The sequence below is a fragment of the Streptococcus parasanguinis genome (assembly GCF_019929185.1).
In the GTDB taxonomy this organism is placed as follows: domain Bacteria; phylum Bacillota; class Bacilli; order Lactobacillales; family Streptococcaceae; genus Streptococcus; species Streptococcus parasanguinis_O.
This window is the reverse complement of the sequence record NZ_JAHZPC010000003.1, coordinates 1-205,206: the sequence shown is the minus strand read 5'-3', so window position 1 is coordinate 205,206 and position 205,206 is coordinate 1. Positions and strand designations below refer to the sequence as shown.

Below are 205,206 nucleotides of genomic sequence, written 5' to 3'. Positions count from 1 at the left end.
GCCCTACTCAACTGTGCGGAGGTGGGACGACGAAATCGAATTCTAACGAATTACCGATTTCTGTCCCACTCTCTTTTCTTATGCATGTGGGGGGAGCCAAGAAAGCTCAAACTGGAGCAATTGGGCTTCAAGGAGATCTTGATGGGAAACCTCTTGTTTCTCTTTGCCATCTAATAGGGCTTTTTGGATGAAATAGGCGCCTGCAGTGTGTGAGTTGGCGCAAATTTTGAGCTCTTGCTTGGGAAGATGGAGAAGGACTTCTTTAAAGAGAGGGAGGCCCAGATCATAGATTGGTTTTCCTGGACAGGTTGGATAGAGTCCAAGGGCTGACCAGATGTACCAAGCAGATAGGCTACCATTGTCCTCATCACCTGGATAGGCTTGGAAATCTTGATGAAAAGCTTGGGAACGGATCTGGTGGATCAGGAGATTAGTGTATTCGGGATGAAGACTGTAACGGAAGAGGTAGGGAATGTGAAAGCTGGGTTGATTGGAGATGGCGATCTGCCCAAATGGGACTTGGGCCATTTCACTCATTTCGTGGATTTCATAGCCATATCCTCTTACATCAAATTGAGGTTTTTGATTGGCCAGATCCAGCAGTCGTTGGGTGAAGGCTTTTTTACCGCCCATTAGCTCTATCAGACCGGAGAGGTCGTGTAAGGCTCCAAAAGTAGCCTGGGTGGCAGAGCATTCTGCATAATCTCCTCCCCAGCTGATAGGAGAGAAGGGTTCTTTAAAGTTTCCATTGGTGGATCGTGCTCTCATAAAGCCTGTTTGGGCATCATACAATGTTCGGTAGGAGAGGCTGGAAGCAGCATACCGAGTGGCTGTTTCTGTCTGACCCAATTGCTTGGCAACGGTAGCAATGCAAAAATCACTATAGGCATAATCTAGGCTATGGCTCACACTTTCGTGAAAATCATCGGGGAGGTAGCCAAGGGCCGTGTAGCTTTCATTGCCATGGCGACCAAAATGTTGAGTGGGATCTGTTTTTTGAGCCGTCTGGAGCATAGCTGTGAGCATGTTTTCATGTAGGTCTGGTGCGATCCCTTTAGTGACAGCATCCGCAAAGACGCCATCGATGAGGGTGCCTGGCATCATCCCTCGTTCATCTGGGGCCAACCATTTTGGTAGAAAACCAGTATCCTGGTAAGTGTTTAAAAATCCTTCGAGAAAGTGACGGTAATAATCGGGGTAGACAAGGCTAAAGAGAGGAAAAGAGGTCCGAAAGAGGTCCCAAAATCCGATATTGGTATAAGCTTTTCCTGGTTTGATTTCATTATGAGTGACATCCAGGTGCCAGTCATTTTCCTCGGTATCTGTTTCATAAAAGGTTTGAGGGAAAAGGAGGAGTCGGTAAAGGCAATGATCGAAAAAGGCTTGGTCACGCCCTCCGGCATCTTTTACTTCAATTCGTTTTAGCAGCTGATTCCATTGATCGGCTGCCTCTTTTTTAGCTTCCTCTAGGGAAAGGTGGGGAAGATGGCTGTGAGCCATGTCTTGAGACAGATAAGAAGTTCCTAATTGGACGGTCACTTCCTTGCTAGCAAAGGTGAGAAAAAGATCTTGATCGATGTGAGTGACGTTCTCAATCGGCTGGCTAAATTGCCACTGGAGATAGAAAGAGTAGGAAGTATCTGCGGTATGGGCCTGATCCAGAATGTGGAAGTGGCAGGTTTGGTCTGTCAGAGTCAAGTCCTCTAGTTCCTTTGCTGCATGAAAGCAGAGTGTCAGTTTTTCTGGTGCTCGAAAGCGCATGACAGCCCCGTAGCGGCTTGGAACCAGCTCACTGTGAATCTGATAACGTTCCGAAAAAATACGGAGGTAGTGGGGCTGGAAAATAGCTTCTTTCATCGAATAACTGCTTTGGCGACGGAAGAGGTCGGAACTTGCAATTTCCCCCGTGATGGGCGTGATGAGGCACCAAGTGTAGTCTCCTATCCAAGGACTAGGCTGGTGGGTGAGGCGAAATCCCTGAAAAATAGGGAGATTGGGGTTGAAAAACCAAGCCCCTTGTTCGTGTGTCGTCTGAGGAAGGAAGTAGTTCATCCCAAAAGGGACTCCTGTATAAGGGAGGGTGTTTCCGTGGGAATAGTGAGGATGATTATCGCTTCCCCAACGGGTATCGATGGTCTGGCAATGTGTGCGCATCTTGTCTCCTTTTTCTTCATCAACCTTAAATGATCTGTGTTTTTCTTGGAACACGCGGTGGTATTTCCTTCATTGTATCAAAGTGTTGTCAAATATGATAGCGTTTTTATCAAATGGAAAATTTTGTAGAAAAAGGGCTATAGTTTGCGTATGTATTTCCCATTTGAAATCTTTTATACTGAATAGGAAAGAATCGATACGTGTGAGGAAAATAAATGACCTATTCAAAAGAAATTGTGCGAGAATGGTTGGATCAAGTGGCTGAGCGAGCTAAGGAGTACCCTGAGTGGGTGGATGTCTTTGAACGTTGCTATACAGACACTTTGGATAATACAGTTGAAATTTTAGAAGACGGTTCAACCTTTGTGTTAACAGGGGACATCCCAGCTATGTGGTTGCGTGACTCAACGGCTCAATTGAGACCCTATCTTCATGTGGCTAAACGAGATCCTCGTTTACGTCAAACCATTGCTGGTTTGGTCAAACGCCAGATGACCTTGATCCTCAAGGATCCCTATGCTAACTCTTTTAATATTGAGGAGAACTGGAAAGGCCACCACGAGACCGACCATACCGATTTGAATGGCTGGATTTGGGAGCGCAAGTATGAAGTGGATTCGCTTTGCTATCCCTTGCAACTGGCTTATCTCCTGTGGAAGGAAACAGGTGAGACTAGCCAATTTGATGAAACCTTTGTCACTGCGACCAAGGAAATCCTTCATCTCTGGACAGTGGAACAAGACCACAAGAATTCCCCTTATCGCTTTGTTCGGGATACAGATCGTAAGGAAGACACGCTGGTGAATGACGGCTTTGGGCCAGATTTCGCTGTGACAGGGATGACCTGGTCAGCCTTCCGTCCAAGTGATGACTGCTGTCAGTATAGCTACTTAATCCCGTCCAATATGTTTGCAGTGGTTGTCTTGGGTTATGTGCAAGAAATCTTCGCAGCATTGAATCTAGCCGATAGTGACAGCATCATTGCAGATGCCAAACGCTTGCAAGCGGAGATTCAAGAAGGAATCGAAAACTACGCCTACACGACTAACAGCAAGGGCGAGAAAATCTATGCCTTTGAGGTAGACGGTTTGGGAAATGCTAGCATCATGGATGATCCGAACGTACCAAGTTTGTTGGCTGCTCCCTATCTGGGCTACTGCGAGATTGACGACGAAGTTTACCAAGCCACTCGTCGGACTATTTTGAGCCCTGAAAATCCTTACTTCTATGAAGGGAAGTACGCAAGTGGACTCGGAAGTTCTCATACCTTTTATCGCTATATCTGGCCGATTGCTTTATCCATTCAAGGATTGACAACAAATGATAAAGCTGAGAAAAAACTCTTGCTGGACCAGTTGGTTGCTTGCGATGGAGGCACGGGCGTCATGCACGAAAGTTTCCACGTGGATGATCCAACCAAATATTCGCGTGAATGGTTCTCTTGGGCCAACATGATGTTCTGTGAATTAGTCTTGGATTACTTGGATATTCGCTAATACTCTTTGAAAATCTCTTCAAACCACGTCAGCTTCGCCTTGCCGTATATATGTTACTGACTTCGTCAGTTCTATCTACAACCTCAAAGCAGTGCTTTGAGCAACCTGCGGCTAGCTTCCTAGTTTGCTCTTTGATTTTCATTGAGTATAAGGAGCACGCTTTAGCTTCACTGATTCTTGTTAGAATCACAAGTTTATATTTAAAACATTAAAAATTTAAGTTAGAATGAGGTTTTACTCATGGAAAATGTTGTTGTACATATCATCTCTCACAGCCACTGGGATCGTGAGTGGTATCTACCTTTTGAAAACCACCGCATGCAATTGGTGGAACTGTTTGACAATCTGTTTGATCTTTTTGAAAATGATCCTGAATTCAAAAGCTTCCACTTGGATGGGCAAACCATTGTCCTTGATGACTATTTAGAAATTCGCCCTGAAAATCGCGACAAGGTGCAGCGTTATATCGACGAAGGCAAGCTCAAGATTGGTCCTTTCTATATCTTGCAGGATGATTACTTGATTTCCAGTGAAGCCAATGTTCGCAATACCTTGATTGGACAAGCAGAATGTGCCAAATGGGGCAAATCTACTCAAATTGGTTACTTCCCAGATACCTTTGGAAATATGGGGCAGGCTCCTCAAATCCTTCAAAAATCAGGGATTCACGTAGCGGCCTTTGGGCGTGGGGTCAAACCAATCGGATTTGACAACCAAGTTCTTGGAGATGAGCAATTTACCTCTCAATTTTCTGAAATGTACTGGCAAGGGGCGGATGGGAGTCGTGTACTCGGTATTCTTTTTGCCAACTGGTACAGTAACGGGAACGAAATTCCAGTGGATAAAGATGAAGCTTTGGCTTTCTGGAAACAAAAATTGGCAGATGTTCGTGACTATGCCTCAACCAACCAATGGTTGATGATGAACGGCTGTGACCACCAACCGGTTCAACGAAACTTGAGTGAAGCCATTCGCGTAGCTAACGAACTTTTCCCTGACGTGACATTTATTCATAGCTCCTTTGATGAATATGTCCAAGCAGTGGAAAGTGCACTTCCTGAACAATTATCAACAGTTACAGGTGAGTTGACCAGTCAGGAAACCGATGGTTGGTACACACTGGCAAATACGTCTTCTTCTCGGATTTATCTCAAGCAAGCCTTCCAAGAAAACAGCAACTTGCTCGAGCAAGTGGTGGAACCTTTGACCATCATCACTGGTGGACATCACCACAAGGATCAGTTGACCTATGCCTGGAAGACGCTCTTACAAAATGCGCCACACGATAGTATTTGTGGATGTAGCGTGGATGATGTTCACCGCGAAATGGAAGTTCGTTTTGCCAAGGTCAACCAAGTCGGAAACTTTGTCAAAACCAACCTTTTAAACGAATGGAAGGGCAAACTAGCAACTCAAAAAGCCCAGAGTGAGCATCTCTTTACGGTCATCAATACAGGCTTGCATGATAAGGTGGATACCGTCAGCACGATCGTCGATGTAGCGGTTTGTCCATTTAAGGAGTTGCATCCGACAGAAGGCTTCAAGAAAATGGCCGCTTTGACCTTGCCAGGCTATCATGTAGAAGATTTAGACGGTCATCTTGTAGAAGCAGAGATTGAAGACTTGGGAGCAAGCTTTGGCTATACCTTGCCTAAGGATAAATTCCGCCAACCCTATATTGCACGTCAAGTGCGCGTGACGGTTCCGGTTCATTTGGCAGCCTTGTCTTGGACGACCTTCCAGCTCTTAGAAGGTAAAGCACCTCATCATGATGGTCTGTTCCAAAATGGGGTGATCGATACACCATTTGTAACCCTTAGTATCGATGAAGGTTTGACCCTTTATGATAAAACGACCAATGAGGCTTATGAGGATTTCCTTCGCTTCGAAGACCGCGGTGATATCGGAAATGAATATATCTACTTCCAACCAAAAGGGACAGAGCCGATCTATGCGGACTTAACAGCTTATGAGGTCTTGGAAAACAATGCTCGCTATGCCAAAATCTTGCTCAAGCATGACTTGACCATTCCAGTCAGCGCAGATGAACAATTGGATGCGGAGCAAAGAGGCATTATCGAGTTTATGAACCGCCAGGCAAGACGCTCAGAAGAGCTGACAACTATTTCTCTTGAAACTGAGATGACCGTCTTTGTGGATGATCCGCAAATTCGCTTTAAAACTCGCTTTACCAATACTGCTAAAGACCACCGTATCCGCCTCTTGGTGAAAACTCATAACACTCGTCCAAGCAACGACTCGGAAAGCATTTATGAGGTGGTCACACGGCCAAATAAACCGGCTGCTTCTTGGGAAAATCCTGAAAATCCCCAACACCAGCAAGCTTTCGTCAGCTTGTATGATGATGTTAAAGGAGTAACAGTAACCAACAAAGGATTACACGAATATGAAATCCTTGGAGACGATACGATAGCTGTAACACTTCTCCGGGCTTCTGGTGAACTTGGTGACTGGGGCTATTTCCCAACACCAGAAGCACAATGCTTGCGGGCCTTTGAGGTGGAATATGCAGTGGAATGCCACCAAGCTCAGGATCGTTTTTCAGCTTTCCGTCGTGCCAAAGCCTTCCAGGTACCATTTACAGCTCTTCAAGTTGCAAAACAAGAGGGAAGCGTTGTAGCAACGGGTAGCCTCTTTAACCATCCGGCACTGAACTTGCCACAAGTCTGCCCAACAGCCTTTAAAGTTGCTGAAAATGAAGAAGGCTACGTCCTTCGTTACTACAACATGAGTCAAGAAAATGTCCGTGTGTCTGACAAACAACAAACCATTCTTGACTTGTTGGAACGCCCATATCCAGTCCATTCAGGACTATTAGCACCACAAGAAATTCGTACAGAATGGATTAAAAAAGAAGAAGTATAGCTGGTTGCAGCTGAAGAAACAATAAAAGGAAAGGAGGAGCGAAAAAGTAAGAACCAACTGCTGATTCGCTCCTTTTGCAGGTGAAAGCAATGACCATTGCGACCATTGATATCGGAGGGACTGGCATTAAGTTTGCTAGTCTAACTCCTGATGGAAAGATTTTAGATAAGACCAGCACCCCAACTCCAGAAACTCTAGAAGATTTATTGGCTTGGTTAGACCAACGCTTGTCAGAACAGGACTATCGTGGGATTGCCATGAGTGTGCCAGGTGCAGTCAATCAAGAAACCGGGGTGATTGAGGGGATCAGTGCCATTCCTTACATCCATGGTTTTTCATGGTATGAAGCGCTTGCTCATCACCAACTCCCTGTCCATCTAGAAAATGATGCCAACTGTGTTGGACTTAGTGAACTGCTGGCTCATCCTGAGATTGAAAATGCAGCCTGTGTTGTCATTGGCACAGGGATTGGTGGGGCTATGATTATCAATGGTAAGCTTCACCGTGGCCGCCATGGTTTGGGTGGTGAGTTTGGCTACATGACAACCATCGAACCAGCAGAAAAACTTAACAACTGGTCGCAACTAGCTTCTACAGGGAACATGGTTCGCTATGTCATCGAAAAATCTGGTCAAACCGATTGGGATGGCCGCAAGGTGTACCAAGAGGCTGCAGCCGGCAATAGCCTTTGCCAAGAAGCCATTGAGCGGATGAATCGTAATCTAGCTCAAGGACTACTCAATATTCAGTACCTGATCGACCCTGATGTCATTAGCCTAGGTGGTTCTATTAGCCAAAATCCTGAGTTTATCAAAGGGGTGCAAAAAGCAGTAGACGCTTTTGTGGAAAAATATGAAGAATATACAATTGCGCCAGTGATCCAAGCATGCACCTATCAGGCAGATGCCAATCTCTACGGTGCCCTTGTCAACTGGTTACAGGAGGAAAACCAATGGTAAGTTTTACAGGACTTAGTCCCAAACAAGCCCAAGCTATCGAAGCATTAAAACATCACATTTCTCTACCAGATGTAGAAGTGGCAGTCACTCAGTCTGACCAAGCTTCTATTTCTATCAAGGGTGAGGGCGGAAGCTATCAATTGACTTATCGCAAACCTCACCAACTCTATCGCGCCTTGTCTGTTCTCGCAACAGATTTGGTAGAAGGTGATAAGGTAGAGATTGAAGAACAAGCGGCTTATGAAGATTTAGCCTACATGGCGGACTGTTCGCGAAATGCAGTTCTAAATGTTGCATCAGCCAAGCAGATGATTGAAGTCTTGGCTCTGATGGGTTATTCAACCTTTGAGCTCTACATGGAAGACACCTATCAGATTGAAGGGCAACCTTATTTTGGTTATTTCCGCGGGGCTTATTCAGCTGAAGAATTACAGGAAATTGAAGCCTACGCCCAGCAGTTTGACATGACCTTTGTACCATGTATCCAGACCTTGGCCCACTTGTCAGCTTTTGTCAAGTGGGGTGTCAAAGAAGTCCAGCAACTCCGCGATGTAGAGGACATTCTCCTTATCGGTGAAGAAAAAGTTTATGACCTGATTGACGGCATGTTTGCGACTTTGTCTAAGCTCCAAACACGCAAGGTCAATATCGGCATGGACGAAGCCCACTTGGTTGGTTTGGGACGCTATCTCATCTTAAATGGTGTTGTGGACCGTAGCCTCCTCATGTGTCAACATTTGGAGCGTGTGCTGGATATTGCAGACAAGTATGGTTTCCACTGCCAGATGTGGAGCGATATGTTCTTCAAAATCATGTCAGCAGATGGCCAGTACGACCGTGATGTCGAAATTCCAGAAGAAACTCGTGTTTATCTTGACCGTCTCAAAGACCGTGTGACCTTGGTTTACTGGGATTATTATCAGGATAGCGAAGAAAAATACAACCGTAACTTCGGTAATCACCACAAGATTAGCCAGGATATTGCCTTTGCAGGTGGTGCTTGGAAGTGGATTGGTTTCACACCACACAACCATTTCAGTCGTCTCATCGCTGTCGAAGCTAACAAAGCCTGCCGTGCTAATCAGATCAAGGAAGTCATTGTGACGGGTTGGGGAGATAATGGTGGTGAAACAGCTCAGTTCTCTATTCTGCCAAGTCTACAAATCTGGGCAGAACTCAGCTATCGAAATGATTTAGAGCGTTTATCTGCTCACTTCAAGACCAATACAGGTTTATCGGTTGAGGACTTTATGCAGCTTGATCTTGCAAACCTCTTACCAGATCTACCAGGAAATCTAAGTGGTATCAATCCCAACCGCTATGTCTTTTATCAGGATGTTCTTTGCCCAATTCTTGATAAGCACATGACTCCTGAACAGGACAAGCCTCACTTTGCCCAGGCAGCTGAGACTCTTTCTGACATTAAAGAAAAAGCTGGAGCCTATGCTTATCTTTTTGAAACTCAAGCCCAGTTGAATGCTATTTTAAGTGGCAAGGTTGATGTGGGACGACGCATTCGTCAAGCCTATCAAACAGGTGATAAAGAGAGCTTGCAACAAATTGCTAGGGAAGAATTACCAAAATTAAGAAGCCAGATTGAAACCTTTAACAAGCTCTTTAGCCAGCAATGGTTGAAAGAAAACAAGGTCTTTGGTTTGGATACAGTGGACATCCGTATGGGTGGGCTTTTGCAACGGATCAAGCGCGCAGAAAGCCGTATGGAGGACTATCTAGCTGGTTCCATCTCACGTATCGATGAACTAGAAGTAGAGATTTTGCCATTCAACGATTTCTACGCAGACAAGGATTTCGCAGCAACAACAGCTAACCAGTGGCATACCATTGCGACCGCCTCAACTATTTATACAACGTAAAAAATGCCAAGTTGGATGACAGATGTCTTATCCATGGTGGATAGGAGTAGAAGAGGAGCTGTGTTTACAATCGCCCTTTTCTACTCCTATTTTAAAGCTATGTCATAAATTTGTAGAATTTTTTCTATAATTAGGAGTTTGAAAATAGAAAATGGCTATCTTATAATAAGTATTGTAAACGCTACCAAAGCAAAAACACGCTCAAGGCTCAAAGGGGGGAGTTAAATGAAAAAGTTTGTAAGGACTCTGAGAGAAAATTTCATTTTTCTTTTAATGGTCTTACCTGGTGCAGCGTGGTTAATCTTATTCTTCTATATTCCGGTTTTTGGGAATATCGTAGCATTTAAGGACTATCATATTACAGGAGAAGGCTTCATCGACAGTGTCATGAAGAGTAAATGGGTTGGTTTTGACAACTTCAAGTTCCTCTTTAGTTCCAAAGATGCCTACATTATTACAAGAAATACGGTCTTGTACAACTTAGGATTTATCTTCTTAGGATTGATTGTTTCCGTTGGGATCGCCATCATCTTTAGTGAGTTGAGATCAAAAAGAGTGGTCAAGGTGCTTCAAACCTCCATGCTCTTCCCATACTTCCTATCATGGGTTATCATCAGCTTCTTCACCGATGCCTTCCTGAACGTGGACAAAGGATTGGTCAACCACATCTTAACTTCACTTGGCATGAAGGCCATCAATTTCTATTCAGAATTGTGGATCTGGCCAGCGCTTCTCCTCTTCTTAGGAATTTGGAAAGGCTTTGGTTATAGTAGTGTCATGTACTATGCAACTATCATGGGAATTGACCCAACATACTATGAAGCAGCGACCGTGGATGGTGCGTCTAAGTGGCAACGCATTCGCAACATCACCATTCCTCAGTTGTCTTCCTTGATTACGGTCTTGACTATTCTTGCAGTCGGAAATATCTTCCGCGCAGACTTCGGTCTCTTCTACCAAATCCCGCATAATGCTGGTGCGCTCTATAGTGTGACCAATGTTATTGATGTTTATGTCTACAACGGTTTGACCAAGTCAGGGGATATCGGGATGACAGCAGCAGCCGGTCTTTACCAATCGGTTGTCGGACTGATCCTTGTCTTGATCTCCAATATCTTTGCTCGCCGCATTGATAAGAATTCCGCTCTCTTCTAGAAAGGAGGATCGTATGAAAAAATCAACCATTCAAAAAGAAAAAATTGATAATGTCGGGATCCATTCTTTCAGTAAGAAGAGCAACTTCTTCTTTACCTTGTTGTTGACCTTAGTCGGATTGACCTGTGTACTTCCCTTCATCTTCGTTGTCATGATCTCTTTGACAGACGAACAAAGTTTGGCAGTCCATGGATTCCAATTCTGGCCAGCAAAATTTGGATTTGATGGTTACCTTTTCTTGGTACAGTTCAAAGAAAAAATCTTGCAAGCCCTCTTCATTACCTTGTTTGTGACTATTGTGGGAACAGCATGTAATGTCTTTATCACAACAACCTATGCTTATGCTATCTCACGGAGTACCTTTAAATACCGCAAGTTCTTTACTGTATTTTCACTCCTTAGTATGCTCTTTAGTGCAGGGTTGGTACCGGGCTATATTGTTACCACTCAACTCTTGCAATTGGGTGATACCATCGGGGCTTTGATCATCCCAATGTTGCTTAGCCCATTCAACATCATCTTGATGCGGACTTTCTTTAAACGGACCATTCCAGAAGCCATTCTTGAATCTGCTCGTATCGATGGAGCAAGTGAAACACGGATTTTCTTCCAAATTTGCTTGCCACTCTCTTTACCAGGGATTGCGACTATTAGTCTCTTCACCGCTTTAGGATTCTGGAACGACTGGTTCAACGCCCTTCTCTATATTAAGAGTGACAACCTTTACCCATTGCAATACCTCTTGATGCAAATCCAAAACAATATGGATTACATCGCTAAAAATGTCGGGGTATCCGGCCAATTGGCAGGAGCTGTACAATCCATCCCACGGGAAACAGGACGTATGGCCATGGTGGTTGTGGCAACAGTGCCAATTGCCATTCTCTATCCATTCTTCCAACGCTACTTTGTAAAAGGCTTGACCATCGGTGGTGTGAAAGAATAACATCGTTCATTGAAAATCAACAGGATTTTCAACTCATAACTTAGTCTAAAAAGAAAATAACATAAAGGAGATTTTTCTTATGAAAAATTGGAAAAAATACGCGTTAGCATCTGCTAGTGTCATTGCTCTTGGAGCTACTCTTGCTGCTTGTGGAAGCCTTACAGGTAACAACAAGAAATCAGCAACAACTGAAGACGGTAAACCAATCATCAAGATGTACCAAATCGGTGACAAACCAGATAACTTGGATACCTTGTTAGAAAATGCCAACAAGATCATTGAAAAGAAAGTTGGCGCAAAATTGGATATCCAATATCTTGGTTGGGGTGACTACGCACAAAAAATGAACGTTATCATCTCATCTGGTGAAAACTATGATATTGCCTTTGCCAACAACTACGTTATCAATGCTCAAAAAGGTGCCTATGCTGACTTGACAGAATTGTACAAGAAAGAAGGGAAAGACCTTTACAAAGCACTTGACCCAGCATACATCAAAGGGAACACTGTAAATGGCAAGATCTATGCTGTTCCAGTAGCAGCCAACGTTGCATCTTCTCAAAACTTTGCCTTCAACGGACCACTTGTTGAAAAATATGGTATCGACATCTCAAACGTCAAAGACTATGCTTCTCTTGAACCAGTCTTGAAAGCCATTAAAGAAAAAGATCCAAACGTTGTTCCATTTGCCATGAACAAGAGCTACGGTGGACCTTCAGATGACTTCGACTATGTGGCTGTTGATGGACTTCCATTCGTTGTTGACTTGAAAGGTGACACTACGAAGATCGTTGACCGTTACACAATCCCTCGTTATGTAGAAAACTTGAAGACTCTTCACAAATACTACGAAGCAGGATACATTCCAAAAGACGTAGCAACAAGCGATACTGGTTATGACCTTTCTCAAGATACTTGGTTGGTTCGTGAAGAAACAGTAGGACCAGCTGACTACGGTAACAGCTTGCTTACTCGTGTAGCAAACCGTAAGATCGACATCAAACCATTTACTGAACTTTACAAGAAGAACAACACCACTCAAGTAGCTAACTTTGTTATCTCAAACAACTCTAAGAACAAAGAAAAAGCAATGGAAGTGTTGAACCTTTTGAACACTAATCCAGAACTCTTGAACGGCCTTGTTTATGGACCAGAAGGCAAGAACTGGGAAAAAGTTGAAGGTAAAGAAAACCGTGTGAAAGTCTTGGATGGCTACAACGGAAACACTCACATGTCTGGATGGAACACTGGTAACAACTGGATTCTTTACATCAACGAAAACGTAACAGATGAACAAATTGCACAATCTAAGAAAGACTTGGAAACTGCAAAAGAATCTCCAGCACTTGGCTTCATCTTTAACACAGATAAAGTGAAATCAGAAATCACAGCTCTTACAAATACTTTGAACCAATTCGCAGGTGCTATCAATACTGGTACTGTGGATCCTGAAGTAGAAGTTCCTAAGATGCTTGAAAAATTGAAATCAGAAGGTGCTTACCAAAAAGTGCTTGATGAAATGCAAAAACAATACGACGAATACCTTGCTTCTAAAAAATAAGAAATAGGTAGTGTGAAAAGGCTTTGGAGGAATCTCCAGAGCCTTTTTAAGTTTTTATGAAAATGAATCCTGGAAATGAAAATCAATATTTCAATTCACTAATGCAAATATGAGGAAAGCGTTTTATTTTTATGATATAATAGAATAACTAATTGGGAAAGAGGCTGAATGATGGGAAAAATCATCGAGTTCATTTTTACGAGAGTCTATGTTGCCATGCTGGTAACAGGGATTTTTTGGGTCTTGACGATCTGTGGGGGCATTCTTCTAGGAGTAGGACCAGCCAGTGCCACTATCATGAGCCTCTATGCGGAAAATGGCATGACCTACAAAGACTACCATTGGTCACGCGCTTGGGAACTCTTCAAAGAAAATCTGGTTCCGGCTAATCAAGTCTTTTACACCTTCTTTGCCATTGAAGGAATCCTCCTCTATGGCATGTACCTCATGGTCCAGATTCCTCACTTAAATTTCTTCCAAATTTTGGTTCTCCTGTTTAATCTAGTTTTCCTCTTGGTTGCGCCTCTAGCTTACGCCGTTTATTTGAAATTGCAAGTGCATTTTGCTCTCTCTTATGCCAACAGTATCAAGCTCAGTTTGATCGGAATGTTGCTGGACATTCGTCCAGTTCTTAAGCTCATCCTTGGAACAGCACTACTTGGTGTCATTAGCTACTATATGCCAGCCCTTCTCTTTTTTGTCTTGATCGGCGTCTGGCATTTCTTTGTCAATGATATCTTTGACCCTGTTTATCAAAATATCCACGAAAAATTGGTATCCTAACGATGAAAAAAATCTGGTTAAGTACGCTTTTAAAATTCTACGCCTATGTCATGGTGGTCATTTTGACCATTATGGGTCTCGTCGTAGCGGGGATCTCTTGGAAAAACCAGCAAGCTGAAGCCGATCGGATTGCCCAACGGGTCTTGACTGAAGTCGTGACGGATCTCGAGACCTCTTATCAGCGGGTCACACAAGAAGGGCGTAGTCTCGTTGAAAACCCTGCAAAGTTAGAAGGGGTTTATCGCTATTTTACCTTGTCACCATCGGAGTATGAGACTTGGCGATTGAATGCCCAGTTCCCTTCTTATATCCAATTGTCCCTACATAAGAATATTGACAGTCTCTATTTGAGCAATAAAAACATCGAGGGCATCGATGTCACCTTGTCGGATTACAAGACAGTATTTGTCTCTACCCGGCAATCGAAGGGGGGGAAGCAAGTTTCAGCGGACCATTACAAGGCTCCTGCGACAGCCATTCCGGTTCCTTTGACAGATCCGACTACGGGTGCTGGAGTTGGGATTGCTTATATGACTCTGGACCAGGAAATTTTGACGGCAGCGATTGACAATGCTAGAGGAGATCTACCGGTTGCTGTGCGGATCTTCACGTCCTTTGGGAAAGAAATGTACCATGAAGGGGATAAGGAGCAAGCAAAAGATGTTAAATGGCAAACCCGTAGCACGATCTATGGCTACAAGGTGGATGTAGCTGTTTCTGAAAGTTATCTAGTCAAAAAGGGTCTAGCTAACCTGACCACTTTTCTCTCCATTGCTTTCCTAATTTTCTTGATCCTGTACTTGTTATTACGGCAGATTTTCAAAAATTACCGGCGTCAAGTCCTCGATTTGGTCGATACCATGAATCAGATCAGTCAAGGCGATAGTGAACGTCGGATTGATACTTCGACCAAGGACCAAGAACTTTTGGTCATTGGTAATATGATCAATACCATGTTAGACAATATGGACAAGAACATTCGGGATATCTACCAGTTGCAGCTCAGCCAAAAAGATGCCAATATGCGGGCCTTACAAGCCCAGATCAATCCCCATTTCATGTACAATACACTGGAATTTATCCGGATGTATGCCGTCATGCAAGAGCAGGATGAATTGGGCGATATTATCTATGAGTTTAGTAGTCTCTTGCGCAATAATATCTCAGACGAGCGAGTGACGACGGTTGAAAATGAGCTCGAATTTTGTCGCAAATACAGCTACCTCTGCATGGTACGTTATCCCAAATCGATTGCCTATGGCTTTAAGATCGATCCAGGTTTGGAAAAAATGAAGATTCCAAAATTCACCATCCAGCCTTTAGTCGAGAACTATTTTGCGCATGGAGTGGACCATAAACGCAAGGACAATGTAATCAGTGTCAAGGTCTTGCAAGGAGAAGGGCAGGTCATCATCTTGATCACTGATAATGGGCGCGGGATGAAAGAAGAACAGCTAGAAAGCATTCAAGAGATGCTAGCCAATCGCAATCCACGCTCAGAAATCGAAGAAAAGAGTGGTCGGCAGTCCATCGGAATTGTCAATGTCCATGAACGCATGTTGCTCTATTTTGGAGATCGCTACCATATCCAAGTCTTCTCCCAATCTAACCATGGAGTGACCTATACGATAACCATTCAAGATGAATAAAGGAGACAGAATGTACAAAGTCTTATTAGTAGACGATGAGTATATGATTACAGAAGGGTTAAAAAAATTAATCCCCTTTGACCACTGGAATATGGAGGTGGTCGCAACTGCAGAAGATGCAGACCAGGCCCTTGATTATGTGCGAGAGCATCCGGTAGATGTGGTGATCACGGATGTCAATATGCCAGGGAAAACTGGACTTCAGATGATTGCTGAAATGAAGGATTTGATTCCAGATGCTGCCTATATCATTATGTCAGGCTATCAGGATTTTGAATACGTCAAGACAGCTCTCAATTTGCGCGTGGCAGACTACCTGCTCAAACCTGTCAATAAGGTGGAGATGGGCAATATCCTAGAAAAAATTCAGCATAAAATCCAGCAACCAAGCCAAGAGTTGGCCGACCGTTTGATTCACGATGATATCTCTGAGGAAGAGTTTTGTCGCTATATCGCAGGTCGGAACTCATTGTGGATTGGAGTCGCTAAGGAGAAAAAAGGCTTTATCAGCTCGTCTTATCAAGTTCTTGGGCAAAATCTTCAACTCTTTATCTCGGATCAAGAAGAAGAAGCCATGATTCAGAAGGTCTTCGAGCCTCCGTATAAGGAGCGCTTTCATCAATTTAAGGACCTAGTAGAGCGGAGCCTCTTTTATGGGGCGACCCCTCTCAATCAAGATGAAGAAGTCTTCCATTACTACGAGCCGGCCTATCGGGTGATCATGCAAGGAAATATCCAACAGATCTTAGAAGAACTGGACTGGTTAGAAAAAATGATCCTTGAGAAGACCCCTAAGGTCTCACTGACCAAGCAGCTCTTTATCCAATTTTTGATGGATGTCTTTCATTTGTTTGAATACCTGCAAGGTGATAATTTAGCTGATGTAGTCAAGAAAGTCCAAGAAACTGCCACTTTTAGCGAGATGATTGGCTTTATCCAGGAAGAGTTGTCCCGTTTCTTATCCCACTATCGGATGAATGAAAATGTAGCGAGTGTCCTCCAAGTGATTAGCCGTGATTACCAAAAAGAGCTGTCACTCAAGGACATCAGTCAGGGTCTCTTTATCAATCCAGTCTATTTAGGCCAATTGATTAAACGAGAAACCAATGCGACTTTCGCAGAACTCCTCAACAAACAGCGGATCAAGGCTGCCCAGCAGCTCCTCTTATCGACCAATGATAGTATTGAAGATATCTGCTACAAGGTCGGTTACAGTAATGTTGGCTATTTCTACAAAGTTTTCCGCAAACTCTGTGGCAAATCGCCTAAAACCTATCGCTTACAAGTCATGACAGAGCATACAGAAGATGAGTAAAAGGCTGAGACGATTGTCTCAGCCTTTTCACTTTTCATTTTAAATCCTCTGTATCTTGATTTTCCCAACCAATATTTGGGCCTCAATGGTGATTTCTGTGAGTTGGGTCCAGTCGATTTTTTCTTGGTCAACGTGAAATAGAAGGGGGGTCATGGTGAGGAGCGCCTGGCGTTCTTCAGGAGTTAAACTCTTGGTAAGGCTGACCGTTTCGGATGAGAGAATCTGACAGTGATCTTCAAAGTGCTCCAAAATTTCCTGGTTGGAGTAAGATTGCTTGGCCAATTGATCTTGGGCCAACTGACGAATTTCTTTTAGATGAGAAGAGGTTGGGACGACCTTAATGATCACCCCTTCTGTCTTTATGACACGTTCAAATTCAGCGTAATTAGCCGGGGAGAAGATGTCCAAAATGACCTCCATACTCTTAGATTGAATGGGTAAATGAGCCAAGTCTCCTACAAACCAATTGACCTTCCAGCTAGCGTCACTCTTGGCAGCTAGTTGCACAGATTCCTTGGAAAGATCAAAGGCATAGAAAGTAGCTTCGGGATAGGCTTCTTGTAGTTTTCGGGAGTAATAACCTTCTCCGCAACCGATATCTAGAATTCTGGCATCACTGGTCGGAATTTTTTGTCCGATCGCTGTTAGAATCGGCTCATAAAAACCTGCTTCTAGGATTAGCTGGCGATTCTGGAAATTTTCTTTGTCATAGTCCTTTGATTGTTTGATCTGGGGAGCCAGGTTGACATAGCCAAATTTCGCTAAATCAAAAGAATGGCCCTTGGGACATTTAAAACTGGTCTCCACAAGTTCTAGGTCCAGTTGACAGATGGGACAGGCAAAAGCAGTGACTGTTTGAAATCGTTGTAATTTTGGTTTGATCGGTGTATTCATATTAGTAGTGTAACAAAAGAGCCTCTAGATAGCAACCGATGCTTTAATGGGATTAAGTCACACTTTTTTAACGAATCTACGCGGTATTGAGTGGACCTTGAGTCTCTTTATTTAATTTCCTCATTTTCGTCCAATGGACTGTTCAGGACGTTTTTCAATTCTGGGCAATACTTACTTGCCTCAAATTCAATGATCTCATATTGAGCAATCTCATTTTGATAGAATGGATCGTGTGTAATGATTTCTTGAACGGCTTCTTTATTTTTAGCTCTCATGAGAATGATACCGCCGGTCCTTGGATTTTTCCTTCCAGATGCGATAAAATGACCTTTTGTATAATACTGATTTAAAAACTCTATGTGTTTTTCTAAGAATTTTTCAACTTCATCAAGGGGCTTGATATAGGTAAGATTTACAATAAACATAAGTGACTCCTTTAAAATAAATGATAAATAGATTATAATACTTTACAAACTACCTGAATAGTAGGCACATTTTTGTAAGGAGAAAAAATGTTAACAAATAAAAATTGGAACTGTAGTATGTCTCGAGTCTTAGATGTGGTTGGTGGGAAATGGAGGATGAATATATTATGGATTATAAACAAGCATAAGAGAGTCCGTTTCAATCAATTGAGAAGAGAAGTTGAAGGGATTACAACTATCAGTTTGACACGTGGATTAGATGTTTTAATAGAGAACCAATTGATTGAGAAATATGATTTTGAAACGATGCCACTCCATACAGAATATGAGCTGACAGAAAAAGGCAATTCACTGATGCCAATTTTAAAGGACTTGAATCAATGGGGAAAAGAATGGCTGCAATAAATTTTTTCCTCATTTTAATCTCTCCGATCTCACCACTCATCTCTTCATTTTGACCACTTATCCTCAAAAGCCGTTTTTTAAACGGCTTTTTTGCTAGACTGGTTCTATCAAAAGGAGAGAGAACATGATATTACAAGCTAAAAACATCAGTAAACGATATGGAAATCATTTAGCCGTAAACAATATTCACTTACAGTTTGAAAAGGGAACGTTTAATGCGATTCTAGGACCAAATGGGGCAGGGAAATCAACAACGATTTCCATGTTGATTGGTTTGAAACAACCAACGCAAGGTGAAATCATCTATGAACCAGGTACGAAAATTGGTGTGGTCTTCCAGACTAGTGTCTTAGATGAGATGCTGACGGTTAGGGAAAATCTGACCATTCGTGCTAGACAGTACAAAGACCTAAAACCAAATCGTGTGTCTGATCTTATTGATCGGCTAGGCCTATCAGCTTTCCAAAAGCAGAAATACGGAACGCTTTCAGGTGGCCAAAAGCGTCGGGTTGACATTGCGCGTGCTCTACTACACAGTCCAGACCTTTTGTTCTTAGATGAGCCAACGACAGGTTTGGATATCCAAACCCGGAAGTCTATTTGGGATTTGCTCTATCAATTGCAGAGAGAAGAGGGAATGACCGTTGTATTGACCACGCATTATCTTGACGAAGCAGATGAAGCTGATCAAATTTATATTGTAGACCATGGGGAAGTGATTGCTCAAGGATCGGCACTAGATATTAAGAGTCAGTATGCTACTAATATCTTAAAGATTCGTTTCAAGGAGATGCAGCAGATAGAAAGTCTCAAATCTTCAGGAATGTCAGTAGAGCAACAAAGTCAATTGGAGTATATTTTTCAACCCAAGAGTGAAAGGGAAGCCATTGATTACCTGGCGCAAGTTAGAGATAATTTAGCCCATTTTGAGTTTCGTCCAGGGACCATGGATGATGCCTTTATTGCACTTACAGGAAGGGAGGTCCGCTAATGCTAGCCTTACTAAAGCGAAATTTTTTATTGTATTTTAGGAATCGTTCAGGAGTTTTCTTCTCCCTGTTGGGAGCCTTGATTTCCTTTGTTCTCTATATTATTTTTCTTCAAAAAAATCTAACAGACGCTTGGGCTCAGCTCCCCAATAGTGGTCCTGTGTTAAATAATTGGTTAATGAGTGGGACGCTGGCTGTGACAGGGATTACGACAAGTCTGGCTGCCCTGACTCAGTTAGTAAAGGATCGTGAACATCAAGTAGATCAGGATCTTTATTTATCGGATCAAGGAAAGTGGCGGTTACCATTTTCGTATCTAACGAGCGCAATCATCATCTCTTTTTTCATGCAGGCCCTTATGTATGTGCTGATGTGCGGCTATTTTAGAGAAGTTCCAACCCTTTCTCTATTACCTGAGGTACTCCTCATCATGCTGCTTAGTAGCCTGCTTTCTAGTTTAGTGAATGCTATTTTTGTTTATTTTTTCCATTCCGTAGACAGTCTTGGGAAGTTTGCGACCATAGTGGGTACAGCTTCTGGTTTTTTGGTAGGGACTTATGTACCTTTAGGTGTTCTACCTGATTTTGCACAACTACTAATGAAATGTACTCCAGCAACTTATATTGCTGCACTTTATCGACAAGTACTCATGAAAGAAGCAGTGAGCGAAGCCTTTAAGGGGCGAGATGATCTTCTTCGAGAATTTCAAGAAAAAATGGGCGTTCAGCTCAAATGGCAAGCGTTATTGACAAAGGAACAAACATACCTTATAGTGTTAGGTGGTATTCTTCTAGCTTTGGGGATTTGGGTTTCCTTAGCAAAAAGATCGAATAAAAGAGAGTAAGTGAGAATTGGAGTAGGAATGAAGATTCGTTTTGAGGAAAAACAGGATATCCCAGAAAACAACCCCTGTGTGGTCATTCAAGCCAAGCAATTATCCGATCAAGCACGAGAGGTGATGGACTATCTCGAACAATTTTCGACAGTGAATCAAGTAGTGATCCCTATCAAAACAGATGATCATTTGATCATGGTGAAAATTGATGACATTATTCTAGCCGAGATTGATAAGAATCAGCTAACCATTTATACGACAGACAAAACGTTCATCGTCAGAGATACTTTGACAAATTTTCAACATCGGATTAATCGTCGTAATTTTTTACAGATATCCCGCCACGCGGTGATGAATATCGACCATTTGGAATCGCTATCGGATAGTTTTTCAGGCAATATGATGGCTAAACTGACACGCGGAGTAAAATCAAGTGTCAGTCGGAAATATGTCAAATCCTTGATGGATTATTTAGGGGTGTAGGAGAAAGTGATGAAACGAGTTATAGCTTATTTTGTATCTGGTATGAGGACAGGATCCTTCTTTTATTTGTGTTTGGTGTTATTATCCCATGTCTATCCCAACATCGTCTATCCCGCTGTAAATGTCCGCAATATCCTGGCGATCTTTTTGATGAGTGGGACAATGGGAGTCTTGACATTCATTCTTGAGGAAGAAGAGTTTTTGACCTATAGTTTGCGTGTGGCCTTGCATTTAGTTGTGACAGCTGCCATCTTAGCATTAACCTACTTGTTTTTTGGCTGGGGGACAGCCTTACGGAGCCCGATTCCTTGGTTGATCTTTCTAGCCATTTACGGCCTGATCTGGCTGTACCAGATTTGGCAGCTCCATAAAAAAACTCAACGAATTAACCAAGCTTTGTTGCATCGCAGAAAAGGGAAATAGTCCCAGAAAAAAGTGTATAAGAAAACCACGAAGTTCATACCAAACTTCGTGGTTTTACTTTCTTAATAAGTCAAAACAAAGTATTTTTTCTTACCGCGACGGATAACGGTCAATTCATTTTCTAATTTATCGCTGTCGCTCAAGACATAGTCGAGGTCTTGGATGCGTTCGCCGTTGACGTAGATAGCTCCGTTTTGAACATCTTCGCGGGCTTGGCGTTTAGAATTGACCACACCAGCTGTGACCAAGAGTTCAACAATGTTGAGGTTGTCTTCTGCTTGGACCTGGTAGTTTGGCACACCACGAAGGCCTTGTTTGAGTTCTTTAACAGAAAGGTTTTTGATGTTTCCTGCAAAGAGTTGTTCTGTGATGTTGAGGGCTTCCTTGTAGGCTTCTTCGCCGTGGACAAGGGTAACCACTTCACGCGCCAAGATCTTTTGAGCCAAGCGTTCATGAGGAGCAACCTCAAACTGTTTACGGATCTCTTCAATCTCATCAAGTGACAAGAAAGTGAAGATCTTCAAGAAGCGCACAGCATCCGCATCCATCACATTCATCCAGAATTGGTACATTTCGTATGGAGATGTTTTGTCTGCATTGAGCCAGACCGCATTGCCTTCTGATTTACCGAATTTCTTACCAGTTGCATCTGTGATCAAAGGCACAGTCATAACATGACCAGTTTTATCTGCTTTACGACGCATCAACTCAGTACCGGCTGTCATGTTTCCCCATTGGTCAGATCCACCGATTTGAAGGGTTACATTGTGTTCTTGGTTGAGGACGTAGAAGTCATAGCCTTGCATGATTTGGTAGGCAAACTCTGTGTAAGAAATCCCTGTTTCAATCCGTTTTTTAACAGATTCTTTACTCATCATAGCATTGACTGTAAAGTATTTTCCGACATCACGAAGGAAGTCAATAAAGCTAATGCTTCCGAACCAATCGTAGTTGTTGACCATTTCGGCTTTATTGTCACCATTTTCAAAATCGAGGAAACGAGACAATTGCCCTTGAATGGAGCGAACCCATTCTTGTACAGTTTCTTTTGTTTGGAGACTACGTTCAGCATCTTTGAAGGACGGATCACCAATGAGACCAGTCGCACCGCCAACGAGCGCATAAGGTTTGTGGCCTGCTAGTTGAAGGCGACGGCTAGTCAAGATGGCAACCAAGTGACCAAGGTGAAGGCTGTCAGCAGTTGGATCATAACCAGTATAATAAGAAACCTGACCTTCTTCCAGTGCTTTGCGTAAGGCTTCTTCATCCGTCGTTTGAAATACCAAACCACGCTCTTTTAGCTCATCAAAAATGTGCATGTGTCTTTTCTCCTTTATAAGTTTATTCATTTCTCTATTCTACCATAAACCACGGAAATGGCAATGGTTTCCATCATTTTCTTGTCCTTACCCAGGAAGAATGAGTGACGATTTCTACGCTCTTGTGATTGAAAACAAAGGGTCTAATCTGCTATAATATAGGGAACAAGGAGAAAGAATCAGTGAATCAATTAAAAGAGAAGCTGCAAGAATTTTGGAAGAAGGTTCAAAAATTCTTTGCAAAGATGTATACAGAAACTCCGAATAAGGAAAAAAATGAGGAAAGTAGCTGGTCTGTCGGTGATATTTTTGCGACCTTTTTGCGAACCCTCAAACTCTTGTGGGATGTCATGATCGCCCTGTTTGTGTGCCTCTTTTTATTTGGCGCAGGGATTGGGATTGGTTATGCAGCGAGCCTCTTTAGCAATGTCAAGGTTCCAAAGACAGAAGAATTGGTCCAGCAGGTCCGCAATGTCAGCAGTGTTTCAAAACTGACCTATTCCGATAAGAGCTTGATTGCAGAAGTGGACAGTGATTTGATCCGTACGCCAGTAGCAGGAGACGCCATTTCGGACAATGTCAAGAAGGCTGTGATCGCTACTGAGGATGAGAATTTTGAAAGCCACAAGGGGGTTGTACCTAAAGCCGTTCTTCGGGCAACACTTGGATCTGTAGCCGGCGTGGGTTCCTCAAGTGGGGGATCAACCCTGACCCAGCAGTTGATCAAACAGCAAGTCGTGGGAGACGCTCCAACCTTTACTCGTAAGGCGACAGAGATTGTCGATGCCTTGGCTTTAGAGCGGGGAATGGATAAAAATGAAATCCTAACCACCTACTTAAATGTTTCGCCTTTTGGACGAAACAATCGGGGACAAAATATTGCGGGTGTGGAAGCTGCAGCTCAAGGAATCTTTGGCGTCTCTGCCAAAGACTTGACCGTTCCACAAGCGGCCTTTATCGCTGGCTTGCCACAAAGTCCGATTGTCTACTCTCCTTATGCTGCAGACGGTAGCCTAAAGAGCAAGGAAAACCTCGAGTTAGGTTTGGCGCGTGCCAAAGACGTTTTGTTCAATATGTACCGGACGGGAGCCTTGTCGAAAAAAGACTACGAGACCTATGCTCAGTACGACTTGACCAAAGACTTCATGGCTCCAGATGGCATCGAGAAAACACCGCATGACTACCTCTACTTCCAAGCAATGGAAGAAGCAAAAGAGGCCATGTATGATTACTTGATCAAGCGAGACAATGTCACCAAGCAAGACCTGAAAAATAATGAAACCGTCAAGGCTTATCAAGAATTAGCTGAGAGTGAGTTGCGCGAAGGTGGTTACACTATCCAAACCACTATTAACAAACCGGTTCACAATGCGATGCAGGCTGCAGTCGCGAATTTTGGAAGCGTCTTGGATGATGGAACGGGTCTTGTAGAAGTTGGGAATGTCCTGATGGACAACCGAACGGGTGCTGTTTTAGGATTTATCGGTGGTCGGAATTTTGATGGTAACCAAAACAACCATGCCTTTGATACAGAACGTTCCCCAGGATCTACTATCAAGCCGCTGTTGGCCTATGGGATTGCCATTGACCAAGGCTTGATGGGAAGTAATAGTATCCTTTCTAACTACCCCACTAATTTCTCAAGTGGGGAGCCGATCATGCACGTGGATAGCCGAGGAACAGCCATGATGGATCTCCGTGAGGCCCTCAATACCTCGTGGAATATTCCAGCTTACTGGACTTACCGGACCCTTCGTGAAAAGGGTGTGGATGTTCCATCCTACATGAAGAAAATGGGCTATGATATCCCTGAATATGGCATTGAGAGTCTGCCAATGGGGGGAGGAATTGAGGTCACTGTTGCCCAACATACCAATGGTTTCCAAACCATTGCTAACAATGGGAACTACCTCAAACGCTACATGGTAGAGCAAATCATTGATCGAGATGGAGATGTAGTCTACAAGCACGAGGCAGATCCTGTTCGTGTTTACTCTCCAGCAACGGCAACGATTATGCAGGATCTCTTGCGCGGGGTTATTACGTCTGGTGCTACAACGACCTTTAAGTCACGGATTAGCCAAGTCAACCCAACGCTGGCAGGTGCAGACTGGATTGGAAAAACCGGTACCACTAACTCAAATGGGGATATGTGGCTCATGTTGTCCACCCCTAATGTTTCTTTAGGAGGTTGGATCGGCCATGACAACAATGCTTCCATGCAGACCTTGACCGGATACAACAACAATGCCCAATACATGGCGCAGTTGGCGAATGCGATCTACCAAGCAGATCCAAGTCTCTTCGGAATTCAGGATAAATTCACTCTCGATAAGAGTGTGATCCGCTCTGAAGTGCTCAAATCGACTGGTGAAAGACCGGGCCGCGTCAATGTCAATGGTAGGGATATCGATGTGAGCGGTCAAATGGTGACGAGCCTTTGGGCCAAAAACGGAGCGCCAACCACTCAATACCGCTTTGCCATCGGGGGATCGGATAGCGATTATCAAAGTGCTTGGGCAGCGATTCTCGGTAATTCCAGTGGAAATCAGTCGAATAATAAGAACAATTCGACAACCAATAGTTCATCCAGCAATAGTTCAAATCGAAACAGCTCAAATCGTGGCAATCGACACTAGTCTGATCCAGTAGAAAACCTGGAGAAAGCCTTGATTTTTGGAGCAAAAAACGGTATAATAGTGATAACTAATTTGTCGTGTGCTTTATTTGAAATATTGTCCAAATAAGAGCTTACAGCAGTTAAATCTTACTTGAATAAGTCGATTTAGCTGCTCTTTTTGTGCCTATTTTTCAGAAAAATCCTAGTTTGTTACACAAATTTAATTTTTCTAAAAATTACAAAAAGCGACGAATGAGGTGAAGAGATAGCTCTTCACGTGATGCAAATCACACAATTGTAGTTAAAACCGGATAGGTGGTGAAAGTCATTTTACCAAGCTATCCTAGTATGGAAAAAGGAGCTAAAAACTTTGGCAGGACATGACGTTCAATACGGGAAACATCGGACCCGTCGTAGTTTTTCAAGAATCAAAGAGGTTCTTGATTTACCAAACTTGATTGAAATCCAGACAGACTCATTCAAAGATTTCTTGGATCATGGCTTGAAGGAAGTATTTGAAGATGTACTTCCCATCTCAAACTTCACGGATACAATGGAATTGGAATTTGTGGGTTATGAAATCCGTGAACCTAAGTATTCGCTTGAAGAAGCGCGCATCCACGATGCTAGCTACTCAGCACCAATCTTTGTGACCTTCCGTTTGGTCAACAAAGAAACAGGTGAAATCAAGACCCAAGAAGTTTTCTTTGGTGATTTCCCAATCATGACTGAAATGGGAACCTTCATCATCAATGGTGGAGAACGGATTATCGTATCTCAGTTGGTCCGCTCACCAGGTGTCTACTTCAATGATAAGGTGGACAAGAATGGTAAAGTTGGTTATGGATCAACTGTTATCCCTAACCGTGGGGCTTGGTTAGAGCTTGAAACCGACTCAAAAGACATTGCTTACACACGTATCGACCGCACACGTAAGATTCCATTTACAACTCTTGTGCGTGCTCTTGGATTCTCTGGAGATGATGAAATCATCGATATCTTTGGGGATAGCGAATTGGTTCGTAATACCATTGAAAAAGATATCCACAAAAATCCAATGGATTCACGGACAGATGAAGCCCTCAAAGAAATCTACGAGCGTCTTCGTCCGGGTGAACCAAAAACAGCGGAAAGCTCACGCAGCTTGTTGGTAGCTCGTTTCTTTGATCCACGTCGTTATGACTTGGCTCCTGTCGGTCGCTACAAGATCAACAAGAAACTCAATATCAAGAACCGCTTGTTGAACCAAACCATCGCAGAACCATTGGTAGATGCTGAAACAGGGGAAATCCTTGTAGAAGCTGGTACTGTCATGACGCGCGATGTCATCGACAGCATCTCTGAACAATTGGATAACGGTTTGAACAAAATCACCTACATTCCAAATGATGCTGCTGTTTTGACAGAGCCAGTAGAATTGCAAAAATTCAAAGTTGTTGCTCCAACAGATCCAGACCGCGTTGTTACCATCATCGGAAATGCCAACCCATCTGACAAAGTGCGCATCGTAACTCCAGCTGATATCTTGGCAGAAATGAGCTATTTCTTGAACCTTGCAGAAGGTCTTGGCCGCGTGGATGATATCGACCACCTTGGAAACCGTCGGATTCGTGCCGTTGGTGAATTGCTTGCCAACCAAGTGCGTCTTGGACTTTCACGGATGGAACGAAACGTTCGCGAACGGATGTCTGTACAAGATAACGATGTCTTGACACCACAACAAATTATTAACATTCGTCCAGTAACTGCAGCAATTAAAGAATTCTTTGGATCTTCCCAATTGTCACAGTTCATGGACCAACACAACCCACTTTCTGAGTTGTCTCACAAACGTCGTTTGTCTGCCTTAGGGCCTGGCGGTTTGACACGTGACCGTGCCGGATATGAAGTGCGTGACGTGCACTATACCCACTATGGTCGTATGTGTCCAATCGAAACACCTGAAGGACCAAACATCGGTTTGATCAACAACTTGTCATCTTATGGACACTTGAACAAATATGGTTTCATTCAAACGCCATACCGTAAAGTGGACCGTGAAAAAGGTGTAGTGACCAACGAAATCGTTTGGTTGACAGCCGATGAAGAAGATGAGTACATCGTCGCTCAGGCCAACTCTAAGTTGAACGAAAAAGGTGGCTTTGCTGAGCCAATCGTTATGGGACGTCACCGTGGTAACAACCAGGAATTCCCATCTGATCAAGTCGACTACATGGACGTGTCTCCAAAACAAGTAGTTGCCGTTGCGACAGCATGTATTCCTTTCTTGGAAAACGATGACTCCAACCGTGCCCTCATGGGTGCCAACATGCAACGTCAGGCTGTGCCATTGATTGATCCAAAAGCCCCTTATGTGGGTACTGGTATGGAATACCAAGCTGCCCATGACTCAGGAGCTGCAGTCATTGCTCAACACGATGGTAAAGTTACTTACGCGGATGCAGACAAGGTAGAAGTTCGTCGGGAAGATGGATCTCTTGATGTATATCACATCCAAAAATTCCGTCGTTCAAACTCAGGTACGGCTTACAACCAACGTACCCTTGTAAAAGTTGGCGATGTTGTTGAAAAAGGCGACTTTATTGCTGACGGTCCATCGATGGAAAAAGGGGAAATGGCCCTTGGTCAAAACCCAATCGTCGCTTACATGACTTGGGAAGGGTATAACTTCGAGGATGCCGTTATCATGAGCGAACGCTTGGTGAAAGAAGATGTCTACACATCTGTTCACTTGGAAGAATTCGAATCAGAAACACGCGATACCAAGTTAGGCCCTGAAGAAATTACCCGTGAAATTCCAAACGTCGGGGAAGATGCTCTTCGTGACTTGGATGAAACAGGTATTATCCGTATTGGTGCGGAAGTAAAAGAAGGCGATATCCTTGTCGGTAAGGTCACACCGAAGGGTGAAAAAGACCTTTCTGCTGAAGAACGTCTCCTTCACGCGATCTTTGGAGATAAATCTCGTGAAGTGCGGGATACATCACTCCGTGTACCTCACGGTGGAGATGGAGTTGTTCGCGATGTTAAGATCTTTACACGTGCAAACGGAGATGAATTGCAATCGGGTGTCAACATGTTGGTTCGTGTTTACATCGCACAAAAACGCAAGATCCGCGTCGGAGATAAGATGGCCGGTCGTCACGGAAACAAAGGGGTTGTGTCTCGTATTGTTCCAGTTGAAGATATGCCTTACCTTCCAGACGGTACACCGGTTGATATCATGTTGAACCCTCTTGGGGTGCCATCACGTATGAATATCGGTCAGGTTATGGAACTTCACCTTGGTATGGCCGCTCGTAACTTGGGTATTCACATCGCAACACCAGTCTTTGACGGAGCAAGCTCAGAAGACCTCTGGGATACTGTGAAAGAAGCTGGTATGGATAGTGATGCCAAGACGATTCTTTACGATGGACGTACAGGTGAGCCGTTTGACAACCGTGTTTCTGTCGGTGTCATGTACATGATCAAGCTTCACCACATGGTTGATGATAAACTCCATGCCCGTTCAGTCGGACCTTACTCAATGGTTACCCAACAACCACTCGGAGGGAAAGCTCAGTTTGGTGGACAACGTTTCGGGGAAATGGAAGTGTGGGCCCTTGAGGCTTATGGTGCATCAAATGTCCTTCAAGAAATCTTGACTTACAAGTCAGATGATGTCAACGGACGTTTGAAAGCTTATGAAGCGATTACCAAAGGTAAACCAATTCCAAAACCAGGTGTACCAGAATCCTTCCGCGTTCTTGTCAAAGAATTGCAATCTCTTGGTCTTGACATGCGTGTCTTGGACGAAGATGATCAAGAAGTGGAACTTCGTGACCTCGATGAAGGGGAAGACGATGATGTGATTCATGTGGATGACCTTGAAAAAGCACGTGAAAAAGCAGCCAAGGAAGCAAAAGCAGCCTTTGATGCTGAAGAATCAGAAAAATAATCAGTAAAAATGATTGTCTTGTGAGAAACCAATGCTTCTGACAGGATGATTCGATAACAAGATACAGACACAAGGAGGTGGCAAGAAAGTTTTCTTTCCCCACCTAAGCTGTATCCAAATGAAACAAGTATGAAAACAAGGAAAGGTAAGAAATAGTGGTTGATGTAAATCGTTTTAAAAGTATGCAAATCACCCTAGCTTCTCCAAGCAAGGTCCGTTCATGGTCTTATGGAGAGGTCAAGAAACCTGAAACAATCAACTACCGTACATTGAAACCAGAACGTGAGGGTCTCTTTGATGAAGTCATCTTTGGACCTACAAAAGACTGGGAATGTGCGTGTGGGAAATACAAACGAATCCGTTACAAAGGGATTGTTTGTGACCGCTGTGGGGTTGAAGTAACACGTGCGAAAGTTCGTCGTGAACGCATGGGGCACATCGAGTTGAAAGCACCTGTATCACACATCTGGTACTTCAAAGGAATCCCTTCTCGTATGGGATTGACCTTGGATATGAGCCCTCGTGCCCTTGAAGAAGTCATCTACTTCGCAGCTTATGTGGTGATCGATCCAAAAGATACTCCACTTGAGCACAAATCCATCATGACAGAACGTGAATACCGTGAACGCTTGCGTGAATACGGACCAGGTTCCTTTGTAGCTAAGATGGGTGCAGAAGCCATCCAAGACCTCTTGAAACAAGTGGATCTGGAAGCTGAAATTGCTCTCTTGAAAGAAGAATTGAAGACTGCAACTGGTCAAAAACGTGTGAAGGCTGTGCGTCGTTTGGATGTCTTGGATGCCTTCTATAAATCTGGCAACAAGCCCGAATGGATGGTCCTCAACATCCTTCCTGTTATTCCACCAGATCTTCGTCCGATGGTCCAATTGGATGGTGGCCGTTTTGCCGCCTCTGACTTGAATGACCTTTATCGCCGGGTAATTAACCGGAACAACCGTTTGGCTCGTTTGCTTGAGTTGAATGCACCAGGTATCATCGTGCAAAACGAAAAACGGATGCTCCAAGAAGCTGTCGATGCTTTGATCGACAACGGTCGTCGTGGTCGTCCGATCACAGGACCAGGTAGCCGTCCATTAAAATCCTTGAGCCACATGCTCAAAGGGAAACAAGGACGCTTCCGTCAAAACTTGCTCGGTAAACGGGTTGACTTCTCAGGACGTTCCGTTATCGCCGTTGGTCCAACTCTTAAAATGTACCAATGTGGTGTGCCACGTGAAATGGCGATCGAGCTCTTCAAACCATTCGTGATGCGTGAAATCGTTGCGCGTGATATCGTGCAAAACGTCAAAGCTGCAAAACGCTTGGTCGAACGTGGAGATGAACGCATCTGGGATATCCTAGAAGAAGTGATCAAAGAACACCCAGTTCTCTTGAACCGCGCACCGACCCTTCACCGTTTGGGGATCCAAGCCTTTGAACCTGTCTTGATTGACGGGAAAGCCCTTCGCTTGCACCCACTTGTCTGTGAAGCCTACAATGCCGACTTTGACGGTGACCAAATGGCCATCCACGTACCGCTTTCAGAAGAAGCCCAAGCAGAAGCTCGTATCTTGATGTTGGCTGCTGAGCACATCTTGAATCCAAAAGACGGTAAACCAGTTGTTACCCCATCTCAGGATATGGTATTGGGGAACTACTACCTCACTATGGAAGAAGCTGGTCGTGAAGGCGAAGGCATGGTCTTTAAAGACCGTGATGAAGCGGTCATGGCCCTTCGCAATGGCTATGTTCACTTGCATACCCGTGTCGGAATTGCGACAGATAGCTTGAACAAACCATGGACAGAAGCGCAACAACACAAGATTCTCTTGACAACTGTTGGTAAGATCCTCTTTAACGATATCATGCCTGCAGAACTTCCATACCTTCAAGAGCCAAATAATGCCAACTTGACAGAAGGCGTTCCAGCTAAGTACTTCTTGGAGCCTGGTCAAGATGTCAAAGCAGCGATTGAGAAATTGGAATTAAACGTTCCATTCAAGAAGAAAAATCTTGGAAATATCATCGCAGAAATCTTCAAACGCTTCCGTACAACCGAAACATCTGCTTTCTTGGACCGCTTGAAAGATTTGGGTTACCATCACTCAACCCTTGCTGGTTTGACAGTGGGGATTGCCGATATTCCGGTCGTTGAAGACAAGGCAGAAATCATTGAAGAATCTCACAAACGTGTAGAACAAATCACCAAACAATTCCGTCGTGGTTTGATCACAGATGACGAACGCTACAATGCCGTTACAGCTGAATGGCGTGCAGCCCGTGAAAAATTGGAAAAACGCTTGGTAGATAACCAAGATCCGAAGAACCCAATCGTTATGATGATGGACTCTGGAGCCCGTGGTAACATCTCAAACTTCTCGCAACTTGCCGGTATGCGTGGTTTGATGGCCGCTCCAAACGGACGGATCATGGAATTGCCAATCCTGTCAAACTTCCGCGAAGGTTTGTCAGTACTCGAAATGTTCTTCTCAACTCACGGTGCCCGTAAAGGGATGACCGATACGGCCTTGAAGACAGCCGACTCAGGTTACTTGACTCGTCGTTTGGTTGACGTGGCCCAAGACGTCATTATCCGTGAAGACGACTGTGGAACAGATCGTGGACTTGTGATCCGTGCCATTACTGATGGTAAGGAAATGATCGAACCACTCGAAGAACGTTTGACTGGTCGTTATACCAAGAAATCTGTTAAACATCCTGAAACAGGTGAAGTCATCGTTGGTCCAGATACCTTGATTTCAGAAGACCTAGCACGTGAAATTGTCAAAGCTGGTGTGGAAGAAGTCACTATCCGCTCTGTCTTTACATGTAACACCCGCCATGGTGTCTGCCGTCACTGTTATGGTATCAACTTGGCGACTGGTGATGCGGTTGAAGTGGGTGAAGCAGTCGGAACCATCGCTGCCCAATCTATCGGGGAACCTGGTACACAGTTGACCATGCGTACCTTCCACACGGGTGGGGTTGCCTCAAATACCGATATCACTCAAGGTCTTCCTCGTGTCCAAGAAATCTTTGAAGCCCGCAATCCAAAAGGGGAAGCGGTCATCACTGAGGTCAAAGGGGAAGTCACAGCCATCGAAGAAGATGCTTCTACACGGACCAAGAAAGTCTTTGTTAGCGGAGCAACTGGTGAGGGCGAATATGTTGTCCCTTACACTGCCCGCATGAAAGTCGAAGTGGGAGATCAAGTCTCTCGTGGTGATGCTCTGACAGAAGGATCTATTCAACCAAAACGTCTCCTTGCTGTACGTGATGTCTTGTCAGTTGAAACTTACCTCCTTGCGGAAGTACAAAAAGTATACCGTAGCCAAGGGGTAGAAATCGGCGACAAACACATCGAGGTAATGGTGCGTCAAATGATTCGTAAAGTACGTGTCATGGATCCAGGAGATACAGACCTTCTCATGGGTACGCTCATGGATATCACAGACTTTACAGATGCTAATAAGGATGTCCTTATCTCTGGTGGAGTTCCTGCGACTGCACGTCCAGTCCTTATGGGAATCACCAAAGCCTCTCTTGAAACCAACAGTTTCTTGTCAGCGGCTTCCTTCCAGGAAACAACTCGTGTCCTTACTGACGCAGCGATCCGTGGTAAGAAAGACCATCTCCTTGGACTTAAGGAAAATGTTATCATTGGTAAGATTATTCCTGCAGGTACAGGTATGGCTCGTTACCGTAACTTGGAACCACAAGCAGTCAATGAAGTTGAAATCATCGAAGAAGTGCCATTAACAGATGGAACAGTCGATGAAGTTCAAACAGCTGAAGTCGTAGAAAAATAAGAAAATAAGTCGGAACTACAAGTTCCGGCTTTTTTTGAAAAAATTATAAAAATTTATTATTTGAAAAATAATTGTATAATTATTGAATTATTTTTTTACCAAAAATATTAGCCCGGTAAAAGTCGTGCTGTAAATACTTACAATTAGTGATTATATGGATATGTATTCTAAACACCAAAATAATAAAATGACTAACTATTAGTAATTTCTTTATAAAACCCAAAATCGGTTTGACATTTAAAGTCATTGGCGGTAGAATGAAAAAAGATGTACACAATTTAAAAAAATGTTGAATTACATGCATGTCAACGGGAGAAGTTTATGGGAAAATTGAAAATTATGGTTGTGTTTGGGACGCGACCGGAGGCCATCAAGATGGCCCCTTTGGTGCTGGAGTTACAAAAACAAAAGGAGGTTATTGAGACCATCACAGTGGTCACTGCTCAGCACCGTCAAATGTTGGACCAGGTTTTAGAAACCTTTAACATCGTACCTGATTACGATTTGGATATTATGGGGAAAAGTCAGACCTTATTAGACATTACCTCTAAAATTCTGAATCAATTAGATCCAGTTATCAAAAAAGAAAAGCCGGATATGGTGCTCGTCCATGGAGATACGACTACTACCTTTGCGGCGAGTCTGGTTGCCTTTTACAATCAAGTCCGCATTGGTCACGTCGAAGCTGGTTTGAGAACCTTTGATAAATATTCTCCGTATCCAGAAGAGATGAACCGTCAAATGACGGATGATTTAGCGGATCTGTATTTTGCGCCGACGGGCGAAAGTAAGGCCAATCTCTTAAAAGAAAATCATCCGGAATCCTCTATTGTGGTGACAGGAAATACTGCCATTGATGCGCTGAAACTAACGGTTCAAGAGGACTATCACCACGAAGTACTGGATCAATTGGATCCAGCTAAAAAAGTCATCCTGGTCACCATGCATCGAAGAGAAAATCAAGGCCAACCTATGCGAGCGGTCTTTGGGGCTCTGAGAGAAATGGTGGATCAAGAACCGACTATTGAAGTGGTTTACCCAGTGCATCTTAGTCCAGCGGTCCAAGAGGCGGCAAACGATCTATTAGGAGATCATGATCGGATCCACCTCATTGAGCCTCTAGATGTACTAGATTTCCACAACTTAGCTTCGAGAAGTTACTTTATCATGTCGGATTCAGGTGGGGTGCAAGAGGAGGCGCCATCATTAGGAAAACCGGTATTGGTATTACGCGATACAACGGAACGCCCAGAAGGGGTCAAAGCGGGAACTTTGAAATTAGTTGGAACGGATCCTGATGTCGTCAAAACGACGATGACAGAGCTCTTAACCAATGAACATCTTTATCTAGAAATGGCGAATGCGCGAAATCCTTATGGGGATGGAAGAGCTTCTGAGCGAATCGTACAAGCCATTAAACATTACTTTGGCCAGGGAGAGGCTGCCGAAGAATTTCATGAGGGAGAGAAAGAATAAATGAAAAAAACGGAAAAGTTAAGTAGATGGTTGCTGATTTTGATTGTTTTCGAAGTACTTCTTTTACTTTACTGCTTGTTTTTTGCAAGAGAGATTCTGATTGAAGAAGGATTATTCTTTGTTTTAGGATTATTTGCTGCTATTGTTTTATCGGATTTATTGTTGACATGGACCATCCTGTTGTCATTTGCCCTTGGGATTGTCTTTTTGGTGGCGGGTGTTGTCTATATCCCATTTCATCAAGCCTTGCTCTTGCTCTTTAGTTTTCCGATCTTGATTGGAATCTTGACCCGAATTCGCTATCACCTCTTTAAAGAGATTGCAAAAGTGAAGGATCAAGAGGCAGAAGCTTACGCAGATTACCGCAACCGCATCGCTTCTTATGGCGGACAAACCAATGATACGATTCAGGCCTTGCTCATTCACTGGTCGCACGAGGAATTGTTCTTCCAATTGCAACCGAGAGAGTACAATCGGACCTTAAACCAAATCAACTATTTGTTAACGCATCATCTGAAGCCAAATGAAAGCTTGTATTATGTATCAGACGGTAATTTCTTGATCTTATCTTCTGATAGCGAGCGGGATCTGAAGAGCGATTATATGACGGTCTTAAAACCACAGTTGGAAGGACTGGTTTTCCAAGGAGAAGATGGGGTTCAGGGCATCCAATTTCAGTCAGGATTTCTTGTAGTGGATCAATCCAATCGAACCAAATACCATCGCTATAAAGAAATGATTCGTTACTTAAAACGTCAACTTGAAACAGATATTATTGTGGAATATTAGGAGGAAAACATGTCTCTTACAAATATATTTTTTAATATAGCTGTAGGCATCAGTGTATTTTTTGCCTTGTGCTTTATTGTATTATTTGTAGCTTATACGGTGATTTACCGCCGTGTCAATAAAAACTTTAAGGCGGTGGACCATGATTAGTCAAATTGTGATGATTATTGCCTTGATTTCGATTTGGCTGTCCTTAGCCTGGGGCTTAGTAATCCTCTTTTCAGCCGTTCATTTTTGGTTTAAACACAGTGATTTTCGTGTCAATACGGATCCGCTTCCTTATTATCCAAAAGTGACGATCGTCGTACCTGCCCATAATGAGGATGTGGTTATTGCACAGACAGCCAAAGCGATCCTTGATTTGAACTACCCACATGATCGTGTAGAATTACTACTGTTTGCGGATAATTGTTCCGATCGCACTTATGAAGAGTGTTTGGCAGTTAAAGCATTGCCAGAGTATGCAGGACGTGATTTGACCATTATCAATCGAAGCGGGACAGGTGGGAAAGCCGGTGTGTTAAATGACGCTTTGGCCATGGCGACCGGAGACTATATCTGCGTCTATGATGCAGATGCCATGCCTGAAAAGAATGCTCTTTATTTCCTTGTGAAAGAAGTCCTCAAAGATCCAGAACGCCATGTGGCTTCTTTCGGCCGCAATAAAACGCGGAATGCCAATCAAAACTTCTTGACCCGCTGTATCAACCAAGAGATTGTTGTCACCCAACGGGTCCACCATGTGGGCATGTGGCATCTCTTTAAGATTGGACGGATTCCAGGAACTAACTTCATTATTCAAACCGAATTTGTCAAGAGTATTGGAGGATGGAAAAACGGTGCCTTGACTGAGGATACGGATATTTCCTTCAAGATTATGCAAAGTGGGAAGTTGATTGCGCTAGCCTATAATTCAGAAGCCTTCCAACAAGAGCCAGAGACTCTGAAGAGTTACTATATGCAGCGGAAACGTTGGGCCAAAGGGAATTATGAAGTGGTTCTTTCCAACTTCAAGCATTTATTTGGTAAGGGAAATTGGCGCGTGAAGTTAGAAGTGACCAACTATTCCTGTGTCTTCTTCTGGTTTAACGCTGCCATCGTCTTATCGGACTTGATCTTTTTTGCCAATATTCTAGCCATGTGTATCCATACAGTGGTGCCAGGTGTGCAAATTCCATTTGCCTTTGATTCTGAAAATATCTATATTGCGCAATTGATGCTCTTCAATTGGATCTTGATGATCGGGCTTTATCTGCTTCAGATTAATGTAGCGCTGGCTTCACAATTTGGGCAAGCCACTACCAAGCAAATTTGGTTGGCCTTGGCTGCCTATTTCACCTATTCTCAACTGTTTATCATTGTGTCGATTGATGCCATCTCTTCGATTGTGATGGATAAACTATTGCACCGGAAAGAAACCAAATGGGTTAAAACAAAACGATTCGCAGGATAGGAGAAATTATGAAAACGAAAAAGATGAGATATGTATGGTTTCTAGTCATCCTTTGCATTTTCTGTTTGACCTTGTTTTTAGCGAGAACGCGAAGTAAAGTGGAGATGCGAAATCGAATTTATCGTCAGTGGAATGAGCATTTTGTTGTTTCAAAAGGGAAAGAATCCTATGTTCGAACCACCAATGATAGCAATCAAACGGTAGTGTTATCCGAGGCGCAAAGTTATGGAATGCTCATTACTGTTGCAGCTGCCGAAAAAGGACAAGCCCAACAAGCAGACTTTGACCGACTCTATCACTATTATCTAAATCATCGCTTAGAAGGTACCCAATTGATGTCTTGGAAACAAACCATCAGCAATGGAAAAGCAAAGGATGAGGATCATAACGCTACAGATGGAGATCTCTACATCGCCTATGCTCTTCTAAAAGCTGCTCAGCAATGGCCAAAGCAAGCTAAAGACTACCAGGCTCAAGCCAAAGCGATTTTAGAAGATATTCTCGCACACAACTACAATGAAGAAACTGGTGTGTTAACGGTGGGGAATTGGGCCAATCAGGACTCGGAGTTTTATCATTTGATGCGGACGTCTGATACATTGCCAGCGCAATTCCAGATCTTTTATGAAGTGACAAAAGATTCGAAGTGGTTGGATATCAAAGAAAAGATGTTGCAGCAACTCCAAACGATCAGCTCCCAAACCAAAACAGGTTTACTACCTGATTTCATCTGGGTAGATGAGCAAGGAACGCGCGTAGCGGATCCAAAGACGATTGAATCCAAGTATGATGGTGCATACTCGTATAACGCTTGTCGCCTTCCATACAACCTTGTTCAAAGTAAGGACAAAACCAGTCAACAATTGGTGAAAAAGATGCTTAACTTTTTCAAGAGTCAAAGAAACCTGTATGCAGGTTATGACTTGAAAGGGAAGGCCTTGAACAATCATCAGGCAGCAAGCTTTTTGGCACCGATTGTCTATGCCTCTGAACATGAAAAAGGCTATTTGAAGTTGGTTCAACAGAACAAGTATATCTTTACACAAGATCTACCTCTGAATAACTATTACGATGCAACCATGACAACCATGATTGCACTAGAATTGTTCTAATACTTGAGAAAAGAGAGTTCCCAAAGATGGATCGCCATTTTGTTGGGACTCTCTTCTTTTGATTCTCGAAAAAAGGACCCAATAGCAATTAGGCAGTCTATTTTTGGAAAATAATGGCGAAAATCACCTGAAAACTATCTGAAAAATCATGCTCTGAGCAGAAAACTTTTATTCTCAAAGGATTTTCTATATAATAGAGGATACAAAGGATGGAAGAGTTTATGTATCGAGTGATTGAAATGTACGGGGACTGTGAACCCTGGTGGTTTTTAGAAGGTTGGGAAGATGATATCGTGAGTAGTCGGAAGTTTGAAGACTATTACCAGGCTTTGAAATACTACAAGCAGAAGTGGTTGGAGTTAAATGAGCACTTTCCAAGTTATAAGAGTCGGAGTGATCTCATGACGATCTTTTGGGATACCAAGGAGCAAGAGTGGTGTGAGGACTGCAGTGAAGATGTGCAGTTTTTCCATTCGATTGTCCTTCTAGAAGACGAGCATAAGATCCCTAAAAGCAAGCTCCGCCCAGGCTACGAAAAGGAAAGAGGCAGTCGCAAACACCGTTCTTGTCAATATACACTCGATTCAAAAAAGGGGACGACCCTGTCATAAGAGAAATGCGGAAGATTTTTTAGAGCGATCTAGAAAGTCTTCTTTTTTTGTCTTCTTTTTCGAATAGTATAAGTGAGAGGAGGAACTATGGTTCAAGAAATTGCAAAAAAACTGATCCGCATGGGGAAAAAGGAAGAAGCTCAGGATCTTTACTTCATTCCTCGGAAGGAGGAGTACCAGGTTTTTATGAGGGTGGGAGATGAGAGGCGCTTTGTACAATCCTTCCCGTTTGAGGAGATGACGGCTATTATCAGCCACTTTAAGTTCGTAGCAGGTATGAATGTGGGAGAAAAAAGGCGCAGCCAGCTAGGATCGTGTGATTACCCTTTGGAGGCTGGAGTGGTCTCGATTCGTTTGTCGACTGTGGGGGATTATCGTGGCTATGAAAGCTTGGTTATTCGGCTTTTGCATGATGAGGAACGCGAATTACGGTTTTGGTTTGATCAATTGCCGGACTTGAAGAAGAAATTGGCTGGTCGTGGGCTTTATCTCTTTGCAGGTCCTGTTGGTTCGGGAAAGACCACTCTCATGCATGCTTTGGCGCAAGAGCGCTTTGCGGACCAGCAAGTCATGTCTATTGAAGATCCTGTCGAGATCAAGCAGGATAATATGCTTCAGCTTCAGCTGAATGACCAGATTGGCATGACCTATGACAACCTGATCAAACTCTCCTTACGCCATCGGCCGGACCTTCTCATCATTGGAGAGATCCGAGATAAGGAAACAGCTCGTGCAGTCGTACGAGCTAGTTTGACAGGAGTCACCGTCTTCTCTACTATTCATGCCAAGAGCGTTCGAGGTGTTTATGAGAGACTCTTAGAACTTGGAGTGAGTGAGGAAGAGCTCAAGATTGTTTTACAAGGTATTTGCTACCAACGATTAATTGCAGGAGGAGGTGTGGTCGATTTTGCGACGGAAAATTACCAAGAGCACTCAGCCAGCCGCTGGAACCAACAAATGGATCTCTTGGCTCAATCGGGATATATCCAGCTGGCTCAGGCCCAAGCCGAAAAAATTATCTACCGCTAAACAAAAGCAAATCATCGAATTATTTTTGAATCTTTATTCGAGTGGTTTTCATCTGTCTGAGATCGTCGATTTTCTGGATCGCTCTCATCTAGTGGAGAGTCGTTTGGTTTCCCAGATGCGAGAGGATCTCTCGCGGGGCCGGAGTTTTTCAGAGATGATGGCAGGGATCGGTTTTTCAGATGCGGTGACGACACAGCTGTCTCTCGCTGAGCTTCATGGCAATCTTGCATTGAGCTTGGAGAAAATCAGTGCTTACTTAGAAAACATGCGCAAGGTCAAGAAAAAGCTGATTGAGGTGAGCACCTATCCTCTTATCTTACTTGGATTTTTAGTTCTGATTATGCTAGGCCTGCGCAATTATTTGCTTCCTCAAATGGATGCTCAAAATATTGGGACGCAATTGATCAGTTCCTTCCCCCAACTCTTTTTGGCCTTAGGAGCGGGACTGGTGACCTTCTTCTTACTCGGCTTTCTCTATTATCGGAAGTCAGGCAAGATCAACGTTTTTAGAACCTTGTCTCATCTGCCTTTCGGAAAAGGCATGATTCAAGCTTATTTGACAGCCTATTATGCCAGAGAATGGGGCAATCTGATTGGGCAAGGATTGGAGTTGTCTCAGATTTTTTCCATGATGCAGGACCAAAAATCCCAGCTTTTTCAAGAGATTGGAAGGGACTTAGCTCTTTCTTTAGATCGTGGCCAGTCCTTTTCAGAGACGGTCAGGGGGTATCCTTTTTTCAAAAAAGAATTGCCCCTTATGATTGAATATGGTGAAGTCAAATCAAAGCTCGGAAGTGAGCTAGAGATCTACGCAGAAAAAACATGGGAAGATTTCTTTCGTCGGGTTCACAAGGCCATGAATGTGATACAACCCTTGGTGTTTATCTTTGTGGCTCTTGTGATTGTGTTACTCTATGCAGCCATGTTGATGCCGATTTATCAAAATATGGAGGTTCATTTATGAAAACATTAAAAACCTATAAGGTTAAAGCTTTTACACTTATTGAAATGTTGGTGGTCTTATTGATCATCAGTGTGCTCTTATTGCTCTTTGTGCCGAATTTGACCAAGCAAAAAGACTCCGTGAAAGAGACAGGAAATGCAGCGGTTGTGAAGGTGGTCGAAAGCCAGGCTGAATTGTATGAGCTCAATCATACCAATGATCAAGCCACTCTATCAAAGCTAATTGCTGATGGAAATATTACCAACAAACAAGCAGAATCTTATCGTGCCTATTATGCGAAAAATAGTGGAGAAACTCGTGCGGTTGCAGATTAAGGCCTTCACCTTGGTGGAGACCCTTCTGACCTTGATGATCGTCAGTTTTATCTATCTGGGCTTATCGGGATCGATCAAGACGAGCTTTCAGCAGGTGGAAGAAAAAGTATTTTTTGCAGAGTTTGAACACCTCTATCAAGAAAGCCAGAAGATAGCCTTGGCAAGGCAAACGGAATTGGATGTTGAAGTGACTGCAAGGAAGATTCAAACGCCCTACCAGACAGTGGAGATTCCTGATTCTGTTATTTTGCAAGATCCTAAAACTATTCGTTTAGACCGTGCAGGTGGCAATTCATCCCTAGCCAATGTTCACTTTCAGACACAGAGAGGAGTGGTGACCTATCAACTGTCGCTTGGAAATGGGAAAATTAAAAAAAGTATCCGTTCCCGCTAGTATTCTCATAGAATCCTTAGTTGCCTTGGGTTTATTTGCCATGATTACGACCTTATTGTTAGGGGAGATCCGGCGTTCGCGCAAGGAGCGACTAGCGGATTTCAAAGAGGTAGAGGTCTTATCTGTCGCTCAAATGGCGCTTCAGACAGGGCAAAATCATCTAGAGGCCAATGGTATTCAGGTTCAAGTCGAAAAAGATGCCGATCAACTCACGGTCTATCATCAAGGAAAGGTGGTACTGCATGTGGAATAAAGGAAAGGTCAAGGCCTTTACCCTGCTCGAAGCCTTGGTCGCTCTCTTAGTGCTTAGTGGGGGAGTGTTAGTCTTTCAAGGCTTGACCAAGCTCCTGCATGCTGAATTGGACTACCAGGCGCATCAAAAGCAGGAAGAATGGATACTTTTTCAGCAACAATTGCAGGTGGAATTGGACCGGAGCCATTTTGAAAAAGTAGCGGACAATCATATCTACTTGGTTCAGGATCAAAAACCAATTGCTATTGGTCAATCTAAAGGAGATGATATCCGAAAAACAGATGATAAGGGCAGGGGCTATCAGCCTATGATTTCAGGGGTTCGCTCTAGCCAAATTTGGCAGGAGGGAGAGTTGATTCATCTGCGGTTGAATTTTGAAGAAGGTCTAGAAAGGGAGTATGTCTACCATGTGGTACCAGCGATGCAAAATGAAAATAGTTAAGGCTGGTGTCTTGCTCTACGCCCTCTTGATGGCAGCGATTTTTAGTCTCTTGCTTCAGTTTTACCTGCACCGTCAGGTTGCGGAGAGACGGATCTTAAAGACGAGTCAAGATCGCCTTCGGGCCTATGCTTTGGTGCAATTGGCTCTTGAAAAGAGAAAGAGTGATGAGAAGACATCGGAGATTCATTTAAAGTCTGGAAAAGTTCAGCTAAAAAAGGATACTGGTTTTCTTCATACCCAAGCTGAGATGGATGGCGAAAGCTATGAGTTTGTCCTTCCTGTAAGGGAAGAAAAAGAAAGTAGCAAGAGCCAAAAAGAAAAGAAGAAGACACAGAAAGATAAGGAGAAGGCAGGGAGCGAAACGCCTTCTGAAGAGACGCCAAACGAGATCAAGGAACCATCAGAAAATAGCGAAAAAGACTAATTTTTGGTATGATAGGGTGCGGAGGAAATCATGAATTTCGAAAAAATTGAACAAGCCTATACCTATCTATTGGAAAACACTCAAAGTATTCAAAATGAATTGTCGACCAACTTTTATGACGCCTTGATTGAACAGAATGCCATGTATTTGGGTGGCAAGACAGATCTAGACATTGTTAAAAACAATAGCAAAAAATTAAAAGAACTAGGTTTAAGTAAGGAAGAATGGCGCAGAGCCTACCAATTCCTTTTTATGAAAGCAGCTCAGACAGAACCTTTACAAGCGAATCACCAGTTCACACCAGATGCGATTGGTTTTATCATTACATTTTTGATCGATCAGTTGGCCAAAAGCGACCAACTGGATGTCCTAGAAGTGGGAAGTGGAACCGGAAATCTCGCTGAGACTATTGTCAACAATAGTCGCCTCACGATTGATTACTTAGGATTGGAAGTAGATGATCTTTTGATTGACCTATCTGCTAGTATCGCAGATGTGATGGAGTCTAGTGTTGTCTTTGCACAAGGCGACGCGGTGCGTCCGCAAGTGTTGAAAGAAAGTGACTTGATCGTTAGTGATCTTCCTATTGGATACTATCCAGATGATGCAATTGCCCAGCGCTATCAGGTAGCGAGCTCCGAAGGCCATACCTATGCCCATCACCTCATGATGGAACAGGCTCTGAAATACCTGAAACCTCAAGGAGTAGCCATCTTTTTAGCTCCAAACAACCTCTTGACGAGCCCTCAGAGTGATCTTTTAAAAGCTTGGCTAACAGACAAGGCTCAAATCCTTGCCTTGCTGACCTTGCCAGAATCTCTCTTTTCAAATCCAGCCTATGCTAAGACGATTTTCGTCCTACGAAAACAAGAAGAAGAGTCTGTTCAGCCCTTTGTCTATCCGTTTACCGATCTCCAGGATCACGACCAGGTGGTTCACTTTATGGAAAGTTTCCAAAACTGGTTAAAGGATAATGAAATTTGATCAAAGATCTGATATAATAGAGGAAGTGAAAACGCTTAATGAGGTGAATATATGTCGAAAACAATTTCTATTAATGCAGGAAGCTCTAGTTTGAAATGGCAATTGTACCAAATGCCAGAGGAAACTGTTCTTGCAAAAGGGTTGATTGAACGGATCGGTTTGAAAGATTCTATTTCAACTGTTAAATTTGATGGACGCTCTGAAAAACAAGTATTAGATATCCAGGATCATACACAAGCTGTAAAAATTTTGTTGGATGATTTGATTCGTTTTGATATTATCAAATCCTACGATGAGATTACAGGTGTGGGCCACCGCGTCGTTGCTGGTGGAGAATACTTCAAGGATTCTGCCTTGGTAGATGACGAAGTCCTTCGAAAAGTAGAAGAATTGTCTTTGTTAGCACCTCTTCATAATCCTGCAAATGCAGCTGGAATTCGTGCCTTTAGAGAGATTTGTCCAAATATTACCAGTGTTGTGGTATTTGATACTTCTTTCCATACAACTATGCCGGAAAAAGCTTATCGTTACCCTCTTCCAACTAAATATTACACAGAAAATAAGGTCCGTAAATACGGCGCTCATGGAACCAGTCATCAGTATGTAGCTGGTGAAGCTGCTAAACTTCTTGGAAAACCATTAGAAGAATTGAAATTGATCACCTGCCACGTTGGAAATGGTGTATCTGTTACAGCGGTTGACAAGGGAATCTCTGTCGATACCTCAATGGGCTTCACCCCTCTAGGTGGCGTCATGATGGGAACGCGGACAGGGGATCTCGATCCAGCGATTATTCCTTACTTGATGGAACATACAGAGGATTTCAATAAGCCTGAAGACATCAGCCGCATCTTCAATCGTGAATCAGGTCTTCTGGGTGTTTCTGAATCTTCTAGCGACATGCGGGATATTCATACAGCGATGCACAATGGAGACGAAAAAGCCAAATTGGCTTACGATATCTTTATCGATCGTTTGCAAAAATACATTGGTCAATACTTAGCTGTCTTGAATGGTGCAGATGCCATCATTTTTACAGCAGGGATCGGTGAAAATGCAGTAAACGTTCGTTCTTCTATTATCAATGGGATCAGCTGGTTTGGATGCAAGATCGACCCTGAAAAGAACGTCTTTGGAGTTGTCGGAGATATTTCCACAGACGATTCCCGTGTGAAGGTATTGGTTATTCCAACTGATGAAGAGTTGGTGATTGCGCGTGACGTTGAACGTTTCAAAAATCAGTAAACTGAAATAAAGTGAGAAGGCTAGAGGCGAAAGCCCCAGTCTTCTTATTTTATACGAGAAAGAGGTTGTCCATTGAAAAAAATACAGTCTTTTGTTCGAGAGCACCCATTATGTAAGAATGCTCTCTGGCTCCTGCTTTTTGTACCCTTATTCTTTCTTTCACAATTTCCCCTCATCACTATGGTTTATTCCCTTCAAGAAGGAATGGATGCAAGGTGGATCACTATCCTCACTCTCTTGGTAACAGTGATGGTGCTATTTATTTTTTATATAGTCATAAAGAAGAGCCCTCTGGAAAACTTAGATGTTCGGGTCATAACCTGGCCGGCTCTGGGGAGAAATTTTCTTTTTCTTCTCTTGTTGATGGCTAATAACTTGCTAGCCTATCCCTTATTGAAACAAGAGGCAGGTAGTACGACGGCAAACCAAGCGGCTCTGAATGAACTGCAATCTCATGCTCCTTTTCTTGCTATGGGCATGGTCGTGATCCTTGTTGCTCCGATTCTAGAAGAGCTGCTCTGTCGGGCCATCATCCCTCGTTTGATCTTTCGAGGGGCAGAACCAATCGGTTACCTAGCTGGTGCTCTCTTTTTTACCTACTTGCATGGACCGAGTACCCTAGGGGAATGGGTAGCTTACGGAGGCATGTCCTTGATCTTAACTTGGGTGGCTTATCGCTACAAGCGGATCGAATATAGCATTTGCCTTCACATGACCTTGAATGCGCTGGCTTATTATTATCCAGCTGTATTCCTCCTTTGTTTATTGCCGGTATCGAGAGTTTTCTTCCATGATAAATTATGATAAAATGGTAGGTACCAATGAGTTTTGATGCAGAACCTTCTTACAGAAGGTCAGAAAAAATCAGAAATCCGTATGGAGAGTAGACTCAGAGGTTTAGAACACTTGTTCTAGCCTCTTTTATTCGCAATCATGCTGTAGGAAGGGAACCAAAGGAGAACGAAAATGATTGATAAAAAATGGCTGAGTGGCCAAGGGACCCTTCTTTGTGGGATCTTAAATGTCACTCCGGATTCATTTTCTGATGGCGGTAAGTATACGAGTGTGGATGCAGCCTTGCAACAGGCGAGAAAACTGATCCAAGAAGGAGCTCAGATCCTCGATATCGGAGGAGAATCAACCAGACCAGGAAGTCATTATGTGGAGATCCAAGAAGAGATTGACCGCGTGGTTCCAGTGATTAAAGCCATTCGGAAAGAAAGTGATGTCTTGATCTCGGTGGATACCTGGAAGTCTCAAGTGGCGGCGGCGGCGCTCGAAGCTGGAGCTGATATTGTCAACGATATTACTGGTTTTCTTGGAGATCCTAAGATGGCTGCTGTCGTCGCGGAGCATGAAGCGAGCGCAGTTCTCATGTTTAATCCAGTGATGGCAAGACCGCATCATCCAAGTTCCACTATCTTTCCAAGTTTTGGTTTCGAACCAGTCTTTTCAGAGCAAGAGCTTCAACAGATGGCTCAAGAACCGATTCAAGACTTGATGTGGACCTTCTTTGACCGCTCGCTTGCTGAAGCGAAAGCAGCCGGTGTCCAGATGGATCGTATTATGTTGGATCCTGGGATCGGATTTGGGTTGACCAAGCGAGAGAACTTACTCTTATTACAAGAACTTGGGACGATTCACCAAAAGGGGTATCCGATCTTTCTAGGGGTCTCCCGCAAACGCTTTGTGGTCAACATTATTGAGGAAGCTGGATTTGAGACAGATCCTGCAACGGAGACTGGTTTTTGGAATCGGGACCTGGCTTCGAGCCATTTGACGAGTATTGCAGCCAGTCAAGGAGTCGAAGTGGTGCGGGTGCATGATATTCCCCTTCACAAGATGGCAGCAAGTCTAGGCCAAGCCATTTTCCAAGCCCAAGAGGCAGCAGATACCAATTTAAAACAATACAAGTAAATGAAGACAAAAGAACATCAGTTGGATCTTCGTTGGCTAGAAGCCTATCGTTCTCAAGATCCACATTTCGGCTTGGAGCGCATGGAAGCTCTCTTGGCTTTGAGAGGAAATCCTCACCTAGACTGTCGGGTCATTCATGTTGCGGGGACCAATGGCAAAGGCTCTACCATTGCCACCTTGTCCCAACTCTTGAGGCAGGCAGGTTTACGAGTTGGAGTCTTTACCTCTCCTTATCTGATCCATTACAATGACCAAATCACCATTAATGGCGAAGCCATTTCGGATCAAGACCTGCAAACCTACCTGGATAGTTACCAGCAACTCCTGGAAGCTGAACAATCAAGGGCTGTTTTTCAAGGGTTGACTGAATTTGAAGTGATGACGGCCATCGCCTATGATTATTTTGCTCACGAGGAGCTGGATTATGTGATCATGGAAGTCGGTATGGGGGGACGACTAGATAGTACCAATGTCTGTCAGCCTGTTCTGACTGCGATCACTTCGATTGGCTTGGATCATGTCGCCCTTCTTGGGCCAGATCTGGCTTCCATCGCCCGTGAAAAGGCAGGCATCATTAAGCCAGGAATTCCTCTGGTTCTAGGGAAATTAGAAGCAGAAGCCAGCCAAGTCATTGAAGGCATTGCGATTCAGAAGCAGGCACCGATAACAGCCTATGACAGAGATTACCAAGTTGAGCTAGAGGCCTCTTGTCTATCGGGCCAATCCTTTTCTTATCACAGTTCCAAAAGAGAAACAGCCTCCTATCAAGTAGCGCTCTTAGGTCATCACCAGGCTAGAAATGCAGCTCTTGCGATCAGTATCTGTGATGTACTTTTTGAAAGAGAAGGGCGTGAACTCTTGTCAAGAGAGTTAGTGGATGAGGCCTTGCATCAAGTCGTCTGGCCTGGCCGGATGGAAGTGGTCTCGCAAAATCCCATGATCTTACTAGATGGGGCCCATAACCCCCATGCCGTTGCGCCTTTGATCGCAAGTCTTCGGGAACTGTTCCCAAGTCAAAATAAGACCATTCTTTTTACCTGCATCCGGACCAAAGCCTTAGAAGAGATGCTCATTCAGTGGCAGGAACTAGAAAATAGTCGCTTGATCCTCACGAGCTTTGAAGATCCAAGAGCCTATTCTCAAGAAGAGATAAGAGCTGCTGCGAAAAACCATCAGCTTGAGGAAGTCAACTGGCAAGAGTTTCTACAAAACTGGCAAGCTGAAGGCAATGAGCTCCTCATTGTAACGGGGTCGCTCTACTTCCTTAGCCAGGTACGACCTTATTTATTAAAAACAGAAAAATCCAACTAGGAGATGATATGGATACAAAGAAAATTGAAGAAGCAGTGAAAATGATCATCGAGGCAGTCGGTGAAGATGAGAACCGTGAGGGACTTCAGGAAACGCCGACCCGCATTGCCAAGATGTACCAAGAAATCTTTGCAGGACTAGGGCAGACAGCAGAAGAGCACCTGTCTAAATCATTTGAAATCATTGATAACAATATGGTGGTCGAGAAGGATATCTTCTTCCATTCCATGTGTGAGCATCACTTTTTACCATTTTATGGAAAAGTGCACATTGCCTACATTCCAAATGGCCGTGTGGCTGGGCTTTCAAAACTGGCTCGTACGGTCGAAGTTTACGCTAAAAAACCACAGATTCAGGAACGTTTGACGGTAGAAATCGCAGATGCCTTGATGGAATATCTTGGAGCACAAGGAGCACTTGTCTGGGTAGAAGCAGAGCATATGTGTATGAACATGCGTGGTGTCCGTAAACCTGGGACCGCTACAGTGACAACTGCTGCGCGTGGACTGCTTGCGACAGATAAAGACTTAAAAAATGAAGCCTATAAACTCATGGGCCACTAATGGCTGGCTATAAGAGGTGAACAGAGTGGATCAATTACGGATCAAGGACTTAGAGGTATACGCCTATCACGGTGTTTTTCCAGCAGAAAAAGAATTAGGACAACGCTTTGTCCTAGACCTATGGATAGATTATGAGATGACTCGCGCTGCCCGCACAGGTGATTTGGAAGCTTCGATCCATTACGGGATCTTGGCGGAACAGTTGACCGAGTGGATGCAGGTAGAAAAGATCGATCTGATTGAAACGGTGGCCTTTCAGTTGGTGCAAAAGATTTTTGAAAGCTATGCCTTTGTAGAAAAAGTTCGTCTGGAGTTGAAAAAGCCCTGGGCTCCTGTTCCCTTGCCATTAGAGACTTGTTCGGTGACAATCGAACGGGAGAAAAAACGGGCCTTTATTGGGCTTGGCACCAATATGGGAGATAAACAACTGCAACTAGAGACGGCGCTAGAAAAAATCAAGGATCGAGGCATTCGTCTTCTTCAGACATCCACAAGGATTGAAACAGAACCTTGGGGAGGGGTGGAGCAGGACACCTTTTTGAATCAGGTGGCAGAGGTTGAAACCTGGATGACCCCAGAGGATTTACTAGAGACCTTACTTGCCATTGAGCAGGAAATGGGGCGTGTCCGTGAGATCAAGTGGGGGCCACGTGTGATCGATCTAGATCTGCTCTATATGGAGGACACCATTTGTTACAGTCCAAACTTGATCTTGCCGCATCCTTATGTGGCAGAACGTGCCTTTGTCCTAGAGTCTTTGAATGAAATTGCTCCTCATTTTGTGGACCCTGTTCAAAGAAAGCCCATTCGCCAATTATGGGAGGCTGTCAAATAGTCTCTCTTCTTTGCATCATAATAAAAAACAATCCCTGTTCGAGGGATTGTTGAGAGCGTAGAGAAACGAATCTTTAATAAAATTTAATCAATTCTTTAAAAATTATACTCGTTATAGTTATTCAATCATATTCTGAAACTTTCAGCCGTGAGAAAAGTGCCTGAAACGACTCAGTTTCAGGCACTCGGAATTATTGAGACCTTAGGCTCAATAATTAGTCATGGAACTTCATAGAAGTTCGCTGACGTCCGTACTCACCTAAGGAAAGTTTTTTAAGAAGACTTTGTCTTCAATCTGAACAATTCCTAGAGCAGGGATTGTTTTTGTTTGTCTGAGTTTATTTACGATATAAGCGATCGTATTGGTAGACAGGATCCATGGTGACGTTGATACCGAGCTTGCGAAGGACGTTCTTGTCTTCGTCTGTCAGCATCACGGTTGAATGGGCTTCGCTGCCTTTCAACTTGCCTAATTCTTGCATAGCAAGCTTAGCGTCTTCATTGGTCATAGCTGTAATGGCTAGGGCAATGAGGATCTCGTTTGAGTGAAGACGAGGGTTACGGCTACCCAAATGATTGATCTTCAAGCCTTGGATAGGTTGGACGTATTCTGGCTCGATTAATTTGGTTTCTTTATCAATATGCGCCAATTTCTTGATCGCATTGATCAAGAGGGCTGCGGTTGGGCCAAAGAGATCAGAGGTTTTTCCGGTTACCATCTCGCCGTTTGGCAATTCAAGGGCCAAGGCTGGCTCACCTGTTTCTTCTTCTTTTTGGCGGGCAAGCACGGTCACTTTCCGATCATTTGGAGTAATCCCCAAATCATTCATCAAGAGCTCAATTTTCTTCACAGCTCCTTCACCGACACGCTCTGCTTTGACATCTAAGATGGTTTGGTAGTAGCGACGGATAATTTCTTGTTGGGAAGCTTCAATCGCTGCGTCATTGTCCACAATGGCAAAGCCAACCATATTGACGCCCATGTCTGTTGGAGAAGCATAAGGTGAGGTTCCTAGGATGCGTTCCAACATGCGCTTCAAGACAGGGAAGATTTCAATATCGCGGTTGTAGTTGACTGTTGTTTCGCCATAGGTTTGGAGGTGGAAGGGATCGATCATATTGACATCGTCTAGATCGGCAGTCGCTGCTTCATAAGCCAAGTTGACTGGGTGGTGCAAAGGAAGATTCCAAACTGGGAAGGTTTCAAACTTAGCATAACCAGATTTGATCCCATTTAATTGGTCGTGGTACATATTGGACATACAAGTTGCGAGCTTACCAGAACCAGGTCCAGGAGCTGTCACAACGACCAAATTGCGGCTGGTCTTGATGTAGTCATTTTTCCCCATCCCCTCAGGAGAGATGATATGGTCCATATCGGTCGGATAGCCCTTGATCGGATAGTGGAGATAAGAGGCGATCCCGCTCTTATCCAGTTGCTTGCGAAAGGCGTCTGCTGCAGCTTGTCCAGCATATTGAGTGATCACGACAGAGCCCACAAAGATCCCTAATTCATTGAATTTGTCGATCAAACGTAGTACTTCTTGGTCATAAGAAATTCCTAGGTCTCCACGGGCTTTTGAGTGCTCAATGTTGTTGGCGTTGATGGCAATGACAATTTCCACCTGGTCGCGCAATTCTTGGAGCAGCTTGATCTTATTGTCTGGTTCGTATCCAGGGAGGACACGAGCAGCGTGGAAGTCTTCTAACATCTTACCACCAAATTCAAGGTAGAGTTTGCCATCGAATTGGTTGATCCGCTCAATAATGTGGTCACGTTGCAGGTTCAAATACTTTTCAGAACTAAAAGCTTGTTTTTTCATGTAAAACTCCTGTATATAAGGGAAGGGTCTGCCACACAAATCCAAGGATGAGTGTTCTGTTCCCTACCATTTCATTCTTTCATATTATATCAGAAAACAGATGGAAGATAAAATATTCTAAGATACTTTCCTAAGGGGAATGTGGATGCCGAGGGGCTCAATGGTGACTCACGCTGGAAAGTTTCAAAGAGAACCTTGTTTTCCCTCTAAAAAAGCCCCTTACGGGGCTTCGTGATCGATATTGCTTAATAGTGTTTGATCAAATCAACTGTCGAGCGATCCAATTTCTTAACCAATGCTTGTAAGAAGGCTTGCGCTTGCAAGAAATCATCCATGGCATAGAGGGTTTGGTGAGAGTGGATGTAACGTGCACAGACACCAATAGTGGTTGATGGGACTCCGCCGTTCTTCAAGTGTGCTGCACCTGCATCGGTACCACCTTTGGCACAATAGTATTGGAATTTGATGCCCGCTTCTTCAGCCGTAGTGAGCAAGAAATCTTTCATATTTGGTAGCATGATGTGACCTGGATCATAGAAGCGAAGCAGTGTTCCTTCCCCAATCGCACCTTGGTCTCCAAAGACATCGGCTGCTGGCGAACAGTCTACAGCAAGGAAGATTTCAGGATCAAATTTAGTGGTTGAAGTGTGGGCTCCACGCAGTCCCACTTCTTCTTGAACGTTGGCCCCTACATAGAGTTCGTTGTTTAAGGCTTGTCCAGAAAGGCTCTTAGCCAATTCGCTGACCATCAAGACGCCGTAGCGGTTATCCCATGCTTTTGAGATGACGTTTTTACCATTCGCAGTGAGAATCGCAGAGCTATCTGGGACCAAAGTATCTCCAGGACGGACCCCATAGCTTTCAGCTTCGGCTTTAGAGCTAAAGCCTGCATCAAAGACGATGTCGCTAATGGCAGGTACGGTTGGTCCACCTGTTCCACGTGTCAAATGAGGAGGAACAGATCCTGAAATAGCAGGGTATTCACGTCCGTCACGTGTAAAGAGTTTGAAGCGTTGGCTGCTGACGACCATCGGGTTCCAACCTCCGATTGGGACAACACGGAAAGTTCCGTCAGCTTTGATTTCGCTGATCATGAACCCAACTTCGTCCATGTGGGCAGCTACTAAGATACGAGGAGCATCAGCTGCCGTTGAGTGTTTGACCCCAAAGATCCCACCGAGACCATCTGTCACGATTTCGTCCACATGAGGGGTCAATTGTTGGCGCAAATAATCCCGTACAGGAGCTTCATGCCCTGAGATAGCAGGGATTTCAGTTACTTCTTTGATTTTAGAAAATAAATCAGTCATAGGTTACCTTCTTTCTGATGTTATTTTATCACTTTTTCTACAAGGATGGTAGCGTTATTATGGAAATCAGTCTCTAAAAGCGGAGGGAGAGATCTAGCCTAGACCGTTGTCCCTCTGCTTATTTTGTGTTACAATAGGCACTATGAAAGCTAAAAAAATTATTTTGTCTAGTCTGGCTGTAGCAAGTGCAGGAGCCCTTGCGGCCGGTGTTTATAAAATTGCCAAAGATCAAAAGCGTCTCCGTACCCAAGAAGAATTGGTAGCAGAAGTACGGGAGCAAATGGAAGCCATGGGAAGGATTGCGACCCTGTATGTGGAACTCTACGAGTCTAGTGAAGAGCGCTTAGTAGGAGGCGTCATTTTTGAAGATGAGCGCCATTACCGCTTTGTCTATGAGGACGGTCTCTTGCATTATGAAGAGGAAAAACTATGATTACACCAAATTCTCTAGAAGAAATTGCTTCTTATGTAGAGCAAGATGGCAAGAAAGTGTTTGTCTTTTCAGCAGATTGGTGTGGGGATTGCCGTTACCTCAAGCCTTTTTTGCCGGAGATTGAGGCTGAAAATCCCGAATTTACCTTTATATTGATTGACCGTGATGCTTATATGGATCTAGCAAAAGTTTGGGATGTTTATGGGATCCCAAGTTTGGTGGTTCTGGAAAAGGATAAGGAAATCGGTCGGTTTGTCAATCGGGATCGGAAAACCAAAGCGCAGATTACAGCATTCTTAGCAGGATTAAAATAGGAGAAAATCATGATTGTAACATACAACAAAGAACAAGTCGGCGATGTATTGATGCTGACCTTGAAAAATAGTGGGGAAGCAAAGCTCGCGGTGGAGAGAAAAGGAAAAGTGGCTCGCGTTTACCGTGAGGACAAGCAAGAAACCGTTGCCTGGAATATCTTTGATGCCTCATCTTTCTTCGCCATCGAAGGCAAGGGCCAAGTCTTTTTGACAGATGAGCAAGTAGCTCGTTTAAATCAAGAATTGGAAGCAGAAGGCTTCGCAGAACGATTGGTCAATGATCAGGAACCAAAATTTGTGGTGGGAGAAATCCTTGAAATGGTGGCCCATCCAGATAGTGACCACTTGAATATCTGCCAGGTAGCAGTTGGACCAGATAAGACGGTTCAGATCGTAGCTGGAGCTCCAAATGCGCGAGTGGGTCTAAAGACCATTGTCGCTCTTCCAGGAGCCATGATGCCGGATGGTAGCTTGATTTTCCCTGGGGCCCTTCGTGGAGAAAAAAGCTATGGGATGATGTGTAGTCCGCGTGAATTGCACTTGCCAAATGCTCCTCAAAAACGAGGTATTATTGAATTGGATGATGCAGAAGTAGCAGGGACACCATTTGATCCTGCTCGTCACTGGAACGAATAAAGAGAAGAATCTAGGATGTTTTGAATCCTAGATTTTTTTGATGATTTTGATTTGTCACCTCCATTTTTTGAAATTTTTTCGAATAAATAGATAGGAGGTAAATGATGTATAATAAAGTTATTTTAATCGGTCGCCTGGTGGCGGCCCCAGAATTGCATAAAACCAGCACAGACAAATCCGTTGCCCGAGTGACCGTTGCGGTCAATCGTCGCTACAAGGATCAAAACGGGGAGCGAGAGACTGATTTTGTCAATGTGGTTGTCTGGGGGAAATTGGCAGAAACCATGGCTAGTTATGCCAGCAAAGGGAGCTTGATCTCTTTGGATGGAGAGATTCGGACGCGCCGCTACGAGAAAAATGGCGTCATGCAGTATGTGACAGAGGTCCTCTGTCAAAGTTTTCAATTACTAGAGAGCCGCGCTCAGCGAGCGATGCGTGAAAATGGTGGAACGGGAGATTTAGCCGATATCATCTTAGAAGAGGAAGATCTTCCTTTTTAGAAATAAAAAAAGAAAGCTGGTTCGTTTATAGACCAGCTTTTTTGATACTTGGTAGGGGTTTCATTCGGGAACTACTCTTTTAAAAATAAATCAAAAATATGCATCTGTACAATAAAAGCCAGCATTTATCTTGAAAAAGTAGTAAAATAAAGTAATATATATTCAAAATTTTCAGAAAAGGAACGGAGTTTGAAGGGGAAAGAAGAAAGAAAAGAACGGTTGAAATGGCTGATAAAACGGGTTTTACTGGTGATTCCAGTGGCCTGCATCCTCTTGTGGATCTATGCCGTTTGTCAAACCAGTAGCATCAAGGATCAGACCAAGATCGGTGTCACCTATATGACCATGAACAATGAGTTCTATAAAAGTATTCATTCGGAAATTAGTCGGATTGCCGATGAGAGAGGGGCTCTTGTATCTGTTCGAGATCCAGAATTGGACGAAAAAAGGCAGAGCCAGCAGATCGATGATTTTTGCGCCCAAAAAGTGAATGTGATCGTGATTAATCCGGTCAAAGGGGATAGTCAGCCCATTTTAAGGGCTCTTAAAAAAGCTAGAAAACAAGGAATTAAGATCATTGCAGTTGATACCCAGCTCAAGCATTTTAAGCCGGATGCCAGCATTGTCTCCGACAACTACCAAGCAGGAGTCTTGATTGCGAAAGAGCTGATGAAACGCTCTTCAAATGCTCGGATCCTTCTCTTGGAGCATAAGGGAACTGTTTCAGCAGATACGCGGATTCAGGGATTTAAGGATACCATCAAAGGGCATGGGTCTTATGAGATCATCTCGGAACTAGAAACCAAGGGTCAGACGGAGATCGCCATGCCAGCTGTCCGTAAGTTCTTGCAGTCAGGGGGGGATGTCGATACACTAGTTGCCCTGAATGACCGCTCGGCTATAGGAGCTTTAGCAGCGATCAAGGAGCAAGGAATCACCCATCCCATTGCGATCTATGGGATTGATGGCTCACCAGATATGAAAGCCTTGCTACACTCGACAGATGATGTCGTAGGAACCGTTGCCCAGTCTCCGTTGAAGATGGGAGACCGCGTGATGGAGGTCATCCAAGATATGGCTGATGGGAAGAGCTACCAAAAAGAAATAACCATTCCGGTTCAAATGATGACAAAGGAAAACATCGATCACTTTGATGTGAATGGGTGGCAGTAATGAGAAAATTTAGAGGTGTGAGATACAGTTTGGCCATCCTGATGGTCGTGAATTTTATCGCTGTGATGCTCAACAGTATCATCTATCTTCAAGCAACCAACTATATCATTGCCCAACGGCAAGCTTCCCTATTAGTAGAACGCTTAGAGCGTATTCCTTTTGCGCCTTCTACAACTTTTTGGTTGTCTGCGCTCTTATTTGCTGGAATTGCCTTGATCTCCATGAGTCGTTACCGGTCTCAAACGAGTCGATGGTCCATTTTTGATAAGTGGAACATTCTGGAGATCCTCCTGATGTTGCTCTTGATGTGGGTCCAAAATGTAGCTTATAACGGGCTCATTCTCTTGGTTTTTGCGGATATCTTTTATGGTTCCAAAGAGTTGAATACCAAGCGAGACCGCAAGTATTGGTTTGCCTTTATCCTAGTAAGTTTCTTGATGCTTCTTGTGACCAATTCAGACGTCTTTTCCCTTTTCTTTCCGATTCCTTCTCTGGATGTCTATATTCATTTTTACCCCGCCTCCATCCGGATTCTGGCCTTTTTCTTAAAGAATTCCCTCTATGCCTTGAATATGGTGCTCTTCATTATTTCGCTTTTGTTCTATATTATGAATGTCCTTGCGGAAAACCACGAAGTAGAAGAAGAGTTGGCCATGGTTTCGAAGGTCAATACGGAGTTGAACAACTATATGGCCTTGTCTGAGAAGATTGCAGAAGATCGGGAGCGCAAGCGGATTGCTCGGGAAATTCACGATACCTTGGGGCATGCGCTAACAGGGATCTCGGCAGGCTTAGATGCTGTCGGAGTCTTGATTGATATCGATCCCAATCGGGCAAAAGAGCAGGTGAAAAGTGTATCAGAAGTGGTTCGTGAAGGAATCCAGGATGTGAGAGGCTCTCTCAACCGCCTCCGTCCAGGTGCCCTTGAGGGACGAACCCTCAAAGATGCTTTAGAAAAGATGATCCGCGAGTACCAGACACTTTCCAACTTGCAGGTTGATTTACACTATGAATGGGTCGATGTCGATATGGACGTCATGATTGAAGATACGATCTTTCGTGTGATCCAAGAGTCTATGACCAATGCGGTTCGCCACGGTCATGCCAGTCAGATGAGCCTTCATTTTTTTGAGGATGAAGAAGATTACCTGATCGAGTTGCAGGACAATGGGGTTGGGTTTGAAACCTTGACCTATGGCTATGGGCTCAAGCAGATGATGGAGCGCATTTCCATCCTAGGAGGACAGCTTCAATTTGAAAGTCGCGATGGATTTTTCACGCGCGTCAGTTTACCGAAATATAAAGAAGGGAGATAGAGATGGTGATAAAAGTAATGGTGGCAGATGACCAGGCCTTGATTCGAGAATCTCTGAAAATTATTTTGTCAGCCCACCCCGATATTGAAGTGGTGGCCACAGTGGAAGATGGGAATCACGTCTTGTCGAGCATTCCACAGACACATCCTGACCTGATCTTAATGGATATTCGGATGCCAGGCATGGATGGGGTCTTGGCGACAAAAGAAGTCAAAGAGCACTATCCGGATATCAAAATTATTATTTTAACGACCTTTGATGATGATGAATTTATCTATAGTGCACTCAAGTATGGTGCTTCAGGTTATCTTTTAAAGGGAGCCTCGACAGAGGAACTCTATGAAGCGATTAAGGTGGTGTATCAAGGCGGAGCCATGATCAACCCGAATATCGCTAGTAAAGTCTTTCAAATTTTCTCACAAATGGCCAAGACCAACTTCTCTATTGCTGTGGATGAGGACAATGTCAAGGATTTGAGCACGACGGAATGGCGCATTATCCAAGAAGTCGGCTATGGGGAGTCTAATAAAGAAATTGCGGCTAAACTTTTCTTATCAGAAGGAACCGTGCGCAATTACTTATCAACAATTTTGGCGAAATTAAACCTACGAGATCGAACGCAATTAGCGATCTGGTCAGTCCAAACAGGAGTGACGAGACGTGATTTTTCTAAAGGAAATACAGAATGAAATTGAAGCGAAAGCATCTTTGTTGGGGGATCGGCCTCCTTGTTGTGCTCTGTGCGAGCGCGGGTTTCTATTGGTGGAAACAGCAACCGACCGTCCTCCATATCGGCGTTTATGCAGGTTCTAGCTGGGATGTGCCGACCAGTCAACGTTCCCATGCCTTGGATCGTGCGATTCAAAAATTTGAAAAATCCCATCCTCACGTCCGTGTAGAGTATGAAAACGGGATTCCGCAGTCGGATTATTCAGACTGGCTCTCTGAAAAGATTGTCTCAGGAAAGACGCCGGATGTGTTTATGGTCTCTGAGCAAGATCTTTCTTTATTAGCAGCGCGAGGCGTATTAGAAAAGTTAAACGGCTATATGGATCGAAAAGATCAAGCTACCTTTTATCCCGTTGCCTTTGAGTCGGGTGTCTATCAGGGGCAAACCTATGCCTTACCTTATGAAAGCAATCCAATTTTGATGTGTGTCAATAAAGATCTCTTGGATAAAGAAGGCATCGCGATTCCCAAAGAAGGTTGGAGCCTTGAAGAGTTCTATACGATTTGCAAGAAACTAACCAAAGATACCAATGGGGATGGGCAATTGGACCAATTTGGAAGCACAGAATACACCTGGAAAGAAGCCTTGGCGGCAAATGGAGGCCATCTTTTCCAAGGAGGTATGCTCAAGCTGACAGCTCCAGAAGTGAAAGAATCTTTGACTTTCCTACAAAAATTGGAAGACCTAAATAAAAATTACAAGGTGAGTTCTAAAGATTTTGACCAGGGGAAAGTCGCCTTTTATCCTATGACCTTGGCCCAATATCGGACCTATAAACCTTATCCCTACCACGTTTCTAAATATTCAAACTTCACCTGGACCTGCATCCCGATGCCTGCTAAGTCAAAAACGACTAAGGCGACCTTAGTCACAACGACTTCTTTTGCCATGTCCGCTCGGACTTCTCATTCCAAGTTGGCTTGGGAGTTGATGCAGGTGTTGACAGAGGATCCAGAAATTCAACAAACCCTTTTTGCTCAATCTCAAGGGATCTCCGTCATGCCACAGGTCGTCAAGAGTCGCTCCAGTAAAGACCTTCTGCAGGTGGATGATTTTGGAACAGATTCCTTGACCAATCAGACCTTGAACCGCATCATGGAACAAGCTGTTGAAAGTAGTCCTAAAAATGTCTCAAAAGAGGTGCTAGAAAAGCTAGACTACTTGATTGGCAATGCCTTGCGCGATCAGGATGTCGAGAACCGCTTGCCTCAAATTCAGAGGGAGATTGAGAGTAGTCTACAGGTAGGAGTTTAGAGCAAAATAAGATGGCATTTTGTCAAGTGACAGATGTCATTTTTTAATTGCTAAATGTCATATTGGGAATGTGACATTTGACAATATAAAAACGCTTTCAAATAGTCTACAATAGAGTCAAATAAAGGAGGCGTAGAAAAATGAAATACCTCGTTTTGGTCAGTCATGGTGGACTGGCAGAAGGTCTAAAAACATCACTGGCCATGTTTGCTGGTGACAAGTTGGATCAGGTCATCGCAGTTGGACTCAAAGAAGGAAAATCGGTTGATGACTTCGCAGTTGATTTTAGAGAGAGCATTTCAGGATTGACAGCTGATGATTCTGTTTTGGTCTTGGCAGATATCGTAGGTGGTAGTCCATTAACCACTGCAGCCACGGTTCTAGAAGAAGCTGGAAAGCTCGATGGAGCCTTGATCCTTGGTGGGATGAACCTTACCATGGCCTTGACGGCAGTTGTGATGAAGGATGTGTTGGATGGAGACGATTTGTCAGCCACCATCTTATCAGAAGCACGATCTGCACTACAGCCTTTTGAAGTTTCAGCCACTAGTGCTGAAGAAGATGATGACGATATTTAATAGGGAGGTACCTTATGGTAGTAACATTTGTACGGATTGATGACCGCATGATTCACGGTCAGACAGTCACACGCTGGGCAAAAGAAAAACCATGTGATGGTTTGATTGCCGTAAACGATGCAGCAGCATCAAACAAGGTTTTGATCCAAGCTTACAAAGGCGCATCAGACAAGAAAACCTTTGTATGGACAAAGGAAGCTTTTAAGGAAAAATCAGCAAAAGTAACGGAATCAGATAGTCGTTACTTCTTGATCACCAAAAATCCAATCGATATGAAGGAAATTTTGGTCGACCAAGGGTTTGTCCCAGGTGATGTTAAAGAAATCATCGTTGGCCCTGCAAATGATCGTCCAGGTGCTGTGAAATTGGGGAATAACCAATCCATCACTCAGGAAGAAGCAGAAGCTTTCCAAGCCATTCAAACAGCAGGCTACAAGGTGAAATTCCAATTGTTGCCAGATGTTTCCATCGGTTATTGGGATGATTTCAAATCAAAATTTGGTTTTTAAAACTAACAGTCTTATCTGTTAGGTAAATATATTTACAAACAAAAGGAGCGTTTGTTATGACAATTTCATGGATTCAAGCAATCTTGCTTGGTATTTTCGCCAGCTTGTCTTCAATGCCTGGTATGGGGGGTTCCAGTATCGGGAACTATACACTCGGTCGTCCTTTGATCGGTGGGTTGATTTCAGGTTTAATTCTTGGAGATGTGACAACCGGTATTATGGTCGGGGTTGCCCTTCAAGTCGTTTATATCGCCTTGGTAACACCTGGTGGTACCGTATCTGCCGATGTGCGTGCCATCTCTTACATTGGTGTTCCTCTTGCTATCTTATTTGTGCATGCCAATAACATCACAGATGAAGCAGGAATCGCCGCAGCTGCAGCTCCAATCGGTGCAGCCGTTGGGACAATCGGTACAGTTCTTTTCTACGGTACCGCTACTATGAACTTGGTATGGCAACACATTGGTTGGAAAGCCGTTGAAGAAGGAAACTTCAAAAAACTCTACGCAGTTGACTGGGTTTACCCTTGGATCTCTCACTTCCTCTTCTCTTTCCTTCCAACAATGATTATCACCAAATACGGTGAAAACATGGTTGATTTGATGAAACAATACCTTCCTATGGATGGTTACTGGATGAAAGCCCTCTTTACAGTCGGTGCTCTTCTCCCATGTGTCGGTATTGCCATCTTGTTGAAACAAATTGTTACAGAAGCAACTGACTTCATTCCATTCTTTGTTGGATTTACCTTGGCAAAATCTCTCGGATTGAACTTGGTATCCAGTGCTGTTGTTTCATTAATCTTTGCAGTAATCTACTATGAACTTGAAGTGATCAAATCGATGAAAGCTGCTCCGGCTGGAGCGGTGGATCTAGACGATGATGAGGAGGATATTTAAAATGGCTGATAGAAAGAAAATTTCAAAGAAAACATTAGCAAAAGCATTCCATCATTGGTATTATGGTCATTTGACTTGTTTCTCTCAAGAACATATGCAAACCTTCGGGTACTTGACTTCTATGCTTCCAATCGTAGAAGAAATGTATGACACAAAAGAGGAACAAAAGGATGCTATGCAAACCTATACGGCCTTCTTCAACACTGAACCACAACTTGGATCTCTTGTTGTAGGGATCACAGCTGGTTTGGAAGAAGCGCGTGCAAACGGAGATGCAGTGGATGGCGAAACCATCAACGGTATGCGTGCCGGTTTGATGGGACCAATCGCTGGTATTGGTGACTCATTGGTTGTTGGTACCTTGATCCCAGTTCTCTTAGGGATTGCCCTTGGTCTTTCTAAAGGTGGTAACGTCGCTGGTGCTCTCTTCTACATCGTCGTATGGAACCTCTTAGTCTACTTTGGTATGCGCTTTGCCTTCTTCAAAGGTTACCAATTAGGGGATAAAGCCGTTGAATTCCTTGTAGGACCAAAAGGACAAGCTCTTCGTAAAGCGATCAGCGTTGTCGGTGGTATGGTTATCGGTGCCGTAGCAGCTACTTGGGTATCTGTTACAACAGCCCTTCAATTCAAGAATTCTGAAGGAAAAGTCTTCTTGAACATCCAAGAAAAGATCGATGGTGTTTATCCAGGTCTCTTGACAGCAGCCTTCATCACTCTTTGCTGGTGGTTGATGTCTAAGAAAAAAATTTCACCAAACAAAGTTATGTTACTTCTCGTTGTAGTTGCTTTGATCGGTGTTGCCCTTGGTATCTTCGACCCACATCTTAAATACTAAGGAAAAGAAAAAACGAATTTGCTAGTAGGAGTTTTTGAGAATGAAGTGAATTGACCTCCTTTACTTGCACTTCATTCTCAATTTTTATAAGGAGGAATCCCATGGTTACAAAACAAGAACTTGTCAATGGATATGAAACAGAAATCAAGTACCAACGCCACATGCTTGAAAACCTTGGTCGTTGGTTCAGCTTACTCTTTATCATTGCCAGTATTGGTGTGGTATTGATCTATCTCTTTCACAAAAGTTTCCTCCCACTCTTGATCCTCGGGATTTTACTAGCCTTGGTTGGAATTTTAGGCATGATTGTTTTTGGATATGGCATCTACCGCGGGCGGATCAATCTTCAAAAAGTGATCGACGATTTCAATCAAAAATTGACAATTTTAAATTGATATTTTAGAAACATCTCATCTATTTTTGAGGTGTTTTTTTCTTGACTATTTCTGACCAAGTGATACAATAGAAACATAAGTTAGCACTTACGTATAGAGAGTGCTAAAAACACGTATGGAGGAATGAACATGTTAAAACCATTAGGAGACCGTGTGGTCTTAAAAGTAGAAGAAAAAGAACAGACTGTTGGAGGTTTTGTCCTCGCAGGTGCGAGCAAGGCCGATACAAAAACAGCTGAAGTAGTGGCCGTTGGCGAAGGTGTGCGTACCCTAAGTGGCGAACTCATTGCTCCAGCTGTAAAAGCAGGAGACCACGTTTTGGTTGAAAGCCATGCAGGAATTGAAGTTAAAGATGGGGAAGAAACCTACACCATCGTTGGAACAGCAAACATTCTTGCAATTGTAGAGTAAGAGAAGAAAGAGGTAAGAGAAATGGCAAAAGATATTAAATTTTCATCTGATGCACGTTCTGCAATGGTCCGTGGTGTCGATGTCTTAGCAGATACAGTGAAAGTTACGTTGGGCCCTAAAGGTCGCAATGTGGTTCTTGAAAAATCATTTGGTTCACCCTTGATCACAAATGATGGGGTGACCATCGCAAAAGAAATCGAATTGGAAGACCATTTTGAAAATATGGGTGCTAAATTGGTGTCAGAAGTGGCTTCTAAGACCAATGATATCGCAGGTGACGGTACAACAACTGCAACGGTTTTGACTCAAGCCATCGTCCGTGAAGGAATCAAAAACGTCACTGCAGGTGCTAATCCAATTGGCATCCGTCGTGGGATTGAGACTGCTGTTGCAACAGCAGTAGAAGCTTTGAAAAACAATGCGATCCCAGTATCGAGCAAGGAAGCGATTGCTCAAGTAGCTGCTGTGTCTTCTCGTTCTGAAAAAGTCGGTGAGTACATCTCTGAGGCCATGGAAAAAGTTGGCAAAGATGGAGTTATCACGATTGAAGAGTCTCGTGGAATGGAGACAGAACTGGAAGTCGTTGAAGGAATGCAGTTTGACCGTGGTTACCTTTCACAATACATGGTCACTGATAATGAAAAAATGGTGGCAGACCTTGAAAATCCATACATTTTGATCACTGACAAGAAGATTTCAAATATCCAAGAAATCTTGCCATTGTTGGAAAGCATTCTTCAAAGCAACCGTCCACTCTTGATCATCGCTGATGATGTCGATGGCGAAGCTCTTCCAACACTTGTCTTGAACAAGATCCGCGGTACCTTTAATGTCGTAGCTGTTAAGGCGCCAGGATTTGGAGATCGCCGCAAAGCCATGTTAGAAGACATTGCCATCTTGACAGGTGGTACAGTCATTACAGACGATCTTGGTTTGGAATTGAAAGATGCAACCATTGAAGCGCTTGGTCAAGCAGCTAAAGTGTCAGTCGATAAAGACAGTACCGTCATTGTCGAAGGTTCTGGTAACCCAGAAGCGATCGCTAACCGTGTGGCTGTTATCAAGTCACAAATTGAAACCACAACCTCTGAATTTGACCGTGAAAAATTACAAGAACGTTTGGCCAAATTGTCTGGTGGTGTTGCCGTAATCAAGGTCGGTGCTGCAACAGAAACAGAATTGAAAGAAATGAAGCTTCGTATCGAAGATGCTCTTAATGCGACTCGCGCAGCCGTTGAAGAAGGGATCGTTGCCGGAGGTGGTACAGCTCTTGTCAATGTTATCTCTGCAGTCGCAGCCCTTGAATTAGAAGGGGATGAAGCCACAGGACGCAATATCGTTCTTCGTGCTTTGGAAGAGCCGGTGCGCCAAATTGCCCACAATGCCGGTTACGAAGGATCTATTGTGATTGATCGCTTGAAAAATGCCGAAGTCGGAACAGGTTTCAATGCTGCAACAGGTGAATGGGTGAATATGATTGATGCAGGAATCATCGACCCAGTTAAAGTGAGCCGTTCAGCCCTTCAAAACGCCGCTTCCGTAGCGAGTCTGATTTTGACGACCGAAGCAGTCGTAGCCAACAAACCAGAACCAGCAGCCCCAGCAGGACCAGGAATGGATCCAAGCATGATGGGGGGGATGATGTAAGACACTTAGCCTAATGGGTGCTAAAGCACCTCATTAGGCTACGGCAAGCACCATGGTGCCTTGCCGAAGTGTCTTACTAAGAAAATAAAGAAGGCGATATCGGCCTTCTTTATTTTCTGTCGTAACTGTTACACGATTGAGGCTATACCTCTCATCATTTGACGCCAGTCGCTATTGTGGGGTCTGGCTAATCGTCTTACTAGCTCAAAGGGAGGAAAATATCGTTCCTCCCTTTTTACGTCGTAACCCCTTGATTAATTTATCAGGTGTATTTATTGTTATGGCAAGCACTATGGTGCCTTGCCGAAGTGTCTTACTAGCTCAAAGAGAGTGGAACAGAAATCGGTAATTCGTTAGAATTCGATTTCGCCATCCCACCTCCGCACAGTTGAGTAGGGCTGTAAAAGCTGATGAAATCAGCGTAGTAGAGCCCACTCAACCACTGCGTCTTGATCGACAATCCAAAAATAATTGAGAGGCTAGGACTTTTGTCCCAGCCTTTTTTTATCGTGCTTTGGGATTTTCATGTGTTATGGAATAATATTTTTATTTTAAATTTTGTAACAGAAATGATAAATACTAATTAAAGAGGACTTGCGTAGATGCTTGGGAAACAAGCGTTTGTGGTGTTTTCAGGCGGAGGAATATTTGCCAACAAATTGCAATACAAATTAACTGATTTTGTAATAATTCTAGTGTATACTAGTAAGAGTAGATCACAGGTCTACATTGTTGCAAGGGGAGAACTTCCCACATACATGTCTATTGACAATAAAACTTGATCGTAATATCGCTGTTAGTAAAATGAGAGTTTGAACATAGTGTAGATTTTATCGACCTTTTTCATATTAAAAAATATTTTTCAAATTCCCCTTGCGCAAGCTCTTCCGGATTCCTCCGGGAGAGTTTTTTCTTGTTAGGGAGAAAAAGATAGAATGCCTTTTGAGTCTACTTTGAAAGAGTGGCTCAGCAGCTATTATTTATGGTAAAATAGAACATATTCGTCGAGGGGAAGGAGTGAAGACTTTGTTGAAGATTTTTGTGTTAGAAGATGAGTGGATCCAGCAATCACGAATCGAATCGGTCTTGCAGGGACTGATTGCTCAGAAATCCCTGCAATGCAAAGCACCAGAAGTGTTTGGGAAATCAAGCCAGTTGCTAGATGCTATCACAGAGAGAGGCGCTCATCACCTATTCTTTTTAGATATCGAGATTAAAGGTGAGGAGAAAAAGGGTCTGGAGATTGCAAAAGAGATTCGTAAGAAAGATCCCCATGCGACCATTGTCTTTGTCACCACTCACTCTGAATTCATGCCCATTACCTTTCAGTACAAAGTGGCTGCCTTGGATTTTATCGATAAAACGCTGGGCGAGGAAGAGTTCAGAGAGAGAATTAGCTCAGCCATCGACTATACCTTGGAGCAAGCTGGGACTACGATTGCGCAAGATGCCTTTACATTTGAGAGTGCGATGGCGCGTGTACAAGTTCCTTTTAATAAGATTTTGTATGTTGAAACGTCCCCAACCATTCACAAGGTCATTTTACACACCCAGGATGAGCGCTTGGAATTTTACGCTAGTATTGCCGATATCGAAAAAGCAGATCCCCGCTTGTATCGGTGCCACCGCTCCTTTGTGGTGAATCCGCAAAATATTACGAAGATTGATAAAGAAGCCAAGAAAGCTTTTTTTGAAAATGGGGACAATTGCTTGATCTCACGGACCAAGTACAGAGGCTTACTGGAAGCTTTGAAAAAATAGAGGGAGAAAGAATTGCTGTTAGATGTTCTAATATTTTACCTAAAGTTCTTCGTCAGTATGCTGATCTATCGTCATATCAGTAGACAAGAGTTCGCCTTGCGCTGGCTCTTTTTGTGCCCCTTCTTCTTTGCAGTCGTCTTTACCCTTGTGCCACCGGTAGGCTTTTTTGGCTATTTCTTAGTATTTATTGCCTATAGTTTCTACCGAAATCGTAACATACGACACCTTTTGAATATTTTTTACGGGCTCTACCCGGTTGTCATGGAGAGTCTCATTGCGCGTCTCTTAGCCTTTTATGTCTTTCCAATGTTAGGGATCGTACTTGTTCATGAGGCATCTGTCAGCTGGTATGATGCTCTACTTGAATTGCTGGTCTTTCCTGTTTATATAGGAATCACTAAATTGTTAAAACTAGATTTTACAGATCTAAAAGTAGGGTTTCAACGGCAGTATTTTAATCGTTTCCTACTCCCAATGGATCTTTCCATGTTTGTGTATTTGCTCAGTGTTGTAGGTCTGGTGGTTTTTGAGGATGCTATTCCTCATGCAGATGCTTTACGGGAACAGTTAAATAGTATTTATCTGATTTTGTTTTTTGTGATGCTCTTGTATTTCAATGCAGTGTCCAAAGAACGATTGAAACAAGAGATTCTAGAGCAAAAAGATAGGCAACTGCAGGAGTTAGCCACCTATAGCCAACACGTCGAAATGCTCTACGGGGAGATTCGTGCCTTTCGTCATGACTACCTGAATATTTTAACCAGTCTCAAATTAAGTATTGAGCATGAAGATCTCAATGCGATCAGGGAAGTCTATGAGAATGTTCTTCGAGAGAGTGGCCAGCAATTTTACGATAGCAAGTTTGATATTGCCAAACTCAGTCACATTGAAAATCCAGCTGTAAAAAGTGTTCTGTCCGCAAAATTGTTGGAGGCTCAAAACAAAGGGATTGGGATCTCTGTTGAGATCGATGAACCTGTTCGTGATTTATTCATCGAGGTTTTAGATTTCATCACCTTCTTATCCATCATTTGTGACAATGCTATCGAAGCGAGTCTCGAATCAGACGACCCCCAGCTGACTCTTGCCATGCTTCAGGAGACGAACTCCCTCATCTTAATAGTTGAAAATAGTACAAAAGCTGAAAAAATAGATCTGGCGAGAATTTTTGAAAAAGACTACTCGAGTAAAGGAGAGGGCCGCGGTCTTGGCTTGTACAAGATCCAACAATTACTGGAAAAGTATCCCAAAACGACAGTGTCTACCAAGAGTTCAAACTACCGATTTACTCAGAGCCTGACCTTTTGGAAGGAATAATGGAAGAGAGAGTGGGACAGAAATCGGTCATTCGTTAGAATTCGATTTCGTCGTCCCACCTCCGCACAGTTGAGTAGGGCTGTAAAAGCTGATGAAATCAGCGTAGTAGAGCCCACTCAACCACTGCATCTTGCTCGACAATCAAAAATAATTGAGAGGCTAGGACTTTTGTCCCAGCCTCTTTTTTGACCATTCACGACGATTTTCTGACCGATTCTGACAGAGAGCTACAAAGACTGTCCCTTTGAAGTATACTGTATACAAGATCAATAAGAAAAGAGGGATCGTATGTTTCAGGTAGCATCTATTACAAAATCATTTAAGGAGAAAGCTGTATTAAAGGGAGTGTCTTTTTCGATAGAAGAAGGAGACAAAATTGCCTTGCTGGGAAATAATGGGGCAGGTAAAAGCACCCTGTTCAATATTATCGCTGGACAGCTCCAGGCCGATTCGGGGACGATAAAGACTTCGCTTGATTTTCAAAGAGAAATTGGGATGATGCCTCAGGGGGATCTGCTCATCGAGGATCTAACCGTTGCTGAATTCGTCGAATTAAAAAGCCGGATGAATCAGCTGAAGCAGGCTGATATCAATGGACTCTTAGAAATGGTCGAATTAAGAGAATCAAGAGAGCAGATGGTGGGAAGTCTTTCTGGTGGTCAAAAGAGGCGCTTGTCCTTATTGTTAACCATTTTGAATCATCCAAAATTGATTTTTTTAGATGAGCCGACGACTGGCATGGACTTGGAAGCAGTGGATAATTTTTGGAAATTGCTGGAGCAGCAAGAGTTTACATCTGTTGTGGTGACCCATGATTTTAACCAAATTGATGCCTTTTTTACAAAAGTCCTGATTTTAAAAGAGGGTCGAATTGCTGCAACAAAGGCTGTTGAGGACATTCACCAGGCTGGTCAAACCATTGAGCAGTATTTCCGAGAAGAGATGAATAAAGGAAGGGAACAAGCATGAGAAAGATTCAATTAAAACAAGTTTTACGAAATAAGCGCTTCGTATTATTCACCATTATTTTACCCATAGGCTGGTATATCTTCTTTTATCAGCTTCAAAAGGGAGTTTCACCAAGTATTTTGTTAGGCATTGCTGTATTTATCGGGGTCATTGGCAATAGCCTTGCAACTTTTAGTAAGCGTATCGCCTCAGATATCGGCTTTTATTCTTTTGAATCCCACTTTACAAGCTATAGTGTCAAGCACTATTTATGGGATCAATCGATTGTACAACTGATTCTGAACAGCTTGATCTTTTTAGCGGTGCTAGTTGTTGCTGTCCTAGGTTTTCACTTTCCAGTGACGACTAGCCTGTTGGTACAATTTTTCCTCTTATCCTTGATGGGGATCTACTTTAGTGTGATTGGCTTTGTACTTGGGGTGAGGGTAGATGCCAAGACGATTGATACCATTGGCTTTCCTGTTATTATTTTAGCCGCCATGACCATTATTCCCTTTGATACGCTTGGCGCAAGTGGAGGATTTATGGACTTGGTTGGCAAGCTACAACGGGCTTTCCCAGGCTATTATTATACAAAGCTGATCCAAGATTTGACCGAGAAACAAACGATCGATGCCACCCAATTAGGACTCTTTGTTGCTGTATTTGGATTGAATTTGCTATTTTTCTATCTGCTCGTACCCAAAGGGAAAATGAGGAACTAAGAGCAGTTAAAAAAGCCTTGAATTTTCAAGGCTTTTTCTTTGCTATAAAATGGTTCTTCTGTACTCTTCCTTCAAGTGCTTGGAAAGATCTTGCTATTCTAAAGTTCTAATGGAGGGCTTTTTTATTACATGCTAATAGAAAAAATCAATGCCGTAGTTTTCTTTTAGATAGGTCGCTAACTCGGCTTTTTCTTCCTCTCTAAATCGACAGAGGCTAAGGGCGAGACGCAATTTCAAGGTGCTTGTATTGATGATGATGTTTGACTTAGAAATATCTTCTAGCTGGGTGACTTCTCTGAGGTTAAAATCTAAATAGCAAGCTTTGCTGTTGACATGATCAGGGTCGCTGACGTCCACTTCAACATACGATGCTCGCAACAATTCTTCTTTGGGAATGAAGATTTCTTTTGAGAAGAAGAGTCCGGGATAGACCTCAATACCTTCAAAGGTGAATTCAAAGGAGACTCTGTGGCTAGTCAGTCTTTTGATGCCTGCAATTGTTGCGTAGATAGCAGCGAAAAAGAGGACGGTTGGAATCACAGTGAGAAGATTTAGTTGAGAAAAGTCGATCAATCCATGTAAGAGAAGAAAGAAAATTTGAATGAATATAGCCGATGCAAAGAGTAGATAGCCACCACCGACATATTTTGAATAATAGATTTTCATTTTGGACTCCTTACATTTTAAATGCTATGAAAACTCGGAATTTCAAGTACCCTTATCATAGCGGATTCGGTGAAGAGCTGTCAAATGTTTGGTAGGGTTCAAAGCTGGTTTTTATTTTAAATGGAATAACAATGGTGCAGAATGATTTAACTTCGTACGCTAAATTATAGTATCTAAAAAAGTGAGCTAAATACTCTTAAGACAAGCAAAAAAGCCTTGGATTTCAAGGCTTTTTGTGCATAAAAAATGCCCCCTACAGGGCTCGAACCTGTGACCCATAGATTAAGAGTCTACTGCTCTACCAACTGAGCTAAGGAGGCAAATATAAAAAGCTGTATTGGTGCCGAAACTTCACGATTTGTATTGAACCCGCGCAATTAAGCAGGTGGGCAACTCGCTCTGACTTAGCTGCTTCCGCGTGAAACGGCCTGCATACTGCCAGAAGTCTTTTGTTTCCCTAATAATACAAAAAATAGTCGGTCAACACTTAAGTGTGAGTTCGTACACCACAGCGTTTCTATATGTATATGATACCACATTTTGGAAATATTTCAAGAAAAAATCTCATTTTTTTGAAACCGATGTCACTTTTTCTTAAATTGATCAATCTTCTCCTTGGTGGCTCCGAGAGCACGCTCGTACTTGCCATTTTCATTGGGAATAAAGTAGGAAGCGTGTTTGAGCTTTTCTGGCAGGTAGTCTTGCTTGACCCAGTTGCCAGGGTAGTTGTGGGGATATTTATAGTTTTGCGCATTTCCCAGTTCCTTGCTTCCGGCATAATGACCATCGCGGAGGTGGCGAGGAATGGGAAGGTTGCCAGAACTTCTAAGATCAGCTAGCGCCTTGTCCATGGCAACGTAGGCTGAGTTGGACTTAGGCGAAAGGGCTAGATCGATGACGATGTTGGCGATGAGAATGCGGGCCTCAGGAAAGCCGATGCGCTCCGCTGCCTGAAGGGCTGTTACGGTATGGATCTGCGCATCTGGATTGGCCAGGCCGATATCCTCATAGGCGATGACGGTCAAGCGACGAGCTAGGCTGGGTAGATCTCCAGCTTCGATCAAACGAGCGGCGTAGTGAAGACTGGCATCGACATCCGAACCACGGATAGACTTTTGCAGGGCAGAGAGCACATCGTAGTGGCCGTCTCCATCTTTATCCATGGTGATGTAACTGCGCTGGAGGCTGTTTTCCATGATCTCTAGCGTAATATGACGGATGCCTTCCGCATTTTCAGAGGTCGACAGCACAGCCAGATCGAGAGAATTAAAGGCGGAACGAAGATCTCCATTGGTCGAGGTAGCGATGAAATCCAAAGCGTCCTCATCGAGCACGACTGGAAAATCAAAGCCACGCTCGGGATCATCTAGCGCCGTTTTTAGAGCTTGCTTGACCTCCTCCATCGTCAAAGGTTCCAACTCAAAGATTTGTACGCGGCTACGAATAGCGGGTGTGACAGAGAAAAAAGGATTTTCAGTCGTTGCACCGATCATGATGACCAAACCGCTTTCGAGCAAAGGCAAGAGAAAATCTTGCTTGGTTTTATCAAGGCGATGGATCTCGTCCAAAAGCAGGACCAAACCACCTGAAAACTTGGCTTCCTCTGCGATCTCTTGCAGGCGTTTTTTACTGTCAACCGTTGCATTGAAAGTACGAAAAGCATACTTGGTCGTTCCTGCGATGGCAGAAGCAATGCTGGTCTTTCCGATCCCCGGAGGTCCATAGAGAATCATGGAGGACAGACGATTGGCCTCGACCATGCGGCGGATGATTTTGCCTTCTCCGACCAGGTGTTCTTGACCGATGACTTGATCGATCGTCCGTGGGCGCATGCGCAGGGCGAGATTGTCCGGCATGAGGGTCTCCTTTCTAGCTTTGTCTCCTTTAAAAGAGGCAGTTTTTATGGTAAGATTGTAGTAACTATTGTATCATATTCCGCTCTAAGAGTGGGAAATTAGAAAGAGGACACGATGTCTAAATATGGATTTTTGGATGTTTTAGAAGAGGAAATGGAAAAGGTCTTTCCCTTTGACTTTGAGATCAATTGGGATAAGAAGAATCATGCAGTAGAAGTGGCTTTTCTCTTAGAAGTACAAAACACAGGAGGGGTTGCCCTGGTCGATGAGTCGGGTGAGGAGTCTGACGAGGATATCTTCTTTGAAGAAGCCGTCATCTTCTACAATCCAGCCAAGTCTCATGTGGAAGCAGATGCCTATTTAACAGCCCTTCCGTATGAGCCGAAAAAAGGCTTGTCTCGAGAGTTTCTAGCTTATTTTGCGGCCTTCCTCAAAGATACAGCCGAGCTGGCCTTGGATGACCTCATGGATTTCTTAGCAGACGAAGAAGCAGAGAGCTTTGAGATCGTCTGGAACCAAGAAGCCTTTGAAGAAGGGAAAGTTGGCTTAGAAGAAAGTACTTTTTACCCTTATCCGAGATATTAGAAAAGATTCTAAGTGGACATTTTTAAATAATAAATTCAAGGAGAAGGGGGAGACTATGCTAGAAAAAGTCAAACAGTTTTTCAGGAGAAGGTCAGCTAAAACTGAGCCGTCAGTTGATATTCTTCCCCGCAATCGCTTTGCGGATCTAGATTTCGAGAGAGTATTGAAGTCAGGAACTCGTTGTTGTGTTGATGAAGATGGGCACTATGTTGAGGATGGTAAAATCACATTATTTGAATTTTCTATAGACTTTGCAGAATTTGAGTTCATAGGTGATTTCAAAATTGAGGAGGAAGATCAGTTTAAGCAACTATTAGCTCGTTTGAATAGTTTTGACAATGCCATTCAGTCCCATTTGGAAAGCGAGTTGCAACAACCCATCCCTCAGTATGCTAAGGATCTAGGCTATACTCAGAAGAGGTGGGAGAAAACCTTTTACTTCCATCCTTGGATATTAAGTTTTGAGGAAAACCCGCCTAATCTTCGCTATGTTGCAGATTATGTAAATGATGAGTTTACGGTTTATTTTGCGAAAAAACATGGCAGATGGCAAGCATACTGGGATGCAGAGTGCCAAAAGGTGATTGAAGAAAGCTAGCTAGGGGTTTTCTATAGAGTAGTAGTTATGATAAGAAAAGGTCATCATCATGGAGTTATTGGATAAACACTTGAATTTTACGGGTTGTAAGATTGCTTTGATTTGTGATGGGCAAATTTTGACCATCTTACGCGATGACAAACCAACCATTCCTTGGGCCAATCTGTGGGAGTTGCCAGGTGGTGGTCGTGAAGGAAACGAAAGCCCTTTTGAATGCGCAGCGCGTGAAGTTTATGAGGAACTGGGAATTCATTTAGATGAAGACTGTCTGCTTTGGAGCAAGATTTATCCTAGCGTAATCTTTAAAGACAAGCAATCGGTCTTTATGGTTGGTCAGCTAAGACAAGAACAATTTGACAATATTACCTTTGGGAATGAAGGACAGGCCTATAAACTGATGCCTATTGAGGAATTTTTGAAGTCTAAACAGGCAGTTCCTCAGCTACAGGGGAGATTGAGGGATTATTTGGAGGAAGGTTTATGATAACACTTGTTCGAGCGGGAGCAGAGGATTTAGAAACTATTATTGCAATTCAGAGAGCTAGCTTTAAGGCTGTTTATGAAAAATATCATGATGAATATGACCCTTATCTCGAGGACCGCGAACGAATCAAATGGAAACTAGTCGAACGTCCCAATAGCTATTACTACTTTGTAAAAGAAGATGAAGAAAACATCGGATTTTTACGAATTCAGACCAATGCCGAGTTAACGAAAGCTTGGTTGGGAACGGCAGCGATTTTGCCCCAGTATCAAGGAAAAGGGTATGGTTCTGAGGGACTGAGATTGCTAGAAGAGGAATTGTCAACCATCACACAATGGGATTTGTGTACGGTGTTACAGGATGCAGGCATGGTCGCCTTCTACGAGAAGAATGGCTACCATCAAACTCATATCGAGCCTGAAAAAGAAGGCATGGATATGGTCTACATGAAAAAATTGATAGAGAAATAGAAAGGATGGTTCGGTTAAATTTCTAAACTGAACCCGCCCTAAACACGGTGCCAAAAAGATAAACTTCTCTTAGACACAAACGTCTTCAGAGAGTTTCCTATTTTGGCTTTGTGTTTTACGGGCTTGGTATCTTAATGATGGAAACATGGCAAGAGTTAAAGGTTACAGTGAAGCGTGAAGGGGAGGAGTTGGTCTCTAACCTCTTAATCGAATTAGGCGCCCAAGGTGTTGCGATTGAAGACAGCATGGACTATGTGGGGAATGTGGATCGTTTTGGTGAGATTTTCCCAGAGGTAGAGCAGCAAGAAGAAATCGTAGTGACAGCCTACTATCCTGATACGGTTGATGTGGCAGTGGTTGAGGCAGACTTGCAGGTTTGCCTAGCAGAATTGACAGATTTTATGGATTTGGGTGAGGTCAAGATGGGGACGACTGCTTTGGCTGAGGAAGACTGGGCAGACAACTGGAAGAAATACTATGAGCCAGCTCGCATTACCCATGATTTGACCATTGTGCCGTCCTGGACGGACTATGAGGCGACTGCGGGAGAAAAGATTATCAAGCTGGATCCTGGTATGGCCTTTGGAACGGGAACCCACCCGACGACCAAGATGAGCCTCTTTGCCTTGGAGCAAGTTCTTCGTGGTGGCGAAACAGTGCTGGATGTGGGGACAGGTTCAGGCGTTCTTTCTATCGCTAGTTCCCTTCTGGGTGCTAAGGAAATCTTTGCCTATGATCTAGATGATGTGGCAGTTCGGGTCGCTCAGGAAAATATTGAGCTCAATCCGGGCATGGAAAATATCCATGTGGCGCCAGGCGATTTGCTCAAGGGCGTGGAGATTGAGGCAGACGTCATCGTGGCCAACATCTTGGCGGATATCCTCATTCATCTGACGGATGATGCTTATCGCTTGGTCAAGGATGAAGGCTACCTGATCATGAGTGGCATTATCAAGGACAAGTGGAACATGGTGCGTGAGTCAGCAGAAGCAGCTGGATTTTTCCTTGAAACCCACATGATTCAAGGGGAGTGGAATGCCTGTGTCTTCAAAAAAACTAAGGATATCTCGGGTGTGATTGGAGGCTAGCATGCAACAGTATTTTGTCAAGGGGAGTGCGAGCTCACCTGTCACTATCGAGGACAAGGAGACCAGCAAGCACATGTTTCAGGTCATGCGCTTGAAAGAAGATGACCAGGTGACCCTAGTCTTTGATGATGGGATCAAGCGTTTGGCGCGCGTGGTCAATGTAGAAGCCCGTCAGTTGGAGCTAATCGAGGAATTAGCAGACAATGTGGAACTGCCAGTCCAAGTGACCATCGCATCAGGTTTCCCCAAGGGAGACAAGCTGGAGTTTATCACTCAAAAAGTGACAGAGCTAGGTGCTAGCCAGATATGGGCCTTTCCTGCAGACTGGTCCGTTGCTAAGTGGGACGGCAAGAAATTGGGTAAGAAGGTCGAAAAACTAGAAAAAATCGCCCTTGGAGCAGCCGAGCAAAGCAAGCGGAATCTAGTCCCAAGTATTACCCTTTTTGAGAAAAAGGCAGACTTTCTGGCTCAGTTAGACCAGTTTGACTCTATCGTAGTGGCTTATGAAGAGTCAGCCAAAGAAGGAGAGGCAGCAGCTTTACTTCAGTCGCTGACCGGACTAGAAGCTGGAAGCAAACTGCTCTTTATCTTTGGACCAGAGGGTGGTCTCTCCCCTGTAGAAATTGAAAGTTTTATAGCCAAAGGAGCAGTCCTTGCAGGCCTTGGACCTCGCATTCTCCGTGCAGAAACCGCACCACTCTATGCCCTCAGCGCTGTGAGTGTTGTTACAGAATTAATGAACTAACGAAGTGAAGGAATCGCTTCGTTAGTTTTTTTACAAAAAACTTTTACGAATGATGAAAGCAAGGTGGATCCCAGAATGATCTTCGAGTAGTAACCGTATATTAAAGTAGCTTCATTGGTTCCCATCTGCTTCTAAAAGTGTTAAAATAGTATCCAAGAAACTGGAGAAAATGAATGCCGAAAGAAGAGAATTTAACAGGGGACCAAGTCGTTGCCCTTACAAAAAAATATTTATCACCTGAGGATGTTGCCTTTGTGCAAAAGGCTTTGGTTTATGCTGTTGATTGCCATAGTGGCCAATTCCGTCAGTCTGGTGAGCCTTATATCATTCACCCGATTCAAGTGGCAGGAATCCTTGCTAAGCTGAAACTGGATGCTGTGACGGTTGCCTGTGGTTTTTTGCATGATGTCGTGGAAGATACGGACGCGACCTTGGATGACCTTGAGCGTGAATTTGGTCATGATGTGCGCGTGATCGTCGATGGGGTGACCAAGCTCGGGAAGGTCAAGTACAAGTCCCACGAAGAGCAATTGGCGGAAAATCATCGCAAGATGCTCATGGCCATGTCTCAAGATATCCGCGTGATTTTGGTCAAATTGGCAGACCGCTTGCATAATATGCGCACCCTCAAGCATTTGCGCAAGGACAAGCAAGAACGCATTTCGCGTGAGACCATGGAGATCTATGCACCACTAGCTCACCGTCTCGGGATTTCCAGCGTCAAATGGGAACTTGAGGATTTGTCCTTCCGTTATCTGAATGAAGTCGAATTCTACAAGATTTCGCATATGATGAAGGAAAAACGTCGCGAGCGAGAAGAGTTGGTGGAAGAGGTTGTCCACAAGATTGAGACCTATGCTGGGGAACGCCATTTGCATGGAAAAATTTATGGCCGGCCAAAGCATATCTACTCCATCTACCGCAAGATGCAGGATAAGAAGAAACGCTTTGATGAAATTTATGACTTGATTGCCATCCGCTGTATTCTGGATACTCCAAGTGATGTCTATGCCATGCTGGGTTATATCCATGAACTGTGGAAACCGATGCCGGGGCGTTTTAAGGACTATATTGCCAATCGGAAGGCCAATGGCTACCAGTCCATCCATACGACGGTCTATGGCCCTAAAGGACCGATTGAATTCCAGATCCGTACCAAGGAGATGCACGAGGTTGCCGAATACGGGGTTGCCGCTCACTGGGCATACAAAAAAGGGATCAAGGGTCAGGTTAACAGCAAGGAATCTGCCATTGGGATGAACTGGATCAAAGAGATGATGGAGCTCCAGGACCAGTCAGGCGATGCCAAAGAATTTGTTGAAAATGTGAAAGAAGATATCTTGGCAGAAGAGATTTACGTCTTCACACCAGATGGAACCGTGCGCTCGCTTCCGAAAGATTCCGGACCGATCGATTTTGCCTATGAAATCCACACTAAGGTTGGGGAAAAAGCGATTGGTGCCAAGGTCAACGGCCGGATGGTGCCTCTTAATACCAAACTTCGGACGGGAGATCAGGTGGAGATTATCACCAATGCCAACTCCTTTGGTCCGAGCCGTGACTGGCTGACCCTTGTTAAAACTAGCAAGGCGCGCAACAAGATCCGTCAATTCTTTAAAAATCAAGACAAGGAATTGTCGATTAACCGTGGTCGGGACCTCTTGATGGCCCAATTCCACGAGCATGACTTGGTAGCCAATAAGTTCATGGACAAAAAGCACATGGACAAAGTGCTACAAAAATCAAGTTATAAGACAGAAGAAGCCTTGTTTGCGGCGATTGGTTTTGGAGAGATCGGAGCTATTACCATCTTTAACCGCTTGACGGAGGATGAACGCCGGGAAGAAGAACGGGCTAAGGCACGCGCAGAAGCAGAAGAGCTGGTCAAAGGTGGCGAGGTCAAGGTTGAAAATAAAAAAGACACCCTGAAGGTCCGTCACGAAGGTGGCGTGGTTATCCAAGGTGCTTCTGGACTCTTGATTCGGATTGCTAAGTGTTGTAATCCAGTTCCAGGTGATGAAATCGTCGGCTACATCACCAAAGGGCGTGGTGTTGCGATTCACCGCCGAGACTGTATGAATCTTCGCGCTCAAGATAACTACGAGCAACGCTTGATCGATGTCGAGTGGGAAGACAATAATACGACCAAGGACTACATCGCCCATATTGACATTTATGGACTCAACCGTGCAGGTCTTCTTAACGACGTGCTCCAAGTCCTCTCCAATACAGCTAAGATGATCTCAACTGTCAATGCTCAACCAACCAAAGATATGAAATTTGCCAATATCCACATTTCCTTTGGGATTCCGAACCTATCGATGTTGACAACAGTTGTGGATAAGATTAAGAGTGTGCCGGAGGTGTACTCTGTTAAACGGACCAACGGCTAGTCGGCTGCTAAGAACTCTTTTATTGCTTGGTTAGCTCGTCGTCTGAGGTTGATGTTCTTTCAAGCGCAGCAGTGAATGCTCGATAGATTTATAAAATAGGATAGTAAAATGAAATTAGTGATTCAACGGGTCAAGAGTGCCTCAGTTTCCATTGATGGTCAAGTCTACAATTCGATCCAGCAAGGTTTGCTGCTTCTAGTAGGTGTCGGTCCAGATGATGATCAGAAAGATTTAGATTATGCGGTTCGAAAGGTATCGCAGATGCGTATTTTCTCAGATGAGGAAGCTAAGATGAATCTTTCAGTCAAAGATATCCAAGGAGAAATTTTGTCGATTTCTCAATTTACCCTCTTTGCGGACACCAAAAAAGGCAACCGTCCTGCTTTTACAGGGGCTGCCAAGCCAGATATGGCCAGTCAGTTATATGATGCCTTTAATGATCAATTAGAAAAAGAAGTCCCTGTCAAACGAGGGATCTTTGGAGCCGATATGGCGATTGAATTGATCAATGATGGCCCGGTGACCATTATCCTCGATACGAAAAATCCATAAGTAAGAAAACATGCAGTCGGGTTAAACTGCATGTTTTTCAATATAGAGTTGTTGGGCGATCACTTGGTTGATAGAAATTTCTTGTCCTTGGATAACGAAGTGATAGAGGCCTGTGTAATCATCATACCGTTGAAACGCAATGGTATCACCGATCTGGAGATGGATCTGGTCTAAGAATTTTAACAATTCATAGGTGTCATAGACCCTTTGCAGAATATACAGACCAGGCTCAGTCGTTTCACTGAGACGGTCTTGGTAGGCTTCGACAAGCCTTTCGCCTTTCTTTGGAATTGTCCCACCGTGAGGGCAAGTCTTAGGGTTTCCAAGCATGTGATCCAGCCGGTCGATGAAATGTTCAGAAACAGTATGCTCGAGAACTTCTGCCTCTTCATGGACTTCTTCAGTTGTGTAGCCAAGTTTTTCCAGCAGAAATACTTCGATCAAGCGGTGCTTGCGGTAGAGATCAGAGACCAATTGCGAACCCAGATCTGTTAGTAGATAACCATGGTTCTTATCTTTTACCAAGAGGCCCTCAGAGACCATGCGCTTAATCATCTCGGTCACAGCAGGCGGAGAGACCTGCATGCGACTGGCGATTTCCTTATTACTGATTTTTTCTACTTCTGTGCCAATTTCATAAATGCACTTGAGGTAATCTTCTTTGTTTGGTGTCATGCTTTCCTCTTTTCTTCGCTCACTTCTAGTATATCAAAAAAATCCTCAAAAACGCTAGTGGAGTAATGAGAATTGTCTCAAGCTCCAAAAGATGGTAGTATAGTAGCATAGAAAGGACGGCATCATGAACAGACGGGAATTAGCGAGACTAGGCTGGAGAGAAAATAGTTTAGCCTATCTAGAGAAGCACTTGCAGGGATACAAAGATCCACAAGCCTACCAAGAACAATACCAGTCTATCTTTTTCTTTGCCAGTCCTCTGTTTCAAAACATGTGGTTTCAAGAGATCAAAGATCTAACGGAGACTGCTGCCCAAGACTTACTGAGGGGCGTCATGAAAATTCTCCTAATGCCGAGTGACTTGTCTGGAACTTGTGAAGAAACAGCCTTTCTTCTGAGTAGGATGGCTCCAGATTGTCCGCCAGGATCCGACTTTTGGACGGCATTTTCACGCGTCGTGCAGGTCGCCTTTGAAAGGGATCCCTTAGCGGATCAGTCGGGAGATCAGCTTTTGAAACGCCAGGTTCACCAGTTGCGTTACCTACTTTCAAGTTACCAGGCACAATGGATTAGGATGCATGACTCGAGAGCAGGACAGACTGACGAGGAGGCCTTACAAGCTTACCTACAGGAGGCTAAAGCTGTCACGGTGGATGCTTATGCGGCTGCTCGCCTTCACAACAAGGTCTCCCTAGGGCCAGATGGTCACCTTCATTATCCATCAGGAGCCTCCCGACAAGTCAATTTCAAGGTCTTGTTAAATTTTCATACGGAGTATATTATCGATCAAGCTGGGCATTTCCTCAATGAAGTCGATCCAGTAGAAATTTCTGAAAATGGCATTGTCAATGGTGCCAGTTTTAACTACGGGTTGGCTAGGGGCCGGACCCATAAGGACTTAGATATTGACCCCGTCAAAGCTTGGGATCCAGCCTTTCGCAAGCATGTCCTCTATCAGCAAGATGTTCGCTATCTAGCTCCGAAGAATGACCGAGGAGAGCAAGGTTATTGGAGTCGAAAAGGAGTTTTTGCACAAGGAGGCAAGAGCTATAAGCAACAAGTGGCAAGACGCGTGCGAAGTTTCCTCAGAGGCATCCCTCGCTTACGCTGGCGGTTCCTCCTCCAGAATGGGCTCCATCGGATTTTATAGCAACGAAAGAACTGTAATTTTACATAAAATAGCCTAAGAGATTCTTAAAAGAAGTTATAATAGTTAAGTTCTTAGATCTATTCTAGTAGGTAGGTGATGAGACTTTCCGCTGTGAGAAAAGTGCTTGAAACATGGTTGTTTCAAGCACTCGGAATTATTGAGACTTTAGGCTCAATAATTAGTCATGGAACTTCCTAGAAGTTCGCTGACGTCCGTACTCACTTAAGGAAAGGTTCTGAACAGATTTTGTAGATATAGAAAAGAGGTCGCAGACCTCTTTTTATGTTTATCCAAGTGCCTTGACGGCCTCAATTGCCGCGTCGTAATTGGGTTCGCTGTTGATGTTGTCTAGGTATTCAACGTAAGTCACCTTGTTGTCTGCATCTAAGACCAAGACAGCGCGTGCGAGCAAGTGCCATTCATTGATCAAGAGGCCGTAGGCTTTCCCGAAGGAATGATCATAGTAGTCTGAGAGCATGATAGCATTGTCGAGTCCTTCAGCAGCGCACCATTTACCTTGAGCAAAAGGAAGGTCGACAGAGACCGTCAAGACGACAGTGTCGTCCAAGTCCGACAAGGTCTTGTTGAAGTGACGTGTTTGCATCGAACAAATCCCTGTGTCGATGGATGGGATGATGCTGAGGACTTTTTTCTTGCCAGCAAAATCAGCTAAAGATTTCTTTTCAAGAGCTGGAGTGATCAATGAAAAATCATGAGCCATTTCCCCTACTTGAAGTTGAGATCCGGTAAAGGTAACAGGGTTTCCTAAAAATGTTGCCATAAAAAGACTCCTTTTTTTGTTTTTATTGTACCGCAATACCGGAGGAGGGGCCACTGATTTGTTTAGAAATCTGAAGGGGCTACTGACTCAAACCTTCTGCGATCTTGTCTAAGTTCCACTTCATCATGCTGTAGTAGCTATCGCCCTTTTCTCCTTCTTTGGCAATGGAATCAGTGAAGATCTTTGCATAGATTGGGATGTCGGTATCTTTAGACACAGTTTTCATAGGACGTTCATCGACACTGGATTCAACAAAGAGGGCAGGCACCTTGGTTTGACGGAGCTTTTCTACCAGCGTTTTGATTTGGTCAGGTGTGCCTTCTTCTTCCGTATTGATTTCCCAGATATAGGCAGATGGGACGCCATAGGCTTTGGAGAAGTACTTGAAGCAACCTTCGCTGGTTACGATCATCTTCTTGTCTGCTGGGATGTTATTGAATGCTTGCTTGGCTTCTTGGTCGAGCTTACTGAGTTTTTCAGTATAAGCAGCTAGATTCTTTTCGTAGAAGTCCTTGTTTTTCGGATCTTTGGCGATCAATTGTTTGGCAATGTTTTTAGCGTAGATAATCCCATTTTCAAGGTTGAGCCAAGCGTGTGGGTCTTCTTTTCCAGCTTGGTTTTGGCCTTCTAGGTAGATGACGTCGACTCCCTCACTAACAGCGAAATAGTCCTTGTTTTCTACTTTATTGGCATTTTTGACCAACTTGGTAAACCAAGCATTGCCACCGGTTTCAAGGTTGATCCCGTTGTAGAAGATCAGGTCTGCTTGCGAAGTTTTTTTGACATCTTCTGGTAGTGGTTCGTATTCGTGGGGATCTTTGCCGACGGGAACGATACTGTGGAGTTCGATCTTATCCCCAGCAATATTTTTGGTCATATCTGCAAGGATCGAATTGGTGGTGACCACTTTCAATTTACCAGAAGCTCCAGAAGAAGACCCCTTGCTACAGGCTAGAAGGCCAAATAAGAGCGCCACAAAGAGGGCGAGGACAGAAGCGATTTTTTTCATGTGTTTCTCCTTTAATGAGACGAAAGAGCGTGCTTGTTCTTTCTCTGCTTAGGAGCGATAAAAAAGCTGATGAGAAAGAAGACGGCAGAAGTGAGGACAATACAAGATCCAACGGCGATGTTCAAACTATAGCCAATAAAGAGTCCCAGAACGGATGCAAGAGCACCTAGGCTAGAGGACAAAAGCATCATGGACCAGAGGCTATTGGAATAGAGATAGGCTGTCGCAGCAGGTGTGATGAGCATGGCGACGATGAGAATGGTCCCGACACTTTGCATAGCAGTGACAGAAACCAAAGTCAAGAGCACCATGAGGAGGTAGTGATAGATCTTGACCCGGACGCCCATGGATTGAGCTAGAACGGGATCAAAAGAAGTGAGTAGCAAGGGGCGAAAGAGCAGGACAATTACCAGCAAGACCGCCACCCCAACACCGATGGTCATCCACATATCCTGGTCTTGCACGGCCAAGATATTCCCAAAGAGGATATGGAAGAGGTCGGTGGAACTTTTTGCGACTCCAATCAGGATGACTCCTAAGGCAAGGAAAGAAGAAAAGGTAATCCCTATCGCTGTGTCGCTCTTGATGATGGAGTTGCTCTTGATATAGGTGATAAGGATGGAAGCTAGAAGCCCAAAGACAATGGCGCCAATAAAGAAATTGATGCCAAGGATAAAGGACAGGGCCACCCCCGGAAGGACCGCGTGTGAGATGGCATCTCCCATGAGAGACATTCCTCGCAAAATGATAAAGCATCCGACAGCTCCAGCGACAATACCGATGGCAATGGCTGTGATCAGGGCATTCTGTAAGAAGTGGAATTGCTGTAATCCATCAATAAATTCTGTAATCATCCGACGCCACCTCCTATAAAGAGTTCATGCCCATAGGCTGCATGCAGATTCTCCTTGGTAAAGGTTTCCTCTGTTTTTCCAAAAGCGATCAGCTTGCGGTGAAGGAGGAGGACCTGGTCGAAATAAGCTGGGACCTTGCTGAGGTCGTGATGGACAATCAGGATGGTCTTGCCTTCTTGTTTCAAGGTCTGGAGGGTCTGCATGATGATGTCTTCGCTAACGGAGTCAATCCCTGCAAAGGGCTCATCCAAAAAGATGACATCTGCTTCTTGGACCAAGCAGCGGGCGATCAGCACCCGTTGGAATTGTCCTCCTGAAAGCTGACCAATCTGGCGATCTGCTAGATCAAGAAGATTGACAAGCTTCATGGCATTTTCCACTTTTTGGAGATCTTCTTTACTTTTTCGCTTGAAGATAGAAAGATGGGGGTAGAGGCCCAGTGAGACACACTCCCGCACCGTGATGGGGAAGTGGAAATCAATAGCGGATTTCTGTTCGACGTAGGCCACCCGTTGAAGAACTTGGCTGAGGTCTTTTTGATCGAGCTGGACCCTTCCCGAATGAGGGAGAAGTCCTAGCATGGCCTTGATCAGGGTTGATTTTCCTGCTCCGTTGGGCCCAAGAATTCCTAGGATGGTTGGACCCTGGATGGTGAGGGAAAGATCCTCCAAGGCCAGTGTTTGCTGGTAGGCAACACTTAGATGTTCAATTTGAATCATGAGTTTGCTCCTTTACTATTAATATACATAAATAAAAAAATTAAGTCAAGTTAATTTTTAAAATAATTTAGATTAACTTACTTGTAATCATTGAAAAAAGTTCCTATTTTTGATAAGGTTAATAGAAAAGAATGAAAGCGAGAAGATCATGGTACGTTTACAAGATGATTTTTATGATTACGTCAATGGGGAATGGGCTGAGACAGCTGTTATTCCTGATGACAAACCGTCAACTGGTGGTTTTATGGACTTAGATCGAGACATCGAAAACTTGATGTTGGATATCACTGGGAAATGGCAACGGGGAGAAGAGCTGCCTGAAGACAGCATTCTGCAAAACTTTGTCAAATACCATAAAATGGTGGCAGATTTTGATGCACGGGAAGCAGCTGGTGTAGCACCAGCCATGCCCTTGATCAATGAAATCAAGGCCTTGTCTTCTTTTGAAGACTATACCAGCAAGCTGGGAGCCTATGAACTAGCTGGCAAACCAAATATCATGCCATTTAGCGTGTCACCAGACTATATGAATGCCCAAATGAATGTCTTGTGGGGAGAAGCGCCGGCTCATATCTTGCCAGATACGACCTACTATGAAGAAGGCAACGAAAAAGGCCCAGAATTACTGGCTATCTGGCGCCAAATGATGGAAAAACTTTTACCTAAATTTGAATTCTCAGAGGCAGAAATCAAAGATATCCTGGATAAGGTCATTGCGTCGGATGCAGAATTGGCCAAATATATCTTGTCAAATGAAGAAAGATCCGAGTACAATAAACTCTACCATCCTTATAAGTGGGCAGATTTCAAGGCCTTGGTTCCAGAATTGCCACTCGATACTTTCTTTACAGAAGTGATCGGACAAACACCAGATAAAATCATCGTTCCAGAAGAGCGTTTCTGGAAGGAATTCGCACCAACATTCTATTCAGCAGCCAACTGGGAAACTATTCATGCAAGATTGAAACTCAGTGCAGCCGTAGATTGGACTTTATTCTTAACCGAAGAAATTCGTGTCTTGGCTGGTGAATATGGACGGACCATTTCGGGTATTCCAGAAGCTCGTCCAAAAGAAAAGGCGGCCTTGTCATTAGCAGAAGTACCATATAGCCAAGCGCTTGGACTCTGGTATGCAGGTGAAAAATTCTCACCAGAAGCAAAAGCAGACGTAGAGCATAAAGTAGCGACCATGATTGAGGTCTACAAGGATCGTCTGGAAAAAGCAGGCTGGCTCGCTCCTGAAACTCGCGAAAAAGCTATTGTCAAGCTCAATGTCATCACACCGCATATCGGCTACCCTGAAAAATTACCAGAAACATACGCCAAGAAGATCATCGACGAGAGCAAGACCTTGGTGGAAAATGCTCAAGCCCTTTACGAAATTTCCATTGCCCATACTTGGAGCAAGTGGAACCAACCGGTTGATCGAAGCGAGTGGCACATGCCAGCTAATATGGTCAATGCCTACTATGATCCGCAACAAAACCAAATCGTCTTCCCAGCAGCGATTTTACAAGCACCATTCTATGACCTTCACCAATCATCATCAGCCAACTACGGTGGAATCGGTGCGGTCATTGCCCATGAAATCTCCCATGCCTTTGACACCAATGGTGCTTCCTTTGATGAAAACGGTAGCTTGAAAGACTGGTGGAAGCCAGAAGATTACGAAGCCTTTACCGCTCGCACGCAAAAGGTCATCGATCAGTTCGAAGGGCAAGACTCTTACGGTGCCAAGATTAATGGGAAATTGACCGTTTCTGAAAACGTGGCAGACCTCGGTGGTATCGCTGCAGCCCTTGAAGCCGCTAAGAAAGAGGAAGATTTCTCAGCAGAAGAATTCTTCACCAACTTTGCTCGCATCTGGCGCATGAAAGCTCGGACAGAGTACATGCAACTTCTCGCAAGTGTCGATGTCCACGCACCAGGAAAACTCCGTACCAATGTTCAATTACCAAACTTTGACGAATTCTTTGAAACCTTCGATGTCAAAGAAGGCGACGGCATGTGGCGCGCACCAGAAGATCGTGTGATTATTTGGTAAATCAAGATACTAAGCCCGTAAAAAAAGCGAGAAGAAAATAGGAGATTGACCATGTGGGCCATGCCCACCAGGCAATCTCTCTTTTTCTCGACGGTCGTAAAAAAATAAAAATCCCCAAAGCCAAGTTTCAATCTACTGAAACTAGTTTTGGGGATTTTTGAGTGGATTAGAAATAACAGTGAATGTCATGATCTAAAAAAACTTGCTGGTAGTCATATAAATCTTCTGGATGCAGGGCTTTTATTCCTTCCATTTCATAGCGACGTCCTAAAAGCTTGTATTTGTTTTCTCCAAACTGGTGAAATGGGAGAAGTTGTACTTCATCGATGTTGAGAGAATTAAAAAGGGAAGCAAATTCTTCAGCATCAGTTAAAGAGTCATTGAAATTAGGAATGACTGGAATACGTAAAACGATTGTTTTGTTTTGAGCAAAGGCATAATGAATATTTTTAATAATCAGATGATTGTTGACTCCGACAACCTTCTTATGTTTAAGTGTATTGTAATGTTTAAGGTCTGTATAAATAAAATCAACATACTGAATGAGATCGACAAATTTCTCATGTTCAACAAAAGCTGTCGTTTCGATTGCAGTATGAAGTCCAACTTCTTTCGCAGCTTTTAAGATAGCTTTGGCAAATTCAAATTGAGCGAAGATTTCTCCACCAGACAGGGTAAGGCCACCACCAGATTCTTCGTAGAAGTCAACGTCTTTTAAGACATCATCTATGATCTCGGTAACTGTTTTTTCTTCTCCTGTGATGGTTTCCTTTTTAGTAACAGCATCCAACATTTTTTCAGGATTTGCACGCTGGGATTCAGGATTGGAGCACCATGGACAACGTAGGGGACATCCTTTTAAAAATACAGTAGTTCGGATTCCAGGGCCATCATGGATACTAAAGTGTTGGATATTAAAGATTATGCCGCGATTTTGTTCCATATTTTTGCTCTCCTATCAATCTAGTAAGTCCATTATACATTATTTAAGAAACTAATTCAATTACGAACGAAAGTTTATTTTGTTTTGAATTCACTCGAAAATTTGCTAAAATAGAGAAGAGGTAAAAACAATGCAACGTTTAGATGAAATATTGAAATTAGTATCGGAATTTGAAAAGATTGATGTTAATAGTTTGTCTGAGAAATTACAAGTCTCTAAAGTGACCATTCGAAAGGATTTGGACAAGCTAGAATCCAAAGGATTATTGCATAGAGAACACGGCTATGCTGTTTTAAATAGTGGAGATGATATCAATGTTCGACTGTCCTTTCAATATGATACCAAGAAAAGAATAGCCAGGGAAGCTGCTAAATTAATTAAGGATAACGACACGGTTTTGATTGAATCGGGCTCTACATGTGCCTTGCTAGCGGAAGAAATTTGCCAAACAAAAAAGAATGTCAAGATTGTGACAAATTCTTACTTTATTGCAGATTATATTCAGGAATATGATTCTTGTAAAATCATCCTACTTGGTGGTGAATTTCAAAAAGAATCGAGAGTGACTGTAGGTCCGCTTTTGAAAGAATTAATCCGCTCTTTTAGAGTTCCCTTTGCTTTTGTAGGGGTAGACGGATATGATGACGAACTTGGCTTTACTGGGAAAGATATGATGAGAAGTGAAGTTGTTCAAGCTATGTCCGATGTTTCTAAAGAAGTGATTGTCTTAACAGATTCAAGTAAATTTGGGAAATGTGGAACTGTCAGACGATTTGCACTTTCACAAGTTTCGAGAGTCATAACAGATAAGAATATATCTCAAGAAGCGAAAGAAAAACTTGAGGATTCACAAACAATTTTAACTTTAGTATAAGAAGGAGAAGCCAATTGAAAGATGAACGGAAAAAGTTACTTGCTAAATTAGCCTATCTATACTATGTTGAAGACAAAAGTCAATCGCAAATCGCAGCAGAAACTGGAATCTACCGTACAACTGTCAGCAGAATGCTAGCAGAGGCCAAGAAAGAGGGCGTAGTAAAAATTGAAATCGAAAACTTTGATACTCGCCTCTTCCATTTAGAAAATTATATCAAACAAAAATATGGCTTAAAAGCTATCGAGATTATACCGAATCTAGTTGATGAACCTCGAGAAAGCCTTGAAAAGCGACTGGCGCAAGCAAGTGCGGTCATGCTTCGTAATTTGATTGAAGATGGAATGACAGTCGGATTTTCATGGGGCAAGTCTCTCAGATTAATGGTAGAACAAGTTGGAACGAAGCGCTTGGATGGTGTACAGTTTTATCCCCTAGCTGGAGGTCCCAGTCATATTCATGCTCGCTACCATGTCAATACGCTGATCTACAGTATGGCGAGTAAATTTCATGGGGAATGTCATTTTATAAACGCGAGTGTCATTCAAGAAAATTCTGAGGTGACGGAAGGCATCTTATCTTCTAAGTATTTTGAGGATTTGAAAGCTAGTTGGCGTTGTTTGGATGTTGCGGCTGTAGGGATTGGTGGCTATGCAGATAGCAAGAATCCTCAGTGGTTTGATATGCTGACATCAAATGATTTTAAGAAATTGGAGTCAGAACATGCTGTAGGAGAAGTATGCTGTCGTTTCTTTGATCAAGAAGGTATCCCCGTTTATCCTGAATTACAGGAAAGAACAATATCTATCACATTGGAGGAATTGAGAGAGGTACCAAACACCATCTCTTTGGCCTACGGTGATCAGAAAGCAAAAGCACTTTTATCGGTTTTGAAAGCCAACTATATCAATCATTTAGTCACAGATGAAGCAACGATCTTAAAAGTCTTAGAATTAGATGGTGATCAGCAATTTACTAAAAAATAGGACAGCAGGAATGCAGTCCTTATTTTTTTGAGTTGAATAGCACAAATGTGCAAAAAACAAAAACAATAATCAAATGTTGTGATTTTTATTGACCGGCAAAAATATAAATGGTATATTGACAATAGAAAAAGCGCTTTCAGTAGATTGATAAAGGAGTGTAGTGCACATGGAAATAATTGTTGCAGACCAAATTATTATGGGATTGATTTTAAATGCGGGTGATGCTAAACAGCATATTTACCAAGCTTTATCATATGCTAAGGAGGGCGATTTTACATCTTCTGAAGACGAAATTGCGAAAGCAGATGCAGCATTGCTAGAAGCGCATAACTTGCAAACACAATTTTTAGCCCAGGAAGCAGGTGGGACAAAGACAGAGATTACAGCTTTGTTTGTGCACTCACAAGATCACTTAATGACTTCAATCACAGAGATTAACTTGATCAAAGAAATGATTGACTTACGTAAAGAACTTTCAGCGAAACAATAAGGAGGAAAAGAAGATGAAAATTGGATTGTTTTGTGCAGCAGGATTTTCAACAGGAATGTTGGTAAATAATATGAAGGTGGCGGCTAAGGAATTAGGGATTGATGCTGAAATCGATGCCTATTCTCAAGCGAAATTAGCAGATTTTGCTCCTGAAATCGATGTCGCTTTGTTGGGCCCTCAAGTAGCTTATACTTTGGATAAATCAAAAGCGATTTGTGAGGCAAACCATATTCCTATTGCTGTCATCCCTATGGCAGATTATGGGATGTTGGATGGTAAGAAAGTACTAAATCTAGCTCTAGAATTGCTAGGAGAAAAATAAGGAGGCTTCCCATGTCTAATTTTAATTCTCAGAAAATTATCGCTCCAATCATGCGGTTTGTAAACTTGAAAGGAATTATTGCTCTTAAAGATGGGATGTTAGCGATCCTTCCATTAACGGTAGTTGGTAGTTTGTTCCTGATTATTGGGCAATTACCATTTGAAGGCCTTAATCAGGCTATTGCTAGTGTATTTGGCGATACGTGGACAGAGCCATTTATGCAGGTTTATTCAGGAACATTCGCCATCATGGGCTTAATTTCGTGCTTCTCCATTGGTTATTCATATGCTAAAAACAGTGGAGTAGAACCCTTGCCAGCAGGAGTTTTGTCCCTATCTTCATACTTTATCTTGTTAAAATCTTCTTATGTACCAGCTAAGGGAGAACCAATTGGTGATGCCATTGCAAAAGTATGGTTTGGTGGTCAAGGGATTATCGGGGCTATTATTATAGGTCTGGTAGTTGGTGCGATTTATACTGTGTTTATCCAAAGACACATTGTTATTAAAATGCCAGAACAAGTACCTCAAGCCATTGCCAAACAATTTGAAGCGATGATTCCTGCTTTCGTGATTTTCTTACTATCAATGATTGTCTATATCGTATCAAAAGTAGTGACAAGTGGCGGTACTTTCATTGAAATGATCTATGATGTCATTCAGGTTCCTCTACAAGGTCTAACAGGATCACTTTACGGAGCGATTGGAATTGCCTTCTTTATTTCGTTCTTGTGGTGGTTTGGTGTGCACGGACAATCAGTTGTCAATGGTGTAGTAACAGCCTTACTACTTTCTAACCTGGATGCCAATAAATCAATGTTGGCAGCTGGGAAGCTATCCGTTGAAAATGGTGCTCACATTGTAACTCAACAATTCCTAGATAGTTTCCTTATTTTGTCTGGATCAGGTATAACCTTTGGTTTGGTTGTTGCTATGTTATTTGCTGCTAAGTCAAAACAATATAAGGCACTTGGGAAAGTTGCAGCTTTTCCTGCAATCTTCAATGTTAATGAACCCGTCGTATTTGGCTTCCCAATTGTAATGAACCCAGTGATGTTCCTTCCATTTATTATCGTTCCAATTTTAGCAGCGATAATTGTTTATACTTCAATTGCTATTGGGTTCATGCATCCATTCTCAGGTGTGACCCTTCCTTGGAGTACACCAGCCATTATTTCTGGATTTATGGTTGGAGGTTGGCAAGGTGCTTTCGTTCAAGTGCTGGTTCTCGCAACCTCGACTGTCGTATATTTCCCATTCTTCAAATTCCAAGATAATCTTGCCTATAACAACGAATTACAAGCTGAAAAATAGTGCGTTTATTAGGAGTGCACAGATGTGCGACTAGAATAGAATTTATAGGTATTATCCATAATTCATTGAAATTCGTAAAATTTAATGCTACTATAGTTACGAAAGAAAACAAAATAATTTCAAAAGAAAGGTTTTGAAAAAATGAAACAAGTAGAAGTAGCAAGTACAAGCATTAAAACAGAATATTTTGGAAGCCTCACTGAACGCATGAATAAGTATCGTGAAGATGTCTTAAACAAGAAGCCTTATATCGACGCTGAACGTGCCGTTCTTGCAACTAAGGCATATGATCGTTATAAGGAACAACCAAATGTTCTTAAACGTGCCTATATGTTGAAAGAGATTCTTGAAAATATGACAATCTATATTGAGGATGAATCCATGATTGCTGGAAACCAAGCATCCTCTAATAAAGATGCTCCGATCTTCCCAGAATATACTTTAGAGTTCGTTCTGAAGGAATTGGATCTTTTTGAAAAGCGGGATGGTGACGTCTTCTATATTACGGAAGAAACGAAAGAGCAGCTCCGTAGTATCGCACCGTTCTGGGAAAATAATAACTTACGTGCAAGAGCTGGAGCTCTTCTACCTGAAGAAGTATCTGTCTATATGGAAACAGGATTCTTCGGTATGGAAGGGAAGATGAATTCAGGAGATGCCCACTTAGCAGTCAATTATCAAAAATTATTGCAATATGGCTTGAAAGGTTTTGAAGAAAGAGCCCGCCAAGCTAAAGCAGCCCTAGATCTAACGGATCCAGCTAGCATTGATAAGTACCATTTTTACGATTCTATCTTTATCGTAGTTGATGCTGTTAAGACCTATGCTCAACGATTTGTTGAACTTGCTAAACAACTTGCTGAGACAGCAACTCCTGAACGTAAGAAGGAATTGCTTGAAATTGCAGAGATTTGCTCAAAAGTTCCATACGAGCCTGCAAGTACATTTGCAGAGGCTGTTCAGTCTGTTTGGTTTATCCAATGTATTCTTCAGATTGAATCAAATGGACACTCACTTTCATATGGCCGTTTTGACCAATATATGTATCCATACGTTAAAGCTGATTTGGAAAGTGGACGGGAAACTGAAGAGAGTATTGTTGAACGCTTGACCAACCTTTGGATTAAGACTATTACAATTAACAAAGTACGTAGTCAAGCACATACCTTCTCATCTGCAGGTAGTCCGCTTTATCAAAATGTTACGATTGGTGGTCAAACGCGTGATAAGAAAGACGCTGTTAACCCATTGTCTTATTTAGTGTTGAAGTCTGTTGCTCAAACTCACCTTCCTCAACCAAACTTAACTGTTCGTTACCATGCTGGTTTGGATGCCCGCTTCATGAACGAATGTATTGAAGTTATGAAGCTCGGATTCGGTATGCCTGCTTTCAATAATGATGAGATCATTATTCCATCCTTTATTTCAAAAGGCGTGCTTGAAGAAGATGCTTATGATTACAGTGCAATTGGTTGTGTAGAAACAGCTGTTCCAGGTAAGTGGGGATATCGCTGTACAGGTATGAGTTATATGAACTTCCCTAAAGTTTTGCTCATTACGATGAATGACGGAATCGATCCTGCTTCTGGCAAGCGCTTTGCACCAAGCTTTGGTCATTTTAAAGACATGAAGAGCTTCGATGAATTGCAAACAGCATGGGACAAGACCTTACGCCACTTAACCCGCATGAGTGTGATCGTAGAAAACTCTATCGACCTATCTCTTGAAAGAGAAGTGCCAGATATCCTCTGTTCAGCTTTGACAGATGACTGTATTGGACGTGGAAAACACCTAAAAGAAGGTGGGGCTGTCTACGATTATATTTCTGGTTTACAAGTGGGTATTGCAAACTTATCCGATTCGCTTGCAGCGATCAAGAAACTGGTATTTGAAGAAGGGCGCTTAACACCACAAGAACTATGGCATGCTCTGGAAACCGATTACGAGGGCGAACGTGGAAAAGAAATCCAAGAGATGCTTATCCATGATGCACCGAAGTATGGAAACGATGATGACTATGCAGACAGCTTAGTTCGAGAAGCATACGATATTTATGTGGATGAAATTGCTAAATATCCAAATACTCGCTATGGACGTGGGCCAATCGGTGGTATCCGTTACTCAGGTACATCTTCTATTTCAGCCAATGTAGGACAAGGTCGTGGAACATTAGCTACTCCGGACGGTCGTAATGCTGGAACTCCACTAGCAGAAGGATGCTCTCCATCCCACAATATGGACCAACATGGCCCAACATCTGTTCTAAAATCAGTTTCTAAATTGCCAACAGATGAAATAGTTGGTGGTGTTTTACTGAACCAAAAAGTAAACCCACAAACTTTAGCCAAAGAAGAAGATAAATTAAAACTTATTGCTTTACTCCGTACGTTCTTTAATCGTCTACATGGATACCATATTCAATATAATGTGGTTTCTAGAGAAACGTTATTAGATGCTCAAAAACATCCGGAAAAACACCGTGACTTAATTGTACGTGTTGCAGGCTACTCAGCTTTCTTCAATGTACTATCAAGAGCTACACAAGATGATATTATTGGACGGACAGAGCATACTCTATAGTAAAGAGGTATGTATATGGAATTTATGCTTGATACTTTAAATATAAATGAAATAAAAAAATGGGCTCGAGTGTTACCTCTTGCTGGGGTAACCTCTAACCCAACAATTGCCAAAAAAGAAGGAGAAATCGATTTCTTTAAACGGATTCATGAGGTTCGGGAGATCATTGGTGAAGCTCCTTCTATCCATGTGCAAGTTGTTGCGAAAGATTATGACGGTATTTTAAAAGATGCTGCGAAAATTCGACAAGAATGTGGCGGAAATGTTTTTATTAAAGTTCCGGTTACTCCTGAGGGGTTGGCAGCTATCAAAACATTAAAATCAGAAGGTTATAAAATTACTGCAACCGCAATTTATACTGTATTTCAAGGTCTTTTGGCTATTGAAGCAGGCGCAGATTACCTTGCTCCCTATTATAATCGAATGGAGAACTTGAATATTGATTCAGCACAGGTAATAGCACAATTGGCAGATTCAATCGAAAAAAATCAATCATCAAGCAAAATTCTAGCAGCATCCTTTAAGAATGTCGGTCAAGTCAATCGAGCATTCAAAGAAGGGGCACAAGCCATCACTGCTGGGGCTGATGTCTTTGAAGCGGCTTTTGGAATGCCGTCAATTGAAAAAGCGGTGAATGATTTTGCAAATGATTGGTCAGCTATTCATCATCAGAATATAATTTGATAAAGGAGGAGTATATGAGAAATTTTGCAAGTCCGTCACGTTACATTCAAGGGGAAAATGCCTTATTTGAAAATGCAAAACCTATTTTAGAACTGGGGAGTCATCCTGTATTACTATGCGACTCAGTAGTCTATGAAATCGTAGGAGAACGATTTGAAAAATATCTCCTTCGGTATGGATTTACAGTCTTGCCAGTCTTCTTTAATGGAGAAGCTTCTGATAACGAAATCAATCGTGTGGTTAGTTTGGCAGAAGAAAATGGCTGTGATTTGGTCATTGGACTTGGTGGAGGAAAGACCATCGATAGTGCGAAAGCTATTGCCGATCTTTTAAAATCACCAGTTGTGATTGCCCCTACCATTGCCTCTACAGATGCTCCCGTTTCCGCTTTGTCAGTTATCTACACGGATGAAGGTGCCTTTGCTCGCTATATTTTCTATTCTAAAAACCCAGAATTGGTCTTGGTGGATAGCAAAGTCATCTCTCAAGCACCAAAACGTTTGCTCGCTTCTGGAATCGCAGATGGATTAGCGACTTGGGTCGAAGCGCGTGCGGTAATGCAAGCCAATGGAAAAACCATGTTGGGTCAACGACAAACCTTAGCGGGTGTCGCCATTGCACAACGTTGTGAAGAAACCTTATTTGCTGATGGACTCCAAGCCATGGCTGCTTGTGAAGCCAAAGTCGTAACCCCTGCTCTTGAAAACATCATTGAAGCCAATACCCTTCTTAGTGGTATTGGGTTTGAAAGTGGTGGGTTAGCAGCTGCCCATGCCATCCATAATGGCTTTACAGCCCTTACTGGGGACATCCACCATTTGACTCACGGTGAAAAAGTAGCCTACGGAACGTTAGTTCAATTGTTCTTAGAAAACCGTCCTAAGGAAGAATTGAATAAATACATTCGTTTCTATCAACAAATCGGTATGCCAACCACTCTGAAAGAAATGCATCTTGAAACTGCAAGTTATGAAGATCTTCTCAAGGTTGGCCAACAGGCCACCATCGAAGGAGAAACCATCCATCAAATGCCATTTGAAGTGAAGGCTTCTGATATTGCCCAAGCCATCGTAGCAGTAGATGCCTACGTTCAAGGTTTGGCCTAAGATGGCTTTGTCGACAAACCAAGAACTCCCATACCTTATGGTAATGGGAGTTCTTTTCCTATTTTCTTCTTTTTGGATCGGTTTGTTTAAAGATCAGGTATAAAATTCCGGCAGGCAAGAAGCAGAAGAGCCACATAACATCGAGTCCCTTGCTTTTACTGCTAGAGGTCGTTGCTTTAGACTCACTGACGGCCACTCCCGGTTTAATGCTTGGAGATACCTGTTGCAAGCCGTTCTGGACGACTAGGCGGTTATTTTCTAGTTTTAGCGCTGGCTTCGTCCCCTTCTTAACGGTCGCATAGAAGTCTTGCTTCAAGTGAATTGTCTTCCCGTCAATGGTATGATCGCCTGCAGAGAGGATTTTTTTATACTGGTAGTCTGCGAACATTTTCTCAGCCAAGGTATTCCCGATTTGATTGCGGTAACTTTCGGCGATCTCGACATCGTAGTTTCCAACCCCCAAAATGACTTCGATAATCCGCTGTTTCCCCCGCTTGGTTGTCGCGGTGTAGTTGTAGTCAGCAGTCGGGCTGGATCCAGTTTTGAGTCCATCTGTTCCTTTAAGGGCGAACTTTCCACCTTCGAGGGAAGTATTGTAGTTATCATAGCTTTGCTCGTAGGGGGTACCTTCCATGATGGTAGTATGAGCTTGCTTGGTGTATTCCAACATTTCTGGCAGGTCGTTTACGATGTGATAAGCCAGAATAGACATGTCCCGCGCTGTAATTTCGTTATTGGCATTGACATCGTAGCGCTGAGGATTGTAGTAGCCCTGAAGGACCGAAATCATCGCCCCATTTGGATTGTGCCATTTGGTATGGCTCATCCCCATTTCTTGTGCGTACTGATTCATTAAGTCCAAAAACTTATCGGGATCATTGTCAGTGACGGCGTTGGCGAGCATAATCACGGCCGCACTAGAAGATGGAACAAAGAGCATCTTGATCAATTCAGATACCTTGTAGTCAACACCAGCTACAATCGGTGAGTTACTTAACAGATTGTTTTCCGAGATGGCTTGGTCTGCCTCTGTTGCTGTGACCACGGTATCATATTTGATCTTGCCTTCCTTAAGGGCCCGAAAGACCACATAGGCACTCATGAGTTTGGCCATGCTTCCGGAGTCCCGGACCGTGTCGATATTGTCTCCGTACAAAATGGCTCCAGTATTGGCGTCGATGACGATGTCAGCCTTAGGCTTGTAAAAATCGTCCAATACCAGTCCAGCATCAGCTGCGATTTTCATGACATCTTCTTGCTGGTAGATGTCATCCGCAAAAGCAGTGGAAATAGGGCCTAATGTCAAGACTCCTACAAGGAGGGACAAGAGGCTGCGTTTTAGTCGTTTGTGTAAATGTCTCACATAATTCATAGATTCCATTATATCATACAGGCCAGGGATTCAACTTGAAAAAATTTTAGAAAAAGTAGAAATTGAAAAAATAAAGGAAAAATAGAATAATTTCGCAGTAAAAGCGTTTACATTTCCCTAGAAAGTGCTATAATTTAAATTGAGTATAACATTTTTTACAATGAGGTGATTTATATGAACAAAGGGAAGGTACTCTTAGCTACCAGCGCTCTGCTTTTATCAGCTGGTGTACTGGCAGCCTGCTCAGGAGGGAAATCTAGTAGCTCTGGTGGTCAGACATTTAGCTATGTCTATACCCAGGATCCGGATACCTTAGACTACTCGATTTCCAATAAAAAATCGACTTCCGAGTTTACAGGAAATGCGATAGATGGCTTGTTGGAAGTGGACAAGTACGGGAACTTGATCCCATCGCTTGCTAAAGACTGGACTGTTTCCAAGGATGGCTTGACCTATACTTATAAACTCCGCAAAGGGGTCAAATGGATGACTTCTGAAGGGGAAGAATATGGAGGAGAGGTTAAGGCCCAAGACTTTGTGACAGGTCTCAAGCACGCGGCAGATAAGAAATCACAAGCGATTTACTTGGTCCAAAAATCTGTCAAAGGCTTGGATGACTATGTTTCAGGGAAAACATCTGATTTCTCAACCGTTGGTGTGAAAGCGATTGATGATTATACCGTTCAATATACCTTGAGCCAACCAGAAAGCTTCTGGAATTCCAAGACTACGATGGGGATCCTGATGCCAGTCAATGAAGAATTCCTGAAATCTAAAGGGGATGACTATGGTCAAGGAACTTCTCCGTCTAGTATCCTTTACTGCGGACCTTATTTGATCAAATCCATTACTTCGAAATCTTCTGCGATATTAGAAAAAAATCCAACCTACTGGGATGCGGAAAATGTCAAGATCAATAAAGTCAAACTGACCTATTATGATGGTCAAGACTCCGAGTCTCTGATCCGTGGATTTGATAACGGTGACTATACAGTTGCCCGTGTTTTCCCAAATGGTTCCAACTATAAGAGTGTAGAGAAGAAGCATAAGGACGACATCGTCTATACTGACCAAGGTTCCTCAACCTATAACCTTTCCTTCAACATTGACCGTCAGGCCTATGAAATCACAAAGAAGACCACGGATGCTCAAAAGGCCTCTACCAAGAAAGCAATCTTGAACAAGGACTTCCGTCAAGCTATTATGTTTGCCTTCAACCGCAAGGCTTATGTAGCGCAAACTAACGGGGAAGCGGGTGCCAATAAGGTGATCCGTAATACCTTTACGCCACCAAACTTTGTCCAAATCGATGGCAAACAATTTGGTGATGCAGTAGAAAAAGACTTAGAAGCTTATGGGGATGAATGGAAAGGGGTCTCTGTCGCAGATGGAAAAGACACCCTCTACAATCCAAGCAAGGCCAAAGAAGAGTTTGCCAAAGCTAAGGCAGACTTGCAGGCTCAAGGAGTTGAATTCCCAATTCATTTAGACCTTCCAACTTCTTCGACTTATACGGAAGGAATCAAACAAGCCCAATCCTTCAAACAGTCGATTGAATCTACATTGGGAGCAGAAAATATTGTCATCGATCTGAATATGGTTTCTGAGGATGATCTTCAACGAGTGACTTACTTTGCTGAAAATGCTTCCCAACAAGACTGGGATCTAAACAATAACTTGGGCTGGGGACCAGACTATACGGACCCATCTTCTTACATCGACATCACCAGTGGTAAATCTGGTGAAAATGCCAATTCTTACTTTGGATTCGATGCTGGTACGGATAATGCGGCGGCAAAAGCAGCTGGCTTTGATGAGTACAATCAATTAATTGAAGACGCTCAAAAAGAAAACACAGATGTCAACAAGCGTTATGAAAAATATGCTGCGGCTCAAGCTTGGTTGACCGATAGTGCCCTCTTGATTCCGATTCATTCGGATGGAGCTTCTCCAGTCGTTCGTAAGACTGTACCATACTCTGCAGCCTTTGCTTGGACCGGCCACAAGGGTCAAACCTTTAACTATAAGTATTTAGAAGTTCAAGACAAGGTCGTAGCGGCGAAAGACTACGACAAAGCGCGTGAACAATGGAAGAAAGAAAAAGAAGAATCCAATAAAAAAGCGCAAAAAGAACTTGAAAAGCATGTGAAATAGACTTTTCTTAGCGAAAACAGGATGGACAGGTCCCGTATGGGACCTGTCTTTTTCTTTATCTGATCCTTTAAAAATCCCCTAAAAATGGTATAATAGGAGCATCACGAAAATTGGAGAGACGCTATGAGTTTTTACGATCATAAAGAAATCGAGCCTAAGTGGCAAAAATACTGGGCTGACCATCACACTTTTAAGACAGGAACAGATGCTTCAAAACCGAAGTTTTATGCATTGGACATGTTCCCTTACCCATCCGGAGCGGGTCTACACGTAGGACATCCAGAAGGCTACACAGCAACAGATATCCTTAGCCGTTTCAAACGTGCGCAAGGCTACAACGTCCTTCACCCAATGGGATGGGATGCCTTTGGTTTGCCTGCTGAGCAATACGCTATGGATACGGGGAATGACCCAGCAGAATTCACAGCGGAAAACATTGCCAACTTCAAACGCCAAATTAATGCCCTTGGATTCTCTTACGACTGGGACCGTGAAGTTAATACTACAGACCCAAACTACTATAAATGGACACAATGGATCTTCACTAAGCTTTACGAAAAAGGTTTGGCCTATGAAGCTGAAGTGCCAGTAAACTGGGTGGAAGAGTTGGGAACAGCCATCGCCAACGAAGAAGTCCTTCCTGATGGAACGTCTGAGCGTGGAGGCTATCCAGTTGTCCGCAAACCAATGCGCCAATGGATGCTCAAAATCACTGCCTATGCGGAACGTTTGCTGACTGACTTGGATGACCTTGACTGGCCAGAGTCTATCAAGGACATGCAACGCAACTGGATTGGAAAATCAACTGGTGCCAATGTCACTTTCAAAGTGAAAGGGGCTGACAAGGAATTCACCGTCTTTACCACTCGCCCTGATACTCTTTTTGGTGCAACTTTCACTGTCTTGGCTCCTGAGCATGACTTGGTAGATGCTATCACAAGTCCTGAACAAGCTGAGGCTGTAGCGGACTACAAACACCAAGCTAGCCTTAAATCAGACTTGGCTCGTACAGACCTTGCCAAGGAAAAGACAGGGGTTTGGACGGGTGCTTATGCCGTAAACCCTGTCAATGGTAAAGAAATCCCAATCTGGATTGCCGACTACGTTCTTGCTAGCTACGGAACAGGTGCAGTCATGGCCGTACCTGCCCACGACCAACGTGACTGGGAATTTGCTAACCAGTTTGGTCTTCCAATCGTAGAAGTGTTGGAAGGTGGAAATGTAGCAGAAGCTGCTTACACAGAAGATGGCCTTCACGTCAACTCAGACTTCTTGAACGGTCTTAACAAAGAAGAAGCGATTGCTAAAATCGTGGCTTGGTTGGAAGAAAAAGGCTTCGGTCAAGAAAAAGTTACCTACCGTCTCCGTGACTGGCTCTTTAGCCGTCAACGTTACTGGGGTGAGCCAATCCCAATCATCCATTGGGAAGATGGAACTTCAACAGCTGTTCCAGAAAGTGAACTCCCACTTGTCTTACCAGTAACTAAGGACATCCGCCCTTCAGGTACTGGTGAAAGTCCACTAGCTAACCTGACAGACTGGTTGGAAGTGATTCGTGAAGATGGCGTCAAAGGTCGTCGTGAGACCAATACGATGCCACAATGGGCAGGTTCAAGCTGGTACTACCTTCGCTATATTGACCCACACAATACAGAGAAATTGGCTGATGAGGACCTCCTCAAACAATGGTTGCCAGTAGATATTTATGTGGGTGGTGCAGAACACGCCGTACTCCATTTGCTTTACGCTCGTTTCTGGCACAAATTCCTCTATGATCTTGGTGTTGTACCTACTAAAGAGCCCTTCCAAAAACTCTTTAACCAAGGAATGATCTTGGGAACTAGCTACCGTGACCACCGTGGAGCTCTTGTGGCGACTGACAAGGTTGAAAAACGTGACGGTTCCTTCTTCCATGTGGAAACAGGGGAAGAATTGGAACAAGCACCAGCCAAGATGTCTAAATCCCTCAAGAACGTGGTGAACCCAGACGATGTGGTGGAACAATATGGTGCCGATACCCTTCGTGTCTATGAAATGTTCATGGGACCACTTGATGCTTCGATCGCTTGGTCTGAAGAAGGTCTGGAAGGAAGTCGTAAATTCCTTGATCGTGTTTACCGTTTGATCACAAGTAAAGAAATCGTTGCAGAAAACAATGGCGCTCTTGACAAGGTTTATAACGAAACGGTTAAATCTGTTACTGAGCAAGTCGAGTCTATGAAATTCAACACAGCCATTGCCCAACTCATGGTCTTTGTCAATGCAGCTAACAAGGAAGACAAACTCTATGTGGATTACGCCAAAGGCTTTATCCAATTGATTGCTCCATTTGCCCCTCACTTGGCAGAAGAACTCTGGCAAACAGTGGCAGCAACAGGTGAGTCAATCTCTTACGTAGCATGGCCAACATGGGACGAAAGCAAATTAATTGAAGACGAAATCGAAATCGTCGTTCAAATCAAAGGAAAAGTCCGTGCTAAACTCATGGTCGCAAAAGACCTTTCTCGCGAAGAATTGCAAGAAGTCGCTCTCTCTGACGAAAAAGTCAAAGCAGAGATTGATGGCAAAGAAATCGTGAAAGTGATTAGTGTTCCTAATAAACTCGTTAACATTGTTGTGAAATAAAAATGAATCCTTCAGAGTTCAGCTCTGGAGGATTTTTTAGGCTCAGCTTGACAATAAATAGTATTTTTTGTTAATATAATTAACAAAAGAGAGGTGTTATGAATAAGAAAGAACTGCATAAGTTTAATAATCGTTTTAACAGCTTTGCTTTAGCTTTTGAACAGTTGAAAAGAGCTCAGCATAGGAACAGTATTGATAAATCAATCACTATTAATGAAGTCCATTTGATCGACCTGATAGGTCACAATCAGCCTGTGAATCTAGTGAAATTATCTGAGTTACTTGAAGTATCTAGGAGTGCCATTACTCAGAGTGTTAGACGTTTAACGAAGAAAGACCTCGTTACTTTTGAATTTGCACCGGATAATGAAAAAAATAAATATCTGATATTATCCCAAAAAGGGGTTGACGTTTTTAACATTCACAAAGAACAGCAAGAACATATTGAAAAGGCCATTTTTTCAGTTTTAAGAAACTATAGTGAGGAGGATCTTCAAATGGTTATGAAACTGATGGATGATGTTGAACAGGTATGGCAAGAATTGCCGTGGTAAAAATCACGGTAATTTTAAAACTATATTGTTAATTATATTAACAAAAAGAGGAAGATATGAATATACAAATTGAACTAATCTCAGAGTCTGATTTAGCAGACGAATCTTTTAATATTGTCATCGATGGCTTAAAACCAAGTGAAATCTATCGAGTCGAAATGTATTTATCTGATTATTATTGTATCAATGCTCCTATGCTTTTAGCTCATGATGTTTTATGGAAATCAACAGCGACTTTTGTATCAGATAAGAATGGTATTATTGATATTTCACAAACTCCATCTTGTTCTGGCTATTATGAAGATATTGCAACAATGGGGTTATTCTTTAATGCCAAGCCCTTGACCAATAGGAAAAAGAAACTTCCAAACTCTCTTTCTAAAATTCCCTTATTAGATCACTTTTTTGTGGAAATCAAAATTATACAAGGTAATACTGTCGACGCAGAGAGAACTTTCACAAGACATTACATGAGTTCGCAAATTAGTCATCAAGATATTTACGGGAAACATTTTCAAGGGAGACTCTTTTATGATAAAAAGGCAATAAAAGCACCAGCATTGATTATTGTGAGCGGTAGTGAAGGAAGGATTGAAAAGGCACAGAATATAGCTCAGCTTCTCTCTTCTAGAGGTTATATTTGCCTAGCAGTTGCCTACTTTGGTTTAGAGGGATTGCCAAAACATTTGGAACGTATTCCTTTAGAGTGCCTTGTGGAAGCAAAGGATTATCTACGTCAGCATCATCAAGTAGATAGTGAAAGAATTGGAATCTATGGACGTTCTAAGGGAGCAGAGTTAGTTTTAGCTGAGGAGAGCATTTTTAATGACGTTCAATGTTTGGTACTAAATTCACCCTCTGATGTGGTGTATGAAGGGATAGAAGGGAAATGGAATTCCCATTCTTCTTCTTGGACGTATTTGCAAATAGAACTTCCCTATCAAAAGTTTCGACTTAGAGATTATCTGTTCAGCAAACTTTTAAAAAGATCCTTCCCTAAAGATTGCTCTGCTAGGATAGATATTGGCCAAATGCATTCACCAATCTTATTGCTCGGAAGTACTGTTGATGAAATATGGGATGCCTCGTCAGCAATTGATGATATTGTTTCACATTATAAAGGACACCACATTACATTTAAAAAATACCATGAAACAGGTCACATGTTGACGGTGGCTTATCAACCAAATCATCGTTATCGAAAAGATTGGCGTTTATTGATGAAAGAGAGTAAGGATTCTTGGTTGGCTACGATTCATTTTTTTGATAGGTATTTGAAGAAGCAATAACATAAGATTATAAATATGCTATAATAGTCCCAACTAAGATAAAAACACAGTTCTGGTTGGTAGTCCAGACGTAGGCAAGCCTATCAGTAACCTTCCTCCTTGGTTGTCCATTCTTAGGGATAGATTTAAGGAGGTGCTGTCGTGGAAACAATTTCAATTGGATTGACAGTTTATTTTGAAGATGGATTTTGGCATGGTTTGTTCGAACAAGTGTATCGAGAAACTTATCAAGTTTGTCGTGTGACATTTGGTCAGGAGCCAAAAGATGATGAAATTCTAGAGATGTTACAGACTCAGTTTACTCAATTATCTTTTAGTCCAGAAGCTACAGTTAAGCAACATGTAAAAATAAAGAATCCTAAACGATTACAGCGAATAGTGAGGAAACAAGTAAAGCAAAAAGTTTCTTCCAAGTCGAAAGAACTATTGCAGTTGCAGTATGAGGAAAGGAAAAAGATTTCAAAACATCAATCTAGTGTCCAAAAGCAATTGCTCAAACAAGAGAAATTCGAACGCAAACAGCAAAAACGAAGAGACAAGCATAAAGGACATTAACCCTTATCTCTTTCATCAAAAAAGCTTCGGTAGGAGAAAACTACCGAGGCTTTTTAACATGTCGAAAACGATTGTTGAATATCTGGATGATGTTCCCAATCAGCTCGATCGTAGCTGCCTGTAATGGTGTGCTCTTCAGAAAAGAGCAGAACCCGTTCCACAATCGGAGCGATTTGGTCGAAATGGTGGGAAGAAATCACAATTGTTTTTCCTGCTGTTTTGAGATCTTGGAGTAAGTCGACGATCAGTTTTTGGTATTTGGGGGAGAGGCCGTTAAAGGGCTCATCAAATAGCAAGAGACTAGGATTCATAGTGAGGACACTGGCGATAGCGACTAGCTTCTTCTCCCCTCCGGAAAGATGGTAGGGAATGCGATCTCTCAGGTGTTCAATCTCTAAAAGAGCGAGTGTGTCATTGACGCGTTGGTCGATTTCAACTGCAGCTAAGCCGAGTTGACGTGGGCCGAAAGCGAGTTCATCATAGACGCTTGTGTTGAATAGTTGCGTATCGCTATTTTGAAAAATAAGCCCCACCTGTTGAAATAGCTGACCAGCACGATGGGGATCTTTTAAGAAAGGACCATCAATCGTCCAATCCTTAAAGTGGTAGTGACCAGAAGACAGGGGTAAAAGTCCAACCAGAATTTTGAAAAGTGTGGATTTTCCTGCTCCATTTGGTCCCATCAAAGCGATCGTTTCCCCTTGATTGATCTGTAGTTGGATATCGTGGATTCCAATCTCATCTGTGTAATGGTAATTTCCATCTTGAATGGTAATCATAAGCTATCCTTTCTAACGGAATAGAGTGGTGACGGCAATAAGGAAGACTAATTCCAGTAGTAAAAGGCCATCTTCTTTTTTCCAACAGAAGGGCTCTTTTTGTTTCCTGTCCATGCCATATCCTCTCAGCAACATGGCCTCGTAGACCTCTTTGGTATGGTTCTTTGTTGAGAGATACAAGAGACCCAGCAGAGAGCCAAAAAGATGGAGGCTCACTTTTTGACCAACGGTTCGAAGTTGGACACACTCGATTTGTTGGTGAAGGTGTTTTCCTAAAATATAACTATATTTTAGCGTAATATCAATGGTCTGGACAAAGGTCTTTGGGACATGCAACTGCCTTAGGGCATCCACCAGTTGGACGCTTGTGGTAGTGGCTAAGAAGAGAGAAATATTGAGAACAATGATCCCTGCACGTAACAAAAAGAGTCCACCATTTTGAAATCCTTGAAATAAGATACTCGGTAAAATCACAATGGCAGAGAAAAGAAGGACCTTGACGAGGACCTTAAACAGGTGAAGAAGGGCTTCTCCTGGAAGCATAGCAATGTGAAGTAGTAAGAGGATACCGAGGATCCAGAGCTGGATCGTATGGTGGGCTGTTGTAATGAGAATGGCTAGGGTTAAAAAGTAAACAAGCCACATCCAAGAGGAAGTTTTGGCCTTGAATGCGGGTGTCGTTTGTTTCATTTTGCCAAGAAAATGGCGCAATGTGTGAAGGTTCATTTGTAAATAGTGATGGCTTTTGGATGCTTCTAGAGTCGTTTGCTCTTGAAGGAGCCAGTCAGGAAGTTTACGCATGAGAAGTTTTTGCTCCGTTTATTGATCGAATCATTTTGCTAATGATATAGAAAATAAGAACAGCTGTAATGGCTGATAGAATATAGCCAATCGCAATTTTTGTTCCAGGAATGGTGTAATCACTGAACAAGGCTTCAAAAGAAAATCCATTTTTGATACCAGCTGGGACCTTCCCTTTGAGCAAGGATCCTAATTCTTCAGAAGACCATTCTCCAAAAGCCGTTCCTTCTGCTAGGAGACCAAGTGGGCTGAGGACGATCAAAGCAAGGAGTACCCAGCGAATTTTTTTAACAAATGAAGTTGTATTGACTGTACTTGGTGTGTACAACTCTGCAGGAGCAACTTGTTTTACAAAACGGTAAATCACAACGGTGAAGAAGGCTTCGACCCAACCTGCGACAAGGAGGTGAGCACCCAACATAGCAGGCACCGTGATACTCAATCCATAAGGATTATAGAGTGGCTGACCAGCTTCTGACGCGATGAGGGGTTGCAAGCCCAATTCAACACCAGCTAAGAAGGCAGCAGCATTGATCGAAAGAAAAGAACCGATAATAACGCCAAGCGTTTCCTGATGGTGCTTGCGGAACAAGTTATAAATAGCATAGCCAACAAAAGGCATCACAATGGCCATGTTGAAAATATTGGCCCCAAGAGCGAGAATCCCTCCGTCACCAAATAAGAAGGCCTGTAGGAGTAAAGCAACTGTCAGCGCTAGAGAGGCCGCATAGGGACCTATGAGAATGGCAAGAAGGGTCCCTCCGACAGCGTGAGCGGTCGTTCCACCAGGAACAGGAACATTAAACATCATCAATAAGAAGGACAAAGAAGCAGCAATCCCAAGCATCGGCGCTAGCTCTTTATTTTCTTTTAATTGGACCTTGACTTTTTTGATGGACAAGACAATAGCAGGCGCAGCAGCAACCGCTAAAACTGCACAACTTGCAGGACTAAGGTAATTATCTGGTATATGCATAACAAATTCTCCATTAGTATGATTTAATTTCGTTAACAGATTACCACATTATAAAATCAGGTGTCGTTGCAAAACGAGTCCAACATTTGTTACACTTGCTAGAAAGAGGGAGAAAAAACTAGTTTGAAGGGCTAGAAAGGCTTTTTAAGGTGAATTTAGATAAAATTATTGGTTCCATATCGAAATAGTTGACAGATGTAACGAACAGTGATACAATGGCTGTGATATTTCGATATAGAAATAAAAAGGAGACAAAATGGACAAGATGCAAGGGGGCTACCAAGCTTTACAGATACGCTTGTTAAATGGGCGTATCTTTCAAAAACTGCTGAGCAAGGAACCAGATGCCCTATACCGAAGTGAACAAGGGAAAATTTTAACGATTTTGTGGAAGCAAGAGTTGGAGTGCGCTACTGCGACCGATATCGCCCTTGCGACGGGGCTAGCCAATAATACATTGACCAGCATGGTTAAGAAATTGGAAGAACAAGGCTTGGTTACGATTCAACCTTGCACGCAGGATAAAAGGAAAAAATATATTTCTTTGACAGACCTCGGTTGGGCACAAAAAGAAATTGGGGATCGTGTTAGTAAGGAACTGGGTGAGATTTTCTATCAAGGATTTTCGGATCAAGAAATCCGAGAATTTGAGACCTATCAAGAGCGTATTATCTCTAATCTAAAAGCTAAAGAAGGTGACATGTAGAAACAGAGGAGTATCTTATGAAAGCAGTTGTTGTGAGCACTCCAGGTGGACCAGAGGTATTAGAAGTTGTCGAACGACCAAAACCAGTCCTGAAGGCAGGTTGGACCTTGGTGAAAATTCAAGGATTTGGTATCAATCACAGTGAAATTTTTACCCGTCAGGGTCTATCGCCGTCAGTTCAATTTCCTCGTGTGTTAGGAATTGAGTGTGTCGGTCTTGTGGAAGAAACGACTCGACCGGATTTGAAGATTGGACAGCAAATCATTTCCATTATGGGGGAGATGGGGCGAGCTTTTGACGGTGGTTATGCCGAGTATGTCTTGCTCCCGGATAGCCAAGTTTATCCAGTAACTAGCAATCTCGATCTGGAGAGTCTGATAGCCCTTCCTGAGACCTATTACACAGCCTTTGGTGCTTTTTGCAATCTTAAAATTGAAGAGGGAGACCGTGTCTTGGTACGGGCGGCGACTAGTGGGGTTGGCCTTGCGTTTGCAAAACTAGTCAAAAGTAAATTTCCCAAAATCTACCTGGGAGGAAGTTGTAGAAATCCAGCTAAAGAAGAGCGCTTGAAGGCGGTTGGATTTGATCAGGTGATTTTGGAGAAGGATGGCGTTTTGCAAAGTGAGGAGTCTTTCACAAAAATTATAGATCTAGTGGGACCTCGCCATATCAAAGATAGTATCCATCACTTAAGTGAAGGAGGAATTATCTGCTCTTGTGGTCAATTAGGTGGCCAGTGGATCTTGGCTGATTTTGATCCAATTGTTGAATTGGCGAAGAATGTTTATTTAACAACCTTTTATTCGGGGAATGTTTCAAATGAAAAGCTCCAAGAGTTGATCGATTTTGTGGAATTGTATCAAGTGGATGTCCGGCCTGAGAAGGTTTATAGGCTAGAAGAGATACAAGAAGCGCACACCTATCTTGAAAGTAGCCAGTCCTTCGGGAAAGTAATTGTGAAAATTGAGGAAGAATATGATTGAATATAAAAATGTAGTTCTGCGCTACACGGATACAGACATTTTAAAAGATGTCAATCTCCATATTGAAGATGGTGAATTTATGGTCCTCGTAGGTCCTTCAGGGTCTGGAAAGACCACCATGCTCAAGATGATCAATCGTCTTTTGGAGCCAACTGATGGCAATATCTATATGGATGGAAAACGCATCAAGGACTATGATGAACGAGAGTTACGTCTGTCTACTGGCTATGTGCTTCAAGCCATTGCTCTATTTCCTAATTTGACAGTTGCGGAAAATATCGCTCTCATTCCTGAGATGAAGGGCTGGGGCAAGGAGCGAGTGGCTTCCAAAACAGTCGAACTGTTAGAAAAAGTAGGCCTTCCAGCTTCTGATTACGCCGATCGCAAACCCCATGAGCTGTCTGGTGGGGAGCAACAACGGATTGGCATTGTGCGGGCCATCATCGGGGAGCCAAAGATTCTATTGATGGATGAGCCCTTTTCAGCCTTGGATGCCATTTCCCGCAAACAGCTACAGGCTCTCACCAAAGACTTGCACAAAGAATTTGGTATGACGACTATTTTTGTGACTCATGATACGGACGAGGCCTTGAAATTAGGCGATCGGATTGCGGTGCTACAAGAAGGAGAAATTGTGCAGGTGGCAGATTCTGAGACCATTCTAGCCCAGCCAGCTAACGACTTTGTGGCAGATTTATTTGGAGGTGCTCACCATGTCTAAACTACTTGCAACCTTTCAAGAACGTTTTGGAGACTGGCTCACTGCACTGGGGCAACATTTGCAACTGTCATTACTGACCTTACTCCTTGCGATTTTTCTGGCGGTCCCTCTGGCTATTTATTTAAGTACACGCAAGAGAGCCAGCAACTGGGTTTTACAGGTAGCTGGGATCTTCCAGACCATTCCTTCCATGGCCCTTTTGGGGCTCTTCATTCCCATCATGGGAATTGGAACACTTCCGGCCTTGACAGCTCTCGTCATCTATGCCATTTTCCCCATCCTCCAAAATACCATCACCGGTTTGCAGGGGATTGATCCAAGCCTTGAAGAAGCGGGGGTTGCCTTTGGGATGACCAAGTGGGAGCGCTTGAAGAAGTTTGAGATTCCCTTGGCCATGCCCGTCATCATGTCTGGGATTCGGACAGCAGCTGTGATGATTATCGGGACGGCTACCCTAGCTGCCTTGATTGGAGCAGGGGGACTTGGTTCCTTTATCCTTCTAGGAATTGACCGCAATAATGCCAGTCTGATTTTGATCGGTGCCCTGTCTTCTGCCTTCTTGGCCATCGCCTTTAACCTTCTTCTCAAATGGATGGAAAAGGCCAAATTGCGGACCATCTTTGCGGCTTTTGCGGTAATGGTTATCGGATTGGGAGCTAGCTATACACCAAGTCTTCTTCCCAAACCGGAAAAAGAAAACCTGGTCATCGCTGGGAAGTTGGGTCCTGAACCGGAAATTCTAGCCAATATGTACAAGATTTTGATCGAAGAAAACACAGACATGACAGTGACTGTTAAACCAAATTTTGGGAAAACCACTTTCCTCTATGAAGCTCTGAAAAAAGGGGATATTGCTATCTATCCAGAGTTTACAGGGACCGTGACCGAAAGTCTCCTCAAACCGGTGCCACAAGTCAGTCATGATCCAGAGGCAGTCTATCAAGCGGCTCGAGATGGGATCAAGAAACAAGACGACCTGGCCTTGCTCAAACCCATGGCTTATCAGAATACCTATGCTGTTGCAGTCCCTAAGAAAATTGCCCAAGAGTATGGTCTCAAGACCATTTCAGATTTGAAAAAGGTGGAAGGACAACTCAAGGCAGGATTTACCTTGGAATTTAATGACCGAGAGGATGGGAACAAGGGTTTGCAGAAGGTTTACGGACTCCATCTACAAGTCTCCACCATGGAGCCAGCCCTTCGCTACCAGGCGATCCAGTCCGGTGATATTCAGATCACAGATGCTTACTCAACGGATGCCGAGCTGGCTCGCTATGACCTGGTGGTCCTTGAAGATGACAAGCAACTCTTCCCACCCTATCAAGGGGCTCCCCTCATGAAAGAAGCTCTTCTTAAGAAACACCCTGAATTGGAAGGGATTCTCAATCAGTTAGCTGGTAAAATCACAGCAGAGCAAATGAGCCAGATGAACTTCCAAGTTGGAGTAGAAGGCAAGTCTGCTGCTCAAGTGGCACGTGACTTTTTGGTAAAAGAAGGGTTTATTAAAAATTAACAAACAATTCTCAAGTCTCCGCACTTGAGGATTTTTTGATAGAAAGCAATTTTAACCCCTTTCAGCAAGCTTTTGTTATAGAGGGAGAGGCCTTCTCTTCAAAAACTCTCCATTGAGTCTAGCTTAAAATTGTGTTACAATAAGCCTTGAAAACGAATGAAAGTATATGGAAACAAGTATGAAAAAAAGACCAGTGATTGGAATTACAGGAAATGAAAGACCCTTCCCAGATGATCCAGACGCGAACATGAGTTATGCGGCGACTGGTTTTGTCGAAGCGGTCAAAGAGGCGGGAGGAATTCCCTTGATCTTGCCAATTGGAGATGCGGACATGGCCAAAGACTATATATCGATGATTGATAAGCTCATCATTACTGGTGGTCAAAATGTCTTGCCCAAGTTTTATGGAGAAGAAATCGCCATTGATAGCGATGACTACCTCTTAAAACGTGATCTTTTTGAGTTGGCCTTGATTGAGGAAGCGCGTGCGGCTAAAAAAGCTATCTTTACCGTCTGTCGTGGGACCCAACTCTACAATGTTGCATTGGGTGGAACTTTGCATCAAGATATTGAGGATCATTGGCAGGACAATCCAGGTCAGTACACCAGCCAAGAGCTGGTGACCAAGGATCAGACGGTCTTACAAGAGATCTATGGTAAGACTAGTCGCATCAATTCCTTTCACCATCAAAGTATCAAAGACTTGGCAGATGGCTTAGAAGTAATCGCGCGGGATCCCAAAGACGACGTCATAGAGGCGGTTCAATCCACAGATGAGAGTCGTTTTCTCGGCGTTCAGTGGCATCCGGAACTGCGTTTTGACAAGAGTCCAGCAGACCACAAACTCTTTGAATATGTTGTGAATGACTTATAATGAGGACCAGCTCTCTTAGGAATTTTTCTAAGGGAGCTTTTTCTTTAATCTGCGTAAGAAAGACTGTAAATTGTGCCTAGGTTTTGGGGGAGGATTCGCTACAATAGAGCTAGTAGAATGAGGAGGATTAGAACATGTTTCAATTTCCAAAGGATTTTTTATGGGGGAGTTCGACCTCGGGCCCTCAAACAGAAGGGCGTCTAGCCCAGGATGGAAAGGGAGACAATCTCTGGGATTACTGGTATAGGATCGAGCCCAACCGCTTTTATCAAGGGCAAGGACCAGAGAAAACATCGACTTTTTATGAACACTGGGAAGAAGATCTGGACCTCTTGTTAGAAACCGGCCACACTGCCTTTCGAACCTCTATCCAGTGGTCACGTATTTTCCCAGAAGGACGAGGGGAAATCAATCAAGCAGGTGTTGATTTCTACCGTCGTGTCTTTGAAAAGATTAAAGAAAAAGGGATTCACCTTTTGGTCAACCTCTATCATTTTGATTTACCGATGGCTCTTCAAGAGCAAGGGGATGGTTGGGAAAATAAAGAAACTGCCTATGCTTACCAGGAATATGCGCGTTTTTGTTTCAAGACCTATGGGGATCTGGTTGATCAGTGGATCACCTTTAATGAACCCATTGTCCCTGTAGAGTTTGGTTATTTTTATGATGCCCATTTTCCTCATAAGGTAGACGCGGCAGCAGCAGTTAAAGTAGCCTACCACACCCAGTTGGCAAGCTCTCTAGCAGTCAAGGCCTGTCACGAGGTGGATCCTAACTATCGTATCGGGATTGTGCTCAATCTAACACCGGCCTATCCTCGGAGCCAGCATCCAGAAGATGTGAAAGCTGCGCGCATTGCCGAGCTCTTTCAAGCCAAATCCTTCTTAGATCCATCTGTTCTTGGTCATTATCCTGAAGAATTAGTGGAGATCCTACGGGAGCGTGATCTCTTGCCGGATTATGATCCTTTTGAATTGCGCTTGATCGAGGAAAATACGGTGGATTACCTAGGGGTTAACTATTACCAACCACTCCGTGTGGCAGCTCCTCGGTATGCTCCAAATCCAGCATCTCCCCTACTCTTTGAACAATTTTATGAACCCTATGTTATGCCAGGCCGCAAGATCAATCCCCACCGTGGTTGGGAAATCTATGAGCAAGGCTTGTATGACATTGCCCAAAATATCAAGGAAAACTATGGCAATATCGAGTGGATCCTGACCGAAAATGGGATGGGGGTCGAAGGAGAGGAAAAATTCCGCAAAGATGGAGTGATCCAAGACGACTACCGGATTGACTTTGTCAAAGACCATCTTCGTGAACTTCACCGGGCTATTCAAGATGGTGCCAACTGTAAAGGCTATTTGATCTGGACCTTTATTGACTGCTGGTCATGGCTCAATGGCTACAAGAACCGCTATGGCTTAGTTGAGTTGGACCTCGAAAGTCAAAAACGAACCCTCAAAAAATCCGGCCATTGGTTTAAAGAACTAAGCCAAGCCAATGGGTTTGAGAAGTAGACAAACTGCTCTTTTATAAGAATCAATCAACTTCTATAAAAATAAAAAATTTTATTCGTTAGAGTTATTCAACAGTGAGAAAAGTGTCTAAACTATTCAGTTTCAGGCACTTTTTTCACGGCAGAAAATTTTTAAGATGATTTTTACTTCAATCTTAACGCTAACTTAACTAGACCAATTTTCTTGAATTTCCTAGTTGACAAACTGGAAGAAGCATTGTATACTGACTCCGCTGGTTGCTTTTTGGTCAAATTAGACTAGACCAATTTTAAAGTAACTGAGAAATCGACCATGGGTCGTTTGACTAAGTAAAGGGGAAAGTATAGCAAGGCTATATCGTAAAAACTATGTGCGGAATCGTTGGTGTTGTAGGAAATACAAATGCTACTGATATTTTGATTCAAGGACTTGAAAAACTCGAATACCGAGGCTATGACTCTGCGGGTGTTTTTCTGGCTAGTGAAGGCAAGAGCCAATTGGTAAAGGCAGTTGGCCGTATTGCAGAATTGTCGTCTAAGGCGGAAGGTGTCGAAGGGACAGCTGGGATTGGACATACCCGTTGGGCCACTCATGGAAAACCAACTGAGGACAATGCCCACCCACACCGCTCTGAAACAGGTCGCTTTGTTTTGGTCCACAATGGGGTGATTGAAAACTACCTTGAAATCAAGGAAGAATACCTAGCCGGTCACCATTTCAAGGGGCAAACAGATACAGAAATCACCGCCCACTTGATCGGAAAATTTGCTGAAGAAGATGGCTTGTCTACGCTCGAAGCCTTCAAAAAAGCCCTCCACATCATCCGTGGGGCCTATGCTTTTGCTTTGATGGATGCGGAAGATCCAAGCACCATCTATGTAGCGAAAAATAAGTCACCACTCTTGATCGGTCTTGGAGATGGTTACAATATGGTTTGCTCTGATGCTATGGCCATGATTCGTGAAACCAACCAATACATGGAAATCCATGACCAAGAGTTGGTCATTGTCAAGGCTGACAGCGTTGAAGTACAAGACTATGATGGAAACGTCAAAGAACGGGCAAGCTACACGGCTGAACTTGACCTTTCTGATATTGGAAAAGGGACTTACCCATACTACATGCTCAAAGAAATCGATGAGCAACCAACTGTCATGCGTAAGTTGATCCAAGCCTATACAGATGAATCTGGTCAAGTAGTGGTAGACCCAGCTATTATCAAGTCTGTTCAAGAAGCAGATCGCATCTATATCCTTGCGGCTGGTACCTCTTACCATGCTGGATTTGCGTCTAAAAAAATGTTGGAAGAGTTGACAGATACTCCAGTAGAACTCGGTATCTCCTCTGAGTGGGGGTATGGTATGCCACTTCTTAGCAAGAAACCACTCTTCATCTTTATCAGTCAATCTGGTGAAACAGCCGATAGCCGCCAAGTGCTGGTCAAGGCCAATGAAATGGGCATTCCAAGCTTAACAGTGACCAATGTTCCAGGTTCAACTCTTTCACGTGAAGCAGACATGACCATGTTGCTCCATGCGGGTCCTGAAATTGCGGTAGCTTCTACTAAGGCTTATACGGCTCAAATCGCAGCCCTTGCCTTTCTGGCGAAAGCTGTTGGGGAAGCTAATGGCAATAAGAAGGCCAAAGCCTTTGATTTGGTGCACGAATTGTCTATCGTTGCCCAATCGATCGAATCAACCCTTTCAGAAAAAGAAGTGATCGACGAAAAAGTCCGTGGCTTGTTGGAAACAACCCGCAATGCTTTCTATATCGGACGTGGTCAAGATTACTATGTTGCTATGGAAGCCAGTCTGAAACTAAAAGAAATTTCTTACATCCAATGTGAAGGCTTCGCTGCGGGTGAGTTGAAACACGGTACCATCGCTCTGATCGAAGACGGTACACCGGTCATTGCCCTCTTGTCTGACCCAGTCCTAGCCAGCCACACACGTGGAAACATCCAAGAAGTGGCAGCACGTGGGGCTCATGTTTTAACCATTGCAGAAGAAAATGTCGCTAAAGAGACAGATGATTTGGTCTTGACAGCGGTTCACCCTTACCTTTCTCCAATCTCAATGGTGGTGCCAACCCAATTGATTGCCTACTTTGCAACCCTTCATCGTGGGCTCGATGTTGATAAACCACGGAACCTTGCTAAGTCTGTAACAGTTGAATAAAATTATTTATATAGAAAAAAACATCCTCGTTAGGTTTTTCCTAGCGAGGATGTTTGCTTTATTTATCAAAACCTTGCAAGGCTTTGAGGCGTTCTTCTGTTTGTCCCTTGGCATCTAGTTTTTTACCTTGGTAGACAGCAGATTCCCATGATCCATACATTGGATTTGGGAAGATGATGAATTTTTCACCAAATTCTTTTTGCAATTCGTCCAATTTCTTGTCGCGATCAGCTTCAGAGGTCTTAGAGAAGTCTGCAAAGTCGACCAGGTTGTCCCCAAAGAGCAAGACAAGATTGGTCTTTTCTTGTACAGCTTGGCGACGGCCTTCTTTTGATTTGACGCCATCTTCTAAGAACATGAGGTGGTCACGTCCTTGAACAGGAATGCCTTCTTTTTCAAGGTTCTTGATGGTATCATCTACTTGAGAGGTTGTACGGTCAGAAATGTAGTAGATTTGAACCCCGTTTTGATCCGCATATTGAAGAAAATCTTTGGCACCTGGCACCGCTTTTGCGGCTGCTTTTTTCACCCAAACATCCCAGTCTTTAGGATTGAAGGCCGTACCATCTTTGACGTTTTGAACTTGGTAAGGGCTGTTGTCTAAAACAGTTTCGTCCAAATCCAAGACGATGGAATAAGGCTTATCAGAAGGAGTTTGGAGGATCTCTTTCAAACGGTCAGTAGCGACATTGTAGCCTTGTAAATACAAAGCCTTGGTTTCTGCTGCCTTTTGGTACCAGAGAACAGACATGGTATTTTCTTGTGAGCGCTGTTGATCATAGGTCATCGTCACCTGATTTTTAGTGCTGCTTGCTTTTGTCTCTTGCGTTTTAGTGGTGTTGCTTCCACAACTCGTCAGTAAAATGACAGAAGCAAGAGCAGAAACGATGGTAAAGGTGGTTTTTGTTGTTTTCATAAACCGTACACTCCTTAAAATTATTCTACAAAAATTATACTCCTTTCAATCTTGCCTGACAAGAAAGAGGAGAAGGGGATCCAGGGAATGGTAAAATGAATAGGAAAGAAAGAAATGTTGATATGAAGGGCTTTTTCACCTCAATAGATGCCATTTTTCAGCTTAAAAGAAGGGGTATAGTTTTATGCTATAACCGGATCAAGAAAAGATCAAAGCGGTCCTTTTCTTCTAAAATGAAAGAATAAAGAAAGATACCCGCAAGTCCCTATTTTCAAGGACTTGCGTTTTTTTGATACCTTTCTTAATAAAGAAATTTTAAGGCCTTGATAGGGAAAATATATTAGTCAGCCACTTTTCGAGGTGATATCATGGTTACAAATTCCAGAAGGGAAGCAGTCAATCTTTCTGTTGGAGAAATATTGAGGAGGATATACAGTATGAGTAAAAAAGAATTGGTTCTTCGTGCCATTCGAGGCGAAGCAGTAGAGCGAATCCCTGTAGGATTTTGGCTCCATTATGTGACCCAAGAAGAAAAAGAATTGGGGCTAGATAATCCGGCTGTAGTAGAAAAAAGTATTAAAGGACACCAACACTATGTTGAAGAAATTTCACCTGATTTTGTCAAGATCATGAGCGATGGCTTCTTCCGCTATCCGAGTGCACTTTATTCGAGAGAGATCCAATCAATCCAAGAATTGAAGGATATTCAACCGATTGGAGAGCATCATCCTTGGATTGAAAAACAAATTGAAGTGGTCAAGGAGATTCGTTCCCATTTCCATGAAGAGATTGCTTCTTTCTACAATATCTTCTCGCCCATTTCTTATTTGAAACGCTGGTTCCGTACGGATCAATCCCGTGGAGACCAAGTGATTGCAGACTTTATTAAGGAAGATCCAGAAACTTTAGCTCATGTCCTTGACGTGATTGCAGGAGACATCGCTAGTTTAAGTCGCCGCTTGATCCAAGAAGCAGGTGTTGAAGGGATTTACTTCTCAACCCAGCAGGTCCAAGATGAGCGTGTGACTGATGAAGAATACCGCAAGTTCATTGAGCCTAGCAGCATCGCTGTCCTAGAAGCAGCCAATGAAGCTGGAGGCATCAATATCCTTCATATCTGTGGTTTTGAAGGGGCCAGCAATGAAGTGGAACTCTTCAAGGATTATCCAGCTCAAGTCATTAACTGGGCGACCCATCATGAAGGCCTTAGCCTAGCCGCAGGTCGCAAGCTCTTTGGGGATCGTGCTGTCCTAGGTGGCTTTGTCAATGGCAAGAAAGGCTTGCTCTACCAAGGGGAACGAGCAGCTATCGAGCAAGAAACCCGTCGCTTGGTCGCAGAAGCGGGAAGTCGTGGTTTGATCCTTGGGGCAGACTGTACCGTGCCAGATGATTTCCAATTGGAACGCTTAGATTGGGTACGTCAAGCAGCTGTATTGTAAGAAGAAAGGAGAGGGAGATGAAAAAGATCAATGTATGGTGTATCCTGGTAACCGTTTTGTTTTTGCTTTTAGGGCTTAGTAAAGCTGCTCTTGCAAGTAGTCAGGGGAAAGCCAAAAAAGATCCAGATATGGCAAGACTGGAGAAAATTCCAGCCCATAGTCTCTCCCTCCTTCGCCCGTCTGATCTAGCAGGAATCCTTCTTCTCGAAGATCAGTGATAAAAAAAGATGAAGAGCTTGATAAAAAATATATATTAGTCAAAGAATAATTGAAGTGTTAAGATAACAAACAAGAAAAGAATAGAACGAGGTAAGAACATGTCAGCCAAAAGAGAATTAGTGTTAAAAGCTTTTAAGGGAGAAGCGGTTGATCGTGTGCCAGTTGGATTTTGGCATCATTTTACAACAGAAGAAGAATGGTTGAAAGGATTTTCTAATCCGGAAATCATTGAAAAAAACCTGAAGGGTCATCAAAGCTTCCTTCACAAGGTCAAACCAGACTTTGTCAAACTCATGAGCGATGGTTACTTTGCTTATCCAAATCCAGCCATCCACAAAGGCCTTGAAAATATCTCCGACTTAGCAGGGATTGAACCACTCGGAGCAGATCATCCATGGATCACAGAGCAGGTAGAGCTCGTTAAAAAAATCCGTGCCGGTTTTGAAGAAGACATTGTGGCTATCTACAATATCTTTGCTCCAGTGACCTACTTCAAATGGTTGGTCGGAGAAGTTTCAGGAGGAGATGACTTGATCGCAAACTTTATCGATCAAGATGCAGCAACTCTTAAAAAAGTATTGGATACGATTGGCCAAGATATTGCAAGTTTGAGCCAACGAATCATCAAAGAAGCAGGGGCAGACGGGATCTACCTCAGTGTTCAAAGCATCCAAGATGCGCGCGTGAGCCAAGAAGTATACAAACAAGTCATCGCACCGAGTGAACTCCATGTCTTAGAAGTAGCCAATGAAGCAGGTGGTGTAAATATTCTTCATATCTGTGGCTACGAAGGAGCTCGCAATGATATCCATCTCTTCACAGACTACCCAGCTCAAGTGCTTAACTGGGCAGTTGGACCAGAAGGAATCAGCCTAGCAGAAGGACGCGAAATCTTCGGTGGACGTACGGTTCTTGGTGGCTTTGAAAATGGCAAAAATGGTCTTCTCTATACAGGAGACAAGGCTGCGATTCAAGCAGAAACCAAACGCATCATCGCAGAAACTGGAACCACAGGCTTGGTCATCGGTGCGGATTGTACTATTCCAAGTGATATTGATGAAGAGCGAATCGAATGGGTTCGTGAAGCTGCAGCAGAATAAGAAAAAATAGAATCAGGGAGAACAGAGTATGAGTAAAAAAACATGGATTATCGGTGGGGTGGCCGTTCTTGCTATTGCAGGTGCAACCATTCTTGGACGGAGTTTGAACCATGCAAACGACAGCAAAGGCTCAACAGGATCGAACAAGGTGACAACCTTGAAAGTAGCCCACACGCAAAACTATGTACCGTATGATTTCGTTGATGAAAAAGGAGAATCAGACGGCTATGAAGTAGCCGTTCTCAAAGCCATTGACGAAAAACTACCAGACTACAAGTTTGAGTACACTGGAACAAGTGATGACGATCTCTTAATCGGTCTAGAATCTGGTAAATACGATATCGGAACCAAAGGAGCTTGGTATACCGAAGAACGTGCCAAGAAATTTATCATTCCAAAAGAACCAATCGGTGCAAGTATCATCGGATTTACCGTACGGAAAGAAGATGCGGATAAATACAAGAACATCGATGACTTTGCGAAAGAAAAAGGAAAATTGGTTCCAATTTCACCACAAAATGCGCAGTGGAATGTTATTAAAGAATACAATGAAAAGCATAAGGACCAACAAATCGAATTAACAGCTGCGGAATCTTTCAAAGTCGCAGATGCCTATGCTTGGGTTCTTGAAGGACGTTACGATGCCTTCTTTGACATCAAACTTTCCTTTGAAAAGGCTGTCACAGATAAAGATGGTTCTTACCACCAATATGCGGACAAACTGAGCTGGTTTGCCTACAAAGGAATTCCAACTTACCCATTGATCCATAAGGATAAGAAAAACGAAAAATTTGCGGAAGAATACAGCAAGGCCATCAAAGAATTAGAAAAAGATGGCACACTTGCTAAATTGTCGAAAAAATATTTCGGTGAAGATGTCTTCAGTTATGTAGATAAAGAGAAATAAGATGGAACTGGGTGCGCATAGCCCCAGCTTCCTTATTTCTATACGGATACAGAAAGGAAAAGAAACATGGTCTCATACGACATTTCCAAGGTCTGGTCATTTCTTCCAACCTTGGTCCAAGCTCTGCCAGCGACCCTAGCTTTGATGGTTTTAACGACGGTTCTCGGTTCTGCATTTGGCTTGGTTTTGACATGGGCACAAGTATCAGAAGATAAGGTAGGAGCAGGTCTGGCAAAAGGTTATGTCTTTACTTTGCGTTGTACCCCTCCGATTGTCTTACTCTTTTTGGTCTTTTATGGACTCCCCCAATTTTTGAACTGGTGGTTGGGCATTGACATTGACCACTGGTCCAAGTTTGTCTTTGTCCTTGTTGCCATGTTTCTTCTCTTTGCCGCTATGATCTCTGAGGTTTTCAAGGCAGCCTATTTGGCTATTCCAAAAGGTCAGATGGAAGCGGGCTTGAGTATCGGCTTGACGCCAGCCCAAACCATTTGGCGGATTGTCCTTCCCCAAGCCTTTCGCGTGGCTCTTCCAAATATGACGACTGCCATCTTGAACCTCATGCGCGATGCCGCTTTAGCTTATACCATTGGCTTTATCGATATCATGGGAGCAGGCAACAACTTGATCAGCCGCAATCTTGGGAATTATTCCCTCGAAACGTATACAGCTGTAGCAGTGATCTACTGGGGAATTGCCCTTGTGATCTCCTTCTCCGCTCAACTCCTTGAGAAACGACTCAGTGTAACAGAAAGGTAGCTTATGGATTTCAATTTTATTAGTAAAGCATTTATAGCCACCTTGGGTGGTGTTCCAGTGACCCTTCTGATCATGGTCGTATCGATTCTCTTGAGTTTCCTTCCAGCCCTCTTTTTGGCACTCGGTCAGATCTATAAGGTCAAAGGTGTTCGCAGTTTCTCAGTGATTTACTTAGCTTTTATCCGCGCGACACCTCCGATTCTCTTGATTCTCTTCTTTTATAGTCTCTTTCCCAGCCTCTTAAATAGCTTTTTTAAGAGTATTGGTAGTCACTTTAATGTCTTTGAGATCAATCCCATTTATTATGCCTTTATCATCTTTAGCTTGATGACAACAGGAAGTCTTGCTGAAATTCTACGGTCAGCCATTCTGACGGTGGATAAGGGGCAGCTAGAAGCAGCGCAAGCCATTGGTTTGACTAATCGCCAAGCCTATATCCGCATTGTTTTTCCACAAGCCTTGCGTTCAGCCCTGCCCAATTTGTGTAACTTAGTTATCAATTTGGTCAAAGGAACCTCCCTTGTCTTTGTCATGACGATCAAGGATATCACCGCCATTGCCAAGGTAGAAGCCTCTTATGGCTATCAATATTTTGAATCCTATCTAGTGATTTTTATTCTTTATATTGTCATTTGTGGGGTGATTCAGTGGGGATTCAATCTCTTAGAAAAACGCTTGACACTCGCATAGAAGAAGGAGAAATAAGAAGATGTTAGAAGTAGAACACGTATCGAAAAAATTTAAGGACCACCAAGTCCTGGTAGATGTTAATCTCAAGGTCAACCAAGGAGATGTCGTCGTTATTTTGGGGCCATCTGGATCAGGAAAAACAACCTTCCTTCGCTGCCTCAATCACTTGGAAAAGGCAGATACAGGCCACCTCACCCTAGGTGGAAAAGAGTATGACCTCTCAAAACTCAGCAAAAAGGAAATTTTAGAAATTCGTCAAAAGACAGCCTTTGTTTTTCAGCATTACAATCTATTTGCCAACAAAACAGCACTTGAAAATATCTTGGAAGGATTGATTGTAGCTCGTAAGATTCCAAAAGAAGAAGCCATCCAACGGGCAGAATCCGCCCTTGAAAAAGTTGGTCTCCTCGCTTACAAGGATTACTATCCTTCTCAATTGTCAGGTGGTCAGCAGCAGCGGATCGGAATCGCACGTGCTATCGCAGTAAAACCAGACGTGATCTTGCTGGACGAGCCGACTTCAGCGTTAGACCCAGAATTGGTTGGGGATGTCTTAGATGTCATGAAACAGCTAGCCCAAGAGGGAGTGACCATGGTTGTCGTAACCCATGAGATGGGCTTTGCGCGTGATGTGGCCAACCACGTTATCTTTATGGACGGCGGACACATCATCGAAGAAAACGAACCCCATGAATTCTTCAATAGTCCAAAGGAAGAACGGACCAAACAATTCCTTTCACGGATTTTATCTGATGCTACTTATAGCGTCGAATACATGATTTAACAAGAGACACACCTATGTAGGGTGTGTTTTTTGGATTCTGGAAAAAATTTTAAAATTTAGCTCATTTTTTAAAAATCATTACGAATAATATAAGTGAGAGGGAAATATGACTGATAAAAAACAACGATTTGTACTACTATTCTTACTGACTATGTTTCTAGGAGGTTGCAGTCTTTTTACGGATAAAGCTGCTGAGAGAAGGGAAATGATTCAGATTGCAGAAAGCACGAAAATGGAGCGAGCGATAAAACACTTGTTAATCAGTATCGATCCGAAAGCTTTCACTTCAGAAGGAGTCATTCACTCCTATACCCTGATAAAAGGTAAATTGGAATACAACCCAATGGGAGGCATGAATGTCTATCTCGTTATCAATGGCGATAAAAAGTTAACGATCGATACGACTATTCAAATGGAAGATTCAGGACAGTTTGAAGCAGGTAGTTACGGTATTTCAGCAAAATTAGATGATCTGTTAAGTAAAGCAGAAGAGACTGGGAAATAAACTCATTTAGGTAAATACCCCTAATATAGGTAAATAGAAACATTTCTGTATCAAAACCAATATGTTACATTAATAGCTAGTGCTTGTAACGATTTGGCAATATTTTTTAACAAAAGTAACATTTCAGGTATGGATAGAATTTTGTATAATAAATTCTAAGAAAGCTGAAGAAAGAATGGGAAGATGAAAAAAAGTAAATTTATTGTATTAGTTATGATGCTATTTGGTTTAAGTTTGGGAGGTTGTAGCTTTTTTAATGGACAATCTGCCAAGAAACAAGAAATGATTCAAATCGCGGAGAGTAAGAAGATGAAGGTAGCGATTGAAAATATGTTAAAGGATATTGATCCTGAAGCATTAACTCCGCAGGGGAAAATACACTCGTATAAAATCTTGGAAAATCAATTGGAATACAATCCAATGGGTGGGATGAATGTATATTTGGAAGTCAATAATGATGAAAAACTAACTATTGATACTACTGTTCATATGGAAGATTCGGGAGAATTTGAGGCTGGAAGTTATGGTATTTCTGCAGAGTTAAGTCGTTTACTGAGGGGAGATGAATATGGTAAATAACACAAATTTTTCAGACAGACAGCATGTAGAAGCATCATTAATTGAATATAGATCATTAAAATTAGGAAAAAATCAAAAAATTAAAGAAGGTAGTGAATATGTTGGTAATGTTTCTCACATTTATGATAGTGTAAATGGCAATGAAGAACAAGTCTTCGTACTAACGGATAGTGGCAAGGGTGTTGAACAAGATCCAGTCCCCTATACTGCTTCAGATGAAGAACGTGCCCAAATCCATGACGTGACTGTCTTGATGAAGGGATCTGAAACTGAAATAAGTACACAAAAATTACTCCATGATACATATACGGATTGGGTAAAGACAGATTTGCCAGCAGCTTCCAATATTTTGAACCCTGGTGGTGCAAGCGAGTATGCAACAGAATATGCGAAGAATTATGCGCGAGATAAGGCTAAAAATGGTTTTAACAATGCTGTAGAAGCTTTTGAAGATGCAATTATTCCTACATCTGTTAATCTTCCACCGGAGGCCACTCCCTTAGGTAGGTTCATACAAAAAGCGATGGACAATCCTGTCAGCAATTTCATACAGGAAAAAGCATCAGATGCGGTCGGCTTTTTTGCAGAAAGAACAGCCGAAGAACAGGTTAAATTTCCTGCTTTAATGGGAGCTGCTTTTTTAAAAAAATACAATGATGAAAACGGTACTTTCCCGCCTCCGCAGTTTAAAGATGCTGCAGCTCATTTGAAAGAGGTGATCCGAAAATACCCCAATGCCAAGATCGATCTATACGGTCACTCTCTGGGGTCTATGAATATTCAGTATGCGCTTGCCTGTTTGACGGAAGAGGAAGCTTCTCATATTGGGACTGTCCATCTATACAATGGCCCTAATGCCTATCCTATTTTAACACCCGAGCAAAAATCGCGTATAGATTCGCTGAAGTACAAAATTTACAACCACATTGACCATAAAGATTTGGTTAGCTTGGGCTATCAGGATTCTGGAAGCAAGGAATCCAGTGGGATTGTCAAGCACCTCAAAACTAAAAATTTGATAAATACTGGCCTGCAGCACATGATGCATGGTTATATCTATGATAAGGATGGGAATTTGGTTCTTGAAAAGGGAACGGAAGCCATCACTCGCAAGGAAATCATTGAAGAGCGGATGAAGGTTTACTATCGCCTAAAGGATAAATTACAAAAAACAGGTGGTGGACTGAGTTCAAGTGAACAAATCTATCTCGATGCCTTGCAGGCATGCTTGGCTTCTGATGAGCTGATTCGAGTAGTGGATGAAGGGCTGGAGCAAGCTCAGAAATCTAAGGCACGACTGGATACAGATTTAGAAGCTTTGGAGAAAGTATTACAGACCGTTCCGAAAGGCTTCATTCTCAATCTTTCCGAAGTAGAAGAGGCCTATGCACAGGCTGGTGCAACAAGGCAAACAGTTGTCACTCAAGTAAGAGAAAGGTTCGACAATCGTTTGGCTGCATATCAGTCCTTATCGAATGAATTTCATGCTTTAAACGAGCAAGTGAATGCAGGAATTGAGCTCTTAAAAGCAAAAGATCAAAAAATAGCAGGAGAAATGAACCAGTGGGAACAACTAGCTTATTAATTTCATCTACTCTTTCAAAAAAGGAAAAGAAACTAGATCACTTGGAAAGAGAGTTCCAAAAAGCGCGCTTGGAGCTAGATGAAAAGCGTTGCCTAGTGGAAAGAAAACAGCAGCTCTTCACCCAGATGCTGGAAGAAGAGTATGCGATGGCAGCTTCCTTCTTACAAGAGCAGGAAGTTGATAACAGTTGTGGATGGGAGTCCCTCCATCGCTGTATCGAAGAGTATGATATCGAAGCTAGAGAAGCTGCACAAGTAGCTTTAAAACAGATCGAAATCGAGGAAGAGAATTTATGGCAATCCTACCGGAAAGATAGACGCCAACTGGAAGAGGAGTTTGCACAAGATAAAGTTTCATAGTATAGAAGAGGAGGAAGTATGGGTGATAGTCCAGTCAAAGATTTCTTTGATTTAGATATGAAAGATAAGATGAGGATCATCGAAAGCCGAAAGAAACTTGAAAAAGATTTAATCCGGGTTGTCTATGCGCCCGTTTTATTGACCTGCAAGGCAGGAGTTGAGAAGCGTTACAATGATGGCTTGACTGCGATTGCAACAGTAGCTGAAGAAGACGTCCAAGTGGTCGGGAAGCAACTAGACCAATCCATGGTGGGGCAATTTGCTAAAAATGTACAGACAGCTATTCAAGAAAAAGCTGGTAAATTTAAATCTATCTAGCCAAGAACTTCTATTTAAATATGGAATCTGGAGTGACATCCAGATTTTTTAATAAATTTAAAAAATTATGTAAAAAAGTGTTGACAAAGAAATCAGTCTGCGTTATAATAATTTATGTAAACAAAAAGAGGTTGAAAAAACCTACTAGTTTACAAGATCAATAGTGGAAAGGAGATGGTGATATGCTATTTCCAAAATTAAGACAACTAATTGATAAAAGGAAAAATAGAAACTGTTAGCCTGTAGGGCTATTATTAAATAAATGAATTAAAATTATGTAAACAATCAAACGGCAGTCAATTGGTCTGCTAATTTTCAAGAATGAATTAAAATTATGTAAATTAGAGGTACACAATATGAATAACAACTTTAACAATATGGATGATCTTTTCAATCAACTAATGGGAAACATGGGTGGTTTTCGTTCTGAAAGCCGTCGCTACATGATCAACGGTCGTGAAGTGACACCTGAAGAATTCGCTATTTACCGTCAAACCGGTCAACTTCCAAATGAAGGAAGCGAGCAAGTGCAACACCATCAAGGTAAAGGAATGAAACAAGATGGGATCCTTGCAAAACTTGGTCGCAACTTGACCGAAGAAGCTCGTGAAGGAAAATTGGATCCAGTCATCGGACGTAATAAAGAAATTCAAGAAACTGCTGAAATCTTGTCTCGTCGTACCAAGAACAATCCTGTCCTTGTAGGGGATGCCGGTGTTGGTAAAACAGCAGTTGTAGAAGGTTTGGCACAAGCTATTGTGAACGGGGATGTTCCAGCTGCTATCAAAAACAAAGAAATCATCTCGATTGATATTTCTGGTCTAGAAGCTGGTACGCAATACCGTGGTAGCTTTGAAGAAAATATTCAAAATCTGATCCAAGAAGTCAAGGCTATGGGAAATGTCATTCTCTTCTTTGATGAAATCCATCAAATCCTTGGTGCAGGCAGCACAGGTGATGGTCAAGGATCTAAAGGTCTTGCGGATATCATCAAACCTGCTCTTTCACGTGGGGAATTGACAGTCATTGGGGCAACTACTCAAGATGAATACCGTAACACCATCTTGAAGAATGCGGCTCTTGCTCGTCGTTTCAACGAAGTGAAAGTCAATGCTCCATCAGCCGAAGATACTTTCAAGATCCTCCAAGGGATCCGTGATCTTTATGAAAAACACCACAATGTCATCTTGCCAGATGAAGTTTTGAAAGCAGCGGTTGATTATTCGATCCAATACATTCCACAACGTAGCTTGCCTGATAAGGCCATTGACTTGGTCGATGTGACAGCTGCCCACTTGGCAGCCCAACATCCTGTAACAGATGTCCATGCTGTGGAACATGAAATTGAAGAAGAAAAAACCAAACAAGAAGAAGCTGCGGCTAAAGAAGATTACGAAGCAGCTTTGAAAGCAAAAGTTCGTATCGAAGAACTTGAAAAGAAAATTGAAAACCATACGGAAGACCATAAAGTAACAGCAACAATCAACGATGTGGCTGAATCAGTAGAACGGATGACGGGTATTCCAGTGTCACAAATGGGTGCAACTGATATCGAACGTTTGAAAGATATGGGTCACCGTTTGCAAACCAAGGTTATCGGTCAAGATAAAGCCGTTGAAGCAGTAGCACGTGCTATCCGTCGGAACCGTGCAGGATTTGACGAAGGGAACCGCCCAATCGGTAGCTTCCTCTTTGTAGGTCCTACTGGTGTTGGTAAGACTGAGTTGGCTAAACAATTGGCTCTTGATATGTTCGGAACCAAAGATGCGATCATCCGTTTGGACATGTCAGAATATAGCGACCGCACAGCCGTTTCTAAATTGATTGGTACAACTGCTGGTTATGTTGGTTACGATGACAATAGCAATACTTTGACAGAACGTGTTCGCCGTAACCCTTACTCAATCGTCCTTCTCGATGAAATTGAAAAGGCTGACCCTCAAGTGATCACACTTCTTCTCCAAGTTTTGGATGATGGTCGTTTGACTGATGGTCAAGGGAACACTGTAAACTTCAAGAACACTGTGATTATCGCCACTTCAAACGCTGGCTTTGGTTACGAAGCCAACTTGACAGAAGATGCGGATAAACCAGAACTCATGGATCGTTTGAAACCTTACTTCCGTCCAGAATTCTTGAACCGTTTCAACGCTGTCATTGAATTCTCACACTTGAGCAAGGAAGACCTTTCTAAGATTGTTGATTTGATGTTGGTAGATGTCAATAAGACCCTTTCTAAGAAAGAAATCGACTTGGCAGTGAGCGATGCAGCCAAAGAATATATGACTGAAGAAGGTTATGATGAAGTGATGGGAGTTCGTCCACTCCGTCGGGTAGTTGAACAACAAATCCGTGACAAAGTCACAGACTTCCACTTGGATAACTTGGATGCTAAACATCTTGAAGCAGACATGGAAGATGGTGTCCTTGTGATTAGAGAAAAAGACACAAAGAAGGAAGAAAACACTGATAAACAAGCAGACTAAGGCGAATTAGTTTGTGAAAAATAGAGGCTGCTATCATATAGCAGTCTTTATTTTTTCTTCCCACCTGGGGGAAATTATTCGCCGTATAAGGCCAAAATCCTCCTATTTGGGGTGGAAAAACATCAATAATTAGTGAAATTAATCCAATTTGAGCAAAATTATTAATAAATAAAGAAAATAAGTATATAATCTATACAAGAATAAAATTTGAGGAATGGAAGTAAGATGAGCAATACAATTGATATCTACTCAACTCCCGAATACAGAAAAGTGGAAGCCGTTGTTCAACTGATGGTTGACGGTCGCTTGACGAGCTATCGTGTCGCAACTGAAACAAACATCAGCAAAATGAGCTTGGCGACTTTGACGAAGGGAACGAGTAAAATCAAAAATATTACCTATCAAACGGCTTTGGCCTTGATTGATTGGTATGATGAGAATCATGAAAAGTATGGCATTACGATTGACTAGTCAGTAGCCCACTTTTCGTGGTTTTTTTCTTTTTCAGCAAAACTTGCCTCCTCTCTGAGACTGGAGTCTGATTTTACTTGAAGAGGATGGGAAAACTTGAAAAGACGGGCGAAATTTGATATAGTATAGCATATATGAAAATTAAAGGAGAAACATATGCAAGGCGGAAGTTTGCTAATTATGCTCGTTCTTATGGTCGGTTTGATGTACTTCATGAGCCGTAGCCAAAAGAAACAGTACCAAAAACGGATGGAAAGTTTGAATAAACTTCAAAAAGGAAATGAAGTCATCACGATTGGTGGCTTGTACGGAACCATCGATGAAGTCGATACAGACCGCAAGACCGTTGTCTTGGATGTTGATGGTGTCTACCTGACCTTTGAATTGGGAGCGATCAAAACAGTTCTTCCTGTATCAGAAGGAATCTCAGCTACTGCGACAGAAGGTGCTAGCTCAGATGCTGATTCAGCCATCGAAGAATAATCATCAAAGAAGAGGCAAGGGCCTCTTTTTTGGTGGGCAAATAGGACGATGTGATGAAGGAAAGTCCTGCTGGTTCAAAAAAGAGGCCAGAGTCCCTATTTTATGGGGATTTATGGTATAATGAAGCGATAAATATTGAAATAGGTAGAAAAACATGTTTCGTTTTAAGAAAAAAGAAAAAATCGAGATACCTTTAGAAGTCCCGAAACACATTGGGATCATTATGGATGGCAATGGTCGCTGGGCGAAAAAGCGGATGCAACCGCGCGTCTTCGGTCATAAGGCAGGGATGGAAGCTCTCCAAGAAGTGACGATTGCAGCAAAAAATATGGGGGTTCAGGTCTTGACGGTCTATGCCTTTTCTACGGAAAACTGGACACGCCCTGAAGATGAAGTCAAGTTCATCATGCACTTGCCGGTCGAGTTTTATGATCGTTTCGTCCCCGAATTGCATCGCAACAATGTCAAGATTCAAATGATCGGTGATACCAAGAAATTACCAAAAGAAACGCTAGAGGCTTTGGAAAGAGCAGAAGCGATGACCCATCTCAATACAGGCTTGATCCTGAATTTCGCACTCAATTATGGTGGACGTGCTGAGATCACTCAGGCCGTGAAGCAGATCGCCCAAGAAGTCTTGGATGCGAAGTTCAGTCCAGAAGATATCACAGAAGAGATGATCGCAGATTCTCTCTATACCGAGAGTTTGCCACGCGTCCTAAGGGACCCGGATTTGATTATCCGTACCAGCGGAGAGATCCGTTTGAGTAATTTCCTCCCTTGGCAGGCTGCATACAGTGAGTTGTATTTCACAGATGTGATGTGGCCAGATTTTGGAGAGGAAGCACTACGAAGTGCCATAGTAGAATATAGCCATCGCCATCGGAGATTTGGTGGTGTTTAGGAGAAGATGATGACGAAAGATTTACAAAAACGTGTGATTTTTGGAGGAATTGCCCTGCTCTTTTTCATTCCAACAGTAATGGTTGGAGGGGTGTTCTTCCAGATTGTGATTGGCTTGATCGCCATGCTAGGGGTTCATGAATTGCTCAAGATGAAGGGGCTTGAGACAGCGACCTTTGAAGGAGCGCTAGCCATGTTAGCGGCCTTTGTCCTGACGTTGCCGATCGAGGACTACCTCCCTTACCTTCCAGCAGATGGCAATATGATTGCTTATGGTTTGGTTGTCTTGATTCTCATGGGAACAACTGTTCTTGCTCAGAATTACAATTATGAAGATGTGGTCTATCCCATTGCGTCTAGCTTTTATGTTGGACTTGGTTTCCATTCCTTAGTAGATGCGCGAATTGCTGGTATTGATAAGGTTCTTTTAGCCCTCTTTATTGTTTGGGCGACAGATTCCGGTGCCTATTTAGTAGGAAGTCGGTTTGGGAAACGCAAGCTCATGCCTGCGGTTTCTCCTAATAAAACGATTGAAGGCAGTCTTGGGGGAATCTTGTCTGCAGTTGCGGTAACTGTGATCTATATGATCGTGGATCGTTCTGTGGCGGGTGGACATGGTTTTCTTGCTATGATCTTCTTTACCATCCTCTTTAGTATCGCAGGTCAGTTTGGAGATCTGGTAGAGAGTGCGATTAAACGCCACTTCGGTGTGAAAGATTCTGGGAAATTTATTCCAGGACATGGCGGTGTTCTAGACCGTTTTGATAGTTTGATTTTTGTCTTTCCCTTGATGCATTTCTTGGGCTTGTTCTAAGACAGAAGAGATAGAAAGGAAACCACGTATAGAACGATGCAGTTTATTGCCTTTATTGTTATTTTTGGAGTGATCGTTCTCGTTCACGAGTTTGGTCATTTCTATTTTGCAAAAAAATCGGGCATCCTGGTGCGAGAATTCTCGATCGGGATGGGTCCAAAGATCTTTGCCCATATTGGTCAAGATGGAACAGCCTATACGATTCGCATTCTACCTTTAGGTGGCTATGTTCGGATGGCTGGCTGGGGTGAGGATACAACTGAGATTAAAACCGGAACGCCTGTCAGCTTGACGCTAAATGAGGCTGGTAAGGTCGTCCGGATCAATCTTTCAGGAAAGAATCTGGATCAGACAGCCCTTCCCATGAATGTTACCCAGTTTGACTTTGAAGACAAACTGGAAATTACGGGCTTGGTTCTCGATGAGACTAAGACTTATGATGTCGATCATGATGCGACCATTGTTGAGGAAGATGGGACAGAAGTGCGGATTGCGCCGAGAGATGTTCAGTATCAGAATGCCAGCATTTGGGGACGGTTGATCACCAACTTTGCGGGTCCTATGAACAACTTTATCCTCAGTATTGTCGTCTACTCACTTCTAGCCTTTATGCGCGGTGGTGCGATTGACTACTACAGCAACAATGTTCAGGTGGCACCCGATGGGGCGCTGGCTAAGGTCGGTGTCAAAAGCAACGTTCAGATCCTTCAAGTTAACAACGATACCGTTAGCAACTGGGATGAGCTGACTGATGCTGTCGAGAAAGCAACCAAGGACAGCAAGACGGCTCCTGAATTGACCCTGAAAGTCAAAACAGACGGCCAAGAAAAAGAAGTTAAAGTAAAGCCAACCAAGTCAGGGAATCGTTACTATCTGGGTGTGACAAATGGCCTCAAGACAGGATTTGTGGATAAACTCTTGTCTGGTTTTACAGATACCTGGAATACAGCGACACGGATTTTGGGAGCTTTGAAAGATATCATTTTCCACTTTAGTCTCAATAAACTGGGTGGTCCGGTTGCCATCTACAATGCCAGCTCACAAGCTGCTCAATTAGGAATTCCAGCAGTCTTGTCTCTTATGGCCATGCTCTCTATTAATATTGGGATCTTCAATCTAATCCCGATTCCCGCTTTGGATGGAGGAAAAATCTTGATCAATTTGATCGAGGTCGTCCGGAGAAAGCCACTGAAACAAGAAGTAGAAACCTATATGACGCTTGCAGGTGTAGCTGTAATGGTTATTTTGATGATTGCTGTCACCTGGAATGATATTATGAAATTATTTTTGAAATAGAAAAGGATATTGTCCATGAAACAAAGTAAAATGTTGATTCCAACGCTTCGCGAAATGCCAAGCGATGCCCAAGTCATTAGCCATGCTTTGATGTTGCGTGCAGGATATGTTCGCCAAGTATCAGCTGGTGTCTATTCTTATCTGCCATTAGCAAATCGAGTGATTGAAAAAGCAAAAGGCATCATGCGCCAAGAATTCGAAAAAATTGGAGCAGTAGAAATGCTTGCTCCAGCCCTTTTGAGTGCGGATCTCTGGCGTGAATCTGGTCGTTACGAAACTTACGGGGAAGACCTCTATAAGTTGAAAAACCGTGAAGGCTCTGACTTTATCTTAGGTCCAACTCACGAAGAAACCTTTACCGCTATTGTGCGCGACTCAGTAAAATCTTACAAACAATTGCCGTTGAATCTCTACCAAATTCAACCAAAATACCGCGATGAAAAACGCCCACGGAACGGTCTTCTTCGGACCCGTGAGTTCATTATGAAAGATGGTTATAGCTTCCATGCGAACTACGATAGCTTGGATGTCACTTATGATGAATACAAGGCAGCTTATGAGCGGATCTTCACACGCAGTGGCATCGACTACAAAGCCATCATCGGTGATGGTGGTGCCATGGGCGGAAAAGATAGCCAAGAGTTTATGGCTGTTACACCTGCTCGTACAGACTTGGATCGTTGGGTTGTTTTAGACAAATCAGTGGCTTCCTTTGATGAGATCCCAGCAGAAGTCCAAGAAGAAATCAAAGCAGAATTGCTCAAATGGATGGTTTCTGGGGAAGATACCATTGCCTATTCAAGTGAATCAACCTATGCTGCCAACTTGGAAATGGCTACCAATGAATACAAACCAAGTAACCGTGTTGTAGCGGAAGAAGAAGTAAAACGCGTAGAAACGCCAGGTGTCAAATCCATTGATGAAGTGGCAGCCTTCTTGAATGTTCCAGAAGAAGCGACTATCAAGACTTTGGTTTACATTGCAGATGAAGAGCCAGTTGTTGCCCTTCTTGTAGGTAATGATCAGCTCAATGAAGTGAAGTTGAAAAACCATCTTGGCGCAGATTTCTTTGAACCTGCAACCGAAGTGGAAGTGAAAGAATTATTAGGAGCAGATTTTGGCTCTCTCGGTCCAGTTGATCTTCCTGAAAATGTTAAGATTATCGCAGACCGCAAGGTACAAGACAGCCGTAATGCAGTAGTCGGTGCCAATGAAACAGGCTACCACTTGACTGGTGTCAACCCAGGACGTGACTTTACTGCAGAATACGTGGATATTCGTGAAGTTCGTGAAGGCGAAATCTCACCAGATGGGAAAGGGGTCTTGAACTTTGCACGTGGGATCGAAATCGGTCACATTTTCAAACTCGGCACACGCTACTCAGCTAGCATGGGAGCAGATGTCTTGGACGAAAACGGTCGTGCGGTTCCAATCATCATGGGCTGCTACGGAATCGGTGTCAGCCGTCTTCTTTCAGCCGTTATGGAGCAACATGCACGACTCTTTGTCAATAAGACTCCAAAAGGGGAATACCGTTACGCTTGGGGAATTAACTTCCCTAAAGAATTGGCGCCATTTGATGTGCATTTGATTCCAGTCAATGTCAAGGATGAAGCGAGTCTTGCTTTGACCGATCGGATCGAAGAAGCCTTGGTGAATAAAGGCTACGAAGTCTTAGTGGATGACCGAAATGAACGCGCTGGTGTCAAATTCAGCGATAGTGATTTGATTGGGCTTCCAATCCGCGTAACAGTTGGTAAGAAAGCAGCTGAAGGCATCGTTGAAGTGAAAATCAAAGCGACAGGAGATACCATCGAAGTTCATGCAGACAATCTCCTTGAAACCCTTTCAATCTTGAACAAATAAGAAAAAGCTTTCTGAGCTCTCACCAGTGTGGTGATGAAACTCAGGAAGCTCTTTTTATTTTTCTTCTTTGAGGCCTTGATCTTTGAAATAGGTAAAGAGATCTTGGGGCTTGCCATTGAGGTATTTCTTGAACTCGGCTCTTTCTTCCTCCCCTTGATCTCCGTAGATGGTAGCAAACTCATCTTTCTTGATTTTTGAGAAGTCAGCCTGTAAGACTTTAGCATAGGATTGTTTATCTTTTGAAATTTGAATGCGGAAGCTAAGTCCAGGCTTACCATTTAAGGTTTTATAGATATCGCTATGTTCTAATTCTTCTTGGTAGATTTCCTTTAATTCAGGAAGATCCATGTCTTGCAAATCTGAGGAAATGGGTTCAAAACTAAGGAAAGTAAAAGAGACAATTTCCTCTTTCTTGTAGCCAATTTGAATTTTGTTTTGGTGGTGATCGCCGAGGTCACTAACAAAGGTCTTGGTTTGGACTTGCTCCTTTTTGTTTTGAGTTTCCTCTTGCTTGGGAGAAGCGGCAGTAGTTCCTTTGCCTTGTTAGCCTTGGCTACAAGCGGTAAGAGCTAGTAGACAGACAGAGGCAAGTAGAAATTTTTTCATATATACTCCTTATAGGTTAATGGTGTTCGATCTTGTATGAAACAAGTTTTGAACAGGTTTCATTATACCATAAAAGTTTTAAAAATGAAAAAATATACAAAAATCTTCAAAATTTGCTTTTAAAAACACCTAAAATCAACAATTTTTATCTATGTGTTGAGTTAATATAAAAGGACAGAGTGTCTTCTTTTCTTCTCAGAAATAATACTAGTTGGAGACTACTGGGGCAAGGAATTCAGAAAATATATTACATATTTATGACAAAATGTTACACAATTGTAACAAAGTTACAATGTTTTATCAGTTAGCCCTCTAAACTTGACATTCTGGCAATATTTCATTAAGATATTTTTAAGTAAATAATACAAACAGGGAGAAAAAGGTAAAATATACAGTTATCTGGCATTTTACTAATTCGTACTAAAATGTATTGTTTATGAAAAAAATATAAGGGTATCAGCCCAAAAGGAGAAAAATATGGCTCAAATTAAATTAACTCCAGAAGACCTACGTGCTTCAGCACAACGTTATGCACAAGGTTCTCAAGAAATCGATCAAATCCTTACTACTTTGACTCATGAACAACAAGTCATCGACGCAAACTGGGATGGATCTGCATTTGATAGCTTTGAAGCACAATTCAACGAATTGTCTCCAAAAATTAAACAATTCGCTCAATTGTTGGAAGACATCAACGGTCAATTGATCAAAGTTGCTGATATCGTTGAACAAACTGACCAAGATATCGCTGCACAAATCCACTAAGATAGTCTTGGAGGTGATCTTACTTCTTGTAGGTAGATCACCCTTTTGTCTTTTGATATATAGAAAATAGGGGTTAGATTCTTAATTCCTAACCCCTATTTTGTATCTATGAATTAGAAAAAGGAAAAGGTATGGAAGTTAAAAATAAAAAATGGTTAAAATACATCGGTCAGAGTGCGGTTGTGCTCCTTTTGATGGGATCTGTCGTGGGTCTTTATACGACGGTTCAAAAGGACCAAAAGCAAAACGAAGCCAAGACCGTGCAAACGACAGAAAACACCAAGCTCAATATTGCAGTTGTCAACGAAGACAAGGCGGTTAAACTGAATGATAAAGAATACAACCTTGGGGCTAGCTATGTAAAGAATATCGAGCGGGATAATTCGCAAAACTGGTCTGTACTCCCTCGTGGAGCTGCTGAGTCAGGGCTTGCAGATGGCAAGTACCAGTTGATGATCGTTATTCCAAGTGATTTCTCAGAGAAGGTCTTGGAAGTGAACGCGGTTAATGCAGAGAAGACCACGGTGACGTATAAGGTCAATGCGGCTGGAAATTCTCAGGTTGAAAACGAGGCCAATAAAGTCGCTAAAGATATCGTTTCAGACTTGAATAGCCAGTTGGTTGATATGTATATGGTCAGCATTTTGAGCAACCTCTATACAGCTCAGAAGAACGTGGAAACAAGTAACAAAATTCAATCGACCAACATTGGTTCATACCGGAGTAACTTATTGGATTCAGCCTTGGATTCCAAGAATATCTTCCCAAGTCTCTATAGCTTGTCTACGTCATCTGTTGAGTCGAATAATGCCTTGAAGACAGTCCTTGAGTCTTATACACAGGCTTTTGATCAATTGACCCAATCTCAGGATCAGTACGGTCAAAACTTCGACACATTGATCAAGCAACGCTCTGAGGATAAGATCAGCCATGAAGAGTTCATGAATCAGCTGATGTCCATGAACCAGTCTGTTGTCAGTGAAAAGACCCAAGAGTTGTATAAGAATCTACAACAAAACCAAGAAGCAATTACCAAACAATTGAGTCAACCAACTGAAACAGAAGGAGATGCTTCAGGGACCAAGACCTATGCAGGCTTGACAAAAGATGTGAATGATCGTGTGGCAGACCTCGAAAAAGGGATCAAGGCAGAACGCGACAAATTAGATGAGCACGAAAAGAACATCGAGTCTTCTGTAAAAGAGAAGATCCTTGACTACTATGGTCTAAAAGAAGGAGACAAAGTTACTCTTCATACCTTGCTTGGAAAGCCAAAAATCGAAACTATCAGCAAGGCTCGAGATAAAGCGGATGATGACATTCGTCAAGCAATTGAAAAACTTCCGTCTTTAGATCCTGCTAGTCTGAATTTGAATAAGTATGGAAATCTCAACGCAGCGATTGATTTTGATAGTGCTTTTGCTGGAACGAAGGGGCAAGCAAAAGGGAACGCCGATGACTTAAAACGATTGGCTGCTGAAGTGGATGCCAAATTAACGGCAGTTGCGGATGTCCTTAATGCTAAATCTGGGAAACAGAAAGTCAGCATTCATGTCCCTGCAGGAGTCAAGGTTGATACTTGGACCTATGATGGACAGACTTATGCAGGCAGTGGTGAGCAGGAAGTCGAACTGAAAGATGGCAAACAAATTCAAATTCACCTTGTTGAAGATGGAGGAGCTATGCCGAGCGCGATTGATGTTGAAGTCCTTGTGAATGGGGTTTCTTCAACCAGTGTGACCGTATCTGCAGAAGATTTGAAAACAGCTGTCGCTAACTATGCATCGAAAGCTAGTGAAATCGCCTTGGATTATCAACGCGCAGGAGCATTGATCGATGCCTACTATCCAAAAGATGAAAAGGAAAATCGTCATTCACTCTATGATCCAATCGAAGATATGGATTTGACAAACGCTTTGGTCGACATCGTGAAGGCTGCTGTTTCAAGTAACATGAAGGACTACCGTAAGAGCATTGAAACGGATGAATCTGGGGATGCAACGAAGAGTGTGAAAGCCCAGTTAGATGGTACCCTTAAACAGTTGCAAGACTTGGGACCACAATTGCAGGCCAATCTTCAAGCAATCGAAAACACTAACAAAGATCTAACCAAAAATATCAATGATCAATTGACGCAATATGCTGATCTTCAAAAACGTTTAGAAGAGATCTCAAAAGCGCAAGAAACAGTGACACAGGCTCAAACCAAGACCGATGCAGATTTGTCAGCTCTTGGTTCTGAATACACGTCATTATTGAGCTCGACAGAAGGCGTTAAGAGCTCATCTCGTAGCAATGTAGAAGCTGCTAACTCTACCAATGAAATCTTTAGCCAATTGAACAAAGAATTGGAAAAAGCCCAAGGCAATACAGAGAAATTGTCTAGCAATGCGGAAAGTTTGATGGGTGAATTCGACAAGGAATTGTCTGAAAACGGGAACTTCGTCGAAGCCTTCCGTAAAGTCTTCAACAATGCCTATGAAAACGGAGTGCCGAATGAAGTCTTGCTTGACTTCTTGTCAAATCCAGTTGCAGAGAAATCTTCTTCTGTGAAAGCGACCATCAACGTCTACCGTCCATTTATCTGGATCTTTATGTTGGAAGTCTTGAGCCTCTTTACAGCTTATCTCTTTGCGACGCAGCCAATCATTCGCAAGGTTAAGGATCGTTTCAAATTGGATCGCTTGCAAGAATCAGATCTCTTATCTGTCGGTGTCCTTGTGGGACTTTCTCTCATCCTTGGACTGGTGATCGGAATGATTTCAAGTATTCAACTCTCTGTCGGTCGTGAATATATACCTTCATGGGTATTCTTAGCAGTTCTAGCAAGCTTTGTCTTGGTACAACTACAATACCTTCTTTTGAAACACTTCCGTGTGATTGGAATGGGACTGGCCTTCTTCATGTTGATCAGCTATGTCTACCTATCTAGCGCGATCGGAACAACCGCGACCTTGTCAGGCCTTCCAGCACTGGTGAAAAATGTCAACCTCCTTTCTATTTTAGAAGGACAGTTTGCGGGTTACTTTGATGGACAAACAGCCGGTATCGGCGTCTTCTTCGGATTGTTGGTTTTCTTCGGACTTTTGGCGGTTGCCAATATCTTCATTCCAAAGAAATTTACTCAAACAAAGGAAATTGAATCAAGCTTATGAAAAAAATGATGTATCTTCTCTTTGTCTTTAGTCTCTTGCCAGTAGCTGTTGTTTCTGCAGATGATTTTATTGATAATCGTCTGCAGGTCAACAACTCACGTCTTGAGACAGAGCAGGAAAAGACACTTGGGGGCCAATTGGATGCCACTGAGTCTCTTTTCAATGAGAAGGATCAGAAAAAATTAGCAGATGAAAAACGCAAGCAAGAGAAACAATTGACCGATTCAGACGGCCAGTTGTTTTCTGCTATAAAGGGAAAGAAAAAAACGGGGCCTGAAGCGGACCTGTTCCAGCCTGAAAATCAAAAATTATCTAAATTCGAGTCCAATGTGGAGGACAATTCGGCTAGCCTGTCGGATTTTATTCCAGCCTTGCAAATGCTGGCTTGGAGTGCCCTTCTCTTTGGGATTGCTGGCTACATTTCCTATCGAATCTATAGAAAAGAGGCCTAAATGGACCAACATATCAATGTCACCTTCCGTATGAATGGTGCAAGCCATGACCTCCGAATCCCAACACGGATGGAGGTGCGACGCTTGATTCGGGAATTGGATCAGATCTTTGGGTCTGCCATGGAGCCTAGAAGTAAGTATCAGTTGCGCGTGGTAAATAAAGGCATCTTGCTGGATGAAGGCAAGGTGGTACAAGAGTATCCGATCACGAGTGGTGATCTGATCGAGATTGAGGAGTGGTAAGGTGAAAGAAGAACAATTTACACTGGAAGAACAAGTCTTCCGTTTTGAAAAAGAAGAAACGAGCTGGCGGCTGGACCTTAAGCGTTCAGAAGTGGATAGCCAGGATTTACGCAATTTATGGATTTTGGATCTCCATCATCCCTTGTTTTTAGAGCAAAGCATGACAGCGGATCAAGACCAGATTCATCTGACCTATCAGACAGACGCGCTAGGCTTGAGTGCAGAAGAAATCCAGGCATTACCGGTTTCAGACCGTCTGCGTCTAGCTATCAATGTCTTGGATTTGGCGCCAGCCTTGGAGCTTCCGGTGACCTTTATGTTGCATCCTATCAATTTGTTTGTGACCAAGGATGCGCAAGTCAAGATCGCTTATCGCGGGGTGCCGGGAATGATGGTGCCACGCAAGTGGGATCAGGTTGAATTCTTGCGGCAGGCCAAGTGCTATGCGGTCACTCTTTTTGGGGACTGGGATTTCATGGAGCTCTATCAAGGCACACTTGAATTAGAAGATCTACCTGATTTCTTGGTGGAAATCCGTGATGCTGCTAGCTTAGAAGAGATGAAAGCTCTCTTAGAGAAAGCCTACCAAGAACGCAAGGAAGAGGAAGAAAAGACCTTGACCTTGGTTTCAAGTCGTCAACACCGAATCTTTAAGTTGGCAACAGTATGGCTTTCAGCTGTAGTGGCCCTCTTACTCTTGCCTTTGATCTATTTAGTCTTTTTCCAAGCACCTTTTAAAGAAAAGTTGCTTCAAGCGGATACAGCCTATCTCAAAGTAGACTACACCGGTGTAATCGATGAGTTGGAAGGAGTAGCTCCAAGCAGTCTTCCAACGACACAGAAATATGAGTTGGCGACGTCTTATTTGCAAGGCTTGAATTTCTCAGAGGACCAAAAGAAGGTCATCCTTAACAATGTTACGCTCAAGTCAGACAGCCTCTATCTCCACTACTGGATCTATATCGGCCGTCATGACTTTACCCAAGCGCTGGATACAGCCAAGCGGATCGACGATTCAGACTTGATTATCTATGCCCTTCGTAAAGAAATCAAGGCGACACGTGATAGCGAAAAACTCTCTGGTGAACAGCGCGAGAAGAAACTCTCTGAGCTTGAGGGTGAATACAAGAAATACTGGGATGCCCGCTCTAAACTCTTGGAAGCAGAGACAGATGAAACCAAATCTTCCACTAGCAGCTCAACAACGGCTTCATCTACGGAAGGTTCCTCAACAGAAAGCTCGTCTTCTACAACTGCAAGCTCGACTGAGTCTAGCGAACACAAGGAGTAGTCTATGAAAAAACGTATCATACTCTATAAAAAAGGTTTTCGCTATGAGCTAGCGCTAGAAGAGGGAAAAACAGCGACCGTATCGAATCAAGAAACAGCTCAGTTGACCCTGGCTTCGCAAGAAAATCCCCTTCATTTCCAATGGAGTCAAGGGGAAATCTTCTACCAGTATGGTGAAGACAAGGGTGTGCTTGAAAATAGCAAGATCCTTGGGGATGTGGTCTGCTACTTGGCGACAGGGGAAGTCCATACTTATGAACTGTTAGACAAGGAAGAAATCCTCGTAGCAGATGAAAAGGGTGCGGATGTGCGCTTGCACTATCCAGTACGCTTTCTCCTTGTGAAAAAAGAGCAGACTTGGACTTGCCAGCTCTTATCTGGAAAACTCTACCATAACCACAAACTCGTCAGTGAAGCGACTTTTCCACTGGCCTTTGGGGATGAGCTGGCCATTGGAGATGTGACCTTTAAGCTCTATCCAGAAGAATTTGGCGTGGAAGGGACTGTCGAAGTAAGTCCTTATCTAGTGCCGCGTTTGCATTCACGCTATGACTTTTACAAGGACTATCCAGAGTACCACCGGTCTCCTCGGATCATCTATCGGAGCTCAGAAGACAAGATCTTGATCAATCCTCCGGGTGCGGAGCCTCAAAAACCATCCGATGAACTCTTGAAGTTGATCATGCCACCTCTCATCATGGTTGGGGTGACCCTCTTGATCACCATTTTCCAACCGCGGGGGCTCTATATCATCGCGACGGTATCCATGTCTGTGGTTAGTGTGATTTTTTCGGTCCAAGGATTCTTCAAGAATCGTAAGAAATACAAAGAAGACAAGAAAGAGCGCGTGGAGCTCTACCATCTCTATCTCAAGGACAAGGCTAAGGACTTGGAACAGCTATCTCGGAAGCAGCGAGAAGGCATGTTTTACCATTTCCCAGCGATCGAAGATTTGACCAAGATGGTCAAACGCTATGACTCGCGAATCTACGAAAAAACACCGCTTCATTTTGACTTTTTGGCTTATCGTTTGGGCTTGGGCAAGGTTCCAACCAGCTATGAGCTCAAATATGGTCAGGAAGAACGCAGTGGGAAGAAAGACGCCTTGGAAGAAGAAGGCTATGCTCTTTTCCAAGCTCACCAAAAAATCGACAATCTTCCGATTGTAGCCAGCCTTAATCGGGGACCTGTAGGATACGTCGGCCCTCGTCCTATCGTGCTAGAGCAGTTGCAACTCCTGGTTGCCCAATTGGCAGTCTTTCACTCATACCATGATCTGACCATTATTCCGATCATTCCAGAAGAAGAAAAAGAAAGCTGGGATTGGATGCGCTGGTTGCCCCATGCGACTCTGCAAGACATGAATGTCCGTAGCTTTGTCTACAATCAGCGGACACGCGATCAGGTCTTGAACAGTCTCAACCAGATCCTCAAGCTCCGCAAGGCGCAAAAAGAGGAAGAAAAAGCTAATGATACCAAGATCTTCCACCCTCACTATGTGGTCCTCATCACCGATGAAACCTTGATTTTGGATCATGTCATCATGGAGTTCTTCCGTGAGGATCCGACAGAGCTCGGCTGCTCCATCATCTATGTGGCAGACGTGCTCTCATCTCTTTCTGAAAATATCCAAACCGTTATCTCTATCAAGGACCGCAACCAAGGGCAATTGCTCTTGCAAGAAGGGGTTCTTCGGGAGCTTGACTTCCAATTGGATCACTTCCCTGAAGGTTATGACAAGGAAGCCATCTCGCGTGGCCTTGCGCCTCTCAAGCATATCCAACAGCTCAAGAGCTCGATTCCAGACTCAGTGACCTTCCTTGAAATGTACCAGGCGGAAACTTTCAATGACCTCAAGGTCTTGAGTCGTTGGGAGAGCCATGCCCCTTACCAAAGTTTGGCTGTTCCGATCGGTCTGCGCGGGAAGGACGATTTGGTCTACCTCAATCTCCATGAAAAAGCTCATGGACCCCACGGTTTGATCGCAGGGACAACCGGTTCTGGTAAGTCTGAAACCATTCAGTCTTATATCCTGAGTCTTGCCGTCAACTTCCACCCACACGATGTGGCTTTCCTCCTCATCGACTACAAGGGTGGGGGAATGGCCAACCTCTTCAAGGATCTGCCTCACTTGCTTGGGACCATCACCAACTTGGATGGTGCCCAGTCTATGCGGGCCCTCGCCTCTATCAATGCGGAGATCCATCGTCGGGAGCGCCTCTTTGGTCAATATGGGGTCAACCATATCAACCAATACCAAAAGAAATTTAAACTGGGTGAAGCGACCGAACCGCTTCCTCACCTCTTCTTGATCAGTGATGAGTTCGCCGAACTCAAGGTCAACCAACCAGATTTCATCAAGGAGTTGGTCTCTATTGCGCGTGTCGGGCGTTCCCTCGGTGTGCACTTGATCCTTGCGACACAAAAACCTTCTGGGGTTGTGGATGACCAGATCTGGTCTAACTCCCGCTTCAAGCTAGCCCTCAAGGTGGCAGACCGTGGCGACTCTATGGAGATGCTGCGGACGGCAGATGCGGCTGAGATCACCCAGACCGGTCGTGCCTACCTCCAAGTCGGCAACAACGAAGTCTATGAACTCTTCCAAACCGCTTGGTCAGGAGCAGACTACCAGCCTGAGAAGGACCAGCTAGGGATCGAAGACCATACCATCTACTTGATCAATGAACTGGGCCAATACGAAGTCCTCAACCAAGACCTCTCTGGTCTGGATATGGCAGAAGAAATCAAGGAAGTGCCGACAGAGCTGGATGTCATCGTGCAAGAGATCAATCACTTGCACCAACAAGAAGGCATCGCAGCTGTGGCCCAACCATGGTTGCCACCGCTCAAAGAGCGGATCACGCTGGATGAGTTGGAAAAGGTCGTACCGATCGAGGCTTGGCAAAAACGGACAGCTCCAAGCGTCCTGATCGGGGTAGCCGATATCCCGCAAGCGCAAAAGCAAGAAGCTGTTGCTATCGATCTGTCAAAAGATGGGAATATCCTCCTTTACGGAAGTCCAGGTACAGGAAAGACCACTTTCCTCCAGACTGCCGCTATGGATCTAGCTCGCAAGCAGAGTCCAGAAAATCTGACTATGTACCTGCTCGATTTCGGAACCAATGGTCTAGCCCCACTGAGCCAATTGCCGCATGTGGCCGATAGCCTCTTGCTCGATCAGACGGAAAAAATCCAGAAATTCATCCGGATCATCAACCGCGAGTTGGATCGTCGTAAGAAGCTCCTCTCTGAGCATGGTGTCGGCACTATCGCCCTCTACCGTGAAGTGACCGGCAAGCAAGAGCCAACCATGGTCATCCTCATGGACAGCTATGAGTCTATGAAGGACGAGCCTTATGAGACAGACCTCTTCAAGCTCTTCATGCGGATTTCCCGTGAAGGTCTCAGCATCGGTGTGCACCTGATCATCACAGCTAGCCGTCAGAACAACCTACGGGCTCAGCTCTATTCCAACTTTAAACACCAGCTTACCTTGCCACAAAATGATATCTCTGAAGTCCGCGGTATCGTGGGAGCAACCCCACTGGCGTCTACGATGGAAGATATCAAGGGACGCGCCCTCATGAAGCGTGACGAAGTCGATGTCGTCCAGTTCGCCCTACCAGTCGCTGGAGACAATGATATCCAAATCATCAACAACCTCCGCGATCAAGTCCAAAGTCTCAAAGAGATGTGGACGGGCCGCACCCCAGCAGGTATCCCAATGGTGCCAGATGAGTTGACAGAAGCAGCCTTCTATGGCCGTGAGGATGTAGCAACTTTGCTGGATGAAGGAAAAGTACCACTCGGATTGGATCTGGAAACAGTTGAGCCTGTGACATGGGATCTTAAGAAAGGCAACCTTCTCTATCTGACAGACAAAGAAGAGCAGATGACACAATTCGTCAAACAAATCGTTCGTAGCAAGCAAAAGGTGATTGTATTGGCGCCAGCCTACAATGAATTGCCAGAGATGGAAGGTGTAACAATTCTTTCTACGAAGGAAGATTATGTAGCTGGAATCAAGAAAATGGAAGAAAATATCCAATTGAGATTGGAACAACAGAAATCACAACATGAAGCAACGATTGTACTATACAATCAACTAGAACTTATGAATGATCTAAGTATGGATCTTCAATCTAGTCTGAACTATGTCCTTGAAAAAGGGGCGCGTGCAGGCTATGCTACAGTAGCTATGAGTGGCAGTCAGTTGAATCGAAAAATTGACGAAGTATCCAAATCTATCAAACTCTATAAACAAGCGATCGTGGCCATGCGGATTACAGACCAAAGTGTTCTAAATGTTATCAATCGACCAGTCCGTGAAGAACCACTTGATGTACAGGTGAACTACTATGTAGAAGATGGATTTGTAAGAAAAGTGAAAGTATTAATGAAATAGAAGGGGGATGAATTATGGCTAATCAAGCGACATTAAATGCTTTAACAAGAGCATCTATTGAAGCAAGTATTGAAGTTACTCGATTATCAGGAGAAGTTTCAAAGTTGAGAGCTATTCATACAAAATTGAACAAACAGTCAACAACTATAAAGTATGAGGTGACACTTTCTGAAAATATTGCAGGTGATAAGTATGATGATGAAGAACACCAAGAAAAAGCAGACTTGACTTCTTTAGAGAAAATATTATCAACGAAAAAAGAGGAAATTCTAGGATTACTGAGTGCCAAAATTAAACAGGTAGAAGCAGATTTAGCAACAGCTAATACGAAGGCGGCGAATGCTCAGAGTGCTTTGATAGCAGCTATGAACTCATAAAGGAAGTGAATGTATGACAGTAAAAGTAAAGAATATTTCTGGTTTAGAGAATTATGCAACTAGCATCCAGGGGTTCGCTGGTAAATTCGAACTAGCTGCTAACGATACAGTTCGTGAATTCAATACGAGTCTAGAAGGTGAAAAAGCAGAGGCTATTAATGCATTCTTTAGTGTATTAAATAATATCCAAACGACCATATTTTCTACAGCTCCTGAGGCTATTCGAACTTACGGGCGTCATATATCCACTTTCACAGATGCGATTAAGGGGTTGGGGTTCTCAAGTTTAGCATACACAGATGATGATGCAATGACTACTCTATTAAATTCTCTTACTACACCTCAACGTAATGAGATTACAATTGTTAAGGATAATTTAGTTACTGTGCTGGATGAAGCTGTTGAAGCTATGGGAGAAGGAGATTCTAGTTTAGGAAGCTTTGATCCTGTAGCAGATATGTATATAGCAACTGAAATTCTTGCCCGATCAGGGACTCATACAGGAATAATACTGGCAGATTCTGTATTAGCAGATAATGTTAACGGTTCGGCCGATTTGTTTACGAATTTAACGAACCAAATTCATAATTTTAAAGCAGTAACTAAAGTATGTGTTCCAAGTATTTTAGAGGGTATCAAGAGTGGAAATCTCACTAAAGATAAGATGGTTTACCTTAATAGAGTAAGTACGGATGCTGATGTTAGGATCTTAAATGCACAATTAAAGGGAAATACAGCAGAAATCGCAAATATAATGTCTGAGGACCCTGCTAAAGTTTCTGACGGGGCGTATAAAAATGTAGCGGAAGATATGACTTCTTGGATGGATGGAAGTAAATCAGGAATAAAAAAAATACAGTTATTTCTAAATGCGCTTGAAAAAGTTGATCAATCCAAAGTAAAAGAAATAGCAACGAATCTTGGCAATGTACAGGTGATTTTGAAAAAACTTCATGCTGCAGATATGCAAGCATTTGAAAAATCTCCTGATTATAATGAAGCTGAATGGGATCAATACAAAAAAGAGTTGAAACAAATGAATGATTTGTCAGGTCTATTAGCTTCAATACGAGTGCTTAAAATTGGAACTGAACATAAAAGGGAAGAAGTATTAGGGAATAGTACTGATCACAAAGTAAAAGATCTTTATACTCGTAATGGATTAAAAATCGCTTTAAATAACGCGGAAAACTCGGAATGGGTGCTAACTAAGAAAACAATTGAAAAAGGAGTCATAAAAAATGCTAGTGATCCGATTAAAGACTTTGATAAAGTTAAAAATGTACCATTTAAAGAAACTACAAAAGAGCATATTTCTCATTTTGAAAATGGTACTTTAGGTTCACTTAGTGGAAAATATAAGAAAGAGTTGGAACAAATTGCACAGGAACAACAAAAAGTAGAAGATGAATTTTGGGCCTCTGTAGGGAAAAATGGTATAAAAACGATTTTAGAATTCGTTGGAGGGCCAGTAGCGTCAGGAACATTCAGTGTATTTACAGATTTAAGAAATTCAAAAATTGGAGATGGTGTAGAAAATACACAGAGTGTATTAGAAGAAATAACTTCAGGACGTTTAAAAACAATTATTAAAAATTCAGGGAATTATGGAGTTTCTCCTTTATCAAATATGTTACAAGATTTTATGGAAAAAAATAGCAAAATCGAGGAATTTAAAAGAGAAAAAAATGATAAAGAGAAGACGATTTATGATATTTTGGTTGGTCAGGGAGGCTGGACATTATTTGAACGTAATTCTGGGAAAACTAAGGTTGCTTCTCATAGCTCACGACTTTATACAGACTATGGAGCATACAAACGAATAGGAGAGCTTAACCAAAATGGAGTAATGGGATTTGTGGAAGATCAACAATCAAAAAAAACAGAGTCGTCACTGGTTACAAGAGCCAAAACTATAATTAATAAACGTTTTAAGGATGACCCTCGTATGAGAGATTTCCTTTTAGGAGTACATCCTGAGGAGAATAGTTTTAATGCTGAGAGCGCATCTCCGGAAGAACGAGTCTTTCATGCAATGACAGAAGCAGTAGGTGAATTATTTAATGATAAGCCATTAACTGTGCAGAATATGACCTCAGAACAAATTTTTCAAATGTATGATGCATTGATCGAAATTGAAGGAGGTAATGTTTTAACCGACTTTGATAATTATTTTAACGAAAAGTATGGTAACTAAGGAGGAATTAAAATGAAAAAAAATATATTTCTTACTGTCTCATTCCTTTTAGTGATTTCAATTGTTATTTTCGGACTTTTTACCTATCAACATCACCAACAGTTGGAAAAAGCCAAACAAGAACGTGAAAAATATGAAAGATCACGCTATTATACTGGAAAATGGGAAATTGATTCCTATCGTTTTATAGAAGATGGTAAAGGAGTAGTAGTTCATTGGAAGTCTCTAACTCCGGAAGAAGATAAGCTATTTGCTAAGTACAATCCAAATGTAAGTGAGAATTTATTGGGTGCTCATGGAGCATCTAACAAGCGTTATATTGTTCGTTACTATTTTTATAATTCAACTCATCGGTATTCGCAAAAATTACCAAAAGAGGATCCGGATGTGTACTTTAGTCTTTCTATTTATCGAATCAAAGATAAAGAATTAGAGGAGAGCAAGGTAGATCTTTATAAGTTAGTAGGAGATTATAATTCTAAATACATACCAGAAAAAACAGGCGGTATTGAGGAGATAAATGGTAAAGATTATTTACCTATAAAAGTTTACGAAAGAGATTGGGAACTTTCGGAGAGTAAAATTTTATGGCTAAATCTTGAAACGAAGAAAATTGAGTGGGAAGATTCAAAAGAACAAGGTGGATCTAATACGCCTTCTGTTGCTTTAGGACAATTAAAGGTTATTCTAGACAATGCTACGGAACCCTTTAGAACTACCAATGCATATGATGACTCATATCAGAATCAACTAACATTCTTTCCTAATAATTTAAAGGGGAGTGTTATAGAAAAGTCTGATCCAAGGGCTTACCAATTACTCCGTAAAAAGAATTCTCAATTATATATTCTGCTTGATGCTAAATTAAATTATGATACTGTCTACGGAAATGTCCAACAGTTTATCGACTTGTATCAACTCTTTGTCCCCGCTGATACTAATCTCTACGAAGGAATCACGATTCCAGCAGAATTGAGTACGGATGGACAAGTCCATCAAGTGAATACCAAAGAAGAGTTTGAAGCTTATTATGATGTTGATAAAGATTTAGCATTAAATAAAGAACGCCGGGTATTGATAGAACAGGAAAAGAAAAGGGGGTAATATGGATAAGAACCTAAAGAATATTAATCCTGATAATTTAAATAGGGTAAATGGTGCTTTTCGTGATCTGAGCTCTGAGTTAGAAAATAATGCTTCTGATTTCATTGATTCTAGTGCTACAGAACAAATTCAAAATGCAACAGATAGTTTAAAAAAATTATCTTCTGAAATGAAGGAGACAATTGGATCTTTGGATGAATTCTTGTGTAATGTTGGTGAATCTTTCAGAGTAGCAGATGACTCTATGGCTAATTCAATTGGTCAGACTATGTATACGAAAGCGCCGGAGACTGGATTGCAACGTCAAGAACGGTATATCCAAGGAGGAAAAACGACATCTGATCAACATTTTCGTCGAAAAATGGTGGAGAATACCAATTTACAATTCAACGATTTCCCTGCATAGCACAACCCATTTTATGAAAGAGTAGTTTTTTCCGAAGGTAATTATATCAAGTGAGATGTTTTATCCCACTGAAAAATCAGGATACAAAAAGGTATTGTCAAATAACGGATAAGTATTTTAGTGATTTTAGCTATTGGAGGTTCTCCTATCAATGGAAAAACAAAATAGACAACAAGAGAAGTTGGACGTACTTTACAAGGATCAGATGAGGTTGGATCTGCAGTTAGAGGACAATCAAGATGAGCAAAAAGCACTTCGTCTGTTGCGTGAAGATCTTGAGTATTCTCAAGGAGATGCTCTTTATCAGCTCAATGATTTACTCTTGATGGGGGTAACACCTTCTCACCGCTCCTTTTATATCCAACTACTAAAACAGATAGATGAGACAACTCGAAAACTCTTTTTAGATTTAGACGAGCAGGAGTTGCAACTTAAACAGCAGTATCGTGAGACAGAGCGTCAGCTTGAAATAGTTCAAAAGAAACGCTCTCAACTTATAAATGAGCTGGCTGAAAAAGAAGCGAAGCAAAATAGATTTTAGAGAGAACCGCGGTTCTCTCTTTTTTCATCCTCTTAACTCTCTCTAACTAGTAATTAATTTGATTTTCAAAGTAATTTCAGGTATGATAGTAAGGTAATATTTTTTAGTGGTATTTGTTTTTCGCTTAATTAAGTGGAGAAAGAAAATAACATTTAAAAATATTATGGCATTGGATGAGTGAGATCAATTTAAAAATCTGAGTTCAGTCCAAGCAAAAGGAAAAGTTAACTTCAAGCAAAACAGAACGAATTACAAAATGGTCCTAGCTTTATAGAGTTTTCTGTAACCTTTCATGTGACTTTGTCATGCATGAGGTGAAAGCTCTAAAGAAAGACCGAGTTTCATATTTGGCTTGTTTGATGGAGATTTATTTTTTAAATCTGACGACTTTTCAACAGTAGACAATGAAACAGGATGTACGACAAGTAAAGGTTTGCGTCAGCAATTTATTATTGGCAATAGCGAATAATAAATAGGTCAATAAATACTTTATTTAAAATATTAGTATTCGACGACTTCCTTACCGAACATCCCCCCTTCAACGAAAGGATAGTAATTTTCTATGGCAATTCAATCAAATGATACAGTTCATTCCTATGCGGATAGCATTGTGTCTGCGTCAAATTCAGTGAGCTCTGCTACTGGGACCAAAGATGATGGCAATGTTTATCAAGGCCAGAAAGGAATGTCAGCCAATATTGATGGTGATAAAAATGCCGGTGAGCAAGCAAAGGAGCGGGCGATCGACTTTATCCAAGTACTCCATGGAATTCATGCAGAGTTCCAGACGACAGATGCTTCGATTGCAGGATATATCAATAATCATAGAGGCTCAGGTAGCGAAGAACTGTATAGTTCAGCAAAGCATTGAGAAAGGAAGAGATAGATGGTTAAAGTAAACTATGGTGCCCTTCAGACGATGTCTTCTACGACATCAAGCGCTTCTCAGGGACGTGTCGCAGGCTACCAGCAACTGATCAGTGCCTTTAGTACATTTAGTGGATCATATGACCTACAAGGCGCAGGCTATGATGCAGCGCGTGCTTATGCATCAGGAATTATGGTCTCCTATTATCAGGCTTGTATCCTTTATTCTGAAGCTGTTGCAGATGCCGCGGATTACCTTGCTGATACTTATGCATCGCTATGTGGTGCAGAGAATTTAGACGAGGAGCAGCTTCGAGCGGAAATTAGTTCGGCATCCCGTGCTAGCATACAAATCAGTTATTCTATTGCAAGTTTAGAAAGAAAGGATACGCTCAGTAGTGAACAGGAAAAATCTCTAAACTCTTTACGTGATCAAGCATCTACACTGGATGAACAAATTAGAGCAGCTAACGAGAAATTAGAACACTTAATAGCTTTTAATGATTCTTCTGCTTCAGCTAACATTGCAGCAAACGATGCCGCTGGTAGAATTGCTGATGCAGAGCACACCCTTGGTGTCTCATTTGCTGCAGGGACATTTGAATGTACAACCAGTACGGATTGGGCTGACATTGTTGCAACAAAATGGGAAGCACGTGCAGTAAGCATGCAAGAGGCTTATGATAAGGCTCTTCAGAAATTATTTAACGGGGAGGAGCTAACAGAATCTGATCTTACAGCAATTGAACGTTATAATAGTGAGTATCCAGGAGTGGTGGATCAGGAAATTTTACAATACACTAAAGAAGTGCGATCTGTAAAAGCTGAGGAGATGCGTTATAGGGGAGTTGTAGATAAAGTTGTTGAAGGAAAGCAATTAACGAGTGACGAAAGGAAGTTTGCCAAAGAGTTTGCAGCAAAATATCCTGATTTAGAAATAAATACCATTGTGTTGAGTACAGTAGAGAGACAGGAAAATTATAAGAAGATTATTGGGAAAGCAAATAAGGGAAAAGAATTAAGTGGAGAAGAACTTGACTTTTTACTTAGTTATTATAAAGATTATCCAGATGTTTCAGTACCGAAATCAGTATCTAAACCTTTGAAAAGCAGAAAATTCGAAATTGAAGTTAGTCAATCTAGTCTTGCCGATTTACAGAAAAAATATGGAGGGATTGTTAACGAATACGAACACTATCGTCAAACTGGTCAGTTTGTATATACGCAGGGAGGTATCAGTTTTCAGGAAGCTACCTATATTTACAATGTTTGTAAATTTAAAGAAGCTAGTGGAGAAGAAACTTTACAAGAAAGAAAAAGAAATCAAAAGATGTTCTCTAACCTCAAAACTTCAGATAGAAAGAAAATTGATTCAAAAACATTGGGTGAACTTAGTTCTGAACATCCTGAATTTATGAATGGAAGAACAGGAATTGAGTTTGATTACATCTTTTCGTCAAAAGCAGATAGAGCAAAGAAAGATTATGCATATTATAGATATAATCAGTTGATGAAAGAGCAGCCTGTTGATTGGCGCGACCCAGATTATATGAATAAACGTAATCAATATATTTTAAAAACAGGGAAAAATCCATCAACAGGGGAGAAAGCTACCAAAGACGAAATTTTTGTTGCTAAAAACTACGGTTGGGTAAAGAATACAACAGATATTGCTACTGGGACAATTGATCTTCTTGATAATTTGGGGGCTTTCCAGTCAGCTATGGCTAAAATTTCTAAACCTAAATTTGATACTTCAAAAATGTTTAAGAAAATAGATAGGCCAAATACAGTTACAGTTCCCAATACTCATGTAGATATTGAGACACCAAAATTCAAGCCAGCTAAATCGGTGGATTTGGAGGTGCCAGTAAAACCTCAGGTTGATGTAGAAGTTCCGAAAATCAAACCAGTTGAAGCAATGGCTGGAACAACAACTGTGGTTCCAAAATCCAAGATGCCAGATATTGATGTGTTGACAAAACCGAAAGATTTATCTACTATAAAGGGTGAAGCGGTTTATCATGTAGGAACAGTTAAATCAAAGGTTGATTTGGATGTTCCAGAGGTGAAGAATGTCCACGATGTCGAAACACCGAAGTATAACAAGGAACAAATCCTGAAGAATCTTGAAGAAAGTAAACTTGCAAGGGAGAGTTCAGGGTTTAAAGACTTTTCAACTCGAGAAAGATATATAGAGAAAGTCTTTAATAAATTATCTCCTGCGGAAAGGGAATTAATTTTTAATATTTCTAAGAATGCACCTAAGGTGGAATATCGCCCTGGTAACACAGCTAAAAGTGTATTATCAATACCGAAAAATGATCGTCCAAACATCGAAAAGGTTTATAGTTCAGAATACATAAAAGCACACAGACAACAATTTGAGAATGGAGCTATTAAATTTCAGAAATTCACACCCGAAGAAGGTGGATACAATAATGGAGCAATTGGTAATCCAAAAGATCATGTTGCCTTTGTTATGCCTAAAGAAGCTGGAGAAACATTGATTAAAGTAACTAAAGGAGACCCTGAATTGTTGGAAGACATATTAGGGCTTCATCGAGGAGATCTAGGTTCTTCTCCTGTGGCTATTGAAATTCCACCAGAATCTGTTAAAAATCCAAGAATTCCAAGCGGAAATGAAGATTCTGCTTTTGATGGCTTTTGGAAACCAGGAGGACAAACTTTCCCAGGAAATATGCCAGAAGCAGTTATTGATGAAGTGCCGTGGGGGGAATTTACAATTAGAAAATTAGGAGGTAATTAAGATGAGTTTAACTAAAATACCATGGGAAGAATTTGATACTTTTGATAAGATTGAGTCACCTAAAGATTATGACTTTCGAACACATGAAGGGAAGTACTATACTTTTGGAGAGTTTGGGGTAGCTTCAGTTCGTCGTGTCTTTGAAATTAATCCTTCTGATTTTGATGAATATCTATTAGGTAAGAGAACTGCACGTGAAGTTGATTTTAAAGCTCAGAACGATCGTTGGCCACCTACAGAAGAAGAAAAGAAGGCTAGTGAGAAACGATTCATAGAAGAGAGCCCTACATCTTTAATTGATTTACCTGAAACTAGAGAATTATTTACTCAGGAAGAGCTTAAAAGATTAATTCCGATTGCTGAGCAAATGTGGATTGACTGGAGAGGCAAACTTCCAGATGATTATGTATCACCATTGAAATAGCCTGCGTGGGACTTGTTTGGCTCTTTGTCAACTGTAGTGGGTTGATGAAAAGTTACAACCTGGAGAGAAACGAAATGGTTCTCTCCTTTTTGAATTTCAAGGAGATACGTAGTCTAGTTTTTTTAGTTTATTCAAATTTCGAAAATCTTAATGCCTCTGATCAGTTGATGGATTTTCCAATACTTACAAAAAAACTGCATCACTGACAGTTGCTTTCCTAAGGATTTTAAGGCTTTATTTTAATCTCTTATATTTTGTGGTTCTTCCGATGCCTTTTCGCTGGATCTCGTATCTGTAGATCGTAGCCACTAAACCAAGGATTTCCGAGTCCCGTTTTTCATTTTTGATGGTGGAGTAGTGAAATGTTCTCATGATATTATCCCTTACTAACACATTTTTTCCTTAAAATATAGCATAATTTAAGGAAAATGTTATAAATGAGAAGGAGAGAACTATGATTTATTCCTATGTCCTTTCTCAACCTTCTCCACCTAGTGACGAACTTGCTCTTCAAATTAATTTTCGGTATGATGTATAAATGATTGATAAGGAGTGACCGATGTCTAAAGAAACTTATTTACAGCTGAAAAAAGAATTTTTGATGCGTTTTGCTTTTAATGTGGGAATTGCGGGGATCGGTTTGGTGTTATTGATTGTTATGATCTTCAATCAATTGCGCTATATTCCCTACTTGCTCGTGGTTATGGGGATGATTTCCTTGATGAACCAAGTCTTGGTCATGCCAACCAAGACCAAGAAAGATGCCTGTGAGAAAGAGCATCCGGAGTGGAAGGACTTGTCGGTCAAAGGCGTCAAGGTTGATTCTCAGGAACAGTCAAAACGTTATGGGGTGAGCCTGATTGCGTTGCTCGTGGTTATCGGGGCTTTCTTTGCCATGTATCGTCCGACTCTCCAAACGCAAAAAGAGCAAGAGGAGGAAGTGGAAATCCGGCAGAAGTTGCAGCCTGCTATGGAGAATATCCAAAAGCAAGAACAAAGCTCGAGAGAAACCGTCCAGTCTCAGATGAAGGACCTGCTTCGGACACCAAGCCCCAGCTCAGAAACAGAGGCAACAAGTGAGGAATGATCAGGATTGCCTGCTGTTGACCAATCGTCGAGAAATCACCGTCCTATCGGTGATTTTTTTGTCTTCACTTCTCCCTCGAATTAATCCTTAAATTGTGATAAAATAAGGGTTACGAATGTTTTTGATTGGTCTGTTTTTGCTTAGAGTCGGGCCACTCAAAAGCGAGCAAAAGAATCAAGATCAAGGGAGAAACAATGTCCAACACCTTTGAAATTTTAATGGATCAGCTGGATATGCCGCTGGAGATGCGATCTTCCAGTGCCTTTTTGCATGCGGAGATTCAAGAAGTCGTGGTGCACAAGGTCAGTCGGGTTTGGGAGTTCCGCTTTGCTTTTGCGGAAGTCTTGCCGATTGCTTTGTTTAAGGAATTGCGCCAGCGCTTGAAGGATGAATTTTCAAAGACAGGAAACCAGGCGACCTTTACCATCCAAGTGGCCAATCAGGACTTTTCTGATGATTTATTGCAGGCCTACTACCGGGAGGTTTTTGAGGAAGGACCTTGTGCTAGTCAAGGTTTTAAGGGGCTTTATCAAGACTTGCAGGTGCGTGCGGAAGGGCAGGAATTGATCATCTCTGGGCCTTCTTCGGTTGATACGGAGCATTTTCGTAAGAACCATTTGCCCAATCTTGCCAAGCAGTTGGAAGCCTTTGGTTTTCCGCATTTCACCTGTCGGGTGGAGTCTGATGAGGAGTTGACAGAGCAAGAAGTGGCGCGCTTTGAGGAGGAAAATGAAAAGATCTTCCAAGCAGCCAATGAAGAGACTTTGCGGGCTATGGAATCCTTGGCCCAGATGGCTCCGCCACCAGCAGTTGAAGAAAAGCCAGTTTTTGACTTCAAAGCTAAGAAAGCTGCAGCTAAACCTAAGCTAGACAAGGCTGAGATCACTCCAATGATCGAGATCACAACAGAAGAGAACCGGATTGTCTTTGAGGGTGTGGTCTTTGACGTGGAGCACAAGGTGACACGGACCGGTCGGGTCTTGATCAGCTTTAAGATGACCGACTATACCTCGAGTTTTTCCCTTCAGAAATGGGTCAAAAATGAGGAAGAAGCCCAGAAGTTTGACATGATCAAGAAGAACAGCTGGCTACGGGTGCGGGGAAATATCGAAATGAACAATTTCACGCGCGACTTGACCATGAATGTCCAAGACATCCAGGAAGTCGTCCATTATGCCCGCAAGGACCTAATGCCAGAAGGCGAGCGCCGGGTGGAATTCCACGCGCATACCAATATGTCGACGATGGATGCCCTGCCAGAAGTCGAAGAGCTGATCGCCAAGGCAGCTGAGTGGGGGCATAAGGCTGTGGCCATCACCGACCATGGCAATGTGCAGAGTTTCCCGCATGGCTTTAAAGCAGCCAAGAAAGCTGGAATCCAGCTGATCTATGGGATGGAAGCCAATATCGTAGAGGACAAGGTGCCTATCACCTATAACGAGGTGGATCTGGACCTCAATGAAGCGACTTATGTGGTCTTTGACGTGGAAACGACGGGACTTTCAGCCGTTTACAATGACTTGATCCAGGTCGCTGCTTCTAAGATGTACAAGGGCAATGTCATTGAGGAGTTTGACGAGTTCATCGATCCAGGGCATCCTCTGTCCGCCTATACGACCCAATTGACAGGGATCACCAACGAGCACGTCCGTGGGGCTAAACCTTTGGTGCAGGTATTGAAGGAATTTCAGGCCTTCTGTGAGGGAACGGTTCTTGTCGCCCACAATGCTACCTTTGACATGAGCTTCATGAATGCGAACTATGAGCGTCATGGCTTACCAACGATTACCCAGCCGGTCATCGATACGTTGGAATTTGCCCGCAACCTCTACCCTGATTTTAGATGGCATAGCTTGGGAACCTTGACCAAGCGCTTTGGGGTCGCTTTGGAGCACCACCACATGGCCAACTACGATGCGGAAGCGACGGGACGCCTGCTCTTTATTTTTATCAAAGAAGCCACTGAAAAGCATGGGGTGACCAATCTTAAGGATCTGAATATCGATTTGATCGATGAGAATTCTTATAAGAAGGCTCGGGTCAAGCATGCCACTCTCTATGTCAAGAATCAGACCGGCCTTAAAAATATGTTTAAACTGGTCTCTCTTTCTGGAACCAAGTATTTCGAAGGAGTCCCACGGATTCCCAAGACCGTGCTGGATGCCCATCGAGAGGGCTTGATCCTCGGATCGGCCTGCTCAGAAGGGGAAGTCTTTGATGCGGTCATGTCGCAAGGGGTGGATGCGGCGGTCGAAGTGGCCAAGTACTATGACTTTATCGAGGTCATGCCACCGGCTATCTATGCGCCCCTCATTGCTAAGGAGCAGGTCAAGGACATGGACGAGCTCCAGACCATTATCAAGAGTTTGATCGAAGTGGGAGATCGCCTTGGCAAGCCTGTTCTTGCGACAGGAAATGTCCACTATCTGGAACCGGAAGATGAGATCTATCGGGAGATCATTGTCCGCAGTCTCGGTCAAGGGGCCATGATCAACCGGACCATCGGGCACGGAGAAAATGCTCAGCCAGCGCCCCTGCCAAAAGCGCATTTTAGAACCACCAATGAAATGCTGGATGAATTTGCCTTTTTGGGAGAAAACTTGGCGCGCAAGATCGTTATTGAAAATACCAATGCGCTAGCAGATACCTTTGAGCCGGTCGAAGTGGTCAAGGGTGACCTCTATACGCCATTTATCGATAAGGCCGAAGAGACGGTTGCGGAATTGACCTATCAGCGAGCCTTTGAGATCTATGGCAATCCCCTCCCTGATATTGTCGATCTGCGGATTGAAAAGGAATTAACCTCTATCTTGGGGAATGGCTTTGCCGTGATTTATCTGGCCTCGCAAATGCTGGTGCATCGCTCCAATGAGCGGGGCTACCTGGTTGGTTCGCGTGGATCCGTCGGATCCAGCTTTGTCGCGACCATGATCGGGATCACGGAGGTCAATCCGCTCTCCCCTCACTATGTTTGTGGCCAGTGCCAGTACAGCGAGTTCATTACAGATGGCTCTTATGGATCTGGTTTTGATATGCCGGACAAGGATTGTCCAAACTGTGGCCACAAGCTCAGCAAAAACGGGCAGGATATTCCTTTTGAAACCTTCCTTGGTTTCGATGGGGACAAGGTACCCGATATCGATTTGAACTTCTCTGGGGAAGACCAGCCGAGTGCCCACTTGGATGTCCGGGATATCTTTGGGGAAGAATATGCCTTCCGGGCAGGAACGGTAGGTACGGTCGCAGCTAAGACTGCCTACGGCTTTGTCAAGGGCTATGAGCGTGATTATGGCAAGTACTACCGAGATGCCGAGGTCGAGCGCTTGGCTCTTGGTGCAGCTGGGGTAAAACGGACGACCGGTCAGCACCCGGGGGGAATTGTTGTTATTCCAAACTATATGGATGTCTATGACTTTACTCCGGTCCAGTATCCGGCAGATGATGTGACAGCTGAATGGCAGACTACTCACTTTAACTTCCACGATATCGATGAGAACGTCCTCAAGCTCGATGTCCTGGGACATGATGATCCGACCATGATTCGCAAGCTTCAAGACTTATCAGGCATTGACCCCAATGAAATTCCTATGGATGATCCAGACGTCATGGCTCTCTTTTCTGGGACAGACGTTCTAGGAGTAACTCCTGAGCAGATTGGGACCTCTACGGGTATGCTGGGAATTCCAGAGTTTGGGACCAACTTCGTTCGGGGCATGGTCGATGAAACCCATCCGACGACCTTTGCCGAGTTACTTCAGCTCTCTGGTCTGTCTCACGGTACCGACGTGTGGTTGGGAAATGCCCAAGACTTGATCAAGGCGGGCATTGCCGATCTATCGACCGTTATCGGGTGTCGGGACGACATCATGGTTTACCTCATGCACGCGGGTCTCAAGCCTAAGATGGCCTTTACCATCATGGAGCGGGTGCGGAAAGGCATGTGGCTCAAAATCTCAGAAGAAGAGCGCAATGGCTACATCCAAGCCATGAAGGAAAACAATGTTCCTGAATGGTACATCGAGTCCTGTGGTAAGATCAAGTACATGTTCCCGAAAGCCCATGCGGCGGCCTATGTTATGATGGCCCTTCGTGTGGCCTACTTTAAGGTGCATCATCCACTTTATTACTATTGTGCTTACTTCTCGATTCGGGCCAAGGCCTTTGACATCAAGACTATGGGCGCAGGCCTTGAGGCCGTGAAAGCGCGGATGAAGGAAATCGCTGAGAAACGCAAGAACAACGAAGCCTCTAACGTCGAGATCGATCTCTACACCACCCTTGAGATTGTCAATGAGATGTGGGAGCGGGGCTTCAAGTTTGGCAAGCTAGACCTCTATCGCAGCCAGGCGACAGAATTCTTGATCGATGGGGATACCCTGATTCCACCATTTGTCGCTATGGATGGTCTAGGAGAGAACGTTGCCAAGCAAATCGTGCGGGCGCGTGAAGAAGGAGAATTCCTTTCTAAGACCGAGCTCCGGAAGCGTGGTGGTGTTTCGTCCACCCTGGTTGAAAAGATGGATGAGATGGGCATTCTTGGCAATATGCCAGAGGATAACCAGTTGAGTTTGTTTGATGATTTGTTTTGATGGATAAATGATTTTTATTCAAAAGAATTAGCCACTCTTAACTACAGATTCATATGAATTTGTAGTTTTTTAAAAATACAATAAAGGCGGATGAAATGGGTATTCAATTTACTTCAAAAAAGGTTGGAGAGCTATTGAAAGAAGGGAATTTGCGGATTCCTTCTTATCAAAGACCTTATAAGTGGAACAGAAAGCATATTCGTAATCTTTTTTATGATTTACGAGATGCTATGGAAAAAAAGGAATATCAAGTTGGCTCTGTTATCTTTCATGATAATGGTGGATACTTAGATATTGTAGATGGGCAACAACGACTAATTTCTATTTCCTTGTTTCTTCATTCATTAGAAAAGTTAAAGGATTATGAAGGTGCTAATCAACTTTTAGGTGCTGAATTTGGAGAGATATCCTGCTATCATGCAAGCGAAAATTATTACGAGTGGGAAAATTTAACTCAATTGGTAGGTACAAGCCAGGCAAAAGAAATTTGCGAATTTTTATTGGAAAATTGTTCTATTTCTTGTATCATCATGCCAGAGGAACGTTTGGCAGAAGCCTTTCAATTATTTGATTCTCAGAATAATCGTGGAAAATCTTTAGAACCTCATGACTTACTCAAAGCCTATCATCTGCGTCAACAAGACTCAGAAGATGAAAAAATTGTTGAGAAATGGGAGCAGTTTGTGGAAGATGACGATTTAAGTCTGAAAGATCTGTTTGATAAGCATCTTTTCCGTATGAGACGTTGGTCTAGGGGAGAAACAGGGCTAACTAACAAGCGTTATGGTTCTTATCTGCGTTTTACAGAAGATTTTATTGACGATTTTAAAGGTGTTGATTTAAATCAGAATTTTCCATACCTAGAATTATATCGTCATATTGAAAACTTCCCTATGTCAATTACTATGCCAATCATAGATGGAAGCAAATTTTTTGAATATATTGAATCTGTTCATCAAATGATTAAAGATCATATAGATGTTTTAAATAAACAGTTAGGAATTTTTAATGATCCTAAGAGTGAAGAAAATGGTTCAGATTACCCTGAAGGTATGTTAAAAATTTACAATAGTTCAAAGGGGCGCTATCGCAAGTGCCACAATCTGTTTCTAAACATTTGTTCTCTCTTTGCGGAGAGATTTGGAAAAGATAAGCTATCAAAGGAAATAGTAGAAACCTTGTTTATTTGGGCTTACTACCCCCGTGTGAAGTCTCGAGCCATATATGACGCTACTGTAGGAAACTACGCTGCAGGCGGGAAGTTCAGACAAAGAGAAGTTCAAAAACTATTTCAAGTTTTAGCCCATGCTGTAACTCCGAATGATTTCATGGTTAAGATAGATAGAGAATTATTTGAAAATTATACGATGGAACAAATTATAGAAGAGGAAAAAGATAAATGGTAGAAACACATATAAGCTTATCCGTTAACCGTTTGTTAAATGAAGATACCTATGCTATTCCTCTTTATCAGAGAAATTTTGCTTGGACTTATGATGAAATTGAACAATTATTGAACGATGTGGCAGATGCTTTTCAAGAAAAGAGAGACAATTATTATATTGGAACATTAGTTGTTAATGAAGAGAATGGTCTTTTCAAAATCATTGATGGTCAACAACGAACAACAGCTCTTAATTTGATTGCCTTAGCTTTGAAACATGAGTTTAGTTTTGATAGATTGAAAGCTGTCAATCTTACTTTTCCAGCTAGGAGGAAGTCAAACGAGAATATCCAAAAGTTGTTTACCAAGGAAAAAATTTCAGAGGACGATGAAAATGAGTTAACTAGAGGTTACCGACATGCTAAAGATGCCTTGAAAAAAGTGATAGAGGAGCGCCAGCTTGATCCTCAGCCTTTATTTCATTATCTTTTTGATAATGTCATCATTTTTCGTAGTATTCTTCCTAAAGATTTAGATTTAAATCTTTATTTCGAACGTTTCAACTCTCGAGGAGAACAACTAGAAGCTCATGAAATTCTTAAGGCACAAATGATAGCTAAATTTGGAGAAGACCAAGAAACGGCCCAAAAATTTGCGAGAATCTGGGATGCTTGCGCGGAGTTTGATAAGCCGGTAGCAAGTCAATTTAAGATGAGGCGGAAGAGGGCAGATAATTTTCAGGAGCGTGAACGTATTTTCGGATGGCACTTTTCAAATTACTCATTTCATAATATTTATGATGATATTGATTTTTATCAAAATGAAAGAAGAAAGTTATCTGATATATTAGGGAAAAAGGTCAATGAAAAAATTATAGAAGAGGAAAAAGATTGTGGTGACTATACCCAAGTTATTGATTTTCCGACCTTCTTACTCCATGTATTGGCGATTTGGGAAGGTAAGGATACCAGTGAGGTTCAGTTAGATGATAAGAAACTCTTAACTCTATTTGATATAAAAAATAAAAATGAGACTTGGGTTATTGAATTCAGTGAATTCCTTCTTAGAATGAAACATATTTTTGATAATTTCATTGTTAGAAATTCAAATATGGATTCTTCAAGCAGAAATAAGGATGAATGGTTTTTGCAGAAGGGGACTTATTATGAATACCAGCCAAATGGAAAAGCAAAAGAGCATTACATAGTTGAAGAACGCTTTACTAAGAATACATTTTCAGATTCAGAAATTAACAAAAACATCATTCTTCTTCAATCTATGTTTGCTGTGACTTTTACTGCCAATCGTGATAGTCGTTGGTTATATGAAAGTTTGCAATTCCTCTTCAACCATATTGAAGAGTTAGATCAACCGGAATTTGGTTCTTATTTTAAGGATTTTCTTGAAATAATGGCTGTAAGATATGCTGAGGGAAGATTGTTCACCGAGGAAGATGTGCTCAAAAAATATGGTGATATTCCTGTTTATGCATTCAATTTTGTTGATTATATCTTATGGAAAAACCGTGAAAAATTAGGAAGAAAGTATAAAAGTATAAAATTTGATCAGTTTAAATTTGCCTATCGTCGTTCTATAGAGCATTGGTTTCCACAACATCCAAATAGTGATGAAAGAGTTGAGAAAATGGATGATCAATTCTTACACTCCTTTGGGAACCTTTGTATCATTACAGATAGTCAAAATTCGAAATTTGGGAATTTAGTTCCGAGTGCAAAATATAAACAGTGGGAAGGAATTTTTGATCGTCAGAGTTTAAAATTACAAATAATGGCTAGCATAACAGAAAAAACTAAATGGGAATCGGATCAAATAAAAGGATTGGAAAAAGAAATTTTACCTATGGTCAAAAAATTTATAGGAAGTAAGTTATAAGAATTACCTTGAATATCAATTTTAAGATGCTATCGTATATCCAATGGATTTACAATAACCTTCTTTTTGTTAAAATAGTCTATAGAAAGAAGGTGAGAATATGTCAAAGACGAGCATGAGTATCTGTTTGGATAGTGAGGTTAAGGAGCAGGCCCAACTGGTGTTTAATCATTTGGGAATGGATATGACAACAGCTATCAACATTTTCCTCCGTCAGGCTATTCAATATCAGGGCTTACCTTTTGATGTTAAATTAGACGATCATGAGAAGTTGCTCCAAGTCGTAACGGATGTGGAGCAAAATCGAAATTTGAGTCAGCCCTTTGAATCGGTCTCAGACTTGATGAAGGACCTGCGTACTTAAGATTCGTTATCATAAACAGTTTAAAAATATTTTATGTTAGCAATGAAGCGAGGTTTGAGGTTGGCTAATGATAGAAAAGAAAAAAAGAGCAATACCCTGGAAGTCAGGGAAAGTCATTTCCATTCGCCTACGAAACGGCGTTTATGTCTTAGCACAAATGGTGCGAGAGCCCTATCTAGTGTTTTTTAACCATTTCAAGCAGGAAAATAGCTGGAAGGGAGTGACCTTGAAAGAGGAGAATATTCTCTTTTGTAAAGCAGTCACTCGTCAGTTTCTACGCTCTAGTCCTGTAACGATTGTCAAAGACCTTGAGCCCCTGTTAGATTATCGATTACCCAAAGAATGGATTTATAGCCATATGGGTGGGCACCCAATTACGGTCTCGGTGAAGGGACGGGAGCGCCAATTAGCTGGTTTTGGCCAACGGCTTTCCTTGGTTCAGGCGGACAAGGAAAGTGGTCAACCAGTGGATAATCCTCTGATGGGACTCTTCCAAGCCTATATCCTACCAGATATACAAGAACAGGATTGGGAGCGAGTAGGGCAGGCTGAGCTCATGTCTCTCGAAGTTTTTCCAACGCTCAATGAACGTCTCTATCTCTGCTTTCTTTTTGGGAAAAATGTGAATCCAGAGCTAGATATCTCATTAGGAAAGCCCCTGCCCGATGAGTATGAAAACTATCTCAATATTCTTACCAACAGCCCAGAGGCGCGACGCCTCTATCTGGGTGAGGAGGATAACTAAGAAAGGAATGAAATATGAAGGTAGAAATTTTTGCAGAAGACAAACCTGCTGAAAAAGTCTTTGAGTACAAGCTAGAGGTGGCAGACAATGTGCTGCTCCTTTCCACCGCGATGATCTCAGGAGCGATTGCTCTAGCCGGCTTATTTTCAGCCTTGAAAGATTAACTGACAGCCTCTATTTTCCTGTTGAAAATAGAGGTTTTTCAGTCCTTTTAGATCTGATAAGTGTTTTCTTTGGCACTGGATTGTGTTACAATTTTTAGTAACAAGTGTTTATAACAAGGAAACAGAAAAAATGAAACAGAGGAAAAGCGCGTGGCAAGATATTTAGTAGGGCCTTACAATAATAGTTGGAACTTTATGGATGCGCTTGAAAAAGCGCAGAATGGGGATACCATCGAGTTTGAAAATGGGTATGTCTTTCAATGGCCGACAAATAAAGTGATTGAGATCGACAAAAACCTTCATTTCGTGGGGCATGTGGTCCCAAATCCAAATGGCAATGGGCGCATGTTTAACAACATCATTGAGGCTTCCTTCCGATTTGTAGAAGGAGTTCAGGTGACGTTTGAAGACTTGTGGTTTAAAGTTGGTGGAAATTATACTACTTTGATCTTATGGAATGGCTCAGACATCACCTGTAAACAGGTCTATTTTGAAGCAACCACTCCAACAAATAATGAATTTTTTATCTATATGGATACGCATTCGAAAATGACTTTGGAAGGAGTCGGAATGAAGGTTCCGGAAAAACACCAAAGTACCATCGGTATGTCCGCTTCGGAATTGTCCATTCGCAATTCAACGATTTTTTCTAAAATAAAGCTAAACGAAGGCTCCAAGTTGACCTTGGAAAATGTCCATATTGAAAAATTTGGGAATAATACGATCCATGCCAAGGACTCAGAAGTGATCGCAAAAAATTCAACGATTACAGGTGGAGATCTGGAAAATGATTTTCCACCAGTTTGGTTGAGGAATGTCATCTGGGAATCTGAAAACTGTAAAATAGAGTTGCCTACAGGAACTGGAATCTGTCTTGACAACAATGTTCAATTCAATTCGGATTCGGATCGTATGACCTCCATCAATTCATACAATAGTATGATCCGAGCTCACCAAGCGACATTTTCAGAATGTTTATGCGTCTATGAAGAGTCCTTTGCTTCTTTGACTGGAGAAACGACTTTCTTGAATGAGAATGCCCAAACCATTTCATTTGGCGTTTTTGATGATGGAGTGCTGATGGCTGAGCATATGATTTGTCATAAGATTGCGGATCCTAATATACGGCTTCAAGGTGGAGCCTTTGCGAAGGTGGGCACCCTGACCTATAGGCAGGGCGATGCGCGTGATCTGACCAAGGAAATCGAGGATGACTGTGACTATCTTGTTGGCAGAGAAGTGGCGAAGGGCAATGCGCAAGTCGTTCCTACGGGACAGACAACGGATGCAACGGTGGCTTCAACCACCGCAAGAGACTCTGGACCAGAGAAGAAACAAGATGCTCTTCAAGAACTCAATAGCCTGATTGGTCTTGAAAAAGTCAAACATGAGATCAAGAAAATGATCAACATGGTGGAATTTAACAAGAAACGAATCGCCAGTGGGAAGGCTCCTGAAAAGCAAACCCTTCACGCTGCCTTTATGGGAAATCCTGGTACAGGGAAAACGACTGTAGCCCGTCTGTTGGGACAAGTGCTCTTTGATGCGGGTGTCCTCTCAGGGGAAGAATTCCGTTTCGTGGAAGCAACGGAGTCCGATCTGATCTCTTCGAATATTGGAGGAACTGCTGAACAGACCCAAGCCCTGCTTGAAAAAGCGCGAGGAGGCATCCTTTTTATCGATGAAGCCTATAGTTTGGATAAAAAGGACAGCGGTGCGGACTTTGGGATCGAGGCGATCAATACCATCCTCAAATTTATGGAGGACAATCGTGACGACATCATGATTATCTTTGCCGGCTATACCAAGGAAATGGAGGAGTTCTTAAAGACCAATCCAGGCCTTCGTTCTCGGGTGCCAAATAATTTCATCTTTGAAGATTTCACAGGAGATGAGATTGTCCAACTGGGTGAAATGATCCTAAGCAAAGGAGACTACAAACTCGAAGACCGGGATTACTATGCGCGGCACGTTAAGCGGGCTTATGATGGCTCGCTAGATAAGAGCAATGGTCGTTGGATCCGGAACCTGGATGAGCAATTGACCAAGACCATGGCGGATCGGGTGGTGGCCCAAGGTTCTGACGATATTGAGACCATCCTCAATAGCGATATCGATGCTGTCCTTAACCAAGGCAAGTATCAAGCGGGAGCAGACAAGGAAGAAGATGGGATGGCTGCCCTCAACCGTCTGGTTGGAATTGCCAAGGTGAAAGAGCAAGTCGAACAATTCGTGGCCATGGCTGAGTTCAACCAAAAACGGGCTGAACAAGGTGGCATCGTCGAAGATACGACCTTGCACTCTCTCTTTCTTGGAAATCCTGGTACAGGGAAAACGACTGTGGCCCGCATTTTGGGTAATATCCTCTTCCAAAAGGGGGTTATCAAGCAGAAGAAGTTCATCGAAGTATCCCGGAGCAATCTGGTTGGAGGCTACCAAGGTCAAACAGCCTTGAAGACGCGCGAAGTCCTAGAAAGTGCACTGGGTGGAGTCCTCTTTATCGATGAGGCCTATACGCTCTATACCGGTTTAAATGACGATTTTGGGAAAGAAGCCTTGGACGAAGTCCTCAAATTTATGGAGGACCACCGTCGCGATATCGTTATTATCTTTGCTGGTTACACAAAAGAGATGCACGACTTCTTGCAGGTCAATTCAGGTCTACAAAGCCGGATCCCAACTACATTTGATTTTGAAGACTACAGCCCAGATGAGATCGTGGAGATCGGTTTGTTAGGATTGCGTAAGCAAGGTTACCAGGTCAATGAAGCCCTTTATGGAGAGATTGTGAAAGGGAATTATATGCGTGCTAATGACCATAGTAATGGTCGCTGGGTTCGCAATCTTAATGAAAAACTCTTGCGTCAAGTATCAACTCGGGTAACCCGTGAAGGTAGTACAGACTACAATTCCATTTTGGATCAAGATTTGGAAGCTTTGAGAGAGAATAGCAATTCTGAACAACCCCATACCGTGGATGATCAAGGTTATGTTCTTCCTTAAGCTGAAGACAAAGTCTTCTTAGAAACTTTCCTTAGGTGAGTACGGACGTCAGCGAACTTCTACGAAGTTCCATGACTAAATCAAGATACAAAGGGCGTCTGCGGATAAAGTCAAAATAGGAAGTTTTACGCAGAATCTTTTGATTCTAGGATAACTTATCTTTTTGACACCATCCGTAGCCCGTGTTCAATTCGTTTTGAGCCCCTTCGCTTTTCAATTTTTGGGCTCAGGCTAAAACAGTTTCCCAAACTGTTTTACTCTCAATAATTCCGAGTGAGGCTGGGACAAAAGTCCTAGCCTCTCAATTATTTTTGGATTGTCGAGCAAGACGCAGTGGTTGAGTGGGCTCTACTACGCTGATTTCATCAGCTTTTACAGCCCTACTCAACTGTGCGGAGGTGGGACGACGAAATCGAATTCTAACGAATAACCGATTTCTGTCCCACTCTCACTTTTCTCACAGCGGAAAGTTTCGGTATTTCTTGATTTGTTCTAAAAAGGACTCATTTTTATTTCTTTTCAGAATCACTTAACCTATCTTATATTAAAAAAGGTTGTTTATGTTCTAAAAGAATTCTACATGGACTTGTGGTATACTAGGAGAAGATTATTCACTTATGAAGGAGAAAACAATGGTTTTACCAAATTTTAAAGAAAACCTCGAAAAATACGCTAAATTGTTGGTGGCGAACGGCATCAACGTGCAACCAGGCCATACCTTGGCTTTGAACATCGATGTGGAACAAAGAGAATTGGCTCACTTGATTGTGAAGGAAGCCTATGCTTTGGGGGCGCACGAAGTGATTGTCCAATGGGCAGATGATTTCACTACCCGGGAAAAATTCCTCCATGCACCGATGGATCGCTTGGACAACGTGCCTGACTACAAGATTGCAGAGATGAACTACCTCTTGGAACACAAGGCCAGTCGTTTGGGTGTGCGTTCATCTGATCCAGGTGCCTTAAATGGTGTCGAGGCAGAGAAGCTTTCTGCTTCTGCTAAGGCTTTGGGCATGGCCATGAAACCAATGCGCATCGCTACTCAGTCTAATAAGGTCAGCTGGACAGTTGCTGCGGCAGCAGGTTTAGAATGGGCGAAAAAGGTCTTCCCAAATGCGGCGAGCGACGAAGAAGCAGTGGATCTCCTGTGGGATCAAATCTTCAAGACTTGCCGGGTGTACGAAGAAGATCCAGTCAAGGCTTGGGAAGAGCATGCTGCTATTCTCAAGAGCAAGGCAGATACACTGAATAAGGAACAATTTTCAGCCCTTCATTACACAGCTCCTGGGACTGATTTGACTCTTGGCTTGCCGAAGAACCACGTCTGGGAATCTGCCGGAGCCATCAATGCCCAAGGTGAAAGCTTCTTGCCAAACATGCCGACAGAAGAGGTCTTTACAGCTCCTGACTTCCGTCGTGCAGAAGGCTATGTAACTTCTACAAAACCGCTTAGCTACAATGGAAACATTATCGAAGGGATCAAAGTGACCTTTGAAAATGGAGAAATCGTAGATATCACAGCAGAAAAAGGCGATCAAGTCATGAAAGATTTGGTCTTCAAAAACAAGGGAGCGCGTGCCTTGGGTGAATGTGCCCTCGTACCAGATCCAAGCCCAATTTCCCAATCAGGTATTACCTTCTTTAATACCCTCTTTGATGAAAATGCCTCTAACCACTTGGCCATCGGAGCAGCCTATGCAACTAGCGTAGAAGGTGGTGCAGAGTTCACAGAAGAAGAACTCGAAGCAGCCGGCCTCAACCGCTCAGACGTCCACGTCGACTTCATGATCGGCTCAAGCCAAATGAATATCGACGGCATCCGAGAAGACGACACCCGTGTCCCAGTCTTCCGCAACGGAGATTGGGCAATATAGGGAGCAAAACAGAAATCAGTAACTCGAAGAGTTTGATTTCTACCTCGCTTTTCGGTTTTAAGGCTCGGGCAAAAAAGGTCCGCAGGACCTTTTTAGTACCCCCGCACAGTTGATTAAGAAGGGGCCTTGCTTCGCAATCCCTATCTACTACCTCAAAACAGTGTTTTGAGCCATCAACCCCTGTGCCCAAAAAATAATAGAGTAAAAAGTATCCAACTGCTAAGAAGTTGGATACTTTTTTTGGTCAAAACTTGATCATCAAAGTAAAATCAGGTATGATGGATGGTATGTTCTTTTATGAATAAATAATATAATTATGACTGTCTAAGAATAAAATAGTATAGAAAGTAAGATCAATCTATGTTTAAACCAGCAAAAATCGATCGTTTGCCGAAAATGAATTTTCGATATCGTTTGTTAAAAGTAGAGAATGAATGGTATTTAATGGACGTCGATCGACCAATTATCATCACCTATTTTCTTCCATGGTTTACCTATTTTATCCCTCATAAAGGTTATCAGCTAACAGAGGATGAAGTAGAAGCAATAGCTCCGAAAGTTCTTAAAAGAGATAAGAACATACTTTCAACTCAGACTAAAGCAGGGATTTCAACACTTGGTGCTGGTTCCTTAGCAGTTTTACTAGGTAGAGCTTTTCTGATAGAGGATTATTTATATTTTACTTCCCATCTACTGAATCTAGTGCTAATGATCCTTGTTCTAATCATTGCTTTTGGAATTCGCATTTGGATCAGTATTGGGAAAAAAGAGTCGGTCATAAAGTCTTCCAAGAAAGCTAAAAAAATGTATTGTCGCCCAGTAAGATTTAGGTTACTACTAAAAAATCTTCTATTAGTAACATTGGCTTTATTTCTTTCAGTTGTATCATTTTGCTTTGTTCTGAGTACCGGTAAACCCAATCTAATTCTTCATGTGGCCTTATTTGCTTTTTCATTGGTTTTTTTATCACATGGTAATTTATTATTATATGCTTCAGGCGAGGATTATAAGGCAAAAACTAAAAAATAGGAAAAAGTGTAAATGTCAAGAAAGGATGATCTATGTTTAAACTAGCAAAAATCGAACGGTTGCCGAAAATGAACTTTCGCTACCATTTGTTAAAAGTCGATGGGGTGTGGTATTTGATGGAAGTCGATCGGCCAATTATCATCACCTATTTTCTTCCGTGGTTTGTTTATTTTATCCCTCATAAAGCCTATCAGCTAACAGAGGCTGAAGTAGAAGTCCTAGCTCCAAAAGTGTTTGAGAGAGACAAGAAGCATCAGAGTTTAGTGAATAATAATATCGGGAGGGCATCGGTTGGTCTAGGTGTAACCTCTATGCTATTAGCAAGGGCGTTTCCAATAGAAAAATACCTCAATTTTACCTCTCACTTGCTTAATCTATCCTTGATGATGTTGATTTTAATTTTTGTAGTGGGACTTCGGATTTGGATGAGTAGAGGGGAAGGGATGCATGAAATTGTGGCAGATAAAACACCTCGAAAAGTGTATTGCTTTCCTGAATATATAAAAAATATACTATTACCTCTAATATATGTAACTTTTCTTATAGTCATGTTCATTGCAGTATGTTATGCAATTTTAATAAACTTTGAGCCCAATTTTATAATACATTTTGGTCTATTAATCTCATCATTTCTATTTTTATCAGCTGGAAATTTAATTTTTTATTCCCCAATCATCTCTTTTAAAGCCAAAGTCAAGTAGATCCAGTGGAGTGAAACCCAGAATCAAGAGTAGCCTCCATCTACTTTTGGACCTTAAAACAATTTTTTAGAAAGGAGCATGCTATGAAAAATGAACAGAACGTCGATATTGAGCAGGCGAACAAAGTCTACTTTAAAAGTTTAGCCAATACACGTGCTTCAGCGGCTATGATGATCAATTCGTGGACAGGCGTATTTCTGTTCGCATTTGAAATCCTTTGTTTTTATTCGTATGATGTATCAAAAGGTATAAAACCATTTAGTCATTGGTTTTTTGATATCCTCGTCATCTATTGTCTTTACCATATTATTGCATTTTTCTTGCCGTTAATGGGGGCATTTATATATAGAAGACAAGTATTGTCAACGACTCTACTCTTATTCACCTATGCAGGAATGTTTTTATCGCTCCAAGTCATGGGCTTGCTCATCATTGTTTCTGCTCTGGCAAATAAAGAATTTGAAGTAGGTTTCCCAAAATATGGCTTCATCGTCATTACTTTTCTTGTGATTTGTACCTTATTGGGCTTTATTTATCATCATTTTTGGCTTAAGAAGCAGTTAAAGATTGGCTTTTCACCAACTAGAACCCTGGGAAATTATTTCGCAAAATCAAGTAGTTACAGTAGCAATGCCCTAACGATCATCTTCGTCTGCTCCATGATAGGAGCGGCCCTTACTGGCTATTTTGGAGTGGTGCTAGGAGTATCCGTAAGCATACTATTCAGTTACGCCTTTACTCAGTTGCTAACAGAAGTGGGCTACCTCTTGTATTTGAAAACAAAAAGCAAGGAATACTGGGAGGATGAACCTGAGGAGAATCCGACGCTGTGGGATTTACTATGGAATTGGTTGAAAGGCTTCAGTCTGAAAAAAGCTAAACATCGTATTTTATTAGAAATTTTAGTTTTTATATCCTTTACAGTAATTGCCTATAATTCAGGATATTCTAAACCAGGAATAAAATATCCATTTTGGCTAGTGTGGGGAGTAAGAATTTTGGTTTATACAATCGTGCTTGATCTATTTATCAGTATAGTGCACTCTATCATGCGCAAGTTTTCGAATAAAAGGCAAGGCAAAAAATAACAAAAAAAATACCTAACCGAGAGCTTTCTCAGTTAGGTATTTTTGTCATTTACGCCCTTTGTATCTTATTCTAATATCAAAAGTCCTTCTTTGATTTCAAATGGGTTGTTTGGGTTGATGCGGTCATAGAACATGATGCCGTTGGTGTGGTCGATTTCATGTTGAACGACAATGGAGTTGTAGCCTTTGAGTTTGATGCGTTTCTTTTCCCCATCTTTTGTGAAATACTCAACCGTCACGCGGGCATGACGAACCACATAGCCTGGGACGTTGCGGTCTACAGAGAGACAGCCTTCCCCGTCGCCAAGAGCTGCATCTTGCACAGAATGGGCGACAACCTTTGGATTGTACATGACTTCTTGAAGGCTATAGGCTTCTTTTGGTGGGTTGCCATCGGCATCTTCTGGATTGGGAACCAAAACAGCGATAATCCGTTTAGAGATATCCAACTGTGGTGCGGCAAGTCCAACTCCTCCACGGAGGCCAAGTTTTTCAGCCATAACAGGGTCTTGAGAATGGTGCAAGAATTGCATCATTTTTTCACCCAGGATAATTTCCTGATCAGACAAAGGGAAGGTTACATCTTCTGCAACAGCTCGAAGTGTTGGATTTCCTTCGCGGATAATGTCATCCATATCAATCAAATGGGACGCTCTTGTAACTTTTTCAATTGCTTTCATCGTTTTACTCTCACTTTCTTTCTACCCTCCATGATAACACAAAAGAGCCTAAAATTAAAGTTATCTGTCGACGGTTTCCGCATGTTTGATGGACAAATCATTCATCCTTTTTGCATCTAAAATCGTATAGACTCGCCCTTCTCTTTGGATCAACCCCTCTTCGATCATCTGCTTGATGACGCGGCTAAGGTGGCGGTAGCTGATCCCAAAACGCAGGGCCAGCTGATTCATCTTGGGCTTGAGGGTCCCATTTTTATCGCAATGCTCCAGAAAATGCGTAGCGAGGCGTTCCTTGACCGAATAATGAAAGTTGGCAGGAGCCAAATAGTTGATCTGGTGCAATTTCTCAGCCAAGGTCTTGGCCGTAGAGCGCAAAAAGGTTGGATCAAGCAGGAGGCGCTTCTTAAAGTGCTGGGCTGGGAGCTGGACGACTAGCGAGTCTTGGTCTGCAATGACCGATGTGATACAGACCCGATCGAGCAGGAGCTCAATCTCTCCTAAGAGTCCAGGTTTTTCTTGGATTTCAAGAATGGTGTCACTGCCGTTTTCAAGACTATGAACGATCTTGAGCCGGCCATTGAGAAAATAAGGAATGACATCTTGCTCAGAGCCTTGGCGGCAGATATAATCTCCAGCCTGGTAGAGAACGAGGTCCAGCTGGCTAAGACAGTCGCCTGGAAAGATCTGGTCCAATTGGTAGTCTGTGATGATTTCCTTGAGTCTTGTAGATGGGGAAATTTTTTTCATCTCAATCTCCTAAAATAGGACAAATGTCCTGTTTTTCTATTTCTAAATTGATTATACTAGGATTCTATTGAAAATACTAGTTTGAATCTTTTCTGAAAAAACTAGTGAAATCAAAATGTTACCAGTAAAGTGTAGGAAATAAACAATGAAAAAAACAATGGAAAGAATCAGTCTCTTGAGCTTGTCGCTCATGCTGATCTCATCCTTTTCAATTACAGCCGGTTTGCCGGCTATGAAGGCCTATTTTAGCCAATTCGGCTATACAGCAAGTCAGGTAGAACTCTTGGTTTCCCTGCCAGCCTTTGCGGTCGTGGCCATGCTCTTTTTAAATAGCGTGATCGAGCGGTGGATGAGTGAGCGCCAGATGATTGTCGTAGGGCTCTTGCTCTTTTCAACTAGTGGCCTCTTGCCTTTGGTTGTGCAGGACTATCCTCTCATCTTTCTGAGTCGTTTGCTCTTTGGCTTGGGGACAGGAATGATCAATGCCAAGGCTATTTCGATTATCAGTGAGCGCTACTCAGGCAATGATAAGACCCGGATGCTGGGCTATCGGGGGTCTGCTGAAGTGGTGGGCTCTGCCATCTTGACCTTTATTGTGGGACAACTCTTACCCCTAGGCTGGCCGGCGATCTTTGCCGTATATGGTGGTGGTTACTTGATTTTACTCCTCTATATCCTTTTTGTTCCCTATCCTAAGGGGCAAAAACAGGCTAGCTTGAAGGGGAAAAAGAAAGGTTCCGCACGCCTTCGCTCCCCTCAATGGCGTTTTAGTCTAATGCTAGCTGTGATTGCTGGTATCATCATTTGCTTCAATTCTATTATTAGCTTGCGCGTGCCGGATATTATCGTTGATGCTCGTATGGGAACGGCGACAACAGCTGGAACCGTCTTGAGTCTGATGCAATTGACAGGGATTGTAGCAGGGGTAGGCTTTGCCAGTTTAACACATGTTTTCAAAAAGAACTTGCTTATGATCATGTGCTTTGGCTTCGGTCTAGCTCTGGCCTTGATTGGCTTGTCTAGCCAGCTATGGAGCTTGGTTCTAGGAACCTTGCTGGCAGGATTTACCTACAGTACGGGGGTCACCAGTATCTTCTATCACTTATCTGAAAAAATCCCGACCAATCTCCTGAATCTTGCGACCTCGCTGGTCTTGATCGGCTGCAATCTTGGATCAGCCGTCTCTTCTTTCTTCATCCAGTTGGTGACGCCACTAGCTCCTTCCAATCATCTGCTCTTTGTCTTGATTGGTGTTTTGATGCTCCTAACAGGAGTCTTCGCCTCACAATTACTAGCACGAACGAAATGATTGAGAAATCATTTCGTTTTTTTAATTCAATCTATTGCGTCCTGTCACTAGCTCGTGTTATTATAGGAGGAGTGTGAAAAAAAGATTAGTTTAAAGGAAAAAATAATGAAAAGAATCATGGAGAAAGTGAGTATTCTCGCGCTTTCATTTATATTGACGACTTCGTTTTCTATTTCGAGTGCGCAGTCGGCCATGTTTGCCTATTATAAGGGAATTCCTCACAGCATGATTGAGCTCTTGGTCTCGCTTCCTTCTGCAGGGATCATGGTTTCACTCATCTTCAATAAATGGATTGGGCGCCTATTTTCAGAGCGTCAGATGATTGTGACAGGCCTAGTCGCTTACGCTCTATGTGGCTTTATTCCCTTAATCAGTCCAGCCTATCCAGTTGTCTTTTTGTCTCGGATTATTTTCGGGATGGCGGTTGGCTTGCTCAATGTTTCTGCCATTGCCATTATCAGTGAGCGCTATAAAGGAAAAGAACGCGTCCAAACCCTTGGCATTCGTGGTTCTGCAGAGGTTGTTGGGACGGCCGTTTTAACCTTTGGAGTCAGCCTCTTGATTCGCTTTGGCTGGCAGGCTGCCTTTCTCGTTTATGGCATCAGTATTCCTATCTTACTTTTGTATCTCTTATTTGTGCCTTATGGATCTACGACGGAAGCAGTGGAGGAAAAACACCGGGATGTCAAGATGACGGGGGGACAATGGCGGACTGCACTCGGCTTAGCAGTCGTTGCGGCAGCTATCGTCTTGTCCAATGTCATGATCACCGTTCGGATTCCAAGTGTGGTAGAACAAGTTGGACATGGCACTGCCCAAACTGCTGGGGTTATATTAGCAGCCATGCAATTTGTTGGGATCTTGGCAGGTTTGGCCTTCTCGCCCTTGACCTATCTATTCCGTGATCGTTTATTATTGGTTTCGGGAGTAGCTTATGGTGTGGCCCAAATGTTGATCGGGGTCTCTCCAAATCTCTTGATTCTTGCCCTTGTAACAATTGCTTCTGGCTTCGCCTACAGTGTGGCTTTGACAACAGTTTACAATGTCTTATCTGATAAGATGCCAGCAGGGGTCTTGAGCCAGGCAACGTCCATTGCGGTTTTGGGATGTAGTACAGGTTCGATCGCAACGACCTTTGTCCTTAGTCTATTAGGGACGATCTCATCCGCTCCAGTCTTCATTTTTGGATTTTCTGGTATCCTCATGATCCTGGTTTCCTTTTTTGGTCTTTGGATTGTACGAAAGAGCGGGAAGTAATCATGCGACTAGATAAATTTTTAGTGGATTGTGGCGTGGGGAGCAGGTCCGAGGTCAAACAACTCCTCAAGCAAAAGAAAATCGCAGTAAATGGAAAAAAAGAGACAGCAGGAAAACTACAGATTGATCCAGACAAGGATCAGGTGACCTTTATGGGAGAAGACCTGGTCCATGAAACCTTCGTGTATTATCTGCTTAATAAACCAGCTGGGGTCATCTCAGCGACTGAAGATGACCATCACCAAACGGTGTTAGATTTATTGGATGAGACAGCCCGTCACAAGGAAGTCTTTCCTGTCGGGCGTCTAGATATCGATACCCATGGCTTACTCCTTTTGACCAATAATGGCAAGCTCGCTCATGCCATGCTTTCGCCGAAGAAGCATGTGTCGAAGATCTACCGTGCCCAGGTGGCTGGGATCATGGATGAGGCAGATGTGGCCCGTTTTGAAGCAGGCATTGCCCTCAAAGACTTCACGACTTTGCCTGCGAGATTGCAGATCTTAGAGGTGAATGAGGCAAGCGCCAGCTCCTATGTCGAAATTGAAATCGCTGAAGGAAAATTCCATCAGGTCAAGCGCATGGTCGCTGCCTGTGGCAAGGAGGTGGTGGATTTAGAGCGGATCTCTGTGGGTCCTCTAACGCTAGATCCAACTCTTCAATTGGGAGAATGGCGGAGACTCCATCCTTCTGAACTCAAGTCCCTAGAGGGGTTCGGAGTTCCCTTATAAGCAAAAAACCAAGAGGCTGGGACAAAAGTCCTAGCCTCTCAATTGTTTTTGGATTGTCGAGCAAGACGCAGTGGTTGAGTGGGCTCTACTACGCTGATTTCATCAGCTTTTACAGCCCTACTAAACTGTGCGGAGGTGGGACGACGAAATCGAATTCTAACGAATTACCGATTTCTGTCCCACTCTCTATTTTTTATTTGTATCAAGAAAATGAACTGAAAAGACAAAAAACATATATATTAGCTTGTCATATCGAAGTGAAACGATTATAATGAAAAAAGATAGGTTGTGTATAAAATCACAATATGTAGTGATAATTTTTCGACTCACATACCTTATCTAGTAAACGTAGAAAAAGGAGAAAAATCGTTTATGAAAAAGTGGCTCTATTCTGTTGTGACAGCAGTTGCCCTATTTTTACTAGCGGCTTTAGGATTTGCCAAACCAAATAGTATAGCTAAAGTCCATGCAGATACTATTAATAGTGTAGTCAAATCTGTAAACATTTCGAAATCAACTGGTGGAGCGATTACAGATCCACTCGGTGTTTGGGAGAGCTTTCAAGTTGAAGCAGACTTTGAGTTGCCGAATGGGAGTGTAAAAGCAGGGGATCAGACTGAAATCCAACTTGGAGATGGCTTTAAGGTCTTTGAAACGGACACCATTGACCTGCTGGATCCAAGTGGTCAAAAGGTTGCGACAGCAACGGTAGATGATCAAAGAAAAAAGATTACAGTGACCTATACGGACTATCCTGAAAGAATGGCCAATGTGACAGGGAAACTGCGTTTCTTTGCGCGTGTAGACCACCAAGTTGTCAAAGGACAAAAGACACTTGAATTCAAACTTAAAATCGGTAAAGATGTGATTCCAGGTGGGAATATCGATTACAAAGGGGTCAATCCAGGTGAGAATCCTCCTACTCCAGAAGTCTTTAGCAAGTGGGGTTGGACCAATTCAGATGATAAATTAAAATTGACCTATACCTTGAATATCAATCAAGGCCACACAGCCCTTCATAATATTGATATCAAAGACCACTTGGCCTTTACAGATGGGAAGATCAAGGCAGATTCTGTTAACATCCATACAGGAACTTGGCAGGTTAGTGATGAAGATGGGGCTTATCATTTACGAGACACCACAAATGTCACTAAAAATTATTCCCCTGTTGTCAGTGCTGATGGTCAATCTCTAACGGTTCATATTGGAGATCTAGCTCCAGAACAAGGAATGACGATTCGCTATGATGTCTATTTGGACAAGGTCCCAGCCATCAATACATCCTTTAAAAACAATGCTAGCATGACAGCTACAGAAATCAAGGAGCAAAATAAGGTAGCAGACATTCTGTATCAGTTCTTTGATGGACACTTCAATGGTGAGAAGTACTCATTCACCATTCATAAAAAAGGTGAAAATGGCCAAGCGCTTGCAGGTGCCGTCTTTGCTGTGACAGCAGATGATACTGGTGAGCAAGTGGGAACCATTACGACAGATGAGAATGGTGTTGGCACCATTACGGGCTTGATCAAACAAGCTTATACGGTTCAAGAAATTCAAGCTCCAACAGGCTATGTTCTCTCTGAAGAACCTATCAAGATTAGCAAGGACGATTTTGGAAATGACCTTGCGATTTCTCGTGATGTTGTGAACCAAAAAGAAAAGACAAGCGTTGCTGGTCAAAAGACATGGAATGACAATGACGATCAAGATGGCAAGCGTCCGTCAAAAATCACAGTCAACCTCCTAGCAAATGGTGTCAAAGTCGCTTCTAAAGAAGTGAAACCAGATGCAGCAGGAACTTGGGCTTATCATTTTGATAATCTCGATGTGGTCGATGATGCTGGCAATGTCATTGCCTACACTGTTTCAGAAGAACCTGTTGAAGGCTATGAAACAACTATTGAGGGAACCAATATTACTAACACTCGGACACCAGAAGTCGTTGAGATTCCAGTAACGAAAGTTTGGAAGGACAATGACAACCAAGATGGCGTTCGTCCTGACAAGGTTACTGTTCGTCTCCTTGCAGATGGTACAGAAGTAGCTAGCCAAGAGCTAAGTGCAGCAACTGATTGGAAGACAGTCTTTACCAATCTTCCAAAATACAATCACGGCAAACAAATTGTCTACACAGTCACAGAAGACACAGTAGCCAATTACTCTGCTGCGATTGATGGAACAACCATTACCAATAGCTACAAGCCAGGTAAAACCAGCGTTACTGTTACAAAACGTTGGGAAGACAACAATGACCAAGATGGCAAACGTCCAAGCGCCATTAAGGTACAGCTCTATGCAGATGGCAAAGCTCAAGGAAAAGAAGTGGAACTTTCTGCTAAAAATAACTGGACTCATACCTTTAGCAATTTGCCTCTAAAAGCGAAAGGCAAAGAGATCCAGTACCAAGTGAAAGAAGTTGGGACAGTCAAAGGCTATACAAGTACGGTCGATGACAGTAACAAGGGAAATGTAGTGATCACCAATAGCCGCACACCAGAAGTAACAGAAGTAGCGGTCAAGAAGATCTGGGATGATGCAGACAATAAAGAGGGTCTTCGTCCTGAAAAAATCACAGTTCGTCTCCTTGCGGATGGTCAAGAAGTAGCTGTAAAAGAAATCACAGCTACTGATAATTGGCAGGCAAGCTTCACGGATCTACCTGTATACAAGGAAGGTAAGAAGATTGCCTACACGATTACAGAGGATCCAGTAGCAGGTTATACAAGCAACATTGATGGTTTCACGGTAACCAACCGTCATACGCCACCAACAACACCTCCTACCACACCACCAAGCACACCGCCAACGATTCCGCCAACAACACCTCCTACCACACCACCAAGCACACCGCCAACGACTCCGCCAACAACACCTCCTACAACGCCACCTACAACTCCACCGACGACACCACCAACAACGCCGCCAAGCACACCGGAAAAACCAGAAACTCCAACTACACCAAAAGAAGGGAAGAAAAAAATTCTTCCATCAACTGGTGAAGTTGTTGCTTACGGGTTGACAATACTCGGTGCCCTCTTAGCAGTTTTTGCTTTGGCTTTGCTCTTGCGTGGTAAACGGAAAGAGAAATAAGCTTCATACCGATAAAGAGGCTGGGACAAAAGTCCTAGCCTCTCAATTATTTTTGGATTGTCGAGCAAGACGCAGTGGTTGAGTGGGCTCTACTACGCTGATTTCATCAGCTTTTACAGCCCTACTCAACTGTGCGGAGGTGGGACGACGAAATCGAATTCTAACGAATTACCGATTTCTGTCCCACTCTCTTTTGAATAAGTTGTTTGAAGAATGATCCATCAAACCGTCCAAATTCCCAAGGTTTTTTTAGAAAAGAGAAAAGGTCCTCTTAAAGGAAACATAAGTGTTTGACAGAAAGATGAAATCTTGGTAGAATAAGAAGGTCGAATAGACAACTAACTCTTTCTTGGTAGCAGGATATGCCAAACCTGCCACTCGGATAGAGCATAAAGAAAAGGAGCTTATCATGGCAATCTCAAAAGAGAAAAAAAATGAAATCATTGCACAATACGCACGTCACGAAGGTGACACTGGTTCAGTAGAAGTACAAGTTGCTGTCCTTACTTGGGAAATCAACCACTTGAACGAACACATCAAACAACACAAAAAAGACCACGCTACTTACCGTGGTTTGATGAAGAAAATCGGTCGCCGTCGTAACTTGTTGGCTTACCTTCGTACAAACGACGTTAACCGTTACCGTGAGTTGATCAACTCTCTTGGACTTCGTCGTTAATTCAAGATACAAAGGCCGTCAAAAGCACAAAGCAAAAATAGGAAAATTGACGAAGAAGCTTCAGCTTCTAGGAGATTTTATCTTTTTTGCCAAGTGCTTAGGCCGTGTTCAATTGAATACAAAAAAAGTTACTCTATTATAGGGTGACTTTTCTTTTTCACTAGAATTATAGTACAATCTTCGGTTCGTCGCCTTGTCTAGAAACGTTCTATCCAGCAAGAATGGAGCTCTCTGGATTCAGGGGGCTGTTTTCTTGTCTTTTCCTTATCGAACAAGATCCATCATTCTGAGGAAGTCGTTTTGTTTGACAGATGTAATATCTAGAGTTACAATTGATGCATCATAAGAAATAGAGGTTATCGATATGATTGAAATTACATATCTAGACGGTGCAAAACAAGAAAGAGTCATGCATTTTGATTCCTACGAAGAGTTTGAACGCTCCCAACAAGCCTGCTTGATTGGGGTAGCAGATTTTTATCCTGTTGTGAAACTGACCTATAATGGGTATGAATTGGATTACCAAGGGACTTACGGAGATGTCTTCTTCTATTTGATGAAGCAAGATTTGACGCAGTACCAAAACTAAAGGAGAAAGAAAATGGCAAAAGCAATTACAGACGCAACATTTGAAGCAGAAACCAAAGAAGGCTTGGTCTTGGTAGACTTTTGGGCAACCTGGTGTGGTCCATGTCGCATGCAAGCTCCTATTTTAGAAAAATTATCGGAAGAACTTTCGGAAGATGAGTTAAAAATCCTAAAAATGGACGTGGATGAAAATCCAGAAACAGCGCGTGCTTTCGGCATTATGTCCATCCCAACCTTGCTCTTTAAAAAAGATGGGCAGGTTGTTAAACAAGTAGCAGGAGTGCATACCGCAGCACAAATTAAGGCCATTGTGGCTGAGTTGAGTTAAAAAGCAAAAAAGCTAAAGAAGAATGAACCTTCTTTAGCTTTTTTTGAATTTTATTCTCCCAATTCTGCACTGTAGGCAATGATTTGATCCACAGTGTCCGAAAGGAATTGGATGGTATCGCGGAGTGGTTTGTCAGTTGAGATATCTGCTCCGATGATCATGGCTGACTCAAGTGGTGTCTTGCTACCACCTGATTTAAGGAGGTCTAGCCAATCTTTAGCTCCGTTTTCGGAGTTCTTCAAATGCAGGTAACCCGCTGTTGAGATAACCAAGCCAGCTGAGTAGGTGTAGCTGTAAAGCCCCATGTAGTAGTGGCTTTGGCGCATCCAGGTCAAAGCTGCGTCGTCATCGATTTCAACGGCGTCTCCCCAGAATTCTGTCAAGACTTCCTTCATGATGCTATTGAGTTTGCTAGCGCCGAAGGTTCCACCTTCTTCAATCAGGGTGTAGACCTTGCGTTGGAAGGCTGCTTCCAACAAGTGGGTGATGAAGTTGTGGAAGTAGGTATCTGTCAAACGGTGAGCCAAAGCAAAGCGTTTTTGACGAGGATCGTCAAACTGGTGTTCCAAATAGTCGCTGAGGAGGAGCTCGTTAAAGGTAGAAGGAGCTTCCACATAGTAGGTCGACATGTGGGCGTTGAAGTAGCTTTGGTTGTTGTCTGAGAAGATAAATTGACCAGAGTGTCCGATCTCGTGGATCAGGGTGTAAACATCACTCATCCGTCCTGTCCAGCTCATAAGGACATAAGGATGGACGCGGTATGGATCTGCCGCATAACCACCGGAATCCTTGCCTTCATTGGCTGCGAAATCGACCCAGCGTTCGGTTTGGTAGCGGGCAATTTCGTGTGAATATTCTTCTCCAAGTGGTGCGACAGATTTCATGACCAAGTCATAAGCGTCATCAATGGTAACGTCAGGGTTGAGCGCACTGTCCAAATCCAACTTCCAATCAGCAAAGGTCATTTTTTCAAGGCCGTTGACCTTGGCCACGTGTTTGAGGAATTTTTGAGCGACCGGAGCAAAGTCCTTCATGATCAGGTCAATCTGACGATCAAACATGGCACGATCCACTTCCTGCTCAGCTAGGAGATAGTCAAAGACAGAGTCGTAGCCCCGCATATCTGCAATCAGCTTTTCAGACTTAACTTGGGCTAGATAGGTAGCAGCAGCCGTGTTTTGGTGCTTGCGGAGACCTTCTGAGAAAGAACGAAAGGCTTTTTCACGGACTTCTGCATTCTCATGGTTTTGGTAGAAGTTTTCATAGGTAACAAAGCTATTCTTGTAAACTTTTCCATCCACTTCGAAATCAGCCATTTCAAAGTCGCCCGCCCGCATCTTGGTATAGATGTCTTGCGGTCCGTAGAAGACTTCACCAAGGTTGGTCAAGGTCTTTTCCACATCAGCTCCCAAGTAGTGAGCTTTCTTGATTTTGGCTTGGCGAATGGCAAAAGTGAGGTGAGGAAGTTGTCCCAGGCGTTCGAGGACATCTTCATCTGCTTCGACCAAAGCATCATCAAAGAAGGAAAGTTCGACGCTGGCCCAAGTTTCGAAATCCATTCCCGCTTGAGCAATTTCCGCAAAAGCTTCGTCGCCAAAGTCAGTGGTTTGTGGCATAAAGCTGTAGTTGCCAATGTGGCTGAGTTGGATCTGAATTTGTTCAAAGACCGCAAAGGCAGCTTCAAAGTCTTCAAAAGTGTGGAGCTTGCCCTTGTAGTTACGGACAAATTCATTGATTTCCTCGCGAGTCTTTTCAATGGCGCGCAAGAAGTCTTCCTGGTCTTGGTAGAGGGCTGTGAGGTCCCAGAGTTCGTTTTCAGGAAATTCAGAACGTTTTTTTAATTCCATAGTGTTCTCCTTTTGATCAAATAACTATACTAAGTATAGCAGAAAAAAAGACAGAAACATAGGGGGAGAGGGGAAAATGCTTGTGTAAAAATCTTGAAAAGAGCTGGGAAAACATTTTAGATTAAAATTTCAATTCTAACTACTATATTTAGGTAAGACATGGATTGAAATTTTGCTGATATACTAAGTACATCAGAGTATTGCATTTCATGCAATACTCAACACTAATAGCTATAAAGAATATAAGGATTGTTTGATAATTTTTTGTGGCAATTCTTATATTCAAAATTTTAGTAAAATGTTGCTAATTAGTGATAGGGGAGGTTATATATGGAAACAAGAGAAGAAATTGTCTCTAAATTAGAACTCATTCGTGAGAATATATTGGGATTTATTCAAGCCCGTTCACGTCAGGTTACACTTGTTAATCAAATGAGAACAGCCAAATTGATTCAACAAGATGAATATAACGACAACACATTGTCTCATAAATCCCTCAAGCTTGCTTTTTCAATTATGGTATTTTCAAGTATTTCGATACTATTAGGGGATTTATTGTATGTCATCTTACTTGGTGCTGTGAATCGATTAATCGGAGATATTATCTTTGAAGTATTATTCTTATCAGGATTTTTATTTCTATTGTATCGTCGTATGAAAGGTTCAAAGGATAGCTGGATTTATCCAGCGACACTGATTATGGGAGGGATCTTACTGGTATTCCCTCTACGTTTGCTTTTGACTCCTAATCCTATAACATTAATTCTACTTGGAGTATCAATTGTAGCCACCTATTTCATCATTCAAAATAAGCTGGAACTCATGATTGCGTTTGTGAATAAAGGTATTCGTAATAAAAATGAGCAGCATTTAAGAGATTACCAAGCAGTAGTTGCAGAAAATCAACGATTAGAATTGGCCTATCAGCAAGAGGGACGTTTGATGGAAAATTTCCGGAATCAAGCTGTAGCAATTGGTCAAGGATGGTACCCTAAAGATTATTATGCACTAGATGCAGTGAACTATCTTATTCACGCGTTTAATAATTTCAAAGCAGATAATATAAAGGAAGCAATTAATCTATACGATACATATTTAGACCGTGCAGCCCGTCGAGCCTTTGAGGCAGAGATGATCGAACTTGAAAAAGAGCAGATTATTAATCAAGAACGAATGATCAAGCTTCAAGAACATGCAAATATTTTAAGTGCTAGACAAATTGCAGAAACACAAGAAGCAGCTGCTGCATCACGTGCTGTAGCAAGTGAACTTGAGAATATTCGTTATGGAAGATAAGAAATCCGGGATAAATAGGTAGGGAAGTAAATAGAAGGAATATAATTATGAATAAAACAACAAAGAAAAGTATTGCTATCGGTGCTACTATTATTGCCGCTACTGCTGTAACTTCAGTTGTACAAGCTGAAGAAGCGCCAGTTGCTCAACCTCAGACAGGGACATCAGCAACTGTTTCAAATATTGACCATACTGCTGAGGTTACAAAAGAGGCAGTTGATACAGCAAAAGAGCAAGCTGATGCTGCGGCTAAAACGGTAACAGAACAAGAAAAGGTTGTCAGTGCAGCGGATCAAAAGGCTAAGGAAGCGGAAGCTGCTGAAAAAACGGCAGCAGCAACCTATGAAAAAACAAAAGAAGCTGCGAGGGAAGCAACTCCTGAAAATATTGCAAAAGCTGAAGAAGCCATTAAAACAAAAGAGGCTGGTGTGAAATCAGCTGAAGAAAGTGTAAAAACGGCTGAAGAAGGTGTGAAATCAGCTGAGACAGCAGAAGCCGAATCAGGAAAAAAATATGAAGAGGCTACTAAAAAAATAGAAGATGAAAAAGCAAAAGTCGCATTAGCCAAGGAAGAAGTGAAGAAGGCAGAACAAGCTCTTAATGAGACAACACTGACCAGAGCACAGGAGACAGTGACGATTGCGGGAAATAAACTGAAAGATGCAGAGTCTGTGAATAAAGCCGCTCAAGATGAATTGACTCGTGCAAAAGAATTCGACGCATCCCGTCAAGCTAAAATTGATGAAACAAAATCAGCTCTCGAAAAAGAACGTACTGAAAAGAACGTTCCTGCTCTTGAACAAGGTCTCGCTGATGCAAAAGCTAACGTAGAAGCAAAAGAAAAAGCTCTTGCTGAAACAAAAGCTAAAGCAGGTGTCGCTCAAGCTGAAGTTGATGAAGCTCAAAAAGCACTTGATGCAGCAAACGCCGCTTATCAAGAAAAAGTTGCTAAGTTGAAACAAGACGAAGCTCTCCGTAAAATCTTCGTTCCTGCTGACTATGCAAAACACGATATTAAGGACTACGAATGGTTCATCTCTCATAAAGATGAGTTCATGAAATTGCAACCAGAAATCGACTGGGATGCTTATAGCCAAACAGGCATTGGCTCTAATAAAGAAGTCGTCGATCTTGCAAATCTTACATCAGCTCAACGTAAAGAACTTGCTGAATTTACGGCTCAAATGTTGAATGACCTTAACCAACAATATTGGTCTAAACGCGAACCAGGTAAAACAATAGAACCTCTTCAATTGACAGTAGGTGGTCAAGAAATGGCTGACACTATCGCTCATGGATATTCTAAGTTCTATGCGGATAATGGAGGGACACCAGATAAGTTTAATTTTCTTAAAAATTGGGAACACCTATCTTCAATTCTTGGACAATACGGTGCGGGAGAATCTCTTGGGGGACTTTTACCAGAATGGCATAAAGAAAACTTTGACGGATACACTATGTTAAATATCAAACAAGACATTGCGAGCGCAATCCGTAAAATGATGTTTGCCGATGGTGACCAATCTAACGGTCACACAAAACATTTAATCACACTTCAAGGAACTGGTATTGGTATCGGTATAAGTTCTGGTGCGGTTCACATTTTGTCAACAAGCCGTGCTATGAACGAAGATAAGGCAGACTATATTAGTACTGATGCTGAATACAAATCCTCCCTTACTTCTTCGATTGCAGAGAAAGAACAAGCACTTCAGGCAGCAAAAGATAAGAAAATAGCAGCGGATAAAGCCGTTAAATCTGCTGAAAATGATCTTGCTTCTGCAAAATCAGCTCAAGTTGACGCTCAAACAAAATTGAACGCTGCTCAAAATGCTATTGCTAAAGCTCAAAAAGCATACGATGACGCGCTTGCGGTCAAAGAACAAACTCCAGCAGCTCAAGCTAAAGTAGTTGAAACTGCAAAAGCTCTTGAAACAGCTAAAGATGAACTTGCAACAGCTAAATCAAATCTTGCAAACTTGCAACAAGTTCGTGCACAACGCGAATCTGAATTAAAAGACGCTAAAGCTAAATTGGTTGCTCAAGAAGAAGATCTTAAACTTGCTCTTAAAACAGCAATCGACGCTGAAAACGATTTGAAAGCAAAAGGTCTTGCAACAACTGAAGCTAAAGCTAAAGTTGAACGTGCTAAACAAGCTGTCAAATCAGCAGAACAAGCCGTACAAGACGCAAAAGATTATCTTGAATTGCTCAAGAATGCTCCTACAAAACTTGCTGAAGCTGAAAAAGCACTAACTGAAGCAAAAGCTAAAACAGCTGAAGCTAAAGCAACTCTTGAAACAGAAGTTGCAAAACTTGAAGCTTTGAAAGTAAAAGCGAAAGTGGCTCAAGAAGATTACACTCGCGTCTTCGAAGCTTATCAAAAACTCGTTAAAGCGAAACAATTGGAAGAAGCAATTCGTCTCGAACAAGAACGTATCAAACACGAAGAAGAAACTCGTCGCAACGAACCAGTTCGTCATGAATCCACTCAAAACAAAGTGATGAAGACAATCGTCCCAATCGTAACAGGAACTCCTGGTGCAAACACACCAGTTGCAGCTCAAGAAGAACAAGCAAATATGAAGAAATTGCCATCAACTGGTGGAACTACAAGTACACTTGGACTTATGGGGCTAGCAATGGCAGCTCTAGGTTTTGTTGGATTGAAACGCAAACGCGAATCAAAATAAAAATTCTATTTAGGCTGGGGAAACCCAGCCTAAAATGATATAATTTTAAGAAAAAGATAGTTAAATGGGGAATTTTTTATGAAAAAGGTTATGATTACACTATTAGCAGGTGCATCCGTGCTATCTCTAGTAGCTTGCACGCCCAAACGTTATGAACGCCAAAGCAAACCGAAAACGGCAAGCTCTTCGTCGGTCAAAAAAGAGAAGAAGGATACAGGTCAAAAGCACTATCAAGAGGTATTAGATCGCTATAAGTCTTATGCGGTTGCCATTCATACTAAGGACAAAACAGCTTTACAAAATGAACTGAAGAAGATCGAAGCAACTTCAGAAGAATATGCGTATGTCTTTAACCTTCAAACACTTGGGAGTACCAATGAGTGGCAATATGCTTTTGATGATCTTAATCGTGATGGTAATGACGAACTGCTGATAGGGGATGGCAAAACGATTGCTGCTGTGTATTATTTGAAAGATAACCAGCCAACCTTGCTCCATGTAGCCTATGTAGCTTCTGCAGGTGGCTATCGCTCCAGCTTAGATGTTTTTGACAATGGACAAATCGTCTACGCCACTTGGCAATCCCTTAATCCAGAAATGGAATTGACCCTTTATTCTCTAGGAAAAGGGGAAGCCAAGGAAGAAAAGAAAGCAACCATTCAAATCGGTGGGAAGGAAACAGCAGAGCAGGCTCTCGGTATTTCAGCCAAGAAGTTAGACCTCAGTAAACTTGACTGGAAAACATTTGATGGTACAGGATACTCCAAATCAACAGCTAAAGCAGAAGAGAAAAAATCGGAAAGCTTTCAAGTACAAGTTAGCGTGGCCGATCTTCGTATTCGAAAAGAACCGTCTACTTCAGCACCCTCTGCAGGGATGATCTCAAAAGGAACTCACACCATTACGGAAACCGTAGATGCCGATGGTCATACCTGGGGCAAGCTTGAATCTGGACAAGGCTGGATCGCCCTTGACTTCACAACGCGTGTGGATGGTTCTAAATCAGCAAGCACAAGTAAGAAAAGCAGTGGAATGAATATTCAAGAAATTCAGAACGGTGATTTTTCAAGTATTGCAGGGACCTGGAGAAATGGGAAAGGAATGAGTGTAACATTTGATGATAACGGTATATCAAAGATAAATGGTGCACCAACAGATCAGGTTGTAGACCGCTTTAATCATGAATTTGGATACTTAAGTAGTAGTGTTCATTCAACTGCCCCAGCTGGTGCTTCAGCAATGAGTTTTTTCCCAGCAGGTCAAGAGTTTCCTGCATCATTAAAATATGGAAATTTTTCTGTTGATAATAGTAAGGATATTATTTATTGGGGTCAGAATGTTATTTCAGATCAAAGCGACTTGTTCTATAAGGAAGACTAAAAAAGGTTAGAAAAACAAAAAATTATATTTGCTAGTGGTCTCTTCATTGATACTGAGTAAATAGATTTCCTTTGATAGACTAGGATAAAAAAATAGGAGATATTGTGAAAAAATTTATTATTTTATTCTTAACAGTTGGTTCGGTAATTTCCCTAGCAGCCTGCGCCCCAAAACGCTATGAGCGTAAGCACAGTCCAGTAGGAGCTTCATCGGTCAAAAAATCATCTGACAAGGCGCAAGAAAAAGAACAGTCAGAAGAAGCTAAGTCAGATGAGCATGATAAAGAAGCCATTGGGACCTTGTCAAAAGCGGACCAAGCGGATATCTACTCGATCATTGAAAACAGTGCGTCTTTGACCTATTCACTTCAGGTGCAACCGACTCGCTTGCTAGAGTTGAACAATGATCACGGTGCGGTTGATGGTTACCCGCAAGACATGTTCATTGATTACTACAATACCTACACGCCGGGAACCTATAATCTGCAAGATGTCATTGATAAATTGAATGCAGAAGAGACATCGGACTCTATCCGCAGTCTGTCACAAGACAAGCTGATCCAACTGACAAACGAAAAGAAGGACGGCTGGCTCTATTCGACAAAAGACAAGGCCTTCTACGAAATTGTACCTGGTGGTCGTGGAGGAGCGATGCCACCGATGGAAATCCCTTCGCCTGATGAATGGGTGGTCAATGAAGATTCAGTTGAAGTGATAACGACTATCCAAGGTACTTCCGATCCATACAGACGTTTTGTCTTGAAACGTAACAATAAGAACTACAAGGGTGGAAGCCATAAAACACGCTTTTATGTCGACAGTACAGAATTCGCGAAATCTTAAAAATAAATAGAAGCTATACCTGGATCTAAAATTTTTATATAGGTCTCTTAGAAGATTCGCAGAAAAAGGCCCTTAAAGCCTTTTTCTTTTGGGCTTGAATATGTTAAAATAAAAGGTATACGTGCTTGGATACAAAGATGAGGATATAACAAATAGATGGGCTCTTGAAATTCCTATCTCGTTGAGTTGGGTAGCCTTAGTATCTTGAGTAATTGAATTTTGGCCTCATTTCTTAGGAAAAAAGATAAGCTTCCTAGCACTCATCGAGTGCGGCGTCACCTTCCTATTTTTCTACAGAAATGTTCGGCAAGCCGAACCGTCCAAAATATCTTGATAGTTGAACACGGGCTAAATCCCTAGTGAAAAAGATAGATTTCCTAGTGTGCGTGGCACACTGCGTCAATCTCCTATTTTCATACGGGATTCTTCACGCCCTTTGTATCCTGATTTTTGTAGGCAAGTCGTATAATTTTATCAATCCAAAGGGGATTACAATGACAAAACAAGTGTTTCAAACGACTTTTGCGGGTCGTGAGTTGATCGTAGAGACTGGTCAGGTTGCTAAGCAAGCAAATGGCTCTGTTGTCGTGCGTTATGGTGAGTCAACTGTCTTGACGGCAGCTGTCATGTCTAAGAAAATGGCAACTGGGGATTTCTTCCCACTTCAAGTCAACTACGAAGAAAAAATGTATGCGGCTGGGAAGTTTCCTGGTGGCTTTATGAAACGGGAAGGTCGTCCTTCTACTGATGCGACCTTGACAGCGCGTTTGATTGACCGTCCAATCCGTCCTATGTTTGCGGAAGGTTTCCGTAACGAAGTGCAAGTCATCAACACAGTCCTTTCTTACGATGAAAATGCATCTGCACCAATGGCAGCGATGTTTGGTTCATCATTGGCACTTTCTATCTCAGATATTCCGTTTGACGGACCAATTGCTGGGGTACAAGTAGGCTATGTGGACGGGGAAATCATCATCAACCCAACGCAAGAACAAGCAGAGCGCTCACTTCTTGAATTGACAGTAGCTGGTACCAAGCATGCTATCAACATGGTAGAGTCTGGTGCCAAAGAATTGTCAGAAGAAATCATGTTGGAAGCTCTTCTTAAAGGACATGAAGCCGTTAAAGAATTGATTGCCTTCCAAGAAGAAATCGTTGCGGCAGTTGGGAAAGAAAAAGCAGGAGTGGAATTGCTTCATGTGGATGCTGACTTGCAGGCTGAAATCATCGCAGCCTACAACAGCGACCTTCAAAAAGCAGTTCAAGTTGAAGAAAAATTGGCGCGTGAAGCTGCGACTCAAGCAATCAAAGACCAAGTCACAGCAGTTTACGAAGAAAAATATGCAGACCATGAAGAATTTGACCGCATCATGCGCGACGTGGCTGAAATCTTGGAACAAATGGAACACGCAGAAGTGCGCCGTTTGATCACAGAAGACAAGGTTCGTCCGGATGGTCGTAAGGTCGATGAAATCCGTCCTTTGGATGCACAAGTCGACTACCTTCCTCGTGTGCACGGTTCAGGACTCTTTACGCGTGGACAAACGCAAGCCCTTTCTGTCTTGACATTGGCACCAATGGGTGAAACGCAAATCATCGATGGTTTGGATCCAGAGTACAAGAAACGCTTTATGCACCACTATAACTTCCCACAATACTCTGTAGGGGAAACAGGGCGTTACGGTGCACCTGGTCGTCGTGAAATTGGTCACGGTGCTCTCGGTGAACGTGCCCTTGCCCAAGTATTGCCAAGCTTGGAAGAATTCCCATACGCCATCCGTTTGGTAGCAGAAGTATTGGAATCAAATGGTTCTTCATCTCAAGCATCTATCTGTGCGGGAACACTTGCCCTTATGGCTGGTGGTGTGCCAATCAAGGCGCCAGTAGCAGGTATTGCCATGGGTCTGATCTCAGATGGAAACAACTATACCGTATTGACAGATATCCAAGGTTTGGAAGACCACTTTGGAGATATGGACTTCAAGGTTGCTGGAACTCGTGACGGGATCACAGCCCTTCAAATGGATATCAAGATCCAAGGGATCACTGCAGAAATCTTGACAGAAGCGCTTGCCCAAGCCAAGAAAGCTCGTTTTGAAATCCTTGATGTCATCGAAGCAACCATTCCAGAAGTGCGTCCAGAATTGGCGCCAACTGCTCCGAAAATTGATACCATCAAGATTGATGTGGACAAGATCAAGATTGTCATCGGTAAGGGTGGAGAAACCATCGATAAGATCATCGCTGAAACAGGCGTTAAGATTGATATCGACGAAGAAGGAAACGTATCGATCTACTCGAGCGACCAAGATGCGATTAACCGTGCCAAGGAAATCATTGCTGGTTTGGTGCGTGAAGCCAAAGTGGATGAAGTCTACCATGCCAAAGTAGTTCGTATCGAGAAATTCGGGGCCTTTGTCAACCTCTTTGACAAGACGGATGCTCTCGTTCATATTTCTGAAATGGCTTGGACGCGCACCAACCGTGTCGAAGACTTGGTAGCGATCGGCGATGAAGTCGATGTCAAGATTATCAAGATTGATGAAAAAGGTCGTGTCGATGCTTCTATGAAAGCACTATTGCCACGTCCACCAAAACCTGAGCATACAGAAGAAAAAGGTGAAAAGGGTCCTCGTCATGGCGATCGTCCTCGTCACCACAACAAAGACCACAAACCTAAAAAAGACTTTACCATTACACAAAAAGATTCAGAATAATCATTAGAAAAGGAGGAGCACGGTATGGGATGGTGGCGTGAAACCATCAATATTGTAAAAGAAAATGACCCAGCAGCGCGTACCTCGCTGGAGGTCCTTTTGACCTATCCGGGCGTCAAAGCACTGGCAGCTCACCGTGTTTCCCACTTTTTGTGGAACCATGGTTTTAAGCTTCTAGCTCGGATGCACAGCCAATTCTGGCGTTTTTGGACCCAGATCGAGATCCATCCAGGTGCGACCATTGCTTCGGGTGTCTTTATCGACCATGGAGCGGGCCTCGTTATCGGGGAAACAGCCATTGTTGAAAAAGGCGTTATGCTCTACCACGGGGTGACCCTTGGGGGAACAGGAAAGGATGTCGGCAAACGCCATCCAACGGTACGTGAGGGAGCCTTGGTTTCCGCCCATGCTCAAGTCATCGGCCCGGTGGAAATCGGAGCCAAGGCCAAAGTCGGAGCGGGAGCTGTCGTCGTCTCAGATGTACCAAGTGATGTGACCGTTGTCGGTGTTCCTGCCAAGATTGTACGTGTACACGGTCGAAAAGATGAACCGGTCATTCACCAAGAAGAAGAAAAACGCGAATACTACATGAACAAGCTGGAGCATGCCAAGGAAGCTAGCCATCGGTCTTCGAGCTTGTAAGGAGATCGCTACGTGATTCAATCAACCAATACATTGAATGACCACCAACTACTGGAAGCAAAGGCCCTTATTGCCGTCTGTCGGAACTATGACGGAACTTTTCGGGATCCTTATCTCTCCAATATGCTCAATTTTGATCCCGATATGCCGGCCTTTTTCCTTTATTACGAAAAAGGTGAACTTGTTGGCCTATTAACCGTCTATGCGGATGACCCAGATGTGGAAGTAGCGATCCTGGTCCACCCTAATCACCGTCGTCAGGGAATTGCGCGTGCTTTGTATGGAAGTTTTGAGAAAGAAACGGCATCTTATCCAATTGAGTCTGTGACTTTTCAGACAGAGCGTATTTTTCTAGAGAATCATCCTGATTTTGCCAGCAATTGGGGACTGGTTGAGGATGACGAAACAGAAACCTGGTTAGGTAAAGATAGAAGACCATATCCGTTAGTAAATGATTCCAATCTGGAAGTTTTGTTAGCAGATCGTTCGTATCAGGATCAAATTAGTCAGTTAAAATTTCAGGCATTTTCAGAGGAACATGAATCGAGAGAAGTTGTGGATAGATATGTCGCCAAAGCTCTGAAAGATCCAGAAAGTCGCCTGTATATTTTGCTAAAAGACGGTCAGGTTATCGGGACTTGCACGGTTGATTTATCAAGTAATACCAATTACTTCTACGGTTTAGCAATAGCTGAACTTGAACGCGGAAACGGCTATGGAAGCTATTTGGCAAAATCCCTCGTTAACCAACTCATTGAGCAAAATGATAAGGAATTTCAGATTGCAGTGGAAGATAGCAATGTAGGTGCCAAACACTTGTATGAAAAGCTTGGCTTTGTCAAACAGACTCAGGTGGTTTATTTGAACCCAAAAGAGTAGAAACAGAAAGGAAATGAAGCGTGTTAAAAATTTATGATACTATGTCTCGTGATCTGCGAGAATTTATCCCCATCGAGGAAGGAAAGGTCCGCATGTATGTTTGTGGACCAACGGTTTACAACTATATCCACGTAGGGAATGCCCGTTCAACGGTAGCCTTTGACACGATTCGTCGCTACTTTGAGTATCGTGGCTACGAAGTTGCCTACATTTCCAACTTTACAGATGTGGATGATAAGATCATTAACCGTGCCAAAGAAGAAGGCATTACTCCACAGGAAGTGGCTGACAAGTACATTGCGGCCTTCCGTGAGGATGTAACGGCTCTTGGAGTGAAACCTGCAACCCGCCACCCTCGTGTGGTCGAGTTTATGGATGACATCATCCGTTTTGTCGCTGATTTGATTGAAAAAGGCTATGCCTACGAGAGCCAAGGCGATGTCTATTTCCGTGTGGAAAAATCCCACAACTATGCAAAATTAGCCAATAAAACCCTAGAAGACTTGGAGTTAGGTGCTTCTGGTCGGACAGATGAAGAGACTGCCCGCAAGGAAAATCCAGTCGATTTTGCCCTTTGGAAAGCTGCGAAGCCGGGTGAAGTTTCTTGGGACAGTCCTTGGGGACCTGGTCGTCCGGGTTGGCACATCGAGTGTTCGGTCATGTCAACGGGGATTTTAGGCGATACTATTGATATCCACGGTGGTGGAGCTGACCTTGAGTTTCCGCATCATACCAACGAAATTGCTCAGTCTGAAGCTAAAACAGGCAAGACTTTTGCCAATTACTGGATGCACAATGGCTTTGTCAATATTGATAATGTCAAGATGTCCAAGTCCTTAGGCAACTTTATCACCGTGCATGATGCATTGAAGACTATCGACGGCCAAGTGCTTCGCTTCTTCTTTGCAACCCAGCACTACCGCAAGCCCATTAACTTCACAGAAAAAGCGGTGCGCGATGCGGAGACCAACCTCAAGTATTTGAAAAATACCTATGAGCAACCGTTCACAGGAGAAGTGGATCCAGCAGACTTGCAAGGTTTTATGGACAAGTTTATTGCGGCTATGGATGAAGATATCAATGCGGCAAACGGAATCACCGTCGTCTTTGAATTGGCAAAATGGATCAATTCAGGTCACTACAATCAAGACGTCAAAGATGCCTTGACCAAGATGTTAGAAGTCTTTGGAGTGGTCTTTGTCGAAGAAGTATTGGATGCGGATATTGAAGCCTTGATCACTGAACGTCAGGAAGCGCGGGCTAAGAAAGATTTTGCGCGAGCTGATGCCATTCGTGATGAATTGGCTGCGCAAGGAATCAAGCTCTTGGATACAAAAGAAGGTGTAAGGTGGACACGTGATTGATGTCAATCTAATCAATGGGATTGCCCTTGCCTTTGAGGGAGATGCGGTCTATTCCATGTATATACGCAGACACCTGATTTTTCAAGGGATGACCAAGCCCAATAAGCTTCACCAGGCTGCCACCCGCTATGTCTCTGCTAGAGCTCAGGCTAGCTTGATTGAAAGCATGTTGGAGCAAGAAATTCTGACGGAAAAAGAGTTGGAGATCTACAAGCGCGGTCGCAATACCAATAGCCATACCAAGGCCAAAAATGCGGATGTCGTGACCTATCGCATGTCGACGGGCTTTGAGGCTGTCATGGGCTATCTCCATATGACGGGGGAGCTCTCTCGTCTAGAAGAGCTGATTGACTGGTGTATCCAGCAAGTAGAAGAAGGAAGAAAGCAGTGAAAAATATCAGAGAGTGGTTTCCTCATGCAGAGGTGACGGATCAAGCCAATCCACCAGCTGGTTATGTAGCCATTCCCCTTCAGGCTCATCAATGGCTGCTGCTGAAGGAAGAAGAGCTAACCGAGCGAGAAAAACAATTGATTTCCTGGTTGGGCGGTGAAGAAGAGGTTGCCCCTAATCCTTGGTACCAGTACCTGATTGATGGAAAGGGAGAAGCCCCTCAAGTCATCAAAAAAATGCAGCTCGTCTATTGCCACATCTCGCATTCAACAGCGGAAGGGACGGTTTCTTGGCTAGAGATGATGCAGACACTCTTACCCAATTTCCGAGCAACCTTGCAACTGAGTGGGCAGGACTATGTGCTCATTCTGGACCAAGACCAGTCTTTACCTGTGGCCGATATCTTAAAAGATACTGTCTCTGCCATGGAGTATGACTTTACTATTCGCTTATCCATTATGGTCGGGCAGGTATGGACAGAGTCGAAAGATGGAAAATTGTCTCCTGTCATCCGAGCAGAATGGGCAGCCTTTAGAGCCTGGATCCGAGAAGGACACCAAGGCGTCTACCGCTTTTCTCAACTCTATCTCTGGGGAATCGAGCAGGCAGATTTAGATCTCCATCCTATCAAAGAAGCTTTGCATCAGTTGATCGGGAGTCAAGACCAGTTGCAGGATATCATTGTTGCACTTTGGGATAACGGAGCAGTTGTGACCAAGGCGGCTCAGCAACTTTATCTCCATCGGAATTCCCTTCAATACAAGATTGACAAATGGGAAGAGCTAACGGGTCTCCAACTGAAAAACCTGACAGATCTAGCTCTTTGTTACCATTTGGTTCTACAGGATGTGATGTAACGGAATAAATAGAGGGTTTTGTGCAACTTGCACAAAACTCTTTTTCTTTTTTGTAAGACTTGCCATAGCTTTGTAAAACGTTTTCATTTACAATAGAATTATAAAAATCAAAGGAGTACCATCATGGTAGAATTAAATCTTAAAAATATTTACAAAAAATATCCAAACAGCGAACACTATTCAGTTGAAGACTTCAACTTGGACATCAAAGACAAAGAGTTTATCGTTTTCGTAGGTCCTTCAGGATGTGGTAAATCAACAACTCTTCGTATGATCGCTGGTCTTGAAGACATCACAGAAGGTGAATGTTCGATCGATGGTGTCGTTGTAAACAACGTGGCACCTAAAGACCGTGATATCGCCATGGTATTCCAAAACTACGCTCTTTACCCACACATGACTGTGTACGATAACATGGCATTTGGTTTGAAATTGCGTAAATATAGCAAGGAAGATATCGACAAACGTGTACAAGAAGCAGCTGAAATCCTTGGCTTGAAAGAATTCTTGGATCGTAAACCAGCTGACCTTTCTGGTGGTCAACGTCAACGTGTGGCCATGGGTCGTGCCATTGTCCGTGATGCAAAAGTGTTCTTGATGGACGAACCTTTGTCAAACTTGGATGCTAAACTTCGTGTATCCATGCGTGCTGAAATCGCGAAAATTCACCGTCGTATCGGAGCTACAACGATCTATGTAACCCACGACCAAACAGAAGCGATGACATTGGCTGACCGTATCGTTATCATGTCTGCTACTAAAAACCCTGCAGGTACTGGTACAATCGGACGTGTAGAACAAATCGGAACTCCTCAAGAAGTATACAAAAACCCAGTGAACAAATTCGTAGCTGGATTCATCGGAAGCCCTGCGATGAACTTCATTAACGTGAAATTGGAAGGTGGACACATCGTTGCTAATGGATTGAATTTGAAAGTTCCAGAAGGTGCTTTGAAAGTCTTGAAAGAAAAAGGCTATGATGGTAAAGAATTGATCTTTGGTATCCGTCCAGAAGACGTGAATACAGAAGCTGCATTCCTTGAAACTTTCCCAGAATCAGTTGTGAAAGCTACGATCTCTGTGTCTGAGTTGCTCGGTTCAGAATCTCACTTGTACTGCCAAGTTGGTGACAACGAATTCATCGCTAAAGTAGATGCACGTGACTACCTTGGAACTGGTGAAACCATCGAACTTGGATTTGACTTGAACAAAGCTCACTTCTTCGACAAAGAAACTGAAAAAACAGTATACTAATACCTACTGAAACTGTAGAGACTGAGACGATATGTCTCGGTCTCTTTCATTTTAAGGAGACAAAACATGGAAAAAGACTGGTGGAAGGGAAAGGTCGCTTATCAGATCTACCCCAAAAGCTTCAAAGACAGCAATGGAGATGGTGTTGGGGATTTGAAAGGAATCACGGAGAAACTAGATTACCTTCAAGACTTAGGGATTGATATTCTCTGGTTATCTCCTATTTACAAGAGTCCTTTTATTGACCAGGGTTATGATATTTCCAACTATTATGCCATTGACCCAATTTTTGGAACCATGGAAGATATGGAAGAGCTGATCGCGGAAGGCAAGAAGCGGGGCATTTCCATCATTATGGACCTGGTGGTTAACCACTGCTCCAGTCATCACGAGTGGTTCCAAAAAGCTTTAGCGGATCCAGATGGACCTTATGCGGACTACTTTTATTTCATCGAAAGTGACAAGGAACCCAACAACTGGGAAAGTTACTTTGGAGGCAGTGTCTGGGAACCAGTTCCTGGCACCAACAAATACTATCTCCATTCTTTCCACAAGGATCAGCCGGATCTCAATTGGCAAAATCCTGTCTTACGCGAAGAGATTTACAAGATGATCAATTGGTGGTTGGACAAGGGAATCGCTGGCTTCCGGATTGACGCCATTATCAATATCAAAAAGGATTTAGAATGGCGTTCGCTTCCGTCCGATCGTGACAATGGCCTGGTTCCAGTGCCGGAATCGCTGGTCAATGCCCAACCGATTGAACCTTTCCTGCGAGAGTTAAAGGAGCGAACTTTCGCCAAGTACAATGCCTTCACTGTAGGGGAAGTTTTCAATGAAACCGATGAAGAATTGCACTTCTTTATTGGAAAAGATGGTGTCTTCTCTTCCATCTTTGACTTCAAACAAACCATGCTGGGTCAGGAAGGAAAAGGCTGGTTCGACCATGCTCTTCCAACTGCAGATGAACTCAAGGAAAGTATTTTCCAAGCCCATGAGCGCGCGGATAGCATTGGGGTTCTTTCGACCATTATCGAGAATCACGACGAGCCTCGTGGGGTGTCCCCATTATATTGCGGAAGGTCCAGTAAACGATACCAGTAAAAAAGCTCTGGGAACTATTCAGGTTTTGCGTAAGGGAATTCCTTTTATCTACCAAGGCCAAGAAATTGGGATGGAAAACCAAGTCTTTGAATCGGTGGAGGACTTTGATGATATCGCAACCATCAATGGCTACCACGTCGCGAAAGAAGCTGGTTTAAGCGAGGAAGAAGCCTTGGCCGCGATTGCCAACTACAGCCGGGACAATGCGCGGACACCCATGCAATGGTCAGCAGAGCCAGGTCTGGGCTTTAGTGATGGACCAGCCTGGTTGATTAGTCCCAAACCAGATGTTGCCATTAATGTGGAAGATCAGGAAAAGGATCCCAATTCTATCTTGAATTATTACCGGCAGCTGACGGCCTTGTATCGCCATCCCCTCTATGGGAATACCATCCGGTTCGGAGATATGATCCCAGCGTATCGCGACCGTGAAAACATCATCGCCTTTGAACGCCGTGGGGACAAACGTCTCTTGGTTGTCAGCAATTTCCAAAATCGCCAGGCCACCTTGGAGTTACCAGCTCCGATTAAAACAGTCGTTTTAAATAATACAGCAGGATTATTCCAAGAAGGAGACCAAGTGCTCGAATTGACCCCTTACCAAACGGTTGTGTTGGAATTGGCAGAATAGAAAAGAACCTTCGCATCTGCGAAGGTTCTTTTCATGTCATCCAGGTCTAAATCTGGAACTTACTCAACTTCTTTCTTTTTCAAGAGGAGGAAGCCTCCGCTAACGGCTAGCAAGAAGCCTGAAAGAACGAAGTGCGCGGTTGTGTCTTCTCCAGTTTGTGGCAATTGTGCCTTGGCTGGACTTTCTTGGAAGCTTTGTCCTACTTGGTAAGTCAAGGCTTGCACGCTTTCTTCATTTTTTGTTGTCATTTCTTTTTGTGGAAGGAGCACTTTAGGAGTATCCTTCTTGGCTAAGATTGGCTGTGGATTGCTTGTTTGGTTATGAATTGGAACCACCACTTGATCTGGTTCTTTAGCTGGAACGTAATCCATCAAGCTTGCCAACTTGCTGCCAAAGATCGCATTGGTTACCCAGCGGAAGAAGTGGACAGGGTGTTGACGGTTGGTTGGATTTCCTGCATAGACAAAGAGTGGTTGTCCCATCAGTTCCCCAGAGATGGCCATGACTTTGTTGGCCAGAACATCGTTATGTGGCCACCAACCTGCAATATAATAATCGCTCGGAGCGATGCTCATCAAGGTTTTGAAATGCTCTGGAACTTTTTCAATCCAGTTTCCTGAGTTGGAGTAGAAGAGGGTATTCTTCTTGTATCCGCTGGTCAATGGATCCTGATCATCAATGATCGCCTTCATCAAGCCTTCGTAGTCACTACCGCCTTTTAGTTTTTCAGCGTCAAATCCTGCAAGAACTCCCAATTTTTCCAGTTTTTGCATGGCTTCCCCACCAATGACAAGGGTCGGTTTCTTGCCAAAGATGGAAGCGTCAAAGCGGTTGCTTTCCAAAATAACAACATCCGCTTCTTCTGGCGTATTGACAATTTGGAAGCCTAATTTTTCAAGGACTAGACTGGTATGAGCAGGCGCATCGACTCCAGCCCAATTATAGTGGTAGTTTGGAGAGTAGACCTTCATCGGTTTCAAGGTTGGCCCGCTTGGTACCTTGTAGAGGGCATCACCATAGATGGCATAGTTTGGCAGGAGTGAAGCAAAGGTATCGCGGTCAACGATGTAGCCATCATCTGTTAGGTAGACAGATTTTCCTTGGGAAATGGCCTGGTTGATAGCTTTAACGGCACTGGCTGAGGTATTTGCGATCACATAGTAAGGAGCTTTTGGATCGATCTCAGAAGTACGAGTCGCACGGGTGGTGGTGACTTCGCCTAATTTTCCATTGAAAAGACCATCCGCAAAGACAGGTTCGGACTTGAACCCTCTCATATCTGGGAAGTTAACCAGCAACTCTGCGTACATCGCAGCCCAGGCAGATTCGTTGGAGCCCTTGTAGAGAATGTGGTTGGCATAGCCGCGTTTGGCTTGGGCCATATCAATGACTAAGTCTCCTTTTTTATAGTTGCCAATATCTTCTTTGAGCTCTTTGACGAGGACACCATTGAGTTTGAAGTAGTCGATCATATTGAAAGCTTCTTGGGCATCGTTGTCTTTGTCGAGGCTCATCGGGATGACGTAGTAGTCTGGGAAGAATTTTGGACGACCGTTTTTCACACGTCCAACGATTTCCCCATTTGGACCGACCAGTTCATTTTCAGCTTTTGGATCTTCGGTTTTATTGAGACCGCGCAGGTAGAAGTTGAGACGCATCTCAAGGAGACGGTCCGGATCTTGGTTGAGGAAGTCAATTCCGCCTAGGACAGCATTGCGACCTGCTTTGTAGGATTCTTCATTTCCTTCTGGAATTTCGATGGTATGGCCTAAGATTCCATGGTAGACAGCATAAACCCCTGTATAGCCAGAGAAGGAGTCATCCCAGCCATCGCCCCAATCCAGTTTTGGAATGATGTAACTATTGTATTTAGAATTGGCAACTCCTGCCCGTCCCATATGATGGGCATTTTCTAGCATCAGGTCTGACAGAAGATCGTATTCGAAGTTCGGATCATGTGGTGGCGTTGCAGGTTCGATCAAGAATTCTTTGATAAAACCGTGTAAGTCGTAGAGAGCGATCGGATTCCATTTGTTGATCATTTGGATAACCGTGCGAACTTCAGGGTTGGTCTGGTAGCTGGCATCCCGGTTTGGATCGAGCCCGTTTGCTAGGGCCCGCAGGTTGAGAGCATCCCCATCTGGGTTTTCTGTGAAGTCAAATAAGAAGATGAATTTATTGAGCAAGCTTGGAATATCTAGCGTGACTGTTTTAGCATTTCCAGCTTCATCTGTGGTGTTAAAGGTCACCTTTTCCTTGGTCGCAAAGGTATTGAAGAGACCTGTGATGATATCAATGCCTGGCTGTTCATCCGCGTGGGTATTGTGGACTAAGACAGGTAATTTGTAATCCAAGGTCTTGTCTTTTAGTGCGGCCAGCATTTCGCTTGGCTTGGTCAAGGCTGTAGGGTTGGTACTAGACAGGTAGTGATCGATGCTGGCTTGGTCCTTGCTCACGATCCCCATCTTCATATCCCGTCCTTGGGCACTCTTGCCAAGGGTTTCCAGCTGCACTAAACGATCGGGTTTCGCTTCTTCCTTGGATTTTTCGATAGCAGCGAGCATCTCTTCATGTGTATGGTAGTCTTGGTAAGGTCGAAAAACAAGAGTTTTATTGATGGTCACACCCAAGTCTGCATTGGTTCCGACCAGCTTATGATTGCCGATGTAGTTGCGGTAAGTCCGGCGGATATTATTTGGGCTCCGAAGACTAAGATCTTCACCAAAGAGATCTTTCACTTCCATATGGAGATCCAAATCATTGCCGTTTGCAGTCTCTGTGATCGTAAGGAATGGATCCTTGCTCAGGGTTCCAGTCTCCATATCCCAGGTTTTCCACTCAGAGAGAGGCTTGTTGTCCAAGGTCCAGTTGATCTTGCCAGCAGCTTGAGCTTTTTCTTGGACTTTGTCATCAATCGTGCTCTTTTCAGAGAGATAAATGGTGCTATCAGCCAATCGTGTCGCTTGGTCAGCGGTCGTTGCAGCACGGTTAGTGCTTGGACTAGCGGCTGGAGCAACTTCTGTAGTAGAAGCCACATCAGAAGTCGCTGCTGTTTCCGCAGAAGTGGCAGGGGCTGCGGTGTCTCCTTTTTCAGCTGTAGCAGGACTGGCAGTCTCAGCTGTCACAGCTTGCTCAGTAGCGGGTGCCGCTTCAAGGACCGTGCTTGGCTCTGTTTGAGGCGCTTCTAAGCTATCGGCTGATACTTGGCCATGACCGATGACAGAGAGCAAGACAGCAGCTGAGAGGCTGAGTGTCGTAGTATACAAATGTTTCTTATATGAAGACTTCATATAGAAGACCCTCCTTAAAAAGTTATTTTCCTGTTCTAGTATACCATTTTAGGAAAGCGTTTTCAACAGTTCTCGCAATAAAGAAGCCTTTGCATTTTGCAAGGGCTTCTCTGTCTATTCTGTCTCCTGATGAAATTGTTGGTAAAAATCAACCTTGACCTGAATGAAGGTTTCTAAATCTCTTAACAATTGGAGCAAGGTGGCGCGTGTTTCGAATTCTTCCCGGTTCTTGGGCAAGGGCCGTTCGCGGAAGATCGCCAAATACTGAGTGATATCGTTGAGGAGGTTCTGAGCAGGGTTTTCCTGACTTAACTGTTTCGCAGTCTTCTTAAAAAGTTGAGCCAGGATCATACTTTCACTCGCTGCTAACTGACAGCGGTTGACGTTTTCTGCCATATCCCGCAGGATATCGTTTTGGCGCTTGCGCATTTCGAAGTAGTGAATGTGGTAGTTGGTTTGGTGAAAAAGGTGGTTGGAATGATCCAGATAGACCAGATTTAAAGCGTCCTTTAGGATACTATCCAATTCCTTGATCAAGCGGGCATCGTTGCGACCATCCCCTTTGCCAAGTAATTCCGCAAAACGACCAAGGATCTTTTTCAGTTGGTCTTCGACAACATCATGGTAGTGATCAATCGCAGCCTGATTAGAAGGCATATAGAGATTGGCCAGCAGGGCAAAGCTGGTCCCGATTAAAAAGAGGGCAAGTTCATTGAGCAAGAGCCCCCAGGAAGTAGACTGCTCAATCAAGAGATGGGTGACGAGGACCGTACTTGGCGTGATGCCGATCTGCCAGCCCATTAGAAAGGCGCATGGAACATAGAGAGCAATAAAGACTCCCAGTGCCCAAAGGTTGAATCCAAAAAAGGAAAAAGCGATACTTCCGATCACAAGGGCTAGCAAGGTCGACATAAAGCGCTGATAGGCTTGCTTGATCGTACTGCGACGCGTATCAGAGATACTCAAGATGGCAATGACGCCAGCTGAGATGGCATAGGTCAAGCCCAGAGCATAAGCAAGGGCAGCTGCTAAACAGGTGGCCAAGGTGAGCTTGATGGTTCGTTGAAAAAGAGGCATGGCTTCCTTTCTATTTTGCTGGTTTCGCTGAGATAGATTTCATTTCATTATATCATGAATTGGCCTCATCCTCCTTTCTTGTGGTATACTAGTTCTATGGAAAATAACGATATCGTATACGGTGTTCACGCAGTCACCGAGGCTTTACAAGCCAATACAGGCAATAAATTATATATTCAAGAAGACCTCCGAGGAAAAAATGTCGACAAGATCAAGGCCTTAGCAGCTGAGAAAAAAGTGTCGATTTCTTGGACGCCAAAGAAAACCCTGCAGGAAATGACAGAAGGAGCTGTTCACCAAGGCTTCGTTCTTCGTGTGGCAGCCTTTGCTTACACAGACTTGGCAGAGATTCTGAAACAGACTGCCCAAGAAGAGAACCCGCTTTTGTTGATTCTCGATGGCTTGACCGATCCGCACAATCTTGGATCCATCTTGCGGACAGCTGATGCGACCAATGTCTCAGGGGTCATCATTCCTAAGCACCGGGCAGTTGGGGTAACCCCAGTGGTTTCAAAAACGTCTACCGGAGCAGTGGAACACATTCCCATTGCGCGTGTGACCAATCTCAGCCAAACCCTAGACAAGTTAAAGGAAGAGGGCTTCTGGATCTTTGGAACCGACATGAACGGCACGCCATCTCATCAGTGGAATACGGCTGGTAAGTTGGCTTTGATCATTGGTAATGAAGGAAAAGGGATCTCAACCAATATCAAAAAGCAAGTCGATGAGATGATCACCATTCCTATGAATGGCCATGTTCAAAGCCTCAATGCCAGTGTGGCAGCAGCCATCCTCATGTATGAGGTCTTTCGCAACCGACTATAATATAAATAGTAGAAAGGCAATGATATGAAACGAAAAATCTTATTGGTTGACGGCTACAATATGATTGCCTTCTGGCAGGAGACCCGCCAGCTCTTTCAAAAAAGTGAGCTCGATGCGGCGCGCAACATCCTCCTGCAAAAACTGAGCCATTATGCTAGCTTTGAAGGGATCGAAGTCATCTGTGTCTTTGATGCCCAGTATATGCCAGGAGTGCGGCAGACCTACGATGAGTTCAATGTTCAGGTGGTCTTTACCGGTGAGGATGAGACGGCAGACGACTATATCGAGCGCTTGGCGGCAGAGCTCAATACGCCCCTCCACCAGGTATCCGTCGCAACCAGTGACTTACATGAACAATGGACTGTCTTTGCTCAAGGAGCCCTTCGGGTATCTGCTAGAGAGTTAGAGAAACGAGTCGCAGTCGTCAAAGGAAGCCTCAATCAGGCACAGCGAGTGGTCAATGATCAAAAACCACCCATGCGACCGCTCGATCACCAAGTATTGCGACAATTACAAGAAATGATGGGAGATAAGTAATGACATTTGCTATTTTAACCGATTCGACCGCAGATTTGGACCAAAACTGGGCCAAGGAACACCAGGTGACTATTCTTGGGTTGACCATTGAGTTAGATGGAACAGTATACCAGACAGTAGGAGAAGGTCAATTGACCAGCCCTGAGCTTTTAGAAGCCATGAAAAATGGGGCAAAACCGACAACCAGTCAGGTCAATGTGGGCCAATTCCAGGAGACCTTTAAGCACTTTGTAAAAGAAGGGAAAGCTGTACTTTATGTCGCCTTTTCATCGGTCTTATCTGGGACCTATCAGAGTGCAGTTATGGCGCGTGATTTAGTCTTGGAAGACTACCCAGAAGCCGTGATCGAGATTGTCGATCCGAAGGCTGCTGGGATTGGAGAGGGCTACCTGGTCATGCGGGCAGTAGCTGCGCGCGATGCGGGTCACTCATTAGCAGAAGCCAAAGAAGAGATCATGGCTCTAGCTCCAAAACTGCGGACCTATTTCCTCGTCGATGATCTCTACCACCTCATGCGTGGCGGTCGTCTTTCTAAGAGTGCTGCGATCATGGGAAGTCTAGCCAGCATCAAGCCTATTCTCTGGATTGATGCAGAAGGAAAATTAGTGCCCATTACGAAAGTCCGTGGACGCAAAAAAGCCGTCCGAGAATTACTGGAGTTGATCAAAACCGATATCGGTGAAAGCACAGCCTTGGTCTCTTATACAAACGATCTAGAAGGAGCCGAAGCGTTGAAGGCAGAAATGCTTGTACTTGATGGCATCGACGAAGTTCTTGTGATGCCTCTTGGACCAGTCATCTCCGCCCACGTCGGTCCGAATGCCTTGATCGGATTTGTCATAGGAAAAGAAAATCGCAAATAATTTTCCAAATCGGTTGACTTTTATCTTAGAATTTTGATACAATAGTAGGCGGTATTGTTTACCCCATTTGTAAGGCCCCGGAACCTTTCAAATAACTCGCGGACCGGAACATCCGCCCTGTAAACAAAAACGACATTCATATAGGAGAAATCATGAACAAAACTACATTCATGGCTAAACCAGGCCAAGTAGAACGCAAATGGTACGTTGTTGACGCAACTGATGTACCTCTTGGACGCCTTTCAGCAGTTGTTGCTAGCGTGCTTCGCGGAAAAAATAAACCAACATTCACACCTCACACTGATACAGGTGACTTCGTAATCGTTATCAATGCTGAAAAAGTTAAATTGACTGGTAAAAAAGCAACTGATAAGATCTACTACACTCACTCAAACCACCCAGGTGGATTGAAATCAATCTCTGCTGGTGAACTTCGTTCTAAAAATGCAGTACGTTTGATCGAGAAATCAGTTAAAGGTATGCTTCCACACAATACTCTTGGCCGCGCTCAAGGTATGAAATTGAAAGTATTTGTTGGAGCTGAGCACACTCACGCTGCACAACAACCAGAAGTTCTTGATATTTCAGGACTTATCTAAGGAAAGGAACAATAAAGTATGTCACAAGCACAATATGCAGGTACTGGACGTCGTAAAAACGCTGTTGCACGCGTTCGCCTTGTTCCAGGAACTGGTAAAATCACTGTTAACAAAAAAGATGTTGAAGAGTACATCCCACACGCTGACCTTCGTTTGGTCATCAACCAACCATTCGCAGTTACTTCAACTGTAGGTTCATACGACGTTTTCGTTAACGTTGTAGGTGGTGGATATGCTGGTCAATCAGGAGCTATCCGTCACGGTATCGCTCGTGCCCTTCTTCAAGTAGACCCAGACTTCCGCGATTCATTGAAACGCGCAGGACTTCTTACACGTGACTCACGTAAAGTTGAGCGTAAGAAACCAGGTCTTAAGAAAGCTCGTAAAGCATCACAATTCTCAAAACGTTAATCAATACGATTATATCAACGTTTCGAAACACTTCATGGTTCACACCATGGAGTGTTTTTTTGATGATTTTTAGCAAAATTCACACCACTTTTCACACCAAATTCACACCATTACTCTTTAAGATTACGAAAGGCGATTTCTCCAACAGCCATTGGGATTACGTTTGAAGTGTTCACATAAGTCTTAGTTGTAA

The 205,206-nt window shown here is 43.0% G+C and carries 180 protein-coding genes, 1 tRNA gene, 1 other RNA gene and 1 pseudogene; 156 read left to right on the top strand and 27 right to left on the bottom strand.

Features of this window, described 5'->3' with window-relative positions; genetic code table 11:
• Positions 1-78: 78 nt before the first annotated feature.
• Positions 79-2,154 (bottom strand): GH92 family glycosyl hydrolase, encoded by a 2,076-nt coding sequence (locus K1I56_RS03600; RefSeq protein ID WP_201037084.1) that lies wholly within the window; start codon positions 2,152-2,154, stop codon positions 79-81.
• 215 nt (positions 2,155-2,369) lie between these two features.
• Between K1I56_RS03600 and K1I56_RS03595 the strand changes: the two genes are divergently transcribed.
• From K1I56_RS03595 to K1I56_RS03550, 10 genes are all read left to right on the top strand, one after another.
• Positions 2,370-3,650, top strand: a complete 1,281-nt coding sequence (locus tag K1I56_RS03595) for a glycoside hydrolase family 125 protein (protein WP_201037082.1) — start codon at positions 2,370-2,372, stop codon at positions 3,648-3,650.
• Between the two features lie 240 nt (positions 3,651-3,890).
• The gene (locus K1I56_RS03590; protein ID WP_223325278.1) at positions 3,891-6,536 is read left to right on the top strand and encodes an alpha-mannosidase; all 2,646 of its coding nucleotides are present in this window, start codon (positions 3,891-3,893) and stop codon (positions 6,534-6,536) included.
• A gap of 89 nt (positions 6,537-6,625) precedes the next feature.
• Positions 6,626-7,495 carry an ROK family protein gene (locus K1I56_RS03585; protein ID WP_155199238.1) on the top strand — a complete coding sequence of 290 codons (870 nt, stop codon included), beginning with the start codon at positions 6,626-6,628 and terminating at the stop codon, positions 7,493-7,495.
• Positions 7,489-9,369, top strand: coding sequence for a beta-N-acetylhexosaminidase (locus tag K1I56_RS03580; protein WP_223325277.1), 1,881 nt, complete (start codon positions 7,489-7,491; stop codon positions 9,367-9,369). Before K1I56_RS03585 ends, K1I56_RS03580 begins: the two co-directional genes overlap by 7 nt.
• Before the next feature lie 225 nt (positions 9,370-9,594).
• Positions 9,595-10,524 (top strand): ABC transporter permease, encoded by a 930-nt coding sequence (locus tag K1I56_RS03575; protein WP_223325276.1) that lies wholly within the window; start codon positions 9,595-9,597, stop codon positions 10,522-10,524.
• 13 nt (positions 10,525-10,537) lie between these two features.
• A complete protein-coding gene (locus K1I56_RS03570) occupies positions 10,538-11,470 on the top strand; it encodes a carbohydrate ABC transporter permease (protein ID WP_223325275.1) in 933 nt (310 codons plus the stop codon).
• A 79-nt stretch (positions 11,471-11,549) separates the two neighbouring features.
• Positions 11,550-13,031 carry an ABC transporter substrate-binding protein gene (locus K1I56_RS03565; RefSeq protein ID WP_223325274.1) on the top strand — a complete coding sequence of 494 codons (1,482 nt, stop codon included), beginning with the start codon at positions 11,550-11,552 and terminating at the stop codon, positions 13,029-13,031.
• 171 nt (positions 13,032-13,202) lie between these two features.
• Positions 13,203-13,814, top strand: a complete 612-nt coding sequence (locus K1I56_RS03560; protein ID WP_061604265.1) for a YesL family protein — start codon at positions 13,203-13,205, stop codon at positions 13,812-13,814.
• 2 nt (positions 13,815-13,816) lie between these two features.
• Positions 13,817-15,463 carry a sensor histidine kinase gene (locus K1I56_RS03555; RefSeq protein WP_223325273.1) on the top strand — a complete coding sequence of 549 codons (1,647 nt, stop codon included), beginning with the start codon at positions 13,817-13,819 and terminating at the stop codon, positions 15,461-15,463.
• Between the two features lie 10 nt (positions 15,464-15,473).
• Positions 15,474-16,778 (top strand): response regulator transcription factor, encoded by a 1,305-nt coding sequence (locus tag K1I56_RS03550; protein ID WP_223325272.1) that lies wholly within the window; start codon positions 15,474-15,476, stop codon positions 16,776-16,778.
• 39 nt (positions 16,779-16,817) lie between these two features.
• Here the strand turns inward: K1I56_RS03550 and K1I56_RS03545 are convergent, their stop codons facing one another.
• The gene (locus K1I56_RS03545; protein ID WP_223325271.1) at positions 16,818-17,672 is read right to left on the bottom strand and encodes a putative RNA methyltransferase; all 855 of its coding nucleotides are present in this window, start codon (positions 17,670-17,672) and stop codon (positions 16,818-16,820) included.
• A 107-nt stretch (positions 17,673-17,779) separates the two neighbouring features.
• Positions 17,780-18,097 (bottom strand): YciI family protein, encoded by a 318-nt coding sequence (locus K1I56_RS03540; RefSeq protein ID WP_223325270.1) that lies wholly within the window; start codon positions 18,095-18,097, stop codon positions 17,780-17,782.
• Positions 18,098-18,184: 87 nt separating this feature from the next.
• Here K1I56_RS03540 and K1I56_RS03535 point away from each other — a divergent pair, with 87 nt between their 5' ends.
• The 5 genes from K1I56_RS03535 (at position 18,185) to K1I56_RS03515 (ending at position 21,232) form a co-directional block, all read left to right on the top strand.
• Entirely contained in the window at positions 18,185-18,502 is a 318-nt protein-coding gene (locus tag K1I56_RS03535; protein WP_223325269.1) for a winged helix-turn-helix transcriptional regulator, read from the top strand.
• Positions 18,503-18,626: 124 nt separating this feature from the next.
• Positions 18,627-19,493 (top strand): ABC transporter ATP-binding protein, encoded by an 867-nt coding sequence (locus K1I56_RS03530; protein ID WP_155168045.1) that lies wholly within the window; start codon positions 18,627-18,629, stop codon positions 19,491-19,493.
• Positions 19,493-20,335: an ABC transporter permease gene (locus K1I56_RS03525; protein WP_223325268.1), complete on the top strand. Its 843-nt coding sequence runs from the start codon at positions 19,493-19,495 to the stop codon at positions 20,333-20,335. Before K1I56_RS03530 ends, K1I56_RS03525 begins: the two co-directional genes overlap by 1 nt.
• Before the next feature lie 18 nt (positions 20,336-20,353).
• Complete coding sequence (locus tag K1I56_RS03520; RefSeq protein ID WP_223325267.1) at positions 20,354-20,809, top strand: LytTR family DNA-binding domain-containing protein; 456 nt, start codon at positions 20,354-20,356, stop codon at positions 20,807-20,809.
• Positions 20,810-20,818: 9 nt separating this feature from the next.
• A complete protein-coding gene (locus K1I56_RS03515; protein ID WP_003004151.1) occupies positions 20,819-21,232 on the top strand; it encodes a DUF3021 domain-containing protein in 414 nt (137 codons plus the stop codon).
• Positions 21,233-21,294: 62 nt separating this feature from the next.
• Here the strand turns inward: K1I56_RS03515 and tyrS are convergent, their stop codons facing one another.
• Positions 21,295-22,551, bottom strand: a complete 1,257-nt coding sequence (gene tyrS / locus K1I56_RS03510) for a tyrosine--tRNA ligase (RefSeq protein ID WP_195227566.1) — start codon at positions 22,549-22,551, stop codon at positions 21,295-21,297.
• Positions 22,552-22,733: 182 nt separating this feature from the next.
• Here tyrS and pbp1b point away from each other — a divergent pair, with 182 nt between their 5' ends.
• From pbp1b to folK, 23 genes are all read left to right on the top strand, one after another.
• Complete coding sequence (pbp1b, locus tag K1I56_RS03505; RefSeq protein ID WP_223325266.1) at positions 22,734-25,190, top strand: penicillin-binding protein PBP1B; 2,457 nt, start codon at positions 22,734-22,736, stop codon at positions 25,188-25,190.
• A 351-nt stretch (positions 25,191-25,541) separates the two neighbouring features.
• Positions 25,542-29,111: a DNA-directed RNA polymerase subunit beta gene (rpoB, locus tag K1I56_RS03500; protein ID WP_049492125.1), complete on the top strand. Its 3,570-nt coding sequence runs from the start codon at positions 25,542-25,544 to the stop codon at positions 29,109-29,111.
• 155 nt (positions 29,112-29,266) lie between these two features.
• Positions 29,267-32,920, top strand: a complete 3,654-nt coding sequence (gene rpoC, locus K1I56_RS03495) for a DNA-directed RNA polymerase subunit beta' (RefSeq protein WP_070661142.1) — start codon at positions 29,267-29,269, stop codon at positions 32,918-32,920.
• 321 nt (positions 32,921-33,241) lie between these two features.
• Positions 33,242-34,396, top strand: a complete 1,155-nt coding sequence (wecB, locus tag K1I56_RS03490; protein ID WP_223325265.1) for a non-hydrolyzing UDP-N-acetylglucosamine 2-epimerase — start codon at positions 33,242-33,244, stop codon at positions 34,394-34,396.
• On the top strand, positions 34,397-35,185 hold the full coding sequence (locus tag K1I56_RS03485) for an MMPL family transporter (protein WP_155168051.1): 789 nt from the start codon (positions 34,397-34,399) through the stop codon (positions 35,183-35,185).
• 9 nt (positions 35,186-35,194) lie between these two features.
• Positions 35,195-35,335 (top strand): hypothetical protein, encoded by a 141-nt coding sequence (locus tag K1I56_RS03480; protein ID WP_003004308.1) that lies wholly within the window; start codon positions 35,195-35,197, stop codon positions 35,333-35,335.
• Positions 35,328-36,638, top strand: a complete 1,311-nt coding sequence (locus tag K1I56_RS03475; RefSeq protein ID WP_223325264.1) for a glycosyltransferase family 2 protein — start codon at positions 35,328-35,330, stop codon at positions 36,636-36,638. The genes K1I56_RS03480 and K1I56_RS03475 overlap by 8 nt, the downstream gene beginning before the upstream one ends.
• Before the next feature lie 8 nt (positions 36,639-36,646).
• Positions 36,647-37,750, top strand: a complete 1,104-nt coding sequence (locus K1I56_RS03470) for a family 8 glycosyl hydrolase (RefSeq protein WP_223325263.1) — start codon at positions 36,647-36,649, stop codon at positions 37,748-37,750.
• A gap of 221 nt (positions 37,751-37,971) precedes the next feature.
• The gene (locus K1I56_RS03465; protein ID WP_070587909.1) at positions 37,972-38,361 is read left to right on the top strand and encodes a DUF1033 family protein; all 390 of its coding nucleotides are present in this window, start codon (positions 37,972-37,974) and stop codon (positions 38,359-38,361) included.
• 87 nt (positions 38,362-38,448) lie between these two features.
• Positions 38,449-39,390 carry a competence type IV pilus ATPase ComGA gene (gene comGA, locus K1I56_RS03460; RefSeq protein WP_223325262.1) on the top strand — a complete coding sequence of 314 codons (942 nt, stop codon included), beginning with the start codon at positions 38,449-38,451 and terminating at the stop codon, positions 39,388-39,390.
• The gene (gene comGB, locus K1I56_RS03455) at positions 39,323-40,354 is read left to right on the top strand and encodes a competence type IV pilus assembly protein ComGB (RefSeq protein WP_223325280.1); all 1,032 of its coding nucleotides are present in this window, start codon (positions 39,323-39,325) and stop codon (positions 40,352-40,354) included. Before comGA ends, comGB begins: the two co-directional genes overlap by 68 nt.
• Entirely contained in the window at positions 40,351-40,668 is a 318-nt protein-coding gene (comGC, locus tag K1I56_RS03450; RefSeq protein WP_049489153.1) for a competence type IV pilus major pilin ComGC, read from the top strand. Before comGB ends, comGC begins: the two co-directional genes overlap by 4 nt.
• A complete protein-coding gene (gene comGD, locus K1I56_RS03445) occupies positions 40,658-41,062 on the top strand; it encodes a competence type IV pilus minor pilin ComGD (RefSeq protein WP_003004513.1) in 405 nt (134 codons plus the stop codon). Before comGC ends, comGD begins: the two co-directional genes overlap by 11 nt.
• Positions 41,028-41,315: a competence type IV pilus minor pilin ComGE gene (gene comGE / locus K1I56_RS03440; protein ID WP_223325261.1), complete on the top strand. Its 288-nt coding sequence runs from the start codon at positions 41,028-41,030 to the stop codon at positions 41,313-41,315. Before comGD ends, comGE begins: the two co-directional genes overlap by 35 nt.
• Positions 41,305-41,757: a competence type IV pilus minor pilin ComGF gene (comGF, locus tag K1I56_RS03435; RefSeq protein WP_223325260.1), complete on the top strand. Its 453-nt coding sequence runs from the start codon at positions 41,305-41,307 to the stop codon at positions 41,755-41,757. The genes comGE and comGF overlap by 11 nt, the downstream gene beginning before the upstream one ends.
• Positions 41,744-42,181, top strand: a complete 438-nt coding sequence (comGG, locus tag K1I56_RS03430; RefSeq protein ID WP_223325259.1) for a competence type IV pilus minor pilin ComGG — start codon at positions 41,744-41,746, stop codon at positions 42,179-42,181. The genes comGF and comGG overlap by 14 nt, the downstream gene beginning before the upstream one ends.
• A gap of 30 nt (positions 42,182-42,211) precedes the next feature.
• Entirely contained in the window at positions 42,212-43,165 is a 954-nt protein-coding gene (locus tag K1I56_RS03425; protein WP_223325258.1) for a class I SAM-dependent methyltransferase, read from the top strand.
• Positions 43,166-43,216: 51 nt separating this feature from the next.
• A complete protein-coding gene (locus K1I56_RS03420) occupies positions 43,217-44,410 on the top strand; it encodes an acetate kinase (RefSeq protein ID WP_223325257.1) in 1,194 nt (397 codons plus the stop codon).
• Between the two features lie 72 nt (positions 44,411-44,482).
• On the top strand, positions 44,483-45,214 hold the full coding sequence (locus K1I56_RS03415; RefSeq protein WP_317627937.1) for a CPBP family intramembrane glutamic endopeptidase: 732 nt from the start codon (positions 44,483-44,485) through the stop codon (positions 45,212-45,214).
• 162 nt (positions 45,215-45,376) lie between these two features.
• Positions 45,377-46,327 (top strand): dihydropteroate synthase, encoded by a 951-nt coding sequence (folP, locus tag K1I56_RS03410; RefSeq protein ID WP_223325255.1) that lies wholly within the window; start codon positions 45,377-45,379, stop codon positions 46,325-46,327.
• Entirely contained in the window at positions 46,328-47,638 is a 1,311-nt protein-coding gene (locus K1I56_RS03405; RefSeq protein WP_223325254.1) for a bifunctional folylpolyglutamate synthase/dihydrofolate synthase, read from the top strand.
• Positions 47,639-47,646: 8 nt separating this feature from the next.
• Positions 47,647-48,201: a GTP cyclohydrolase I FolE gene (gene folE, locus K1I56_RS03400; protein WP_003019101.1), complete on the top strand. Its 555-nt coding sequence runs from the start codon at positions 47,647-47,649 to the stop codon at positions 48,199-48,201.
• 25 nt (positions 48,202-48,226) lie between these two features.
• Positions 48,227-49,036 carry a 2-amino-4-hydroxy-6-hydroxymethyldihydropteridine diphosphokinase gene (gene folK, locus K1I56_RS03395; protein ID WP_223325253.1) on the top strand — a complete coding sequence of 270 codons (810 nt, stop codon included), beginning with the start codon at positions 48,227-48,229 and terminating at the stop codon, positions 49,034-49,036.
• A gap of 337 nt (positions 49,037-49,373) precedes the next feature.
• Here folK and K1I56_RS03390 read toward each other — a convergent pair whose 3' ends face one another.
• Both K1I56_RS03390 and pepA read right to left on the bottom strand, forming a co-directional pair.
• Positions 49,374-50,858, bottom strand: a complete 1,485-nt coding sequence (locus K1I56_RS03390; protein ID WP_021154294.1) for a DUF1846 domain-containing protein — start codon at positions 50,856-50,858, stop codon at positions 49,374-49,376.
• Between the two features lie 245 nt (positions 50,859-51,103).
• Entirely contained in the window at positions 51,104-52,168 is a 1,065-nt protein-coding gene (gene pepA / locus K1I56_RS03385; protein ID WP_014712788.1) for a glutamyl aminopeptidase, read from the bottom strand.
• Positions 52,169-52,310: 142 nt separating this feature from the next.
• On the opposite strand from pepA, the gene K1I56_RS03380 reads away from it, so the two are divergent.
• The 19 genes from K1I56_RS03380 (at position 52,311) to K1I56_RS03290 (ending at position 68,552) form a co-directional block, all read left to right on the top strand.
• Complete coding sequence (locus K1I56_RS03380; protein ID WP_049472862.1) at positions 52,311-52,601, top strand: DUF4651 domain-containing protein; 291 nt, start codon at positions 52,311-52,313, stop codon at positions 52,599-52,601.
• A complete protein-coding gene (locus K1I56_RS03375) occupies positions 52,598-52,915 on the top strand; it encodes a thioredoxin family protein (protein WP_021154296.1) in 318 nt (105 codons plus the stop codon). Before K1I56_RS03380 ends, K1I56_RS03375 begins: the two co-directional genes overlap by 4 nt.
• 9 nt (positions 52,916-52,924) lie before the next feature.
• Complete coding sequence (gene ytpR / locus K1I56_RS03370; RefSeq protein ID WP_223325252.1) at positions 52,925-53,551, top strand: YtpR family tRNA-binding protein; 627 nt, start codon at positions 52,925-52,927, stop codon at positions 53,549-53,551.
• A gap of 104 nt (positions 53,552-53,655) precedes the next feature.
• Positions 53,656-54,051 (top strand): single-stranded DNA-binding protein, encoded by a 396-nt coding sequence (locus K1I56_RS03365; protein ID WP_003004675.1) that lies wholly within the window; start codon positions 53,656-53,658, stop codon positions 54,049-54,051.
• A 189-nt stretch (positions 54,052-54,240) separates the two neighbouring features.
• Entirely contained in the window at positions 54,241-55,224 is a 984-nt protein-coding gene (locus K1I56_RS03360; protein ID WP_223325251.1) for a substrate-binding domain-containing protein, read from the top strand.
• Positions 55,224-56,540: a sensor histidine kinase gene (locus K1I56_RS03355; protein ID WP_061455739.1), complete on the top strand. Its 1,317-nt coding sequence runs from the start codon at positions 55,224-55,226 to the stop codon at positions 56,538-56,540. Before K1I56_RS03360 ends, K1I56_RS03355 begins: the two co-directional genes overlap by 1 nt.
• Positions 56,541-56,545: 5 nt before the next feature.
• Positions 56,546-57,229 (top strand): response regulator transcription factor, encoded by a 684-nt coding sequence (locus tag K1I56_RS03350; protein ID WP_037585171.1) that lies wholly within the window; start codon positions 56,546-56,548, stop codon positions 57,227-57,229.
• A complete protein-coding gene (locus K1I56_RS03345; protein ID WP_223325250.1) occupies positions 57,226-58,524 on the top strand; it encodes an ABC transporter substrate-binding protein in 1,299 nt (432 codons plus the stop codon). Before K1I56_RS03350 ends, K1I56_RS03345 begins: the two co-directional genes overlap by 4 nt.
• Positions 58,525-58,664: 140 nt before the next feature.
• A complete protein-coding gene (locus K1I56_RS03340; protein WP_003019069.1) occupies positions 58,665-59,102 on the top strand; it encodes a PTS sugar transporter subunit IIA in 438 nt (145 codons plus the stop codon).
• Between the two features lie 14 nt (positions 59,103-59,116).
• The gene (locus tag K1I56_RS03335) at positions 59,117-59,611 is read left to right on the top strand and encodes a PTS sugar transporter subunit IIB (protein WP_223325249.1); all 495 of its coding nucleotides are present in this window, start codon (positions 59,117-59,119) and stop codon (positions 59,609-59,611) included.
• A 56-nt stretch (positions 59,612-59,667) separates the two neighbouring features.
• Positions 59,668-60,510: a PTS mannose/fructose/sorbose/N-acetylgalactosamine transporter subunit IIC gene (locus K1I56_RS03330; protein ID WP_003019182.1), complete on the top strand. Its 843-nt coding sequence runs from the start codon at positions 59,668-59,670 to the stop codon at positions 60,508-60,510.
• Positions 60,494-61,348, top strand: coding sequence for a PTS system mannose/fructose/sorbose family transporter subunit IID (locus K1I56_RS03325; RefSeq protein WP_037585172.1), 855 nt, complete (start codon positions 60,494-60,496; stop codon positions 61,346-61,348). Before K1I56_RS03330 ends, K1I56_RS03325 begins: the two co-directional genes overlap by 17 nt.
• Before the next feature lie 101 nt (positions 61,349-61,449).
• Positions 61,450-61,743 (top strand): hypothetical protein, encoded by a 294-nt coding sequence (locus tag K1I56_RS03320; protein ID WP_003004348.1) that lies wholly within the window; start codon positions 61,450-61,452, stop codon positions 61,741-61,743.
• 129 nt (positions 61,744-61,872) lie between these two features.
• Positions 61,873-62,154: a co-chaperone GroES gene (gene groES, locus K1I56_RS03315; protein ID WP_024055367.1), complete on the top strand. Its 282-nt coding sequence runs from the start codon at positions 61,873-61,875 to the stop codon at positions 62,152-62,154.
• Between the two features lie 21 nt (positions 62,155-62,175).
• Entirely contained in the window at positions 62,176-63,801 is a 1,626-nt protein-coding gene (groL, locus tag K1I56_RS03310; protein WP_003004647.1) for a chaperonin GroEL, read from the top strand.
• Positions 63,802-64,827: 1,026 nt separating this feature from the next.
• Positions 64,828-65,562 (top strand): response regulator transcription factor, encoded by a 735-nt coding sequence (locus tag K1I56_RS03305; protein ID WP_223325248.1) that lies wholly within the window; start codon positions 64,828-64,830, stop codon positions 65,560-65,562.
• A gap of 12 nt (positions 65,563-65,574) precedes the next feature.
• The gene (locus K1I56_RS03300) at positions 65,575-66,879 is read left to right on the top strand and encodes a sensor histidine kinase (protein WP_223325247.1); all 1,305 of its coding nucleotides are present in this window, start codon (positions 65,575-65,577) and stop codon (positions 66,877-66,879) included.
• A 288-nt stretch (positions 66,880-67,167) separates the two neighbouring features.
• A complete protein-coding gene (locus tag K1I56_RS03295) occupies positions 67,168-67,848 on the top strand; it encodes an ABC transporter ATP-binding protein (protein WP_049506162.1) in 681 nt (226 codons plus the stop codon).
• Positions 67,845-68,552 (top strand): ABC transporter, encoded by a 708-nt coding sequence (locus K1I56_RS03290; protein WP_195423866.1) that lies wholly within the window; start codon positions 67,845-67,847, stop codon positions 68,550-68,552. Before K1I56_RS03295 ends, K1I56_RS03290 begins: the two co-directional genes overlap by 4 nt.
• A 132-nt stretch (positions 68,553-68,684) precedes the next feature.
• Here K1I56_RS03290 and K1I56_RS03285 read toward each other — a convergent pair whose 3' ends face one another.
• The 4 genes from K1I56_RS03285 to K1I56_RS03270 all read right to left on the bottom strand — a co-directional run bounded on the left by K1I56_RS03285 (position 68,685) and on the right by K1I56_RS03270 (position 71,074).
• Positions 68,685-69,218 carry a hypothetical protein gene (locus K1I56_RS03285; RefSeq protein WP_049474411.1) on the bottom strand — a complete coding sequence of 178 codons (534 nt, stop codon included), beginning with the start codon at positions 69,216-69,218 and terminating at the stop codon, positions 68,685-68,687.
• 247 nt (positions 69,219-69,465) lie between these two features.
• Positions 69,466-69,538, bottom strand: a tRNA-Lys gene (locus K1I56_RS03280).
• 5 nt (positions 69,539-69,543) lie between these two features.
• Positions 69,544-69,736, bottom strand: a non-coding RNA gene (gene ssrS, locus K1I56_RS03275) — 6S RNA.
• Positions 69,737-69,802: 66 nt separating this feature from the next.
• Positions 69,803-71,074 carry a replication-associated recombination protein A gene (locus K1I56_RS03270; protein WP_223325246.1) on the bottom strand — a complete coding sequence of 424 codons (1,272 nt, stop codon included), beginning with the start codon at positions 71,072-71,074 and terminating at the stop codon, positions 69,803-69,805.
• A 114-nt stretch (positions 71,075-71,188) separates the two neighbouring features.
• Between K1I56_RS03270 and K1I56_RS03265 the strand changes: the two genes are divergently transcribed.
• The 8 genes from K1I56_RS03265 to dtd all read left to right on the top strand — a co-directional run bounded on the left by K1I56_RS03265 (position 71,189) and on the right by dtd (position 77,989).
• Positions 71,189-71,659, top strand: a complete 471-nt coding sequence (locus tag K1I56_RS03265) for a DUF3013 family protein (RefSeq protein WP_223325245.1) — start codon at positions 71,189-71,191, stop codon at positions 71,657-71,659.
• A gap of 55 nt (positions 71,660-71,714) precedes the next feature.
• Positions 71,715-72,257, top strand: a complete 543-nt coding sequence (locus K1I56_RS03260) for a hypothetical protein (protein ID WP_223325244.1) — start codon at positions 71,715-71,717, stop codon at positions 72,255-72,257.
• A gap of 49 nt (positions 72,258-72,306) precedes the next feature.
• The gene (locus K1I56_RS03255) at positions 72,307-72,741 is read left to right on the top strand and encodes an NUDIX hydrolase (RefSeq protein WP_223325243.1); all 435 of its coding nucleotides are present in this window, start codon (positions 72,307-72,309) and stop codon (positions 72,739-72,741) included.
• Positions 72,738-73,211: a GNAT family N-acetyltransferase gene (locus tag K1I56_RS03250; RefSeq protein ID WP_223325242.1), complete on the top strand. Its 474-nt coding sequence runs from the start codon at positions 72,738-72,740 to the stop codon at positions 73,209-73,211. The genes K1I56_RS03255 and K1I56_RS03250 overlap by 4 nt, the downstream gene beginning before the upstream one ends.
• A gap of 137 nt (positions 73,212-73,348) precedes the next feature.
• Positions 73,349-74,299 carry a 50S ribosomal protein L11 methyltransferase gene (prmA, locus tag K1I56_RS03245; RefSeq protein WP_223325279.1) on the top strand — a complete coding sequence of 317 codons (951 nt, stop codon included), beginning with the start codon at positions 73,349-73,351 and terminating at the stop codon, positions 74,297-74,299.
• A gap of 1 nt (position 74,300) precedes the next feature.
• Positions 74,301-75,044 (top strand): 16S rRNA (uracil(1498)-N(3))-methyltransferase, encoded by a 744-nt coding sequence (locus K1I56_RS03240; RefSeq protein WP_223325241.1) that lies wholly within the window; start codon positions 74,301-74,303, stop codon positions 75,042-75,044.
• 173 nt (positions 75,045-75,217) lie between these two features.
• Positions 75,218-77,437, top strand: coding sequence for a RelA/SpoT family protein (locus tag K1I56_RS03235; RefSeq protein ID WP_023919595.1), 2,220 nt, complete (start codon positions 75,218-75,220; stop codon positions 77,435-77,437).
• A gap of 108 nt (positions 77,438-77,545) precedes the next feature.
• The gene (gene dtd / locus K1I56_RS03230) at positions 77,546-77,989 is read left to right on the top strand and encodes a D-aminoacyl-tRNA deacylase (protein ID WP_223325240.1); all 444 of its coding nucleotides are present in this window, start codon (positions 77,546-77,548) and stop codon (positions 77,987-77,989) included.
• Between the two features lie 21 nt (positions 77,990-78,010).
• Here the strand turns inward: dtd and K1I56_RS03225 are convergent, their stop codons facing one another.
• A complete protein-coding gene (locus K1I56_RS03225; RefSeq protein WP_223325239.1) occupies positions 78,011-78,664 on the bottom strand; it encodes a metal-dependent transcriptional regulator in 654 nt (217 codons plus the stop codon).
• Between the two features lie 124 nt (positions 78,665-78,788).
• Between K1I56_RS03225 and K1I56_RS03220 the strand changes: the two genes are divergently transcribed.
• Positions 78,789-79,814, top strand: a complete 1,026-nt coding sequence (locus K1I56_RS03220; protein WP_223325238.1) for a DUF3114 domain-containing protein — start codon at positions 78,789-78,791, stop codon at positions 79,812-79,814.
• 286 nt (positions 79,815-80,100) lie between these two features.
• Here the strand turns inward: K1I56_RS03220 and tpx are convergent, their stop codons facing one another.
• The 4 genes from tpx to K1I56_RS03200 all read right to left on the bottom strand — a co-directional run bounded on the left by tpx (position 80,101) and on the right by K1I56_RS03200 (position 83,177).
• Positions 80,101-80,595, bottom strand: a complete 495-nt coding sequence (tpx, locus tag K1I56_RS03215; protein WP_049473113.1) for a thiol peroxidase — start codon at positions 80,593-80,595, stop codon at positions 80,101-80,103.
• Positions 80,596-80,674: 79 nt separating this feature from the next.
• Positions 80,675-81,604 carry a metal ABC transporter substrate-binding lipoprotein/fibrin-binding adhesin FimA gene (fimA, locus tag K1I56_RS03210; protein WP_150905190.1) on the bottom strand — a complete coding sequence of 310 codons (930 nt, stop codon included), beginning with the start codon at positions 81,602-81,604 and terminating at the stop codon, positions 80,675-80,677.
• An 11-nt stretch (positions 81,605-81,615) separates the two neighbouring features.
• Positions 81,616-82,458 (bottom strand): metal ABC transporter permease, encoded by an 843-nt coding sequence (locus K1I56_RS03205; protein ID WP_118397261.1) that lies wholly within the window; start codon positions 82,456-82,458, stop codon positions 81,616-81,618.
• The gene (locus K1I56_RS03200; RefSeq protein WP_223325237.1) at positions 82,455-83,177 is read right to left on the bottom strand and encodes a metal ABC transporter ATP-binding protein; all 723 of its coding nucleotides are present in this window, start codon (positions 83,175-83,177) and stop codon (positions 82,455-82,457) included. The genes K1I56_RS03205 and K1I56_RS03200 overlap by 4 nt, the downstream gene beginning before the upstream one ends.
• A gap of 148 nt (positions 83,178-83,325) precedes the next feature.
• On the opposite strand from K1I56_RS03200, the gene K1I56_RS03195 reads away from it, so the two are divergent.
• The gene (locus K1I56_RS03195; protein WP_223325236.1) at positions 83,326-85,221 is read left to right on the top strand and encodes a M13 family metallopeptidase; all 1,896 of its coding nucleotides are present in this window, start codon (positions 83,326-83,328) and stop codon (positions 85,219-85,221) included.
• A 166-nt stretch (positions 85,222-85,387) separates the two neighbouring features.
• On the opposite strand, the gene K1I56_RS03190 is transcribed toward K1I56_RS03195, so the two are convergent.
• Positions 85,388-86,164: a glycyl-radical enzyme activating protein gene (locus K1I56_RS03190; RefSeq protein WP_048691616.1), complete on the bottom strand. Its 777-nt coding sequence runs from the start codon at positions 86,162-86,164 to the stop codon at positions 85,388-85,390.
• Between the two features lie 130 nt (positions 86,165-86,294).
• On the opposite strand from K1I56_RS03190, the gene K1I56_RS03185 reads away from it, so the two are divergent.
• The 8 genes from K1I56_RS03185 to K1I56_RS03150 all read left to right on the top strand — a co-directional run bounded on the left by K1I56_RS03185 (position 86,295) and on the right by K1I56_RS03150 (position 94,519).
• A complete protein-coding gene (locus K1I56_RS03185) occupies positions 86,295-87,038 on the top strand; it encodes a DeoR/GlpR family DNA-binding transcription regulator (protein ID WP_048717589.1) in 744 nt (247 codons plus the stop codon).
• Positions 87,039-87,052: 14 nt separating this feature from the next.
• Positions 87,053-88,024, top strand: a complete 972-nt coding sequence (locus K1I56_RS03180; protein ID WP_049486456.1) for a sugar-binding transcriptional regulator — start codon at positions 87,053-87,055, stop codon at positions 88,022-88,024.
• A gap of 166 nt (positions 88,025-88,190) precedes the next feature.
• A complete protein-coding gene (locus tag K1I56_RS03175) occupies positions 88,191-88,514 on the top strand; it encodes a PTS lactose/cellobiose transporter subunit IIA (RefSeq protein WP_049486455.1) in 324 nt (107 codons plus the stop codon).
• 13 nt (positions 88,515-88,527) lie between these two features.
• Positions 88,528-88,836, top strand: coding sequence for a PTS sugar transporter subunit IIB (locus K1I56_RS03170; protein ID WP_013904534.1), 309 nt, complete (start codon positions 88,528-88,530; stop codon positions 88,834-88,836).
• A gap of 11 nt (positions 88,837-88,847) precedes the next feature.
• Positions 88,848-90,149, top strand: a complete 1,302-nt coding sequence (locus K1I56_RS03165) for a PTS sugar transporter subunit IIC (protein WP_049486454.1) — start codon at positions 88,848-88,850, stop codon at positions 90,147-90,149.
• Between the two features lie 141 nt (positions 90,150-90,290).
• Positions 90,291-92,729, top strand: coding sequence for a glycyl radical protein (locus K1I56_RS03160; protein WP_023027619.1), 2,439 nt, complete (start codon positions 90,291-90,293; stop codon positions 92,727-92,729).
• Positions 92,730-92,744: 15 nt separating this feature from the next.
• A complete protein-coding gene (locus K1I56_RS03155; RefSeq protein ID WP_049486453.1) occupies positions 92,745-93,413 on the top strand; it encodes a fructose-6-phosphate aldolase in 669 nt (222 codons plus the stop codon).
• A 14-nt stretch (positions 93,414-93,427) separates the two neighbouring features.
• Entirely contained in the window at positions 93,428-94,519 is a 1,092-nt protein-coding gene (locus K1I56_RS03150) for a glycerol dehydrogenase (RefSeq protein ID WP_118228543.1), read from the top strand.
• Between the two features lie 58 nt (positions 94,520-94,577).
• Here K1I56_RS03150 and K1I56_RS03145 read toward each other — a convergent pair whose 3' ends face one another.
• Positions 94,578-95,900, bottom strand: a complete 1,323-nt coding sequence (locus K1I56_RS03145) for a DUF1958 domain-containing protein (RefSeq protein WP_118228544.1) — start codon at positions 95,898-95,900, stop codon at positions 94,578-94,580.
• 165 nt (positions 95,901-96,065) lie between these two features.
• Between K1I56_RS03145 and K1I56_RS03140 the strand changes: the two genes are divergently transcribed.
• From K1I56_RS03140 to K1I56_RS03120, 5 genes are all read left to right on the top strand, one after another.
• The gene (locus K1I56_RS03140) at positions 96,066-98,045 is read left to right on the top strand and encodes a peptide ABC transporter substrate-binding protein (protein ID WP_223325235.1); all 1,980 of its coding nucleotides are present in this window, start codon (positions 96,066-96,068) and stop codon (positions 98,043-98,045) included.
• 123 nt (positions 98,046-98,168) lie between these two features.
• Complete coding sequence (gene leuS, locus K1I56_RS03135) at positions 98,169-100,670, top strand: leucine--tRNA ligase (RefSeq protein WP_223325234.1); 2,502 nt, start codon at positions 98,169-98,171, stop codon at positions 100,668-100,670.
• 98 nt (positions 100,671-100,768) lie between these two features.
• A complete protein-coding gene (locus K1I56_RS03130) occupies positions 100,769-101,224 on the top strand; it encodes a MarR family winged helix-turn-helix transcriptional regulator (RefSeq protein ID WP_223325233.1) in 456 nt (151 codons plus the stop codon).
• Between the two features lie 56 nt (positions 101,225-101,280).
• Complete coding sequence (locus K1I56_RS03125; protein ID WP_223325232.1) at positions 101,281-102,513, top strand: acyl-CoA thioesterase/BAAT N-terminal domain-containing protein; 1,233 nt, start codon at positions 101,281-101,283, stop codon at positions 102,511-102,513.
• Positions 102,514-102,654: 141 nt separating this feature from the next.
• Positions 102,655-103,068 (top strand): YjdF family protein, encoded by a 414-nt coding sequence (locus K1I56_RS03120; protein WP_223325231.1) that lies wholly within the window; start codon positions 102,655-102,657, stop codon positions 103,066-103,068.
• Positions 103,069-103,121: 53 nt separating this feature from the next.
• Here K1I56_RS03120 and K1I56_RS03115 read toward each other — a convergent pair whose 3' ends face one another.
• From K1I56_RS03115 to cbiM, 3 genes are read right to left on the bottom strand one after another with little or no spacing between them, the layout of a single operon-like run.
• The gene (locus K1I56_RS03115) at positions 103,122-103,847 is read right to left on the bottom strand and encodes an energy-coupling factor ABC transporter ATP-binding protein (RefSeq protein WP_223325230.1); all 726 of its coding nucleotides are present in this window, start codon (positions 103,845-103,847) and stop codon (positions 103,122-103,124) included.
• Between the two features lie 12 nt (positions 103,848-103,859).
• Positions 103,860-104,648, bottom strand: coding sequence for an energy-coupling factor transporter transmembrane component T (locus K1I56_RS03110; protein WP_223325229.1), 789 nt, complete (start codon positions 104,646-104,648; stop codon positions 103,860-103,862).
• Complete coding sequence (cbiM, locus tag K1I56_RS03105; protein WP_223325228.1) at positions 104,641-105,624, bottom strand: cobalt transporter CbiM; 984 nt, start codon at positions 105,622-105,624, stop codon at positions 104,641-104,643. The genes K1I56_RS03110 and cbiM overlap by 8 nt, the downstream gene beginning before the upstream one ends.
• Positions 105,625-105,880: 256 nt before the next feature.
• Between cbiM and K1I56_RS03100 the strand changes: the two genes are divergently transcribed.
• The 7 genes from K1I56_RS03100 (at position 105,881) to glmS (ending at position 114,097) form a co-directional block, all read left to right on the top strand.
• The gene (locus tag K1I56_RS03100; RefSeq protein WP_223325227.1) at positions 105,881-106,330 is read left to right on the top strand and encodes a MarR family winged helix-turn-helix transcriptional regulator; all 450 of its coding nucleotides are present in this window, start codon (positions 105,881-105,883) and stop codon (positions 106,328-106,330) included.
• 17 nt (positions 106,331-106,347) lie between these two features.
• Positions 106,348-107,313, top strand: coding sequence for a zinc-binding dehydrogenase (locus tag K1I56_RS03095; protein WP_223325226.1), 966 nt, complete (start codon positions 106,348-106,350; stop codon positions 107,311-107,313).
• Positions 107,306-108,034 (top strand): ABC transporter ATP-binding protein, encoded by a 729-nt coding sequence (locus tag K1I56_RS03090; RefSeq protein WP_223325225.1) that lies wholly within the window; start codon positions 107,306-107,308, stop codon positions 108,032-108,034. Before K1I56_RS03095 ends, K1I56_RS03090 begins: the two co-directional genes overlap by 8 nt.
• Entirely contained in the window at positions 108,027-109,547 is a 1,521-nt protein-coding gene (locus K1I56_RS03085) for an ABC transporter permease/substrate-binding protein (protein ID WP_223325224.1), read from the top strand. Before K1I56_RS03090 ends, K1I56_RS03085 begins: the two co-directional genes overlap by 8 nt.
• Positions 109,548-109,725: 178 nt before the next feature.
• Positions 109,726-110,421, top strand: a complete 696-nt coding sequence (locus K1I56_RS03080; protein ID WP_155127217.1) for a gamma-glutamyl-gamma-aminobutyrate hydrolase family protein — start codon at positions 109,726-109,728, stop codon at positions 110,419-110,421.
• 134 nt (positions 110,422-110,555) lie between these two features.
• The gene (locus K1I56_RS03075; protein WP_223325223.1) at positions 110,556-111,941 is read left to right on the top strand and encodes a glycoside hydrolase family 1 protein; all 1,386 of its coding nucleotides are present in this window, start codon (positions 110,556-110,558) and stop codon (positions 111,939-111,941) included.
• A 347-nt stretch (positions 111,942-112,288) separates the two neighbouring features.
• Positions 112,289-114,097 carry a glutamine--fructose-6-phosphate transaminase (isomerizing) gene (gene glmS, locus K1I56_RS03070; RefSeq protein WP_223325222.1) on the top strand — a complete coding sequence of 603 codons (1,809 nt, stop codon included), beginning with the start codon at positions 112,289-112,291 and terminating at the stop codon, positions 114,095-114,097.
• Between the two features lie 58 nt (positions 114,098-114,155).
• Here glmS and K1I56_RS03065 read toward each other — a convergent pair whose 3' ends face one another.
• A complete protein-coding gene (locus K1I56_RS03065; protein ID WP_003004374.1) occupies positions 114,156-115,013 on the bottom strand; it encodes a 5'-nucleotidase, lipoprotein e(P4) family in 858 nt (285 codons plus the stop codon).
• A gap of 437 nt (positions 115,014-115,450) precedes the next feature.
• Here K1I56_RS03065 and K1I56_RS03060 point away from each other — a divergent pair, with 437 nt between their 5' ends.
• The 19 genes from K1I56_RS03060 (at position 115,451) to K1I56_RS02970 (ending at position 132,576) form a co-directional block, all read left to right on the top strand.
• Positions 115,451-116,452 carry a uroporphyrinogen decarboxylase family protein gene (locus tag K1I56_RS03060; protein ID WP_411575280.1) on the top strand — a complete coding sequence of 334 codons (1,002 nt, stop codon included), beginning with the start codon at positions 115,451-115,453 and terminating at the stop codon, positions 116,450-116,452.
• 17 nt (positions 116,453-116,469) lie between these two features.
• A complete protein-coding gene (locus K1I56_RS03055) occupies positions 116,470-116,670 on the top strand; it encodes a hypothetical protein (RefSeq protein WP_003009954.1) in 201 nt (66 codons plus the stop codon).
• Between the two features lie 99 nt (positions 116,671-116,769).
• Complete coding sequence (locus tag K1I56_RS03050; protein WP_223325220.1) at positions 116,770-117,771, top strand: uroporphyrinogen decarboxylase family protein; 1,002 nt, start codon at positions 116,770-116,772, stop codon at positions 117,769-117,771.
• 28 nt (positions 117,772-117,799) lie between these two features.
• Positions 117,800-118,678, top strand: coding sequence for a transporter substrate-binding domain-containing protein (locus tag K1I56_RS03045; protein WP_049474424.1), 879 nt, complete (start codon positions 117,800-117,802; stop codon positions 118,676-118,678).
• Between the two features lie 66 nt (positions 118,679-118,744).
• Positions 118,745-119,437 carry an amino acid ABC transporter permease gene (locus K1I56_RS03040; protein ID WP_003004525.1) on the top strand — a complete coding sequence of 231 codons (693 nt, stop codon included), beginning with the start codon at positions 118,745-118,747 and terminating at the stop codon, positions 119,435-119,437.
• Between the two features lie 3 nt (positions 119,438-119,440).
• Positions 119,441-120,127, top strand: a complete 687-nt coding sequence (locus K1I56_RS03035; protein WP_150905230.1) for an amino acid ABC transporter permease — start codon at positions 119,441-119,443, stop codon at positions 120,125-120,127.
• A gap of 19 nt (positions 120,128-120,146) precedes the next feature.
• Entirely contained in the window at positions 120,147-120,911 is a 765-nt protein-coding gene (locus K1I56_RS03030) for an amino acid ABC transporter ATP-binding protein (protein WP_049482376.1), read from the top strand.
• Positions 120,912-121,017: 106 nt separating this feature from the next.
• Entirely contained in the window at positions 121,018-121,416 is a 399-nt protein-coding gene (locus K1I56_RS03025; RefSeq protein WP_223325219.1) for a DUF1310 family protein, read from the top strand.
• Between the two features lie 183 nt (positions 121,417-121,599).
• Positions 121,600-121,995, top strand: a complete 396-nt coding sequence (locus tag K1I56_RS03020) for a DUF1310 family protein (protein ID WP_223325218.1) — start codon at positions 121,600-121,602, stop codon at positions 121,993-121,995.
• On the top strand, positions 121,985-123,580 hold the full coding sequence (locus tag K1I56_RS03015; protein WP_223325217.1) for an alpha/beta hydrolase family protein: 1,596 nt from the start codon (positions 121,985-121,987) through the stop codon (positions 123,578-123,580). Before K1I56_RS03020 ends, K1I56_RS03015 begins: the two co-directional genes overlap by 11 nt.
• Positions 123,559-123,939, top strand: a complete 381-nt coding sequence (locus K1I56_RS03010; RefSeq protein ID WP_021154366.1) for a hypothetical protein — start codon at positions 123,559-123,561, stop codon at positions 123,937-123,939. Before K1I56_RS03015 ends, K1I56_RS03010 begins: the two co-directional genes overlap by 22 nt.
• A gap of 18 nt (positions 123,940-123,957) precedes the next feature.
• A complete protein-coding gene (locus tag K1I56_RS03005) occupies positions 123,958-124,257 on the top strand; it encodes a hypothetical protein (protein ID WP_070586354.1) in 300 nt (99 codons plus the stop codon).
• Positions 124,258-124,613: 356 nt separating this feature from the next.
• Entirely contained in the window at positions 124,614-126,743 is a 2,130-nt protein-coding gene (locus tag K1I56_RS03000) for an AAA family ATPase (RefSeq protein WP_023919529.1), read from the top strand.
• A gap of 225 nt (positions 126,744-126,968) precedes the next feature.
• The gene (locus K1I56_RS02995; protein ID WP_003009969.1) at positions 126,969-127,214 is read left to right on the top strand and encodes a hypothetical protein; all 246 of its coding nucleotides are present in this window, start codon (positions 126,969-126,971) and stop codon (positions 127,212-127,214) included.
• Between the two features lie 156 nt (positions 127,215-127,370).
• Complete coding sequence (gene yajC, locus K1I56_RS02990; protein WP_003004444.1) at positions 127,371-127,697, top strand: preprotein translocase subunit YajC; 327 nt, start codon at positions 127,371-127,373, stop codon at positions 127,695-127,697.
• A 154-nt stretch (positions 127,698-127,851) separates the two neighbouring features.
• The gene (uppS, locus tag K1I56_RS02985; RefSeq protein WP_003009971.1) at positions 127,852-128,601 is read left to right on the top strand and encodes an undecaprenyl pyrophosphate synthase; all 750 of its coding nucleotides are present in this window, start codon (positions 127,852-127,854) and stop codon (positions 128,599-128,601) included.
• A gap of 9 nt (positions 128,602-128,610) precedes the next feature.
• Positions 128,611-129,414, top strand: coding sequence for a phosphatidate cytidylyltransferase (locus K1I56_RS02980; protein ID WP_023919527.1), 804 nt, complete (start codon positions 128,611-128,613; stop codon positions 129,412-129,414).
• A gap of 36 nt (positions 129,415-129,450) precedes the next feature.
• Positions 129,451-130,710 carry an RIP metalloprotease RseP gene (rseP, locus tag K1I56_RS02975; RefSeq protein WP_021154371.1) on the top strand — a complete coding sequence of 420 codons (1,260 nt, stop codon included), beginning with the start codon at positions 129,451-129,453 and terminating at the stop codon, positions 130,708-130,710.
• A gap of 15 nt (positions 130,711-130,725) precedes the next feature.
• Entirely contained in the window at positions 130,726-132,576 is a 1,851-nt protein-coding gene (locus K1I56_RS02970; protein WP_223325216.1) for a proline--tRNA ligase, read from the top strand.
• A 54-nt stretch (positions 132,577-132,630) separates the two neighbouring features.
• Here the strand turns inward: K1I56_RS02970 and K1I56_RS02965 are convergent, their stop codons facing one another.
• Positions 132,631-132,924 (bottom strand): hypothetical protein, encoded by a 294-nt coding sequence (locus K1I56_RS02965; protein ID WP_223325215.1) that lies wholly within the window; start codon positions 132,922-132,924, stop codon positions 132,631-132,633.
• A 735-nt stretch (positions 132,925-133,659) separates the two neighbouring features.
• Between K1I56_RS02965 and K1I56_RS02960 the strand changes: the two genes are divergently transcribed.
• The 26 genes from K1I56_RS02960 (at position 133,660) to K1I56_RS02835 (ending at position 170,099) form a co-directional block, all read left to right on the top strand.
• The gene (locus K1I56_RS02960) at positions 133,660-133,947 is read left to right on the top strand and encodes a WXG100 family type VII secretion target (protein ID WP_003016069.1); all 288 of its coding nucleotides are present in this window, start codon (positions 133,660-133,662) and stop codon (positions 133,945-133,947) included.
• Between the two features lie 131 nt (positions 133,948-134,078).
• Positions 134,079-137,102, top strand: a complete 3,024-nt coding sequence (gene esaA / locus K1I56_RS02955; RefSeq protein WP_223325214.1) for a type VII secretion protein EsaA — start codon at positions 134,079-134,081, stop codon at positions 137,100-137,102.
• Positions 137,099-137,554, top strand: a complete 456-nt coding sequence (gene essA, locus K1I56_RS02950; protein WP_045759059.1) for a type VII secretion protein EssA — start codon at positions 137,099-137,101, stop codon at positions 137,552-137,554. Before esaA ends, essA begins: the two co-directional genes overlap by 4 nt.
• Positions 137,555-137,797, top strand: a complete 243-nt coding sequence (locus K1I56_RS02945) for an EsaB/YukD family protein (RefSeq protein WP_003013697.1) — start codon at positions 137,555-137,557, stop codon at positions 137,795-137,797.
• 1 nt (position 137,798) lies between these two features.
• Positions 137,799-139,088 (top strand): type VII secretion protein EssB, encoded by a 1,290-nt coding sequence (essB, locus tag K1I56_RS02940; RefSeq protein ID WP_223325213.1) that lies wholly within the window; start codon positions 137,799-137,801, stop codon positions 139,086-139,088.
• Between the two features lie 3 nt (positions 139,089-139,091).
• Positions 139,092-143,492 (top strand): type VII secretion protein EssC, encoded by a 4,401-nt coding sequence (essC, locus tag K1I56_RS02935; protein WP_223325212.1) that lies wholly within the window; start codon positions 139,092-139,094, stop codon positions 143,490-143,492.
• Between the two features lie 14 nt (positions 143,493-143,506).
• Entirely contained in the window at positions 143,507-143,869 is a 363-nt protein-coding gene (locus K1I56_RS02930; protein ID WP_223325211.1) for a hypothetical protein, read from the top strand.
• Between the two features lie 13 nt (positions 143,870-143,882).
• Complete coding sequence (locus K1I56_RS02925) at positions 143,883-146,066, top strand: hypothetical protein (RefSeq protein WP_223325210.1); 2,184 nt, start codon at positions 143,883-143,885, stop codon at positions 146,064-146,066.
• A 12-nt stretch (positions 146,067-146,078) separates the two neighbouring features.
• The gene (locus tag K1I56_RS02920; protein WP_223325209.1) at positions 146,079-147,170 is read left to right on the top strand and encodes a hypothetical protein; all 1,092 of its coding nucleotides are present in this window, start codon (positions 146,079-146,081) and stop codon (positions 147,168-147,170) included.
• Position 147,171: 1 nt separating this feature from the next.
• Positions 147,172-147,576: a hypothetical protein gene (locus K1I56_RS02915; RefSeq protein ID WP_223325208.1), complete on the top strand. Its 405-nt coding sequence runs from the start codon at positions 147,172-147,174 to the stop codon at positions 147,574-147,576.
• Between the two features lie 151 nt (positions 147,577-147,727).
• Positions 147,728-148,117 carry a hypothetical protein gene (locus K1I56_RS02910; RefSeq protein WP_223325207.1) on the top strand — a complete coding sequence of 130 codons (390 nt, stop codon included), beginning with the start codon at positions 147,728-147,730 and terminating at the stop codon, positions 148,115-148,117.
• Positions 148,118-148,679: 562 nt separating this feature from the next.
• On the top strand, positions 148,680-148,988 hold the full coding sequence (locus K1I56_RS02905; protein ID WP_223325206.1) for a TIGR04197 family type VII secretion effector: 309 nt from the start codon (positions 148,680-148,682) through the stop codon (positions 148,986-148,988).
• Positions 148,989-149,003: 15 nt separating this feature from the next.
• Positions 149,004-151,754, top strand: a complete 2,751-nt coding sequence (locus tag K1I56_RS02900) for a hypothetical protein (protein WP_223325205.1) — start codon at positions 149,004-149,006, stop codon at positions 151,752-151,754.
• Position 151,755: 1 nt separating this feature from the next.
• A complete protein-coding gene (locus K1I56_RS02895; RefSeq protein WP_223325204.1) occupies positions 151,756-152,178 on the top strand; it encodes a hypothetical protein in 423 nt (140 codons plus the stop codon).
• Between the two features lie 559 nt (positions 152,179-152,737).
• On the top strand, positions 152,738-153,265 hold the full coding sequence (locus tag K1I56_RS02890) for a hypothetical protein (RefSeq protein WP_223325203.1): 528 nt from the start codon (positions 152,738-152,740) through the stop codon (positions 153,263-153,265).
• A 194-nt stretch (positions 153,266-153,459) separates the two neighbouring features.
• Positions 153,460-157,854, top strand: a complete 4,395-nt coding sequence (locus K1I56_RS02885; protein ID WP_223325202.1) for a PolC-type DNA polymerase III — start codon at positions 153,460-153,462, stop codon at positions 157,852-157,854.
• A gap of 95 nt (positions 157,855-157,949) precedes the next feature.
• Positions 157,950-159,260 carry a DUF262 domain-containing protein gene (locus tag K1I56_RS02880; protein ID WP_223325201.1) on the top strand — a complete coding sequence of 437 codons (1,311 nt, stop codon included), beginning with the start codon at positions 157,950-157,952 and terminating at the stop codon, positions 159,258-159,260.
• Positions 159,254-161,131, top strand: a complete 1,878-nt coding sequence (locus K1I56_RS02875; RefSeq protein WP_223325200.1) for a DUF262 domain-containing protein — start codon at positions 159,254-159,256, stop codon at positions 161,129-161,131. The genes K1I56_RS02880 and K1I56_RS02875 overlap by 7 nt, the downstream gene beginning before the upstream one ends.
• Before the next feature lie 100 nt (positions 161,132-161,231).
• Positions 161,232-161,495 (top strand): type II toxin-antitoxin system RelB/DinJ family antitoxin, encoded by a 264-nt coding sequence (locus K1I56_RS02870; RefSeq protein ID WP_223325199.1) that lies wholly within the window; start codon positions 161,232-161,234, stop codon positions 161,493-161,495.
• A 67-nt stretch (positions 161,496-161,562) separates the two neighbouring features.
• Positions 161,563-162,240 carry a hypothetical protein gene (locus tag K1I56_RS02865; protein WP_215195223.1) on the top strand — a complete coding sequence of 226 codons (678 nt, stop codon included), beginning with the start codon at positions 161,563-161,565 and terminating at the stop codon, positions 162,238-162,240.
• 14 nt (positions 162,241-162,254) lie between these two features.
• On the top strand, positions 162,255-162,404 hold the full coding sequence (locus K1I56_RS02860; RefSeq protein ID WP_118228571.1) for a hypothetical protein: 150 nt from the start codon (positions 162,255-162,257) through the stop codon (positions 162,402-162,404).
• Positions 162,405-162,554: 150 nt separating this feature from the next.
• Positions 162,555-165,407: an AAA family ATPase gene (locus K1I56_RS02855; protein ID WP_223325198.1), complete on the top strand. Its 2,853-nt coding sequence runs from the start codon at positions 162,555-162,557 to the stop codon at positions 165,405-165,407.
• Positions 165,408-166,039: 632 nt separating this feature from the next.
• The gene (locus tag K1I56_RS02850; RefSeq protein ID WP_223325197.1) at positions 166,040-167,281 is read left to right on the top strand and encodes an aminopeptidase; all 1,242 of its coding nucleotides are present in this window, start codon (positions 166,040-166,042) and stop codon (positions 167,279-167,281) included.
• Positions 167,282-167,641: 360 nt separating this feature from the next.
• On the top strand, positions 167,642-168,310 hold the full coding sequence (locus tag K1I56_RS02845; RefSeq protein ID WP_223325196.1) for a DUF443 family protein: 669 nt from the start codon (positions 167,642-167,644) through the stop codon (positions 168,308-168,310).
• 32 nt (positions 168,311-168,342) lie between these two features.
• Positions 168,343-169,011 (top strand): DUF443 family protein, encoded by a 669-nt coding sequence (locus K1I56_RS02840; RefSeq protein WP_223325195.1) that lies wholly within the window; start codon positions 168,343-168,345, stop codon positions 169,009-169,011.
• A gap of 83 nt (positions 169,012-169,094) precedes the next feature.
• Positions 169,095-170,099, top strand: a complete 1,005-nt coding sequence (locus tag K1I56_RS02835; protein WP_223325194.1) for a hypothetical protein — start codon at positions 169,095-169,097, stop codon at positions 170,097-170,099.
• Positions 170,100-170,164: 65 nt separating this feature from the next.
• On the opposite strand, the gene def is transcribed toward K1I56_RS02835, so the two are convergent.
• Both def and K1I56_RS02825 read right to left on the bottom strand, forming a co-directional pair.
• Positions 170,165-170,779 carry a peptide deformylase gene (def, locus tag K1I56_RS02830; RefSeq protein WP_003004253.1) on the bottom strand — a complete coding sequence of 205 codons (615 nt, stop codon included), beginning with the start codon at positions 170,777-170,779 and terminating at the stop codon, positions 170,165-170,167.
• Positions 170,780-170,839: 60 nt separating this feature from the next.
• Entirely contained in the window at positions 170,840-171,526 is a 687-nt protein-coding gene (locus K1I56_RS02825) for a Crp/Fnr family transcriptional regulator (RefSeq protein WP_223325193.1), read from the bottom strand.
• A 145-nt stretch (positions 171,527-171,671) separates the two neighbouring features.
• On the opposite strand from K1I56_RS02825, the gene K1I56_RS02820 reads away from it, so the two are divergent.
• The 7 genes from K1I56_RS02820 to trxA all read left to right on the top strand — a co-directional run bounded on the left by K1I56_RS02820 (position 171,672) and on the right by trxA (position 179,514).
• Positions 171,672-172,835 (top strand): MFS transporter, encoded by a 1,164-nt coding sequence (locus K1I56_RS02820; RefSeq protein WP_223325192.1) that lies wholly within the window; start codon positions 171,672-171,674, stop codon positions 172,833-172,835.
• Between the two features lie 105 nt (positions 172,836-172,940).
• The gene (locus K1I56_RS02815; protein ID WP_223325191.1) at positions 172,941-174,092 is read left to right on the top strand and encodes an MFS transporter; all 1,152 of its coding nucleotides are present in this window, start codon (positions 172,941-172,943) and stop codon (positions 174,090-174,092) included.
• A 2-nt stretch (positions 174,093-174,094) separates the two neighbouring features.
• The gene (locus K1I56_RS02810; RefSeq protein WP_223325190.1) at positions 174,095-174,823 is read left to right on the top strand and encodes a pseudouridine synthase; all 729 of its coding nucleotides are present in this window, start codon (positions 174,095-174,097) and stop codon (positions 174,821-174,823) included.
• Positions 174,824-175,195: 372 nt separating this feature from the next.
• Positions 175,196-177,919, top strand: coding sequence for a Cna B-type domain-containing protein (locus tag K1I56_RS02800; RefSeq protein ID WP_223325189.1), 2,724 nt, complete (start codon positions 175,196-175,198; stop codon positions 177,917-177,919).
• Between the two features lie 409 nt (positions 177,920-178,328).
• A complete protein-coding gene (rpsO, locus tag K1I56_RS02795) occupies positions 178,329-178,598 on the top strand; it encodes a 30S ribosomal protein S15 (protein WP_003004251.1) in 270 nt (89 codons plus the stop codon).
• 364 nt (positions 178,599-178,962) lie between these two features.
• Complete coding sequence (locus K1I56_RS02790; protein ID WP_021154401.1) at positions 178,963-179,187, top strand: DUF4649 family protein; 225 nt, start codon at positions 178,963-178,965, stop codon at positions 179,185-179,187.
• Between the two features lie 12 nt (positions 179,188-179,199).
• The gene (gene trxA / locus K1I56_RS02785; protein ID WP_003013593.1) at positions 179,200-179,514 is read left to right on the top strand and encodes a thioredoxin; all 315 of its coding nucleotides are present in this window, start codon (positions 179,200-179,202) and stop codon (positions 179,512-179,514) included.
• 50 nt (positions 179,515-179,564) lie between these two features.
• Here the strand turns inward: trxA and pepF are convergent, their stop codons facing one another.
• Positions 179,565-181,361 (bottom strand): oligoendopeptidase F, encoded by a 1,797-nt coding sequence (pepF, locus tag K1I56_RS02780; protein WP_195327162.1) that lies wholly within the window; start codon positions 181,359-181,361, stop codon positions 179,565-179,567.
• A gap of 330 nt (positions 181,362-181,691) precedes the next feature.
• Between pepF and K1I56_RS02775 the strand changes: the two genes are divergently transcribed.
• The 12 genes and pseudogenes from K1I56_RS02775 to K1I56_RS09990 all read left to right on the top strand — a co-directional run bounded on the left by K1I56_RS02775 (position 181,692) and on the right by K1I56_RS09990 (position 197,411).
• On the top strand, positions 181,692-182,657 hold the full coding sequence (locus K1I56_RS02775; protein WP_195327161.1) for a hypothetical protein: 966 nt from the start codon (positions 181,692-181,694) through the stop codon (positions 182,655-182,657).
• A 47-nt stretch (positions 182,658-182,704) separates the two neighbouring features.
• Positions 182,705-185,350: an SEC10/PgrA surface exclusion domain-containing protein gene (locus K1I56_RS02770; RefSeq protein WP_195327160.1), complete on the top strand. Its 2,646-nt coding sequence runs from the start codon at positions 182,705-182,707 to the stop codon at positions 185,348-185,350.
• A 78-nt stretch (positions 185,351-185,428) separates the two neighbouring features.
• Positions 185,429-186,730 (top strand): DUF6287 domain-containing protein, encoded by a 1,302-nt coding sequence (locus tag K1I56_RS02765; protein ID WP_021154406.1) that lies wholly within the window; start codon positions 185,429-185,431, stop codon positions 186,728-186,730.
• Between the two features lie 104 nt (positions 186,731-186,834).
• On the top strand, positions 186,835-187,572 hold the full coding sequence (locus tag K1I56_RS02760; protein WP_223325188.1) for a hypothetical protein: 738 nt from the start codon (positions 186,835-186,837) through the stop codon (positions 187,570-187,572).
• Positions 187,573-188,066: 494 nt separating this feature from the next.
• Positions 188,067-190,289: a polyribonucleotide nucleotidyltransferase gene (gene pnp / locus K1I56_RS02755; protein WP_223325187.1), complete on the top strand. Its 2,223-nt coding sequence runs from the start codon at positions 188,067-188,069 to the stop codon at positions 190,287-190,289.
• 24 nt (positions 190,290-190,313) lie between these two features.
• Positions 190,314-190,931: a serine O-acetyltransferase gene (gene cysE, locus K1I56_RS02750; RefSeq protein ID WP_003018264.1), complete on the top strand. Its 618-nt coding sequence runs from the start codon at positions 190,314-190,316 to the stop codon at positions 190,929-190,931.
• A 12-nt stretch (positions 190,932-190,943) separates the two neighbouring features.
• Positions 190,944-191,810 carry a GNAT family N-acetyltransferase gene (locus K1I56_RS02745; protein ID WP_223325186.1) on the top strand — a complete coding sequence of 289 codons (867 nt, stop codon included), beginning with the start codon at positions 190,944-190,946 and terminating at the stop codon, positions 191,808-191,810.
• A gap of 20 nt (positions 191,811-191,830) precedes the next feature.
• Entirely contained in the window at positions 191,831-193,174 is a 1,344-nt protein-coding gene (gene cysS / locus K1I56_RS02740; protein ID WP_223325185.1) for a cysteine--tRNA ligase, read from the top strand.
• The gene (locus tag K1I56_RS02735) at positions 193,167-193,565 is read left to right on the top strand and encodes a Mini-ribonuclease 3 (RefSeq protein ID WP_003004765.1); all 399 of its coding nucleotides are present in this window, start codon (positions 193,167-193,169) and stop codon (positions 193,563-193,565) included. The genes cysS and K1I56_RS02735 overlap by 8 nt, the downstream gene beginning before the upstream one ends.
• The gene (locus K1I56_RS02730) at positions 193,562-194,422 is read left to right on the top strand and encodes a helix-turn-helix domain-containing protein (protein WP_223325184.1); all 861 of its coding nucleotides are present in this window, start codon (positions 193,562-193,564) and stop codon (positions 194,420-194,422) included. Before K1I56_RS02735 ends, K1I56_RS02730 begins: the two co-directional genes overlap by 4 nt.
• A 123-nt stretch (positions 194,423-194,545) precedes the next feature.
• Entirely contained in the window at positions 194,546-195,676 is a 1,131-nt protein-coding gene (locus K1I56_RS02725) for an ABC transporter ATP-binding protein (protein WP_118228587.1), read from the top strand.
• A gap of 66 nt (positions 195,677-195,742) precedes the next feature.
• A pseudogene (locus tag K1I56_RS09990) lies at positions 195,743-197,411 on the top strand (alpha-glucosidase).
• A gap of 59 nt (positions 197,412-197,470) precedes the next feature.
• Here the strand turns inward: K1I56_RS09990 and K1I56_RS02710 are convergent.
• Both K1I56_RS02710 and K1I56_RS02705 read right to left on the bottom strand, forming a co-directional pair.
• The gene (locus K1I56_RS02710; protein ID WP_223325182.1) at positions 197,471-200,701 is read right to left on the bottom strand and encodes an LPXTG-anchored zinc carboxypeptidase; all 3,231 of its coding nucleotides are present in this window, start codon (positions 200,699-200,701) and stop codon (positions 197,471-197,473) included.
• A 114-nt stretch (positions 200,702-200,815) separates the two neighbouring features.
• Complete coding sequence (locus K1I56_RS02705) at positions 200,816-201,778, bottom strand: aromatic acid exporter family protein (RefSeq protein WP_223325181.1); 963 nt, start codon at positions 201,776-201,778, stop codon at positions 200,816-200,818.
• A gap of 96 nt (positions 201,779-201,874) precedes the next feature.
• On the opposite strand from K1I56_RS02705, the gene rlmB reads away from it, so the two are divergent.
• From rlmB to rpsI, 5 genes are all read left to right on the top strand, one after another.
• A complete protein-coding gene (gene rlmB / locus K1I56_RS02700) occupies positions 201,875-202,603 on the top strand; it encodes a 23S rRNA (guanosine(2251)-2'-O)-methyltransferase RlmB (RefSeq protein WP_223325180.1) in 729 nt (242 codons plus the stop codon).
• Between the two features lie 24 nt (positions 202,604-202,627).
• A complete protein-coding gene (locus K1I56_RS02695; protein WP_223325179.1) occupies positions 202,628-203,140 on the top strand; it encodes an NYN domain-containing protein in 513 nt (170 codons plus the stop codon).
• Positions 203,140-204,003 (top strand): DegV family protein, encoded by an 864-nt coding sequence (locus tag K1I56_RS02690; protein WP_223325178.1) that lies wholly within the window; start codon positions 203,140-203,142, stop codon positions 204,001-204,003. Before K1I56_RS02695 ends, K1I56_RS02690 begins: the two co-directional genes overlap by 1 nt.
• 152 nt (positions 204,004-204,155) lie before the next feature.
• Entirely contained in the window at positions 204,156-204,602 is a 447-nt protein-coding gene (gene rplM, locus K1I56_RS02685; protein ID WP_002876943.1) for a 50S ribosomal protein L13, read from the top strand.
• An 18-nt stretch (positions 204,603-204,620) separates the two neighbouring features.
• A complete protein-coding gene (gene rpsI, locus K1I56_RS02680) occupies positions 204,621-205,013 on the top strand; it encodes a 30S ribosomal protein S9 (RefSeq protein WP_000075973.1) in 393 nt (130 codons plus the stop codon).
• Positions 205,014-205,206 lie beyond the last annotated feature (193 nt).

Coding starts and splice junctions, on each gene's coding strand:
- K1I56_RS02695 (WP_223325179.1), top strand. CDS start 202,628: ATGAAACGAAAAATCTTATTGGTTGACGGCTACAATATGATTGCCTTC.
- groES (WP_024055367.1), top strand. CDS start 61,873: ATGTTAAAACCATTAGGAGACCGTGTGGTCTTAAAAGTAGAAGAAAAA.
- K1I56_RS03550 (WP_223325272.1), top strand. CDS start 15,474: ATGTACAAAGTCTTATTAGTAGACGATGAGTATATGATTACAGAAGGG.
- wecB (WP_223325265.1), top strand. CDS start 33,242: ATGGGAAAATTGAAAATTATGGTTGTGTTTGGGACGCGACCGGAGGCC.
- comGF (WP_223325260.1), top strand. CDS start 41,305: ATGTGGAATAAAGGAAAGGTCAAGGCCTTTACCCTGCTCGAAGCCTTG.
- K1I56_RS02770 (WP_195327160.1), top strand. CDS start 182,705: ATGAATAAAACAACAAAGAAAAGTATTGCTATCGGTGCTACTATTATT.
- K1I56_RS03200 (WP_223325237.1), bottom strand. CDS start 83,177: ATGATTCAAATTGAACATCTAAGTGTTGCCTACCAGCAAACACTGGCC.
- K1I56_RS02845 (WP_223325196.1), top strand. CDS start 167,642: ATGTTTAAACCAGCAAAAATCGATCGTTTGCCGAAAATGAATTTTCGA.
- K1I56_RS02725 (WP_118228587.1), top strand. CDS start 194,546: ATGGTAGAATTAAATCTTAAAAATATTTACAAAAAATATCCAAACAGC.
- K1I56_RS03330 (WP_003019182.1), top strand. CDS start 59,668: ATGACAATTTCATGGATTCAAGCAATCTTGCTTGGTATTTTCGCCAGC.
- groL (WP_003004647.1), top strand. CDS start 62,176: ATGGCAAAAGATATTAAATTTTCATCTGATGCACGTTCTGCAATGGTC.
- K1I56_RS02790 (WP_021154401.1), top strand. CDS start 178,963: ATGATTGAAATTACATATCTAGACGGTGCAAAACAAGAAAGAGTCATG.
- K1I56_RS03235 (WP_023919595.1), top strand. CDS start 75,218: ATGCCGAAAGAAGAGAATTTAACAGGGGACCAAGTCGTTGCCCTTACA.
- K1I56_RS03580 (WP_223325277.1), top strand. CDS start 7,489: ATGGTAAGTTTTACAGGACTTAGTCCCAAACAAGCCCAAGCTATCGAA.
- K1I56_RS03130 (WP_223325233.1), top strand. CDS start 100,769: ATGAATAAGAAAGAACTGCATAAGTTTAATAATCGTTTTAACAGCTTT.
- K1I56_RS03355 (WP_061455739.1), top strand. CDS start 55,224: ATGAGAAAATTTAGAGGTGTGAGATACAGTTTGGCCATCCTGATGGTC.
- K1I56_RS03250 (WP_223325242.1), top strand. CDS start 72,738: ATGATAACACTTGTTCGAGCGGGAGCAGAGGATTTAGAAACTATTATT.
- K1I56_RS03150 (WP_118228543.1), top strand. CDS start 93,428: ATGAGAAATTTTGCAAGTCCGTCACGTTACATTCAAGGGGAAAATGCC.
- K1I56_RS03000 (WP_023919529.1), top strand. CDS start 124,614: ATGAATAACAACTTTAACAATATGGATGATCTTTTCAATCAACTAATG.
- K1I56_RS03170 (WP_013904534.1), top strand. CDS start 88,528: ATGAAAATTGGATTGTTTTGTGCAGCAGGATTTTCAACAGGAATGTTG.
- K1I56_RS03470 (WP_223325263.1), top strand. CDS start 36,647: ATGAAAACGAAAAAGATGAGATATGTATGGTTTCTAGTCATCCTTTGC.
- K1I56_RS03115 (WP_223325230.1), bottom strand. CDS start 103,847: ATGATTACCATTCAAGATGGAAATTACCATTACACAGATGAGATTGGA.
- K1I56_RS03390 (WP_021154294.1), bottom strand. CDS start 50,858: ATGAAAAAACAAGCTTTTAGTTCTGAAAAGTATTTGAACCTGCAACGT.
- K1I56_RS03515 (WP_003004151.1), top strand. CDS start 20,819: ATGAAACGAGTTATAGCTTATTTTGTATCTGGTATGAGGACAGGATCC.
- K1I56_RS03220 (WP_223325238.1), top strand. CDS start 78,789: ATGAACAGACGGGAATTAGCGAGACTAGGCTGGAGAGAAAATAGTTTA.
- comGC (WP_049489153.1), top strand. CDS start 40,351: ATGAAAACATTAAAAACCTATAAGGTTAAAGCTTTTACACTTATTGAA.
- K1I56_RS02825 (WP_223325193.1), bottom strand. CDS start 171,526: ATGAAAAAAATTTCCCCATCTACAAGACTCAAGGAAATCATCACAGAC.
- K1I56_RS02865 (WP_215195223.1), top strand. CDS start 161,563: ATGATAGAAAAGAAAAAAAGAGCAATACCCTGGAAGTCAGGGAAAGTC.
- prmA (WP_223325279.1), top strand. CDS start 73,349: ATGGAAACATGGCAAGAGTTAAAGGTTACAGTGAAGCGTGAAGGGGAG.
- esaA (WP_223325214.1), top strand. CDS start 134,079: ATGGAAGTTAAAAATAAAAAATGGTTAAAATACATCGGTCAGAGTGCG.
- K1I56_RS03420 (WP_223325257.1), top strand. CDS start 43,217: ATGTCGAAAACAATTTCTATTAATGCAGGAAGCTCTAGTTTGAAATGG.
- K1I56_RS03110 (WP_223325229.1), bottom strand. CDS start 104,648: ATGCGTAAACTTCCTGACTGGCTCCTTCAAGAGCAAACGACTCTAGAA.
- K1I56_RS03535 (WP_223325269.1), top strand. CDS start 18,185: ATGTTAACAAATAAAAATTGGAACTGTAGTATGTCTCGAGTCTTAGAT.
- K1I56_RS03600 (WP_201037084.1), bottom strand. CDS start 2,154: ATGCGCACACATTGCCAGACCATCGATACCCGTTGGGGAAGCGATAAT.
- K1I56_RS02905 (WP_223325206.1), top strand. CDS start 148,680: ATGGCAATTCAATCAAATGATACAGTTCATTCCTATGCGGATAGCATT.
- K1I56_RS03080 (WP_155127217.1), top strand. CDS start 109,726: ATGAAAAAAAGACCAGTGATTGGAATTACAGGAAATGAAAGACCCTTC.
- K1I56_RS02885 (WP_223325202.1), top strand. CDS start 153,460: ATGTCCAACACCTTTGAAATTTTAATGGATCAGCTGGATATGCCGCTG.
- K1I56_RS02945 (WP_003013697.1), top strand. CDS start 137,555: ATGGACCAACATATCAATGTCACCTTCCGTATGAATGGTGCAAGCCAT.
- K1I56_RS03035 (WP_150905230.1), top strand. CDS start 119,441: ATGGATTTCAATTTTATTAGTAAAGCATTTATAGCCACCTTGGGTGGT.
- K1I56_RS03020 (WP_223325218.1), top strand. CDS start 121,600: ATGAAAAAAAGTAAATTTATTGTATTAGTTATGATGCTATTTGGTTTA.
- K1I56_RS03545 (WP_223325271.1), bottom strand. CDS start 17,672: ATGAATACACCGATCAAACCAAAATTACAACGATTTCAAACAGTCACT.
- K1I56_RS03055 (WP_003009954.1), top strand. CDS start 116,470: ATGAAAAAGATCAATGTATGGTGTATCCTGGTAACCGTTTTGTTTTTG.
- K1I56_RS03465 (WP_070587909.1), top strand. CDS start 37,972: ATGTATCGAGTGATTGAAATGTACGGGGACTGTGAACCCTGGTGGTTT.
- comGA (WP_223325262.1), top strand. CDS start 38,449: ATGGTTCAAGAAATTGCAAAAAAACTGATCCGCATGGGGAAAAAGGAA.
- K1I56_RS03480 (WP_003004308.1), top strand. CDS start 35,195: ATGTCTCTTACAAATATATTTTTTAATATAGCTGTAGGCATCAGTGTA.
- K1I56_RS02810 (WP_223325190.1), top strand. CDS start 174,095: ATGCGACTAGATAAATTTTTAGTGGATTGTGGCGTGGGGAGCAGGTCC.
- K1I56_RS03325 (WP_037585172.1), top strand. CDS start 60,494: ATGAGGAGGATATTTAAAATGGCTGATAGAAAGAAAATTTCAAAGAAA.
- K1I56_RS03425 (WP_223325258.1), top strand. CDS start 42,212: ATGAATTTCGAAAAAATTGAACAAGCCTATACCTATCTATTGGAAAAC.
- K1I56_RS03015 (WP_223325217.1), top strand. CDS start 121,985: ATGGTAAATAACACAAATTTTTCAGACAGACAGCATGTAGAAGCATCA.
- K1I56_RS03050 (WP_223325220.1), top strand. CDS start 116,770: ATGTCAGCCAAAAGAGAATTAGTGTTAAAAGCTTTTAAGGGAGAAGCG.
- K1I56_RS03265 (WP_223325245.1), top strand. CDS start 71,189: ATGTCTAAATATGGATTTTTGGATGTTTTAGAAGAGGAAATGGAAAAG.
- glmS (WP_223325222.1), top strand. CDS start 112,289: ATGTGCGGAATCGTTGGTGTTGTAGGAAATACAAATGCTACTGATATT.
- K1I56_RS03290 (WP_195423866.1), top strand. CDS start 67,845: ATGAGAAAGATTCAATTAAAACAAGTTTTACGAAATAAGCGCTTCGTA.
- K1I56_RS03530 (WP_155168045.1), top strand. CDS start 18,627: ATGATATTACAAGCTAAAAACATCAGTAAACGATATGGAAATCATTTA.
- K1I56_RS02970 (WP_223325216.1), top strand. CDS start 130,726: ATGAAACAAAGTAAAATGTTGATTCCAACGCTTCGCGAAATGCCAAGC.
- K1I56_RS02820 (WP_223325192.1), top strand. CDS start 171,672: ATGAAAAAAACAATGGAAAGAATCAGTCTCTTGAGCTTGTCGCTCATG.
- pepF (WP_195327162.1), bottom strand. CDS start 181,361: ATGGAATTAAAAAAACGTTCTGAATTTCCTGAAAACGAACTCTGGGAC.
- K1I56_RS03570 (WP_223325275.1), top strand. CDS start 10,538: ATGAAAAAATCAACCATTCAAAAAGAAAAAATTGATAATGTCGGGATC.
- K1I56_RS03100 (WP_223325227.1), top strand. CDS start 105,881: ATGGACAAGATGCAAGGGGGCTACCAAGCTTTACAGATACGCTTGTTA.
- K1I56_RS03485 (WP_155168051.1), top strand. CDS start 34,397: ATGAAAAAAACGGAAAAGTTAAGTAGATGGTTGCTGATTTTGATTGTT.
- K1I56_RS02910 (WP_223325207.1), top strand. CDS start 147,728: ATGGAAAAACAAAATAGACAACAAGAGAAGTTGGACGTACTTTACAAG.
- K1I56_RS03335 (WP_223325249.1), top strand. CDS start 59,117: ATGGTAGTAACATTTGTACGGATTGATGACCGCATGATTCACGGTCAG.
- K1I56_RS03075 (WP_223325223.1), top strand. CDS start 110,556: ATGTTTCAATTTCCAAAGGATTTTTTATGGGGGAGTTCGACCTCGGGC.
- rpsO (WP_003004251.1), top strand. CDS start 178,329: ATGGCAATCTCAAAAGAGAAAAAAAATGAAATCATTGCACAATACGCA.
- K1I56_RS03560 (WP_061604265.1), top strand. CDS start 13,203: ATGGGAAAAATCATCGAGTTCATTTTTACGAGAGTCTATGTTGCCATG.
- K1I56_RS03025 (WP_223325219.1), top strand. CDS start 121,018: ATGACTGATAAAAAACAACGATTTGTACTACTATTCTTACTGACTATG.
- K1I56_RS02710 (WP_223325182.1), bottom strand. CDS start 200,701: ATGAAGTCTTCATATAAGAAACATTTGTATACTACGACACTCAGCCTC.
- K1I56_RS03195 (WP_223325236.1), top strand. CDS start 83,326: ATGGTACGTTTACAAGATGATTTTTATGATTACGTCAATGGGGAATGG.
- rlmB (WP_223325180.1), top strand. CDS start 201,875: ATGGAAAATAACGATATCGTATACGGTGTTCACGCAGTCACCGAGGCT.
- trxA (WP_003013593.1), top strand. CDS start 179,200: ATGGCAAAAGCAATTACAGACGCAACATTTGAAGCAGAAACCAAAGAA.
- K1I56_RS03095 (WP_223325226.1), top strand. CDS start 106,348: ATGAAAGCAGTTGTTGTGAGCACTCCAGGTGGACCAGAGGTATTAGAA.
- K1I56_RS02900 (WP_223325205.1), top strand. CDS start 149,004: ATGGTTAAAGTAAACTATGGTGCCCTTCAGACGATGTCTTCTACGACA.
- K1I56_RS03595 (WP_201037082.1), top strand. CDS start 2,370: ATGACCTATTCAAAAGAAATTGTGCGAGAATGGTTGGATCAAGTGGCT.
- K1I56_RS03585 (WP_155199238.1), top strand. CDS start 6,626: ATGACCATTGCGACCATTGATATCGGAGGGACTGGCATTAAGTTTGCT.
- K1I56_RS03520 (WP_223325267.1), top strand. CDS start 20,354: ATGAAGATTCGTTTTGAGGAAAAACAGGATATCCCAGAAAACAACCCC.
- yajC (WP_003004444.1), top strand. CDS start 127,371: ATGCAAGGCGGAAGTTTGCTAATTATGCTCGTTCTTATGGTCGGTTTG.
- leuS (WP_223325234.1), top strand. CDS start 98,169: ATGAGTTTTTACGATCATAAAGAAATCGAGCCTAAGTGGCAAAAATAC.
- K1I56_RS02965 (WP_223325215.1), bottom strand. CDS start 132,924: ATGGATCTTCCTGAATTAAAGGAAATCTACCAAGAAGAATTAGAACAT.
- K1I56_RS02815 (WP_223325191.1), top strand. CDS start 172,941: ATGAAAAGAATCATGGAGAAAGTGAGTATTCTCGCGCTTTCATTTATA.
- K1I56_RS03125 (WP_223325232.1), top strand. CDS start 101,281: ATGAATATACAAATTGAACTAATCTCAGAGTCTGATTTAGCAGACGAA.
- K1I56_RS03065 (WP_003004374.1), bottom strand. CDS start 115,013: ATGAAAACAACAAAAACCACCTTTACCATCGTTTCTGCTCTTGCTTCT.
- pepA (WP_014712788.1), bottom strand. CDS start 52,168: ATGACTGATTTATTTTCTAAAATCAAAGAAGTAACTGAAATCCCTGCT.
- K1I56_RS02765 (WP_021154406.1), top strand. CDS start 185,429: ATGAAAAAGGTTATGATTACACTATTAGCAGGTGCATCCGTGCTATCT.
- folE (WP_003019101.1), top strand. CDS start 47,647: ATGGATACAAAGAAAATTGAAGAAGCAGTGAAAATGATCATCGAGGCA.
- K1I56_RS03005 (WP_070586354.1), top strand. CDS start 123,958: ATGGGTGATAGTCCAGTCAAAGATTTCTTTGATTTAGATATGAAAGAT.
- K1I56_RS03365 (WP_003004675.1), top strand. CDS start 53,656: ATGTATAATAAAGTTATTTTAATCGGTCGCCTGGTGGCGGCCCCAGAA.
- K1I56_RS03175 (WP_049486455.1), top strand. CDS start 88,191: ATGGAAATAATTGTTGCAGACCAAATTATTATGGGATTGATTTTAAAT.
- K1I56_RS02890 (WP_223325203.1), top strand. CDS start 152,738: ATGTCTAAAGAAACTTATTTACAGCTGAAAAAAGAATTTTTGATGCGT.
- K1I56_RS03225 (WP_223325239.1), bottom strand. CDS start 78,664: ATGACACCAAACAAAGAAGATTACCTCAAGTGCATTTATGAAATTGGC.
- K1I56_RS02895 (WP_223325204.1), top strand. CDS start 151,756: ATGAGTTTAACTAAAATACCATGGGAAGAATTTGATACTTTTGATAAG.
- K1I56_RS03340 (WP_003019069.1), top strand. CDS start 58,665: ATGAAATACCTCGTTTTGGTCAGTCATGGTGGACTGGCAGAAGGTCTA.
- K1I56_RS02850 (WP_223325197.1), top strand. CDS start 166,040: ATGGTTTTACCAAATTTTAAAGAAAACCTCGAAAAATACGCTAAATTG.
- cysE (WP_003018264.1), top strand. CDS start 190,314: ATGGGATGGTGGCGTGAAACCATCAATATTGTAAAAGAAAATGACCCA.
- K1I56_RS03190 (WP_048691616.1), bottom strand. CDS start 86,164: ATGGAACAAAATCGCGGCATAATCTTTAATATCCAACACTTTAGTATC.
- essA (WP_045759059.1), top strand. CDS start 137,099: ATGAAAAAAATGATGTATCTTCTCTTTGTCTTTAGTCTCTTGCCAGTA.
- K1I56_RS03575 (WP_223325276.1), top strand. CDS start 9,595: ATGAAAAAGTTTGTAAGGACTCTGAGAGAAAATTTCATTTTTCTTTTA.
- dtd (WP_223325240.1), top strand. CDS start 77,546: ATGAAATTAGTGATTCAACGGGTCAAGAGTGCCTCAGTTTCCATTGAT.
- essC (WP_223325212.1), top strand. CDS start 139,092: ATGAAAAAACGTATCATACTCTATAAAAAAGGTTTTCGCTATGAGCTA.
- K1I56_RS02925 (WP_223325210.1), top strand. CDS start 143,883: ATGACAGTAAAAGTAAAGAATATTTCTGGTTTAGAGAATTATGCAACT.
- K1I56_RS02930 (WP_223325211.1), top strand. CDS start 143,507: ATGGCTAATCAAGCGACATTAAATGCTTTAACAAGAGCATCTATTGAA.
- rseP (WP_021154371.1), top strand. CDS start 129,451: ATGCAGTTTATTGCCTTTATTGTTATTTTTGGAGTGATCGTTCTCGTT.
- K1I56_RS03380 (WP_049472862.1), top strand. CDS start 52,311: ATGAAAGCTAAAAAAATTATTTTGTCTAGTCTGGCTGTAGCAAGTGCA.
- K1I56_RS03285 (WP_049474411.1), bottom strand. CDS start 69,218: ATGAAAATCTATTATTCAAAATATGTCGGTGGTGGCTATCTACTCTTT.
- K1I56_RS03525 (WP_223325268.1), top strand. CDS start 19,493: ATGCTAGCCTTACTAAAGCGAAATTTTTTATTGTATTTTAGGAATCGT.
- pnp (WP_223325187.1), top strand. CDS start 188,067: ATGACAAAACAAGTGTTTCAAACGACTTTTGCGGGTCGTGAGTTGATC.
- K1I56_RS03555 (WP_223325273.1), top strand. CDS start 13,817: ATGAAAAAAATCTGGTTAAGTACGCTTTTAAAATTCTACGCCTATGTC.
- K1I56_RS03405 (WP_223325254.1), top strand. CDS start 46,328: ATGAAGACAAAAGAACATCAGTTGGATCTTCGTTGGCTAGAAGCCTAT.
- comGG (WP_223325259.1), top strand. CDS start 41,744: ATGAAAATAGTTAAGGCTGGTGTCTTGCTCTACGCCCTCTTGATGGCA.
- K1I56_RS02920 (WP_223325209.1), top strand. CDS start 146,079: ATGAAAAAAAATATATTTCTTACTGTCTCATTCCTTTTAGTGATTTCA.
- tyrS (WP_195227566.1), bottom strand. CDS start 22,551: ATGCACATTTTTGATGAGCTAAAAGAGCGTGGTTTGGTATTTCAAACG.
- K1I56_RS03295 (WP_049506162.1), top strand. CDS start 67,168: ATGTTTCAGGTAGCATCTATTACAAAATCATTTAAGGAGAAAGCTGTA.
- comGE (WP_223325261.1), top strand. CDS start 41,028: ATGGGAAAATTAAAAAAAGTATCCGTTCCCGCTAGTATTCTCATAGAA.
- K1I56_RS02690 (WP_223325178.1), top strand. CDS start 203,140: ATGACATTTGCTATTTTAACCGATTCGACCGCAGATTTGGACCAAAAC.
- K1I56_RS02915 (WP_223325208.1), top strand. CDS start 147,172: ATGGATAAGAACCTAAAGAATATTAATCCTGATAATTTAAATAGGGTA.
- K1I56_RS02705 (WP_223325181.1), bottom strand. CDS start 201,778: ATGCCTCTTTTTCAACGAACCATCAAGCTCACCTTGGCCACCTGTTTA.
- K1I56_RS02840 (WP_223325195.1), top strand. CDS start 168,343: ATGTTTAAACTAGCAAAAATCGAACGGTTGCCGAAAATGAACTTTCGC.
- rpsI (WP_000075973.1), top strand. CDS start 204,621: ATGTCACAAGCACAATATGCAGGTACTGGACGTCGTAAAAACGCTGTT.
- folP (WP_223325255.1), top strand. CDS start 45,377: ATGATTGATAAAAAATGGCTGAGTGGCCAAGGGACCCTTCTTTGTGGG.
- fimA (WP_150905190.1), bottom strand. CDS start 81,604: ATGAAAAAAATCGCTTCTGTCCTCGCCCTCTTTGTGGCGCTCTTATTT.
- K1I56_RS02995 (WP_003009969.1), top strand. CDS start 126,969: ATGAGCAATACAATTGATATCTACTCAACTCCCGAATACAGAAAAGTG.
- tpx (WP_049473113.1), bottom strand. CDS start 80,595: ATGGCAACATTTTTAGGAAACCCTGTTACCTTTACCGGATCTCAACTT.
- K1I56_RS03540 (WP_223325270.1), bottom strand. CDS start 18,097: ATGTTTATTGTAAATCTTACCTATATCAAGCCCCTTGATGAAGTTGAA.
- K1I56_RS02980 (WP_023919527.1), top strand. CDS start 128,611: ATGACGAAAGATTTACAAAAACGTGTGATTTTTGGAGGAATTGCCCTG.
- ytpR (WP_223325252.1), top strand. CDS start 52,925: ATGATTGTAACATACAACAAAGAACAAGTCGGCGATGTATTGATGCTG.
- K1I56_RS03165 (WP_049486454.1), top strand. CDS start 88,848: ATGTCTAATTTTAATTCTCAGAAAATTATCGCTCCAATCATGCGGTTT.
- K1I56_RS03085 (WP_223325224.1), top strand. CDS start 108,027: ATGTCTAAACTACTTGCAACCTTTCAAGAACGTTTTGGAGACTGGCTC.
- K1I56_RS02860 (WP_118228571.1), top strand. CDS start 162,255: ATGAAGGTAGAAATTTTTGCAGAAGACAAACCTGCTGAAAAAGTCTTT.
- K1I56_RS02835 (WP_223325194.1), top strand. CDS start 169,095: ATGAAAAATGAACAGAACGTCGATATTGAGCAGGCGAACAAAGTCTAC.
- K1I56_RS03090 (WP_223325225.1), top strand. CDS start 107,306: ATGATTGAATATAAAAATGTAGTTCTGCGCTACACGGATACAGACATT.
- K1I56_RS03185 (WP_048717589.1), top strand. CDS start 86,295: ATGCAACGTTTAGATGAAATATTGAAATTAGTATCGGAATTTGAAAAG.
- K1I56_RS03040 (WP_003004525.1), top strand. CDS start 118,745: ATGGTCTCATACGACATTTCCAAGGTCTGGTCATTTCTTCCAACCTTG.
- K1I56_RS03590 (WP_223325278.1), top strand. CDS start 3,891: ATGGAAAATGTTGTTGTACATATCATCTCTCACAGCCACTGGGATCGT.
- K1I56_RS02875 (WP_223325200.1), top strand. CDS start 159,254: ATGGTAGAAACACATATAAGCTTATCCGTTAACCGTTTGTTAAATGAA.
- K1I56_RS03475 (WP_223325264.1), top strand. CDS start 35,328: ATGATTAGTCAAATTGTGATGATTATTGCCTTGATTTCGATTTGGCTG.
- K1I56_RS03320 (WP_003004348.1), top strand. CDS start 61,450: ATGGTTACAAAACAAGAACTTGTCAATGGATATGAAACAGAAATCAAG.
- K1I56_RS02775 (WP_195327161.1), top strand. CDS start 181,692: ATGGAAACAAGAGAAGAAATTGTCTCTAAATTAGAACTCATTCGTGAG.
- K1I56_RS03045 (WP_049474424.1), top strand. CDS start 117,800: ATGAGTAAAAAAACATGGATTATCGGTGGGGTGGCCGTTCTTGCTATT.
- K1I56_RS03060 (WP_411575280.1), top strand. CDS start 115,451: ATGAGTAAAAAAGAATTGGTTCTTCGTGCCATTCGAGGCGAAGCAGTA.
- uppS (WP_003009971.1), top strand. CDS start 127,852: ATGTTTCGTTTTAAGAAAAAAGAAAAAATCGAGATACCTTTAGAAGTC.
- K1I56_RS03160 (WP_023027619.1), top strand. CDS start 90,291: ATGAAACAAGTAGAAGTAGCAAGTACAAGCATTAAAACAGAATATTTT.
- K1I56_RS03145 (WP_118228544.1), bottom strand. CDS start 95,900: ATGGAATCTATGAATTATGTGAGACATTTACACAAACGACTAAAACGC.
- K1I56_RS03240 (WP_223325241.1), top strand. CDS start 74,301: ATGCAACAGTATTTTGTCAAGGGGAGTGCGAGCTCACCTGTCACTATC.
- rplM (WP_002876943.1), top strand. CDS start 204,156: ATGAACAAAACTACATTCATGGCTAAACCAGGCCAAGTAGAACGCAAA.
- K1I56_RS02960 (WP_003016069.1), top strand. CDS start 133,660: ATGGCTCAAATTAAATTAACTCCAGAAGACCTACGTGCTTCAGCACAA.
- K1I56_RS03140 (WP_223325235.1), top strand. CDS start 96,066: ATGAACAAAGGGAAGGTACTCTTAGCTACCAGCGCTCTGCTTTTATCA.
- K1I56_RS03375 (WP_021154296.1), top strand. CDS start 52,598: ATGATTACACCAAATTCTCTAGAAGAAATTGCTTCTTATGTAGAGCAA.
- K1I56_RS03155 (WP_049486453.1), top strand. CDS start 92,745: ATGGAATTTATGCTTGATACTTTAAATATAAATGAAATAAAAAAATGG.
- K1I56_RS03205 (WP_118397261.1), bottom strand. CDS start 82,458: ATGATTACAGAATTTATTGATGGATTACAGCAATTCCACTTCTTACAG.
- K1I56_RS02880 (WP_223325201.1), top strand. CDS start 157,950: ATGGGTATTCAATTTACTTCAAAAAAGGTTGGAGAGCTATTGAAAGAA.
- K1I56_RS02870 (WP_223325199.1), top strand. CDS start 161,232: ATGTCAAAGACGAGCATGAGTATCTGTTTGGATAGTGAGGTTAAGGAG.
- K1I56_RS03255 (WP_223325243.1), top strand. CDS start 72,307: ATGGAGTTATTGGATAAACACTTGAATTTTACGGGTTGTAAGATTGCT.
- def (WP_003004253.1), bottom strand. CDS start 170,779: ATGAAAGCAATTGAAAAAGTTACAAGAGCGTCCCATTTGATTGATATG.
- cbiM (WP_223325228.1), bottom strand. CDS start 105,624: ATGCATATACCAGATAATTACCTTAGTCCTGCAAGTTGTGCAGTTTTA.
- K1I56_RS03565 (WP_223325274.1), top strand. CDS start 11,550: ATGAAAAATTGGAAAAAATACGCGTTAGCATCTGCTAGTGTCATTGCT.
- K1I56_RS03030 (WP_049482376.1), top strand. CDS start 120,147: ATGTTAGAAGTAGAACACGTATCGAAAAAATTTAAGGACCACCAAGTC.
- K1I56_RS03345 (WP_223325250.1), top strand. CDS start 57,226: ATGAAATTGAAGCGAAAGCATCTTTGTTGGGGGATCGGCCTCCTTGTT.
- K1I56_RS03260 (WP_223325244.1), top strand. CDS start 71,715: ATGCTAGAAAAAGTCAAACAGTTTTTCAGGAGAAGGTCAGCTAAAACT.
- K1I56_RS03270 (WP_223325246.1), bottom strand. CDS start 71,074: ATGCCGGACAATCTCGCCCTGCGCATGCGCCCACGGACGATCGATCAA.
- K1I56_RS02800 (WP_223325189.1), top strand. CDS start 175,196: ATGAAAAAGTGGCTCTATTCTGTTGTGACAGCAGTTGCCCTATTTTTA.